Genomic DNA, 222,331 nt, shown 5'->3' with positions numbered 1-222,331 from the left:
TTCGCTGACGGTCTATGTCGGCCCGCTTGGCCCCGACCTGTTCGCCGCCTTCGGCCTGCCGCCGGTCTGGCCTGGATCGAACGCATAGCCACCGCAAACTTCTCCTGACAGAAAGCTGGCAGGAGGCCTGGTCTACAGATCGCTTGGGAGCCCGGTCGCGGCTTCAGCGATCAAGGAGCCAAGCCATGAATTTCGTCTCTGTCCGCATCATCACGTCCGATGTCCAGCGCCTCGTGCGCTTCTATGGTGAGATCACCGGCATGCCGGTGACGGTGTACACGGAAGACTTCGCCGAATTGGCGACGCCGGCCTGCACGCTGGCGATCGGCAGCACGCGCACCTTGATGCTGTTCGGCGGCGACATCGCCCGTCCCGCCGACAACCACACCGCCATCATCGAATTTCGGGTTGGCGACGTCGATGCCGAATTCGCCAGGCTGTCGGACACCATCAAGCGCTCGATGGTGCAGGAGCCGACCACCATGCCCTGGGGCAACCGCTCGCTGCTGTTTCGCGATCCCGACGGTAATCTGGTGAACTTCTTCACGCCGGTGACCGCTGAGGCGATCCGCAAGTTCGATAGGTAGAAGCGTTAGGGATAGGCTAGAGTTTGGGAATCGCCGAAGCCTCCGCGCGTTCGTCATCCACGGGCGGAGCAGCCGCGAAAGCGGCGTCGCGGAGTTCCGAGGATCCATGCCGCGACCTTAGCCGTGGATTGCAACGGAGCAGAGTTCTTCATCGTAGCAACGCTTTGAAGTCGCGGCATGGATCCTCGGGTCTGCGCCGCGTCGCTACGCTCCTTGCTCCGCCCGTGGATGACGAAGCGACGGCGCGTCCGCGCCGAGCCGGGACCGTTCTCCGCTCTACCTCTGATTCCACTTCCGAATAACCGGCTCGCTGAGATCATGCTCGTAGCCGAGCACGCTGATGCTGGCCGTGTCGAGCACGAGCAGCGCGCCACCCTCCGGCGGCAGGCCGAGCCAGCGGGCGGCGAGCACGCGCAGGAAATGCGCGCTGGAAAAAATCAGGATCGAGCCGCCAGATTCGCGAAGCTGCCTGATGATCCTGTCGGCGCGAGCGCCGACATCGGCGGCCGTCTCGCCCTGCGGGCAGCCGTCGCGGAAGACGGTCCAGCCGGGCCGCTCGGCAAGGATCTCCCTGGTGGTGCGCCCCTCATAGGCGCCATAGTCCCACTCCTGCAGATCGTCCATCTTGAGGCTCTCTGCGCCAAAGCCGGCAAGCACGCTGGTGTTGTAGGCGCGCTGCGACGGGCTCGACCACACCGCCGAGAACGACAGGCCCTTCAGCCGCTCCGCCACGCCCCGCGCGGCGGCCTCGCCGGCCGGCGTCAGCGGCATGTCGGTGCGGCCGGTGTGCTGCCCCGAAAGGCTCCACGCCGTCTCGCCATGCCGGACCAGATGGATCTGCGGAAACGCACTGCTCATGGGATGCCCCTCAATGTCGACGGCATCTTAGAGGACGCTGTGGCAAAGGGGAATCCGGGGGACGCCGAAAGCGTGGGTGCGGGGAAATGCCTGGAAGGGCAACGGGAGACGGCGCCGGGATCGACGATTGGTCCAATCTCAGCTGTCCTTGATCCACGTGACACTGGCCCTGTGAGTTGCGCGGTGGCGCAACTATATCAAGTTGAGCTTCCAAAGCTCCCGCCATTCCAAGGGCAATGGCCCTTGCACAACAGGTCAGATCATCATGTACAAACATCTGCTCATCGCCACCGACGGATCGGAACTGGCCGACAAGGGTGTCGCCCATGGCCTCACGCTCGCCAAGGGCATCGGCGCCAGCGTCACCTTCGTCACCGTCTCGGAACAATTCCCTATGCTGGCCTGGGGCGGCGCCATGGCCGGCTATGCAGCGGGGGATGAAATGGCTGTCTACCAGGAAGAATCGCGCAAATATGGCAAGCAGGTTCTCGACAAATGCAAGGCATCGGCCGATGCGGCCGGCGTCTCCGCCGAGGTCGTCCATGTCGAGGATAAAAGGCCCGCCGAAGCGATCTTGGAACTGTCGCAGGCGCTGGGCTGCGACCTGATCGTGATGGCCTCGCATGGCCGTCGCGGACTTGGCCGGCTGCTTCTCGGCAGCCAGACGGCGGAAGTGCTGTCCTACACCGAAATCCCGGTCCTGGTAGTGCGGTAGGACTGCCAAGGATCACGGGCTCCATCGGCCATCGCAGCAGCATAGTGTAATGACAATATCGTTACGCTGTGCTAGATTCGTGCAGGAAGGAGCTGTCGATGTCAGCCTCACAACATTCATTGCCGAAGAGCGTTCCACTCAACATCCGCGTCAAGCCGGAAGTCCGCAATCTGATTGACCGGGCAGCGCAACTGCTCGGCAAGAATCGCACGGACTTCATGCTTGAGGCGTCGCAGCGCGCCGCTGAGGACGCGCTGCTCAACCGTCTCGTGTTTACTGCCGAGCCGGATGCCTACGCTGCGTTTCTGGCGCGTCTCGACATGTCGCCGCATCCGAACGACCGGTTGCGGCGTACGATGGCAACAAAGGCTCCGTGGGACGCTGCGTGAGCCTGTCGGCCCCGGTTCCGCTCGCCGACCATCACGACCTCAATGATTTTTCATCGGGCATACCCTCACTCGACGACTGGCTGAAAAAACGGGCGCGCGCCAACCAGGCAGGCGGTGCATCCCGGACCTATGTGACCTGCATCGGCAACCGTGTCGTTGGCTACTACGCTATTGCCAGCGGAGGAGTGCGGATGGTCGAAGCTCCCGGCCGCTTCCGGCGCAACATGCCCGACCCGATCCCGGTTGTGGTGCTCGGTAGGTTGGCGGTCGACCAGAGCCGTCACGGCCAGGGCATCGGCCGTGCGCTGGTAAGGGATGCCGGTCTGCGGATACTTCAGGCCGCTGAAATACTGGGAATCAGGGGAATACTGGTGCATGCGATATCCGACGATGCCCGAGCCTTCTATATGGCTGTCGGATTCGAGCCTTCACCAGTCGAGCCGCTGACGCTCATGGCCACGCTCGCTGACCTTGGCGCGAGTCTCGGTTGACGGCCTTCCTGTCTTGGGAAGGCCAGGCTAGAGCGCGGTCTCCACGACGAGATACACTCCCAGCATCAGCAGCCCGGCGAAGAACACCGTGCGAAACGTCTCGACGCTCATCGCCTGGCGCAGCGCCTGGCCGGCGAACATGCCGGCCAGTGCCGGCAGCAGCGCCAGGACCGATCCCGCCAGTTGCGTTGTCGGCGATGCGAGCGCGCCGGCCTTGAACAACCCAAGGGCAAGAGCCGCCGTCGACACGGTGAAGGACAGGCCAAGCGCCTGGATGAGGTCTTCCCGGCCCAGCCGCAGCGATTGCAGATAGGGCACGGCCGGGATGACGAAAACGCCGGTGGCGCCGGTGACCAGCCCGGTCGCCACACCGACCAGCGGCGACATCATGGCCTCGTGGCACGCCGGCGTGGTGAAGCCAAGCTTGAGCAGGCCGAGAATGGCATAAAGCACCAGCGCCGCGCCGAGCCCGACCGAGGCAATCCCTGTGTGCGCGCCGGTGAGCAGGCCGGCCCCGGCGACGGTGCCAAGCACGACGCCGGCCATCATCGTCCACAGCCGCTTGCACAGCCCGCCGAAGGCCGGGCCGGTGAACAATTGCCAAAGATTGGTGACCAGCGACGGGATCAGCAGCAGGGCGGCCGCCTGCGCCGGCGGCATCGTTACCGCCAGCAGCCCCATCGCCACGGTCGGGAGCCCCATGCCGACGACACCCTTGACGAAGCCGGCGGCAAGGAAGACCGCGCCGATCCAGGCGATGACGCCGACGCTCAGCACGAGTCGTTCTTTCGGAGCGCCGGTTCGATCAGTCATGCAACAGCATGTCCGCCGCATCATCATCATCGGGTGCGGGTTCTGCAGGCGTTGCTTCATGGCGGACGGGGTCAACCATCGCCGCGCAACCGCGCTGGCCGGGCTCCGCTCGCGCCATGGCAAGCGAGGCAACCGCGATCGCAAGCACGATCGCCGCGCTTTCAAGTATGCCGGGTCCTTGCCGGCCTGTCGCCTTTTCGCTCATCGCGCATCTCCATCGCAAAAGATTTGACTGACATGCCGGCCGCCCACAATGTGGAAGTTGCGCAGTCAGCCTTCGCCTGCACCGAAGGCTGAAACCCCTGCAGGAGAAAAAAGATGCGCTTCGATCTTACCGATCTCCGGCTGTTCCTGCTGGTCGCCGAGCGCGGCAGCATCACCCATGGTGCCGGACTTGCGGGGCTGGCGCTCGCCTCCGCCAGCGCCCGCATCAAGGGCATGGAGGAAAGCCTCGGCGCGCCGCTTTTAGAGCGGCGGCGGCGCGGCGTGGTGCCGACGGCCGCCGGACAGGCGCTGCTGCACCATGCGCGGGCGGTGCAGAACCAGATCGAGGCGATGGCCGGCGACCTCGGCGCCTATGCCACGGGCTTGCGTGCCCGCGTGCGGCTGATGGCCAACACAGCCGCCACCAGCGAGCTGCTGCGCGACATGCTGCCGGCCTTCCTTGTCGCGCATCCCGGCATCGATATCGACCTCGACGAGCGCCCCAGCCACGAGATCGCAGAGGCGGTGGCAAGTGGTGCCGCCGATCTCGGCATCGCCGCGACCTGGGCGGGTCTTTCGCATCTGGAGCAGAAGCCGTTCTTCATCGACAGGCTCGTGGTGATCGCCGCGCGAGACTGGCCCGGCCTCAAGGGCCACACCGCCAGCCTCGGCGACCTGCTCGGCGAAGCCTTTGTCGGCCTGAGCGCCGGCCATCCGTTGCAGGAGCACATCACCCGTCAGGCCGCCCGCCTTGGCGGCCATCTGCACTTCCGCATCCGCGTGCCCGGGCTCGACAATGTCTGCCGGCTGGTCGCCCAGGGCGCCGGCATCGCCGTCGTTCCGGAAAGTGCCGCGCGCCGCTCCGCCCGCACGCTGCGCAGCCTACGGCTGACCGACGACTGGGCAACACGCCAGCTCAACCTCTGCGCCCGCCGCTTCGACGAGCTGACGCCGCAGGCAAAGCTGCTTGCCGCGGCCTTGGCCTGAACCCGGCAACGGAACGCCGGCGGTGGCAACCGCGCGCAAAGCGGTGCGCTGTTGCCGTCCACGCTAAAACAACACCTTGCTTTTCAAAAGTCTGTGACGTAGCTTATTTGCATATAGGCAAAATAATTGCCGATTTTCTTTCTGTTTATGAAAGACGGGGGCTTTGCGGGAACATCTCGATCTGACGGATCGGCGGCTGGTCAAGCAGCTGTCGCAGGATGCGCAGCCGGGCATCAACCGCCTCGCCGAGATGTTGGCGATTTCGGTGCCGACGGTGCGCTCGCGGCTGCGCAACCTGCTCGACCGCAACCTGCTCAAGGTCGTCGGGCTCTTGAACCTCACCGAGCGCCCCGAGTTGATCTCGGCCATTGTCGGTATCAATGCCCAGGGCCGCGGCCGTGCCCGCGAACTGGCGCAGCGCATTTCGGAACTGCCCTTCGTCAATTCGGCCTCGGTGGTCACCGGGCGCTTCGATATCATCGTCGACGTGACGGTGGCCGGTGACGTCGCCGATCTCTACCGCGTCACCAGCGAGCTGATCCCGGGCGCGGGCGAGCCGGGCGAAGTCGTGCGCAGCGAGACCTTCGTCGTCATGGCGTCCTGCAACAAATGGGTCAGCCTGCCGGAAGGCTGCTGGTCGGACGATCGCAAGGAGCCGGCATGAAGATCGCGGTTCTCGGAGGCCTCGGGCTACAAGGCCGGGCGGCCATTGCCGATCTCGTCGCCAGTGGCGTCGAGGAAGTGGTTTGCGTCGATACCGCGCCGGACGGCCCGGCCCGGCTCGACGGCCTGACCGATCTTTCCCGCGTGCGCTTCGTCGTACCCGAGGGTGCGATCGGCCCGGCCCTGACCACTGTACTGGCCGATGTCGACGCCGTCATCGATCTGTTGCCGCAACCACTGATGCGCGAGGCGGTGCAAGCCGCGATCGCAACCCGCACGCCGCTGGTCACCACCAATTACGGCAAGGCGATCGCCGACCTGGCGCAGGCCGCCGAACAGGCCGGTGTGGCTATCATGACCGAATGCGGACTCGACCCCGGCATCGATCTCGTGCTCTACGCGCGCGCCGCGCGCCAGTTCGACGCGATCACCGCGATCGATTCCTATTGCGGCGGCATCCCCGAGCCGAAGGCGATGGCCAAGCCGCTTTGCTACAAGGTGAGCTGGAACTTCGACATGGTTCTGGTCAGCCAGAACCGCGACAGCGTGATGGTCGAGGACGGGCAACGCGTCGCGGTCCCGGCCGGCCAGCAGCACCACAATCCTTTCATTCATGAGATCGAGGTCGCGGGCCTCGGCATGCTGGAAGCCTTCCCCAACGGCGATGCGCTGCATTACGTCGAGATGCTTCCCGCGGCAAAAGGGCTGCGCCGCTCCGGACGCTATACGCTGCGCTGGCCGGGATGGTCGGCCTTCTGGGCACCGCTGAAGGAACTCGGCTTCCTCTCGGAAGACAAGGTGCCCGGCACGGGCGCCAGTCCGCGCGAATTCCTCGGCCGGCTGCTCGGCCCGCAATTGCAATATGGCCCCGGCGAAAAGGATCTGTGCGTGATGCGCAATGTCTTTTCCGGCCTCGAGGGCGGCCGCGCCAAGACGGTCACTTCGGATCTGATCATCGAGCGCGACCTGGCTTCGGGCCTGTTCGGCATGAGCCTCGGCGTCGGTTATCCCGCCAGCATCGTGGCGCAAATGCTGGCGCGCGGCGAGATTGCCAAGCCAGGCCTGCTCAACCCGCTGCTCGACGTGCCGGACATCAGCTTCTTCGACGAACTGGCCCGGCGTGGCATCACGGTTTCCGAGACGGTGGCCCGGGACTGAGGAGAGAGATTTGCGAACGGTGGCCGCCGCCGGCAACGGCGCTGCCGCTCAAAAAGCACCCCGAAGGGTGAAACAACAACGTGGAACAATAAAACAAGGAGGAATGCCAAATGAAGATTGCCAGACTTTTCATCGCCGGACTCGCACTCGCCGGCCTCACCACGGCCGCCAGTGCCGGCGCGCTCGACGACATTACCAAGCGCGGCGAACTGCGCGTTGCCGTGCAGACCCAGGGACCGCCCTTCTCGCTGGTCGGCGCCAATGGCGAGCGCACCGGCAGTTCGGTCGAACTTGCCGAACTGATGGCCAAGGAAATGGGTGTGAAAATCACCTTCCTCGACTTCGACTGGGATGGCCTGATCCCCGCACTCTTGTCCGGCAAGGCCGATCTCTTGGTCGCCGACATGACGCCGACGCTGGCGCGCGGCATGAAGGTCGCCTTCACCACGCCTTATATGTACACAGGCAGCACCGTCTTCACCAAGGCCGACAGCAAATTCAAGACCACCGAGGACTGCAAGGCCAAGGGCACCAAGATCGCCGTGCTGCTCGGCGCGACCGGCGAGAAGGAAGCCAAGGCCGCCTTCCCCGATGCCGACATCAAGAGCTACAAGGGCGGCGGTCCGCTGCTGCTCGACGCCGTCAACAACGGCCAGGCCGACTGCGGCGTCAACGACGTCTCGGCGGTCAAGGGCCAGTCGACCGCCTACCCGGCCGGCACCTTCACCATCATGCCGGACCTGCTGTCGAAGGAGCCGCTTGCCTTCGCCACTCGCTACGACGAGCCGGACCTTTTGATCTGGATGAACCTTTTCCTCAACCAGGTCACCATCGACGGCCGCCTGCAGAAGAACCTCGACTACTGGGTCAATTCCGACGCCTGGAAGAAGGATCACTGAGAAAATAGGGAGTAGGGGAGTAGTGAGTAGGGAATAGTGACCGGTGAATGGAGTATCGCCCATTCCGAACACGCTTCACTACTCGCTACTGCCTACTCACTACTCCCTACTCACTGTTCACGCCCATGCTCGAAAATTTCAGTTTCCGCACCATCGTCGAATATCTGCCCCTGTTCGGGCAGGGTCTGGTCACGACCGTCTGGCTGTCGGCGCTGTCCTTCGTCGGCGCGCTGATCGTCGGCATCGTGCTGTGCGCCATGGGCCTGCAGCGCGGCTGGCTGTTTCGGGTTCCGGCCAAGGCCTATATCGACGCCGTGCGTGCCACGCCGTTGCTGGCACAGCTCTATTTCCTCTATTTCGGCCTGCCCCGGCTCGGCTTCGTGCTGCCCGAGCTGGTCGTCGGCATCCTCGCGCTGTCACTGAACAGCGGCGCCTATGTCGCTGAAATCATTCGCGCCGGCATCCTGTCGATTCCGCGCGGCCAGGTCGAAGCCAGCGTCGCCTCGGGCATGACCTACGTCCAGCGCATGCGCCTGGTCGTGCTGCCGCAAGCTTTCAAGGTGACGATCCCGCCGCTGCTCGGGCAGGCGATCGTGCTGGTCAAGGATTCCGCTCTGCTGTCGCTGATCTCGGTCGCCGAGCTGACGCGCGCCGGCCAGTTGCTCGCTTCCGACCGCTTCATGCCGGCCGAGGGTTTCCTCACCATCGCCGCCTTCTACCTGCTGCTCTACTACTGCTTGAAAGGACTGGCCGTTCTGTCCAGCCGCTGGCTCGGCACAGCAGGGGCGCGGGCATGATCTGGCAACAGTTCCTCAGCCTCGCTGGCTCGTATCCCCTCGCCTTGCGCGGCCTCGGCATGACCGTCGTGCTGTCGCTGATCAGCCTGGTGCTCGGCACCGTGCTTGGCTTCGGCCTCGGCATCTTGCGCACCGGCGGAAACCGGCTGATCGCCGGCGTCATCGGCGCCTGGGTCGACCTGATCCGCGGCACGCCGTTCCTGGTGCAGATCTTCCTGATCTTCTTCATCCTGCCGGAATTCGGCGTCGAGCTCGACGCCTTCACCGCCGGCATCATTGCGCTCACCAATCTGGCCGCCTGCTTCATCTGCGAGATCGTCGTCGCCGGCATCCGTTCCGTGCCGACAGGCCAGGTCGAGGCAGCCCTTGCATCCGGCCTGTCGCGCTGGCAGCGCATGCGCCAAGTGGTGCTGCCGCAGGCGATGCGCATCGTGCTGCCGCCGCTGGTCGGGCAATATGTGCTGCTGATCAAGGATTCTTCGGTCGTCTCGGCCATCGGCCTGACCGACCTCACCCGCGTCGGCTGGCTGGTGGTGCAGCGCGTACCCAACGGCCTGCTGGTCTTCTTCCTTGTCGGCGTCGGCTATTTCATCGTCTGCTATCCGCTGATCATGCTGGCGCGCCGGCTCGAACGCCGCATGGGCGCGGCCCATGGCGAGGTGCAGCTGTGACATCGAACCCCAAAGGGCCAAAACAGACATGACCAATGCGGGTCTCACCAAAACAGGCATGATCGACTTTCGCGGCGTCAACAAATGGTTCGGCTCGCTCAACGTGCTCCGGGATATCACGCTGAGCGTCGAGCCGCGCGAAGTCGTCGTCGTCTGTGGCCCGAGCGGCTCCGGCAAGAGCACGCTGATCCGTTGCATCAACGGGCTGGAGACGATCAAGGACGGCGAGCTCGTCGTCGACGGCCAGCGCCTTGGCGACCGCGCCACCAACATGACGCAGCTGCGCACCGAGATCGGCTTCGTCTTCCAGTCGTTCAACCTCTACCCGCACAAGACCGCGCTCGAGAATGTCACGCTGGCGCCCATCCATGTCCGCAAGATCCCGCGCGCCGAGGCCGAGCATGCCGGGCGCGAATTGCTGGCCAAGGTGGGGCTCGCCGATAAGGTCAACGCCTATCCGGCGCAGCTCTCCGGCGGCCAGCAGCAGCGCGTGGCGATCGCGCGCTGCCTCGGCATGCGGCCCAAGATCATGCTGTTCGACGAGCCGACCTCGGCACTCGACCCCGAGATGATTTCGGAAGTGCTCGACGTCATGGTGGCGGTCGCCGAGGAAGGCATGACCATGATGGTGGTGACGCACGAGATGGGCTTTGCCCGCAAGGTCGCCCAGCGCGTGGTGTTCATGGATGCCGGCGCCATCGTCGAAAGCGGCACGCCCGACGAATTCTTCTCGCACCCCAAGACCGACCGCAGCCGCGCCTTCCTGAGCAAGATTCTCAGGCACTGAGGACCATTGGGCTTGCGATGCAATCGCCGTTCGGACCGAAGTTCGGTCCGGCTCGTCGTGTCAGGCGACCAGCTGCCCTTCCGCCGCGGGCGAAAGGGCAAACCGTCCAGCTCAGGCCGCCGTCGGGTAATCCGTATAGCCCCTAGCGTCGCCACCATAGAACGTCGCTTTGTCCGGCGCGTTCAGTTCGGCATTCCGCTTCAGCCGGCTGACGAGGTCGGGATTGGCGATGAACAGCTTGCCGAACGCGACAAGGTCGGCGTAGCCGTCCCCGACAGCCTTTTCGGCCAATTCCTTGTCATAGCCATTGTTCACCAGCCAGGCACCGGTGCCGCCGTCCTTGCGGTAGGAGGCCTTGAGGTCTTCGTAATCGAACGGCCTGTCGCCCTGGCTGAAGTCGCGTGCGCCGCCGGTCGCGCCTTCGACGATGTGGACATAGGCGAGGCCCCGGCTGCCCAGGCTCGCCGCAACATGGTTGAACAGCGGCTGCGGATCGGTATCCGAGGCGTCGTTGGCCGGCGTTACCGGCGACAGCCTGATCCCGGTCCTGCCGGCGCCGACAGTGCCCGTGACCGCGTCGACCACCTCAAACAGGAGGCGCGCCCGGTTTTCGATGGAGCCGCCATAATCGTCGGTGCGATGGTTGGTGCCCGAGCGCAGGAACTGGTCGACGAGATATCCATTGGCACCATGGATCTCGACGCCGTCGAAGCCCGCTACCTCGATCGCCGCCTTTGCGGCGCGGCGAAAATCATCGACGATGCCGGGAATTTCGGCCACGTCGAGCGCGCGCGGCTCGGAGGTGTCGACGAACTCGCCGCTGCCATCCGGCGTGACCAGGAACGTCTTGGATTTTGCTCTGATCGCCGATGGCGCCACCGGCTTGCCGCCGCCAGGCTGCAACGAATTGTGCGAGATGCGTCCGACATGCCAGAGCTGGACCACGATCTTGCCGCCACCTTTATGAACCGCGTCCGTGACACGTTTCCAGCCGGCAAGCTGATCCCCCCCGTAGAGGCCGGGCACGTTGGCATAGCCCTGGCCCTGATGGCTGATGGCGGTTGCCTCCGTCACGATCAGCCCCGCCGTGGCGCGCTGGCCGTAGTAGGTGACCGATAAGTCGCCGGGCACTGCATTGGGTGAGCGATTGCGCGTCAGCGGCGCCATGACGATGCGGTTCGCCAGCGTCAGGTCACCGGCCCGCAAGGGATCAAAGAGGGTAGCCATGAGAAATGCCTTTCATGCTTTTTGGGGGAATGGGGAGGATCGTCAGAGATCGGACAAGGCAGCCTGGAAGGCGGCGATGGTTTCTTCGTTGCGCTTGTAGAACACCCATTGGCCGACACGCCGCGTCGTCACGAGGTCGGCGGACGCCAGCGTTGCCAGATGTGCCGAAACGCTGGACTGAGCCAGGCCGCGATGGTCGAACTGGCTGGCGCAGACACCCATCTCGAGCGGATGTGCCTGCGCTGCGAAGTGCTGTTCAGGCTCCTTCAGCCACGCCAGGACATCCCGTCGAAACGGATGCGCCAACGCCTTCAATATGATGTCGTAGTCCATCTTCACCTCGCATCGATCTCAACCGATATATAGATCGGGTAGAGGCGATATGGCAGGTAATCCATGCCAATTTTGCGGGCGATCGGAGAACGTTGCTCTCAGGTCACGGCCGGAAACCTCAGTAGCGCCGCCGGGTGCTTCCGTCGCCCGTTGAGGGAGGCGCTCCCATCATGTGACCGACAGCACCTTGCCCGTATCGTGCTGGCGCACGAAATCCACGCGCTTGCCGTCCCAATGGTAGCTGTAATGCCGGCCCTGCACCGGGACGGGGATAACATCGGGCCAGAAGATGCCGATGCATTGGCCCTCAGTCATGCGCACGCTGTTCCACACCAGCCCGTCGCTGCCTTGGGCCCGCAGCGCCCGCCCCTCCGCCTGCGAGGCGGTGTAGTCGTCGGGGTCGAGCACGCCGGGCACCGCATTGACGTCGTCGAGGTCGCGATCGACGCTGCCGATCAGCACGCGGAAATCAGCCGTCCAGCCCGGATCCTCACTGGTGGCGCGCATAAAATTCTGGTGGTGGTGGATAGTCTCGGCCAGCGCCACGTCCTCGCTGTCGCCGGCATAATAGATGCCGTAGCTGCCATCGGAAAAACGGCCGGGCCGCAGCGTCGAACAATGCACAAAGGGCGCCATGACGAAACTTGCGCCGGGACCGGAAACCCGCCTTGCGGCCGGCACCTTGCCGATCTCGCCGATCTCGAGCCGGATTCGCGGGTTGGTCTTCTCCTCGACCGAGGCCAGCGCCTCCCAGTCGCGCGGATCGGCAATGTCCTCGAACAGGTCGATCGGCGGATGGATGGAGCGGATGATGCGGAAGGTCTGATGCCAGTGGACGCGGCGCCGGACCGCGAGCCCACTCACCATGCACCACGCTCCGCATCGAGCCATTCACGCATGGCGGCAAGATCGGAAATTTCGCCACGCAGCATCAGGTCGAGCGCCGACTGGCCGCCGAAGGTCGCGTTGGGCTTGCGGATCCAGGCATAGCCGCGCGCCGGCTCGGTAAAGAGATAGCGCAGGCCCTTGTGGATGCCCATCAGATGCGCCATGCGGGTGCGCAGGTCGCGGTCGATCCGGCCGATGCCGCCTTCCTTCCAGCGTGCCCAGGTCCGCGCCGACATGCCGCCAAGCAGGATACAGGCCTCGAGGTCCGTGAGGTTCCACGCCTTGAACAGATTGACCGTGGTGCGCGCCAGCGCACCGGCCTCTTCCTCCGAAATGGCGCTGCCGACCGTGGCCGGCGTGGCGACAATGGACTGAAGTTGCATTTTGCTCACCCTTGCTATTGGCAGAGATATAGCATGTATTTGCCAATTGGCAAGGATGAGGTCGTAGGGGCAACGGCTTTCAGATCGACGAAGGTTCCGAACTTTGTAAGGGAGACTGCCAATCGCCGAGGTTGGCGCCGCCCCTCACCTGCCTGCCGGTGTCCAGCCGATAGATAGGTAACACTTTGAACCGGATACATAGGTAACACTTCTCCCCTCTATTCGTCCGCCGCAGCGCCAAGCGGTTTGGTTGGCGCGGCGCTGCGGCGGACGAGCTTCATGCGCCTCGTGTCGATGATGCCCAGGGGATGGGCATAGAAGGAAAGCGCCCATTGGCCATCCTCGGTTTCGGTGGCCGCGACCGCTTCACCGGCCAGTGTTTGCGAGACATAGATGAAGCCGCCATTCCATCGGATCTCGCCATTGTGGCGCACGTGGCGGACCGCGGCCTCGGCCGGATAATCGGGCTCGGGTGGCGTTCTTGGCATGAGGCGCTGTGAGCGGCGGTAATGCTGGGCTGGAGTGTCCATGGCCAGCGCCTCATGCGGTCGCTCCTCATTGTAGCTGCGCCGAAAGGCCTCGAAGGCTCGACCCTGAGCTGTTCTGTCGGCTTGCGGGTGCTTGGCCAGCGGCAGCATGGTCAGATGAAAGCGCTCATGGCGGCCGTTCTGCTGCGGCTTGCCGGGTGCGATCCGCTCCAGCACGATGCCAAGTTTGACGAAGCGCGCGGCAAGTGGCGTCAGCCCGGCGACGCCGGCCGACGCGAACGGCGGGCCATTGTCGCTTCTGAAGCGATCCGGCAGCCCATGCTCCTCGAACAACCGCTCGAACACCGGCCAGGCCTCGGCATCGGCCGTCGAGCCCGTTGCTTCCAGCGCCAGAAGATAGCGGCTTGACGCATCCATCACCGTCAAGGGCTCGCAACGCCGCTTGTCGCCGGTCGGGAACCAGCCTTTGTGGTCGCCAGTCCACACTGCGTTCGGTTCCTCGGCCGGCGGCCAGGGGCCGTTGCCGCAGGCCCGCAGCCGTGGCCGCTTGCGCGCGCCCACAAGCCCATGTCGTGCAAGGATGGCACCCGCCGTCGAAGCTGACGGCCAGCGCAGCTCGGGGGCCGTGCGCTTGAGCCGCGCCACGATCTTCTTGGGCCCCCACAGTGGATGCGTCTCCTTTGCCGCCACGATCCGTTCCACCAGATCCAGAGCCGTCGCCCGGCCGTGATTGAGCGGCGCCCGTGGCAGATCGCGCAAACCTTCCGGGCCCAACGCACGATAGCGACCAAGCCACTTGTAGCCGATCTTGCGAGAGATGCCGTAGGCCGCACAAATCTCGCTCATCGTCTCCTCACCTGCCAGGCAGTCCACAACAAACCGAAGTCGCTCGTCCATGATGCCAGTCTCTCGCCAAACCATCGCCGGTCCTCCCAGCGAAGGAGAAAACTGTCACCCATCCATCAGGTCCATTCTGTTACCTATCTATCCGGTTCGGACACCGGCATCCTCTCCCCGTATAGTGACGGGGAGAGGGGTGCTGTCGTCACCGATTTCGCCAATCACCAACGTTGCAAAGAGGGTGCTTGCGTTGCGGCCAGCCCCTTCTCCCCGTCACTATACGGGGAGAAGTGCCCGGCAGGGCGATGAGGGGCGGCGCCGACCTCCCGATGGTCCGGCTCAAGCAGGCTGAGTGCCGTTTCGAACGAAACCGCGTCGTACCTACTCCGCTGCCTCATACCCAGCGATACCCTTGATCTCCAGAAAATCCTCGAGCCCGTATTCGGCGTATTCGCGGCCGTTGCCCGACTGCTTATAGCCGCCGAAGGGCAGGCCGGCGTCCCAGGTCGGGTAGTTGATGTAGACGTTGCCGGAGCGCATGCGCGCCGCCACGTCGCGGGCCTTCTGGATGTCCTTGGCCTGGATGTAGGAGGCGAGGCCGTAGACCGTGTCGTTGGCCTGCTCGACCGCCTGCTCGACCGTGTCGTAGGGCATGATCGCCAGCACTGGCCCGAAGATTTCCTCGCGCGCGATGCGCATGTCGTGGGTGACGTCGGCGAACACGGTCGGCCTGACAAAGTAGCCGCGGTTGAGTTCGGCGGGGCGGCCGGGACCGCCGGCGACCAGCGTCGCACCCTCGTCGATGCCGGCCTGGATCAGGTCCTGGATCTTGTCGAACTGAACCTGGCTGACGACAGGGCCAAGCTTGGTGTTGGCGCCGTCGGCGGGGCCGACCACGAACTTTTCCGCCGCAGCCTTGGCGTAGGAAGCCGCCTCGTCATGACGGTCGCGCGGCACGAACATGCGCGTCGGCGCGTTGCACGACTGGCCGCTGTTGCCGAAGCAGCCGGCGACGCCCTTGCTGACGGCGGTGGCGAGGTCGATGTCCGGGAACAGGATGTTGGCCGACTTGCCGCCAAGCTCCTGATGCACGCGCTTGACCGTCTCGGCGGCGGCCTTGGCGACCAGGATGCCGGCCCGGGTCGACCCGGTGAACGACATCATGTCGATGTCAGGATGGCTGGACAGCGCCTGGCCGACGCCGGGGCCGTCGCCGTTGACGAGGTTGAACACGCCCTTCGGCACGCCGGCCTCGTCGAGGATTTCGGCGAAGACGATGGCGTCGAGCGGCGCGATCTCCGATGGCTTCAGCACCATGGTGCAGCCGGCGGCGAGCGCCGGGCCCACCTTGCAGGTGATCTGGTTCAGCGGCCAGTTCCACGGCGTGATCAGGCCGACGACGCCGATCGGCTCCTTGACGATCAGCGAGGAACCCTTGACGTGGCGAAACTCGAACGATTTCAGCACTTCCGCCATCTTCGTCAGATGCGCGAGGCCGACGCCCACCTGGCTGTCGAGCGCGAACTGGCGCGGCGCGCCCATCTCGCGCGACACGGCGAGCGCCAGGTCGGAACTGCGCTTCTTATAGACCGCAATGACGCGATTCAGGATATCGAGGCGCTCTTCCACCGAGGTGAAGCCGAATGTGTTGAAGGCGCGCTTGGCCGCGGCCACCGCCTTGTCGACATCGGCCTTGGTGCCGAGCGATATCTGCGCGAAGGCATCCTCGGTCGACGGATCGATGACATCGAGTGTGTTGGCCACAACAGGATCGACCCACGCGCCATCGATATAGAACTGCAGATTGTGTGACATGGTTTCTCCTGGGGGCGCGTCGCGTGGCCGTTTCGGCCGTGATATATGGCTAGAGATAACGATGCGCAAACGCCGCTGTCAAACGCAACCCCCGAAGTGGTTGAGCCAGACGCGTTGGCCCAGCGAACCCAGCCGTTTTCGATGACATGGATGAACTACAGCAGCGTGTGTCCTGCCTCAACCAGACGCTGTCTCGCCGCATCCTGGTCCGCCATTTTCACCAGCAGATGATCGCCGTCGAAGGTGGACACCAAGAAGATGCCCAGCCCGTTTTCCGACAGCGGCCGGATGACCGACAGCACGATGCCGGTTTCGTCGAAAGCAAACGGCCCCTGCAATTTGAAGGCGACCCAGTCGCCGTCGTGCTTGACGGTGCCTGGAACGCGATCCTCCAGGCAAGTGATCGAAAGCTCGTCATCGGTCCTGGTGATGCTAACGAAGCCTGGCCCGTCCGCCCAGCCGGGAATGCTGTCGCTCGCCCCGAGCCGTGAAATCGCGTAAATCTCTGGAAGTTGCTTCAATTTGATCCTGGCAGCCATCTTCGTACCATTCCTCCGCTTGCCCGCTATCGCGTCAATTTCTTGCTCATATAGACCGTCATGCCGCCCATGAACGGCTCCTCCCTGTCGATCGTATAGCCGTGCCATTTATACAGCGACACATTGACCTCGAAAGCGCCGTTGGTCAGCAGGCGCAGCTCCGGACGGCCTGCTTCGATCGCCTTCCACTCGGCCCGCTCCAGCAGCAGCCGCCCGATCCCCCTGCCCTGCGCCTCCGACGCGACGCAGACATTCTCGATCCACAAATGGTCGCCGGCAAGCATGGTTTCGATCATCCCGACAATGCGGCCCTCCTCGATGGCCAAGTCGAACGGATGCTCGGCAACGGCCTTCTCATAGTCGGCGCGCATCGGCAGCGGTTCGCGGCCGATCACCGGCACCCATTTGCCATAGGCTGATCGAACGATATCCCGGATCGCAGCGGCGTCGGCGGGTTCGGCCGGCCGGAACCGGATGGAGGAATTGATGGTCATGACAGGGCTCCAGACATGGAAAACCCCGCCGGTGGGTGTTGCGGGCGGGGCTGGAAACGAACGAACCGGATCTATCCTGCCGGGTCTTGTCGTCGCGCAATCAGCTTGCCGCTTCGCGCTGGGCGGTGTCGCTGGATGCTGGCGGGGGCGGAAATGAGCATGGCGCCAAGCTGGCGCAAGTGGCGCGGCGCTGTCAAGCCAGGGCCAACTTGTCGGGAAACATCAAGGCGCTCTCATCGGCCTGCGGGGCCCTTATCCCCCGTGGTGACTTAACGCTGGCTCCGGTATGACGCCAGGGCAATTCCAGGAACAGTGTGAAACGGTTTCCCTTGGGAATTGCACTAAAGCTGGACCGCTCCCGGGGCTGTCCTATCTGATCCCTATCCTCTCCACGACGAAAGGGAGCGACCGCCCGTGACAGATATCGACCTTGCCGACACCTATCGTGGCTACATCGCCTGCCTCAATGCCCAGGACTGGCAGGACCTCGAACGCTTCGTGCACGGCGAGGTGCACTACAATGGCGACCGGGTCGGGCTGACAGGATACCGTGACATGCTGGAACGTGATTTCCGGGAAATTCCGGACCTTTATTTCGACATCCAACTGCTGATCTCCGATACGCCTTTCATAGCCAGCCGGCTGCAATTCAACTGCACGCCGAAGGGAAGTTTTCTCGGCCTCCCCGTCAATGGCCGGAAAGTCTCTTTCAGCGAGAACGTCTTCTACGAGTTTCTCGATGGCAAGATCAGGCATGTCTGGTCGGTCATCGACAAAGCGGCCATCGAAGCGCAGTTGTAGGCGTCTTCGCTCCTTGAACGGAACGATTTCGGCGCGGCAATCGTTCGTCAGAATCGATCATTCTAACGAAAATAATTCGTTGGAAAGATCGTTTTAGGAATGGCATTCTCCTGAGGCACTCGCCTGGAGAATTGCATTGTCTTCCACCGCCCGCGCTACGAACGATATTCCGAAAAGCACGATTTCCGCCGATCTGGCGGCAAGTCGGAAGCGCCTCGATTCGGCGTGGAACGGCATCATCCCCGGCATCGTCCTGGTGGCGATGATCACCGCCGTCGCCTTTTCGGCCCGCAATGTCTCCGGCTTCGCCCTGTTCAGCCCGATGATTCTCGCCGTCGTCGCCGGCATGGTCTATTCCAATGTGCTCGGCACGCCCGCCCATGCCAAGGCCGGCATCGCCTTCTCGCAAAAACGCCTGTTGCGCTTCGCCATCGTGCTGCTCGGCTTCCAGCTGACGCTCGGCCAGGTCGTCTCGATCGGCGCTGGCGGCGTCGGCATCGTCGCGCTGACCCTAGGCGCCACCTTCGTCTTCACCATCACGCTCGGCCGCCTGATCGGCGTCGACGCCAAGCTGGCGCAGCTGATCGCCGCCGGCACCTCGATCTGCGGTGCCTCGGCCATCGTCGCCACCAACATCGTCACCGATGCGCGTGACGAGGACGTCACCTACGCCGTCGCCTCGATCACGCTGTTCGGCACCGTGTCCATGCTCGGCTTTCCGCTGCTGGCCCCCGTGCTCGGCCTCGACCAGCACGCTTTCGGCCTGTGGGCAGGGGCCTCGATCCATGAGGTCGCGCAGGTCATCGGCGCCGGCTTCCAGAACGGCACCCAGTCCGGCGAGATCGCCACCGTCGCCAAGCTGACCCGCGTTGCCATGCTGGCGCCGATGGTCATCGCGCTCGGCCTGATGGCGCGGCGCGGCAGCCGCGACCAATCAAGCGACCAATCCGGGACGCGGCCGCCCATGCCGTGGTTCGTCGCCGCCTTCGTCGCCGTCGTGGCGCTGAACAGCCTTGTCGCGATCCCCGCCGAAGTGAAGGCGGCGATGGCGCTCGCCACCACCATCATGCTGACCATGGGGCTGGCAGCCATGGGCCTGCAGGCCGACATTTCGCAGCTGCGCTCGCGCGGCCTGCGCCCGCTGGCACTGGCCTTCTCGGCCTTCCTGTTCATCGGCGGCTTCAGCCTGATACTGGTGAAGTTTGTCTGAGCATTAGCGCCGACAACAGGCGAGTTTGGGAATCAGACTACATCGGTTAGAGCTAGTCCAGCAAAAGTGCGTTGCGGTTTTGCGTCCGGAATTGCGTAGAGACAAAGGGTAAAGCATCGGAGGCGTTTTTTCGCCGGAAATGGTCTACGGTCCGCCTGTTCGCAGGAGCCCGCACCCGATCCATGCTGTTCGTTCCCCTGCCCTTCGTCGTCGCGCTGTTGCTGTTCATCCTGCTTGGCGTGGTCGCCAGGCGTGGAGATGAGGCTGCGCCCAACCTGCCGTTTCTTGCCCTGATCCTGGTCGCGGCACTGCAGTCGGTGTTCACCGGCCTGCGCTGGGGCTACGGCATCCGCGAAATAGGCTATATCGCTCCCCTCTCCGCCGCGATCATGCCAGCGCTGCTCTACGCCGGCGTTGCCAGGCTCGCCCGCACCAGCGACCGCCCATGGCCGGCCCTGCTGGCGCTCCACGCAGTCCCCGCCGCCATCGTCCTTGTGTTGGTGCTTTTCTGGCGCGACGCGGTCGACGCGGCGCTGATTTCGATCGATTTCATCTACGCCACCGCCATCCTCTGGCTGCTGCGGTCCGGCGCCGACGGGCTTCGCCTGGCGCCTTTCGACGGCGCGGTTCCGGCCTACCGGGGCATCATTGCCGCGGCGTTTACGCTATGCCTGTCGGGACTGGTCGACATGGCGGTGTCCTTCGACGTGGCATCCGGGCATGGCGCCCGTGCGGCGGCCGTGATCGGCATCGCCAATCTTTTCATCCTCGTCATCGTCGGCGTCGCGACGGCCGCGGCGAGCCAGAGCCATGTTCCGCCTAATGCCGCCGAGCTCGCCGAGACCTCGCCCCCTGCCAATGCCGGCGAAGACGCCGACACGCTTCGCAGGGTGGACGAAGTGCTGCGGGAGAAGAAGCTCTACCGGGACGCCGACCTCAATCTCAACCGCCTTGCGCGACGCGCCGGAATTCCGGCACGGCAGATTTCGGCGGCGATCAACCGGGCCAAGGCCAGGAACGTCTCGCAATATGTCAACGAACATCGCATCGACGAGGCCTGTCGGCTGCTGACCGGGACCGATCAGCCGGTGACCGAGATCATGTTCGCGGTGGGCTTCCAGACCAAGTCGAACTTCAACCGCGAATTCCGCCGCGTCACCGAGATGACGCCGCTCGCCTGGCGGGAACGCAATGCGCCCTCGCTTGCAAGCCCCGTGGGTGGCTGAACACTCGAGGCACTGCCCGGCGCCAAGCCGTACTCGATCACGATGTGGTACTCGATCACGACAAGGCACGTCCTCGATCGCGATCGAGGTCGCGGGCTCCGAGCCGATCCGCAGATATCGCGGTGTCAAACCAGCAAGGCGCACGCGTTCGCCAACGGAGCTTCCAATGAAATTATCGACGATGCTTTGTGCCGTCCTTGTCTCAACGATGCCGATGCAGCACGCGGCCAGCGCCGGCGACAGCGTCGGCGTTCGTCACGTCCCCGCTTCATCCAGGGAACGCGGCACTGATCTCGACGTCACGGTCTGGTACCCGGCGCAACCGGGCGGCGACGCGGTCAGCCTCGGCGACAATGAGCTTTTCATCGGCACCTCCGCCCTGCGCGATGCGCCGGTCTCAGGCGGAAAATTTCCACTCATCCTGCTTTCGCACGGCGCCGGGCTGGCGGGAAATCCGCAAGCCTTGAGCTGGATCGCGACACCTCTGGCCAGGCTGGGATTCATCGTCGCCGCTCCCACGCATCCGGGAAACACGGGGCCAAAAAGGTCCGCTGCGGAGACGATGAAACTGTGGCTGCGGCCCGCCGATCTCACGGCAACCCTGGACGCGATGGAAGGGGACGCCTTGTTCAGGGATCACCTGGAGCAGGGCCAAGTCGGCGTGCTCGGCCTTTCCATGGGCGGCAACACCGCCCTCGCCATGGCCGGTGCCCGCGTCGACCCGAAGCTGCTGGCAGCCTATTGTGATACGGACCGGCTCAATGCCTCGCTTTGCCAATGGGTCAGGCAAAGCGGCGTCGATCTCCACGCCATGGACCTGCGGCCCTCCGGCCGCGACAACAGCGACCGCCGCATCCGCTTTGCCATGGCCATCGATCCCGCGCCAGTCGATGTCTTCGACACCGGAAGCTTCGCCGGCATCAGGATCCCGGTCGATATCGTCAATCTTGGCCAGCCGGGAAAGATCCCCACGACCAGCGACGCCTCGGGGATCGCAAAGGCGATCGTTAAGGCGAGCTACGCGGCGATCGAGGATGCCAGCCACTACAGCATGTTCGGCGCGTGCAAGCCCGGTGCGTTGGCAATCATCGTGTCCGAAGAGATCGGCGACCCCGTGTGCGATGATGCTGGCGGACGATCGCGCGGCGAGATCCATGCGCAATTGATCGACATGGCGACTACGGCGTTCAGCAGAGCGCTGAAGGCAGGGCCATAGGCTTGCAAGGCAAGCGTTCTACGGCGCCAACGCTTATCGCTCGATGGCGCGCGCTCAGTCCTCGAACGAACTTGCCGCGACATAGACAGCGGCCAGCGCCTCGATGCCAGCCTGGTCGGCCTTGTCGAAGCGGCCGGGCAGCGGGCTGTCGAGATCGAGCACACCGAAGACGCCGTTGTCGTCTTCCAGGAGCACGACCAGTTCCGAGCGCGAATCGGCGTCGCAGGCGATGTGGCCGGGGAAGTCGTGGACGTCCTTGATCAGCATCGACGTGCCGAGTTCGACCGCGGTTCCGCACACGCCCTTGCCGACGGCGATGCGCACGCAGGCCGGCTTGCCCTGGAACGGGCCGAGCACCATCTCCTCGTCCGATGCCAGGAAATAGAAGCCGGCCCAATTGAGGTCGGGCACCATCTGGAAGACCAGCGCCGAGGTGTTGGCGGCATTGGCGATCGAGTCGCCCTCGCCGTCGAGCAGCGCCTTCAGTTGCGTGGCAAGGTCGCGGTAGAACGCGGCCTTGTCCGAGGTGTCGATGGCCTTGGCCGCAAACATGGCTTGTCTCCGAGCTGAGAATCGCGGTGCCGTTTCCGGCAAGCTGCACCAAACGACCACCGGGCCATATTAGCGTGAATTCCATCCCCCGCGAAAGCCGCAAGATCAGGACCGCCGCCGCAATTATCGCGGACGTGTGGCTCGATCTTGCCGCCGGGCTGCATGAAGGCGCTGGTGCTGCGGTTGAGTGGGAAGTAGCAGCTTCAATACGAGCGTCCTTCTCCCCCGTTCACGGGGAGAGGGACGATGTTGTCGCCGCTTTCGCCAATCGTTGGCGTCGCAGGCCGTCTGAATCCTAGTAGCCGCCGCCCGCCGGTGCCGCATCCTTCGGCGGAACGTCGGTGATCATCGCTTCGGCGGTGATCAGCAGGGCCGCGATCGACCCGGCGTCCTGCAGTGCGGTGCGTACGACCTTCGCCGGGTCGACGATGCCGGCCTTGATCATGTCCACATAGGTCTCGTTCTGGGCGTCGAAGCCCTGATTGTGGTCCTTGCTGTCGGCGAGCTTGCCGACCACGATCGAGCCTTCGACGCCGGAATTCTCGGCGATCTGGCGGATCGGCGCTTCGAGCGCCCGCAGAACGATCGAGATGCCGGCGGTGACATCGGCATTGGCGCCGTTCAGGCCTGATAGCGCAGATTTGGCGCGCAGCAGGGCCACGCCGCCGCCGGGCACGATGCCTTCCTCGACCGCCGCGCGCGTTGCGTTCAGCGCGTCGTCGATGCGATCCTTCTTTTCCTTCACTTCCGACTCGGTGACGCCGCCGACGCGGATGACGGCAACGCCGCCTGATAGCTTGGCCAGCCGTTCCTGCAGCTTTTCCTTGTCGTAGTCGGACGTCGTCTCGTCGATCTGGCCCTTGATCTGGGCAACGCGCGCCTGGATGGTCGCCTTGGTGCCGGCGCCGTCGACGATCGTGGTGGTGTCCTTCTCGATCAGCACGCGCTTGGCGCGGCCGAGCATCTCGATGGTGACGTTTTCGAGCTTGATGCCGAGATCCTCGGAGATCATCTGGCCTGCCGTCAACACCGCTATGTCTTCCAGCATCGCCTTGCGGCGGTCGCCGAAGCCCGGCGCCTTGACGGCCGCTACCTTGAGGCCGCCGCGCAGCTTGTTGACGACCAACGTGGCAAGCGCCTCGCCTTCGACGTCCTCGGCGATGATAAGCAACGGCCTGCCGCTCTGCACCACGGCTTCGAGGATCGGCAGCATCGCCTGCAGATTGCCGAGCTTCTTCTCGTGGATGAGCACATAGGGCTCTTCTAGCTCGACACGCATCTTGTCGGCATTGGTGACGAAATAGGGTGAGAGATAGCCGCGATCGAACTGCATGCCCTCGACGACGTCGAGCTCGGTTTCGGCGGTCTTGGCTTCCTCGACGGTGATGACGCCGTCATTGCCGACCTTGTCCATCGCCTTGGCGATCATGGCGCCGACGCTGGCATCGCCATTGGCGGCGATGGTGCCGACCTGGGCTATCTCGGCCGACGACTTGACCTTCTTGGCCTTGGCCTTGATTTCCACGACGACGGCGGCGACGGCCTGGTCGATGCCGCGCTTCAAGTCCATCGGGTTCATGCCGGCGGCGACCAGCTTGGCGCCTTCGCGCAGGATCGAGGCGGCCAGCACGGTTGCCGTGGTGGTGCCGTCGCCGGCGAGGTCATTGGTCTTCGAGGCCACTTCGCGCACCATCTGCGCGCCCATGTTCTCGAACTTGTCGGCAAGCTCGATTTCCTTGGCAACGGTGACGCCGTCCTTGGTGATGCGCGGCGCGCCATAGGCCTTGTCGATGACGACATTGCGGCCCTTGGGACCGAGGGTAACCTTGACGGCGTTGTTGAGAAGCTCGACGCCGCGCAGCATGCGGTCGCGCGCGTCGGTGGCGAATTTGATTTCCTTGGCAGACATTTTTTCAATCCCGTTCGTGTGAGTGGACCCGTTCGCCACCGAGCCGCCGAAGCTCGGTGTCTGCCGGGTCAGGCGGCCTTCTTGGCCGCAGGTTTGTCGGTGACGGCCGTCTCGCTCTTGTCGATGACGCCAGTCTCGCTCTTGTCGATGACGCCCATGATGTCGGCTTCCTTCATGATCAGAAGGTCCTCGCCGTCGATCTTGACCTCGGTGCCCGACCATTTGCCGAACAGGATGAGGTCGCCGGCCTTGACGTCGAGCGGCACAAGCGCGCCGTTTTCGTCGCGTGCGCCGGGGCCGACAGCGATGACTTCGCCTTCCTGCGGCTTTTCCTTGGCAGTGTCGGGGATGATGATGCCGCCCTTGGATTTGATATCGCCTTCGGCGCGCCGGATGACGACGCGATCGTGGAGTGGCCGAAACTTCATGAGAACTTCTTTCTGGGGCCGGCTTAGGCGGCCGCACCCATCCTATAGGCGCTTTGGCACTCGATAGATAGGAGTGCCAAAATTATTCGCGACCAAAATTAAATATTGAAAAGTATTATTTCGGCACCTGGTTTCGTGGTACCCAAACCCAGTCAAATAATTCAAAAAATTGAATTTTGCCGGTCGAGTGCCTATTTATCGGACAAGTTCACTCTCACGATTTCAGGGCACAAGGAGATTTCCACAATGGCCGACGGCAATCAGACGATCATGGAAAAAGCTGAAGCCCGCTTTGTCGACAAGCAGAAGAAGACGGCGGAGCGCAACAAGGCCACCGCCGAGTACATGTCCGAGGCAAGGGCCAGGGAGATCAAGACGGCAAGGCTGAGGCAATTGCGCCTGGCCAAGGAAGAGGCCGACCGCGTCGCGGAAGCCCTGAACCCGACGCCGAAGAAGAAGCGGGCGGTGAAGAAAGCCTAAGCAATTCCAGGAAAAGTGCGAAGCGCTTTCCCTTGGGAATGGCGCCAAAACAAAGGAGGCAAGAACATGAGCCTGACCTTTCCTAACCGCAGCCGCAGCTATGACGAAGCCGGCAAGCGGATCCGCTTCGTCGGCCATGACGGCATGTTCCAGATTTCCTTTTCCGTCGCCGCCGACGCGATGACCAAGATCCAGCCGCGAACCAGCGCCACCGAAGCCGGCTATCTCGCCACCTTCGACACCGAAAGCAGCGTCATTCGCGATGTGGCGTCGAAGGCCTACGATCGCACACGCAAGAGCATGTATGTGTTGACATCGGACGATTTCGGCTGAGACCTGCTTCCGAATGCGGTGAACCGGATCAGGGCTTGCGTTCTGCTCCCCGCATTGCAGTTGCACTGACGGCCAATGCATGTCGCCCAAAAGTACCTGGGGTTTGGGGAAACGACATGAAAACAAAGACCTAAAGCAATTCGCATGAATCCGCTTCAGCGCGACGCGATTTAGGAATCAGCTCTTTCGTTCCGCCCTCTCCCGGCGTTTGACGTCGCGGACATTCATCTGCACCACCATGTCCTCGGCATCCCGCGGGCTCATGCCCACCATCACTCTTTGCCGCACCACGGCGGGCTGGCCGGTGAAGACATCGATGATGGTCCAGCTCTGGGGAAGCTCCATTCGCAGTGCGTAGCGATTTGCCATCTGGCGTCCCGTCTTTCGGCCCGGCCGCTCTGTCGAGCCTCAACCCTTGATCAAGAAAAACACGGCAGCCAGGATTGTTACCGTCCAGGCGATGACCGACAGCTTCAACGCCATGCCGCCATGCGTGACCAGGACCTCGCGCAGTCGAGGCATGATACCCGCCGGCCGGGCTCGCACCGCCGCCCCGGCGGCGGGCGCCTTGACGCCCTGTTTCCCGAAGACCGGCAGCAGCGATGGTTCACGCACGAAGATGGCCTCGATTGTCAGGGGAAAATCGGCAGCACGGATGCTCGCGTGACTTCCATAGCACTCTTTTCGCGAACGCCCGCATGCCAAATCAAGAATAGGCGCCACGGACCCAATGGAACGATGGTGCCAGCCGGAACCGTTCCACATCTTCAACGCCGAACCCGGCGGGAAAGGCCGCAGCGCCGCGGCTTGATCCGCGGCGGCGCTTGCCCCTGCCCAACCATTTTTTCCCTCTTGAACGCTCACCCAATCTGGCCTAGCCTTGGCTTGAGAAAAGGTTTTTCCAAACATTTCCGATCAAGCTCGGCCATCGACCGTGCTTTGTTTCGACCTGTAAGAGAAAACCTTTTCTCATGCTAAGGATTTTCGGCGCGATGCCATCGGACGATCAGCCTGTTCCGGTCTTTCCAAAGCCTGTCACCTTGCGTGACGTGGCCGCGCAGGCCGGCGTCAGCGTCGCCACCGCATCGAAGGCGCTCAACGACCAGGGGCGCATGACCGCCGAAACCCGCGAGCGCATCCGCGAGACGGCGCGCAGCCTCGGCTTCCGCCCCAACAGCCTGGCGCAGAGCCTGCTTCGGCGCCGAAGCTTCACCGTTGGCCTGCTCACCAACGATACTTATGGCCGCTTCTCGCTGCCGCTGATGTCGGGCATTTCGGACGCGCTGGTCGACAAGGGTGTCTCGGTGTTCCTTTGCAATGTCGAGGAGGATCCGCGGCTCGGCCAGATGCATGTGGACGCCATGCTCGACAAGCGCGTCGACGGCATTATCGCCACCGGCAAGCGCATCGACCGCCATCTGCCGATCGATCTTTCCAACCTGCGCGTGCCGGTGATCTATGCCTTCACCCAGCCCGATCCCGACGCCGTCGCCTTCGTCTCCGACGACGCGGGCGGCGCGCGGCTGGCCGTCGAGCATTTTTGCCGGCTCGGCCGCCGGCGCATCGTCCATGTCAGCGGACCGGCGAGCTTTGCCGTGGTCCACGCCCGCGCCCAGGCCTATCGCGACGTGCTCGCCGAAAACGGCCTGCCGGTCACCGAACCGCTGCTCGGCTCCTGGTCGGAAGCCTGGGGGCACGAGGCGGTGGCGCAGCTGTTCGACGGCAAAAGCGACAGGCCGGACGCCGTCTTTTGCGGCAACGACCAGATCGCGCGCGGCGTCATCGATGCGTTGCGCGAGCGCGGCCTCGACGTGCCCGGCGATGTCGGCATCATCGGCTTCGACAATTGGGAGATCGTGGCGGAAGCGACGCGTCCGCCGCTGACTTCGGTCGACATGAACCTGACCGCGCTCGGCCGCGAGGCCGGGCTGACCCTGCTTTCACTGGTCGGCGGCACAGCCGCCGCGCCGGGCATTCGAAAACTGCCGTGCCGGCTGGTGGTGCGGCATTCCTGCGGCCGTCCGATGGACGGCTGAAAACGAAGCGCCGCGCGAGCGGCGCCAAGCCGCGGACAGCGGCCAACCTGGAGGAGGAGAACATGAGGAACCTGATTGCCAAACTGGCCCTGGCCGCTGCCGTTCTGGGCGGAGGCCTCGGCACCGCCGTCGCCGAAACGGCCAACATCTGGGTGCGCGCCGACGGCTCGAATTTCATGCCGAGGATCGTCGACGCCTTCAACAAGGCGCACAAGGACCAGGTCAAGCTCGACATCATTCCCAATGCCGAGATCATCCCGAAATACGGTGCGGCCGCCGCCGGCGGCACCGCGCCCGACGCGCTGTCGCTCGACCTGATCTATACGCCCTCCTTCGCCGCCGCCGGCCAGTTGGAGGACATCACCGACTGGGCCAAGTCCCTGCCCTATTTCTCCAGCCTGTCGCCGGCGCATGTGAAGACCGGCACCTACAAGGACCATATTTACGGCCTGCCCTTCTCGGCCGACGCATCGGTGCTGATCTGGAACAAGAAGCTGTTCAAGCAGGCTGGGCTCGATCCTGAAAAGGGCCCGGCCAACTGGGCCGAGATCGCCGCCGACGCCGAAAAGGTCAACGCGCTCGGCGGCAACATCAAAGGCTTCTACTTCTCCGGCAATTGCGGCGGCTGCAACATCTTCACCTTCACGCCGCTGATCTGGGCCTCCGGCGGCGATATCCTCTCCGCCGACGGCTCGAAGGCGACGCTCGACAGCCCGCAACTGCGCGGCGCCATCGATCTCTACCGCTCGATGGTCAAGAAGGATCTGGTGCCCGCCGGCGCGCAGACCGACACCGGCGCCAACTTCTTCGCGGCGTTTGCCGCCGGCAACATCGGCATCTCGCCGTCCGGCGCCTTCGCCATCGGCGCGCTCAACACCCAGTATCCCAATGTCGATTACGGCGTCACCTTCCTGCCGGGCAAGGATGGCGGCTGGTCGTCCTTTGCCGGCGGCGACAATTTCGTCGTCACCAAGGGCACCACGAAGCTCGCGGTGGTGAAGGAATTCCTGGACTTCGCCTATTCGCTGGAAGGCCAGACCATCCTGGCGAAATATGGCAGCCTGCCGGTGCGCGGCGACATCGCCAAGGACGCGCTGAAGGACCTCGATCCCCGCTACCAGATCGCCGCCGAGGCCATGGCCAAGGGCAAGACGCCCTATTCGGTGGTGTTCAACGACTTGATCAACTCCGCCAATGGCCCATGGACGCAGATGATCAACGAGGTCTTCTTCGGCGACGACGTCGACGGTGCGATCGCCAACGCCCAGGAGACTATGCAGTCGATCATCGATCAGGCGCCGCAAAAGTAAGCGGCCGCCTGCCGGCCGCCCGCCTGTCTCCCTGGGCGAGCGGCCGGCGCGTTTTTCGTTCAAATGGCAGAGTAAGGCGTTGAGAACACTTACTTGTATTGGCAGTTCGGGGCGTCGCAAGTTGCGCTCCCCCTTCTCCCCTTGCGGGAGAAGGTGGCCTCGCGCAGCGAGGTCGGATGAGGGGTGTTCCAGCTTGGCGACAGGTTCGAAATTGCCGTTGCCTCATTCCATGGCGCACCCCTCATCCGTCTCGGCGCTGCGCGCCGATCCACCTTCTCCCACAAGGGGAGAAGGAAAAGTAGGCGCCCAGACATGACAACCATCGCCACACCCACCACCGCCCCGTCCCGCGCCCGAAAAATGGTCGGCGCCGGGCGCCGGCAATGGATTGGCCTCGTCTATGTCGCGCCGGCCGTGGCGTTGGTGATGGTGTTCTTCGTCATCCCGCTCGGCATGACGGCGTGGATGTCGCTGCACAACTGGCCGCTGATGGGCGAGCACTCCTTCATCGGCTTCGACAACTACTTCGCGATCTTGCGCGACACCAGGTTCTGGAACGCGCTCAAATTCACCGGCTACTACACCGTCATCGTCACCATCGCGATCTTCGCCATTGCCTTTCCGCTGGCGATCTTCATCGAGAAACCGCGGCCGCTGACCAACCTCTACCGCACCGCCTTCTTCATGCCGGCGGTCGTCGGCTTTGCCTCGGCGAGCCTGCTCTGGTCGTGGCTGCTCAATGTCGATTCCGGCCTGTTCAGCCCCGCCGCCTACGATCTCGGCCTGATCGACAAGAAGTTCAACCTTCTGGCCACCTTCCAGCCGGCCTTCTGGTCGATCATCGCCATGGTCGTGTGGAAGGTCGCCGGCTTCACCATGATCATCCTGATGACCGGCCTGCAATCGATCCCGCAGGATCTGCAGGAGGCGGCCGTCATCGACGGCGCCGGGCCGTTCGCCCGCTTCCGCGCGATCACCCTGCCGCTGATGCGCCGCACGCTGGCGCTGGCGCTGATCCTGTCGGTCGCCGGCTCGATCCTCGCCTTCGACCAGTTCTACATCATCCTGCGCGGCGGCCCGCGCAACCAGACTCTGACGGCGGTCTACTGGATCTTCAACCAGTCCTTCGTCTCGTTCAAGCTCGGCTATGGCGCGGCACTGTCCATGGTTCTGCTGGTGATCCTGGTGGCGCTTAGCCTCATCCAGCTCTGGCTGCTGCGCAAGCCGGAAGGGCTCGACTGATGGCGCAGGCAATATCAGGCCGAGGCAAGCTCGCCGCCCGCTTGGCCAGGCACTCCACCGGCATCCTCGCCTCGGTGCTGTTCGTGGCGCCGATCGTGTGGACCGTGCTGTCGGCCTTCAAGCCGGCCGCCGAAGCACGCCTGCCGCCGCTGCCGCCATGGCCGACCACGGGCTTCTCGCTCGAAAACTACGCCACGCTCAACTCCTTCGGCGACGGCCTGTGGGCTTCGGCGCAAAACAGCATCTACGTCTCGGTGATGACCGTGGTGCTGTCGGTCATCGTCAGCGTCTTGGCCGGCTACGGCTTCTCGCGCTTCCGCTTTCCGTTCAAGGACCTGTTCTTCGTCCTCATCCTGTCGACGATCATGATCCCGTTCCAGTCGATCCTGACGCCGATATTCCTGGTGCTGACCAAGCTTGGCCTGCACAACACGCTGACCGGGCTGGTCGGCGTCTATGTGACGCTGCAACTGCCGTTCTCGATCTTCATGATGCGCAACGCCTTCGACGCGGTGCCGCGCGAGATCGAGGAGGCCGCGCGCATGGACGGGGCCGGCAACGCCACCATGCTGGTCAAGGTGATGCTGCCGCTGGTCTGGCCGGGCGTCGTCACCATCGCGCTGTTTGCCTTTCTCGGCGCCTGGAACGAGTTCCTCGCCGCGCTCGTGCTGATGACCGACCAATCCAAATTCACGCTGCCGGTGATGATGACCGCGCTTCAGTCGGGCCGCTTCGGCGCCATCGACTGGGGCGCCGTGCAGGCGGGCGTTACCGTGATGATGGTGCCGTGCCTGATCCTCTTCCTCGCTCTGCAACGCTTCTACATCCGCGGCCTGATGGCCGGGGCCGTCAAATAGTCGCCTGACGGCCGGGGCCGTCGAACAATCGAAAGAGTAATGGAGTAAGTTCATGACCGCATCGCCATCCGTAAAAACCGGAAACCCGAAGCTCGCCTTCCGTCCGCTGCCGGTGCCGCAGGTCGACGTGCACGGCTTCTGGGGCGATCGCGCCGACGCGGTGGCAAAGCGCACCGCCGAGATCCTCTACGAGCGCTGCGTCGAAGCCCGCATGCTGGAGCAGATCGACCCGGACCGCCCCTCGCCCGGCGTCGTGATTCCGTTCCATTCGCCCTCGCCCGACGAAGCGGACCGCCAGGGCGCCGAGTTCACCGGTTCGACGGTCACCACGCAGATGTTTTGGGATTCCGATCTCGGCAAGACGATCGAGACCGCTGCCTATTCGCTTTACCGGCGCAAGAACCCAGAGCTGGAGAAGAAGATCGACGCCGTCATCGATATGTATGGCAAGCTCCAGCAAGAGGACGGCTATCTCTCCAGCTGGTACCAACGCATCCAGCCCGGCAAGCGCTGGACAAACCTGCGCGACTGCCACGAACTCTATTGCGCCGGGCACCTGATCGAGGGTGCGGTTGCCTACTACCAGGCGACGGGCAAGCGCAAGCTACTCGACATCATGTGCCGCTATGCCGACCACATCGCCTCGGTGCTCGGACCCGAGCCCGGCAAGAAAAAGGGCTATTGCGGCCATGAGGAGATCGAACTGGCCCTGGTCAAGCTGGCGCGGGTGACGGGCGAGCAAAAATATATGGAGCTGGCGAAATACTTCATCGACCAGCGCGGCCAGCAGCCGCATTATTTCGACGAGGAAGCGCGCGCCCGCGGCGCCGACCCGAAAGCCTATCATTTCAAGACCTACGAGTACAATCAGTCGCACATTCCGGTGCGCGAGCAGGACAAGGTCGTCGGCCATGCGGTGCGGGCCATGTACCTCTATTCGGGCATGGCCGACATCGCCACCGAATATGGCGACGACACGCTGCGGGTGGCGCTCGACCGGTTGTGGGACGATCTCACCACGAAAAACCTCTACATCACCGGCGGGCTTGGACCGTCGGCGCACAATGAGGGTTTCACCAGCGACTACGACCTGCCCAACGAGAGCGCCTATGCCGAGACCTGCGCGGCGGTCGGCCTGGTGTTCTGGGCGAGCCGCATGCTCGGCATGGGACCGAACAGGCGCTATGCCGACATGATGGAGCGCGCGCTCTACAACGGTTCCATCTCGGGTCTGTCGCTCGACGGCTCGCTGTTCTTCTACGAGAATCCGCTGGAAAGCCGGGGCCGGCACAACAGATGGAAATGGCACCGCTGCCCGTGCTGCCCACCCAATATCGGGCGCATGGTCGCCTCGATCGGCAGCTATTTCTACAGTCTGGCGGATGACGCACTTGCCGTTCATCTCTACGGCGACTCGACCGCCCGCTTCGACATTGGTGGCGTAGCTGTCAGCCTGACGCAGGCGAGCCGCTATCCCTGGGACGGCGCCGTGGAGGTCACGCTCGAGCCTCAAGCGCCGGTGGAGTTCAACCTGCACCTGCGCATCCCGGCGTGGAGCAGCAGTGCTGCGCTCCGGGTCAATGGCGAAGCGATCGACCTCGCTGACGTGACCAACGACGGTTATGCCGCGATCCGGCGTGTCTGGAAGAAGGGCGATAGCGTCCGGCTTGATCTCGAAATGCCGATCGAGCGGCTCTACGCCAACCCCGAGGTCAGGCAGGATGCCGGTCGCGTCGCGCTGTCGCGCGGACCGCTGATCTACTGCGTCGAGGCGACGGACAATGAGACCCGGCTGCACCGCCTCGCTCTGCCGCGCACGGCAGATATAGAGGCGCATGATCAGCCCGGGCTTCTCGGCGGCGTGGTGACGCTTTCAGCCACGGCACAAGCCGACGCCGGCTGGCAGGACGGGCTCTACCGCTCGAAGCCGCCAGCAAGCGTCGAAACGCGGTTGACCGCCATCCCCTATTTCGCCTGGGACAACCGTGAGCCCGGAGAGATGCTGGTGTGGCTGCGGGACGGATGACAGCCCCTCCCCACGCGATACCATCCGGCTTTGGGGAAAATATCGTCCGAACAAAGGGCTAGAGCCGGACTCTGACTCAATCCGGCATCGAAATGTCTAGCGTTTGGCTGTGGCCTTGGACTTGTTCAAGGCGATCGCCGCGCGCACGAGTGCCTTGAATGCCTCCTCGTCCACTTCCTCACCTTTCTGGAAATCGATGGCACGTCGTGTATTGCCTTCGAGGCTGGAGTTGAACAGGCGCGTCGGATCGGGCAGTGCAGCCCCCTTGGCGAAGGTCAGCTTGACGACGCTCTTGTAGGTCTCGCCGGTGCAGATGATGCCGTCATGTTCCCACACCGGGACACCGCGCCATTTCCACGTCTCGACCACCTGGGGATCGGTTTGCCGGATCAGGGCGCGCAGCCGGCCGAGCATCTCGCCGCGCCAGTCGCCGAGTTCCTCGATCCTGCCGTCTATCAGCTGGGATGGAGATTTGCCGTCCTGCATCTCGGTGTCTGTCATGTCGTTTCTCCTCCGAGCTTCGATGGATAGAGCAATCCCGGCAAAGTGTGCAGCGGTTTTGCATCCGCAATTGCGTAGAACAACAAGACAGGGCATTGGAGGCGACCTTCGCCGGAAATGCCCTGGAGTACTCACATGCGCTCGCCAGGCAATTGGCTGGCCTGCTTCACCCAGGCGCTGAATTGGGCCCCGTCGAACGCATCGTCCTCATGGATGTCGAGATAGCGCGTGTCCTTGCTCTTGGATTCGCCCGGCGGCACCGGATCGAGCGACAGGCCGCGGAAGAAGGCCACCTTGATGTAACGGGTGAAGCAATGAAAGCTCAGGAACCAACCCTCGCCTTCGACGCTGTAGAACGGCGAGTTCCATTTGACGGCCTTGTGCACGCCGGGCACCGCGCGCTCGATGAGCGCATCGAGGCGCTCTCCCACCTCGCGCTTCCAGCCCGGCATGGCCGCGATATAGGCCTGCACCGGCGCGTCGCCATAACCCTTGGCGATCTGCGGGTTGCCGCCCGAAAGCAGCTTCGGCTCTGCCTTGGCGGATTTGGTCGACTTTGCCATGCCTTCCTGTCCTATCCGCGGACCTATCCGATGGCACGCTGCACGCTGCGCGTCTTAGCAACATAGGGCAGCACGAACATATAGAGGCCGCTGAACAGCAAAAGGAAGAGCGGCGGGAGTGGCGAATAGACCACCCAGGCAGGCGGCTGCCCGAACGCCATGGTGACGAAGTTGGCGACGACGGTTGCCGTGAAGATGATCGACAACCAGCGATGCGTTTGCCTGATCCATTTGCTCCAGTCCAAGATTACCTCCCTTGAAAAACACGTGAAATAGGACGCCTTACCAGCGCGCCAACTGGGTGATCTGCACGAGATTGCCGCAGCCGTCGTTCAGTTTGGCGATGGTCGAGCCGGTCACCTCGGTCGGCGGCATGGTGAACGTTCCGCCGTTCGCCGCGATGCGCTCGTGGTCGCCCTTGATGTCGTCGGTGAAGAACATGACCGCCGGCTGGCCCTGCTCGAACATCGCCTGCTGGTAGGCCTTGGCCGCCGGCTGGTCGTTGAGCGCCAGTTGCAACTCGGTGCCCTCGGGCTCGTCCGCCGAGGCGACCGTCAGCCAGCGGAACGGCCCGTTGCTGAAATCGGCCTTCTTGGTCAGGCCGAGCACACCGGTATAGAAGGCAAGCGCCTTTTCCTGGTCGTCCACGTAGATGCTGGTCAATTTGATCTTCATCGTCTTCCTCCATAGGTTTTGCTGGCGGCGAACCGCCCTGTGAAATCAGCTGTGGTTTTCAATTTGACCGGCGGACCTCAGTCCGTCCGATCCAGAAGCTGTTCCAGCTTCTCGAAAAATTGTGGCCAACCCATCTTGGCGCCGCCATAGGCACGCCTCTGCTCGGGCCGGAAGCCGGCTTGCTCCATGCGCAAATGGGTTCCCGTCGGCGTCGGGGTGAGCGTGAAGGTCACCACGCTTCTGAGATCGAAGGCCGGGTCGTGATGCGCCAGATTCCAGGTGTAGGACAGCGTCTTGTGCGGCTCGACGGCAAGCACCTCGCAATCCAGCACGCCACCCCAATCGGCGCTGATGTTGAAGCGATGGCCGACGACTGGATTGAAATCGTTCTTCATCAGCCACTCCTCGATCAGATGTGGTTGCGTCAGCGCGCGCCAGAGTTTCTCGGGCGGATGGGAAATCTGCCGCTCGACGACGACAGTGCGGGTCTCCTCGGCACGATCGTTCACTGGTCCATCCTTTTGAGCAAATCCTCCAGATCGTCGAACCGGCTTTCCCAAAACCCCGCCATCTGGCGTGTCCAGTCCATCAGCGGTGCCAGCGCCCCGAGCTGCGCGCTGTAATGCGTCTGGCGGCCCTGATGGCGGTCGCGCACCAGCCCGGCCTGTTTCAGCACGCCAAGGTGCTTCGACACCGCCGGCTGCGAGACGCCGGACTGCGTCGTCAGCGCCCCCACGGTCTGCTCGCCCTGCCGACACAGGCGTTCGAAGATCGCCCGCCTGGTCGGGTCGGCGAGCGTCCTGAAGAGCATGTCGTGAGCGTCCGGCATTCGCAATCGATAACCCATTGGCTATTGGTTGACGTATAACCGCGGGGATATATGTTCGTCAAGTGCGGATTTGGAGAGGCGCAAGATTGGAGCGGCGAAAATGATCCTCGTCACCGGAGCCAGCGGCCATGTCGGACGCAACGTCGTCTCGAGGCTGACGTTGCTTGGCCACGCGGTGGCCGCGCTTGTGCGCGACGCCCAGGCCGCGCAACGACGCCTGCCCACGGAAACAACGCTGCGCGTCGGCGACTATGAGGACGTCTCCACGCTGAAGCGCGCCTTCGCCGGCATCGACGAACTGGTCCTCATTTCGAGCGATGGCGACGCGGACACGGTGATGCGCCATCACGCCAACGCCATCGAGGCGGCGCGGACAGCCGATGTCGGTCACATCACCTTCACCAGCATCGTCGACATCGGCGAGGCGTCGCCCTTCTATTACGCGCCAGCCTACCGCGACGCTGAGCGCGGGCTCGCCGCCTGCGGCTTGGCTTCGACCATCCTTCGCTGCGGTCTCTACAGCGATTTCATCCTCGACACCTGGCTCGCACCCGCTCGAGGATCCGGCGAACTGTTGCTGCCTGCCGGACAGGGGCTTGTAACGCCCATCTCGCGCGATGACGTCGCGACGGCGGTTGCCGCGGCGGCGGCCAGACCGGACAAATCGCCGACGCTCTATACGATCACCGGAGAGCGGGCGCTGGACTTTGACGAAATCGCCGCCTGCTATGGCGTAGTGGCAGAACGGCCGATGCGTTACCGCGCCTGCTCCCTCGACGACTATCTCGCCTCGGCATCGGCGCGTCTCGAAGACCCATGGCCGCGAGCTTTCTCCAGCATGTGCGCCTCCATCGCGGAGGGCCGCTATGCCGCGACCTCCGTTGACTTCACGGCCCTTACTGGCCGGCAACCGGAGAATTTTAGAGATTTTCTGGTCCGTGTAGCACCCGGAAGGCCGGCGGAACCTATAGAGTGAGATGGACCCGCCCGATCTCGTCGGCCACCAGTTCCTGCAACTGCCACAGATTGCGGTCGCGGATGCCGCAGGCATCGAGATGGCGGATCGTCTCGAACAGATACTCGGCTCCCGAGCCCCAGTGGCCGACGGCCCTGGCGAGCGTCGCCGCGACCTCAGACTTGTCGAGCTTGCCGGCATAGCGCGGATTGGCGGGATCGACGACGAAGCCGAGCGCCTGGCTCACCCCACCCCCGGTTATAACCTGCAGCCTCCGTGGCACGTTGACGGCGGGCAGGATGGTCATCTCGCGGCGCAGCAGCGCTTCGAGATTGTCGGCTACAGGCTCGGCGATCTCGAACACCATGCCCTGGCATTGGCCGCCCCGGTCGAGCGCCATCATCAGGCCGGGCTGCTCGAGCGTGCCGCGAAAGCGCTGCACCGTGAAGCAGAACGACCGGTGCCAGCCTCGCGCCACTGCCCGCTCACCGCCCCGCACCTCTCCCGCCGGCTTCCACAACAACGAGCCGTAGGCGAACAGTTTCAGCGGCCCGGCGGGTGCCGAGCCCAGGATCTCGTCGCGAAATCGCGCATAGTCGGCGTCGGTCATGTAGACCATGCCCGGCGTCGGCCCGGCATCCTCGACAACGCGCATTGTACGGGCCACCAGCGCCTCGGTCAGCGCCATCGGCGCCTTGCGCTGGGCCGATTTGCGCGGCGACACAGAGGAAATAGGATTGTTCATTCCAGCGCTCCCAACCTTGCCGCCATGTTGCCGAAGGTTGGAGGGACTCTCAAGGGCCTGTCGATGGGCGCGAATCCGGCGGCGAATCCATACTGTCGCCGCAGGATTACGCGCCTGCGAATCGCCCCGCGCGGACGCCGTGAGGTTGCGGAACGAGATCGCCTTCAAGACGTTCTATCCAGGTCGGAGGAACCCCATGAACGACGCCCCGGCAACGCCCATCGGCAGGTCCCTGTCGCCGGGCGAGCTGGTTACCGTGATGTCCCATTTCCACCGCGCCGAAATTGCGCGCATGGCCGGTTGGCGTGACCGCATCGACCGCACCAGCAACTGGGCGATCACCGTAGTCGCGGCCATGTTGTCCGTGTCGCTGTCGACGGCCAGCGCACATCACGGCGTCCTGCTGTTCGCCATGCTGCTGGTCCTGCTGCTGCTGTGGATCGAGGCGCGGCGCTACCGTTTCTTCGATGTCTATCGTGCCCGCGTGCGCCAGTTCGAGCGACACTATTTCGCACAGATCTTCTCGCCCCAGCCCGACTTCGCGTCCGACTGGCTGCTGATCCTCGGTGAAAGCCTGCGGGCGCCCAAATTCCTCGTCTCGCAGCGTGTCGCGCTGGCGCGTCGTTTGCGCCGCAACTACATCCACATGATGCTCATCCTGCTGCTCGCCTGGATACTCAAACTCTCGACACCGAGCCTGATCGACCAAGGCGTTCCGACCGGCTTCGTCGGCACTCTGCGCCAAACGGTCAGCGCTGCGGCCCTGGGCCCGATTCCGGGATATGTCATCGTAGTGGCGATCGCGGTCCTCTATGCCGGACTGTTCGCCGCGGCCTTCCTGACACCCGGGGATGATGGCGAACTGTCCTTCGGCGACGTGCATGTCTAGCCTGAAGCAGGGCGCAAAGACTATTGCCGAACAGCTGGATGGGCAGAAATCCTGAATCAATATCCGAACGGCATGTTCACCTCAGCTTGTAAAATACAGCGCCGATGCCATCTAGTTCGATGGATGCCGGCGCGACTCGTCGGCCAAGGGAGACGTAAACGAAGTGACACAGCGAAGCGGCAGCGCCGACCTGCCGCTGCCTGGCGGACGGGTTCCGAAATGGCTGGGCGATCGCATGACGCGCCTGGGCGCGGTGCTGTGCGAGGCGATCATCCATCACTATGGCCGCGACGAATTGCTGCGCAGGCTGGCGCATCCCTTCTGGTTCCAGTCCTTCGGCGCGGTGATGGGCATGGACTGGCACTCCTCCGGCATCACCACCAGCGTCATCGGCGCGCTGAAGCGCGGGCTGACGCCGCTGTCGGGCGAACTCGGCGTCCATGTCTGCGGCGGCCGCGGCACCCATTCGCGCAAGACCCCGCATGAGCTCGAGATGATCGGGGAGCGCGTCGGCATCGACGGCACGGCACTGGCCACCGCCAGCCGGCTGGTCGCCAAGGTCGACAGCGCCGCCGTCCAGGATGGTTTCGATCTCTATCTGCACGGCTTCATCGTCACCGACGACAGCCGCTGGGTGGTCGTCCAGCAAGGCATGAACGGCGACAGCAAGCTGGCGCGCCGCTACCACTGGCTCTCGGAGGGCCTGAAGAGCTTCGTCGACGAGCCGCATGCGGCGATCGAGGGCAGACGCCAGGGTGAGATCGTCAACCTGACCGACCACCGCGCCGAGGCTTCGCGCAGCGGCCAGCTCGACCTGTTGCGCCAGCTCGGCCCCGACAGGATCGTGCGTGAATTCGCGGCCATCGAACCGCCGGCGGCTCCGGTCACCGCCCAGCCGATGCTGCCCAACCTGATCATGCCCGCCCACCATGATGTGCGTGAAAGCGATATCGTCATGCGCCGCCTGCACGGCAATATTTCCGCGGCGATCGAGAGCGGCCCGGCGGATTTTCCCGAACTGCTGCTGGTGCCCGGCGTCGGCGCGCGCACCGTGCGGGCACTGGCCATGGTGGCGGAGGTCGTGCACGGCGCGCCGTGCCGCTTCTCCGATCCGGCGCGGTTCTCGCTTGCGCATGGCGGCAAGGACCGGCACCCCTTCCCGGTGCCGCTGAAAGTCTATGACGAGACCATCGCGGTGATGAAGTCCGCGGTGCGCAAGGCCAAGCTCGGCAACGAGGAAGAGCTAGGCGCCCTGCAGCGGCTCGACGGACAGGCGCGGCGGCTGGAGCGCTACGTCACCGGCCCGAGCCTGAAGGAAATCGTCGCCGGCGAGTTCGACCAGTCGCACCAGCTCGGCGGCCGCAGCGTCTTCGGCTGGGAGCCGCCTCCAGGCGAGGCTTTGCCGGACGGCGCCAAAAAGTCGGGCTAGCCGCTTGGTCGCGGCCTACGTCGACAATTGGCGAAACAATCCGCGATAGCGTCTTTCTCCCCATATTGTGACGGGCGACCGCAGCTTGCCGCCTATGTCGGCATTTGCCCAAACAGATTGGCCCCCCCCGTCGCAACCTTGCACTGCATTGCACGTTTATGGGCAATGCGTGCGACTTGATCCGCGTTGAGGGGTTGGATGACCAGGCACTGCCCGCAAGCGAGATTTCTCCCTGCCATTCTCATCCCGTTCGCCGTTCTTGCCTTTGCGGGCACGGCCTGGGCCGCGCAGCCGGCCGGTCACGCCTCCGGCATGGGCGGCTCGGCGGAAGGATTGTTCGTCGCCGAGATCGTGCTTCTGCTGCTGGTCGGGCGTGGGCTGGGTGAAATCTTCCAGCGTTATGGCCAGCCGGCGATCATGGGCCAGTTGATCGGCGGCATCCTGCTTGGCCCTTCGCTGTTCGGCTTGATATGGCCAGGCGCGCAGCACCTGATCTTCTCCACCGACCCGGCGCAGAAGAGCATGATCGACGCCGTCTCGCAGCTCGGCATCCTGCTCCTCCTGCTGTTGACCGGCATGGAGACGGATCTGCGCCTCGTGCGCCGCGTCGGTGCCGCCTGCTTCTCGATCTCGATGTCAGGCATCGTCGTGCCCTTCGCCTGCGGCTTTGCGCTGGCGCAGGTGCTGCCGGGCTCGCTGCTGCCCGATCCGACGCAGCGCATCGTCGCCGGCCTGTTCCTCGGCACCGCGCTGTCGATCTCATCGGTCAAGATCGTCGCCATGGTGGTGCGCGAGATGAACTTCATGCGCCGCAATCTCGGCCAGGTCATCATCTCCTCGGCCATCATCGAGGACACCATCGGCTGGCTGATCATCGCCGTCACCTTCGGCATCGCCACCAATGGCAGTCTGCAGGTGCTGCCGCTCATCACCACCGTGGCCGAAGTGGCGCTGTTCATGGTGTTCTCCTTCACCATCGGCCGCCGCCTGGTGTTCACCTTGATCCGCTGGAGCAATGACAGTTTCCGCAGCGAATACGCCGTCATCACCGTCATCCTCATCATCATGGGCGTGATGGCGCTGATCACCAACCTGATCGGCGTGCATACCGTGCTCGGCGCCTTCGTCGCCGGCATACTGGTCGGGGAATCGCCGATCCTGTCGGACCACATCGAGAGCCAGCTGCGCGGCGTCATCACCGCGCTGTTCATGCCGATCTTCTTCGGCATGGCGGGCCTGTCCGCCGACCTCACCGTGCTTGCCGATCCGACGCTGGCGCTGCTGACGCTGGCTCTGGTGGTGATCGCCAGCGTCGGCAAGTTCGGCGGCGCGTTCATCGGCGGCCGCTTCGCCGGCATGTCACTGAAAGAAGCCACCGCCGTCGGCAGCGCCATGAACGCGCGCGGCTCGACCGAGGTCATCGTCGCCAGCATCGGCCTGTCGATGAACATCCTGTCCCACAACCTGTTCACGATGATCGTCACCATGGCCGTCATCACCACGCTTGCCATGCCGCCCATGCTGCGCTGGGCGCTTGGCCGGCTGCCCGTCGGCGATGCCGAAAAGCAGCGCGTCGACCGCGAGCTGCTCGACGAGCGCGGCTTCGTCTCCAGGCTGGAACGGTTGCTGCTTTTGGTCGACGACAGCCCGGCCGGCAAGTTCACCGCCTATCTCGCCGGCCTTGTCGGCGGCGGCAGCGGCATGCCGACCACGCTTCTCCACCTCGAGGGCGGGCAACTGCCCGGCGCTGTCCGCGACAAGGGTCCGGAACGGGCTTCGAGGGAGGTCAAGAAGGGTGCGGCCAGAAGCGCCAGGGCCGTCAGAAAGGCCGAGGACACGCCCGTCGACAAGGTCCACCTCACGGCCCGCACCGAGCTCGAAGCTACCGCCGAGACGATCGCGACGGAAGCCCGCAAGGGCTACGGCCTCCTGCTGGTCGGGCTGGAGAACGCACTGACCGACAAAGCCACCTTCAGCGGCGCGCTGAACGACATCACCAGCGGCTTCGACGGCCCGCTCTGCCTGGTGCTGAATGGCGCCAGATCCACCGGCAAGATGCCGATGCTGCGCGCCGGCACCACGATACTGGTCCCGGTCAACGGCACCGAGGTCGCACGGCGCGCCGCCGATTTCGCCCTTGCCTTGGCGCGGCCGCATCGCGCCCGCGTCAAGGTTCTTTATGTCTCACAGGTCCGCAAGGGCAGTCGGCCGGGCTCGGTTTCGCATCGCCGCGAGGAGGCCGTGCTGAAGGACGTCGTCGATCTCGCCGACCGCTACGGCGTCGCCGTCGACACCGCGATCCGCACCCGCGCCACGCCGGACAAGGCGATCGCCAGGGAGGTGACCAAGGGTGCGGCGATGGTGGTGATGGGCGTCACCCAGCGGCCCGGCCAAGAGCTGTTCTTCGGCGACACCGCCACGGCGGTGCTGGCTGCGGTCGCCTGCCCGGTCGTGCTCCTGGCCAGCGAGCGCGTCAGGCGAGCGGAAGCCGAGGAGGCGGCAACCGAGACCGGCGCCTGATGCCCTCGGCCAAGGCTTGCGGTCTAGATGCCGAAGAACTGCCGCCCGATCATGTAACCCAGCGCCGCCACGATGAGCGGAAACAGCGCCGGCGCCGCCTTGCTGAGGAAGGAAGCTTTCGTGTCCTTGGGCGGCACATAGCGTGCGTTGCCGAGATTCTTGGTCATTGCGTACCCCGCGCCAAACCAATCAGTTTTACGCATGTCCTTATCCCGAAACCGCAGCGCGGTTCCGGTCGACATGCATTAGAAAGAACTTATTAACAGCACGGCCAAATTAACGGCTTGCAAAGAAATTAGATCGAATAGCCGACCATTTGCGGGACTGGCTGGCATGCATCCGTGCCATTGCGGCCGAGATAATTATCATGTTAAGTTGTTGGTCGTTGCATCCGGGCATGACACCGAGCCACAATCCCGCGCCAAGACGGGCCCGTGACAAGAACGGAAGGCTGTTGGAGGAGGAAACTAGAATGCACGCCCACCATGTGAGCGTCGCCGACGGCGAGGCTTTCCTGTCGACATCGCGCCTTTTGTTCGGCCCGATCACCCAACGCTTCTCGCGCGGCACGGTGCCCTCGATCCCGCAGCTCGTCTCGGTCAACCTCGGCGCCTGCCGGCTGTCCGAGATCAAGGCCAATTCGCATCTTGTGGTCAACGACCGGCTGTTCTGGCGCAGCTTCGATCCCGACGCGATCAAGATCCTGGTGCAGCGGCGCGGCCGCAGCCGCTTCGAGCAGCAGCAGGTCGCCGTTGACCTCGGCCCGCAATCGGCTGTTATCTACGACCCGGTGCGCAGCTATTCCCTGCAGAACCTCTCGGATGTCGACCAGCTCATCCTGCAGGTGCCACGCTCGACCTTCGGCGACGACACACTCGCCCGCCTCTCAGCGCCGCTGCCGCTGCCCGGCAACGGCGACAGCCTGACCCACATCGTCTCCGGCCTGATGCAGATGGCAATCGGCGAGGCGCACAAGCTCGACGAGGCCGGCAGCCGGCGCGTCGGCGACAGCCTGGTCCAGCTCGTCAACGGCCTGATCCAGGCCAAGCCGCTGGCGCCCGAATTCCGCCGCTCGCCGCTCGAAGCCCTGCGCGAGCGCATCGTCGCCTATATCGACGCCAACCTGGCGCGCAGCAGCCTGTCGGCGCAGGATATCGCCCGCCACATGGGCTGCTCCCGGCGCTATCTGCACCGCGCCTTCGAAGGCGAAGGCGCGACGCTGGAACGCTTCGTCTGGGACCGCCGGCTCGAACGCAGCAAGGAAGAATTGCTGTCGCCCGCCCGCGCCTCGGTCTCGATCTCCGAAATCGCCTTTGCCTGCGGCTTCAATTCGAGCGCGCATTTTTCCCGCGCCTTCAAGAGCCGGTACGACGTGGCGCCGAGGGAGCTGCGCGAGCGGCTGCGGGCGGTGGTGCACTGAGCAATTTCAGGAAAAGTGTGAAACGGTTTTCCGTCCGGAATTGCTTTAAAACAAAGAGTTAGAGCAGTTCACCGGTTCTGTCTAACGGTGAACTGCTCCAGAAGCAATTCCAGGAAAGTGTGAGCGGTTTTCCCGGGAAAAACGCGTAGCGCTTTCCCAAGAGAATTGCGTCAGAGCAAAGAGCGAAAACGCTATGCCTTGAGCGACGGCTCGGTATTGGGCTCCAGCGCCTCTTCCGCCTCATGCTCGTCCGGCAGGACATCGCCATGCACCCCCAGCGGCCGGCCTATCCAGACCGGATCGACCAGATGGTCGCGCTTGGGGTTGGTCGTGTTCGGGTGGATGAGGATGCTCAAGCCCCGATGGTTCAGCATCAGCCACGGCACGAGCGAAGCGAAGACCTCGTTGGCGAACGAGACCTGGAACATCGCCTGCTCATGCGGCCCAACCTTCTGGTCATGCCAGGCCCCCAGGCGCACGCGAAACCGTTCGCCAATACGAAGACGCAGCCATTCGGCATGCTGCCGCTCGGTGTGCCCGGCGTAGTAGATGTGGGCGTGGTAGCTGGCGATCTCGGCGAGTGGTCTTGGGGTGGCTTCGTTCACCTTGATGTCCTTCCGGTCGCTTTCGGCGGAACTCTACACGAAGCACGGATGCCTTGTCAGTAGACGCTGCGGGCATGCCGGTTGTCGACCGCAATGCGTGAGACGGCGCCCTCGAAGGCCAGATCCACCATTAGCCGGTGCCGGAGAACGACCGCAGCGAGGGCTGATCCTGAATGGCTGCTTTGCGCCCAATTTCTGCCGTTCACAACGCAGTGGGCGGTTCCGGAAAGCTGCCGCTCAACCAAATATAGTGAACTCAAGTATCTAGCCTACGCCGCAGCCACGAGAACGGCGCGAATACGGAAAAGAGTCTGTATCCGATGCCGCGCGTTGCTGAGCGGATTACAAGGTGTGCGCTTCCATGATGCAGGCAACGAGGCGCCCTTCTGGCGCGACAGCCAGCAGCGGTGGGCCAATCACTTACGCCTTAGATGTAGGTCTAGCCTTGCGGCACCATCGTCCAGTTATCACATATATGATATTATCGTTTTGATATTTTCGGCCCTATATAACAAATTTTAATTCCATTAAGGAAATCTTTAACTGGCCATTCGAAGTGGACCCTGAATGGTGGAGTCTGTATTTTGCCATGCCAATAGCAGGTCAGCTTTTGATCAGTGATCGGGTCCCGAAACGTCATATCAGCTGAGAAATCATCCTTGTTTCGGTCGGACTCGTCGCTAAACCATGCATTTTCACCGACAAAATATTGCTGCATGAGATCGACCCCGGCATCGGAAACATTGCCTTGCGCATCCATTTCACCCTTTATATCGTTCAGCACCTTCAGTAAATCGAATATATTTTTCGAAAGACCCAATGAATAAGGTGTTCGGCCCAGCCGTTCAACAATGTAATCTGCAATGCATAAATTTGGAAACATCTGTCTTGCTTGCGCGACGAGTTCTACCCAGTTGCCCGGTTCTGGTTGAGCCTCAGCCAGAGCATCAGCCAGTAGACGCGCATCCCAGAAATTCTGGAGGTCGATCTGTGAAATAATGTTTTCGTCCCAGCCTTGGATAATGGCCAGCGGAGAAGAATCAAACTGGCGGGTCAGGCCCGGGAAGAAACTGTAAGACACAGCTGGTACCCCCGACTTGTGTCTTCTAGCGGCCTCGCCAAGACCCTGATCGGTGACGTCGAAGTTCTCGTAGAAAAAGAGGTCATCACCCTCAGCGGTTCGCGAGTCGTCGATGAACGGCCCTTGGTTCGCCAACCATAGGAACAACGAGTTTTTCTCGTCCCGTGACAGGCGTGAGAGGGACTGTGCAATTGTTTCTCCCGCCACGCCGCTCACAGTTGGCAAAGAGCGAGAGCAATAGAGTCCTCGTGCTAAGATAGGTCGCTGGACGCGAACACGCATAAGCGTCCTAAAGGCGTCTAGAACTCCGTCGGAAGTTGCGAATTGTCCATCAAGTGACAGTTCGTTGAAAAACGCGCGCAACTCAATTCCAGCCGCTTAGAGTTGCCAAATCCTGTTCACTCTGATCGAAAAATCCCGCTGGCCAGCTTTCAATCATTCCCATTCTGTCGATCTGGATCAGATTCACACTAGGTCTCTCCGCCTCCACGTTCCCACCGTCGAAGAAATATACGTTTACGTCATCGGGCCGAATTTGGCTGTTCTTCACGGCCACTCGCACCCCAGCGAGAACGTGATCGCTATGGGTCTCCACTACAATTCTGAGACCCGCATTTGAGAAATGAGCGAGCATCTTGCCAAAAAGGGACTGCGCACGAGGGTGGAGATGAGCCTCGGGACTATCAATGATGATCAATTGAGAGGGCTTGGCGCAAACTAACGCAACCAGAATTGGCAGTGCGTAGGTCAGACCGAACCCAACATTTGATGGCCGCAACCAAAGGTTTGATCTGCCAACCGCAAAAGAAAGCGCAGTCAGCGAAGTGGGAACCAACGTTTCAGCGTTTACCGCTGCCCCCGGAAACAAATGCTGAAGCCAAGCATTAACCTGCGATCTGACGGTAATGCCTTTTTCGGTTGGATGCCGGCGGACAGCATCGGGTATTTCATCAGCCATTCGAGCGAACCACCAAGGCGCAAATTCCCCATGCGTGCCGACATTTCCTTGTATCAACTTCGCGTCCTCTGGAGGCGAAAACGCGGAATCTTCTAGTTTGCGAATAGCACTGATATATATGACTTCACGAATTTCTTTCATAAGTTGTCTTGCTCGCCTGCCTGCCGGCCAAACTCTACGCAGACGTTCCGGGCCGTAGCTGCCCCCCTCTTGTCTAAGAACCAAATCTCGCACTTCGAGAAAGCGCTTATCCAGCTTCTCGCTTTGGCCTAAAGTCCAGCGGACTTCCTCGCCAAATTGACTCCCGATCCCAATCTCAATCAATTCATTTGAATTGATTCTGAAAATATCGGCGAACGAACCTAGCCGCACGAGTTCGCCATTGAGTGCAATAGAATTCACATCAGGCCCTGCCCGCAGCGCTTGAGACAGAAGCAAGAGACCTTGTATAGAGGTAGATTTTCCAGAGGCATTGTATCCCGTGAGAACGGTTAGCGCTTTCAATTCGAACTGAAAATCAGAAAAGCACTTGAAATTGCGGAGAGATAATTGAGTTATCATGGGAGATAAACTTCCAGCGCATCTTCGGCTAATCGAAAGCGGCCTTTTACTTGGAATGTGCTGTTCGTAGAGTATGTTATGTAATTTGAAAACTCTTCATTATTTAACAGATCAACGATTGCGGCCTTTATAAAGCGTTGCTGGCTTTCAAATTGATCATCTTCTATCCGCGCAACAATCACAGACATTACGTCAAACAGCGCGATGTTAAGGACACTCCGGCTGGCTGACGGTGCGTAGATCAACGACTTGCGAAACGCGTGTTTCTGAAACAGCTTCTCGTTGCGAATCATTGACGTCACGAAAGTCACGCGGAGACTTTCAAGCATGGACTCGTCTAGCTTGTTCATCGTCCTAAGCGCTTCGGCTAGAAACTCGTCCATGTCGCCGACGTATAGGGATGGGCCAAACAGAGAAAAGGCGCAAAAGCGATTGATCGCTTCACGATCTCTCATGGTCTTTGTCGCAAGTGAGCCGCCCGTCACCCGCAGGAATGGATTCTTGCTCGCGCGACTGGCAATCCAACGTGTAGCTTGGCCACTATATAGAGCGTTCCGCATTTGCTGCCTTGTCAACGGCACTCCGCTGTTGACCCGTTCAAAAATGTCTAGACGGGCAGCTTCTGGCGCATTCTTGTCAAGGATATATAACGTAAGTTGCGTATCCTCGATGCGCTCTCGAATGTTGATGGGCAGGTCATTGTAGCGCAATCCTTCAAGCGGATGTTCAGAACCTAAGCCTTTTAGGGTTAGCTTGTTGCTCAGAAATGCACGGAACGTTGATAGTCGCTGTAGGCCGTCAACCACGGTTACCCTGCCGTCCTCCCCTTCCGCGACATAGAACACAGGAAGCGGGATGCGCATCACGCAGCTTTCGATCAACTTGGACTGTTTGTCGGGCGGCCAGACGAAGTCACGCTGAAAGTCGGGGTCCATTATGTACCTGCCGTTTTCGACCCGCTTCATAATTTCCGCGACGGTCCGAGTTTCACTTCGCACCATTACATCATCTAATGGGTAGTTTAGCTGCTGCCGGACAGAGGGACTGCTATCCAGTCCTTCTATGTCTTCGTCATCACTCGCCATGGTGCCTTCGCCAGTCGACACTCAGGCGCTTCGCTTGAGCGATCCGATTGATCTGAGTGTGTGTTTCGATTTCTCTAGAACGTGATTTTCTACATATCGCGGTTGCGCCCCCCTGTCATCACGATGCTCTAAGCACGCGATCAGCGTCACTCTCCAACAAGCGTGTATCTGCTCGCAAGATGCTGGCGATCTCATTGGAATAGGATCCCACTGGGATGCAGGCAGCAGCGAAATAGCAGCCCAGTGCTCCGTGGAATCGCCGTGATGAAGTGGGAGGCCACTGGCCGGATCTCCGCAGGGCGGCGGGCATGGGGTGGTGTGAGCCCAGAAGGCGAACTTTGCCGAATGGGGGACGCAGAATGGCAGTTCACCGCCGAGGGATAGCAGACGGTCTGGAAATCGGCCCCTATCAAGACGTTCGATGTTAAACGATCGCGCGCCGCCTGCCCCCTCACCCCCAGCCAACCTCGGCAGCAAAAATATCTCCGCCCCCTCCGGCAGCGTCTTCGACCACGTATCGCGATAGATCACCCCGTCGATCGCCACGGCAATCCCGCGGTCGATCCACGGTTCAAACCCGGGATACTGTTCAGCCAATTTCCTGAACAATTCCCTGATGTCCTTGGCTTCGACCTCGACCTTGCTCTTGCCGCCGGCGAGCTGGCCGAGAGCGCCCCAAAGGGTGACTTCGACCATTTGCTCGACTCCTATTCTTGATGGAGCATGATGTTGTCCGAAAACCGCTTCGCACTTTTCGGCATCATGCTCTACCCTTCCCGTTCGGCCTCGATCGCCGCCAGGATGCGTGGCGGCGACATCGGGATGTGGGTCATGCGCACGCCAGCCGCGTTCGACACCGCGTTGGCGATCGCCGCCAGCGGCGGCACGATCGAGGTTTCGCCGACGCCGCGCACGCCGTAGGGGTGGTTGGGGTTGGGGATTTCCAGGATCTGCGTGTCGATCATCGGCAGGTCCGAGCAGACCGGGATGCGATAGTCGAGGAAGCCGGCGTTCTGCAGCCGGCCGTCCTTGCCGTAAATATACTCCTCGTTCAGCGCCCAGCCGATGCCTTGCGCGGCGCCGCCCTGGTACTGGCCCTCGACATAGGTCGGGTGCACCGCCTTGCCGGCATCCTGCACCACGGTGTAGCGGATGACCCTGGTCGAGCCGGTCTCGGGATCGACGTCGATGTCGCAGATATGGGTGGCGAAGGAGACGCCGGCGCCGTCGGCGACGAGCTCGCTATGGCCGGCGATCGGCCCGCCGGTCTTGCCGGACTCAAGCGCGATCTCCTTCAGCGACAGCTTGCCGAGATTGCCGTGCTTCTCGCCCTTGGCGACCGCATGGCCCTGTTCCCAGACCACGTCGTCGACGGAAATGTCCCACATCTGCGCGGCGCGCTCGCGCAGGATCTTGATGGCGTTGCGGGCGGCCGAGATCGTCGCCATCGACGACGAAAAGGTGCCGCGGCTGCCGTCGGTCATGTCGTTGTAGCCGAGGCTCGACGTGTCGGCGACGATCGCCTTGACCTGGGAATAGTCGATACCGAGCTCCTCCGCCGCCACCAGCGACAGCGACGCGCGGGACCCGCCGACGTCCACCGTGCCGACGGCAAGCGAGACCGACCCGTCCATGCCGATGTTCAGGTCGGTGCAGGTCTGGCCGCCGAAATTGAACCAGAAGCCGCAGGCCATGCCCCTGCCCTGGTTCTTGCCCAGCTTGGCCTTCATGTGCGGATGGTTCTTCACCGCTTCCAGCGTCGGGCCGATGCCGATCGGCCCGTAGACCGGCCCGTAGGACGACCTCGTGCCTTCCTGCGCGGCGTTCTTGATGCGGAAGTCGACCGGGTCCATGCCGATCTCCTTGGCGAGCTCGTCGACAGCACTTTCCACCGCGAAAGCGGCCATCGGCGCCGAGGGCGCGCGATAGGCCGCGGTCTTCGGCCTGTTGACCAGCACCTCGTAGCCGACGGTCTTGACGTTCTCGAGCTTGTAGCAGGCGAACGCCGTCATGGCGCCGATCTCGGCCCAGGAGCCGGCATAGGGGCCGCAGGAATAGCGCAGCGTCGCTTCGGCGGCGGTGATGGTGCCGTCCTTGCGGGCGCCGATCTTGACGTCGATCGAGGTGGCGCTGGTCGGACCCGAGGCGCGGAACACCTCGTCGCGGGTCATCACCAGCTTAACCGGCCGTCCGGCCTTCCGTGACAAGGCAAGCGCCACCGGCTCGGCCCAGACATGGGTCTTGCCGCCGAAACCGCCGCCGATCTCGGACGAGGTGACGCGCAGCTTCGAGGCTTCCATGCCGAGCAGTTGCGCGCAATGCTGGCGGTAGACGAAATGGCCCTGCGTACAGACCCACAGGTCCGCGGTGCCGTCGGACGAGACGCTCGCCACGCAGGCATGCGGCTCGATATAGCCCTGGTGCGTCTGCTCGGTCTTGAAGGAGCGCTCGACGATGAAATCGGCGTGGCCGAAACCCTGGTGGACGTCGCCATGGCCGAACTGGCTGCGCTTGGTGACGTTGGACGGTTTTACCGGCTTTTCCTCGAGGCCCTCGGTAAAGATGGCGTCGTTGATCAGGGGTGCCGTGTGCTTCATCGCCTCGTCGACATCGGTGACGTGCGGCAGCACCTCGTAGTCGATCTCGATCAGCTTCAGCGCCTGCTTGGCCGTGCGGGCATCGACAGCGGCGACAGCGGCCACCGCATGGCCGTCATAGAGCGCCTTGGTGCGCGCCATGCAATTGTCGAGGATGTCGTACATGGCGGCATCGCCATCGGTGAGGTCGGGCAGGTCTTTCGCCGTGATCACCGCCTTGACGCCGGCAAGCTTCTCCGCCTTCGAGGTGTCGATGTTCCTGATTTTGGCGTGCGCGTGCGGGCTTCTGAGGACACGCCCGACCAATTGCCCGGCCATGTTGAAGTCGGCGCCATAGCGGGCGCGGCCGGTCACCTTGTCGACACCGTCGGGACGGATCGGGCGCGTGCCGACGGATGCGAATTTACGCCCGGAAAAACGCGGATCGAAGTTCATGCGTGCGCTCCCTTCATCACGTTTGCGGCGTCCTGGACGGCGCGTACGATCTTGTCGTAGCCGGTGCAGCGGCACAGGTTGCCGGCCAGGCCGAAGCGGATTTCCTCCTCGGTCGGGTCGGGGTTCTTGGCCAGAAGATCCTTGGCCGCGATCAGGAAGCCCGGCGTGCAGATGCCGCATTGCAGGGCGGCGTGTTCGAGGAACTTCTGCTGCAGCGGATGCAATTGGTCGCCATGCGCCATGCCCTCGACGGTCTCGATGCGCCGCCCCTCGGCTTCCGCGCCGAGCACCAGGCACGAGCACACCAGCCGGTCGTCGAGGATGATGCTGCAAGCGCCGCAGTCGCCGGTGCCGCAGCCTTCCTTGGCGCCGGTCAGCCCGAGCCGATCGCGAAGCACATCGAGCAGCGTTTCGTCAGGTTGGCAGAGGTACTCGACGCTGTCGCCGTTGATTGTGGTTGAGACTGCTACGCCGGCCATCATTTGCCTCCTGCACGTGTATAGGCCGAAGTGGCGGCACGCCTTGCCAGCACACCCGCGACCTTCCTACGGAAATCGATTGTACCCCGCTTGTCGTCGATCGGGCGGCAGGCGCCGGCGCAGACCTTGGCGAGCCGCTCCAGTGCCGCTTCGTCGAGCTTCCTGCCGATAAGCGCCTCGGCGGCCTCCTCGACCAGAAGCACGGTCGGTGCCGCCGCACCCAGCGCCACGCGGGCCGCCTTGATGACACCTTGCTCGTCGATCGTCAGGTTCACCCCGGCGCTGACCACGGCGATATCCATCTCGGTGCGCGGAATGAACCGGAGATACGCATCGCCCGAGCGCGGCGCCTGGCTGTCGAGCAGGATCGCCTCGATGATCTCGCCCTTGGCCAACGACGTCTTGCCCGGCGCGGTCGGCACCGCCTCGACGGCAATGGTGCGCTTACCCGACGGCCCGACGATCACGGCCTTGGCGCCGGCCGCGACCAGCGCCGGCACGCTATCGGCCGCCGGCGAGGCGTTGCAGAGATTGCCCACGATGGTGCAGCGCCCCTGCACCTGCTTCGAGCCGATCAGCTTGGCCGCTTCGACGACGCCCGGCCAGGCCTTCTTCAGCGCCTTGTTTTCGCCGAGCACCGCGCAGGGCACAGCGGCGCCTATGCTGAAGCCTTCGGCCGTTTCCCTGATCTCGCCCAGGGACGCGATCGCCTTGATGTCGACGATCAGGTCGGGCTCGACAAAGCCGCCCTTCATCCTGACCAGAAGGTCGCTGCCTCCCGCGAGAATGGCCGATGTGCCGGCCGATCCGGCCAACTGGCCAACGGCATCTTCTATTGAAAGCGGACGTATGTAACGCATCGTCTCCCCTTGGTCATCTCGATCTCAGCGACCGTTATAAACACTCTCCTCATAATGGCTATCCGGTTCCTGGTTTTCGGCGATTGGGCCAGGCGTCATAAAATCGAGTCCCAAATCGGTCTGAGCTGCCGCAGGCATGGCCAGACAGGCCGGTAGCCGAGCCCGGAAAAATCTGACAGCCTGTGTCGGATTGGCCAGGCCCCGTTCGTCCTAGGGGCATCGAACAGGCATAATGAAAGGATAGGATATGCCCGGTACCGTACGTTTGCACCGCGTTCTCACCACCAGCCCGGAAAAGGTCTATCGCGCCTTCGTCGAAGGCGACGCGCTGGCCAAGTGGCTTCCGCCGAACGGCTTCACCTGCACCGTCCATCAATTCGAGGCCAAGGTCGGCGGCACGTTCAAGATGTCCTTTCGCAACTTCACCACCGGCGACAGCCATTCCTTTGGCGGCGAGTATCTCGAACTCGTCCCCGGCGAGCGCCTGCGCTACACCGACAGGTTCGACGATCCCAATTTGCCCGGCGAGATCCAGGTGACCGTCATCCTGAAGAAAGTGTCGGTCGGCACCGAAATCGATATCACCCAGGCCGGTATCCCGGACGTCATTCCGGTCGAGGCTTGCTATCTCGGCTGGCAGGAATCGCTCAGGAACCTGGCAAAGCTGGTCGAACCCGAGATCAATCAGTAAGGCAAATCCCGAGCCCCGTTCGCGGCGGTTTCGGCCGCTGCGAACGGGGTGCACACCGTTCTCGCGGGCGTCGCCGCGCCTCTGGCCCGCTGAAGCCCGGCACTTGGACCGTGGCAGGCACGGTCATTTGTCGCTAGCAATTCATCATCGGTTTTTGATGCGGAGGCGCAAAGCATGACCTTGACCAATCGCGACATCGTCGAGCTGACCGAGTGGCGGCGCAAGCTGCACCAGCAGCCGGAAATCTCGAACGAGGAAGAGAAGACGGCACAAGAGGTCGTCTCCTTCCTCGCCGATACGGGACCGGACAAAGTGTTGACCGGATTGGGCGGCCACGGCGTCGCGGCCATTTACGACAGCGGCAAAAACGGACCGACCGTCCTGTTTCGTTCGGAACTCGACGCGCTGCCGATCGAGGAGCTGTCGGGCGTGCCGCACTCCTCACGCGTGCCGGGCAAGTCGCATATGTGCGGCCATGACGGGCACACGGCAATCCTTGCCTCGCTCGGCCGCCAGCTCGGGCGCGAGCGGCCTGCCAGCGGCCGCGTCGTGCTGATGTTCCAGCCGGCGGAAGAGACTGGCAATGGCGCGGCCGGCGTCGTCGCCGATCCCCGTTTCGGCGAGATCGCGCCGGATTTCGCGTTTTCGCTGCACAATCTGCCCGGCGTGCCGTTCGGCGAGGTGCGGCTCAAGCCCGGCGTGGTCAACTGCGCCTCGCGCGGCATGCGCATCGTGCTGGAGGGCAAGACCGCGCATTCCTCCATGCCCGAAACCGGCATTTCGCCGATGCTGGCGATCAGCGAGCTGATGCCGGCCCTGCCCGCGCTCGGCCGCGCGACCTTCGCCGACGATGATTTCTCCATGGTCACCGTCACCCATGCCGCGATGGGCGAAGCCGTGTTCGGCATCGCGCCCGCGCATGGAGAGGTCTGGGCGACGCTGCGCACGCGCCGCGACGAGCGCATGGCGGATCTGTGCGCCGCCGCCGAAGCGCTGGTCAGCGAGATCGCCGGCCGGCATCGCCTTTCGGCCCGCTCCGACTATCACGAGATCTTCGTCGCCAGCGTCAACGCACCGGACGCCGTGGAGCATCTCAAGCGTGCGCTCGACGAAGAGGGCGTGGCGCACGGACAAGAAGCCCTGCCGATGCGCGCCTCGGAGGATTTCGGCCTGTTCGGCCACAGCGCCAAGTCGGCCATGTTCTTCCTCGGCGCCGGCGAGCGGCACCCTGCCCTGCACAATCCCGACTATGATTTTCCCGACGACCTGATCCCGATCGGCTCGAGGATTTTCATGCGCACGGCGCGCAATCTGCTGGGCTGAGCTGCGGCCGCGTCACCAAGAACGACTGGCGTCTACGGCCTTCTGTCCGGGGGCGGGCCGACGGATCCGCGTTCAATGATCGTGGTCGGCAGGATGAGCCTTTCGGGCGGTTGTGTGTCGCCCTTTAACCGCCGGATGAGCAATTCCGCGACACCCTTGCCAAGCGCGTAGACGGGCTGGTCGATGACGGTGATGGGCGGGGTTGTCACGCTCGTCCAATCCGCATCATGGAAGGTGATCAGCGAAATGTCCTGCGGAACCCGCAACCCGCGCTCGCGGATCACCTTGAATATCTCCAGCGCTATGACGCTGTCGGAAGCAAGGATCGCCGTCGGCCGATCTGGTCCGGACAGCAGCTTCTCGGCAATCCTGCGCGTTTCGACAGGGCTTGTTGCGCCAAGGCAAACATAACGCTCTGGCCGGTCCATTCCGGCCTCTCGGCACACGGTGAGGAAACCGTCGATACGCTCGCGGACCGACGACGTGTAGATTTGCCCGAGGTCGCGGTATTCATGCCCTTCGGCGTCGACCGCCGTCACATAGGCGATGTTGCGGTGGCCGGCATCCGCAAGGATGCTGGTTGCCCGCATGGCTATGCCGCGATCATCGACGGTGACGGTATCGACATCCAGATCGGGCAGCGCCCTGTCAAGCAGCGCAAGCGGCCGGCCAGAACGATGGATGTCGCGCAGGTGTGAGATGTCCCGCGATTCCGACGGCGTGACGATCAGCCCGTCGACACGCTTGCCGATCAAAAGCCGCACGGCTGCCTTTTCGACTTCGATCCTCTCGCCGGAGTTGGCCAGGATCACGTTGAACCCGGCCGCCCTTGCCGCATCGCTGATGCCGCGCACCGCCAGGCTGAAGAACGGGTTCTCGATGTCGCCGACAACCACCCCGATGATGCCGGACCGGCCGGTCGTCATGCTGCGGGCCAGCTCGTTGGGACGGTAGTCCAGTGCCTTGGCCGCGGCCATGACGTCCGCGCGGATCGTATCGCTGACAACGCCGTATCCGCCGAGCACGCGTGCGGCTGTCGCTTTCGACACGTCCGCCGCGCGGGCGACGTCGCTGACTGTTATCGAGCGGGTTTTGGGCGCGGTTCTTTTCATCGGACGAACGACTACAAGAGTTGTTGACGGAAGGTCAATCTGGCGATAACCATTATCAAAGAGACCGGTCTCACGCAATAAGAGACCGGTCTCTTTGAAGAAACTGGGAGAGCCAGGAGCATGATGTCAGCCCACCGTTCGAGCCGCTGCCGCGGCGACCAACGATGTGAGGCCCTGAAACTACGGGCTCGACGCAAATGCCAAGAAGAACGTGCCAAGAAAAACAGACCTTCAGAGTGGAGAGAAGACATGAGCAGGATTGGAATTCTCAAGTCGTTGATGTCACCGGTCCGGGCCGGCGCAATGGCACTTATGGTTGTATGCATCGGATCGGGTCTGGTTTCGCGGGCTGCCGCGGCGGATGACAATCCCTATGGCCTCATCGATGCGAAGACCATCAGCGTCGGGACCATGGGGGACGCCAAACCGTACGTTTTCACGCTGGCGGATGGCACGTTCACCGGATTCGACATTGAACTGTTTCGGAACGTCGCGAGCCGCATTGGTTTCAAGCCTGACCAGGTGATCTTCACCGGCCAGGAATTCTCGGCGCTGATGCCTTCGGTTGCCAATGGACGCTTCGATGTCGCGGTCGCCGCGATCGGCACGACGGATGCGCGCAAGAAGACTGTCGACTTTTCCGACGGCTATCTCGCAGGCTACCTGTCGGTGCTTACCGCGGATAAGGCGATTACTTCGGCGGACGGGCTCAAGGGCAAGCGCCTCGGCGTCGTCCAGGGTACGTTGCAGGAAATTTACGCGACAAAGAATTTTGTCGGAACCGATCTGGTCAAATTTCCCGACAACAACTCGGCCATTTCCGCGCTCAACAACGGAACCGTCGACGCGCATTTCCTCGATTATGAGGCCGCCAAGCAATTTGGCGAGCGCTATCCGGACTTGAAGATCGCGGTGAACATCCCCTCCTTCGACGCACCCGCGGGCTTCGTCCTGCGCAAGGGCAACGACAAGTTTCGCGAGGCATTGAACACCGCCCTGCATGCGGCGATGCAGGACGGCACCTGGAAGACGCTCTACGAGAAGTGGTTCCCCGGTTCCCCGATGCCTGACCAGTACCTCCCCAAGAAGTAACCGCGCATCCAGCCGCCGGCCGTGATGGCCGGCGGCTGGGACACGTTTTCGCCCGGTTTTTTGGCTGCGCGAACGGAGCAATGGAAAGGGGGTCGAATGAATTGGCTTGAAAACCTGCGGCGCAGTTTCCTCGACTGGCAAGCCATGGCGGACGTGCTGCCGAGCATGATCACCATCGGGCTGAAGAACACCTTGATCCTCGCCGCCGCGTCCACGGTGATCGGTGTTGTCCTCGGCATGATCCTTGCTGTCATGGGCATCTCGCAATCGCGCTGGCTGCGCATCCCGGCCCGGGTCTATACCGATATTTTCCGCGGCCTTCCGGCGATCGTCACGATTCTGCTGATCGGCCAGGGCTTCGCCCGCATCGGCCGTGAAATCTTCGGGCCTTCGCCCTATCCGCTCGGCATCCTTGCCCTCAGTCTGATCGCCGGCGCCTATATCGGGGAAATCTTCCGCTCCGGCATCCAGAGCGTCGAGCGTGGACAGATGGAAGCCTGCAGGGCTCTGAGCATGAGCTACGGACAGGGCATGCGGCTGATCGTGGTCCCGCAAGGCATCCGCCGCGTCCTGCCGGCTCTGGTCAACCAGTTCATCGGCAACGTCAAGGATTCGAGCCTGGTCTACTTCCTCGGCCTGCTCGCGTCGGAGCGCGAAATTTTCCGCGTCGGCCAGGACCAGGCTGTGGTCACGGGCAACCTCTCGCCATTGCTCCTGGCTGGCGTTTTCTATCTCGTCATCACGGTGCCGTTGACCCATGTGGTCAACTACATCGACAACTCGCTGCGCGTCGGAAAGCAAAAGCCAGGCCTCGTCACCAGCGGCCTCGCCGAGGTGAGCGAACTGGAAAGTGCAATCGGCGGCTCGTCTTCGCAGACCAGCCCCGACGGCAGCCCGGCGCTTCCCCGGTTCAAGGGCGGTAGTCTCGCCATCACCGATCTCGACATGGCCTATGGCGATCTCGATGTCCTCAAGGGGGTCAGCCTGACGGTCAAGCCGGGCACGGTCACATGTGTCATTGGCCCGTCGGGGTCGGGCAAGTCGACGCTGTTGCGCTGCCTCAACCGCCTGGTCGAGCCCAAGGGCGGCGACGTGCTGCTCGATGGCGCGAGCATCCTGGCGATGAAGCCCGAAAAATTGCGCCGGCGTGTCGGCATGGTGTTCCAGCAGTTCAACCTGTTTCCCGACCACACAGCCCTGGAAAACGTCATGCTGTCCCTGACCAAGGTCAAGGGCATTCCGGTGCCGGAGGCCGAGCGCATCGCCGAGGCGCGCCTGGCCGATGTTGGCCTTGCCGCCCGCAAACACCATCGTCCCGGGAGCCTTTCCGGCGGCCAGCAGCAGCGCGTGGCAATCGCCCGTGCGCTTGCCATGGACCCCGAGGTCATCCTGTTCGACGAAGTGACCAGCGCTCTTGATCCCGAACTGGTGAAAGGCGTCCTCAACCTGATGGCGGACCTCGGCCGGCGTGGCATGACAATGGTCGTGGTGACCCATGAAATGGGCTTTGCCCGCAAGGTCGCCGATCAGGTCATCTTCATGGATGAGGGCCGTGTCATCGAGGCCGGTACGCCCGCCGCGATCTTCGACACTCCGAAAAGCGCGCGTCTGAAGCACTTCCTTGCCGAAGTGCTTTGATCGCACCACCGCATGGCCCAATCCAACCTCCACACAGTGAAAGAACATGCCATGGCTACATCACATTCGGTCGCAAAGGTCGTTGTTGTCGGGGGCGGTATCTTCGGTGTCTCCTCGGCCGTTCATCTTGCACGGCTCGGCATCGAAACCGTCCTGGTCAATGACGGACCGCTTGCCAAGGGAGCTTCAGGCCGCTCGCTCGCCTGGCTCAATTCCGCCCGCAAGCGGTCGGCTGAATACCATCGCCTGCGCATGATCGGCATAGACCGCTACCGGACGCTGTCGGCGAGATATCCGAATGCCGCCTGGCTGCGTTTCGACGGCGGTCTGACATGGGATGCGGACGGCGCTTCAAACGAGATCGCGGATGTCTTCGCTCATGAGAAAATTCTTGGTTATGACGCGCAGCATCTGTCCGCGGGCGCCATAGCGTCGGTCACCCCGGGCGTCGCTGCAAATGCTGTCACGCCCCAGGGCGCGATCTTCAATCCGGGCGAAGGTTGGGTCGACCTGCCGTCGCTGATCGAGCTACTGGTTGCGGAATTCATGGAGCGCGGCGGGCAGTTGGTCACCGATGCCGGAAGCGCGGCGGTCACGGTCGTCGACGGTCGCGCCACCGGCGTCACCACCACAAGCGGCATCAGCTTCGCCGCCGACGCGGTGCTGCTGGCGACCGGCGGTGATGTGCCGCGAATGGTCGCGGACTCCGGTCAACATATTGCCGACGGGACGCCGGTCGCACTGCTCGTCAGGACCAAGCCGCTACACTTGCCCCTTCGCGCCGTGCTCAATACCCCGCGCGTCGCCATCCGCCCGACGCCGGACGGAGCCCTTGCGCTCGATTCCGCCTGGTCGGAAGAAGAGGTGGTCGTCAATTCGGACGGTACTTATGGCGTGAAGGATTCGACCGTCCAGGGGCTTCTCGACGAAGCCTCGAAGGTTCTCGAGGGCCATCCGAAGTTGGAGCTGGAAAGCTATGGCGTCGGCCCCAAGCCGATCCCCGCGGACGGCGATCCGGTATTCGGCCAATTGAAGGACATCAAGGGATATTACATCGCCTTCAGCCACAGTGGCGCAACGCTTGGCCTGATTGCCGGCGAGCTGCTTGCCGGCGAGATCGCCACCGGAAGAGAGCACCCACTTCTTGCAAACTTTCGGCCGGCTCGGTTTTCTTGAGCGTCGTTGCAAATCTGAACCGCGTCACGCCACCCTTCCCCCAAGACTCCGCATCAGCCCCTTCGGCAGAAACAGCATCGCCAGGATGATCGTCAGGCCCGAGATCACCGGGTGATAATCCGGCACCACGATCCGCGCGAGGTCGAACACGGCATACATCACGAAGGCGCCGAGGATCGGGCCGAGCAGCGTGCCGGTGCCGCCGACCACGGTCATCATCAGCGGCAGCAGCATCCAGTCGAGGGCGAACACCGAGTCCGGCCCGACATGGAAGATGTAGTAGGTGTAGAGGCTGCCGGCGATGCCGGCGATGAAAGCGCTGCCGGCGAAGGCGGCGACCTTGACCCTGAGCGTGTCGATGCCGTTGGCCGACGCCGCCATCTCGTCGTCGCGCACGGCGATCAGCGCCAGCCCGTAACGCGAGCGCATCAAAAGGCGGATGGCAAGTGCCGTGCCGACCATCAGGCCGAGCCCGACCAGATAGTGCGGCAAGAGCGTGTCGAAGGTGCTGGCAGGCGCCACGACGCCAAAGGCGCCGCCGGTGAAATCGCCGCCATTGATGAACATCACCTTGACGATCTCGCCGAAGCCGAGCGTGCCCAGCGCAAAATAGTCGCCGCGCAATTTGGACAAAAGCGGTAGGCCGATGATGATTGCGGCGACCGCCGCCACCAGCCCGCCCAGCGCCATAGTCACCGGGTCGAAATAATAGATGCGCGGATAGGCGTCGTAGAGCGAACCCCAGAGATAGTTGCCGCTCCACAAGATCGCGGTGGTGTAGGCGCCGAGCCCGAAAAAGGCATGATTGCCCAGGCTGATCTGGCCGCCGAAGCCGGCAACCAGGTTCCAGCCCTGTGCCATGATGGCGTAGATGAAGACGAAGAACAGGAACGAGAAGGCGTAACTATCGATCGCGCCGGGCAGCAGCGGCACCAGGGCGAGTGCCACGACGACGGCAATGGCAATCCCCGCCTTGGCTTGCTTGTTCCAGGCTTGCTTCAACATGTGCTCAAGCCTTCTTGTAGGGCCGGCTGAACAGGCCTTCCGGCTTGAACATCAGCACCGCCAGGAACACGCCGTAGGCAATCGCGTTGGTCCAGCCGCCCGAGATGAAATACTGCACATAGGCCTCGATGAGGCCGAGCAGGATGCCGCCGGCAAGCGCACCCGCGACATTGCCGATGCCGCCCAGCGCCAGCGCCACCAGCGCCTTCAGGCTGAAGATGAAACCGGCGAACGGGTTGAACGGGAAGGTGGTCGCCACCGCTACACCGGCCGCTCCCGCCAGCGCGATGCCGATGGCAAAGGCAATCGCATTGACGCGATGCGGGCTGATGCCCATCAGCGTCGCCGCCTCCATGTCCTCGGACGCCGCGCGCACCGCCTTGCCGACCAGCGTTTTGCGCAGGAACAGCACCACCAGCCCGGTGCCGGCGAGCGCGATCAGGAAGCCCATGGAGCGGGTGAAGGAGGTGCGCACGCCCAATACCTCGATGCCGCTCGCCGTGTAGGAGGTGACGATTGCGGCGGTATTGCCGCCCCACACCACCGTCATCAGGTTCTGGATCAGGAACATCAGGCCGACCGCGATCAGGAGCGAGATGTTGCGGTCCTCCGCGGCGGCTGCCTTGCGGAACAGGCCTTGGTAGATCAGCCAGCCGACGACGAGCCCGACCGGAATGACGATCAGCAGCGACAGGAACGGGTCGATACCCAGCCCGTAAAACAGCGCCCGCACGAAATAGGCGGCCAGGATGATCATCGCGCCCTGCGCCAGGAAGATCAGCCGCATGGTGCCGAAGATGAGGCTCAAGCCAACGGCGGCGACGCCATACATGGCGCCGCCCAGCGCGCCGTTGAGCGACAGTTGCAGCAGGATGTCGGGAGGCGGAATGTTGAATGTCATCACTACTCCAACACGCCCATATAGGCCTTCTGGATTTCGGGATCGGCAAGCAGCTCGGTGCCCGTGCCTTGCATGGCGAGCTCGCCGGTCTTCAGCACGAAGGCATAGTCGGCCACCTTCAGCGCCTGGTGGATGTTCTGCTCGACGAGCAGGATGGTGACGCCTTGGCTGTGCAAGGTCCCGATCAGCGCAAACATCTGCTGCACCACGATCGGGCTGAGACCCAGCGACGGCTCGTCGAGGATGAGCAACGATGGGTCCGACATGGTGGCGCGAGCGATCGCCAGCATCTGCTGCTCGCCGCCCGAGAGCGAGCCGGCCTTCTGCCCTGCCCGCTCCTTCAAACGTGGAAACAGCGCATAGGCCTTTTCCAGAGATTGCTTGAAGCGCTTCCGCACCTTGGGCTGGAAAGCGCCGAGTTCGAGGTTCTCCAGCACCGTCATCTGACGGAACAGGCCGCGCCCTTCCGGCACATGCGCAATGCCCATGCCGGCAATCTCCTCCGGCGCCTTGCCGGCCAGCGGCGCGCCGGCGAGGAAGATCTCGCCGCGCTTCGGTTTGAGCAGGCCGGAGATGGTCTTCAGCAGCGTCGTCTTGCCGGCGCCATTGGCGCCGACAATGGCCACGATCGTGCCGGGGTCGACATGGATCGACACGCCCCACAGCGCACCGACGTCGCCATAGGCGACTTCCAGATTGTTCACGTCAAGCAGCCGGTTCGCCAAGATAGGCCTCTATCACTTTGCGGTTGGCGACGATCTCGCGAGGCGTGCCGTCGGCGATCTTCTCGCCATGGTCGAGCACGATCACCCGGCTGCACACTTTCATGATGGCGTCCACCTTGTGCTCTACCCACAGGATCGACACGCCACGCTCGTTGCGCACGCGGCGGATGACATCGACCATGCGCTGGATCTCGGTCGGGTTCAGCCCCGCCATCGGCTCGTCGAGCAAGAGCAGCGCCGGGCTGGACGCGACTGCCCGCGCGATCTCCAGTAGCCGGCGGTCGGACAGTGTCATATGCGCGGTGCGGACATCGCCTTTCGCGGTCAGGCCGACCAGTTCCAGCGCTTCCTCGGCCGCGGCAGTGGCATGCCTGACGCGCCCGCCACCGCCATAGACCGCGCCGACCATGATATTCTCGAATGCCGTCATGGTCAGGAAGGTGCGCACCAGCTGGAACGTACGCGCGATGCCGAGCCGGCAGATCCGATGTGGTGCGGTGCCGGTGATGTCGCGCCCACGAAACCGGATACGCCCTTGGGTCGGCGTGTAGAGCGCGGTGATGAGGTTGAACAGCGTCGACTTGCCGGCGCCATTGGGACCGATCAGCCCGATCAGCTCGTTAGCGCCGACGGCGATGTCGATGTTGTTGAGCACGACGAGCCCGCCGAACCGCTTCTGTACCGCCTCGAGGCGAAGCAAGGTTTCGTCGGGCTGCATCGTGTTTTCCGTTTCTGTCGTCAAGGATGTTGGGGCGGACACAGAGGCCGCCCGCCCCATTTCGCCGCACCGATTGCTCAGCGTTTGTCCCAGGCCGGTGCCGGCTTGTAGGTCCAGTTGCCCTCCGGGTAGATCAGCTGGTGCTTGCCTTGCCACCATTGCGTGGCGACGCTGGGGATCAGGGCAAAGCCGGTCTGGTCGAATTTGAGATCGCCGACCACCGTGTCCTTGAATTCCTGGTCGAAGATCGCCTCATGCAGCGCATCGGCGTCGGTGGAACCCGCCTTCTCGATCGCCTGAGCCAGCACCTGCGCGTTGGCATAGAAGGCGCCGACGGTGACGGAGTCTTTCTTGAACTCGGCCTCGTAGCGGTCGCCGAGCTCCTTGGCGCCCTTGTAAGGGTAGCTCGCCGACCAGAAGCCGTCGGTCAGGATGTAATCGGAATCCGGCCCGAGCGCTTCGTGGAACTCGCCCGTCCAGGTGCCCTTCCAGCCATGCAGATAAGGCACGGAGAAGCCGAGCTCCTTCATCTGGCGCAGCAGAGTAACCGTGTCGGCCGGCGAGCCGAACACCAGCATGGCGTCCACGTCTGCCGCCTTGAGCTTGGTGATCAGCGCCGAATAGTCGGTGGCGCCGATCGCCCAGGGATCGTCGACGGCGAAAGTGTAGCCATACTTCTTGGCCGCCGCCTCGAAGGCGCCGCCAAAGCCCTTGCCGTCGGGCGAATCCTCAGTGACCAGCGCCGGGTTCTTCGGCTTCTCATTGGCCGGCAGCTTGTTCCAGATCTCGAACGGCACTTCGGCGCCCGGACCCGGGTGGAAGAAGAACAGCGCCGAATATTTGAGCTTCAACGGCTGCCATTCGAAAGGAAAGGCCGTCGTGATCATGTAGAACTTCTTGTATTTTTCCGCGACGATGGCGCCCGCGATGTTCATCGGCCCAGAATGGGTCGACAACAACGCGTCGACCTTCTGCACCTTGATCAGGTTCTCCAGCGCCGATGCGACCTTGCCTTCCGAGCTTTCGTCGTCGGCGATGACGAGGCGCACCGGCAGTTTCTTGCCGGCCGACTTGGCCAAGATGCCGCCGGCCTTGTTGATGTCGGCCACCGCTTGCTCGTAGGCCCATTTCTGCTCCTTGCCGTCGCCAGCCAGCGGCCCGGTCAGGGAGATCGGCGCACCGATGACGATCTCGGTGTCGCCGGCATTCGCGATACTGGTGCCGCCGGCCGCGAACACGGCCGACAGGGCCAGGCCCGCCAGCATTCTCTTCCCCGCCAGCATTGCCTTCAGACTGTTTCCCATTTCATCCTCCCAGGTTTTCATCGGGCGGACGCGTCAGCGCGCCCGGCCGCATGTCTCAAGCTGTCGCTGCCGCGACCAGCCTGGTGTCGGTGAACTGCTCGAAACTCAGCACTTTGCCGTCCTCCATCTCCCAGACATGGACGACGCGCGCCGACATCGGCTTGCCGGTCTTTTTGTAGACACCCGAATAGGTCCCGATGCCGACGATGGTGGTGCCGCCGTCGACCAGCTTTTCGAGCTTCAGATTGTAGCCGTCCCACTCCTCGCCGATGCGCTTGAAGACGCCCGCTATGATGGCATCGGGGCCGACATAGGTGCCGGCATAGGGAAAGCCAGCCATTTCTGTCCAGGCGGTGCGGCTGGTGATCGGCGCCATCATCGCGGCCAAATCCATCGCGTCGGAGCCGGCGTAATGCGCCTTGATCCCTTCGTAGTTCTTGTTCATGGCGTTCTCCCGCGCGGTCAGACCGGCGCCTTGGCTTCGTCGTAGACGGTTCTGGATTTCTTCTCGATGTGGGCGCCGGCCGGCTTGTTCTCGACCTTGCCCTGGCTGGTCACGCCAAGGAATTTGCCGGTCGAGCGCATCGTGTCCCAATTGTAGAAGAACAGCGACGCGACCGGGATGATGAACTCGCGGAAACCAAACACATACTGGTTCTCGGCGAACTTCCAGGTCGTTGCTAGATCCACGTCGCCATGGCCGCGCTGCACGCCGACGAGGTTCTGCCAGGCATAGCGCTCGGAGCTGAGATAGATGTGCTCGTAGACGTGGTTGGGACTGTATGTGTAGTGCGCGGTGAGCCCGATCAGGTCCCGGGTCGGTGCCGGCACGATGCCGGTCGGCGCCACGCTGGGGTCGCCGAGCACACCGGCCGACCAGGTCTGCGCCACGCGTGGCTCGCCGGGCGCCTCGCCTGCTTCACGCACCCGTTCGCGTACCGACAGCACGCGGCGCGTACTGGTGTTGACGATGAGCGCCTCGTCCTCCGTCGGCCGGGCGGCGAAACTCATGTTGATGAAGAACACATCGGAGGCGACTTCGAGCGCCTCGTACCAGTCCGCGCCGGCTTCCGTGCCCTCGCTCCACGCCACCGTATCGGCTGACGTGAAGGCCAAGTCGATGGTGCGGCCGGTGTCGAGCGTGATCTTGAAGGTCTGCCCGCGCAACGCTGATGTCGTCGGCAGCCGGTTGGTGGCGATGCCGGCGGCGAAATCGTCGAAATGCTTCCAGTCGGCCGGCCTGTTCTGGTCGTTCATGGTGCTCCTCCACATCAATCGACAAAAGCTAACGTGGGCAGGTCGACGACGGTGGCGCCGCCATCGACCGTCAGGATCGACCCGTTCATCATCGCCGCCTCGTCGGAGGCGGCGAAGCAGATGACGTTGGACACTTCTTGCGGTTTCGCCGGCCGGCCGAGCGGCACGTCCTTCGTCACCAGCCGATAGGCCTCTTCGATCGAGCCAAGCCCGTGCTTTTCGACGATCATCTCCATCTGCTCGTCGGCCATGTCGGTCGACACCCAGCCCGGGCAGATGATGTTGGTGCGCACGCCCTTGCGGCCATAGTCGCGCGCCAGCGATTTGCCGAAGCCGATGCAGGCATGTTTCATGGTGACGTAGCCGGCCGCGTCCGGCCCGGCGAACAGGCCGGCGATAGAGGCGACGACGACGATGTTGCCTCGGCGCTCGATCAGGTCGGGCAGGCATTCGCGGGCGCAAACGAAGGCGGTGTCGAGATTGGTGCGTGTCGCCAGGCTCCAGGTTTCGTCACTCATCGAGATCGTCGGCCCGACGCCATGGCCGCCGGCATTGGCGACGAGTATGTCAACGGGCCCGACCTTGTCATGCACTTCGGCCAGAGCCGCGCGCACCGCCTTCGGATCGGCGGCGTCGCCCTGCACCACCAGCCCACCAATGTCCCTGGTCACGGCCTCCAGCGGCTCGCGCCGCCGGCCCATCAGCACCACCTTCGCGCCGTCGGCCGCCATGCGCCTGGCAACCGCCGCGCCGATGCCGGTGCCGCCGCCGGTAATGAAGGCCGTCTTTCCCGAAAATCGCATTGTTCGATCCCGATTGATGCTGTGCCGGCTGTGCGCCGATCTTCGCCAAGGATAGTGCGGCATCCGCCATTTCGCGTCTTGTCCGAGCGGGAACTTTGTTTTGACTGAGCGCGCACTCGTGCTTTGGGAGGCTTGAAGCCGGCCGATGCGCTCCATAATCCTCGGCTGGGATGTTCATCAGCAATCGAGGAGGATGGCGTGAACGAGAGAACCGTGCCGCCGATCAGCCCTGCCGCCGCCGCTTTCCTGGCGCGTCCGCACCGCCCCTTCATCAATGGCCGCTTCGTCGAGGGCCTCGCTGGTGACGGCCTCGCCGTCGACGATTCCGCCTCCGGCGAGATCGTCGCGCACGTGCCGGAAAGTGGCCCCGAACTGGTCGACCAGGCGGTGCGCGCGGCGCGAGCCGCGCTCGATGGACCGTGGGCATCGATGCGACCGGTCGACCGCCAGAATTTGATGTTGAAGCTCGCCGACGCCGTCGAGGCCGATGCCGACCTCCTTGCAGAGATCGAAAGCATCGAGAACGGCAAGTCGCTCGGCGTCGCCCGCATGCTGAGTGCGGCCGGCACCGTCGACTGGCTGCGCTATTATGCCGGCTGGGCAACCAAGATCGAAGGCTCGACCTTCCAGGTCTCCATTCCCGTACCTCCTGGCGCCAAACATCAGGCGATGACCGTGATGGAGCCGGTCGGCGTCGTCGGCGCCATCGTCCCGTGGAATTTCCCGCTGCTGATTGGCATGTGGAAGATCGCGCCGGCGCTCGCCTGCGGCTGTACCGTGGTGCTGAAGCCACCGCAGGAAACCCCGCTCGGCCTGCTCCGGCTCGCCGAGCTGATCGAGGCATCGGGTTTTCCGCCCGGCGTCGTCAACATCGTCACCGGCAGCGGCTCCGTCACCGGCGAAGCGCTGATCCGCCATCCCGGCATCGACAAGTTGACCTTCACCGGCTCGACGGAAGTGGGAAAACGCGTCGGCCATGCCGCCGTCGACCGCGTCGCCCGTTTCACGCTGGAACTCGGTTCGAAATCGCCGATGATCCTGCTTGCCGACATGGAGGAAGGCATCGAGCCTTTGGTCGCGGGCCTCGGCATGTTCTTCAACCAGGGCCAGGTCTGCACCTCGGCCTCACGGCTCCTGATCGAGAAGTCGATCTACGACCGCACGCTGGCGCGGCTGGCCGAGATCGCCGACGGCATGACGCTGGGCGCCGGCCGCGACGCCGATGCGCAAATCAACCCGCTGGTCTCGGCCAAGCACAAAAGAAGCGTCGAGGGGTTTGTCGAGCGTGGGCTGGCGGCCGGCGTCGAACGGGTCAGCGGCGCGCGGCCGGTCCCGGCCAGGGGCCATTATGTGGCGCCGACCATCCTGCACAATGTCCGACCGGACATGGAGATCGTGCGCGAGGAAGTGTTTGGGCCGGTGGTGGCGGCGATGCCGGTCGCCGATCTCGACGAGGCGATCCGCATCGCCAACGACACGCGCTACGGCCTGTCGGCCTCGATCTGGACCCGCGACATGGGCAAGGCGATGACCGCCATCCATGGCCTCAAGGCCGGCACGGTGTGGGTCAATTCGCACAATACGCTCGACCCCGCGGCACCCTTCGGCGGCTTCAAGCAGTCGGGCATTGGCCGCGAGCATGGCCGTGCGGCGATCGACGGCTACCTCGAAACCAAGACCGTCATCATGCGCTACGCCTGACATGATGAGCGCGGAATACGACTACATCATCGCCGGCGCCGGCTCTGCCGGCTGCACGCTGGCCAACCGGCTGGTCAATGCCGGCAAGCGCGTGCTGATCGTCGAGGCCGGGCCTGCCGACAACACGCGGCTCATCGACATGCCCGCCACCTTCGCCAAGGTGATCGGCACGGCGCGCAGCTGGATCTACGAATCCGAGCCCGAGCCGAGCGTCGGCGGACGTCGGCTGCCGGTGCCGCAGGGCCGCACGCTGGGCGGCGGCTCTTCCATCAACGCCATGCTCTATGTCAGGGGCCAGCCGCAGGATTACGATGGCTGGCGCGACCTCGGCTGCCCCGGCTGGGGCTGGGACGAGGTGTTGCCGGTGTTCCGGCGGCTGGAGCGCAATGAGCGGCTGGCCGGCGAACGCCACGGCACCGAGGGACCATTGCCCGTCTCCGATCCACGCCACCGCCATCCGCTGTCGTTGGCTTATGTGCAAGCCGCGCAACAGGCCGGTTATCGCTACAATGACGACTTCAACGGAGCGCAACAGGAAGGCGTCGGCTTCTACCAGACGACGACTGCGAACGGCGAGCGCCAATCAGCGGCAAAAGTGTTCCTGAGGCCGTTGGCCGGCAACGCCAACCTGACCGTGGTCACCGATGCGCTGGTTACCGGCGTGACACTGGAAAACGGGGCGGCAAGCGGCCTCGCCTACACCACTTCGGACGGCCGCAACCATACAGCGACGGCAAGGGCCGAGGTGATCCTCACCGCCGGTGCGTTGGCGACGCCGAAGCTGATGATGCTGTCGGGACTGGGGCCAGCCGAGCATCTGGCCGGGCTGGGCATTCCCGTCATCCGCAACATGCCTTCGGTCGGCCGCGACCTGCAGGATCATGTCGCGGCCCCCGCCTATGCATTGACACGCCAACCGATCTCGCTGCTCGGGCAGGACCGCGGCCTGAAGGCGCTGCGCCACGGCATCCAGTACCTGATGTTTCGCAGCGGCCTGCTGACCTCCAACGTGGTCGAGAGCGGCGGCTTCTTCGACACCGATGGCGACGGCCGGCCCGATGTCCAGTTCCACGTCCTGCCGGTGATGATCGAAAGCGCCGAGCACGGTTCGATCGAGCGCCACGGCATGGAGCTCAACCCTTGTGTTCTCCGGCCAAAGTCGCGCGGCACGGTCGGCCTGCGCTCACGTGACGCCGCCGACCCGATCCGCTTCACCACCGGCTTCCTGTCCGATCCCCATGATCTCGCTCTGCTGCTCGTCGGCATGAAGATTGCCCGCAATATCCTGCGCCAGCCTGCCCTGCAGGCCGTGATCGCCGAGGAACTGTCGCCGGGTAACGATGCGGATCTTTCCGACCAGACGATTACAGACCACATCCTCGAACACGCCAAGACCGTCTATCACCCCTGCGGTACCTGCCGGATGGGCACCGACGACGGCGCGGTGGTCGATCCGCAATTGCGCGTGCGCGGCGTACCGCGCCTGCGCATCTGCGACGCCTCGATCATGCCGCGCCTGATCAGCGGCAACACCAACGCGCCCGTGATCATGATCGCCGACCGCTGCGCCGATTTCATCCTGGGCGCGTAAGCAGCCGTTCACCTTGGCTTTGGCCGCATGCAGCAGCACGCTCGAAAGCTGCACGCGCTCGCTGATCCGTTGATGGCCGCCAGCCTGCTGTCCGCGGTGCCGGTCTTGGTGCTATTCCTGACCGCGCAGGTTAAAAGTAGGCTCCGGGCGCGCGCATCACCTATTCCGCCTTCATGTAAATGTCATAAAAATCAAATGGAAACCGGCATTCGGGTGAACTAGAAAACATAGGGTTGTCCTGGAGAGATCGATCGAAGCGGCGGCAACCGTCGCCATGATCGGCGTCTTCCATCACCCGAAAATGTCGCCGACCTTGTCATCAGCGAAATCCACCTTGAAACCACTTCCCACCCTGAAACCACTTGCAAGAGACATGACATGTGGCTGAGTGACTTCGAAATTGTCCTGCGTGACCGTGTCGTTGCCAATGGCGCTGTCAGGATCGAAAACGGCCGGATTGCCGAAATCCGTGACCAACCTGTCGAGAATGCCGACATCGAGGGCGGCGGCCGCCTGCTCCTGCCGGGCTTCATCGACATGCATGGCGACATGGTAGAGAAGGAAGTCGAGCCGCGCACCGGCGTCCATGTGCCGATGCAAATCGGCATTGCCGAACTCGACAAGAAGCTCGCCTCCTGCGGCGTGACGACGGCCTATGCCGCGCTCTCCTTCATCGGCGCCAGCGTCACCAGCGGCGTGCTGCGCTCGGAAGATCATACATCCGATATCATCGAGACCATTGCCGGGATGAAGGACGATCTGCTTGTCGACCACCGCATCCATGCCCGGTTCGAGGTCACCTTCACGCCCGCGATCGCCAAGCTGCAAAGGTTGATGGATGCAGGCAAGCTGCACCTCATCTCCTTGATGGACCACACGCCCGGCCAGGGACAATACCGCGACGTCGAACTCTACATCGCCCGCATCGCCAAGGAGCGTGGCATGTCCGTTGCCATGGCCTCCGAGATCGTCGGACAGCGGATGGCCGGCCGCGAGGGCCAGGGCGATGTACTCAACGCGCTGCAGGATCTGTCGGCCCGCGCCCGCGCCTGCGGCATCGTGCTTGCCTCGCATGACGACGACACCCTGGAAAAAGTGGAACTGGTCCATGGCCTGGGCGCCGTGCTCAGCGAATTCCCGGTGACGCTCGAAGCGGCGCAGGAAGCCCGCCGGCTCGGCATGCACACCGCAATGGGCGCGCCCAACGCACTGCGCGGAGTTTCCTATTCCGGCAATCTTTCCGCCCGGCGGGCCTATGAGGCGGGATTGCTCGACATGCTGGCCAGCGACTACCATCCGGCCTCGATCCTGCCGGCCGTGCTTGGCCTGGCACAGGTGCGCGACGGCGGCCTGGCAGCGGCGGCCGCGCTGACAAGCGCCAACCCGGCCGCGGCGCTCGGGCTCACCGATCGCGGCGCCATCGAGCCGGGGCTTCTGGCCGACCTGGTGGTTGCCGACCGCCAGCCGGTGGCACGTGTCCGCGCCACCTTCCGCGCCGGCCGCATGATCTACGGCGACGGCACGCTGGCGCCAGTCCTCAAGGCAGAACGTTTCGAAGAGGCCGCCGCTGGCCGTTACCGGCTGGCCTGAGGCGCTTTTCTGGAATTGCCTCAGAGCAGTTCACAAACGGTGAACTGCTCTAACTCTTTGTTTTGACGCAATTCCGGACGGAAAACCGTTTCACACTTTTCCTGGAATTGCTCTAGAGATCGAGCACCACCATCATGCCCCGCACCTCTGCCATTTCCAGCAGCAGATCCTGCAGGCTCTCAACGGTCAGCGCGACACCGGTTATCGCCAGCAACTCCGCGATACTCTCCTTCATCGAAATGACGGCAACCCCGGTTTTTTTGGAAAGCATCCGTCCGATGGCTGCGCGGATATGGGCATTCTGTTCAGACATGATCTCCTCTCATGCTGTGAGATCGGCACGGTTTCCCCCGACAATATGCTTTTGACGCAACTTCCGCGAGCTTTTGCTTACGTCTGCAAGCCATCTTGTTGATGATCGTCCAAAATCATCTCGTTGACCGTCATCTGGGCAGAATTGGCATCGTCATGGCTCGACAGCCGCTCAGCGCGGATAGGTCGGCGGCAGGAACAACACCTTCCGACGAAGCCTGCGGATTGGCCCTTGCCGAAGCTGGCGGCCTCGCTCATCCATGGTATCGAAACGACAGTTTGGAACCAGTGATGACCGATGCCAGCCTTCATCTCGTCGAAGCGACGATCGAACAATTGCGCCGTGCGCTCGACGACGGCCTCGTCACCAGCGTCGAGGTGGTCGGTGCGTATCTCCGTCGCATCGCGCATTTCGACCGCCATGGCATCAGCCTCAACGCCGTTCCCGTGCTCAATCCAGCGATGTTCGAGGAAGCGGCTGCTTCCGACCACCGGCGGCGCACCGGTGCCGTGCTCGGGCCGCTCGACGGTATCCCCTACACCGCCAAGGATAGCTACAAGGTCAAAGGCCTGACGGTGGCTGCCGGATCGCCTGCCTTCGAGCATCTGATCGCCAATGAGGACGCCTTCACCATCACGAGGCTCAGGGCCGGCGGCGCGGTGCTGATCGGCCTGACCAACATGCCGCCAATGGCCAATGGCGGCATGCAGCGCGGCGTCTATGGCCGCGCCGAGAGCCCCTACAATGCCGACTATCTGACCGCCGCCTTCGCGTCGGGCTCGTCCAACGGTTCGGGCACGGCGACAGCAGCCAGCTTCTGCGCCTTCGGGCTCGGCGAGGAAACCTGGTCGTCCGGCCGCGCGCCGGCCACCAACAACGCGCTGGTCGCCTACACGCCCTCGCGCGGCGTCATCTCCGTGCGCGGCAACTGGCCGCTGGTGCCGACCATGGATGTCGTCGTGCCGCACACGCGGACCGTGTACGATATGCTGGAACTGCTCGACATCATCGTCGCCGACGATCCCGAGACGCGAGGCGATTTCTGGCGCGCGCAGCCCTGGATCAAGCTGCCGAATAGCTCCGAAATGCGGCCGCAACGCTACACCGAGCTGACGCTTGCAGGATCATTGAAAGGCAGACGGCTCGGCGTACCCCGAATGTATATCGGCCGCGACAGCGGCGCCGACCGGCCGATCGAAACCCGGGCCTCGGTGCTTGCCCTGTGGGAACAGGCGGCGGCCGATCTCAAACGGCTGGGCGCCGAAGTGGTGGAAGTCGATTTTCCCGTCGTCTCCAACTACGAGCGCGACCGTCCCGGCGCGCGCACCATGGTAGAGCGCGGGCTCGTGCCGAAGGAGTTCGCGAACCGCGAAATCTGGGACCTATGCATCTGGGGTTGGGACGATTTCCTGCGCGCCAATGCCGACCCTGATATTCCCGACCTCGCCTCGGTCGATGGCCCGAAAATCTTCCCGCAGCCGCCAGGCACGCTGCCCGACCGCTACGAAGGCAGCTTCGACCTCGCGGACTACGTCGAGCGGGCGAAAGCCGGCGTCACGCCTTTCAAGGATATCCCGACGATGGAGGATGGTCTCAAGGGCCTGGAAACGACGCGGCGGATCGATTTCGAGGACTGGCTCGATGCACAAGGCATCGACGCCGTGGTGCTGCCCGCCGCCGCCGATGTCGGCCCGGCCGATGCCGACATCAACGAGGCGTCCGCCGCCCTTGCCTGGCGCAACGGCACCTGGGTCGCCAACGGCAATCTGGTCTGGCGCCATTTCGGCATCCCGACCGTCACCGTGCCGATGGGCACCATGGCCGACATCGGCATGCCGGTCGGCCTGACCTTCGCCGGTAAGGCCTATGACGACGAACGGCTCCTGTGCATGGCCGGCGACTACGAACGCGCCACGCAGCGCCGCACCCGCCCACCGCGCACGCCGGAACTGGCCGATGACGTGTTTTCGGATCGGCCCGCCCGGTGTGGCGACGGCAAGGCGCCACCGCTTGTCATCGCGCTTGCCGCCGAGACGCGTTCTTCGGGCGATCAGGACGAGATATCCATTACAGTCGACCTGCCCGGCGACGCGGAGGCGGAGAATGCCAGCGTCAAGGTGCATATCAACGGCGAGCCTGTCGCATTGCAACGAAGCGGCGCGCGCCTAGTCGGGCGCGCGCTCGTCCCTGCAGCCGAGCATCAGCGGTTCCACAGCGTCTGGCGCGGCCCGTATGGCTCGATCATCACGGCGGTGGTGCGGCTGGAGGATGGGCGAAGCGCTGGCGCCTATGTGGTTGTGGGCGGGATCAGGTGAGGGTCTCAGCGTCTCCGGCTTCGTCATCCTAGGGCGGAGCAAGGAGCGAAGCGACGCGGCGCAGGATGACGAAGCCAGGGGCCTATGGATAGTCGCACAAGTGCCGTCAATGACAATCGCGAACCCGGGAGAGCCGCCCCGGTCAGCCACTGGCCGAGCGTCTCGCCACAAAGGCCAGGTCCCGCTGAATGACATCCCGCTTGTCTTGCGACAGACCGGCAAGCAGCTTTTCATCGAGATGCCCTGCTCGAATAAGCTGCGCGAACACGAAGAGAAGCTGCGAATAGCGATAGTCGAACGTGCGATCGATTTTCCGTCGCTGTTCACGCAAATAGTCTTCGAGCTCCCACATCTCGGAGGGCTGCGTCACCGCACTCGCCTTGCTTTTGAAGTCGGCCATCGTCTTTGCGAGCGCCGCCTCAAGGGCGGTATCGAAGGCATGGCGCGCGAGCTTCTTTTCGGATCCGGACCACTCGAAATCACTCATTGGATATCTCCATGGATGCCCTGTGAATTCGGCCCAGATTTTCACGAAAACGCGCTTGCTGCTACCCTCGCGCCGCCCATACCAACCCGCGCTCCACAATCAGCGCCATTTCCGGCACCGCGAACTCATCCGCCGTGTGTCCAAGAGAACTATAAAACACCCTGCCCGAACCATACCGGCGCTTCCAGACCACAGGCATGACAACGCCGCCGATGCCCGGAAAATGCGCGTCAGTGAAAGTGGTCGTCGCCAGCACTTCGTTGCTTGGGTCGACATGCATGTAATACTGCTCCGACCGGTAGGCGAAATCGTTGATGCCTTTGGTGATCGGATCGTCCGGCCGGGTGATGGCGACTTGGTAGTCGATGATGTCGCCGGGGTGCGCGACCCATTGGCCCCCGGTCATGAACTGATAGTCGGGCTCGTTGCGAAAACTGTCGCCCATCGTGCCGTGAAAGCCGCCGAGCCCGGTCCCCTGGCGAACGGCCTGCGTCAGGTTCTGCAGCTCGGCCTTTTCGATCGTCGACATGGTGATGACAGGCACGATGAGATCGAATGATGACAACTCCGGATCTGCGAACATCGCCGTGCCCTGGCCCAGCGTGACGGCGAAACCGTTACGCTCGAGCAGCGCGCGGATGACATTGGCGCTGCGCTCCGGCGTATGGCCTTCCCAGCCGCCCCAGGCAATCAAGGCTTTCTTCGCCATGCCGTATCTCCTCTCCTCCGTTGTCGCTGTCTTGGCGCGCCTGTCAGCGCCAACCCAGCCCAGGCGCGACATGGGTCAGGATCGCCTCGATGACATGAGCGTTATAGTCGACGCCGAGTTGGTTGGGCACGGTGAGCAGCAGCGTGTCGGCCTCGGCGATCGCCTCGTCCTGCGCCAATTCCTTGATCAGCACATCCGGCTCGGCGGCGTAGCTGCGCCCGAAGATCGCCCTGGTATTCTCCTCGATGAAGCCGATCTGGTCGCGGCTCTCATTGCCGCGCCCGAAATAAGCGCGGTCGCGGTCGTCGACCAGCGCGAAAATGCTGCGGCTGACCGAGACGCGCGGCTCACGCTCGTGGCCGGCCGCTTTCCAGGCCTCGCGGTAGACCCTGATCTGCTCGGCTTGCTGGATGTGGAAGGGCTTGCCCGTCTCGTCGAATTTCAGCGTCGAACTTTGCAAATTCATGCCCAGTTTCGCCGCCCATTCCGAAGTGGCGTTGGTGGCCGCACCCCACCAGATGCGCTCGCGCAGGCCTTCCGAATGCGGCTCCAGCCTGAGCAGGCCGGGCGGGTTGGGGAACATCGGCCGCGGATTGGGCTGTGCAAAGCCCTCGCCGCGCAGCGTGTCGAGGAAGACCTCGGCGTGGTGCCGCGCCATGTCGGCGTCGCTTTTGCCTTCCGGCGGCACATAGCCGAAATAGCGCCAGCCATCGATTACCTGCTCGGGCGAGCCGCGACTGATGCCGAGCTGCAACCGCCCGCCAGCGATGATGTCGGCCGCGCCCGCGTCCTCGGCCATGTAGAGCGGATTTTCGTAGCGCATGTCGATGACCGCGGTGCCGATCTCGATGCGGCTGGTCTTGGCGCCGACGGCCGCCAAAAGCGGGAATGGCGAGGCGAGCTGGCGGGCAAAGTGGTGCACGCGGAAATAGGCGCCGTCGGCGCCGAGCTGCTCGGCGGCGACGGCAAGATCGATGGATTGCAGAAGCGCATCGCTCGCCGAGCGCACCTGCGATTGCGACGAGGGCGTCCAATGCCCGAATGACAGGAAACCGATTTTTTTCATGGTCCTGAAGTATATGCCGGCGGCACGTGCTTCAATGCCAAAACGGCAGGGTTACACACCGTCGCCCTGCACGGTACCAAAAGCAGGCGATACCAAAAGTGCGCGATGCCGAGCCTGAGCGCCATGGAGGGCGGAATGCTGAAGGGAACCCGCATCGTCGAGATCGAGGCGCTCGGGCCAGCCCCCTTTGCCGGCATGCTCTTTGCCGATCTCGGCGCCGATGTCATCGTCGTCCACCGCAAGCAGGCGCCGATGCCCGGCGTCCCCGAACGCTCGCTGCTCGATCGCGGCAAGCGCTCGATCGCGCTGGACCTCAAGGATGCCGCCGACGCCGCCGTGCTGATGCGCCTGATCGCCACCGCCGATGGATTGATCGAGGGTTTCCGGCCCGGCGTCATGGAACGTCTCGGGCTCGGCCCGGATGCCTGCCTCGCCGTCAACCCGAAGCTGGTTTACGGCCGCATGACAGGCTGGGGCCAGGATGGCCCGCTCGCCCGCACCGCCGGTCACGACATGAACTATATCGGCGTGTCCGGTGCGCTCTGGTACGGCTCCTTGCCAGGAGAGGTGCCAATGGCGCCGCCGACGCTGGTCGGCGACATAGGCGGCGGCGCGCTCTATCTGGTGATCGGCATGCTCGCCGCCATCATGAACGCGCGCGCCGGTGGCAAAGGCAGCGTCATCGATGCGGCGATCGTCGACGGCTCGGCCCACATGATGAACCTGTTGATGTCGCTTGCCCCATCCGGCGCGCTCGCCGCCGAGCGCGGCCAAAGCCTCCTCGACGGGCCGCATTGGTGCCGCGTCTACCGCACCGCGGATGGCGGCTTCATCAGCGTCCAGTGCATCGAGCCGAAATTCTATGCGCTGTTCCTCGAGCGGCTTGGTCTCGCCGCCGATCCGCAATTTGCCAACCAATTCGACCGGGATCTCTGGCCGGAGCTCGGCAACCGGCTGGCGGCGATCTTTGCAGAGAAATCCCGCGGCGAATGGGTCAAGCTGTTCGAAGGGTCGGACGCCTGCGTCGGGCCGGTACTTGGCCCGTGGGAGGCAGCACTGCATCCGCACATGGCCGCCCGCGGTACATGGCTGACGGTGGACGGTGCTCTTCAAGCGGCGGCGGCACCGCGTTTTTCGGCAAGGGCGCGGTGCTCGCCTGCCGCAAGCCCGGCGCGTGGCGAACACGATGCGGAAATCCGTGCTTGCCTGGCCGAATCGTGACGTAGGAGGAGTCCATGGCGGTTCGGCCGATCATAAGGTTCCCCAATCCCCTTCTCCGCGCGGTGGCGGAACCCGTAAAACTGTTCGACAGCGACTTGCAGGGTTTGGCCGGTGATCTCGTCGACACCATGCATGCGGCGCCCGGGATCGGCATCACCGCCCCGCATATCGGCATTTTGAGACGCCTGGTCGTGATCCAGCTGCCTTCCGCCGCAAAGCCGGGCATCTACGTCAATCCATCTGTTATCCAGGCCTCGACCGAAATGATCCATCATGCGGAAGGCAGTGTTTCGATGCCCGGTGTCACCGAGCATATCGAGCGACACGCGCGCATTATCGTTCGCTATCAGGATCTGGATGGCAATGAGCAGTTCGAGAACGCCGATGGTCTGCTGGCGGTTTGCCACCAGCATGAGATCGACCAGCTCGACGGGCTCTTCTGGACGCACAGGCTGACGCCCCTGAGGCGCGACCGGCTGGTCAAGCGCTACGGCAAACTCATGCGAACCTCCCAGACGCCACGATAGATCGTAGAGGACGGGTTCGGCCGGCAAGAAATTGCGCCGCCCGATCGCGATGCGGTGCATGCCGGGGCCGGCAATCCACGCCGGGTTGGGGAACGGCCTGAGGCACCACCAAGCAGGATCAGCGAATGCGCAACCCCTGGGTGTCGAAGATGCGGGTGCGGCTGGGCAGGAAGCGCAGCGTGATCGTCTCGCCGAAACGCGGCTGATCCTCGCGCCGTTCGGCGACCACCGTCTCGCCGCCGGCCAGCGCGCCGTGCACGTAGGAGGTCGATCCCAGGCGTTCGGTGACATCGACGGCCAGCGCAAGCTCGACGCCCTGCTTCTCGTCGAGATGCTCCGGCCTGATGCCCAGGGTAACGTCTTGGCCAATGCCAAGCCGCGTCGTGAGATGAGAGATATCGACACTGGCATCGCCGACAAGCACGGCTTTCCCGTCCTCGGCCACCTTCGCCTTGAGGAAATTCATGCGGGGCGAGCCGATGAAGCCTGCGACGAAGGCGTTGTCGGGATCGTCGTAGAGCGACAGCGGCGTGCCGATCTGCTCGATCTTGCCGGTTTTCAGCACGACGATCTTGTCGGCCAGCGTCAGCGCTTCGGTCTGGTCGTGCGTCACATAGACCATGGTGCGGCGGATCGACTGGTGCAGGCGCTTGATCTCGGCGCGCAGTTCCGTGCGCAGCGCCGCGTCGAGATTGGAGAGCGGCTCGTCGAACAGGAACAGCCTGGGATCGCGCACCAGTGCCCGGCCGATGGCGACGCGCTGGCGCTGGCCGCCGGACAACTCACGTGGCTTGCGACCCAGCAAGGGTTCGATCTGCAGCAGCTTCGCCACCGCATCGACCTTCTCGCCTGACGTCTTGCGGTCTAGTCCGCGCATCTTCAGCGGAAAGGCAATGTTCTCGGCCACCGACATGGTCGGATAGAGCGCGTAGGACTGAAACACCATCGCCACGTCGCGCTCTCGCGCGGGAAGATTGGTGACGTTGCGGTCGCCGATGACGATGGTGCCGGAATCGATCGGGTTGAGCCCGGCAATCGCATGCAGCAGCGTCGACTTCCCGCAGCCCGAAGGCCCGAGCAGCACGACGAAGGAGCCTTCCTCGACTTCGACCGAGACATCGTCCAGCACGTTGACCGCACCGTAGGATTTCGACACCGACCGTATAGACAAATTCGCCATCGTATCCCCCTCAGCCCTTCACGCTGCCCAGCGTCATGCCGCGCACGATCTGCCCCTGCACCAGAACGCCAAGCACGATCATCGGCAGCATGATGAGCGTGGCGGCAGCGGTAAGCGCGCCCCACTGGATGCCCTGGAATGTCAGGAACGAGGTAATGGAGACCGGCAACGTCTGGGTGTCGCGGCCGGTCAGCACCAGGGCGACGAAGAACTCGTTCCAGGTGAACAGCACGCACAGAATCAGCGTCGCGACGATGCCGCCGCGCGCCGCCGGAAGGTAGACATGCCAGAACACGCTGAACTCGCGCGCGCCATCGACGCGGGCCGCATCGCGCAGCTCCTTCGGAATGTCGTCGAAGAAGGTGATCAGCAGCGAGATGGCGAACGGCACATTGACGAAGGCATAGGCGGCAATCAGCAGCCAGTGCTGGTTGAGCGCGCCGATGCGGGTCGCCAGGTAATACATCGGAATGACGAACAGCAGCGCCGGCGCGATGCGCAGGCTGAGGATGAACTTTTCCTTGGAGCGGCGCAGATTGCCCGGCTGCTGCGCCAACCCGTAGGCGGCGACCGAGCCGATGGCCACCGCCAGCGCGCTGGACAGGATGGAAATGATGAAGGAATTGGCAAACGCGCTAAGGAAGCCGCGATTGGCGAACACAGTGCGGTAGTTGTCGAGCGTCGGGCTGAACAGCCAGACCGGCGGAATGGCGAAGGCGTCGCGCGTCGTCTTGAACGAAGTCACTACCACCCAGTAGAGCGGGAACAGCACCGCCAGCAAAAGCATGAGCAGCCCGACATAGAAAACCGTACGCCGGCCCATCAGCGCTCTCCCGCTTTCGGAAACAGCACGCTGTACATGGTCAGGAGCGCGACATTGGTGAAGATGGTCAGGATGACCGCGATGGCCAGCGCGTAGGAAATGTCGAAATTGGTGAAGGCGACGATGTAGCCGTAGTAATTCAGCGTCTCCGTCGACAGCGCCGGCCCGCCGCGCGTCATGATGTAAAACAGGTCGAACGCCTTGATGCTGTCGATCGCCCGGATCAGCGCGACGATGGCGAGCGCTCGGCGCAGCATCGGCAGCAGCACATACCAGGTCACCTGCCATTCGCGCGCGCCGTCGACGCGGGCGGCATCGAGCGGATCGGTGGGTGCCGATTCCAGTGCCGCCATCACCAAGAGAATGACGAAGGGCGTCCATTGCCAGATGTCGGCGATCAGCACCGAAAACAACGCCAATTGAGGACTGCCCAGCCAATCGACCTGGGACATGCCGGAGAGCGACAGAAGGTAGTTCGCCATGCCGGTGGCGGGATCGAACAGGAAGCGCCAGGTCAGCCCGACGACGACCGGCGTCATGATGATCGGCACCAGAAGCAGCGTCCGCACCAGCCGCTTCATGGCGAAGTCACGATCGAGGAAAAGCACGACGGCAAGGCCGAGCGCGATCTCGATCATCGTCGCCAGCGTCGTGAACAGCACCGTGCGCCACAGGGCCGCCATGGCGCGTGGATCGCCGAAGAAGCGCAGGTAATTGTCAAGGCCGACGAACTTTTCCCGTCCGGCGCGCATCAGCGACAGATCGTGCAAAGAAATCCAGATCACGAACAGCGTCAGCGCGACCGATGCCACGGTCAGGCAGACGATGATCGGCTGGAAGAAATGCCTGGTCGGATCCGATGCTGCTGTCGCCACGGTCTCAATCCACCCGTTGAGGATCTCGCCCTGCCGCGCACAGGAAGCGCACGCGGCAGGGCACGCCTTACCCGCTTATCGGGCGAGCGCGGCGTTGTTGGCCTCGTCCGCCTCCTTCAAGGCATCGGCGGCGCTGGCCGTGCCGGCAAGCGCCTTGGAGACGGCGATGCCGGTGTTGTTGATGATTTCGTTGGCCTGTTCGACCGTCGGCAGGTATTGCGGATTGCCGGCATTGATGGCGGCGATCATGCCGTCCTTGAAGGCGCCGTAGCGCTTGCCGAATGCCTCGCCGTTCAGCACCGAAAGCGAGGTCACCCCGGAATTGGGATCGGTTTCGATCGCCTTCAGCTGCTGCTCCTTGGCGGTCGCCCAGGCGGCAAACAAAGCCGCCGCTTCCTGGTTCTTGGATTCGGCCGAGACATACATCGAGTGCACGGCGAGCGAGGACGAGCCGCCCTTGGGCGAGGAGGATTTCATCGGCACCGGCACATAGCCGACCTTGCCGACGACCGTGGAGACGGTGGGATCCTCGTTGTAGGCGCCGTTGACGGTGGCATCGAGGGTGATCGCCGCCTTGCCGTGCTGGAACAGCAGTCGGTTTTCTTCCCAGCCGAAATTGGCGACACCAACCGGACCGTAATCCTTCAGCACCTTGGTGAAGGCTTCAAGTGCGGCGGCACCCTCCGGCGTCGCCAGCGCCGACTTGCCGCCGGCGTCGAGGAACGAGCCGCCAAAACCCCACAGATAGGCGGCCCAGACATAGACGCCCTGGATGCCTTGCTGGCCGCGCATGGTGATGCCGGCGATCTGCTTGTTGGTTTTTTCGGAGATCGTCTTGGCAGCATTCTCGATGTCCTCGAACGTCTTCGGCGCCGCAAGTCCGTACTGTTCGAACAGATCCTTGCGGTACATGACAAAGGTGCTCTCGCCGTAGACCGGCAGCCCGTAGACCTTGCCGTCGACCACGTTGGTGTTGAAATAGCCGGGCACGAAATCGGCCCTGTCGAAATTCTCCTTGTGCTTGGCCAGGAAATCGTCGAGCGGCACGACATAGCCCGACTTCACGAAACCCGGCAGGTAGATGATGTTGTTCTGGACGACGTCATAGCGGCTGGACTTGGAGGAGAATTCCAGCAGCTCCTTGGCCGTGATGTCTTGCTCGGGTACGATTTCGAGCGCCACGTCGATGCCGGTCACCTGCTTGAATTCCGGCAACAGCCTCTGGATGGCGTCGGTCGTCGGATGGCCTTCGAGCAGCACCGACAGTTGCACCCCGTCGAACGGCTTGTCCTGCGCGAAAGCCGGCAGGGCCGTGGCAAGCGCGGCCGCGGCCACGCCAAGCATCAACACATTGCGTCTGTTAAACATTTCTCGTCTCCCATTGTTGGGCCACTCTGGCCTCGTTTCAAATTCTCTGTGTCGTTCGAGCATCACGCCTGGCCGAGACGCACGATTTCGCCGCTCTGCGCCGACTGCATCATCGCGAGGGTGAGTTCGAGCGAACGAAGGGCATCGCGGCCGCTGGCGATCGGCATGTCGGCCCCGTTCAGCCAGGCAAGCAGGCCGCCGAGTTGGCGCGCCAGGTCGCCGTCGAGACGGCCGTTGACGACAGGCCAATGCTGGGTGTCGATCTCGCGCGATGTTTCGTTGCTGGCGTAGTAGAGGCCGCTGTCGCCGCACTGGACCTCGAACGAGCCTTCGGTGCCGATCAGTTCCATGCGGGCATCGATCATGTGGCGCGCGCCGGCCGGCAGCGACCAGGCGCTTTCGAAATTCACCACCGTGCCGCCGGAGAAGCGTACGATCGCGGCCAGGCTGTCCTGCGTGCCCGACTCGCCAAGCAGAACGTCGGTCTGCTGGGCATAGACCGAAACCGGGTGCTGCCCGTCGAGCATCCACAGCACCATGTCGACGTCGTGCACGGTGACATGCAGCGCCAGCGGCAGCTTGCCGCCATAGCGCTTTGGGCCTTCGGTGCGGGCGCTGTTGCGCCGGGCGTAGATGTGGATCGGCTCGCCGATTTTGCCCGAAGTCATCAATTCCTTGGCCGCCGCATAGCGCGGATCGAAGCGCAGGAGGTAGCCGATGCCGAGTTTGACCTTGGCCGCCTCGCAGGCAGCGATGATGGCTTTGGCATCCTCGATGGTGGAAGAGATCGGCTTCTCGACGAAGATGTTGATGCCGGCCTTGGCCACGGCAACCGCCGGCGCCAGATGCAGGTTGTCGGGCGTGCAGATCGAGACGAGGTCGAGATCGCGTTCGCCCGTCAGCAGCGCCTCATGACTGGGGTAGACCTTGCAACCCGGCGCCTTGGCGGCGACAGCGCCGGCCAGTTCCAGGTTGGGATCGACGATCGCCGCCAGTTCGCAGCCGACCATGTCAGCGAAGATCGCGGCGTGCATGGAGCCCATGAAACCCGCACCGATAACGGCGACGCGGTGGCGCTTGATCATGACTTGTTCCTCTTCAATTGCGGGTCGGCGCTCCACGACGCGACCAGGTCGACGAAGCCGCGGGTTATGGCGTCGGGCCGTGTGATGGCACCGCCGACGACGATGAAGCGCGCGCCGAGCTCAAAGCAGCGGACCGCCTCCTGCGGTGTCCAGATGCGGCCCTCTGCGACGAACGGCAGGCCGGCGCCGGCAAGCTGCCCCATCAGCTGGAAATCCGGCCCGCGCTGCTGGTTGGAATAAGGCGTGTAGCCGGCCATGGTGGTGCTGATCAGCGAGGCGCCGGCATCGATGGCGCGCTTGCCCTCGTCGAGCGTGCTGACATCGCCCATCGACAGGCGCCCCTTGGCAGCAATCGCACCGAACATCGCCTCAAGATCCGTCGGGCGCGGCCGGTTGGTGGCGTCGAGAGCGACGATGTCGGCCCCGGCCTCGATGATCGACGCCACGTTGGCGAGCGCCGGCGTGATGTAGATTTCGGTGTCGGCACGGCGGGCCTTGATCAGCCCGATGATGGGAACGCCGGTGCGGCGGCGGACGGCGTCTATGTTGGCGACCCCCTCGATGCGCACACCCGCCGCGCCGCCAAGGATGACCGACCGGGCAATGGCGGCAATGTGCTCAGGGGCGTCGAGCGGCATGCGGGATTCAGCCTGGCACGAGACGACCAGCATTCCATCGAGCTGAGCGAGCAGATCGCCTTGCACCTGGGGTTTCTCCTTCGAGCGTTACCCCTGCAATCAACCGTGGATGAAACTTTTTGTCAAGAAATTATTTTAGATGAAAATTTCCTTCAGAAAGCAGTGCGGCCCCCAACAGGCCGGCATCGGCGCCCGCCTGCGCTGCGACGATGGGACGTTGGAAGACGGCAGGCAACAGCCGGGAGCGCGCCTCCAGGGCGGCAATGAACCCGTCCGCCAGCCCGACGCCGCCGCCGACCGCGAAGCAGTCGACATCGACGGCCGCCGTCAGATCGGCGAAGCCGTCGACCAGCGCGTTGATGGCGGAGCCGATCACCTCGGCAGCGATCGCATCGCCTTGCCTGGCAGCTGCGAACAGGTCAGGTGCGCCAACCGGACGGCCGAGCCGTTCGCTGCCGAGACGCGCCAGTGCGGTGCCCGACGCGATCGTCTCCAGGCAGCCGCGCCGGCCGCACCCGCACATCGCGCCGCCGGGATCGGACATCATGTGCCCGGCATGGCCGGCAAGTCCCGTCGCGCCGGTCTGCAGGCGGCCATCGATCACCAGGCCGCAACCGATGCCGGTGGAAACGGTGAAAAACGCGAAATTGCGGAAGCCATGGGCGGCGCCAACACAGAATTCGGCCCAGGCGGCCGCCTGGGCATCGTTGACGACGAGTGGCGGCACACCGAGCGCTTTATCAAGTGCTCGGGCCAGCGGGTAGCCGTTCTCGATCGGCAGTGTCTGCGGGTTGAGCGCGGTCAGAGCACCGTCACGAACGATGCCGGTGGTGGCGACGGCGATGGCGTCGAAAGCGTGCTTGGGCGCGAGACCGGCGATCGCCGCGACCAGATCGTCGCCACTGCCCGTCCTCGGCGTTACCGTCTGGCGCCTGTCCAGCAATCGCCCGCCGCGCACTTCGGCGGCGGCGATCTTGGTCCCGCCAATGTCGACGGCGAAGACCGTACGATCAGAAGCTGCGGTCACTCACGACCTCCGCCGTGCGCCCTAGCAGTGCGAGCCGCGCCGGATCCTGCCGCATCATCTCGGCCGCCAGCGCATCGACGATCAAAAGCTGGCTGATCTTCGACGGAAAGGCGCCGCCGGTCAGCGGCGTTTCCGGCCAGGACGCGATCAGGGCGAGATCGCAGGCGGCGACCAGCGGGCTTTTGGAGCGGTTGGATATGCCGATGACGAAGGCACCTTGCGATCGAGCAAGCTCGGCGATCCGCACCGCGTCTATGGTCGATCCCGAACTCGATATGACCACCTGCACGGTGCCCTTCTGCGTGGTTCCCGCCGCCATGACCGCCAGATGCGCGTCGCCAAGCGCGCGGCTGAGCTTGCCGATACGGGTCATCTTGTAGGCGAGGTATTGCGCCGTGATGGCGGATGCGGCGATGCCGAAGCAGTCGACCGCCGTCGCCGCCAGCAGTTGCCGCGCGGCCTTGGCAATGTCTTCCCTGACGATCAGCTGCTCGGTTTCGCGCAGCGAGATGATGGCGGTTTCCACCAGCCGCTGGATGTCATCGGTCGGCAAGCCGATGTCCCGCGCCCGCTCGTCGGTGGCCAACTCCTTGGCCAGCGCCAGCTTGAAGTCCTGGAAGCCGGCAAAACCCTGGTCGCGGCAGAAGCGCATGACGCTGGCCTCCGACGAGGCGGACGCCTCGGCAAGCTCGGTGATGCTCTGGCGCAAAGTGGCGTCCGGCTGCGCCAGCACTGTCTCGGCGACGCGCGCCAGCGCCGGCGTCATGTCTCCAGCCGCCGCCCTCAGCGAGGCGATAAGCGCGTATGTCATGAAAGGTCCTTGTTCCTAGAAATGCTCCGCCACCCAGGGCGGCGGGCCGGCAAACAGCTGATCACACAGACGTATGGCATTCGCATCGCCTGCCACCTGGCCATACTGCGCCAGTTTCGATGCGCTGCGAAAGCCCGTGAAAACCTGCACGAATGCCGAGGCCTGCAGGGCAACGGTCTGATAACCGGCGGTCGCCTCGCGAACCTCGACTGTCCCGCCCCTGATCTCGACCTCCAGCGCCGCGTCCGCCGGCCCGATGCTAAGTGCCAGCCCGATGTCGTCGGCATGGTAACCGCGCTGGCGGAGCGCCGCGGGCGGGTCGAGCACCCGCAACAGCCATTCCTCCTGATGGGCGAGCCGCCAGCCCTTGTCAGGCATCGCCGCCACCAGATCGTCCTGCGGGCCGCCATGCCAGCGCACGATCGGATAGACCGAACGGAATCTGGCCAGGAAGGAAAGTACGCCTTGCGCGGCTTCCGGGGAAGCGGCGTACCAGTCGCGGACATCGAGGCAGGCTTCGTCGCCCATGTCGAGGATCAGATAGGCCGCGTCATCCTCGGCCAGGTAGGCGGCCAGCGCGTCGCTGGGCTTGCGCCGCAACTCGTTCCAGTGCGCCGGACCACGGTGGACCAACCCGGCTTCGCGACCTGCCTTGGCGGCATAAGCCGTGGCAAGGCGCGGATCGTCCGGTTCGACAGGCTCGAAGGCGAGCCTGCTCGCGGCCGGCAGGCTGATCGTCTGTGCCTCATAGACGATCTCATGGCCTGCAAGCTCGAAGCCAGCCTTGCGGTAAACCGGCCGCGTCGAGGCGAACAGCGTGGCGATGGCGGCTCCCTTGCCATGCGCCTCCGCGCACAACGCATCGACGAACGGCACCGCCAGCCCCTGACCGCGACGCTCCGGCGCGATCGCCACATGCGCGATGTTGGTCGCCGGCACCGGCTTGCCATGGAAGACATGCGCCGTATCGAGCAACGCCGCGCAGGCATCCGGACGCCCGCCCTCGCCCCGCAGCAGCCTGAGCGCGCCAAGGCCGACATTGGCGATGTATTCATCGGACCGCGCCTTGCCGAAGCCGAAGGCCCAGCTCAACAAGCGCGCGATTTCAGGCGCATCCTTGGCCGTTGGTGCTTCGACGGCCATAGGTTTGGAGTTTTTTTTCATATTTGCCTCAAAGTTGGCGATTTTCATCATACCTTGAAATCGCCAATGCGCAATGGCCGACAGCCATGCCCACGAAACGGCCGCGGAATTGAGCGGCCGGCCATGGGTCCTGGGGCGATGTTTTATCGTTCAGACGACGTCATGCCGGCCCCGTGTCGGCACCGGACCGGGGCGGCGTTCGCGACGTCCTCGCCGGATTCCCGGCGAAGGCCGTTCATTTCCCGCAATGATGATCGTTGATCTTGTTCGTCGCATTCGCGTCCGGCCCCACCCGGTGATAGGAACATGCGCCGGCGGCGGTGGTGAACAATTGCTGGTCATAATAGCGCGGGCCGCCGAACAGGAAGTCGATGAGATCGTCTTCGGCGGGAACGTAGCGTTCCCGTTCAGCCTGATAATGGCGATGCCTGGCGCCGGCCAATGCCGATGGGGACATGCCGCAACCCATCGCCAGGGCAAGAGCGCAGATCGCAAACCGTTTCGTCGTCATCGCCAACACCCCTCCTGGCCGTTCCGATTCCATCTTACATCCAAAATCGCCACCGCCACAAAAGTTCCGTGCTGGCGGTTTGCCTCGCCGCGATTTGCCGGCCAGGGACCGAACCGCACGGCGCATCAGAAGATCGAAACTGCCCCGGCCTGTTAGGCGACGGACCCGATAGTGTCGCTAAAGCCGGGCCTTGGTGCTGCGGGGCGTGGCAAGCAGCAGGCTCGTCTCGCTGCCGGTAATGCCGGGAACGAGCCGGATGCGTCGCAGGATCGCATCGAAATCGGTAAGGGTGGCCGTATTGAGTTCGACCACAAGGTCCCAGCGACCGTTGGTGGTATGAATGGTCGCGACCTCCGCAAAGCCGCCAAGCGCACGGATGACGCGATCGGCGGCATGGCCTTCGATCTCGATCATCATGATGCCCCTGACCGCCGAACTGATCGCTTCGGCCCGCAGGATCACGGTGTAGCCGATGATCTGTCCCGACTGTTCCAGCCGCTCCATCCGCGCCCTTGCCGTGGCGCGGGAAACGCCGAGATCGCTTGCCAGGTCTGAGATGCTCCGCCGCGCGCTATGGCGCAGCAGCGTGATCAGCTTTTGGTCGAGTGAATCCATTTTTGTCCAATATGGCAGTCTGATTGATCAGAACGATAAGTCTTTTCGGTGGTTTTGCCAATCAGGCCTATTCATTCTGCCGGCCGCATGGGTTTCAACTGGCCTCAGCTTCATTGAGGAGAATGGTCGAGTGGATTGCAAGATCTTGGGTGCGCCGGTGCAGGACGGTGCCGGCCGCATGGGCTGTGAGATGGGGCCGAGCGCCCTGCGGACCGCCGGGCTTGCCGGTGCGCTCCGGGAGCTTGGCCATCAGGTTGCCGACCTCGGCACCATCCTGCCGGCAACCGTGCGGCCGCTCGCCCATGGCAATCTGGCGCTGAAGGCGCTGCCCGAGATTTCGGCCTGGACGGCCGGTATCGCCGAGGCCGCCTATGACGTCAGTGCCGACGCCATGCCGATCTTTCTCGGCGGCGACCATTCGATCTCGGCAGGAACTGTTTCCGGTCTCGCTCGCCGCGCCGCCGAAGCCGGCCGGCCGCTCTTCGTGCTGTGGCTCGACGCGCATCCCGATTTCCATACGCTGGACACCACGGCCAGTGGCAATCTGCACGGTGTTCCGCTCGCCTACGCCAGCGGCCAGCCTGGTTTCGGCGGCTATTTTCCGGACCTGCCGGCGGCGGTCGATCCCAAGCGGATCTGCGCCATGGGCCTGCGCAGCGTCGACCCGGCCGAACGCGAAGCGCTCAACCAGGCAGGCGTGACCGTGCACGACATGCGGGCCATCGACGAACACGGCATCGCGCCGCTGCTGCGTGCGTTCCTGGCGCGTGTGGCGGCGCAAGACGGGCTGCTGCATGTCAGCCTTGATGTCGACTTCCTCGATCCCTCGATCGCTCCTGCGGTCGGCACCACGGTTCCGGGCGGCGCGACCTTGCGCGAGGCGCATCTGGTGATGGAAATGCTGTCCGACAGCGGCCTCGTCTCCAGCCTGGATCTGGTCGAACTGAACCCCTTCCTGGACGAACGCGGCCGCACCGCGACGCTGATGGTCGACCTCACGGCAAGCCTGATGGGCCGCCGCATCATGGACCGCCCCACCCTCAGCCATTCCGGGAGTTTCTGATCATGACCGCCGCAAAGCTGAACATCGTCCCCTTCGTCAGCGTCGACCGCATGATGAAACTGGTGAATGCTATCGGTGTCGAGCGCTTTCTGACCGAGCTCGCCGGCTACATCGAGGAGGACTTCCGCCGCTGGGACCTGTTCGACAAGACGCCGCGCATCGCCTCGCACAGCCATGACGGCGTCATCGAGCTGATGCCGACGAGCGATGGACGCCTCTACGGCTTCAAATATGTCAACGGACATCCGAAGAACATGCGCCAGGGTTTGCAGACGGTCACCGCCTTCGGCGTGCTCGCCGATGTCGGCAGCGGTTACCCGATGCTGCTTACCGAAATGACCATCCTGACCGCACTGCGCACCGCCGCCACATCCGCCGTCGCGGCCAAGTATCTGGCGCCGCAGGGCACCCGCATCATGGCCATCATCGGCAACGGCGCCCAGTCGGAATTCCAGGCGATCGCCTTCAAGGCGCTGGCCGGCATCGACCGGCTGAGGCTCTACGACATCGACCGGCCGGCTTCGCTGAAATGCGCGAAGAACCTTGCCGGCATGGGGTTCGACATCACCATCTGCGAGACCGGGCAGGAAGCGGTTGAAGGTGCCGGCATCATCACGACGGTTACCGCCGACAAGCAGTGCGCCACCATTCTCACCGACAACATGGTCGGCTCCGGCGTCCACATCAACGCCGTCGGCGGCGACTGCCCCGGCAAGACGGAACTGCACAGGGACATCCTGCTGCGCTCCGAGATTTTCGTCGAATTCCCGCCGCAGACGCGCATCGAGGGCGAAATACAGCAGCTTGATCCTGACCATCCGGTGACCGAGCTCTGGCAGGTGATCGCCGCCAGGACCCAAGGCCGCCGCGATGCCAAGCAGATCACGCTGTTCGATTCGGTCGGCTTCGCAATCGAGGATTTTTCGGCGCTGCGCTATGTGCGCGACCAGCTGCAGGCGACCGGCCTCTACGAGGAGCTTGACCTGCTCGCCGACCCCGACGAACCGCGCGACCTGTTCGGCATGCTGCTGAGGGCGGCGATGCAGCCGGCGGCCTGAGGGCAGACACCCCAACATCGTCGGGTTGCAAACGCCGAGGTGTTTGAAGGAATGATACGTCAGCCATAAACCTTTTCGTCCGCTATGCGTTGTTTCTTCTCCAAGCTAGCCAAGGAGACGATGATGCAGATGAAGTCGGAAATAGCCGGCGAAGCGGCAAAGCAGCGCCATATCCAACGTGGCATCGATGCCAAGGACAAGTCGAAAGGCAATGGCAAGCAGCAAGGGGCCATGCAGGCTGGCGCCCGCGAATATCCCGAGCCGCCCTTCCCCGAACAGCACCAGCCGAAACCGGGACATGAATGGGCGATAGAGCCGGCGCCGCTGTACGATGCGCCGTACTATCTCGGATCGAAAAAACTCGACGGCAAAGTAGCGCTCATCACGGGCGGCGATTCCGGCATTGGCCGTTCGGTGGCGGTGTTGTTCGCCCGCGAGGGCGCCGACGTCGCGATCGTCTATCTGGCCGAGGACAAGGATGCAAAAGAGACCAAATCCGCAGTGGAGAAGGAAGGCGGACGCTGCGTTCTGGTCAAGGCCGACGTCAGCGATCGCGATCACTGCCGCAACGCGGTGGCCCAGATCGTGAAGGAATTTGGCCGCATCGATGTGCTGGTCAACAATGCAGCTTTCCAAATCCACTCCAGCGATTTCGGCGAGCTGACCGAGGAGCATTTCGACACGACGCTGAAGACAAATCTCTATGGCTATTTTCATATGGCGCAGGAAGCCGTGCCGCACATGAAGCCCGGTTCGGCGATCATCAACACCGGATCGGTAACCGGCATCGACGGCTCAAAGCAGCTGGTCGACTATTCGATGACCAAGGGCGGCATCCATGCCTTCACACGGGCTCTCTCGGGCAGTCTCATCGGCAAGGGCATAAGGGTGAACGCGGTAGCACCGGGTCCGGTGTGGACGCCGCTCAATCCCTCGGACAAAGAGGCGGAAGATGTCTCCAAATTCGGCGCGGACACGCCAATGAAACGACCGGCGCAACCGGAAGAACTCGCGCCGGCCTATGTCTTTCTCGCTTCGCCGCAATGCTCCAGCTACATCACCGGCGAGATTTTGCCGGTGGTCGGGGGTTACTGAGGCTGTTGAAGCGAAACGTATGAGCAAGGAGCAGGATGAATGGCCCGTCTGCTTTTCACAGTGGCGCTAGCTTATGGGGCGTACCGCATCTACGCGGAAACGACGGCAGCCCGACATGTGCCGCAGGATGAACGCGAGGCATTGCGCAAGCAATCGGCGGCCCTGGGTGTCGACCCGCCTCGCTGAGATTGCTTAACTAGCGGCTGGCCGGCGCATCTGCCGGCCAGCCGACAGGAGCAGCCTTATTCCGCCGCCTGCAGGTTGATCTTGCTTTCCGCCATTTCGGTGAGCTTGCGGTCGGTCGCCTGTTCTTCCTTGAGGTTCTTGGCCAGCACGTTGGCGCAGTCGGTGCGGCCAAGCTGCTTGGCCCAGGCGATGAGCGTGCCATAGCGTGTCATCTCGTAGTGCTCGACGGCCTGTGCCGATGCAATCAGCGCCGCATCGAGGACTTCCTTGTCGTCGACGTCGCCACTGACATCGTCGGCTTCCTCGAGAATGCCGTCGATAGCCGGGCAATTGACCTCCTTGGCCTTGACGCCATGCAATTCGAACACCTGTTCGACACGCTCGACATGGCCTCTTGTCTGGTCGAGGTGTTTTTCAAATCCGGCTTTCAGTTGCGGGTCGGTTGCCTTGTCAATCATCTTCGGCAGCGCTTTCTCAATCTGCTTTTCGGCGTAGTAGATGTCGCGCAGCGTGTGCACGAAGAGATCGTCGAGTGTCTTGATGTCCTTCGAAAAGAAGCCCATGGCCTTGCCTTTCATTGTACTCGCGTTGAAGATTTCAGTGGCGGGTTGCCCGCCGCCTGCGAAGGCCGGGATCGGGTCCCGGCTTGTCTGGTCAACGTACCGGTACGGGAGGAGTTCCTGATTTTCGGGGGCAAACCGCAACCCCTTTCCGACGGCCTGGGATGCCATCGAGGGGGAGCCTGGCGTCGACCACGCGTCCTGAAAGAGCGCGAACTACCAAGGGAAAGGCTGTCCACAGGGGGAGCCGCGGGTAGGTGTTCAACGCCATGCGTCGCAGTGATACGCCCGTCACTGCATCGGAAGAACACCGCCAAAACGACGTGTCAGACGATCAGATGTTCGATCCTGATCGGCAGATCGCGGATACGCTTGCCGGTGGCATGGTAGACCGCACTTGCCACGGCGGCAGCCGTTCCAACATTGCCGAGCTCGCCCAATCCCTTGACGCCGGCAGGATTGACCTCACGGTCGACTTCCGGGACCAGGATCACGTCGACCTGCTTGATGTCGGCGTTGACCGGCACCAGATAGTCCTGCAGGTCGCGGTTGACGTAGCGCGCCGTGCGTTGGTCGATCTCCGTTGCCTCGTGCAGGGCCTGGCCAATGCCCCAGATCATGCCGCCCATCAGCTGGCTGCGCGCGGTACGCGTGTTCATGATCCGCCCGGCGGCGAAGGCACCGACCATGCGCGGCACTCTGATTTCATGGGTATGGCGGTTGATGCGCACTTCGACGAATTCGGCGCCGAAGGCATATTTCACCGAATCCTCATCGCCTTCTCCTCCATGGAATTCCGGCTGTCCGGCATAGAGCTTGTTCAATGCTTCCGGTGAGGCGCCCTTAGGTGCAAACTCGGCATATTCCTCGATGGCGCCGACCTGCATGGCCTTGAAGACATCGGCGAGCTTCGCCGATTTGCCGGTTTCGGCGACGATCTTTCCATCGGCCATATTCAGCTTCGCGTTGCCTGAGCCGGCCAGAGGCCCATCCTTGCCAGCTGCCGCCGTGAACAGTTTCTCGCGAACGGCATCGCAAGCCTTCATGACCGCCGAGCAGACACTGGCCGTCGAGATCGATCCGCCTGACACGGGAGCCGGCGGCAAGGCACTGTCGCCCATCTCGACGCTGATCTTGTCCATGCCGACCCCCAGCCTTTCGGCCGCCATCTGGCCGGCGATGGTGCGAACGCCGGTGCCGATTTCATGCGAGCCGCACTGGACCCGAACCTCGCCATCGGCGGTGAGACGAACCCTGGCCGCGCAGGGTGCGGCGGCTGTCGGATAGATCGCCGTCGCGCAGCCCATGCCGACCAGCCAGTCGCCGTCACGCATCGAGCCGGCCTTGGGCTCGCGTTTCGCCCAGCCGAAGGCCTCCGCGGCCTGATCGTAGCACTTGATGAGCGAACGGCTGGAAAATGGCTTGCCGCCGATCGGTTCCTTCTGCGGCTCGTTGATGCGGCGGAACTCGACGGGATCCATGCCGAGCGCAACGGCCATTTCGTCCATGGCATTCTCTAGCGCATAAACGTAAGGCGTCTCCGGCGGCGACCGCATGTATCCAGGCGTATTGCGGTCGGCGTGGACCAATGAAACCTGCGTCAGGACGGAGCCGTAGTCGTACATGCGGGCGGTGGCGGACGTGCCGCCGACGACATAAGGGTCAGGGCGTGACGTCACCTCCCAGCCCTCATGTCCGAACGCCGTGATGCGGCCGTCCTTGCCGGCGCCCATGCGGATTCGATGCCGCGTCTCGGCGCGATAGGTCTGTGTGCCGAAGGCCTGCATGCGGCTGACGACGCAGCGGACGGGACGGCCGATCCGCTGCGCGGCAATGGCAACGATCGCCGTGCGCGCCGTCATCGGTCCCTTCGAGCCGAAGGCCCCGCCTATATAGGGGCTGATGATCCGCACATTGGCCGGATCGAGCTTCAGTTGGCGCGCCAGCTCCACCTTCCATCCGGTCACGTTCTGGGAAGGTTCGTGTATGGTCAGTTGGTCGCCTTGCCACATGGCCGTGGTCGAAAACAGTTCGATCGGGTTGTGGTGCTGGGTCGGAGTCGAGTATTTCTGGTCGATCTTCACAGCCGCGTTTGCCCAAGCGGCGTCGAAGTCGCCGGCCTTGGCATCTTCCTTGAACATCGGGTTTTTGCCTGCCGCAGGCTCCATCTTCGTGCCCTTCGAATCGAAGCTGGCGCTGGGCGGTTCGTCCTCATAGTCGGCGCGGATCAACATCGCTGCTTCCTCGGCCGCCTCGAATGTCTCGGCAACGACCAGAGCGATGATCTGGCCGTCGTGGAAAATCGTCTTGTCGTGCAAAGGCCCGATCGAACTCGCGCCGGTGTTGCCGAACTTCGGCGTCTCGGTCTTGTCCATGTCGCCGTAGCTGACGATGTCCAGCACACCGGGCACCGCCCTGGCGTCTTTCGTGTGGAGCGCGGAAACCTTGCCCCGGGCGACAGTGCTGGTGGCAAGGGCGCCATAAGCGACGTTGGCCGTGGCGATGTCGGCCGGATAGCTTGCCTGTCCGGTAACCTTCAGACGGGCGTCGATACGGACAACCGGATCGCCCTGATTTTCCTTGGGAGCGGGTGCAGCTTGGTTCATGGCTCAGACCTTCATGTCCCGGGTTTCGAGCAGCGCTCGCACCAGCGTGCGCTTGCCGAGCGGTATCTTGAAAGCGTTGTGTTCTCGCGGTCTGGCGTCGGCGAAAGCGACATCGGCAGCCTTCTGCGCCGCGGCTTCATCGAGCACCTTGCCTTGCAGCGCGTTTTCCGCCGCGCTTGCACGCCACGGCACGGTCGCGACACCGCCGAGTGCGACGCGCGCGCCTCTTACCGTGTCGCCATCCATGTCGAGGGCGACCGCTGCCGATGCCAGCGCAAACGCGTAGGATTCGCGATCGCGTATCTTCAGATAGCGCGACCGGCCGCTCCACTGTGCGAGCGGCACTTCGATGGCGGTGATCAGTTCGTCGGCGGCAAGATCCGTCTCGATGTTGGGCGTCTCTCCCGGCGGCCGATGCAGCTTGGCAAAGGCAAGGGTACGCTTGCCTCGCTCGCCTTCGATATCGACAGAAGCATCGAGCGCTATCAGCGCCTGTGCGAAATCGCCATGGTAGGTGGCAATGCAGGCATCGCTGGTACCGAGAACGGCATGCTGGCGGTTGAACCCTTCCATCGCGGCACAGCCGGAGCCGGGTTCACGCTTGTTGCAGGGCCATGACATCTCGCGGAAATACTCACAGCGCGTGCGTTGCAGCACATTGCCGGCAAGGCTCGCCATGTTGCGAAGCTGGCCGCTGGCGGCCAACTTCAGGCTGTCGGCAAGCAGCGGGCAACGACGCCTGACGTCTTTGTTGTCGGCAGCTTCCCCCATCCGGACCAACGCCCCGAAGCGGATGGCGTCATTGCCGATCCTGACCTGCCGCAAGGCCGGCTCGGCAAGCGTGTTGAGGTCAAGCAATCGCTCTGGCCGCGCAACGCCAAGCTTCATGTAGTCGGCCAGGTTGGTGCCGCCGGCAATAAACTGCGCGTCGGCTTCGGTCGGCGGAATATGTCGTGCATCCCGACGAGACGCCATGGTGACCGCTGCGGAGACGCTGCTTGGTCTTTCATAAACGAAGGGGTGCATCCTAGGCCCTCCTGATCTCGTCGCGCGCCTGGACGATCGCCGCAACGATGTTCGGGTAGGCAGCGCAGCGGCAGAGATTGCCGCTCATATATTCGCGAATATCATCTTCCGACCCGGCATGGCCCTCGTCGATACAGCCGATGGCGGACATGATCTGGCCCGGTGTGCAGTATCCGCACTGAAAGGCGTCATGGTCGACAAAGGCCTGCTGCACCGGATGGAGTTCTCCATCCGTCGAAGCCAGGCCTTCCACCGTGGTGATCTCGCGGCCGTGGTTCATCACGGCGAAGCTCAGGCAGGAGAGCACCCGCTTTCCGTCGACCAGAACGGTGCAGGCGCCACACTGGCCGTGATCGCAACCTTTCTTGGTGCCGGTCAGGCCGACATGATCGCGAAGAGCGTCTAGCAGGCTCGTCCGATTGTCGAGGGCGAGGTTATAGGCCTGTTTGTTGATCCGCATGGAAACCGCCGACAGGTCGCGGGGCTTCGCCGGTTTTGCGGACGCTGGCTGGGCTGCTCTTGTCGGGGAGGTCGCGAGCGGCATCGCCGCTGCCGCCGAAACAGAGGCTGTCATGAACATGCGTCTGCTCAGGCCATTGGAAATCTTGGCATCGGACATGGCTGGCTCCTGGCTGGCTGGGTCTCAAGCGAACCAAACCACCCGTCCAGCACAATGTTCCCTCCTCACGTGGCTGTGACTGACTTTCTGTCGTGCCGCATCAGGTCTCATAATGGCGGCTTAAATGTCCCCGGCGCTGGAACTCACCCACCGTCTTTTCGTTCAGGCTTAATCCCATCAGACAGGAGAAACCGTCATGCCACGCGGCGAGAAATCGAAATACACCGACAAGCAGGAGCGCAAGGCCGACCACATAGCCGAAGGCTATGAGAAGCGCGGGGTTTCCGAAAAGGAAGCCGAGCGGCGTGCGTGGGCGACCGTCAACAAGGACGATGGCGGCGGCAAGAAGGAAGGCGGCTCTGGCCGCGGCAAGCATACGGGTAACCCGGCAGCGCATAAGGGCGGCAAGACCGGCGGCAAGGCGTCGGCGTCGCGGTCCGCCGCAAGCCGATCGGAATCGGCGAAGAAGGCCGCGGCAACCCGCAAGCGGAACGCCGAACACCACGCTCATTGAAGGGGGGAGCAGACTGATGTCCGGAGAACAACCATGAAATCACGGCTCGTCAACGAAATCAGTGGCCAACGGACATTTGTCATCGTGCTCGACCCCGGCGAGGAAGCATTCACGGCCCTTACGGATTTCGCGGCTGACCGGAAAGTCGACGGCGCTTCCCTGACCGCGATCGGCGCTTTCGAAAGAGCCACGGTGGGCTGGTTTGATCCGGATGCAAAAACCTACCGCAAGATTCCGATCGACGAACAATGCGAAGTGTTGAGCGCGATCGGCGATGTTGCGCTTGGCGACGATGGCAAGCCCAGCCTACACGTTCATGCGGTGCTCGGATTGAGCGACGGCACCACCCGGGGCGGACATTTGCTTGACGGCATCGTTCGGCCGACGCTTGAAATCACGTTGGTGGAAGCGCCCGGCCATCTGCGCCGCAGCAAGCGCCCCGGACTGGGCGTTGCCTTGATCGATCTGGATGCTTGAGCCTCAAACCCGACTCGACAGAGCTGGTTCAGCAGGCGGCTTCAAATCCAGCTGGAGAGAAGCGTCTCCATCTCGATCGTCTCGACCTGCTGCGCGAAGCGTTGGTGATAGACGGTCAGCAGCGCGTCATGAGTTGCGTCTGAAGAACTGCATAGCGCGTCCGTGACGAGGACGACGCGATAGCCGAAATCGATGGCCCCCAAAACAGTGGCCAGAACGCACACATCTGTTTCGCCACCCGTGATAACCAGCGTGTCGATGTCGCGCTCCACCAGAAGGGCCCTGAGGCGCCCTTCGAACCAGGGCGAGTAGATGTGCTTGTCGATGATTGTCGCCGGCGGGCAATAACCGGCCAATGTCGGCAACAGTTCAGTCATTTCGGGCCCGATGGACTCGATCGTCATCGAAGCCCAGCGCTCGTAATAGCGCCTCCAGGTACCGACGCCCTGCCCCGGCTTACGGGCGGGCAGGAACCGCGTAAAGACCGTCTGTGGCGCGCGTCTTTCGACCAGCCTCTCGATCTGCGGGAGAACCCGGGTGATCCAGGGTGTTGCCCATTGAGACGGCTCGGCAAACAGCCGCTGCATGTCCACGCAGATATGCATGCATCTGTCGCCAAGAGAACCGTATGCCAGGCCCGGCATCGACATCAGCGCGCCTCCAAGAGGCAGTAGTATGTGTCCACGACACCTCTCCCATTGCCAGCAAGAAACGCAACGCCACGCGCCGCGACTGGTTCCTGAGACGGCACAGGAACCGGCGCAAATGACTGGCGTTTCCGCTGAGACGGATGGAGATGCTCGCATGAGACCACGCGACACGTTGGGAGGCAGTAAATCAGGCGGGACGCCAAGATGGAGCTAAGCGGAGGATGTCTGTGCGGCACGATTCGCTTTTGCGTCGGAAGCGAACCGAGAGTGCATTACTGCCATTGTGATATGTGTCGGCGGGCGACCGGCAGTGCTTTCGCGGTTCTGGCCTGGGTGCCTTCTCAAAGCGTGAGCTGGATCAATGAGGCGCCAACCTATCGCTGGTCTTCACCGATCGCCCGGCGGGGGTTTTGCTCCGCCTGCGGATCTCCGCTCAGCCTCGCCTATGATGCATCGCCTGGCGAGATCGCACTGCATGTTGGGACGTTCGACGATCCGGCTCGACTGGAGCCGCGCTACAACTATGGGTCGAGGCAGCGACTTGGCTGGGTCTGCTGTGGAATAGACCTGCCGCACCACGATGCCGAGGAACGATGGTAAGGACGCAGTGGAGGTGGAACTGCACTCTAAAGAAAATCGGCTCGCCCCTGGAACAACAATCTCGGCAACCAATTTGAAACTGAGTTGCAATGCCGCTGTCGCTGGACATGCCCGCGAGCGGCCAGGACAGGCAAGATGAGCATTTTCTACCGTGCCGCCAAGATTGCGGAAGAGGTCCATGCATCGCAGAGTGACAAGACCGGGCAGCCCTATATCGAACACTGCCGGCGTGTCGTCGACGCTGTCGAAACGATGGACCAGAAGGTCGTCGCCTATCTTCATGACGTCGTGGAAAAGGGCGAGGGCTGGAGCCGGACCAGGCTGGAAGAGGCTGGCTTTGGCCCGACCATTGCTTCTGCTGTCGATGCCATGTCGCGCAGGGACGGCGAGGATTATTTCGCCTTCGTGCGGCGAGCTGCCTCGAACCCGTTGGCGCTGCCGGTGAAGCGCGCCGATCTGGAGGACAATATCTGGCAGTCGCGGCAGGTTGGGGCACCGGCTGCCAAATATGAAGAGGCTCTGCGCATCCTCGATGAGGAGTTCTCGAGGCCTTAGCAGTGGTTCCGGTGTCGCCTCGCCCAAACTTCAGGTGTCCGCGGCATTTATTCCGTGACATGGGGCGTGTGCCGCTTGTCCTCCGCGGGTTCGACATCGATCCGTGCCTTTTGCGGATCGAACGTGCCATGACGCGCAATGGCCCGCGCGGCGGTATCCGGCGTTTCGTATGCCCACATGAAATCGTCGGCCGAGCTGCCCACGGCATGGACGCGCCAATAACTCGCAGTTCCCTTAGGCGGGCTCTCGCTTGTCGTATTCGTCTTTTCGAACAGGTCGAAATAGATGTCCTCGAAAGGGATATAGAACACGGGCTCATGTCCTTCTTCCCGCGCCACTTTCGCCCGTTCCGTCGCAGCGACTATGGCGTCGGAAAATCGTACCGTCACCGTTCCGGCAAACGGCTCTATGGCCAATTGGCCAGCATGGTGTGTTGAATCAGCATGGCGTCCTGAAATTGCACCCGAAGCTTGCATCTGAATTCTCCTGACTGCCGGTTGATGACGGGCGGATTGATGGCGGGATGGCGTTCCGGTTTCGCGATCCGTGAAAACGAAATGCACGCCGGTGGAGTGAGGTTCCGCTCCGCCAAGAAAGGCTGAGCGGCGGCGGTGCCTATTGCTTGCCGTGGCTGTCGAGGAAATTCACCAACAGCCGCGAAACCTCTTGCGGAGCTTCACGCGTCGGGAAATGCCCGACGGCATCCAGTACCAACCGCTTGTAGGACGCGGTGAAATGCCCCTCCAACCCCTCGGAAGATCGAGGCAACACCACGCGGTCATCGCCGCCATGAAGCGTCAGGGTTGGCACGGTGATGATCTTGACCGATGTCGACCGACGGGCGAGTTCGGCATAGCGAGGATCGGGCTCGGCTTCTTCCCACCGGACCCGATAGGAATGCAGCGTGACTTCAGCCCAATCCGGGTTTTCGAAGGATTTAGCCACTTCATCGAAGATGGCATCGTCGAACCAGCCCAATGGGCTCCAGGTATCCCACTGGAATCTGGCGAATTCCTTGCGGTTCTTTCGCACGAACTCGGCGCCGCGCTCCGTCGCCATGAACCATTGATACCAGAATGCTTTCGCTTGTTCGGGTGATGGCGTCACCAGCTTGCCCGGTTGCCAGCCGAGCGACAACGCGGCGCAGCATTTGATGCGGTCCGGGAAAGCCGACGCCAGCAGGTAGGCGATACGGGCGCCCCAATCGTGGCCGACAATTGCAAAGCGGCTGAGGCCGAGCGCATCGGCGAAGTCCAGCACATCCTGCGCCATCGCCGTGATCTCGCCCGAGCGCATGGTTTCCTTCGACAGAAACGATGTCGATCCACAGCCTCGCAGCCAGGGCGAAAATGTCCGAAAGCCGGCCTCATGAAGGGCCGGCGAAATGCGCGCATAAGTGGTCGCGTCGTCGGGCCAGCCATGCAGCAGAACGACTGGAGCACCGTCCTTCGATCCACCGCTGAGATACGCGATGCGCAGCAGAGGGGTATCGCAATACGAAATGGAGTTCATTGGTTCGGCACTGTCGCCGGCTGGTCGCCGCCAGTCGTGGACTTGGGCCTGGCGTCCTGGTCGACCTGCGGGTTCTTGTTGATGGCGTCGGTGTTGGCTTTCATCGGTTCGGTGTTGTTGTCGCATGCGCCGAGCGCAAGGGCGGCGGCCAACACCAGAAATGACAGAGGACTCCTCATGGCAATCTCCTCGGCTGATAATGGACAAACAACGCTGCCCGACTTTGGTTGCCGGGATAATGAGATGGCGTGATTTTACGCCTTCGAGCTTTTTGAGCCTTCGTCGACTGTCGGGTCGGCCTCGACCGGACCGCGTTCGGTCTCCGGGTCCTCCGCTTCTATCTCCTGCACAGCCTGGTCCCAGTGTTCCTGCTCACGTCCGGTGGGCCGGCCTTCGCGTTCCCAGATTTCGTAGGCCCGCCGTTTGATGCGCTCTTCCCTGCTGTCCATGGATCCGATCCTCCAATCCACAGGTTCCAATCCCGAAAGGTATTTTTTGTTCCTCCATCGCCATGTGGAGGCTTGCTGTCGGTGCTGCGATCCCGGGCAAGGCGTATGTGGATATGGGATGAACCCGGTTGGTTATTTTCGTACCAAGTTTTTCGATAACAGCCCGCCACAAGATTCGATGCTGCCGCGAGCCCATGCATTGATGACGCTGTCAGGCGGTCCAGGCGGCGTTGAGGGTAAGAGACGCCTCGAGTACCTGCGTCCCACCCTTGTCGCGCATTTTAAGGGTTATCTTGACGAGATCGCGGTCCGGCATTTCATCGCGAGCAATGTCATGCAAGATGCGAATTGCTTCCGCTCTTGCCTGCTCTGGGGATTCAAACAGCTGCCCGTTCTCGTCCGAGACCAGGCCATCGCCATTATAGAGATCGAAATAGTAGCGTTTCATCATGTCACGCTGAAAGCCTCAGCGTTCTAAATCCGTCGACGTGCGAATGGTTCCCCGTGCGCACTGGCGTTTGCGCGAAAACTGGCGCAGCCTGTCAAATGATAGCGTTCGTCATCTTCCGAAGGCCTAGGGTTCGGCTTCCCGACACACAGGCGATCGGCTTCCCACTTCGATCGCCCCGAGGCCGCCATGCTGGAACCGCTTTATCTGCAACTTAGTCAGCATGACGATCTATCCAACGAAGAGAAGGCTCTGCTCGCCGAGACGGTCGCTTTTGGACGAGATTTTGAAAAGGGCCAGGATCTCGTCTCGACAGGATCGCGGCCAGCCTACAGCACCATGCTGCTCGACGGCCTGGCGGCACGCTACAAAGTGCTCGAGGATGGTGGCCGGCAGTTCACTTCCTTGCAAGTGCCTGGCGACTTCGTCGACCTCCATGCCTTCCTGCTCCGGAAGATGGACCACGGCATCGTCGCACTTTCGCCTTGCCGTGTCATGTTCGCGGACCACAGCAAATTGAAGGCGATTACCGAACAGGCTCCGCACCTGGCGCGGTTATTATGGCTCGACACACTGGTTGATGGCGCCATTCACCGCGAATGGATCGTGGCAATGGGCAGGCGCTCCAAGACTTCGCATCTCGCCCATCTCATATGCGAACTCTTCGTTCGCCTGCAGGTGGTCAAGCGTACCAGCGGCATGAGCTTCAACCTGCCCCTTTCACAAGCGGAGATGGCCGATGTGCTGGGGCTTTCGGTTGTGCATATGAACCGGGTCATCGGATCCCTGAAAAAGACCAAGGTCATCAGCTGGGTGAACCACACAGTCACCATTCTGGATTGGGATCAGCTTGCAGAGCTTGCCGAGTTCGATCCTACGTATCTGAGCATGAACAACGAACCCAGGTGAGCGCCTTGCTTCAAGTCGCAGTGCTGCGCATGGTATCCACTGACGGGCAACGTGCGGGACGTATCGTCATGTCCTTCCAAGCTCACGCATATATCGACCGGCCTGCTAAAGGCGCACGATAGCCGCAAGTTTCAAACGCCTGCGCTGGCCCTCTGCATAGGCAAGGGCAAGGGATTCGAGTTCGAACTGACGGCTGTCCTGTTGGTCGTCTCCGACCACACGGACGAACCATTCGCCGCACGCTTCGACGACCTCAATTCTCGGCTCGACGTCGGCGCCGCTGCGTTCGAACTCCTCGTCGTTTTCGCGTTGGAGATGAGCCACTCCTTCCTCCAGATTTGGCGAAAACATCAACGTCCCATCGCACCAAGGTCTGGTCATTTAAATTTGATGGTGCCGAATGACTTTTGGCAGTCCCTCGGTTTTATCCCGGAACCAACCCTTTTTTGTGAAGTTTTATCCGGTGAAGGGACGATTTTTTCAGGGAGATTTTCCTATGAAACATGTTCTCATCACCAGCATGCTGGCGATCGGGCTTGGCTGTGGAACGGCGATGGCTCAACAGCAGTCGGAAAGCCAGCAGGGAGCAGATACAAACTGCGCCGCCGGGGCGGCTAACTGCAAGACCGGAACGAAGACCGATGAGCAGGTCCAGGGCAAGGCCAAGATGAAGACCGATGAGCAAGCCCAGGGCAAGGCCGGCACCACCACGGACCAGCAGGCCCAGGGCAAGACCAAGATGAAGACCGATGAGCAGGCCCAGGGCAAGGCCGGCATTACCACGGACCAGCAGGCCCAGGGCAAGACCAAGATGAAGACCGATGAGCAGGCCCAGGGTAAGGCCGGCACTAGCACGGACCAGCAGGCCCAGGGCAAGACCAAGATGAAGACCGATGAGCAGGCTCAGGGCAAGGCCGGCGCCACCACGGACCAGCAGGCCCAGGGCAAGACCAAGATGAAGACCGATGAGCAGGCTCAGGGCAAGGCCGGCGCCACCACGGACCAGCAGGCCCAGGGCAAGACCAAGATGAAGACCGATGAGCAGGCTCAGGGCAACGCCGGCGCCACCACGGACCAGCAGGCCCAGGGCAAGGCCAAGGTCCAGACCGATGAGCAGGCTCAGGGCAACGCCGGCGCCACCACGGACCAGCAGGCCCAGGGCAAGACCTCTACGCAGGATAAGACTTCAACCGCTTCGATCAACAATGTGACGGTCGAGCAGAAAACCCAAATCACCCAGGTGATCAAGGAAACGAAGGTCGAGCCCGTAGCCAATGTCGACTTCGACGTTTCGGTGGGCATCGAGGTGCCGCGTCACAAGGTCAGGCTGCATCGCTTGCCGGCTCGCATCGTCAAGATTGTCCCGGCTTATGAGTCATATGAGTATTTCGTACTCGCCGACGGCCGGATCGTGATCGTCGACCCGGATACGTACAAGATCGTGCTCATTCTGACCTAGCAGGATACCCCGCAGCCCGTCTTGCCCGCGGCACGACGGGCTGCGTTATTGCCATCCGGCGATTACGGGCAATTACCGATGAAAGGCGAACCGGCGTGGCCTTCGGCTGGAGCATTCAGGCGCTTGGGACACCGAGTGCGAAAACCCCACCGCAAACCGACCTTCACCGCAAGACGCCAGGATAGGCTTCGCCTTTCAACAAGCTGGCGAGATGGGCAGCGTTGGAAGCAGCCATTTCGATCGCGGCGGCAACCTTTTCCGGCGTTTCAGGCAGGTCGACATAGTTGACATCGTTCATGGCCTCGCCGACCCAGTAGATTCCGCTATTGGCGGGAATGGTGAAGCCGACATCGTTCAAGGCTTGAAAGCATGCGGCATGGCAGTGATGCGCCCCATCCTCATTGCCGACAATGGCCACCAGAGCTACCTTTCCGGCTGCCGGCATGCGCCCCCGATCATCGGTTTCGTCCAAGAACGCGTCCATGCGCTCCATCACGCGCTTGGCAACGCTCGAGGGCTGACCGAGCCAGATCGGCAAACCAAGCACGAAAATATCGGCTGCCAGAATCTTATGTCTGAGTTTTGGCCAGTCGTCGCCCTTGCCCATGTCTGAAAGCACACCCGGCTTGATGTCGTGATCGAGCGAACGCACGATCTCGCCCTTGACCCCATGCGGCACCAGTGCCGCGAGAAGATCGGCGAGCAGGCGGTCGGTGGAGGATTTCTCCTTGTCGTCGGAGGCCTTGAGGGAGCAATTGAGGGCGAAGGCTGTCAGTTGCATTTGAACGTCCTTGACTGCTGCGAGGGCTACCCAATCACTCGGCATTGTTGCGGAAATATCTATCGGGATGCGGACGTCACGCGCCAGACCGTGTTTCCGACATCGTCCGCTATCAACAACGCACCCGCCTTGTCGACGGCAACTCCGACCGGCCGCCCATGCGCCTTGTTGTCGTTCTCGAGAAAACCGGTGACGACGTCTTGCGGCTTGCCTTCCGGATGACCGTCCTTGAACGCTACGAAGACGACTTTGTAGCCATTGAAGTGCTTGCGGTTCCAGCTGCCATGCTCGCCGACAAAGGCGCCGTTGCGATAGGAGTCCGGCAGGTTGGTTCCGGTGTAGAACACCAGACCCAAAGGTGCGACGTGGGAACTCAGGGCATAGTCCGGAGGGATGGCTTTCGCCACCAAGTCCGGCCGCCGCGGCATCACGCGCGGATCGACATGCTGGCCATAATAGCTGTACGGCCAGCCATAGAAGGCACCATCCTTGACCGATGTCATGTAATCGGGAACCAGATTGGGGCCGAGCTCGTCGCGTTCGTTGATGACTGCCCACAGCGCCCCGCTCTGCGGCTCCCAGCTCAGCCCGTTGGGATTGCGCAGCCCGCTCGCGAAAATGCGATAGCGCCCGGTGGCCCGGTCGACCTCCCAGATCGCGGCCCGGTCCTTCTCGGCCTGGATGCCGTTCTCCGTGATGTTGCTGTTGGAGCCGATGCCGACATAAAGCAGCGACCCGTCAGGACTGGCGACGAGCGACTTGGTCCAGTGGTGATCGATCGGCCCCCCGGGCAACGGTGTTAGTATGGTGCCGGGCGCGGTGATCTTGGTATCGCCGGTGGTGTAGGGGTAGCGCACGATGGCATCGGTGTTGGCGACGTAGAGATCGTTGCCGACCAGGGCCACGCCGAAGGGCGAATTGAGATGATCGAGGAATATGTCCTGGACATCGGGCATGCCATCGCCGTTCGTGTCGCGCAGCAGGGTGATCCGGTTGCTTCCCTCAGTTCCTCCGCCCGAGGTCGCCATGGACTCGATCCAGCCCATGACCAGGTCTTTCGGACGCTTGATTGCAGCACCGGGCGGCGCCACGGACTCGACCACGAGAATGTCGCCGTTCGGCAAAGTGTAGAGCGAGCGCGGGTGCTTCAGTCCTTTCGCGAAGGCCTTGATTTGCAGGCCCTTGGCGACTGTCGGCGTCTCATCCTGTTTCCATCCGACGACCGAAGCGACGTGCATCGGCGGAACAAGATACTGAGTCAGTTCTGGCAGTGTCGGGTTCGCTCCGACCTGATCGCCTGGGTCCGGCTCATCATTGCTGCACGCCGGCAGTGTGAGGAGCGAACCGCACAGCAGACCGAGACCAGCCGCGCGCTGGATATATCGGCTGGAAAACATCATGGCGCTCATTCGACCACCTCCACTCGATTGCGGCCGAAACTCCATTCCAGCAGACAGAGGAGGAGCAGGACGATCACCGCCGCGACTGACAGGGTGAGCCCTGTCGGCACGACCGAGGTCCAGGCATCGCGGCTGTGCACCAGCGCGTTGAAGAACGATATGACCAGCACGACGAGATTGCCGAGAAGCGAGGGCCACGCAGACCTTGCCGCACCGGAAAGTCGACCGGTGAACAAATCGACAAGCGCCAGCAGAACCGCGAGCACGCCCACGACCAGGCCGGCGAAAAGTAGCCAGGCGGAAAAATCGGCCCACATCATTTCCGCGCTTTGCCAGTAGGTTACGTCGGTCAGCAACGTGCCGATGAAACACGCATTGGCCACCGCCATCGGTGTTTTATGAAGCGGACGCCGGGAGATCACCAACTTGGATTGCGCACGGGCCACGGACATTCTCCACCTGTGAAAGTTGGACCTGTCTTCCAAACCAACTTGTGGTTGGGAGGTTCCCGGAACAGTTTGCGCTCAAGAACTCGTGATGGCATCGCAAAGCGATCTCAAAGCTCAGCAGGAGCGCATGCGATTCAAGAATTTTGAGACCGCAAAGTCCGCAAGGTGATCGAGTATCGATGCAGGTCAACCGGCGGAATGCTGTGCTCCCATTCCGTGCGCGAGGGTCCGGTCATCAGATAGGCCGACCTTGGCTCGACGACGATGGTCCGGCGATCCCATTTGGTGCCGTTCTTTCGCCGGAGCCGGAAGCTGCAGGGCGCCAGCAGCGAGACACCCGCCACGTCCTCGAAATGAGGCTTGTCACGGTGCCAGCCGATGCCGGCGCCAGGCCGATACTCGTTGATCAGCACCTGTGCGAAAGCTTCGGCCGGCCGTCGCGCAAGGGCTGCAACCTTTTCGCGCAGAGGCAACAGAAAGTCAGGTATTGCTGGCGCCTGCACGACCTCGCGCCGATCATAGTCGTAACGCAAGCCAAAACCGACGACCCGCCGGTTGGCCAAATGGCCATGGAAATCGAACGCCTGGAAAGGCAAAGCGCCCAGTTGCCTGGCGAGTTCGGTTTCTTCCCGTGGTGTGATCAATCCGGGCTGGTAGCGAAAACCTTCCGGCAGATCGTCGACAGCACCAAAGAGATCCTGCTGAACCGAGGATGAGCCGGGTGTTTTCGATTTGAACATCGACATCATGGCTAGATGGTGAAGGCCAGCCCGCCTGGCAATATCGGAACGAAACCACCAATCCCACGGATCGCCCTGCGGAGGACCGTGGGACTTTCGTTTCAATGCCAGGAGGCGATCGCTGATCGTGATCTCTTCGCGATGAGTCCGGAACCTGCCCGGCACCGCACCGTTGAAGTTTCGTCGAAGCGGGCAAAACACCGTCGTTCTTTACCGCTTGGCATGGTCGGGGTTTCCCCTGATCTAACCAATTGAACAGTGGCGCGAGCGCTCCGCCCAGCCACCGGGGACTGAAATGCTGTCCGATCCGACTGTCGTTATTTTGATGTACTTCATCCTGCCGCTCTGGCTCCTGGCCGGGTTCGCAGATTGGCTATGTCATCGCGCCTCGCATATCGAGACGACGACTGGCGCCAAGGAATCTCTTATTCATCTCCTGATGTTCGTTGAGGTCGGCATTCCGCTACTGGCGGCCATGTTCCTCGATATCAACGCCTTGATCATCGCCGGCATGCTTGTGGCATTCCTCGTCCACGAAGCCACGGCCATGTGGGATGTGCGCTACGCCACGACAGCACGAACCGTGACGCCGGTCGAGCAGCACGTTCACAGCTTTCTGGAGATGATCCCGCTGATGGGCATCATCATCGTGATCTCCCTGCACTGGGGTCAATTCCTCGCACTCTTCGGCTTGGGATCAGAGCCGGCACGAATCTATCTTGTCTGGAAATCGGAACCTCTGCCCGTCACCTACATCGTGACGATGCTTGTCATCATTCTGCTGTTCGAATTCCTGCCTTACATCGAGGAATTTGTCCGGGGGCTTCGCGCCAATGCCGGAAAACTCGTCCCTGAGAAGGCGCGGAAGGGAGACCCGGGACAGACCGCTCGTCGCTGACGGGCCGACGCCTTTCCCGGCGAGCGGGATTCCTCATCCGCCTGTCAGCTTCTGTTTGATCTTTCCAATGACTCCAGCTTCGTCATGCGAAGACCCCATAAAGCGTTTCTCTATCCCGGCCCATTCAGACATGCGCACACCGGAAGATCTTCAGGATCTGCCGAACGCACTTACCGGTGCGGATGCGGCTGGCGGTTCCCATCTGTTCCAAATCGCCATCAGATAGCGCCGGTCATGCAAGACCGGGAACTGGCCTCGTCTTGCCGCTCATTTGCGCGCCAAATGTCAGTGTTTGCGGGAAGTTCCGGACAGCCGCCGCCATCAATGCGGGACCGCCGGGGCCGAGCGCTATTCGGGCGATAGCCGCGGCAGCGTGGACGCGCGTCGAAAACAATCCTCGCCAGGCCGCTTGATAGCGCCTACCGGCAGCTTCGCGCCCTGCCCGACCGCTTGGCGCGCCAGCAAGTTCCCTGGCTAGCAGCCAACCAGACTGAAGCGCCATCGAGATGCCTTCGGCGATGATCGGATGAGACTCCCCGGCAGCATTGCCGACGCGAAAGATGTCCCTTTCATAACAGGCCCGGATACCGGGGCGGATCGGGCCGGCTGCGAGCCACCGTCCATCGAGACAGGCTCCATCCAGAGCATCGCTGACGCCCCGGCAAGAAGCCATGAGATGATGGAAGACCACGTCAGCGGCCGACACAGGGCTTGCGACGCCATCATGTCCGGAGCCATGTTTCCCGCGCAGTCGCGCGAGCATCTCGCGCCTTACGCAGCACGAGATCGACAGCCGGCCATGATCGGCCAAGACCATGCCGCCATAGCCGCCGGGAAACGCCAGCAGAGGCATCAGATCGGGCGCGAGCGTCGAGCCGGTGAAGTGCGCCTTGAAGCCGAGCAGGTCCGACGGATGACTGGTCTTTTCGAGCTGGCTTGGCAGCGGTCCCGGTTCCCAGGAACCATGCGCCGCGACAATCACCGGCGCCCGCAAGATCCTCGTCTCGTCGCCCGAATTCTCGCCCCTCGCCTGAATGCGCACCCTTTGCGTGTCCCCATCCCGATCCATGGCGACGGCCCGGCAAGGCTGGAAGATTTCGACGCCCGCCGATCGCGCCGCCTGCAACAGCAGCGCGTCGAGAACGTCACGGCCCAGCGCGCGGCCGAAACCTTCTTTTGCAGGACCATATTTTGCGTCCGGCATCGGCGCCTCGACGCAGGTCTCGCCGGAAAAGAAGCCTACGCGGCGGATTTCGGGGCCAGCATCAGCGCGCCAGGCATCGCCGATCTCCAATCGATCGAGAAGCACGAGATTGCTCGCCGAAATGTATTCGCCACAGACCTTGCGGCGCGGGAACGCGCTCTTTTCCACGATCGCCACGGACCACCCATGTCGGGCCAGTGTGAGTGCGGCGGAAGTGCCCGCCGGGCCGGCGCCGATGACGATCGCATCATGGGTCGATAGGTTGCTCACGGGTTCAACTCAAAACCGGCATTGTCGCTGACCCGACGAAGACATGGGAAAAAAGACCGGCGCGCCGTTCCTCGAGCGGCTTGCGACCGGCCGCGAGCCAGAGACCGGACAGTTCGCTGCCGCGAAAGCCGGCACGCACGCTCTGGGCCGCATCATGTCGCGTCACATCATTGACGCCGATCGCCGGCAGAAGGCGAGCCGCTGCCAGCGCCGGCATCGATCTCAGCGGTTCCGTCGCAAGCAGCAGCGGCGCCTTCGGCGCCAGCAGGGAAAACAGACGCACCAGACCGGCATCGTCGAAATGATGCAGGAACAGATTGACGGTGATCGCGTCGAACCGCTTGCCCCCGGCACCTTCCGCCCAGTCGAACACGTCGGCGGTGATGCCTTCGATGGTCCACCCCAGCCTGCCGAAATCGGCGGAGAGCTCAGCGGTGAGGAGACCGGCGCGATCGAGCATTGTCAATTCCACCTCGGGCCAATGCCTGGCCATGTGCCGCGCCACCGCCAGCATGAAGGTACCGTCGCCCGCACCTATCTCCAGAATGCGCCGTGGCGGCTTCGGCACGAATTTCCGCAGCAATGACGCCATGATCCGCGCCTGGAACATCAGCGCGTTGATGCAGCGGAGATCGCGGCGCGAGGCGAGCGCACGCGGATCGTCGGCCGCCAATCCGTCCAGGATTTCCGGGACAAGGCGACGTTGGTGCAGTTCGCTCATGATACTGTTCGAAAGAGCATGGTTTCAGCCGTCAGGCCGGGTCCGAACGACATGCCGCAACCGAGCAGGCCCGGCGCCGCCTTCAGCATCTCTTGCAGCGCGAACATAACGGTGGCCGACGACATGTTTCCGTATCGGCGCAACACCTCACGCGACGGCTTGAGCGCGGCCGGCGTGAGGTTCAGCGCCCTTTCAACAGCGTCGAGGATAGAGCGCCCGCCGGGGTGAACGGCCCACAGATCGATCGCTTCGGTCGGCCGACCGCCGAGGAAGGCGTCCTGGTTGCTCAACAACGCGTCGTGGATCGCCGCAGGAACCTGGCCAGAAAGAACCATGTCGAAGCCACGATCGCGAATGTCCCATCTCATCAGGTCCCGTCGCTCGTCCGCGACAACGCAGTGGAAACTGTCGAGCTTGATGCCGGGCGGTTCGGCGGTGACGAGCGCGGCCGCGCAGCCGTCGCCCCAAAGACAGAAGGACAGCAGCTTTTCCAGTTCGGTGGTTTCATTGAGATGCAAGGTGCAGAGCTCGATATTGACCAGCAAGACTCTCGATTGCGGGTCGGAGCGAACGATGTGGCGGGCCAGCTTTAGGCCATTTATCGCAGCGTAGCAGCCCATGAAGCCGATCATCGTGCGCTCGACCCTGTCCGACAGGCCGCAGCTCAGAACCAGGTCCAGGTCGATACCTGGCGCGGAAAACCCGGTGCAGGTGGTGACGATCAGATGGGTGATGCGCGACGCTTCGTCGCCAAGCTGCAATCCGTCGACGCCTTTTTTTGCCAGTACAGGAGCGGCTTCGCAAAACATCGCCATTCTCGCGGCCGTTCCGGGGAATGCGCCGCGGACAAAGGTTCCGGCACGGTCGACATACGCTCCTTCGGGGTCGATGGCAGGCGCAAAGCAGGAATAGCGGCTTTCGATGCCGGCAAGGCCGGCCATGCGTTCAAAGATCCTCCTGCGATTGGCAGCAAGCATGGAAGCCGCGAACCGCAGATAGAATTGATGAACTTCATGCTCCGGGACCGCTGTCGCGATCCGGTTGATATAGGCGTTGGCAGACATTTCCGGTCTCCTTGGGCGTCGTGCGCGGTGTCGCCGCTGCCGAAGGGTCTTTGCTCTACGGCACCAATGTCGGGGCGCCGGCTTTGAGCGTTGCCTGTCCCACAAACGTTTCCCAAAACGAGTTTCGTCCCGCCGTGCCAGATTCACCCGCCGGGCCAAATTCCAGGGGCAGCCTCCAACGACAGGAAGTTTTGGTGGCCGCCGTCACGGACACCGCTTTCGGCTAATGTGCTACTGCGGGCGGCTCGTTGCCGACGTCCGCCATCTCGTCCTTGAAGTTGACCGTGGTGCCTTCTTGCACCACGGAGGCGAGGTCTTCGGCATCCCAGTTGGTCAGCCGGATACAGCCGTGCGAGAAGGTCGTGCCGATCTTGCCGGGTTCGGGCGTGCCATGAATGCCGTAGCTTTCGATGGAGAGGTCGATCCAGACCGATCCCACCGGATTGTTCGGCCCGGCTGCGATAGTGAAGGGCCGCTTGGTCCTGACGCCCTTGAAAGCGAACTTCGGATCGTAGTGATAGGTGGGGTTGTGCACCACGCGCTTGACCTCTGCCGTGCCGCTCGGCGCCGGCTTCTCGTCGCTACCGATCGAGGCGGGGTAGACTGCGAGCCATTTGCCGGATGCATCGAGCACGCGCACTACGCGAGCGCCTTTGTCGACCTCGACGCCGGCAATGGCGGCTGGAGGATCGCCTCGGCCAACATCGGGCACCATCAACATCGTGCCTGCCTTCCGGAAGGTGGCGCCTGGATTGAGCATTTTCAGCAATTTTTCGCTGACATGGAAGCGCTCAGCCAGCCTCTCCATCGCGTTGCGATAGCCGAGCCGCCTTAGACGGGCCATCTTCTCCATGCGAGCCGGAATACGCTTGGTGAAAGGTCCGCGCACATCCTTGGGCGCCAGTTCGTAGGCAATCAAGGCCGGACGGGCGGAGGCTGCTACCAGCTTGTCCCAGGTCTCGCGTGTCAGCTTGCCATCCGCCTGGAGACCGTTCGCAGTCTGATAGGCACCGACCGCCTTGGCGAAGTTCTCCGACAGGCGGCCATCGATCAGGCCCGGCGAGAAGCGGGCGCGATCCAAAAGGATCTGCGCCCTCAGAACGGTCGGATCGACGCCTTTCGGCTCGCCGGCGGCGAATTGGGCCTGGTTGACGGCGTTAGGGTCCAGCTTGGCTGCGTCCGTCGCACCGCATGCAAGGGCGAGCGCAGCGGCGACGATAAGAAGGAGCCTGATCATCGATGTCACTTTCCTGGCTGCAACCAACCTGCTTCTATGACGCGGTACGGCCCAACTGGTTCCCTGGCTGTCAGATGCACCGTCGGCGTTAGGCGCAATATTATTGTCGGCAGGAGTTGGCAGACTTCTCCTGTTCAGGGCCGGAACTGGATCGCGTTTCCTTCAGGCTGCATCGCCACGCGGCTATGACGCGCAATGATTTTTTCCTCGTCAGTCGCAACCACGCGGATTTCCACCTTGCTGTCTGGACGACTGATGATCTCGGCGTGGGCGTCATTGGCATGTTGGTCAAGCGCCACGCCAAGCCACGTCAATTTCCCGCATATCGCCTTGCGGATGGGGGATGACCGTTCACCGATGCCGGCGGTGAACACCAGGCATTCGAGCCCACCCATCGTGTTCGCGAGTGCCGCCGCCTCCCTCGCCGCGCGGAAGGCGAAAAGCTCCATCGCCTCATCGGCGTGAGGGTCATCGCTCGCTTCCAGCGTCCGCATGTCGCCCGAAATACCGGATACACCGAGCAGTCCGGATCGCTCGTAGAGCATCGTCTGCAATTCGTCCGCCGCTACGCCTCTTTCCAACAGGAGATACAGCAGCACGCCGGGATCGATGGCGCCGCAGCGCGTACCCATGACAAGACCGTCGAGGGCGGAAAACCCCATCGTGGTATCGACGCTTTTGCCCCCGCGCAGGGCGCAAAGGCTCGCCCCGTTGCCGAGATGGGCGATGATGGTGCGTTTCGCCACGAGAGATGGCGATATCTCGCCGAGCCGCCCGGCGATATATTCGTAGGAAAGGCCGTGGAAACCGTAGCGGCGCAGGCCCTCTCCTTCATATTCGCGGGGAAGCGCAAAGCGCCGCACGAGCGGCTCGATCGTCCGATGGAAGGCAGTGTCGAAACACCCGACCTGTGGCAGGTCCGGTTGCAAGGCGGCTATGGCGCGGACCGGCGCGAGGCTGCGGGGCTGGTGCAGCGGAGCGAGCGGCGTCAGCCTGTCGATGGCCTCGATGATGGCTGGGGTCAACCGGACGGGTTCGATGAACTCGCTCCCGCCATGCACGATGCGATGGCCGGCGCAGATAAGTTTTCTTGCACCAAGTTCGCCCCGCACCCAATTCAGCATCTCGCCTATGGCTGTGTCACGCGGCTTGTCGGCGGTGAGTTGCCGGTCGCACAGCGCAGTTCCGTCGGCCGCTGTCGCGCGGAGTGTGGGTACGTCGCCCAGATCCAGCGTGCCGCGCGAAACGAGTTGTAGATCTTGCGGCGAAGCAAGATCGTAAAGCGCGAACTTGATACTGGACGAGCCGGCATTCAATGCCAGGATCGATTGGCGCATCATTGGCGGACCTTTGCCGCGTTCGCGGGCCAGCTCCATTTCTGGATTTCGGGCATGTCTTCGCCATGCTCGCGGACATAGGCCTTGTGCTTCACCAGCCGGTCGTGGAGTTCGCCGGCAAGGCGTTTGGTCCTTTCGGCCAGCCCCGGCACGCGCTCGATGGCGGCAAGCGCGAGGTGGTAGCGATCGAGTTCGTTGAGCACCACCATATCGAACGGCGTAGTTGTGGTGCCCTCCTCGCGGAAGCCGTGCACATGCATGTTGTCATGGTTGGCGCGGCGATAGGTCAGGCGATGGATGAGATAGGGATAGCCATGATAGGCGAAAATGACCGGCTGTGTTTTCGTGAACAACGCGTCGAAAGCCTGGTCGGCGAGACCGTGCGGATGCTCGGTGTTCGACTGCAACGTCATCAGGTCGACGACGTTGACGACGCGGATTTTCAGGTCGGGGATCGCGGAGCGCAGAATGTCCGTCGCGGCCAGCGTTTCCAGCGTCGGCACGTCTCCGGCGCAGGCCATGACCACATCCGGCTCCTCGCCCTTGGCCACGGTGCCGGCCCATTCCCAGATCCCCGCGCCCGCCTTGCAATGGGCTTCGGCTTCCTCGACGGACAGCCATTGCGGCGTCGGCTGCTTGCCGGCTGTGACGACGTTGATGCGGTTATAGGTCCTCAGGCAATGGTCGGTAATCCACAGCAGCGTGTTGGCATCCGGCGGGAAGTAGAGCCTGACCGTATCGGCCTTCTTGTTGGCGACTAGGTCGGCAAAACCCGGATCCTGATGACTGAAGCCATTGTGGTCCTGGCGCCAGACATGAGAGGTCAAGAGATAGTTGAGCGAGGCGATCGGCTTGCGCCAGGCGAGTTCGCCGGAGGTCTTCAGCCATTTGGCATGCTGGTTGACCATGGAATCGACGATATGGATGAAGGCCTCGTAGCATGAGAACAGTCCGTGACGGCCGGTGAGCAGATAACCTTCGAGCCAGCCCTGGCAGAGATGCTCGCTCAGCACTTCCATGACGCGGCCGTCGCGCGAAAGATGGACGTCGTAGGGCCCGATGCCCTCCATCCAGACCCGATCCGTGACCTCGAACACATCATCGAGGCGATTGGACGACGTCTCATCCGGTCCCATGAGCCGGAAGTTTCGCGCTTTGGCATTAAGGCGGAACACCTCGCGAAGGTAGCTTCCACAAATCCGCGTCGCTTCGGCAACGACCCCTCCCGGCCGGGGCACTTCCAGCGCCAGGCTTTTCCAGTCCGGAAGCACAAGGTCGCGCTTCAACAGCCCGCCATTCGCATATGGGCTCGCGCCCATGCGCTTTGATCCAGTCGGAGCCAGCGCAGCGAGTTCCGGCAGAAGGTGCCCGTTTTTGTCGAACAGTTTCTCCGGCTCATAGCTTCGCATCCAGGTTTCGAGGATCTTGCGGTGTTCCTCATTTCCCCGCGCGTTCGACACCGGCACTTGATGCGCACGCCAGAAGCCTTCGACCTTCTCGCCATCGACCTCCTTTGGTCCGGTCCAGCCCTTGGGGCTGCGCAGCACGATCATCGGCCACAGCGGACGCCCGCCACGCCATCCCGGAGACCGGGCCTGTTCCTGAACGGACCGGATGCGATCGAGCACCGTGTCGAGCGTCCCGGCCATGGATTGGTGCATGGCAAGCGGCTCGTGGCCTTCCACGAAGAATGGTTCGTAGCCATAGCCGGCGAAAAGGTTTCGCAACGCCTGGTCGTCCATGCGGCCAAGGATTGTTGGATTGGCGATCTTGTAGCCGTTAAGATGCAGGATCGGCAGGACGGCACCATCCGACCCCGGGTTCAGGAACTTGTTGGAATGCCATGACGCCGCGAGCGGACCGGTCTCGGCTTCGCCGTCGCCAACGACGCAGGCAACCACCAGATCCGGGTTGTCGAAGGCCGCACCAAAGGCATGGACCAACGCATATCCGAGTTCGCCGCCCTCATGGATGGAGCCGGGCGTTTCGGGCGCGGCGTGGCTTGGCACGCCGCCGGGGAAGGAAAACTGCCGGAACAGTTTCCTCAGACCGTCCTCGCCCTGCCCGATATCAGGATAGATTTCGCTGTAGGTGCCCTCGAGCCAGGTGTTGGCGACCATCGCGGGACCACCATGGCCGGGGCCGCAAATGAACAGGATATCGAGTTCGCGTTCGCGGATGACGCGGTTCAGATGCAGGTAGAGAAAATTCAGGCCCGGCGTCGTGCCCCAATGGCCAAGCAGCCGCGGCTTGACGTGCTCGGCCTTCAAGGGTTTGCGCAACAGCGGATTGTCGAGGAGGTAGATCTGGCCGACCGAGATGTAGTTCGCGGCACGCCAGTAGCGGTCCATGAGATCGATCCGTTCGAGGCCGATCGTCCGCGGCGTTGCACCAGCCTTGTCGTTCATTGCCCAACCTCCGGTACCGGTTCTCCAGCAGCGCTTCGCTGCAGGTAACTGGAGCGGCTGCGCGCCCGAGCAAGCTCTGATCCGCCATCAGGGCCGGCTTCGAACCGCGCACTGCCTAGCAAGAAAGGGCCGTTCGCGATTCACAATGAGCTGGCGGCCTGTGCGGGGAATTGTGGGAACCTTGAAGTCCTCCAGCGGTTAGACAGCCGAGCTCAAGGCGATCGCTAAGGTGCCGCGAAGGATATCCTCCAGGCGTCGCGGACAAGCGATCACCAAAGGGCGGCCACCAAACGGAGCTGGAAATGCTCGATCTCTCCCGTGCCCGCGATCGAATGGTCAAAGTACATGTCGGCCGGCGTGGCATCCGCAATCGCGAGATTCTGCAGGCCATGCGCGAAGTTCCGCGCGAGGCTTTCGTCGATCCTGGCTTCGAAGAGTTCGCTTATGAAGACGGACCGCTGCCGATTGCGGACGGACAGACGATATCCCAACCTTATATCGTTGCACTCATGATCGAGATGGCGGATGTCAAAGCCGGTGATCACGTGCTCGAAGTTGGTACCGGTTCGGGCTATGCGGCCGCCGTGATGAGCCGGATCGTCGAACATGTCTACACGATCGAGCGTCATCCCGGTCTGGCCAAGTCGGCAAAACAACGTTTTGAAAAGCTGGGCTATCGCAACATCGAGGTCCGCACAGGCGATGGCACCAAGGGCTGGCCGGAGGCCGCACCATTCGATGCCATCGTGGTCGCGGCCAGCGGACCGGGTGCGCCGCTGGCTCTTCAGGAACAACTCGATGTCGGAGGCGTCCTTGTCGTTCCTGTCGGCGACGATCCGGATTTGCAGCGTCTGCTAAAGGTCACACGCACGGGCGCTTCGACTTACAGCGAAGAGGACTACGGCGGTGTGCGGTTCGTCCCGCTCATCGGCGAACAAGGTTGGCCGGAGGGCGACAAGCTGGCCGAGGCCGATCGGCCGCTCCGACATCCGCCTCCCGTCAGCCTGCCCGATATGATCGCGAGGGCGGCTGAACCGCTTCCGGATTTCGACGACCCGACCTTTGGCGAATTGTTCGATCGGTTTGCCGACCGGCGCGTCGTCCTGCTTGGCGAGGCAAGCCATGGCACGTCCGAATTCTACAAGGCCCGCGCGGCAATCACCCGCAGGCTCGTCGAACGGCACGGTTTCAGCATTGTCGCGGTCGAGGCGGATTGGCCCGATGCCGCCGAGATCGACCGCTACGTTCGCCGTCGTCAGCCGCAAGCCGGCGCCATTGCGCCATTTCAGCGGTTTCCGACATGGATGTGGCGAAACACCGATTTTGCGGCTTTCGTCGAGTGGATGCGCCACCACAACGAGAAGCTTGAGCCATCAGGGCAAGCGGGGTTCTACGGCCTCGACATCTACAATATGAGCGGGTCCATCGCCGCGGTTCTCGACTATCTCGACCGGGTCGACCCGCAGGCGGCGAAGGTCGCGCGCGAGCGCTATGGCTGCCTGACACCTTGGCAGAACGAGCCATCCACCTACGGCCGCGCGGTGCTCACCGCCGGCTATCAAAAATGCGAGAAAGCGGTGCTTGAGCAATGCCGGGACCTGCTCGCCAGACAACTCGAATATGCAAGGCAGGACGGTGTGGATTTCCTCGACGCCAGCCAGAATGCCCGGCTGATTGCCGCCGCCGAGCGGTATTACCGGATCATGTACTATGGCGGCGCTGAATCCTGGAACCTGCGTGACACCCATATGTTCGACACGCTGGAACATTTGCTGGATGCTGGCGGCCCGAGCTCCAAGGCCATCGTGTGGGCGCATAATTCGCACATCGGAGATGCCCGCTACACCGAGATGGGTGTCGTCAGGGACGAACTGAATATCGGCCAACTCTGCCGGCAGCGTTTCGGCGATGAGGCCGCGCTGATCGGCTTTGGCACCCATTCCGGCACCGTGGCTGCCGCCAGCGACTGGGATGGGGAGATGGAGGTGAAGCAGGTTCGCGCCTCCCACCCCGACAGCTACGAGCGGCTTTGCCACGATAGCCGCGTGCCGCGTTTCCTGCTCGACTTGAGGCGCGACGAAGCGCTGCGCGAGCGCCTGCTGGAACGCAGGCTGGAGCGCTTCATTGGTGTGATCTACCGGCCGGAAACCGAGTTGCGCAGCCACTATGCCGACGTCTCCTTGCCCCGGCAATTCGACGCGTTCGTGTGGTTCGACAAAACCGCGGCGGTGACGCCGCTTGGCCCGGAACACGCAGGAACCGGTGTTCCCGACACTTATCCGTTCGGGCTTTAGCCGAGGCGGACAGCGAGCCCATGAAAGAGGCCGGAGCAATTCATCCGGCTTGCGGTTTTGAAACCGAAAACCTCTTCGAAGGAGTTTTCTGATGACCGGAACCAAGCATCCAAAGTGGAAGAAACCGAGCGATGCCGACTTGGCGAACAACCCTGGTATCGGCACCTCGAAGGGAACGATCAAGGAAGGCGAAGAGTTCGAGCTTGAAGGCCAGAACACGGTTGAAGGCGACGTCGAAAACGACACCAATGCCGCCGGCGGGATCAATCCGAGACAGAAGATGCGGACCAACAAATAGCGTGCCGATGCACGCGATCAACTGTTGCCGTAGGAGTGAAGCATGCCCCTCACACTCAGCAGTACCGCCTTTGCCGAAGGCCGACAGATTCCCGACAAATACACCCGAGACGGCAAGAACGTGTCTCCGCCGCTGAAGTGGGCTGGTGTGCCGGCCGACACGAAGAGCCTCGTTCTCGTCGTCCAGGATCCTGATGCCCCAAGCGGCATGTTCGGCCATTGGGCAGTGTTCAACATCTCCCCCGACACCCGCGAACTTCCCGAGGCGGAAAGCGGCAAGCCGGGTCCGCAGGCCCTCAGGCAAGCCACGAACGATTTCGGAAACGCCTATTATGATGGCCCTCAACCACCCGTCGGGCATGGCGTTCATCACTACCATTTCCGGCTGGCTGCGCTCGACACGCCGAGCCTTGCCATCCCGGCGAGCGCGGGCGTCGAACGGATCTGGCAGGAGGCGCAAAAACACGCGCTTGAGCAAGCCGAACTTGTCGGAACATACGAACGCGGCCGGTAGTTCGAGTGCCATCAAACGAGTCCAATCGCGTCACCCATGTCGTCATGAGCGGAACGGTTCTTCTCCTTGCCGATTGTCTGGGAAAGGAGATGTGCCATGTTTGAAAGTGTCATGTGGTTGCTTGTCGTCGCCGGTGGGCCATTGTTGCTGGTCATATTGATGGCCTATGTTGTTGCGAGGCGTCGCCGTCCTGGCCCCGCCGAACGCAGGGAAAGCGACCGGGCGACCGACCGGCTGTATCACGAGGACAAGGGTTGATCCCCGCGTCGGGTAACGAAGACCTTATATCGGCTCAACCAGACGACGATCCCCGCCTCCGGTCAGCGCATTATCGTTTGCTTCAACCACGTAAAGAACCTGCCGCTAATCGCTGAGCGGACCCGGCTGGCGGCCCAGCGCGCTTTCATGGTTGAGCCGACGTGGCAATCGCAGACGATGTCGTGCAGCTGCCAGTCGTTCAGCTCGAAAAAGCGCTTTGCCTCGCCATACGTATCGTCTTTCAAACCCGATGCGCGCAGCACCGGATCTTCGAAGGCAACCGAAATTGCCGATCCCTCGCCCCGCATCGTTGCGCGTGCTCCAGGGTGAAGATGTTCGGTGCCTGCAAACGCGCCCAGGCATCGCTCGGGATTACGCTCCAGCAGTTCAGCCCAGCGCTCTATGCGCTGATTTCGTGTCATTGCGGAATATGCAGCCGAGGATTCAATCTTGGCGACGGCATGCAGTTGGTCGAGTGTCTGATGTTTCATGGCCGGCTCCTTTCAGGAGTGAAAAGCCCACCCCCTCAGGAGAATTATCGCGCTGTGATGCCTCGACAAGAGCGGGAGATCGAAGCGGTCGAGATCGTAAATGGCCAGAAAGCGTTCAATGGCGCGGGTCGATGGCATCGGCCAGGGGATCCAGGGCTGTTCGATCCGGGCCATTGTGCGACGAGCGGGCATTCAATAGTCTTTCCGCTGGGTCGAGGAACGCATGCATGACGCCGAAACTGAACCGTTGGAAGCGCTTCGCCGACTGGGACGAGCGGCCGTTGCGGCTGGACAAGTTCGCGGCTGAAGACCCCGCCAATGGCTTCTCAGCCTTCTCCAGCCCGGCCGATCCCAAACCCGGCATCGGCATCCAGGGCGGGCGCGTCGTGTCCCTTGATGGCGTGCTCGAGCACGATTACGACATGATCGACCGGTTCATAGCCCGCCATCACATCGACCCGGAGGTGGCGCCTGAAGCGATGGCGCTGGACTCGGCGACCGTCGCACGCTGGCTGGTCGACATGAATGTGCCGCGCGAAACACTGGTGCGGCTCGCGCATGGCATGACACCCGCCAAACTCGCCGAGGTCGTGTCGCAGCTCAACGCGTTGGAGATCGCCTTCGCCTATTCGAAGATGCGGGCACGCAAGACGCCGGGTAACCAGGCGCATGTGACCAACGCCAAGGACGACCCGCTGCAGCTCGCCGCCGACGCCGCAACCGCCGTCGCCTTCGGTTTCGACGAGATCGAGACCACGATGCGCGTGTCGCGCAACGCCTGGTCCAACGCGGTGGCGTGCGCGGTGGGCGGCGCCGTCGGCCGCTGGGGAACGTTGTTCCAATGCTCCAGCGAGGAGGCGGAGGAGCTGCGCATCGCCATGGCCGGCTTCACGTCCTATGCCGAAACCGTTTCCGTCTACGGTACCGAAAAATCGTTCACCGATGGCGACGACACGCCGTGGTCCAAGGCATTTCTCGCCGCCGCCTATGCATCGCGCGGCGTGAAGATGCGCTGCACGTCGGGTGCCGGCTCCGAATTGCTGATGGGCTTCCACGAGGCAAAGTCGCTGCTTTACCTGGAGGCACGCTGTCTCTGCCTGCAACGCGGCATGGGGGTGCAGGGTACGCAAAATGGCGGCATCGACGGGGCGCCTTTGACCGCCACCATACCTGGTGGCGTCCGCGAGCTGATGGCAGAGAACCTCATCGCCGTCTGGCTCGACCTCGAATGCGCATCCGGCAATGACGCGCGCTCCACCGAATCCGAGATTCGCGTCGGCGCAAAGATCCTTCCCTACCTGATTGCCGGCTCGGACCTGATCTGCTCGGGGATGGGATCGATCCTGAAATACGACAATTCATTCAACCCGTCGCTGATCAACGGCGAGGAGTTGGAAGACTATCTGGTGCTGCAGCGCGATTTCGAGGCCGATGGCGGATTGACGCCACTGCCCGAGTCACGCGCGATCGAGTTGCGCGAGCGGGCGGTGGAGGCGATCGCCGCAGTGTTCGAGGAACTCGGTCTGTCGACGCCGACCGAGGACATGAAGACCAGTGTGGTCTACGCCTCCGGCTCCGACGATACGCGCAGCCTGATGCCGCGCGACGTGAGCTTCATCAGCGAGGCCATCAAGGAGCGTGGCATCACCGTGATCGACGTGGTCAAGGTGCTGGCCAACCGGGGTTTCCGCGAAGAGGCCGAGAACCTGCTGAACGTGGTGAAGCTGCGCCTTTCAGGCGACTATCTTCAGACCTCGGCCATGATCCGCAACGGGCGCATCGTCAGCGCGGTGAACGACCCGAACGACTATCTCGGTCCAGGCTCCGGCTATCGCGTGTCTGAAGAACGGCGGCTCCAGCTCAACGACATTCGCGATGTGCTGGACCAGAAGGAAGTGTTGCGTTCGGAGGCGCTGCACGAGAAAGACGAGGCGAGACATATCCGCTATCGCAACGTTGGCCCCGCGGCCAATGGATCGGCGAAGGACGACGTGGTCATCGGCATCAGCCCGGCCTTCGGGCTGAAGCTTTACCGGACGACGGCCGGGCATCGGCTTTCCGAGGTCCTTGGCGCCATGCTGGATGCAATTCGCGGGCGCGGGCTCAAGGCGCGCGTCGTTCGCTTTCGCCACACGGCCGATACCTCCTTCCTCGGCCTGTCCGCCGCTCGGCTTGCCGGCAGCGGCATCGGCATCGGCATCCAGGCCAAGGGCACGGCTGTCATCCATCAGCGCGACCGCCAGCCGCATAACAACCTCGAACTGTTTTCCAATGCGCCGATCACCAGGCTCGAACATTATCGCGCGTTGGGTGCCAATGCGGCCGCCTATGCGCTGGGCGAAATGCCGGAGCCCATCGTGGTGCCGCAGCGGGGCGAGGCCATGGGTTCGCGCTACCACGCCCGCGTCGCCCTTATCTATGCCATCGAAACCGGGCTGACCGAGGCTGGTGCGGCTCCCGAAGAGGTCGATGTCACGCTGACGGGAGCGAAATCGTGACCCATACCCGCGCCGACTATCCACTTGCCGAAACACAGCCCGGAGAGGTGACCGGCAAGCACGGCAAGGCGCTTTCACAGATAACGCTGGATGCGGTGCTTGCCGGCGAGGTCACGATGGAAGACCTTCGCATCACGCCGCAAGCGCTGCAGGCTCAAGCCGATGTGGCGCGCGACGTCGGAAGGCCGACACTGGCCCTCAACTTCGAGCGCGGGGCGGAGCTCGTCGAGGTGCCGCAGGATTTTATCATGCAGGTCTACGAACTGCTGCGCCCCGGCCGTGCCAAGTCCAAGGAAGAATTGCTCGAGGCCGCCGCCACGATGCGCGATACCTACCAGGCCGAACGCATCGCCCGTTTCATCGAAGAAGCCGCCGAGACCTATGCGGCGCGCGGCCTTTTCACATTCCGCTTCTGAAAGGATCGCATGAGCTGGAAAACCGGATACCGTTCGCTCTACTACCTCGGTGCACCCGAGCCGGATGATCCGGTGCTGGTGCCGGCGCAAACCGCCATCCTGGTCATCGACGTTCAGAACACATACCTGGAACGGCCGGATCGCGCCTCGCTTCCGCCAGAAGAACAGCATCGGTACGATCTGTGGACGCCGTTCCACGAGCGCATGCACGGCACGGTCATACCGAACACGGCAAGACTGCTCGATCTGGCACGGCAAAATGGCATCGAATGCCTTTTTGCCCGTATCGCCAGCCACACCAACGACGGCCGCGACCGTTCGCTCTCTCAGAAAATGCCGGGCTGGAACAATTTGCTGCTGCCAAAGAACGACGCGCCGTCGCAGCTGGTTGCCGAGCTTCAGCCGGCCGGCGACGAAATCGTGGTCACCAAGACCACCGATTCAGCGCTGACAGGAACAAATCTGCGCCTGATTCTGCACAATCTCGGCATCAGGAATGTCATCTGCTGCGGCATCTTCACGGACCAGTGTGTGTCCTCGACCGTGCGCAGCCTGGCGGATGAGAGCTATGCCGTCATCGTGATCGAGGATTGCTGCGCGGCGGCGACCGAGGAGCTTCATCGCAAAGAACTCGAAATCATCAACATGATCTACTGCCACGTCATGTCGAGCGGCGAGCTATGCAAAATCATGGACTTGGCAAAGTGACGCAGCGTCCGTAGTGTGATGGCTGCACACGCAGGCTGGGACACATCGGCCGCCACGTGCGGGGACCAAATACAGCTGTCACGAATGGAGAGGGCTTCATGGCCATAGAAACTGCACGCGGGACGATCGACGTCTCGAAGAGTAACAGCATCAATCTTTTGCACTCCAAGGCCGTGGGGCTCGCGGGAGTGCTCTTTCTGGCCGTCACCGGCGCGGCGCCAATGTCGGCGATGCTGGGCAACGTGCCGTTCGCGGCAGGCTACGGCATCGGCAAATACACGCCGGCCGCCTTCCTGATGGCGACGATCGTGCTGACCATCTTCTCGGTCGGCTATGCCGCGATGGCATCGCGCGTCTCGTCCGTCGGCGGCTTCTACTCCTTCATCAGCCAAGGGCTCGGCCGCGAGGTCGGCATGTCGGCGGGCATTGGCTCGCTCGCCTGCTACTCACTGTTCGAAGCCTCTCTCACTGGTCTGTTTGCATTTTTCGGCAATCTTTGGATTTCCCAGCATTTCGGCATCAACGTGCCGTGGATCGTGCTCGCGCTCGCCATGATCGTGGTCATCGCGGCGCTTGCCTATCGTGATGTGAAGGTGTCGGCAAGGCTGCTCGGGATCGCACTCATTCTTGAAGTGATCATGCTGGTGATCTTCTCGCTGGGCGTGCTTTTCGCTCATGGCCCGACGAATTTTTCCGGCGATTCACTAAATGTGTTCAAGGTGTTCACGCCTGTCGCCGAGCAGAAAGTCGGCGATGTGGCCATACCCGCCGGCGAGGCCGCCGTCGGTATCTTCATGGCGTTCTGGTCGTGGGTCGGCTTCGAGATGGCGCCGAACTACGCCGAGGAATCCCGTGATCCCAAGCGCATCATTCCACAGTCGCTGTTGATTTCGGTGATTGGCCTTGGCCTGTTCTATACCTTTGTCAGCTGGTGCGCGGTGGCGGCCTATCCCACCGAGGCCGACATGGTGGCCAAGGCCTTCTCCGACGGCGTGAACTTCTTCCTGACACCGGTTCAGAATTATGTCGGCGGCTGGGGCTACCAGCTGATGTCGCTGCTTATCCTGACCAGTTCCTTCGCCTGCGGCATGGCCTTCCACAACACCGCTTCCCGCTATCTGTACTCGCTGGCGCGCGAAGGCGTCCTGCCGCAGGTGATCGCGGAGACGCATGACCACCACAAGAGCCCGCACAAGGCCTCGGCGCTGCAGTCGGTGCTGGCGGCGATATGGGTCCTGCTCTACGGTCTGGCCTACGGCTTCGACGATCCGTCGGGACAGGCCTGGCTCGGTGTCTATACTCTGTTCGCGGTGCTGGGCACCGGATTGCTGCTCGTGCTGCAGGCCGTCGTCTCGCTGGCGATCTACATGTGGTTCAAGAAGAACGGCGGCGGCAGCCTGCTGACGACAGTCATTGCGCCGTTGATCTCGCTGGTTGTCCAGCTGCTCCTCGTCTACACGCTGGTGGCCAATCTCGCGACGCTCGGCGGCACCAATGGCTTTGCCAGGAGCATCCCCTATGTCGGGCTTGCGATCCTTGTCGTCGGCCTGATCTGGGGCTTCGTGCTGAAATCCGCCAACCCCAAGGCGTACGAGAACATCGGTCACATGGTGAACGAAGGCTAGGGGCGGACGCCGCCCTGGCATCCTTTTCGGCGACGGGGACAGAGTATCGCTCTGTCCCCGTCTCATTTTGGAGCTCCAGATCATGACCCAATCTTTGAAGGGTCGGTCCGTCGTTGTTACCGGCGGATCGAAAGGCATCGGCAAGGGCATAGCGCGGGTGTTTGCGCTATCTGGCGCCAAGGTCGCCATCATCGCGCGCCATCTCGACCAGGCAGAGGCTGCTGCCGCCGAGATCGGCCACGGTGCCTTCGGCGTGGTTGGCGACGTCACGTCGCTTGCCAGCATCGAGAGCGCCTTTGCGACAGCGGCCGCGAAAAACGGGGGCATCGACGTGTTGTGCGCCAATGCCGGAATTTTCCCGCAGGCCCGGCTCGAGGAGATGACTTCGCAACAATGGGACGAGGTCGTCGACACCAACCTCAAAGGCACCTTCCACGCGGTCAAGGCGGCGATTGCCTATCTCAAGAAATCCGACCAGGGCCGGGTCGTGCTGACGTCATCGATCACCGGCCCGGTCACCGGTTTTCCCGGCTGGTCGCATTACGGCGCCACCAAGGCCGGGCAACTTGGTTTCATGCGCACCGCCTGCATCGAGCTGGCGAAATATGGCATCACCGTCAACGCCGTCATGCCAGGCAACATCATCACCGAGGGCCTTGCCGGCCTGGGCGAGGACTACCAGAAGACCATGGCCGCCTCTGTCCCGCTCAAGCGGCTCGGAACCGTGGAGGACATCGGCTACGCTGCACTCTACTTTGCGTCGAAGGAAGCCGGATACGTGACCGGGCAGACGATCATTGTCGATGGCGGCCAGATCCTGCCGGAGAGCTTGGAGGCCCTGGCATAAAGCTGTTCATCGCGAACCGATCTATCTTCTTGTTTTGAAGCTATTCCCAAGCGAAAGCGCTCATGCTTTTCCTGAATTGCTCTAGGAAAACTTGCTCAGATAGGCCTCGCACAGCCCGACCGTTCCCTCGGTGTATGGGAAGCCCATCGACCTGGCGAGGTCGGTTTCAGCGTGCGAGCCGATCCATGCAACCAGCAACAGGCGGCGCAGCATCACGAAAGTCGGGATCTCGTCCTCGTCCGCCTTGGGCAGGTCAAGCACGCGGCGATAGCCGATCGTCCACGATTGGATCAGATCGGCCGCCTGAGGCTCGTGCTCGTAGAAAGAGATGGGCGTTGCCGCGTCGTACATAAACCAGCCGAAGCCGCAGTCGTCGAAGTCGATGACCTTAACCGTCTTGCCGTCGATCAAAAGGTTGGCGAGCCGCAGGTCGCAATGAATGAGGCCGAACCGGTCTTGGCCCTTGCCGAAGGCATCGAGCCTGCGGCCGATCAGCTCCGCGGCACGGCCAAAGAGTTTGGCTTTCGCGGCGTCGACGCCCATGCCGTCGCGCCAGCGCCCCCAATGGGGTCTTTCCTCACCGAGGCTTGTCTCGAAATCCCACACGTGACGGCTGAACCAGGAAGGGCGCCGCCACTGCCGGGCATGGATATGCATACGGGCCGTCACCTCGCCCAGCACCTCGAAGGGCTCGCCAAGCGCCTCGCCTATGCCCGGCTCCGAACCGGTCTCCCATTGCGACAACACGACATGGCGCGGTCGCGCCAATCCGGCATGGCCGACAAGCTGGATTTGGTCGCCGTCCTTGCCCGCGACCGGAACGGGTGTGGGGACGATCCCGGTCTGGCGCAGATCCGTAAGCCAAGCCAGTTCGGATTGGATGGCCGTTCTTGAATGGTAGCCGTCGCGATGGATGCGAAGCGCCCAGCGCCGGCCGTCGCGAGCTGCAATCTTGTAAGTCGCGTTCTCCGACAGGTTGATCATCTCGACGGAGACATCCGCCGGCAAGTCGTAGTTGGCGGTGGCCGCCTCCGCCGTCTCCTGCAGGATGCCGAGTTGCTGGTCGTGAGTGAGCGCGTCGAAATCCGTCATTGTCCGTCCTGCCCGATCATTACACCATCGTCCCCTGCCCGACCCTGGGCTATCCCGGCAAGTCCAGTGGCCAGCCCGCACTCGATGCCTGGCAGTTTCAACCAGGTTCGGGGCATGTCAACTCGCCTTGCCTGCCTGATGCAGCAGCTCGCGGGCGCGTGGCATCGCGGCATCGAAACGATCCATGATGTCCCGGCAGGTTTCGTAATCCAGAAGAACGCCAGGCTTCCATTGCAGCACCCGCTTGTCGAGCGACGAGAAAATCGCCCACACGCCCTGCTCGTAGAGTGCACGCGAGACGAACACGGCGCCTTCCGGATGATTGCTGAACTCCAGGCCGAGGATCACGCCTTTCTGGCGCACGCCGGTGAAGATATCGCCGTGGCGAGCCTGCATCTCACGCATGGCCTGCGCCATGAACTCGGTCACGGTGCCGACATTGGCCACCAGTTCAGGCCGCTGCAGCATCTCGATGACCTTGTGAGCAACGACACAGCCGAGTTCGGCCCCGCCGGTGGTCGAAATGTGGGCCGCCCCGTCCTCGTTGAGCCAGCCTCCGGCCCTGTCGTTCACGAGCGTCGCGCTGATCGGATAGAGGCCGCCGGACAGGCCCTTTGCCGTCACCATGATATCCGGCTGGACGCCATAGGCCTGCCAGCCCCACATGCTGCCGGTCCGCATCAGGCCGGTCTGGACCTCGTCGGCGATGTACATCACGCCATGTTTTTCGCACAGCGCCTTGCAGGCGCCGAGATAGCCGTCCTTCGGCATCGGGAAACCGTATGTGGCGGGGATCGTCTCCATGATCAACGCCGCGACGTCTTCACCCTTCAGCGCCTGCTCCATGGCGTCGATATCATTGAAGGGAACCTGGATAAACGTCTCCGGCTGGTCGGAAAGAAAGATCTTGGTGAAGCGATCGTCGCCGGTCGCCACCGCGAGCCCCGAATGCCCGTGATAACCCTTGATGATCGACACGATCTTGCGCCGCTTGGTGGCATAGCGAGCGCTCTTGATGGCGATGTCCACCGCCTCCGCGCCGCCTGGCGCGAAGATCGCATATTTCATTCCCGGTGAGACATTGACCAGGGATTCGGCCAGCGCCGTCCGCGCCACGGAGGGGAACCAGTGGTTGCCGATATCGAAATAATCGAGCGCGCTCTTCAGCGTCTCCACCAGCTCCGGATTGCGGTGACCGAGATTATAGGTGCCGCCATTGAGGTGCAGGTCGATCAGGCGGCGGCCCGACATGTCGTAGAGGAAATAGCCTTCCCGCCTGCCGATCACCAGATCGATCCCGGCTTTCTGCCAGAACCTGGTCTTGTCGGGATTCCAGAAACGGATTGCCTTGTCGAAAAAATCCTGCTTCGACTCGAACTTGAAGGGGCCGAAGTCGTACATGCCTGTTTTCCCCAGAGGTTGATCGGCGCGCACCCAAGCTTGGGGGGCTCGTCCACCGGATGATGCAGGATTACGGGCCGGCGAGAAAGGGGACTGAAAGATGATCCTGAAGGACAGGACCGCGATCGTCACCGGGGCGGGATCGGGCATCGGCAGGGCGGCAGCGCTGATCATCGCGCGCGAGGGTGCGGTGGTCGGCGTGACGGACCGCAGTGCTGACGGCGCGAACGCGACTGTCGACCAGATTGTTGCTGCTGGTGGCCGGGCGAAAGCGCTTGTGTTCGACCTGACCGACGATCAGGCGCTTGAAGCCGGCTTCCGCGATTTCATCGACACACAAGGCGGGATCGACATCCTGCACAATCATGCCGGCATACAGGTAGAGGGTGACGTGCTCGGTGTGAGCGTCAAAGGCTTCGACACGTCCTGGACACTCAACGTGCGGGCTCACTTCCTCGGTGCCCGCATCGTCATGCCCTTCATGAAAAAGGCGGGTCGCGGGGTCATCCTCAACACGTCGTCGAGCTCCGGCGTGCTCTACGACCGCGAGATGATCGCCTATACGACGACCAAGCACGCGGTGATCGCGATGACGAAGCAGATGGCGGGCGACTATGGCCGCTTCGGCATTCGCGTCAACGCGCTTTGCCCCGGTTGGGTGGATACACCCTTCAACGGCCCCTTCATCGCACAGATGGGAGGACGGGAAGCCATCGAAGCCTACATCCGCGAAAAAGTGCCGCTTGGTCGTTGGGCAAGCGTCGAGGAAATCGCGGAGGCAGTGCTGTTTCTTGTGTCCGACCGGTCCTCGTACATGACGGGCCAGATTCTGGTTATCGATGGGGGAGAGACGGTGATCTAGGCGTGGGCTCGCGAGATTGTCTCGGCAGCATTTTCTACACAAAATCAACACTTTATCGGCTGATTCGCCAGCCCATATCTCTTGTATGATCTCACCTGGGACAGTGGGCCTGCAAACTTCACGCCAAACCACCCGATTTCGCCCAAAAAAGATGGCGACAGGCCAACAAGGTGTGGCGATGGAGAACGATAATGGTGGGCCCGGAGGGTCAGTACTTTCTACACAAAATCAATATTTCAGCGGCTGGTTCGCCAACCCATATCTCTCGTATGATCTCGTATGGTCTGGCGAACCCGATAACAATGACTCCGCTTGAATGTCAGCTCCGCGCCGCATGTCAGCTGTTGACGTGATCTTTGCTGTTGCCAGATTGCAGACATTGCCGGCGCCCCTGAACATCGTAGTTGCGTCAACTTTGGTTCGATCAGAGAGCCCGCTAGATCGTCGCCCTCTGGGCGTGTTCCCAATATATTAGAGAAAACGCGGGGATGAAGATCAACTCTCCGGGACCGGTCGCAACTACGGCCGGCTGTCCCGATGGCGATTGCCATGAGGCCTCGCGTGCAATAGGCCTTTGCCGGAAAAGAGCAGGGAGGATTGCCGTGACAGGAACAGCCCAGACATGGCGCGTCGGCATCCTTTTTTCGCGCAGCGGCATCACCTCGGTCACCGAAAGCGAGCATTTCTACGGGACGGCGCTTGCCATCGAGGAGATCAATGCCGGCGGCGGCGTGCTGGGGCGGCAGATCGAGCCCATAGCCTACGATCCTGGTAGCGACCCCGAGGCGTTTCGATCGCTCGCCCGCAGGCTTCTGACTGAGGACGACGTCAATGTCATCTTCGGCTGTTCGATGTCGGGTAGCCGCAAGGCCGTGCTGCCGATCGTCGAGCGCTACAACGGCCTGCTTTGGTACCCCTCGATCTATGAGGGCTTCGAATATTCAGAAAACGTCCTCTACACCGGCGCCACGCTCAATCAGAACACCTTCGCGCTGGCCGACTTCATCCTGCAGCGCTACGGGCCGCGCGTGTTCATGGCCGGGTCCGACTACATTTATCCGCATGAATCCAACCGGGTCATGCGCGACCTTTTGGAATGCAAGGGCGGCACGATCGTCGAGGAACAATATGTGCCGCTCGATGCCGACGAACGCCGGATGCGCCGGCTGATGGCCGACATCGAGAAGGCCGCCCCGGACGCGGTGTTCTCGACGGTGATCGGGCGCAGTGCGCAAATCCTCTACAGGCTCTATGCCGAAGCCGGCATCGACCGGGCAAAGCGGCCGATCGCCAGCCTGACCTTGGCCGAAGGCGAGATCCGCGTCATCGGCGCCGAGCATTGCACCGGCCATGTGCTGGCGGCCCCTTATCTGGCGAGCGTCGACAGCGGCGAGAACCAGCGCTTCGTCGGCGAGCTCGCCCGCCGGTTCGGCGACCGGACGACGGCGACCATGTGGTCGCAAACCGCCTATACGCAAGTGCATCTGTTCGCCCGCGCGCTGGAGAAGGCGGGAACCCTCGACACCTTCCGCCTCAGCCAGGCAGCGCTTGAAGTCGACTATGCGTCGCCAGAGGGACGGATGATGTTCGACCAGGAAAACCGCCACGTCTGGTCGACACCACGCATCGGCATCGCCAACGCTGCCGGCCAGTTCGACATTGCCTGGCAGTCGCAGGTCGCAATCCGGCCCGACCCCTATCTCGCCTCGACCCATTTCGAAGAGCCGTGGCTGTAAAACTATGACGGCAACGCTCAAACGCATCCTCAACGATCTGCGGCAAGCGAAGATCCTCGTCATCCATCCCAAGGACGAGGATGGCGCGGCACTTGTCGATCATTTGCGGCGCCTCGGCTGTGAGGTGAGGGCGGCGTGGCCGCCGCCGGCTGCGATCCCTGGCGACATCGATACGGTGTTCGTACAGGTCGGCGAGGCGCCGACAGACGCGATGGTGTCACTGATCGAAGGCGTCAGTGCGGCGGTGGTCGCCATCGTCACCTATGAAAGCCCGACCTCGATCAAGGCAATCATCGATCTCAACGCCCATGGCGTCATCACCAAGCCGCTCAGGCAGCTTGGCGTGCTGACGCAGTTTGCGCTCGCGCGCTATCGCTACGGCTATGAAGGTCGGCTGGCCAACAAGGTGCGCAAGCTGGAGGATACGCTGAAAGGGCGCAGGACCATCGAGAAGGCGGTCAAGGTGTTGGTCGAGATGAACGGCGTCGACGAGGAGACTGCTTACAAATTGATCCGCGACCAGGCGACATCGAAGCGCGTCGCGCTGGTTTCCGTGGCCGACGGCATCCTCGCCGCGCAGGAAGCGATGCGGGCTTTCGGCTTCGGGATTTCCGCGCAGGGCAATCAGAAACAGCCGAACGATCGATAAGGCGCCGACGGCACGTCGCAGCAGAAACTTTTCATAACCGGCTGATTTGACTTATATAAATTGAACTCTTCACCGTTGCTTGGTGCCGAAATCTTAGGCACTTGACGCCGTCTTCGGTCCGTGCAACTTCTTAAAGCACGAGCAGGTTTGCTCTTCGGCAGGAATGCCGTTTCACATTGATGGCTATGTAGCCCTTGGCTCGCGGATGACTTCCGCGCCCAGGGGTTTTTTGCGTTTGGAGACAGGCTTTGGCACACTTGGCGACAGCATCCACAGACCTCCGTCTGGCCTGCATCCAGTTCCAACCTGCGATCGGCCGGCTGGACAAGAATCTCAGATCGATGGAGCGGCTGATCCGCCAGGCCGCCGGTCTCGGCGCATCGGTGGTGGTACTGCCGGAACTCGCCGACAGCGGCTATGTCTTCGACAGCCAGGAGGAACTCGCCCAACTCGCAGCACCCATTCCGGAGGGACGCAGTGCAGCGCTGCTGTGCTCGCTGGCCAGCGAACTCGGTCTCCACATCGTCAGCGGCCTTGCCGAGCGCGACGGCGACCGGTTCTTCAACGCCGCCATGCTGTGCGGGCCTTCGGGTCCCATCGGCACCTACCGCAAGCTGCATTTGTGGAATCGCGAAAAACTCTACTTCCAGCCGGGCAATCTCGGCCTGCCGGTGTTCGAGACCGCGATCGGCCGGATCGGCGTGGCGATCTGCTATGACGGCTGGTTCCCGGAGACCTACCGGCAGCTGGCGCTGAAGGGCGCCGAGCTGGTCTGCGTGCCGACCAACTGGGTGCCGATGCCCGCTCAGGGTGACCACCCGGAGCCGATGGCCAACATCCTGCACAAGGCGGCCGCGCACAGCAACGGCATCTACATCGCCTGCGCCGACCGTGTCGGCATAGAGCGCGGCCAGCCCTTTGTCGGCAGGAGCCTGATCGTCGGCCCGACCGGCTGGCCGATCGCCGGGCCGGCCAGTGAAGCCGACGAGGAAATCCTCATCGCCACGATCAACCTCGGCGAGGTCGCCAAGGCGCGCGCGCTGAGCGAACGCAACGACGCCATCGGCGACCGCCGCAGCGACGTCTACGGATAACCAAGAAGAAGCCGGCACTACCCGGTACGATCAACCAGAGAAAGGGGAATACCATGAAGAACAGAGCAGTGATCCTTGCATTGGCCAGCGCCGCCCTGAGCAGTGCCGCCTTCGCCGCGGACGGTCCGATCAAGATCGGCATCCCGGTCGGCTTGTCTGGCGCCAACAGCGTCGTCGCGCCGTCGGTGGTGCAATCGGCGGAACTTGCGGTCGCCGAAATCAACGCTGCTGGCGGCGTACTGGAACGCCAGCTTGCGCTGGAGATCGCCGACGATGCCTCGGGTGCGGCGGGCGCCCAGAAGGCCTTCGATTCGCTGGTCTTCCAGAAGGAGGTCAACGCCGTCATCACCATGGAGACCAGTGCTGCCCGCAATGCCGGCCTGCCGATCATCACCAAGGGCGACATCCCCTACATCTACACCTCGTTCTACGAGGGCAAATCCTGCAATGCCAACCTGTTCGTCAATGCCTGGGTGCCGGAGCAGCAGGTGCCGCCGATCGTCGACAATTTCATCAAGACGCAAGGCGCCAAGAAGTTCTTCCTGATCGGCTCGGACTACGCGTTCGGCCGCGGCATGCTGGAATTCGCCAAGGCCTATATCGAGAAGTCTGGCGCCAGCGTCGTCGGCGAGGAGTATCTGCCGATGGAAGGCAGCGACTGGACAGCGATCATCTCCAACCTGAAGAGCTCCGGCGCCGATGCGGTGATTACCTCGACCGCCGGCGGGGCACCCAACGTCACCTTGACCAAGCAGCTGCGCGGCGCCGGGGTCACCATTCCCTATGGCAACCTCGCCGTGGATGAGGGAACAGCCAAGAGCATGGGCGCGGACGCTGCCGGCATCTTCATTTCCGCTTCCTACGTGACCAGTATCGGCAGCGACGCCAACAAGAGCTTCCTTGCCGCGATCGGGAAGAAGTTCGGTGCCGAGCTGCGCACCCCCAATGACCTCTCGGTGCCGGAATATGAGGGTATCTATCTCTACAAGGCCGCGGTCGAGAAAGCCGGGTCAACCGACACCGCCGCTGTGCTCGCAGCACTTGCCGAGGTATCCTTCGCCGGCCCGCGTGGCATGGTCTCGATGAGCAAGCAGCACCATGCTCCGCTGACCATGTATCTCGGCCAGGTGAAGGCGGACGGCTCGGTGACGGTGGTCGACAAATTCGAAGGCGTCGACCCCGGCCAGCAGTGCCCGAACCTGTAATCGCCCCTCTAATCGCAACGGGGCGGCCGTGTGCCGCCCCGTTCCACACCATCGGGGACCTGCCATGACGCTTCTCCTGGACATGGTGACGACGGCGGCGATCCTGTTCATCGTCGCTGCCGGCCTGCTTGCGATCTTCGGCGTGCTGAAGATCATCAATTTCGCCCATGGCGCCTGGCTGACCATCGGCGCTTACTGCGCGGTGGCGACGGCCGGCCTCGGGCTCAATCCTTGGGCAGCGCTGCCGATTGCCTTTTCCGTCGGCGCAATCCTTGGCGGCATCACCGAACTGGCAATCGTGCGGCCGCTCTATCGCCGGCCGCTCGACGCCATCCTGGCGACCTGGGGGCTGGGCATCGTCATCGGCCAGCTGATCACGCTGTGGTTCGGGCGCGACGTGCAGTTCACTCCCAATCTTCTGTCGGGCACGGTCGATGTGTTCGGCATAGGCTATTCGCTCTACCGGCTGTTTGCCGTCGCGGCCGCACTGATCATCGGGCTTGCCTTCACCTTCCTGCTCGAAGGCACGCGGCTCGGCCTGTCGGCGCAAGCGGTCATCATGAACGAGATGCTGGCGCGCGCGCTCGGCATCGACACCGCACGCGTGCGTCTGGTTACCTTCATGGTCGGCACCGGGCTCGCAGCACTCGCCGGCGTGCTTCTGACGCCGCTGACCAGCGTCGATCCGAACATGGGCGTCGCCTGGCTGATCGGCTCGTTCATGCTGGTCATGGTTGCCGGCTCGTCTTTCTCGACGCTGGCCATCGCCTGCCTCGTTTTCGGTGGCGTCCAGGTTCTGGTCAGCACCTTCGTCAGCCCCATTCTTGGCGGCATCACGGTGGCGGTCCTTTGCGCCCTGGTGCTGCGCATCAGTCCGAAGGGATTTGCCCGTGCCTGAGAGCCGTTCCATCCCGCCGAGGGCCTGGCTGTTTGCAGCGCTCGCGCTTGCGACGGCGGTCGTCGTCATCATCGGCCCTGCGCTGTTCGACCGCTTTACGCTCAACGTGCTGACCCGCTCGATGATCTACGCCATGCTGGCGGTGACCGTCGACATCCTGTGGGGCTACACCGGGGTGCTGACCTTCGGCCAGGCGGCGTTCTTCGGCACCGGCGCCTATGCCAGCGCCATGGTGCTCAGCCATCTCGGCTCGACGCCCGCCTTTCTGGCATTGGCGTTTGCCCTGGCGATCCTCGTGCCGGTGCTGCTCGGCGCCTTCGTCGGCTGGCTGTCGTTCGGCCATGGCTCGACGCCGCTCTATGCGACGGTGATCTCGCTGGTTGTGCCGATCGTTGTGACGCAGCTGGTGTTTTCGGGTGGCGTGTGGACTGGATCGAGCAGCGGGCTGGTCGGCTATTCCGGCCTGCCGCTTGGCCTGCCGGGATATTTCAGGTTTGCCGGCATCTGCCTGATTGTCACCACTGTCGTCGCCCTGGTCTTCACCCGCTCCGACGCCGGCAAGCTGCTCATCGCCATTCGCGACAATGAAGCGCGCTGCGCCTATCTCGGCCTCGATCCGCAACGGCTGAAGATCGTGCTGACAACGATCCTCGCCGGCGTCGCCGGCATTGCCGGCTTCGTCTATGCCAATGCGTCGGGTGTGGTGGCGCCGGAAAATACCGGCTTCGTCTTCGGCACCGAAATCGTCATCTGGACCGCCCTTGGCGGCCGCGGCACCATCATCGGGCCTGTCATGGGCGCGATCGGCATCGACTATCTAAGCGCCCAGCTTTCGGGCGACTTGCCCTTCCTGTGGAACCTGGTCGTCGGCGCTCTTTTCGTGGTCATGATCATCCTGTTGCCGAACGGGCTGGCGCAATTGTTGGCAATGCTGATGCCACGCCGCAATGCCGCGCAGACCAACCAAGCCGGCAGCCCGGCCATCGCCGTCGAGACGGCCGGGAACCGCAGCGCCGAGGGCGACCGCGTGCTCTCCGTCAGCGGCCTCGGCAAAGCCTTCGGCAGCCTGCAGGTGCTGCAAGGTATCGACCTCGACGTTCGCTCGGGCGAACTGGTCAGCCTTGTTGGCCCCAATGGCGCGGGCAAGACGACACTGATGCGATGTCTCAGCGATGGCACTGAGGCCACAACCGGAAGCGTCAATATCGCAGGCCGCAACATCAGCGGCATGACACCGGATAAAATCGTGGCGCTTGGCGTCGGCCGCAAGTTCCAGGTGGCGAGCGTTTTCGATAGCCTGACCGTAGCCGACTGCCTGCGCATGGCACGCGCCTCGCGCCAGGCGCCGAGCCTGCTCCGCCGCTCCGCCACGCTTGGATTGCCGGCCGCCGCCACCGATATCTTGCGTTCCACCGGCCTCGACCAGATGCTTAGCCAACGGGTGTCGCTGTTGTCGCATGGGCAGAAGCAGAGTCTCGAGCTCGCCATGGTCGTTGCGCTCGAGCCAAAACTCATCCTGCTCGACGAGCCGACGGCCGGGCTCACCAAGGTCGAGCGCACCACCATCGGTGCGACGCTGCAGAAGCTGACCGGCGACCTTGGCTTCGCCGCCATCCTGGTCGAGCACGATCTCGATTTCGTCCGCGACATCTCGACCAGGATCGTCGTTCTCCACCAGGGCAAGCTGGTGCTCGACGGTAGCGTCGACGACGTCGTCAATTCCGAAATGGTCAGGACGATCTACTCGGGAGCCGCCCATGCTTGAGGAAGCCAAAACCACCGTGCCGAAACTAGCGCTGTCGAACATTTCGAGCGGCTATGGGCCGGTTGCCATTATCGAGGCGCTGTCGCTCTCTATCGCGCCCGGACAGATTTTTGCGCTGATGGGCAAGAACGGGATGGGCAAGACCACGGTGCTCAAAACCATTCTCGGTTTCGTGGCATTGCGTTCAGGCGACATCCGCCTTGACGGTACTTCGATGTCAGGCCTCTCCCAGGCCTCGCTGATCTCATCCGGTGTCGGCTATGCCCCTCAGGAGCAGGCCCTGTTCCAGGATCTCAGCGTGCGCGACAACCTGCGGCTCGCTCTGCGGTCGGATCGCGGCTTTGCGCAAGCGGTGGAGCGGGTCTATGGGCATTTTCCGTTCCTCAGGGACCGCCTGTCGCAACGAGCCGGAACCCTATCCGGCGGCGAGCAGAAGATGCTTATTCTGGGCCGCGCTCTGATGTTGCGGCCAAAGCTGCTGCTGATCGACGAGATTTCCGAAGGCCTGCAGCCGTCGGTCGTCGAACGCATCGCCGCTGTACTCAAGGAAGAGCGCCGGGCCAACGGCACGACGATCCTGATCGTCGAGCAAAACCTGCCCTTCGCGCTGGGCATCGCCGACAGTTGGGCTGTGCTGAAGCTTGGTCGCATCGATGATGCCGGCGAGGTTGCGGAGGGAACGGCGGGCCGAGTTCTTCAGCACCTGAAGATCTAAGACGTACGCATCTGGCCTGGATACTCCGAACCCATTCAACCCCTGGACTGCGGTGCGGTGCATTCCGCCTCCGTTGCAACCGAGTCCACGGAAGCCCACCATAAATCAACAATATCAATGCGATGCGCGGAGGTTCGCCAGTCTTGACTTGGCTGACCAAGTCCAAAAATTCCGCTAAGTCATTGATAAACAACGATAATGGTGGGCCCGGAGGATGTGTCAAAATCCTTGATTTTACTGAGTTTTTCGTGGGCCAAAATAAGAAATCTTCCCGTATCGTTCCGTATACTCCCGTGATGCTATCCCCTCTAACTAACAAAGTCTGCGAACATTCAGAGTCATGCTCCAGAGTGACGCATTGGGGCCGATTGCAGTCTGGCGGGTTTCAGCCCCCCTTCGGGGTAAGCTGCCGGTCTGGCCGGCAGTGCTGTCCAGAGAACAAATCTCTAACTGCCGAACAACGGCGCCAGAAGGCCGGGACCCATCGACGGCAAGCGCGACGCGTCCAGTCCATTTTTTCTGTAGTATGCCAGGAGACGGCCCCGCCCGCGGCTGCCGTGTGCAAGCGGAAGAAATCGCAACGCGTTGCGCCGGAATATCTTGTCACAAGCGTCGTCCGACAGGCCACAGGCGGTCCGCAGGAAGGCGTTGATGCTTTCGATGTAATGACTGTAGCCCGCTTGATGATCCAGTCGCTCCCGAACAGGATGTGGTTACATTCAGGGTCAAATTCCGCCACCCAGTGCCTGAAAGAGGCTGCCAGGGATTTCCTGGTCGCTGCCTTGGCTGTCAGCACCTCGGAGAAGTAGCTGATGTCAGCGACAACATTCTGCCGCGGGTGGGCTTTGACAAATTCGCCGAGCCGCCATTCCCAACTCCCCTGCGGCAAAGGCATATCTTCGCGCCCTGCCGATTTCGTATCGAAGCTGCCGAAATGGGCCAAGCATACCCGCAAACTCGGGAACTTCTGGAAGATCGGGATCCAATAGGCAGGGTCTCCCCGCTTTTCATACCCAGGACCTGAGCCATTGGACGCAGCGGCATGGGCAAGGATGGGAGCATCCAGCTCCACGCACAACCGATAAAGGTCCTCCAGGGCGGCATCCAGCCGTTTGCTTGGATCAAAACCCAGAGCCGCAACGGTGCGAAAGGGATAGGGTCGGGAGTTGCCGGAAGCGCGAAAACCCATGGGCGGATAAAGCTTCGCGCCAATGAAGCCGTGCTCTGTCAGGGCTGCCCGCATCGTCGCCAGCGAACTGAAAGCGCTCTTGCCGGCCCGATGGGCGACCTCCCGCAGCAGATCAAAGCCCATATAACCATGAACAACAGGGCCCTTCTTGGCCATGCGCTGCGAAATCCCGTCCATCACCAGCATTTGGCGCGGCAGCGGCGAGGCATCGACGTCCTCGTAGAGCCATTCATCATAGTCCACCAGCGCTGGGGTCAGCATCAGAGGCCGGAAGCCCTGCTGTTCGGTGTCTGAGACGAGACGCTCGACGAGGACGTGGCGATAGAGCCTGAAGAGGCTGAACCAGTTCAGATACCTGGCGAGCGCACTCTGACCGTTGAATGCTCTTTGACTTGCGGCGCGGGCATGCGCATATGAAAATTCCTTGCCTGCCCAAAGCGTGACCATCGGTTCCCCAAGCATGTAGTTCAGGAATTTTTCCTGCGCCAGCGGAGCCCGCTCAGACCCGGCGGATAGACCGTCCATACTGATGATCCGTTTGCTTTTCCGGTCCAAGTCAAGCAAGTGCTGTGCTGTGTCCTCAATCGCAGCCTGGCGCGCCTTGTCGGCTGATTGAGCCGACTGTTGGGCATGTCGACCTGTCGTCAGGTAGGCGATCTCCTGATCGGCGCTTGGCGCCTTGTCGGCTCCCAGCAATCGCAAAATGAGCTTGTAGAACTCATCGGCGACATCCGGATCACGTATTCCCAGATCTTAGCTGATTGCTTGGGAAAGTCGTCAAATACGACCTGCCGAAGGAAGCGTACTGTCGGCAGGTCGGATGCGTTGAACACATGACAATGAGCGTCGATCAAAGGTGCGTCGTGGCCGGATTCGGCCCCGCCCTCCGTCTTGCAATCGGCAGCAACGGCAATAAGAGACATCGATGACTGCTTCATGAAATCTCGACGATTCATTATTCTTCCCCAAGCATCGACACAGGCACGAGGTGTTTCCACTTCGGTGTCGTCTCATTCATGCATACTATCCAACTGCAGCGATACGAGACACCATTAGTTCTCTGCCGCAATATAACGATACCTTGCCTTTGAGGTCCGTCAAACGTAGGGTTACTGCGTGTGCGACGACTTCCCGGAACAACACACCGAGCCGATACCAACGCCCGACCTGCTAAATCACCACCTTATGATAGAAGTGGTTGCGGGGACCCGCCCTAAGCGCCGCTTTTTCCACGTAGCGTGGGATATGAGCCCAGCCTGCCCCTCAGACACTCAAATCGTTAGTTCTATAGTTGGCACGTCATTCGGTTCCACGTGGGGAGTTGAATGACGAAGCACACAAAAACCAGAAGACGATTCCGATTCCCTTCGCTGACGGAGGCCGAGCTTGCACGTCTTCAGCGGGATGCGGCGAGTAACTCGATCAGCAAGCACGTCACCCTTCCGAGGATTGCGGCGGGTCAAGGGAGTTAGCCGAAGTCTGCAATGAAATTTGCCAGGATCTTTGCGCGCGTGCCGCGTCCGTCAAATTCCCAGCCGACGGCGCCCAGCCCTTCGATTGTGTCACCGAACATTGCCTCTCTCGCGCGCGTGGCCGGTGCGGGTTTGTGGATCATCCTACCGTAGGCATTCCCGATCGCCTGCTTGAACTGGAAGCTTGGCCAGAAGAAGCCTTTCGGATCTGATATGTCCTTAGTCCATACGAGCGCGACGTATGTTGTAATTGCGCCAGCAAACGCGCCGGTTACAGATTTTGTAGCATCAGCGTCGGACACAAACGCCAAGAAAGCTGGGAAGAAGTTCGAGTCCAATCCAGAGAATGAGCGCCGTCGCAATCCCAACCCCACCCCCGTAAAAGTTCGGATTCCGAGGAGGACGCCGAGAAGAGCTGGGAGGCCCGCCAGTGCGCCTCCAAAACGCCGCCTTCATATCGGCGGCAAGGAACGCGGGCAATCTGCGTTCGACGAACGTCGTCCATGCCCCTCAGAAAGTGAATGGCATGCTAACGAGCGCCGCAGCGCGATGTGGGCAGAATCCGCCGCCGCCCACCGATATCGAAATGACTACAGACCCCGACGGGTACCTGATTTACCGCTGTCAGCATACCACGCCGCATAAATGGAAACTTGACGGCACCGCAACGATCCATACTTCAATGAACCATCGCCCGATTCCGGGTTGGCTGTGCATCATTTGTTTTCCAACATCTACCGATGCCGTAGCTATGGCAATGAGGCGGAGACTAGCAACGACCGCTCGGCACGGTCGGCAGCAATCATGATCTCCGGGACCATATCCGTCCGCTCGAGGATAACGTGCGGAAACTCGTCAATCCTCGGCGCTTCTCTTTCCATCATGATTGCAGTTCCTTTCGTGCCTGTGTCATCTCGTTTCAGCTCAATCCAGGAATGGGACCTTCTATTTCGATGATTTCGAGACGAGGATCGAGGCTCAGGTCCCCCGGGTTTGAACCTGGCTCCCCTTGCGGTACCTCTAACCCAAAATATGCATAATACTCGACCCAGGTTTGCAGGATCTCTCCGGTAGATGGATCTCTGAAACTCATCGGATTCTCGGCGAAGAACTGGTTCCCACCGTTGGCGTATGTGAACATGTCGACGACCAGTTCGCTGCAATAAAGTGCGCCTTGATCGGTCGAATAGAGCTGGTCGTACGGGACGTCGCGCAGGGTCAGCCCGTAGGCGATGGCTGCCGGAATGAGACGAGAGTGGCTTGGCCGGAGCCGACCCACCAAAAAGCGGCGCTGGCCGGAGCCGGGCGGAAATTCCGTGCGACGGGCATACACCTCCCAGTTGGTCACTCTAACCTCGGGGGGAAAAGCTTCCAAAACAAAGAGACCTTTCTGATTTTCGACCGCAACGCCGACATGGTTCATGAGGCAGCTACGATAACCTCGAGTAACGACGGAAATCGCGTCGGTCATTGGTCCGATGCAAGTGAAAACCAGGTCTCCGGTGGTGATATCCATGCGGTTGGCATTCCCTGAAGTTAGCTCGGTCTCACCAGTTCAGCATCGCGAAAGCGCACAACTTACCAGCAAAGGAGTCACGTCGACATGGCGCGGTTCCTTCTTGTTTCGAACCAGCCCACTGTCCGACTGCATTAACGCCAGCCCCTCGCCTACAGATTCGGACGGTTGGGGCGGGTAGCCGCCGAGGAAGACGCCTTCGTCACCGGAGCCATTGGCGACGACGATGTTCAGATAATCGGCAGCCCGAGTTCTCCAAACCACGTCCACGTCAGCCGTGCCGATGTCCGCCGAAACGGCCACGACATCGACGCCTAGTTTTTCCATTACCATAGTTGTCTCGGGAGCCAGCAGATCTGGCCCTTGAAGAATAGAGAGCCGCCCGTAGGGCCTATCGACGATCACGAAGTCGTCTCCGGGCGTAATGCCTTCGTTGGCAAGTCGGTGCGTTCTGACATAGCGATGAAGCGTCACCTCGCCTCCGTCGACCGCAAACAGGATACTCGTGGGCTGTCGCATTGCTCCAGCGTTGTCGAACGGGATCACCAGATCCACGCCCGTTCGTTTTGCCAGCGCCGCCAATTGATCGAGTATTGTTTCTTCGTCAGTTGCGAAGGTGCCCATCGGGAGCACAAAGAGGCTCACCTTCCTGTGTTCCACGTTCGCCTTTGTGATCGCGTTTTCAAGCGCGGCGACAACATCGGACACGGCGTGAGTGCCATTTCCAAGATCAGCGGCAACCAAGATTCCCGCAGCTGGCGCAGGTAGTCCCAACTGGGTGAAGGTGTAGCCCTCAAGCGTATCCTGATTGAGCAGCGCATAGAGATCTGGACGCCGAATGACAGGAAACATGTGCTGATCAGGCGAGTCGATCTCGCCAAGAACGACTTCATCGGTCGCATCAGTCCACTGCGAGATCGCTTTCCCGTCATGGTCGACGATTGCGCTTAGAGATCCGTACGAAAAGTCGTAGGGGAAAGGAGACGCAATTGTGAACGTATTTTCGTCGAATGCATCGACCTGCACGCCCCGCGTCTCTGTCCCATACCTGTTGGCGACGATCAGTGCCACGTCGTTCTCCCTGGCTCTCTGTTCGAGAAACGACAGATCGACGCCTGTGTTGGCGGGCGTAAGGAGAATATCCGCCCCCTCAACGGCAGCCAGTCGAGCAAAATGTGGATAGAAGAGATCGGCACAGATTACGATCGCCAGCTTTCCATAAGGCGTATCGAAAATTGGCACGGGGCCACCAGCGATGGCATTGTACGAAGCTTCAAGCAGGGTGTTGCGCTTGCGGTAGCTACCGGCAACAACGCCGCTAGGGGCGATCAACGCGACGGAATTGAAGTACTGATCGGTCGCTTTTTCAAATTCAGGCAAGCCGATCGCGATGTAGACTCCATACTGTTTCGCAAGCTTACCAAACGCCTCCGTGCTCGCACCCGGAATTGTTTCGGCGACCTTGGCCATATCTGCTCTGCTGAAGATTGCGTAGCCTGATGTCGCCATCTCAGTGTTGACAATGATCTTCGCGCCGGCTCTCGCGGCTTGTTCATTCAGCGCCAGCAGCCGCGCCCGATTTCCAGGAACGTCCCCAAGCACAGGTTTGAAGTGAATAGTAGCTACCTTTACGGGAGCCGCGCTCGCAAACGTCATCGGCAGCATGAAAAGCAGCGGAAGGAGTATTCGAACTAAACGCCACCGCATTGCTTTTCCCTCTCAAAAGCCGATATAATCGTAGATTGGAATGTGAATTCGGTCGACATTAAAAAAGATATTTTATTGCCCGTCAGTATTTCGTATTGCGTTCCAACCCTAAGGCCCCGTGGGGCATCAAGGGAATGCTCTCAGGATTTCAACATTGGCGGCAGCCCTCCCAGTCCGATGACGATCACCGAAAGATGATTGTTGGCGCATGCAATCGGTGCGCAGAAAACGGCCCATTTTTCGATGCTCACCATTGAAGCGTACTGGCGAGCTTCGTCATGATGATGTATTCATGACAACGCCAGCTGGTGGGAGAGAGCAAATGCGGTTGAAGCTGTTTTTGAGGGTTACTGCTGCCGCTGTTATCTTGCCGCACCTAGCGCTGGCGCAAACTCTCCCCGTCCCGTCAACTTGGATCAATGAGCGAGGGTCTGTGCTCACTGTCCAAAGCGTTGATGCTTCGTCAGGTAAGATCCTCGGCAATTTTACTAACAATGCCCCGAACACCTCCTGCCTGGGAACGCCGGGCTTCGACCTGGCGGGAAAGATTGAAAATGACGACGTTAAGCTATACGTCACCTTCAAAAGTCAAAGCATGGATTGCCGCACCATTACTCTTTGGACAGGAAAACTCGCCGGCGACAAGATAACGACGATATGGGAATTGGTCTATTTGACTCCGGATGGTTTTTCCACGGCAACCGGATCGGATACGTTTACGAAGCAGTAGATCGCCATCTGGCCGATTTGACAACATCAGACCGCGTCGGATTGACGGCCTGATTCTAAGCGCGTTTCTGTCACTCAGTATCCAGCATTATCTGAGAGCCTTTTGGTCTAGCCAAATGGGCACCGCTACCGCTCCGCCGCCCGGGTGGCCCACCGCACGTTGGCCAAGATATCCATGCTCGCGCCACGTATGCCCTGCCTACCGGCAGCTCGCCGGGCCGTCCACATAGACGACAAACATAAAATAAGGCCGGGGTCGTTCTCCCTGCGGGTGTCAATCCATCCTCGCAAGTCAACATTAATCTGGCCTGCGCCCTTTGTGTGGTAGCTGTCGAACATCGTGATCGCACCCAAACGCCCTGCAAGCCAGATCATCGTTGAACTGTCCCACCATGGCGCTCTCCCAATCGCGCGAACCGACGATGAGTACCCCGGTGCGTAGATTGAGCGGCATTTCACGTTCGGCCTGGGCGTCCAACTACATGCGAACGGCACTCTGGATTGCCTTACGAGCCATTTCATACACACTCTTGCGCCCGTGACATCTAATAAGTGACCAGCCGTTTTCGATCGGGCCTTGATAGAAGGCGAGACCCGATAGCAAGCATTCAACCACCTTGATCCGGCCGTCCGGCTCTTGCCTCAGGAGAATCTGCCAGAGACCTCCGCCGCTTGTCCCACCGACGTTGTCCGGCATTGGTGAACTCGGTCGGTGGGGTATCGGAAAGCTGAGGTAGTCATAATTTTCAATGGGAGGTGCTTCATCGACCCATCCAATCGGACAAAAGCCGGCAAACCGCTTTAGCCTTTTGAATCCCAACGCGGGCTTGAAGTCTCGTGTTAGCGCATCCTGAAGGCCGCAAAGGCACCAAAGGCCTTCCTTCAGATCTGGTGGTCCGCTCGCCATTCGCTCCCAATGCTTGTCCAAATTCACAAACGACTTTTTTGCCGCAAGGCTGGATGGAAGGACCATGGGAAGAATGATGGCGCCCAAGTCGGGACCCTGCTCGTCTTCTGTTCCCCGAGCGATCTTCAAATATTGAAGGACTTCGACCTCCATCGTATGGGAGCCCACATGCGGCGACATGATCAAGCCCAACGCACCTGACCTGGGAAGCGCGTCGAGCACATGATGGGCCGTCAGGATTGCTCTGGTGCTCCCTACCTGGATAAGGATGCCCGAGCCTCGAAGATCGGCATCCAACTGGTCCGAAGTGCTCCTTGCTCGAGCGAATCCGACAGAGAAGGCAGTTACGAGCTGCACAATCTCGGAAGCGAGCGACCGGGGTAAGTCGCTTGGCGCCAACTCGGCCACTTTGCGTCGTCCTTCCCGGGCAAGATTGCGAATTGTTTTGCTAGGATCGCACGGCCGGGGTGGCTTTTTCAATCGAGGGCCCCGTTCGGTACTGGGTGGCCGGCGATGCACCGGGTGCAACAGTGCTGCGGTTCATAAAACCAAGTGAGGCTCATTGCTTGGAGCTCCGAGGAGGCTCCGGGCCCGGAGGATGGTTCGCCAAGCCGTTTCTTTCGTATTCTCCCGTATGGTCTGGCGGACCTAAGGACGACGAACGCGACTAGTTACGGGATTCGAGATATCCTCAAATGTAGCCGCAGGTCGCCAGGAATTCCTGGTAGTGAATGACCGAAATGGAGGCGGTGAACGAACCCGCTGCGCGGGATGGGCGCGTGGGGTGGGGTAGAGATCAAGAAACCGGTCGTCGCGCTCGCGTTGAGCCTCGTTCGGCTGGAGCAGAGCATGGCGGGCTTCTTCAACAAGGAGCCTGACCATGCACCATCCCGTTCTCGATGCACCCGTCAGCCCGCTGCGCCAGCGGCTGATCGACGACATGAACATGCGGCGCTTCTCACGCGAGACGCAGCGCAACTATCTCCGCGACATCGGACGCCTGGCGACATTCCTCGGGCGTTCACCAGACACCGCTACCGCCGACGACCTGCGCCGGTTCCAGATCGAGCAGCAGGAGGACGGCGTTCCCGTGCCAACGATGAACAGCATCGTTTCGGCGCTGCGCTTCTTCTTCACCCAAACGCTCGACCGCCCGGACCTGGCGCGCCGGCTCGTCCGGCTGTCGCATCCGCGCAACCTGCCCGTGGTGCTCAGTCGCGACGAGGTGGCCCGGCTGCTCAACGCCACCACCTGCCTCAAGCACCAGGCCGCACTGTCGGTTGCCTATGGCGCGGGCCTGCGCGTCGCCGAGGTGTCGATGCTGAAGGTCACCGACGTCGACAGCGAGCGCATGCTGCTGCGCGTCGAACGCGGCAAGGGCGGGCGGTATCGCAACGCCATGCTCTCGGAGGACCTGCTCACTCTTCTGCGGCAATGGTGGAAGGTCGGACGTCAGCAGGGCGTGATGCACCGCGACGGCTGGTTGTTTCCCGGGCAGCACGCGATGAAGCCGATCAGCACGAGGCAGCTCTATCGCATCGTCGTCGAGGCGGCCCAGGCCGCCGACATCGCCAAGCGGGTGGGGCCGCACACGCTGCGCCACAGCTTCGCCACCCACCTGCTGGAGGACGGCACCGACATCCGGATCATCCAGGTCCTGCTCGGGCATGCCAAGCTCAACAACACCGCCCTTTACGCGAAGGTGGCGACCCGGACGGTGCGTGCCGTCACGAGCCCGCTCGACAAGCTCGGGCTGTTCAAGCCGGGAGAGGTCTTGCCCGACATCTGAGCCGTGCGCGCCTCGATCGAGGTCGCCAACATCTTCCGTGCTGCCGGACCCGCTTACCGGGCCGCCCATGCAGGTCACCTGAGCCTCGCCCAGCTCAAGGTCATGTCGGCGATCGAGTATTGCCGCACCCCAGCCCTTGGCGGTCACGTCGAGGCTTGCGAGGACTGCGGCCAATGGCGCATCGCCTACAACTCCTGCCGCAACCGGCACTGCCCGAAGTGCCAGGGTGCTACGGCGCGGACATGGCTTGCCGAGCGCGAGGCCGACCTGCTGCCGGTCGGCTACTTCCATGTCGTGTTCACGCTGCCCGCCGAGGTCGCCGACATCGCCTTCCACAACAAGGCGCTGGTCTACGACCTGCTGTTCAAGGCGGCGTCGGAGACGATGCTGACCATCGCGGCCGATCCGAAGCATCTCGGCGCGCGCATCGGCATCACCGCCGTCCTTCACACTTGGGGCTCGGCAATGACGCACCATCCGCATGTGCACATGATCGTGCCGGGCGGTGGCATCTCGCCGGACGGAAGCCGGTGGATATCGTCGCGTCCGGGCTTCCTGCTGCCGGTGCGCGTGCTCGGCAAGCTGTTCCGCCGCCTGTTCCTCTCCCGGTTGGTCGCGCTGCACGACGCAGGACGGCTCGCCTTCTTCGGATCGATGGCTCACCTGTCCGCGCGGCAGGCATTCGTGCGGCACCTGTCGCCGGTCCGCAAGAAGCGCTGGGTGGTGTACGCCAAGGCGCCGTTCGCCGGGCCGGAGGCGGTGCTCGCCTATCTGTCCCGCTATACCCACCGGGTTGCGATCTCGAACCGCCGCCTCATCCGGTTCGATGAGGCAGGGGTCACGTTCCGCTACAAGGACTACCGCCGCGACGGCGCCGATCGGCAGCAGGTCATGACGCTCGCAACCGATGAGTTCATCCGCCGTTTCCTGCTCCACGTCCTGCCACGTGGCTTCCATCGCATCCGGCACTACGGCCTCCTCGCCAGCGGCTGCCGCAAGGCCAGCCTTGCGCTCGCCCGCGAACTGCTGAACGTCGTTGTGCCGCCCGATGACGGCGCCCCGGACGAACCGGACGACTTCCGACCGCCATGCCCGTGCTGCGGCGGACGCATGATCGTCATCGAGGTATTCGAACGGTGGGGGCAGCCGCGCGGACCGCCGGACACAACCGCAGCAAACCGGGAGAACTCTCCATGACCCGGCATGGCATGCTCCAGCCTTCAGCCGCAGGCACTCAGCCTCCGGCAACGAACCCACGCACGTCCATCGTGATCATCGACGCCGAACGGGTCGCGTCCGGCCGCGCGACGAGCCGACAATACCGCATGGCTGAAAGGCGAAGCGGTCCGGCCGCATCAAACCCGTCGCTTCCCGGCGGCGGTCGCGCCATCGCCAACACCAGCCGCAAATCGAAATCCCCATAGCCATCGCCTGTGGCCCGCGGGTTCCTTCCTCGGGGACTTTCGTACGCCTGCCGGCGCCCGAAACTCTTCACGGAAGCGGAACGGCAGGTTTTGCGAGATCAGGCTGGGAAGCTGCCGTCGTCCATAAGCAAGGGGTCACTGCCTTTTTTCTCGGCTTTTCGAGCCGCTCAATTGCCGCACCTAAATACCGATGGCCTGGCTGGCTACGAAATATAGATGAAGGGGTTATGCGGGCACGGCTTAGTCCCGATGGTTAAAATGAGAGAGACAGTCTTGGATCCGTCCCAACTGAGCGGGGTTCAATCTGTGGCTGTCCCTTTCAATCGCAGCTAAATACCCGCGCCCGCGCGGAGTTCCGCTTAAACGACGCAACGTGTTGCTTTGGATACCTGCATCGAGTGATGTGAGAAGCAGATCGGCGGGCGGCCACGATGAATACAGATAGGCGTCGACCAGTTCCTGCCGCGCCGACTTGGCACGGTCCCAGTCGATAAAGATGCTGAGCGGTAAGGCCAGCAGCGCCGGCAATCGCTTGAAATCCTCGTCACCAGTCGATCTAAGAAGCTCGGCGTAGACGGGTGGAAACGCCACGCGGATAAGGCCACTAACCGGCAAATCACGTTTTCCCATCGCAAAGGGAAGCGTGGGCAGAGAGGCACGAAGCTGGAGGTCGGGAGATACGTTCGCCGAGGCTCTCAGCAATACCGCCCAAGCATCGTAACCGGCTTCACCTAAGTTCTCGCCATAACGATGGATCAATCTCTCGCAAAGATCTTCGATGGCCGCAGCGGCAGTATGTCTTATCCGCTCGGATATAGTGCTCAGAAGGACCAGGTTAGCAACCAACCGCTGCGTGGACACGCCGTTTGGCGTTGCCAGATGTACGAGTTGCCGAGGTGATACGATGCCGTGCGATTCTTCGATCATGGACGCAACTCGTGCGTCGCTCGGGTCCGCTTGAGCCAGTGCCCGAGTGAGCAATTCCAAAACGAATCTCTCACGCTGCTCCGATGTGAGGAACGGCAGCACGGCTCGACCGATGTCCAGATAGCGATCGATGGGCAGATCGGTCGAGCCAGCTATGCGGATCAGCTGCTCCGCGGAACTGGCCACGTCCTCCATCAGGAGCGCGAGAATGCGATCTCTGCTTGCCGGATCGCGTAGAACCGAGACTAGCGCCTTCGGCGAAGCATTTTCGAGCAGGCGGCGTAGAAGCACGACGGCTCTCGTCTTCTTCACCTCTCCGTCGAGCCAAGTGAGGTCCGCGGCGGACAGGTCCAGAGTCGATAACAGAAAGCGATCGGCGTCCCCGCTGCGGAACTTCGACAAGATCGAAGCGCGAAGCGCATTGAGCGATTCCGCATTCCGCGCGGCGTTCGCCATCGGTTCGTCAAACGCTGCGATACTGAAGCCGGTCTGCTCCCCGATCGCTACTGCAAAGCTTGCCAGATCGTCGCCGGACACGCCGTCAAGGGCGGCCTCCATAACCGGTGCCTGGGCTTCCGTTTTCATCCACGCTGGAATCTTTCGGAGAAGATCGGCTTTCTCCCGCCGGCTCATCGCACCGATTGCAGCTTTGGTTGCTGGCACCCACACCGAAGTGTCCGTGGCGCACCTTCCACAGATTTCCCGGGCGTACTCATCACTGCGCGAAATCATGACCGATGTCAGGTCGGGAGGTAGCTGCAGGACGAAGTCCGAGGTCTCGTCGTCAAAAGGCTCCTCACCGAGACCGTCGGCGATGCCCGTGACGATAGGAATCACCGGCTCACGGTCGGCCTCGATTTCCGACCGAAGATAGGACAATGCACGATGAGGCGAACGCCTTGTCAGATTCCTTGTCAAGCCGGACAGATCGAGGTGGTCAAGCATGCCGACGTCGAAGTTCGCGACCTTGGCCGCAAGCGTCGAGAGGAAACGCAAGGCGCCGGCTTCGTCCGGCTCTGCGACAGCGATCCGAGCCGCTCCCTGGACGACGTCCTGCAAGCGGCTGCTATCGAATTCGGGCCATGCGCGGGAATTCAGAATGTCCAACATGCCGAGAACGGCGGACGGGGTGGTACGCGACTTCGCGGCCAGGTCGTTCCACATCAACGCCAGCCTCAAGGCACCCTCGTCGCCCCTTCGGTCTGCGCGCAGCGCACCAAGCGTGTCGATCGTCCGCAGATCCGGATCCTCGGCGTCGAATATCTTTTCGGAGACCAGTCGAGACCACGGATGCCGTTCGGACTTGGACGCGGCGTCGATGCGTCGGCCACTCCAGTCGGAGAACCGAGCGCGTGCACCTCTCGGTGCGAAGATGAGATCGAACGGTCGTCCCTCGATCTTGCGCGGTGCAAGCGCGTAGGTTGAGACGGAGAAGTTCTGCTTCAGCGCCGGCCAGAACGCGGCAAGAAGTCGCTCGACGATCAGTTCAGCCTCCGCGCTGTCGAAGACGACGATAGGTTGACGCGGCTCAAAGAACAAAGCCTCGACCAATTCCGCGCGCCGTGGGTCGGAAACCGATCGTATCAACGGGAAAGAATCTGCCGGTGCCAGTTTTGCTGGCTTCTCGTCGAACTCTACGGGCACCAGAAGAGCCAAGAGAGAGCGGATACCTTTCATAGATAGCCATTCCGCCTTTGGGACGATTAGGCTTCGAGTCCGTACGCAACCGGACCTAGGTGCGCTGAGATCCTGCCATGTGCGGGCAACGACGTAATCACTGCCGCTCGGAAGCGGATACGTTGACAGATAGGGCTTGAATGTCTCACCCGGCCGCAAATGGCCACCGATATCGGAAAGACGATCGATCAGATCTTGATCCTGACGCGGCAAACGCTTGGTCGATCCGATCAACTGATGACCGCTTCGGTAGCCGTGGGTCTGTTGATCTATGAAGAGTGGCTTCATCTAGCTAGTCATCACCCAGGAGACCGGTAGCGTCAGGTCCGAAACGAACTCGGCGGGCTTGTCGTCGGTGACGACGTATCCCGCGTTCTTCAGACCTTTTTCGAAGAATTCCGCCTTGAATACCGGATCAGAGAAATCTCCTGACACGACGCTGACGCCGAAGGTTTTCACATCGAGCGTTTCGATATCTTCGATGCGCCCCGCGAACATCGGATATTGAGTCCGAAGATACGCCATGGGTCCGTGCACGCGCTTCTCCTTATCGAGCCTGTCCCACGCGGTGACGAGAACGGCGACTCGCGGCTTCGGTCCGCCCAGTGTTCTCTTCAATCCGAATTCGAGAAATCGGAGGAACTCGCACAGGGCAATCTGCGTGGGTATCTTGGTAAACTTGCCTTCGTCATCGCCGGACTGGTCCGTCTGCGACTGAGAGCCGCCGGGAGTTTTTGAAGGAGCGGATGTCTCTTTAATCTCCTCGGCCGATGCAGCGGCAACTTCGCCGATGCCGTCGTTGTTGGCATCGCCGGCCGCTTCGTTGCCACCGGCGTTCTTGGCGTTGCGTGCCGCCCGAGCCTTTGCACGCTGGGTAAGAAATTTGCCGCATGTCACCCAGTCGAGAGACAGCTCGTTCTCTTCCGAACCTTCCCGGACGAACAGCAAGGCCCCCGATGCGCCTTCGAGGCTTTGCATCCAGTCCTTGGGCATTTCGTACGTCTCGAGCGTCCTCTTCCACAGTTCTCCCGTCACGTCGGGAACGACTATGTCCGAAAGCGGCCCGTCCGGATCGCTCGCGTTGCGCACGGAGATCTCGAAGCTGTGGGTGGATTCCGCCACGTCCCGATTGGAGCGGGGGGCGAATTCACCCTTCAGAAGAAACTCCAGTGCCTTCTCCACAAATTCGACGTTCTGCGGTGGATGAGGTGCGACCAGTGCGCCGGCCTTCGAGCGGATAGACTCCCACAAGCGCGCGATGAAATTCGTCTTGCCGCAGTCCGGTCCCCCGACAAGAATGAAAGTCCTTTTGTTCATTGCCGGTGCTCCGGGTGTCGATAGCGCAGCATCACTCTACCCGCCACGATATCCGGTCCCGACGCAGGCCAGGCCGGCGTGCTGTCTGAGGCATCGGGCCGGCAGATCCGCATCAGAGCCTCGATGCCGTAGCCGGGATTGACCTCGCCTTGGTCGCCGAACGAGGCGATCTGAGCGATCGAAATCTTCACCCCCCGTTGCTCAGCTTCCTGAACGATCGGATCGACGAATGACGCGTGCACCTCGCCGCCGTCTCGCCTCGTCAGCACTAGCACCAGCGGCGGCACGGGATCGATTGATGCGCGAAGGCGGTCGATGAGAAGCTGCATTCGGTGCACGACATATTGGCGCGTGGACGGCTCGCGAAGCTGCGATCCATCCATCATCAGCCATATGACGTCGGCCCTTCTCAGAAACTGCAGTCGATCGTTCCTGTCCTTGTCTATGAACGATTGTGACCATTCTCCCGGCAAATCCGGCAACAGGAAATCGATTTTTTCTTCCCCTCGCCGCAAGCGCAGATGTAGAAAGCCGGGCATCCGGTCATCGGCCAATTCCGTATGCTGCGTGAACTGCTCCGGCGGATTATCCTCGTTCCAGTCGAGAGCGCCCTGGCTTATCTCGTTGAACGCCATCAGAGTCCGGCTGTCGGCGAAGGAGAATTCCTTGAGTTTGGCCTTGGAAGCCAACAAGTAGAGGCTGACCAAAGCAGCCGTCTTCCCCGCGTCTGGATCGCCCAGGATACCGACAAGGGTGCAGTAGCGGTCGCACATCAGATCCTCCGCGAGTTGGGGAGTCAAAGCGCGACTGTGAGGCAGGCTCGGATTCCGCTCAGGCTTTCGAAGCGGTGGTTCCGGCGTCACCGGCTCGTCGTCGACCGGAGCTTTCATTCTGAACACACACGTCTCCGGCGGATTTTCGGCGATGCAGATGCCGGTCTCCGCGACGGTGCAGTTGTCCTTGGTGCAGCCGAGGGCCATCAGACGGACACGCCAGGTAGGTTGGAGCAGAGGTGCGCGATCGAGCTTTCCAACAAGGCCCGCCCGGCCCACTCGCTTAAGGGCCGTTTGATCTTTGCGCGCGAGTCAGAGGCGGCGCCGGTTTGCAGCGCTGCCGAGAGTGGAAAGATCGCGGGACATTGCAAGATGTAGGTTTGCGCCTCGATAGGCGCGAGTGCGGCACGATCTGTGCCGATCGCAGTCAATAGTTCTTGTAGCGACAGCTCCTTGACGGCCCGAACGTTGCGCAGCACCAGATGGCGATGTGCTTCCGCAGGTGCCCTCCGGATCATGCGCCCGACTTCGAGACCCGAGGCCACCGCAGCCGCAGCACCATTGCTGTTCTCGTCAGAGAAGGACCGTCCGAGCAGCGAGCTCCAATCGGACAGCACCCACCACAAGAGGTCGATCTCTTCGCGATCGACGGCGGCGTTCGACCTGAGATCGGCGATAGCGTTCTTGAAAGGCTTGAGACCGTCGTTCACGGCTGAGACGTCGAGCAAAGTTCCCGGCTCGCCGTCCTTTTTCTTGGGCGCTTCCTTAAACTCGGGATCGGGCACCTTGATGCGTTGACGACTGTCGCTCGCAAGCGCAGCGCAATGAGCCTGCGCGGCCTGCAGGAGTTCGTCGCGAAGCTCTTCGATCTTCGGCTCGGTCCGCGGCTTCTGGAACGAGAGAGCGGACCAGAGTCCGAACGATAGCACGTCGGAAATCGACACCAAGCCATGACGGAGAGCCGAGTTATCCGATATGACATGCAGAGCGCCAGAGATACCGCAGACCAGCATTTCGAGTTCATGCTTGTCGGCGACGAACGCCGTTGACTTCTTCCGGATGGCGCCTTCAATGCTCGTGGTCAGCGCGGTGGAGAGCCTGCCGCCCTGCTGGACGGCAACGGCAAGATCGTTTGCGGTCTGAAGCAAATCGCCGACGTCTCGGCGTGCTGCTAAGTTGTTCGCTATTTCGCCGATCGCGTGCGTGCGTTTCTCGACCAGTTCGTCGGATGGATCGGCCGCGAAGATTCGGATGTGGGTGGCGATATGCTTCATGAAGTTTCCCCCGAGGAGCTGCGTATTCTTACTGTCGGTAGCGTTCGATCGAGCTATCGAGGGCGCCGAGGCGTCCGTCCTTCACCAGATCTTCAATGAGATTCCGCTCCATCATGAGCGTCAATTCCTCGTTCCAGTCGTCAGGCAGGGCGTTGAGATCGATCAAAACCTTTAGACGCTGCGCGGCGGTCAGGTCGCGGAAGAACTTGAGCAAAACAAGCTGAAATCCAGCCTCGTTCATAGCATCCACCGGCGCACTATTAGGTGAGGCAGGCTTGAGCTCTGCGGTGTGATCCGCTGGCGGGTCTCCGTTGCGAACTGGTTCTGGATGGACTGCATCGGCGACCGATTGCATCGGCGATTCATCATGAACTGCGGCAACTGGCGGCGGCCCACGGCGAAAGTTCGGACTCGCAAGCAGGTTTCGCGGCTTATGGCCTCCCAAGCGAACATCATCGGCCTCAAACCTCTTTTTATCGTCGTTCCACGTTCGCGGCACCACTTCGACTGACAGCTTGTCCTCCTTCGAGCACCAGTCGAAGGTCAGCAGATTATAGGTGTAGGTATATCCATTCTCGACCTTCGGTGGAACGGTTGCGCCGGACGCCAACAGGAGCAGGTCGCATCCGTCTTCGATGGATTCGATATGCAAGTCCGGCTTGTGTTCGTGTCCGGAGATGAATACGCGCGCCCGATTGCGAATGTATTTCTGTGCGTCGACGCTATCCTGCAGACAGTGCAGAGGATGGTGACAGAGCACTACCAATTCAACGCCGGGGTCAATAGGCAAGACGCGCTGTGCAGCACCTAGGATCAGCTTGCCTTCCTCGTCCTTCCTCTTGGAGCAAATCAGAGCGGAGTTAAGGCCGAAGAAGCGTATGGCGCGGCCCGGAGCCAATTCTTCGCGCGAGTCGCTGGCGATGCCGCCGGCGGGATGGAGCGGGCAGTCGTAGCCGAGCGCAAACGGCTCATACCCGATGAAACGGTTGTAGAGGGTTTTGCAGTCATCGTCGTTAGCCAGAAATTCGTCGAGCTTAGCCTCTCCGCCGGTAAGGATTTGGTCGATCAGATAAGTGCAGCCCGCGGAAAGCCTGTCCCGATCGATGTCGTGGTTTCCCGGCACCAGTTTGACGGCCGTGGGCGGGCACCCGACGGCGCTTGCTAGGCGGTCTAGCCATTTCGCTGCGACGGCGTATTCTTCTGGCTTTCCTGCGTAAGCAATGTCGCCGGTCACGATCAGACCTTTCGCGAGGCCTCCGGCATGAATCTTTATCTGCTCCGCTGCATCCTCGATAAGCCGTTCCTTCGCGTCTTGGTTAATGACGACGGCAGAGCCCTTTTCTTGGCCAAAATGGATATCTGATAGATGCACGTACGTGATGCCCACGATAATTCTTCCATTGCGCGCTAATGTATCAACTGTCTTCTATGCTGTTCTTCACAGCAAGCAACCCCCTCGTGATCTCGCGACGAGATCTATTAGCACAGCGGATTGTGAGATAGTCAGACGTTCACAACAGCGAAAGACGCGCACACGGGTGGAGACTTTGATAGTATCCCCCGAATGTCAGCTTACAGGCAAAAGCCAGGAGCTGTCCAAATGGCTGAGATGAGGCGAATTGCCGTCCGACAGCTTGGGGGCCGATTCCAGACTGACCGGAGTCGGGATATGTAAAGGCATAGCTGCCATTGGTCACCGCGTCGGCCTTGACGGCGGCCCAAAGAGGGTAACCCGCCGCTGGAATGCGGCGGGAAAACACGCCAGTCTATCCCGACATTGTCGTTCATCATCGCGGCGTCAATGATGTGAACATTCTCGTCGTCGAATCAAGAAGACACCAACAAGCAAGGCATCCGCAATTTTCGCAACTTCAAATCTCTGGACGTCAACCTTTCGGGCGACGTGGTGATGGTTGGCGAAAATCGCGTCGGCAAGAGCAACTTGATCCATGCCCTTCGCCTGATCCGTCTGCTCTTCCGATAATCCCCGCCGGTCGTTCCGGCCGGGTGAAGATCCACGCATTAGGGAAACTGGTCAGCCGACTGATCGGGGCTGAGGTTGCCTCCATCGGCCTGCCAGCACACGCAATCAAGCCATTGCAAAGGGTTTACCTCGGGCGACGAGGACCGGTCCAAACAGCCCAAGAGACAGAAGGCCTCTCGACACAGTCGCGAAGTCGGTGTGCTCGTGAGCAAGACCGAGGTGTTTGCCGACCATCGCAAAGATCGCCGGTTGGTCAAAGGAGACGATGTGATCGTAGTTGAGAGCTATACTCAGATTGGAGCAGATGCGCGATCATCGGCCGAAGGTGCCCTTCGGTATGCAAATGGTCAAACGGCAGAAGCAAACTCAAGGCGAGAGCTGCCAGGGCATAGAGGCCGCGCCAGCGGATCGCCCCCTTCCGGTTCTGCCGCACATTGAGGCGCGACAGGTCGTGCGAACTGTTCGCCGATCGCAATTGCGAGAAATCGTCCCGTTATCGGACACGACCATTTATGAAATGGAACAACGAGACGAGTTCCCCCGACGGTTCAATCTGACCCCCCGCTGCGTCGTTTGGGACCTCGGAGAAGTCGAAGCCTGGATTCAGGAACGGCGCAACGCGTCCTTTGCTGGTTCGATCGAACTGGCCCCGGGACCAGACGTGCGGTCGCGGAAGACGAGGCCCGTCAAATCGGATCGAGGATGACGGCTGCCCCGGAAATCGGCTGCAGTGTGGGTGCGTGTTTATTGCCAGCTGCCCACGCTTCAATCATGTCGGCCCATTCCTGCAGCATGTGGCGCCGCTGCGTTTCGTATTCAGCCTTGTTATAGACGCCGCGGGAGGAGCGACTATCTTCGTGGGCAAGGCATTTTTCGATCCAGTCGCGATTGAACCCGATCTCGTTTAGGAGCGTGGAGCCGGTCCGCCGTAGATCGTGCACCGTAAAGGGAGCAAGCGGCAGATTTTGTTGTTTTGCGCGGTCCACAATCGCCATCGTAATCCGATTGAAGGTCGCGCGCGACATAGATTCGTCGGCGTCGTAGCGAGATGGAAGCACGTATCGAGAGTTCGCAGCGCAAGTCTTGAGCGCAATCATGATATCGAGGGACTGGCGGGACAGGTAGACGTTATGTGGCTTCTTCCGCTTCATCCGCTCTTTGGGAATGCTCCATACCGCGTTCTCGAAGTCGACCTCATCCCACGTCGCGTCCAGAAGCTCACTTTTCCGAACCATCGTGAGCAGGATCAGCTTTAGGCCCAGCCGAATCGTCGGCAAGGTCGGCACATTCTCCAACTCCTTTAGCATGATTCGAATTTCTACGGGGGACAACGCCCGGTCTTTCGCCTCGAAGGTGGCTATCGAAGATGGCCCTACCTCGTCCGCCGGATTGGCGATCTTCTCGCCGTGCCGAATGGCATAACCATAGACCTGTTTAACAATATCCCGGACATGAATGGCCGTTGCCGGTGCGCCACGGTCCCGCACCTTTGCGCACAGCGCTCGCAAATCGGCCGATGTTATTTCTGTGAGGAGCCTTTTGTCCCAAATCGGCAAGATGTCTCGATCAAAGACGGCTTTGCGCATGGAGCGCGTGCTGTCGGCCATCTTCGCCTTTTTAAACCATACTCTGCCGGCATCGCCGAACGTAGCCGTCGCAGACAGGCGCCGCTTGTCACGCTGCTTTTCCTGGGCAGGCGATTTTCCGGCTGCCACGATTTTTCGTGCGGCAAGACAGCGGTCACGCGCCTCTGCTAGCGAGATGCCTCCCTCACCATAACGACCCAGAGTCACTGTCTCTCGCCGACCATTCACTCGGTAGTCGTATCGGAACGATATCTGCCCTGTGGGAGCCACGGTCGCGTACATACCGTCACGATCGGTGACTTTGTATATTTTATCTTTTGGTTTCAGCTTCTTAAGTGCGATGTCGGTGAGCATAGGAGGAGACGGATGGGGCGCATCTAGGGTTGTTCAATGCCTAATTTTACCGTCATTCGTTTTACCGTCAAGGCTCTGTGAGAGCCCATTCAATTCAATGCTTTACCTCGGAGGACACCAACATGCTTGAGTCCGGCGCAGTGACGGCATCAGTCTGTAGGGAAGATGGTGCGAAAAGGAATGCCGTCAGATCTACCGCCAAATGATTCCGCTTAGGGGCGATAGTCAGCGATAGACGTAGAGACCAAAGCAGATTAAATTCAATCGCTTAATGACGTTTCCGCGATAGTCGCCGAATGCTGGCGAACGACCGAGCTTTATTCCCACTCAATTGTCCCGGGCGGCTTCGAGGTGACGTCGTAGACGACGCGGTTGATGCCGCGGACCTCGTTGATGATGCGGGTGGCGGCGGCGCCGAGGAAGGCCATGTCGTAGTGGTAGAAATCGGCCGTCATGCCGTCGACCGAAGTGACAGCGCGCAGCGCGCAGACGAATTCGTAGGTGCGGCCGTCGCCCATCACGCCGACGGTCTGCACCGGCAGCAGCACGGCGAAAGCCTGCCAGATGGCATCGTAGAGGCCGGCCTTGCGGATCTCGTCGAGGTAGATGGCGTCGGCCTCGCGCAGGATCTCCAGCTTTTCCCGCGTGATGCCGCCGGGGCAGCGGATGGCGAGGCCCGGGCCGGGGAACGGGTGGCGGCCGATGAAGCTTTCGGGCAGGCCAAGCTCCTTGCCGAGCGCCCTCACCTCGTCCTTGAACAGTTCACGCAACGGCTCGACCAGCTTCATGTTCATGCGCTCGGGCAGGCCGCCGACATTGTGGTGCGACTTGATGGTCACAGACGGGCCGCCGGTGAAGGAGACGCTTTCGATGACGTCGGGGTAGAGCGTGCCTTGCGCCAGGAAATCCGCACCGCCGAGTTTCTTCGCTTCTTCTTCGAACACTTCGATGAACAGACGGCCGATGGTCTTGCGCTTCTTCTCCGGGTCGGATTCGCCTTCCAGCGCGGAGATGAACTTGTCCGAGGCATCGACCAGGATCAACGGCAGATTGTAGTGCTGCCGGAACATCGCCACCACGCCCGCTGCCTCGTCCTTGCGCATCAGGCCGTGGTCGACAAGGATGCAGGTGAGCTGGTCGCCGACTGCCTCGTGGATCAGCAGCGCGGCGACGGAGGAGTCCACGCCACCCGACAGCGCGCAGATCACCTTGCCCTTGCCGACCTGCTTGCGGATCGTCTCGACAGCATGTTCGCGATAGGCGCGCATCGTCCAGTCGCCCTCGATGCCGGCGATGTTGTGGACGAAGTTCCTGAGCAGCCTGGCTCCATCAGGCGTGTGCACCACCTCGGGATGGAACATGATGCCGTACATACGGCGCTCGATATTGCCGAAAATAGCAAAGGGCGAGCTCTCGGACTTGCCGAATACCTCGAAGGCCGGCGGCAGGGCGATGACGCGGTCGCCATGGCTCATCCAGACCTGGTGCCGCTGCCCGGTCGCCCACAGGCCCTCGAACAGCGGGCTGTCCTTCTCGATCTCGACGAAGGCGCGGCCGAACTCGCGATGGTTGGAGCTTTCAGCGACACCGCCCATCTGCACGCACATGGCCATCTGGCCGTAGCAGATGCCGAGCACCGGCACGCCGGCGTCGAAGACGATCTGCGGCGCACGCGGGCTGCCGATGTCCGACGTCGAGGCCGGCCCGCCCGACAGGATCACGGCTTTCGGATTGATGCGCTTGAACGCCGCTTCGGCCGACTGGAACGGCACGATCTCTGAAAACACACCCGCCTCGCGGATGCGGCGGGCGATGAGCTGGGTGAACTGGCTGCCGAAATCGACAATCAGGACGGTGTCGGGATGATTGGCTGTTTTCATGGCGAGCGTTTAGAGAAAGAAATGAGTCGGCGCAATGGGTTGCGGTGCCTGACTTTCAGACCGGGCTCGGGTCTTCACGGGTCGGCTGGACGCGAAGCAAGCCAGAGCCGATCGCCTGTTCGAGGCGAATGACGGCGTCCGCCAGCTTTTCGTCGATGACATGCAGATATTCCGTCCAGTCACCGACGTGCCTGAGATCGGCCGCTCCGTCGGAAATGCCGCGCAGGCCGATCAGCGGGATATCGAACAGCTGGCAGGCGCGCAGGCAAGCGAAGGTCTCCATGTCGACCATGTCAGCCATGATCGTGTCGTAGGCCGCGCCGGTGATGATCGCGCCGCCGGTCGATAGCGTGGCTTCCTTGATCTGCGGAATCCTGAACGGCAGCGGCACGGTCACCGGCAGGTCGAGGAACGGCGTCGCGCCTTTCTCGAAGCCGAGTGGCGAGGCGTCGATGTCGCGATAGCCGACGGAGACGGCCTGGTAGATTTCGGTCTGCTCCAAGGTCCGGCTGCCGGCTGAGCCGAGCGATACGACAAGATCCGGCAAGGCTTTTTCAGACTTCAACCGGGAGAGTTCGGCGCCGAGGCGCACACCTGCCTCGACCGGGCCGACACCGGTCATCAGCGGCGTGAACAGTTTTTGCAGATGTGGGCCGTATTCGGCTTGCGCCGCCATGACGAACAGGACGTCCTTGCCGCCAATTCGCACAACGTTGCCCATCAGCCTGCAATCCCGTCGCGGCCGACCACCGTCATCATGGTCCCGGTCATGGTGGCGATCAGCTTGGCCTCGCCGTCGGCGGCGAAGGCGTAGGCCTGGCCATCGGCGACGATGATGGTGCGGCCGGGTTTGGTCACGGAACCGCGGAACAGGAACCGTTCGCCTCGGCCGGGCGCCAGCAGGTTGACCTTGAACTCGATGGTCAGCACGCCGGAATTCTCCGGCATCAGCGAGAAGGCGGCATAACCACAGGCCGAGTCCAGCGCGGTCGAAATGACGCCGGCATGCAGAAAGCCGTGCTGCTGGGTCAGTGCAGCCGAATAGGGCATCTCGATCTCGATGATCCCCGGCGTCACCAGCGTCAGTTCGGCGCCGATCGTCGCCATCGCCTGCTGGCGTGCAAAGGACGCCCTGACGCGATCCTCATAGTCTGGAGCCGGTACGATCTTTGCCGCCATCGCCATTGCCTTCACTTTTGCCGGAAAAGCTTATTGCAGAGGCACGGGCGGCAGGCAAACGCTTTTGCTGCAGTGCAGCAATCGGCTTGACCTGCGACAGCGAAACGAACCCGCCACCCTTCGGCGCCAGCCGATACGTTCACCCGGGCCTGCGCATGGCACAGACATAAAAACCATCGGTGCCGCTCAGCGCCGGCGACAGCGAAATATCCCCGCCGGCGCCGATCCGCGCGGCCGCCTCGTGCCCCGGGAAATGGCTGTCCCACAGCGCGCGGTGATCGACCGGGACGAAGCCGCTGTTGCGCCCGCGAAACGCGGCGACCTGTTCGCCATTTTCCTCGGGGAATACCGAGCAGGTGATATAGATCAGCAGGCCGCCGGGTTTGACATAGATGCTGGCGGCGTCGAGGATCGCCGACTGTTCGCCCTTGCGGGCATCGAGCTGTCTTTGCGTCAGGCGCCATTTGGCGTCGGGACGGCGGCGCCAGGTGCCGCTGCCGGTGCAGGGTGCGTCGACCAGCACGACGTCCATATGACCCGAGAGCGGCGCAAGCTCGGCCGGCTTGGTGACCACCTGCACATTGCGGTTTTCCGAGCGGCGGATGCGGTCGAAGATCGGCGCCAGCCGCGCCTTTTCGGCATCATGGGCGAAGATCTGGCCCGTATTGCCCATCTGAGCCGACAGCGCCAGCGTCTTGCCGCCGGCGCCGGCGCAGAAGTCGAGCACCTGCATGCCAGCCTCGGCACCGGCCAGCGCGGCCGCTATTTGCGAGCCTTCGTCCTGGACCTCGAACCAGCCCTTCTGGAAGGCCGGCTCTGCCTGTACGTTCGGATGCCTGCCGTCGCCATCGATGGGCGCGATGCGGATGCCGTTTGGCGCGATGCGGGCAGCCTGGGCGCCGGTATCGGCCAGTTCCGCCAGGACCTTCTTGCGATCGGCCTGCAGCGTGTTGACCCTGATGTCGAGCGGAGGACGTGTCGCCAGCGCCGCACCTTCCTCGACCCATTTTTCGCCAAAGGCACGTCCAAAAAGCGGTTCGCACCAGTCCGGTATGTCGGCCCGCACCGCGGACGGCGCGTCGGCAAGCCGGCGTTCGGCGATTGCCTGGAGCTCGGTGGCGCCGAGCAGCGGCGGCGCGAACTTGTCACCGTCGAGCGCGTCGTTGAGCGACTGCGCCGTCTGGCCCCATTCGAGCAGCAGCGCGCCGAAGCCGATGGCGCGCGGCGTGTCTTCGCCGAGCAGCCAGCCGGCGGAGCGCTTGTGGCGCAACGCGTCATAGACGATGTTGCCGATCGCCGCGCGATCGCCGCCGCCGGCGAAACGGTGCGAGAGGCCCCAGTCCTTCAGCGCATCGGCCACCGGCCGGTGACGCCGGCCAACGTCTTCCAGCACTTCGATGGCCGCAGCCAGCCTTCCGCCCAGTCGCATTCGTCATTCCATCAAATCGAGCACAGCATCTCGGCCTGCTCTTAGAACCTTTCACGTCCGGATTGAACCCCGCTCCGTCTCGCGGCGTGGCGCCATCCCGACTGTTGCCAGCGAAATTTGCCGACCAGTAACTCTCTCTGGCAACCAACAGCAGATCGATCAATAGATGAAAGATCTCTAATGTTCATACTGGCGCGTCAAGCACGGCGCGTGGCGCAACGGCTCTGCTTTCCAAGTTTTTCGGTTGGGAATACTCTTGCCGCCATGATTCGCGGCGCAGAAAACGTAGACCGGCGGATCGTCACGAGGAGAGGGCAATGAAGACTTATCTGGCGGAAGTTCTAGGCACATTTCTGTTGGTGTTCATCGGCACGGCGTCGGTGGTGACGGGCGGCTTCGGCGGCGCGCTGCCGCTCGGCCAGGAAGGCATCGGTCTGGCATTCGGCATCGGCCTCATCGCCGCGGCCTATGCGATCGGTCCCATTTCGGGCGCACATCTCAATCCGGCTGTGACACTCGGTGTCTTCCTTGCCGGACGGCTGCCAGCCAAGGACGTCATCCCCTATTGGATCGCGCAGATCATCGGGGCCATTCTGGCTTCGCTGGCGCTTTGGATCATCGTTTCCGGCCAGGCCGGCGGCCACACCGGCGGCTTTGGCGCCAATGGCTGGGACGAGACGAAATGGGGCATGAGCTCGGCGTTCCTGTGGGAACTGATCGGCACCTTCACCTTCGTCACCGTGATCCTCGGCGTTACCGCCGAAAAGCACTCGACGGCATTTGCCGGCCTGGTCATCGGCCTGACGCTCGCGGGCATTCACTTCGCCATGATCCCGGTCACCGGCACCTCGGTCAATCCGGCGCGCTCCATCGGCCCGGCGCTGTTTACGGGCGGTGCGGCACTCAGCCAGCTCTGGCTGTTCATCGTCGCGCCGCTGATCGGCGGCGCCATTGCCGGCGTCGTCGCCAAGGCACGCATCTTCGAGAAGGATTGATCTCGAAAGCTGAAATAAAAGGCGCGGGCCACGGCCCGCGCCTCTTTTTGTCGGGTCCTTACGCCGGAATCAGCCTGCGATGTCGAAGCGGTCGGCGTTCATCACCTTGGTCCAGGCCGCGACGAAATCCCTGGCGAATTTCTGTCCGGCGTCGCTGGATCCGTAGACTTCGGCAAGCGCACGCAGTTGCGCATGCGAGCCGAAGATCAGGTCGGCGCGGGTGCCGGTCCATCTGACAGCCTTGGTCTTGCGGTCACGGGCCTCGTACACTTCCTCCGAACCCGGAACCGAACCGGCTGCCGGATCCCAGACCGTGCTCATCGAGAGCAGGTTGACGAAGAAGTCGTTGGTCAAAGTGCCCGGCCTATCGGTGAACACGCCGTGCTTCGAGCCGCCAGCGTTGGCGCCGAGCACGCGCAACCCGCCGACCAGCACCGTCATTTCGGGAGCGGTCAGCGACAGCAACTGCGCGCGGTCGACCAGCATGGCTTCGACCGACATCGGCTGCTTGCCCCTGACATAGTTGCGGAAGCCATCGACTTTCGGCTCGAGCGCGGCAAAGGAGTGGACATCCGTCTGCTCCTGCGAAGCGTCCATGCGACCGGGCGTAAACGGCACCTTCACCTCCTGGCCACCGTCCTTCGCCGCCTTCTCGACCGCGGCGACGCCGCCGAGGACGATCAGGTCGGCGAGCGAGATCTTCTTCTCGCCCGTCTGCGCCGCGTTGAACTCCTTCTGGATGCCTTCGAGCTTGGCAAGCACTTTCGATAGTTCAGCCGGCTGGTTGACGTCCCAGTCTTTCTGCGGTGCCAGCCGGATACGGGCGCCGTTGGCGCCGCCACGCTTGTCGGAATTGCGGAACGTCGAGGCCGATGCCCAGGCGGTCGAGACGAGTTCGGAAACCGACAGGCCCGAGGCCAGGATCTTCGCCTTCAGCGAGGCGATATCCTGCTCGCCGACCAGTTCGTGATCGATCGCGGGGATCGGATCCTGCCAGATCAGTTCTTCCTTCGGCACCAACGGGCCGAGATAGCGCACGACCGGACCCATGTCGCGATGGGTCAGCTTGAACCAGGCGCGGGCGAAGGCATCGGCGAACTGATCCGGATGCTGATGGAAACGCCGCGAGATCTTCTCATAGGCCGGATCGACGCGCAGCGCGAGGTCGGTGGTCAGCATGGACGGCGCGCGGCGCTTCGAGGGATCGTGCGCATCCGGCACCGTGCCGGCGCCGGCGCCACCCTTGGGGGTCCACTGATGGGCGCCCGCCGGGCTCTTCGTCAGCTCCCATTCGTAGTTGAACAGATTGTCGAAGAAGTTGTTGCTCCACTTGGTCGGCGTCGTCGTCCAGGTCACTTCGAGGCCCGAAGTGATGGCATCGCCGGCAATGCCAGTGGCATGCTTGCTCGACCAGCCGAGGCCCTGCGCTTCGATGCCGGCGCCTTCCGGCTCGGCGCCAACCAGCGATGCATCGCCGGCGCCATGGGTCTTGCCGAACGTGTGGCCGCCGGCGATCAGCGCCACGGTTTCCTCGTCGTTCATGGCCATGCGGCCGAAGGTTTCACGGATGTCGCGGGCCGAAGCCAGCGGATCGGGCTTGCCGTTCGGTCCTTCGGGATTGACGTAGATGAGGCCCATCTGCACGGCGCCGAGATGGCCCTGGAGTTCGCGATCGCCGGAGTAGCGCTGGTCGTCCAGCCACTTGGTTTCCGAACCCCAGTCCACGTCCTGCTCAGGTTCCCAGACGTCGGCGCGGCCGCCGGCGAAGCCGAAGGTCTTGAAGCCCATCGATTCCAGCGCGACGTTGCCGGTGAGGATCAGCAGGTCGGCCCAGGAGATCTTGCGGCCGTATTTCTGCTTGACCGGCCACAAGAGCCGGCGCGCCTTGTCGAGATTGGCATTGTCCGGCCAACTGTTCAGCGGCGCGAAGCGCTGCTGGCCGGCACCGGCGCCGCCGCGGCCATCACCGATGCGGTAGGTGCCGGCGCTGTGCCAGGCCATGCGGATGAAGAGCGGTCCATAGTGGCCAAAGTCCGCCGGCCACCAATCCTGCGAATCCGTCATGACCTTGTGCAGGTCCTGGATGACCGCATCGAGATCGAGGCTCGCGAATTCCTTGGCGTAGTCGAAATCCTCGCCCATCGGGTCCGACAGGTTCGACTGCTGGTGGAGAACGCCGAGGTCGAGCTGGTTCGGCCACCAGTCACGGTTGGTCCGGCCGGCGGATCCATGCGCCACAGGGCATTTGCCCGCGCTGTTGTCGTCGGTTTTCGCGTCCATGTTCGTCTCCGATTTGCCGAGGTTTGATCTTTGCCAAGATTCTGGGGCCAGCCAGTGGCCGCACCAATCTGGAATTGTTCCAGACTAGGCCGCCTTGCCGATAAAGACAAATTGCCTTTCCCGTTTGTTTTGATAGGATTTCCTTATGGTAGGATTGCCCGCATGATAGGATTGCCGCGTGATAGGATTGACGGTTCGCCAGATGCATTATTTCGAAATGCTGGCCCAGACGCTGCATTTCGGGCGTGCGGCAAAACTGGCCGGTGTCAGCCAGCCGGCGCTGTCCGCGCAGATCGCGGAGATGGAGCAGCGGCTGAACTGCCGGCTGTTCGAACGTGGCGGCAAGTCGGTCCGGATGACCGACGAAGCGGCAGCGCTTTTGCCGCGCATCGAACATATCCTGGCCGCCATACGCGACGTTGAAACGACGGCCCGGCGCGGCCGCATGGCCATGGAGGGACGCTTCCGCCTTGGCATCATCCCGACCGTCGCGCCCTATCTCTTGCCGCGTGCCCTGCCCGAGCTGAAAAAGCACTTTCCGGCCTTGCTGCTCGAACTGCGCGAGGCCGTCACCACGTCCCTGGTCGAGGACACCGCATCGCGGAAGCTCGACGCCTTCATTGCCGCGCTTCCGCTCGATCATCCCGGCCTGACCACCGAGGCACTGTTTCCCGACAGGTTCTTCCTGGCCGTGCCATCAGGCGATCCCGCCTTCGCCTCGCCGCCGGTTCCGCCCGAGAGCCCGGCACTGGAGAGGCTGATGCTGCTGGAGGAAGGTCATTGCCTGCGCGAACAGGCGCTGGCCGTCTGCGGCAATGTACGCCCGGTGGCGATGGCAAGCTACGGCGCCACCAGCCTGACCACGCTCTTGCAGATGGTGGCGCACGGGCTCGGCGTCACGCTCGTCCCCGAAATGGCGGCCGGGCCAGCGGGCACCATCCCGGACTTGAAGATCGTGCCGTTTCAGGAGCCGATGCCGCAACGCATGATTTGCCTTGCCTGGCGTCGCAACAGTACCAGGCACGGCGAGTGCGTCGAACTTGCCAAGATCATCCGCAGCCTGGGTCCAGCGGCGTTGGCGTGATCCCGAGAAGTGGGACCGCGCCCCGACAAGGAGACCTCACAGAACCCGGGACAGGAACTCGCGGGTTCGCGGCGATTTCGGGTTGGCGATCATCTCGCGCGGCGCGCCACGTTCGACGATCACGCCGCCATCCATGAAGACGAGCTGATCGCCGATCTCGCGAGCAAAGCCGATCTCGTGGGTGACGACGACCATCGTCATGCCGCTCTCGGCCAGGTCGCGCATCACCTGCAGCACCTCGCCGACCAGTTCCGGATCGAGCGCCGATGTCGGCTCGTCGAACAGCAGGACCTTCGGCTTCATTGCCATGGCGCGCGCAATCGCAACACGCTGCTGCTGGCCGCCGGACAGTTCGCGCGGATAGCGGTCGATCTTGTCGGCGAGGCCGACACGCCGCAGCAGCACCTCCGCCTCGGCCTTGGCCTGATCGGCGGGAATGCGCCGCACCTGCGTCGGGGCCTCGATCAGGTTCTCCATCACCGTCATATGCGAGAACAGGTTGAACGACTGGAACAGCATGCCGATTTCCGCCCGGCGCCGGCACAGGAGATCGTCCTTGACCTCGTAGAGCTTGTCGCCCTGGAGGTCGTAGCCGACGAACTGGCTGTCCACCAGCAGGATGCCGGCGCTGAGTTTCTCCAGATGGTTGATGCAGCGCAGGAACGTGCTCTTGCCGGATCCCGACGGGCCGATGATGCAAGCCACCGATCCTTCGGGCACGTCGAAGTCGACACCCCTGAGGACTTCGAGCGGGCCATAGGATTTGCGCACGCCGCGCGCGAACACCATGGAACCGGCCGGCACGCCGAAGCGGGCGCGATTTTCGGACTTCACATCGCTCATCGGGCGACGCCGCGCAGGCTGACGGCGTTGCGCAGCGCGCGCATCGTCAGAGGCTCGCGGCGCGTGTCGCTACGGCCGAAATGGCGCTCCAGGAAATGCTGTCCCACCGACATGATGCTGACCACCGCTAGGTACCAGAAGGCGACCACGATCAAGAGCGGGATCGTCTCGAAGGTGCGCGCATAGATGCTTTGCGCCGTATAGAACAGGTCATCGACGGCAATGAAGGTCACCAGCGACGTCATCTTCAGCAAGTTGATCGCCTCATTGCCGGTCGGCGGCAGTACGAAGCGCATGGCCTGCGGCAGGGTGATGCGCTTCAGGATCATGCGGTAGGGCATGCCGAGCGCGCTCGCCGCTTCCGACTGGCCAGATGGCACCGACTTGATGCCGGCGCGGATGATCTCGGCCATGTAGCCGGCCTCGCACAGCGAAAGCGCAACGACAGCCGAGAAGAACGGCGTCATGAAATCATTGGTGCGCACGGCAAACAGCGTGCCCAGGAAGGGCAAAGTGACCGAGATTTCGCGCACCAGCAGCGACAGGTTGAACCAGAAAATCAGCTGGATCAGGGCCGGGACACCGCGGAAGAACCAGACATAGACACCCGCGAAGGCGCGCAGCACCGGGCTTGGCGACACCCGCATGATGGCAATGACGGTGCCGACCACGATCGCCAGCACCATGATGATGACGGTGAGCATCAGCGTGTTGCCAAGGCCGCGCATGATCGAGGGATGGAACAGGTAGCCGGCGGCCGTGCCCCAGGCGAAGGCCGGATTGCTGGCGAAGGCGCGAATGATCACAAACGCCAGCAGCAACGCAAGCGCCGTGCCGACCCAGATGCCGTAGCGGCGCTGCGGCACGACGGTCAATCGCGACACGGCGGCGGCGACACCTGCTGGCTCGACGCCGATCTCGGTCGGGTGGGCCACGCCCATCGCTGGTCTCCTGATCGCTGGCCGGCGCCTGACGGACCATCAGGCGCCGGTAATTTCTATTCGGCGCGAAGCGCGTCCATGGTGCCGACGAAGTAGGGTTCCTTGATGGCATAGACGCCCATGCCGTACTTCTCCAGGATAGCCTTGTAAGTGCCGTTCTTGAACAGCTCGGAAAGCGCGCCCACCATCATGTCGGCGGTCTCCTTGTCGTCCTTGGCGATCGCCATGCCGAGCGGCGCGACCTCGTAAAGCGTCGGCAGGACCACCAACTGGCCCTTGCTCGTCACCTCGAAATAGCTCGATGCGGTCGCATCGTCCATGCGGGCATCGACCCGATCGGACAGCACGGCCTGGACGATATCCGTCGATGAGTTGAAGACCGACTTTTCGATGGCCGCCTGACCCTTGTCGGTGCACTCCTTGCCAAGCTTGTCGACCAGGAAGTCCGAGGCGCTGCCGGCCGAGACGCCGACGCGCTTGCCGCAGAGCGGCGTGTCGCCGCTGAAGCTCGCCTTCTTTTCCGGCGATGTCGAGACGGCGAGGCCGGCCTTCAGGAACATGACGAAATCGACCTGCTTCAACCGCTCGGGCGTCGCCGAAAACGTCTCCCAGGCGATCTTGAAGCGGCCCGCCGCCAGGCCCGGTATCATCGAGGGAAACGGCGTGCGCTGCACGTCGAGCTTGGCGTCGACGAGCTTGGCCACCTCGCCGGCCAGTTCGATGATGATGCCGGTCTGCTTGCCGTCGGCATCGAGATATTCGAACGGCGCGTAGTCCAGCGTGTTCGCGACGGCGAGCGTTCCGCTTTGCTTGACGTCGGTGGATTTCGGAATCTCGGCAGCCCGGGAAACCCCACCCCAGGCGATTGCGGAGATCGTCAGCGCGAGGCTGGCCGTTCGCAGATATGCATTCATTGCTGTTCCCCTTTCTTTTCCTTGTTGGCAGTGTTGGCAGTCTTTGTCAGGCAAGGCCCGACTTGGTCAGGCAAGGCTCGAGCTGGCCGCTGTTCGGGGCCGGCTCGGGCTTGGCATCCGCTCAGGCGCCGGTCGCTTCCGCCGCCTTCCTCTTGCGATAGTGATAGTTCTTGTCGATGCGCTCCATCAGATAGTCGCCGTAGAGCACCGGCCCGTATTTCGGCTGTGTGCCGGCCGGAACGCAGACCGGCAGCGCTTCGATCGTCTCGTCCATGGACGGATCGAAGAAGAAGGGCTGCGAATAGCGCTCGCGTCCAGACCGGTTGATGACACGATGCGGCGTCGAGACGAACTGGTCGTTCGACCAGCGCGCCAGGATGTCGCCGACATTCATCACGAAGGAGTTCGGAACCGGAGGTGCCGGAACCCAGTCACCAGCCTTGTTCTTGACCTCCAGGCCGCCGACATTGTCCTGCGCCAGCAAGGTGATGAAGCCGTAGTCGGTGTGCGGCGCCGAGCCGAAGAGGCCTTCTTCCTGGGGCTGCGTCGGATAATGCAGGAGGCGCAGAAAGGTGGTCGGCCGCTCGAAATAGCGGTCGAGGCTGTCGGAGGGCAGCCCGAGCGAGAGCGCGATGGCGCGGACCATCTTGCGCGCCAGTGTGCCCATCTCCTCGACATAGCGATCGATCGTCTGCCGGAAGCCCGCCAGCGCTGTCTCGTCCGGCCACTGGTTGGGGCCTTGCAAGGGCTTTTCGGCCCGGGCCCTGGGATCGTCGGCGCCGACCTCGTGCATGAAGAAGATCGATTCGCTCTGGTTCGGCTTGCTCACCGTCGCCACGGAGGAGGTTACGATGGTCGAGCCGGCGAAGGGCAGGTAGCCGCGGAAATTCCGGTCGATCTTCAGCTTGAGCTTTTCCTCCTCCGGCAAGGCAAAGAAGCGCTTGCTGGCTTCGCGGACGGCTTCGACATCGGCGCGCGGAATGGGATGGCCGGTGACATAGAGGAAGCCGATCGTCTCGAGATAACGGCGCAGCGTCGCCGCCGTCTCGCGGATCGCGCCTTCGTCGTCGCCGTAGAGCGCCGACACGTCGAGGATCGGGATTTCGGAAAAATCGCCGCGCGCTTGTGCATCCATTTTCGAACACCCTGTCTTGAACATAAGATACAGTACTGTATTTCTACACATCCGAACGGCCTCATCAATAGGCTTTCGACCGCAAAAGGAAGAGCGCTGAAATATGGCACCACGCAAGATCATCATCGACACCGATCCGGGCCAGGACGATGCGTTCGCCATCCTTTTCGCACTGGGGTCTCCGGCCGAACTCGACGTGGTCGGCATCACCACGGTCGGCGGCAACGTGCCGCTTGCCCTGACGTCGAAGAACGCCTTGAAGGTCGTGGAACTCGCCGGACGCGCGGACGTGCCGGTGCATGCCGGATGCCCGGCGCCGATGGTGCGCAAGCTGATCACGGCCGAGTATGTCCATGGCGAAACCGGGCTGGACGGCGCCGATCTTCCCGAACCCGTGACGCAACTGCAGAGCGAACACGCGGTGAATTACCTGGTGCGCACGATCATGGAGGCGCCGGAGGGCGAGCTGACCGTCTGCACGCTCGGGCCGATGACCAACCTCGCCATGGCGATGACCATGGAGCCGAGGATCGTGCCCCGGCTGCGCGAGGTGGTGCTGATGGGCGGTGGCTTTTTCCAGGGCGGCAACGCCACGCCCGCGGCGGAATTCAACATCTTCGTCGACCCGCATGCGGCCCACAAGGTGTTCGACAGCGGCGTGCCCGTGACCATGGCCGGCATAGACTGCACCTACACCGCCCTGATGACGCCCGAGTGGCTAGACCGCCTGCGCGCAACCGGCAGCCGCGCCGCGGTCGAAGCCGCCAATCTGGCGGACTTCTACCGCCAGTACGGCACCCACAAATTCGAAACGCCGGCGCGCCCCATCCACGATGCCTGCGTCACCGGCTACCTCCTGGCGCCGCATATCTACGAGCAGCGCCAGTGCGCGGTGACGGTCGACATCGTCTCGCCGGAGACAATCGGCATGACGGTGGTCGACTGGTGGCACGTGACCGGCCGCGCCAAGAACTGCAACGTTCTGCGACGCATCGATCCGGCGCCGTTCTTCGAACTCATGCTGGAGCGGATCAGCGCATTGCCATAGAGCGGTTCCTGGAATTGCTCTGGTCGCGCGTTCCGCGATAGATGGACCCTCGAAGAGTCGCGAAGCGCATCGAAGCCGGCGAACGGATTGGAGGCGTCGTGCATGGCGATGAAGGTCTTGATCACATGAAAGCCGAAAGCGCCCCTGCCAGAGGCAAGAGACCGCCCAAGGCCGCCCCGCGTTCGAAGACCGTGCGGCAGACGCTCAGCCGCGACGCCTGGATCGCCGCCGCTCGCAAGGTGCTGGAGAAGCGCGGCATCGCCGAGGTCAAGATCGACCGCCTCTCCAAGCAGTTGAAGGTCACGCGCGGCAGCTTCTATTTCCACTTTGCCAGTCTGGACGATCTTCGTGGCGGCCTGCTGCAGGAATGGCGCAACATCAACTGCGCGCCGTTCTGGGCGATGCGCGAAATGCACGACATTGACGGGCTGCAGTTCTTCACCGACATCGTGCATGTGTGGGTCGACGAAGCACCGTTCAGCCCTCTGCTCGATCTGGCCATCCGCGACTGGTCGCGAACCTCCCGAAAACTGGCGCAGGAGGTGAAGGACATGGACGATTTGCGCATAGCGCTGCTGATCCGCTCGTTCCGCGCCATGGGCTATCCCCCGGACGAAAGCCTGGTCAGGGCCCGCATCACCTATTTCCACCAGATCGGCCAGTATGCGCTGTCCTTCAAGGAGGATCCGGCGGTGCGCCGGAGCTACCAGCCGCTGTTCGGAGAGGTGCTGCTCGGACCGCTCGTGCAGGAGCGCGGTACGGCGCTACGGCCGAGCGAGATGGGGAGCGGACGGCGGTAGCATCCGCTTTTCGCCTCGCCGCCATTGCTTTCGAAAGCGCAGCCGAGTTCCCGGATGACTAGGACGCCGTCGCAGTGTCGGTGACGGCGCGAGACGCGCTGCGGCGGGGGCGCAGCAGAAAATAGAATGCGGCGATATGGGTGATCATCAGCAGCGGTACGTAGATGATCGGGATCGCGTAGGCGGCGGCCAATTGCTCCGCGTGCGCGGGAAGACCGGCCTGGATGGCGTGGTAATAGTCGGCGATGAGATCGCCCGCTCCGACGAGATTGAAGGCGACGACGAAGGACCAGAACAGCCAGGGAATCCTTACCGAGACCAGCGCCAGCAGGGCCAGTATCCCTGTCGCGAAGTCGCCATAGGCGGCGAACGCGGCGAAGCCGGCGGGTAGATTCGGGCCGACAACGCCCGGAAGGATGAAGACGAGGCCGAAGAAGCGGAAGCTGTGCAGGGTGGCAATGGCGCGTTGCGCCGCGGTTCGGTCCATCGAGTTCAGCCACGGCAGCCCGTATGCGCCGAAGCAAAGCAGCCACGCGACATAGCCTAAGACGAGTTGGATCTGGAACAGCACTTCCGTGGGCATTTGGCCTCCTTGTTGGCAGGGCATTGCGGCCTCCCCGCTTCAGCCGATTACCTAAGCCCGCTTCCATCGTTCGACTATCCGTTGTAATCACAACGACCCATGAAGCAGAACTACACAGTCAGACATGGTACGCTGGAGGGCGTCGAGGTGTTCCTGGCCGTCGCCAGGCGCCGCAACTTCCGCCGCGCCGCCGCCGATCTCGGCGTGACGCCATCCGCCGTGAGCCAAGCGGTGCGCGCGCTGGAAGCCCGCATTGGCGCGGCGCTGTTCGTCCGTACGACGCGCAGTGTCGGTTTGACCGAGGCTGGTCAACGGTTCCTCGATCGCGCCGGCCCTGCCTTCGAACAGATCGTCGCCGCTGGCGAGGCCGCCCGTGACGTCGGCCAACGGCCGACCGGCCTGCTGCGCCTGTCGGTGCCCCGCGCCGTGGTGCCGTTGATCCTGGAGCCGGTGATCGCGTCCTTCTGTCAGGCCTATCCCGAAGTCGAACTGGAGATCGCCGCCAGCGACGAGATGGTCGACCTGGCGACCGGCGGCTTCGATGCCGGCATCCGCCTCGGCCAGTTCATCGCCCCCGACATGGTCGCCGTGCGGCTGACGCCCTCATTTTCGTTCGTGGTCGTCGGCAGTCCTGACTATTTCGAGCGTTACGGGCGCCCCGAGCGTGTGGACGATTTGCGCCACCACGCCTGCCTGCGCTTGCGCCGTTCGAACGGCGCCATCGCGCCCTGGTCCTTCATCAACGGCAACGAGGCGATCGAGGCGATGGTCTCGGGTCCGCTGATCGCGCATGACTATCCAACGATGGTCGGCGCCGCGATGCGGGGAATCGGGCTGGCGCAGATCCCTCGGCCCGTCGCCGAAGCTCCGATAGCGCAGGGAAAACTCGAGCCGGTACTGGAGAGCATCGCCGCCACGACGCCGGGCGTCTTCCTCTATCATCCCGGCAAGCGCCAGATCCTGCCGAAGCTGCGCGCCTTCATCGACCACCTCAAATCCGCGGTCTGAGGTGGCGAGGGATGCCGGCCCCCTGGCGCTTCGCTCGCACCAAAGCTTTCATGGTATGAATATCAGAAACACATAAGTAAAAAATACTACAAGATGGACCATTCCGGTCAAGAACGTCGTTCTTTCAGTGCTGAAGCTTACATTGCAGATGAAAAGCGCCAAGACCAAAAGGACCGCATCGGCAGCCGGCAGCCCCAAGGTCAGTCCTCTCCCCGTCAGCAGGCTGGCGGCTGCGACTCCCGGTATGGTCAGGCCGATCGTGGCGCAAGCCGAACCCATCGCGACATTCAAGCCGCGCTGCAGCTCATTGTTGAGTGAAGCGCGCACCGCCGAAATGGCCTCCGGCATCAACACCAGCCCCGCGATCATTGCCCCCACAATGCTGTCCGCCTGGGTCACCTGGTAGTCAACGAGCGTATTTTCGACGCTTGCCGCGACCTGCTCGGCGAGCATGACAATTCCGATCAGTCCGGCCACCAGCAGCAGAGCGCTGGCAGAGATGTTCTCGTGAGGGGCAGCGAGCACCGAAACGTCGTGTGGTTGTCCCTGGATAAAGTCTTCCCGGTGCCGGACGGTCTGCGCGAACACGAAGCTTGCATAGAGCAGCACTGAAAGGACGCTGACGAAACCAAGTTGGGCTGCCGAAAACGTGCCGGGATCCGTGGTCTGGGTGTAGGTCGGCAGAATAAGCGTCATGACGGTCAGCGCGATCAGAACCGCCAGATAGGCACTGGTCCCTTGCCGCACGATGGCCTGCTTGCGATGACGCCAGCCGCCAAGTGCGAGACACATGCCGACAACGCCGGTGGACGTGATCATCACCGTCGAGAAGACGGACTCCCGTGCCAGCGTCGGGTTGTTCTCTCCATGCAGCATCATGGAGACAATGATCGACACTTCGATCGCCGTGACGGCAAACGTCAGCACCAGCGTGCCGTACGGCTCCCCTACCCGCCGAGCTACCGCCTCTGCGTGGTCGAGCACCACGAAAATGGTGACGAACATGATCGCACTCGACAACGCACCGACAAGGATCCTGGCGTTCAACGAACCCTGGTCCACCGACAGCCCGCTGGCTCTGACCGCGACAGCCATCGCCAGGGCGGCCAACGGCATCGCGTAGGAAGTCGCCGATCGTCCGAAACCAGTCATGCAAGCCCCTGTGCGTTTCTGCAAACCCGGTTGCATTCGCGCACCGACAGATCGAAGCGTTCACCCGTTCACGCCGTCTTCTGCGCCACCAGCCCCAATTCTTCCACCATCGCCTGACGCATCAGGAATTTTTGCGGCTTGCCGGTCACCGTCATCGGCAATTCGCTGCGGAAGCGGATGTGGCGGGGGATCTTGTAGTGGGCGATCTGGCCGGCGCAGAAGTTCCTGATCTCCTGCTCGGTGGCGATCTGGCCGGGCTTGAGCACGATCCAGGCGCACAGCTCCTCGCCATATTTGGTGTCGGGAATGCCGAACACCTGCACTTCCCTCACCTTGGGATGGCGGTAGAGGAATTCCTCGACCTCTCTGGGGTAGACGTTCTCGCCGCCGCGGATGACCATGTCCTTGACCCGGCCGACGATGTTGCAATAGCCCTCGGCATCGATGGTGGCGAGGTCGCCCGTGTGCATCCAGCCATCGCTATCGATCGCCTCGCGGGTCTTGTCATCGTCGTCCCAATAGCCCTTCATCACCGAATAGCCGCGGGTGCAGAGTTCGCCCGGCGCGCCGACGGCAACCGTGGCGCCGTCGGCATCGATGGCCTTGACCTCGACATGGGGATGAATGCGCCCGACGGTCGAGACGCGCTTTTCCAGGGGATCGTCGACGCCGCTCTGGAACGACACCGGGCTGGTCTCGGTCATGCCGTAGGCGATGGTCACCTGCGACATATGCATCAGCGACACGACCTTCTTCATCACCTCGATCGGGCATGGCGAGCCGGCCATGATGCCGGTGCGCAGGCTGGAGAGATCGAAGGATTGGAAATCCGGATGATCGAGCAGGCCGACAAACATGGTCGGCACGCCATAGAGCCCGGTGCAACGTTCCTGCGCCACGGCTTTCAGCGTGGCGCCGGCATCGAAGCCCTCGCCCGGGAAAACCATGGTCGCGCCCTTCGAGACGCAACCCATCGTGCCCATCGACATACCGAAGCAGTGATAGAGCGGCACCGGGATGCACAGCCGGTCATCGACGGTCAATTTGATCGCCGAAGTGACGAAATTGCCGTTGTTGACGATGTTCGAATGGGTCAGCGTCGCGCCCTTGGGCGCGCCCGTGGTGCCCGAGGTGAACTGGATGTTGATGGCATCGCCGGGCTTCAGCCCCTCGGAAATGCGGTCGAGACTGTCATGCTCGTCGCGGCCGGCCATGGCCAGCACGTCGCCGAAATTGAACATGCCGGGCGAGTTCTCCTCGCCCATACGGATGACGATTTTCAGCGCCGGCAGCTTTTGCGCCTTGAGCTTGCCGGGCGCGGTCTTGGCGATCTCGGGCGCCAGCGTCTCGATCATGCCGAGGTAATCGGAGGTCTTGAAGCTGGCCGCCGTCACCAGCGCCTTGCAGGCGACCTTGTTCAGCGCATAGTCGAGTTCGGTCAGCCGGTAGGCAGGGTTGATGTTGACCAGGATCAGGCCGATGCGGGCGGTGGCGAACTGGGTCACCAGCCACTCCCAGCGGTTTGGCGACCAGATGCCGACGCGGTCGCCCTTTTCCAGTCCCAGCGCCAGGAAGCCGGCGGCCAGCGCATCCACCGTGTCCGACAGTTCGCTCCAGGTGAAGCGCTTGTCCTGGCCAACGAAGACGGCGGCATCTTGCGTGGCAAATTTGCTGGCGGTGTCGGAGAACAGCGCGGGGATCGTCTCCTTGAGCAGCGGCGGCGTGCGCTCGCCGGAGACATGCGCCTTGCCATCGACAGGGGCCACGAAGGCATTGCCATTGCGAGCGGCGCGGCCACGCAGATTGGTGGCGTTCTTCAGCTCGTCGAGATTGACCGGCATCGCTGTATCCTCCCAGGACGAACCCAAACCTATCAGCCCGCCGGGACGGTGGAAATCCCGCCGATGGTAGGGAGGTGCTGGGGCCGCGCACTGCCGCAGCGAGCCGCTGTCCGCCTTCAGCGGCTGACTTTCAAGTCACCTGCCCTTCAAGGAGGAGGGAGGAGGGCGCTCATCTTCGACGCGATGTCGCGCAGCAGGGCTTCATCGGCCGCCGCACGCGGCTTCTTCGACGACACCAGGCAGGCTTGCGACTTCAGGACAACGCCGTCGCCCAGCACCTTGAGGTGATTGGCGCGCAGCGTCGAGCCTGACGTGGTGATGTCGACGATGACATCGGCGAGGCCAGCCGCCGGCGCGCCTTCGGTGGCGCCGAGGCTTTCGACGATGCGATAGACCTGGATGCCGTGCTTCTGCGAAAAGAACTGCTGGGTCAGCCGCCAATATTTGGTGGCGATGCGCAGCCGCCGGCCGTGGCGCTGGCGGAAATCGGCGGCGACGTCATCGAGATCGGCCATGGTGTCGACGTCGAGCCATATATCGGGCACCGCCACCACGACATCGGCATGGCCGAAGCCGAGACGGGCGACGATTTCCACGCGCGCCTCCCAGTCGGCGAGGTTCTCGCGCACGAGGTCCTCGCCGGTGATGCCGAGATCGACCGTGCCCTGGCCGATCTCGCCAGCTATCTCGGAAGCCGACAGCAGGGCAACCTCGATGCCTTCCGCGCCCTCGATGCGGGCGCGATAGGAGCGCTCGTCGCCGGGCAGGCTGACGGCGAGGCCAGCCCTGGCCAGCACCTCCAGCGCCTGCTCCTTCAGCCGACCCTTCGAGGGGATGGCCAACGTGATCATGGTGCCGTCTCCCGCAACGCCTCGATGCGGTCGAGCCAGACCGAAAAGCCGACGCCAGGGATCGCGGTCTTGGCGCCGAGCAGCGTCAGCAACCGGTCGTAGCGGCCGCCGCCGGCCAGGGGGCGCTCGCCATCCCGCGCCGCGATTTCGAAGACCACACCGGTGTAGTAGTCGAGCGGTCGGCCGAAAGCGGCATCGTAGCGGATTGTTCCCACCGGCAAGCCATGCGCCTCGATCGCCCTGGCGCGTGCCGCGAACTTTTCCAGCGCCGCCCCCAGCGAAAGATCGGCACCGGCGGCGAAGCTCTCCAGCGCCTGGGCCGCGCCATCGAGCGGCACATCGATGGCCAGAAAGTTCTTGAGCGCCGCGAAAGCCTCGTTCGACAGCCGCACGCTGCGCAACTCGGCCTTTTCGATCAGCCGCCGTGCAATGTCCGTGGGCGAGCGCCCGGCCGACGCCGACAGGCCGGCCTCCTCCATGCCGCCGGCGATGTGCGCCGAAAGGCCTTCGACATCGCCGTCGAGGACAAGCGCTGCGACATCGCCGGAGAGTTGGCTGTTGCGCGGTGGATTGGCGAGATCGGCGAGGGCGGCCTCAAACATCGGCGCCGAGCCGAAGGCGCGGGCAAGCCGCATGCGCCAGCCACGCGGCAACCCAAGGGCGGCGAGCACGGCCTCGAAAATAGCCTGGTCGCCGAGCGTGACCGCCAGGGAACGGCCGGGCAGCACCAGCGACAACAAAGCATACGCGTCGGCCACGGAGCGCGCATCGGCCTCGGCCGTGTCGCGGTCGCCGAGATCCTCGATGCCGGCCTGGAAAAACTCGTTGCCGCCTTCGCGGCGCTGGCGAAACACCTCGCCCAGATAGGAATAGCGGCGCGGCGTGCCGGCCTGCGAACTTATATGGTCGAGACAGACCGGAATGGTGAATTCCGGCCGCAGGCACAGCGTCTGCCCGGTCTCGCTCTCGGTAAGGAAGATGCGCCGCCGCAGATCCTCGCCGGCCATGTCGAGGAAAGGATCGGCCGGCTGCAGGATGGCAACCTCGACCGCATGCGTGTTGCGGGTGGCGAAGAGGCTGGTGATGTCGGCTGAGATGGCGGGGTAGCGGGAGGTCATGGACAGGATGGGCGCGAGGCACCCCCCTCTGGCCTGCCGGCCATCTCCCCCGCAAGGAGGGAGATCGGCAGCTTGAGACACGGCGCCTCTTCTTCGACGGTGGAGATTGGCGAAGGCCTACGGAACATCCAATCTCCCCCCTTGCGGGGGAGATGGCCGGCAGGCCAGAGGGGGGTGTTCAAGCGCCACCCTTTGCACGATCGGCAGCCTGCGCCGCCAATATCCGCCTCACCTCGGCGACCAGCTCGCTTTCCGCCACCGTCACCTGCGCCGGGCGCGCGGCGCGCCATTCGGCGTTGTCGGTGATCTCGGCCGACATGCGCGCGCCTTCGATCAGGTCCTTGATCTGCAGTTCACCCTTGGCGCGTTCGTCGCCGCCCTGGATGATTGCGACCGGGCAGCCGCGCCGGTCGGCATATTTGAGCTGCGCCTTCATGCCGGCGCCGCCGAGATACATCTCGGAACGAATGCCGGCGGCGCGCAGTTCGCTCACCATCTTCTGGTAACGGCCGAGGCTGTCGGTGTCCTTGTCCATCACCAGCACGACGACCGGCGCGATCACATCGGCGCTGTCGAGCTTGCCGAGGTTCTTCAGCGCAGTCATCAGCCTGGAGACGCCAATGGAGAAACCGGTCGCCGGCACCGGCTCGCCACGGAAGCGCGAGACCAGGCCATCATAACGGCCGCCACCACCGACCGAGCCGAAGCGCACGATCTGGCCGTCTTCATTGGGAATTTCGGCCAGAAGCTCGGCCTCGAAGACCGGGCCGGTGTAGTATTCGAGGCCGCGCACGACGGAGGGGTCGATAAGGACACGATCCGCCCCATACTCAGCAGCATGGGCCATGGCAGCTATGTCACATAGCTCTCGATATCCGTCATATGAAGACATGTTTGCAGAGAAATCACCGCCGACCTTGAAGAAGACCGCCCTGATGTATCCGAGGGCGCTGGCGTTCTCAGCCCCATAGAGATCGATGATCTCCTGAGCTTTGGCTGTGTGCTTCTTCGTCCGAAGTTGATCCCTGGTGATTTCCTCAAATCTTGGATTGTTTGGCTCATCGCCCTCGATTGCAATTGTTATTGTTTCGGCATTCCGCTTGAAAAACAAAATTGGTTCCAGAATCGAGATCGATTGCTCACTAAGCCCGGCACCCTTGGCGAAATCTCCCTCGCCTTCCTTGCCGCCATCCCAGCGCCCCGGGCCAAGCAGGAGCCTCACGCCTTCCGGACCGAGCTTGTCCAGCTTGTCGATGGCGCGCAGCACGGTCAGCCGGCGGCCGGCATTGTCGTCGCCGCCAAGGCCGATCGCCTCCAGCACGCCGTCCAGCACCTTGCGGTTGTTGACGCGGATGACGTAGTCGCCGCGCTTGATGCCGAGCGCTTCCATGACATCCGCCATCATCATCGCCATCTCGGCGTCCGCCGCGACACCCGGCGTGCCGATCGTGTCGGCGTCGAACTGCATGAACTGGCGGAAGCGGCCGGGGCCCGGCTTCTCGTTGCGGAACACCCAGCCGGAGCGGTAGCTGCGGTAAGGCTTCGGCAGGCGCTCATAATTCTCGGCGACGAAGCGCGCCGTCGGCGCGGTCAGGTCATAGCGCAGCGACAGCCACTGCTCGTCATCGTCCTGGAACGAGAACACGCCCTCGTTCGGCCGGTCCTGGTCGGGCAAAAATTTGCCCAGCGCGTCGGTGTATTCGATCAACGGCTGGTCGGCCGGTTCGAAACCATAAAGCTCATAGACCGAGCGGATCGTCGCCATCATCTTCTCGACGGCGCGGATATCCTCGGCGCTGCGGTCGGCAAAACCGCGCGGCAGCCGCGCTTTCGTCTTTTCCGATTTGTCGGCCATGAGATGGGTCTTTTTGCTAGGTAAATGATGACTTATTTTGAGTGCGCGTGTCCTAACCGATGCAGCCGGGACCGGCAAGGGTCAGCGCCTCTGCCTTCTCCCACAAGGGGAGAAGGAAAACGATTGAAACAAAAACGAACCAAAAATGAAACAGTCCTGCCATGAGCACGGCATCGTGCCGACACAATCGCGGCCGATATAGCGCACCACACGAAGGGGTTCGGGACATGACCAGCACAGCGAAATTCCATGCCAACAGCGATGCCGGCGAGCTGCCGGCGCGCTTGCGCCCGGCCGACATCCGCGCTCCGAAGATGGCTGGCCGGCCCGCCGGGCCATTCGAGATACCGGCCGATATCGGCAAGGGGCCTTCGATGCGCGATGCATTGGTGACCGGCCTGCTGGTGATCTACCCGACGTTGGCCACGGTGGTTGCGATCGTCGCCGGCCTGTTCCTGGCCAGCATCAACGGCACCTGAGCCCTATTTCGGCCGCTTAAAAGCCTTCCTCTCCTTCTCGACCTCCTTGCGGCAAACACAACCCTCGAGGTGGTCGTTGACCAGGCCCATGGCCTGCATGAAGGCGTAGACCGTGGTCGGGCCGACAAAACTCCAGCCGCGCTTCTTCAATTCCTTCGAAATCCGCACCGAGACCGCCGTGGTCGGGTTGGCGCGCAGATGGGCTAGGTCGACGATCCTGGGTCGCTCGTCCTTGCCGGGTTCGAACTTCCAGAACCAGGCGGCCAGCGAGCCGAACTCGTCCACCATTTCGCGGGCACGCTTGGCGTTGTTGATGGTCGAGACGATCTTGCCGCGATGGCGGATGATGCCGGCATTGCCAAGCAGGCGCTCGACATCCTTGTCGGTGAAGGCGGCGATCTTGTCGAAGTCGAAGCCAGCGAAGGCCTCGCGAAAATTCTCGCGCTTGCGCAGTATGGTCAGCCACGACAGGCCCGACTGGAAACCTTCAAGGCAGATCTTTTCGAACAGCCTGCGGTCGTCCGACACCGGCCGGCCCCATTCATGGTCATGATAGTGCAGATAGTCGGGCAGGTTGCCATGCCAGAAGCAGCGCGCGACACCGTCGGGACCGGCGAGCAGGCCGGTATTGTCTTTTTCCATTGGCCCAAATCCGTTCGTTAATGCGCTTGCGCTGCATTTACTGCGGCTTTACCAGATTCCTGAACCCGGCGGTAACCACACCAAAAGGTTTACTGACAGAACCGCATTTTACGCATTCCGATTCATGTTTCGGTTGCTGCTTGCGCGCCAATGATCGCTGAACCGGGAGGTCGTTTCCACCCGGTTTTATCAGACGATCAAGGGTGCGTTCCCGATGAAGAGAGTTTTGTTTCCCGTGCTCGGCGCCATGGCTGTGTTTGCCTCCGGCGTCACGCCCTCAGCCGCTGACGACCGCTATGCCGACAGGCCGCCGGTGATGGTCAGCCCCGACCTTTCCGCCCCTTGGGTGCTGCAGCTTGGCAATGCGCCCGGCATCGTGCGGCAGAACCGCCAGGTCGTGCAGCAGCCGCGCCTGCGCTCCGCGCAGCCGGCGCAGCCCGACCGTGTGCGGACGGCAGCCGTGCAGGCTCCGGCCAAGCGCGTGGCCATGCGCCCGCAGATCAACCCGATCTACCTGCCGCAGGAAGTCGCCTATGACGGCCCGCAGAAGCCAGGCACGATCGTCATCGACACGACGCAGAATTTCCTGTTCCTGATCGAGAAGAACGGCAAGGCGCGGCGCTATGGCGTCGGCACCGGCAAGCCAGGCTTCGAATGGTCGGGCACGCACAAGATCACCAACAAGCGCGAGTGGCCGGACTGGCGCCCGCCAGCGCAGATGATCAAGCGCGAAGCCGCCAAGGGCCGCTATCTGCCGACCTATCTGGCCGGCGGCATGGAGAACCCGCTCGGGGCGCGCGCGCTCTATCTCGGCACGACCGAGTACCGCATCCACGGTACCAACCAGCCGTGGACGATCGGCGGCGCGGTGTCGTCGGGCTGCATCCGCATGCGCAACGAGGACGTGGTCGACCTCTATGAGCGGGTCAATGTCGGAACCACGGTCGAGGTGATATAACAGTGCTCGCGAATCACTTGGCCGGCAAAGCATTGAGCTTTTAAGGGCCAGTGCAGGAGATAACGGGGGACGGGCCGTATGGGGATGCGGCCGTCAGGAAGGGCAGCACGGGAAACCGCGCTGCCCTTTCCGTTTTCCTGTGAAAACCGAGCCAACACCCAGGCAAGACTGCGCCCGACGTCGCGCCGAGGGCATGGTGGTTCGCTTTCGTGCTGCCATTTTCGATGTTCCTTTGCTATGGGAGCGCAACCAGACAAAAGAGTTCCCCCATGCCCCTGTCCGATGACAACCGCTATCTCAAGGGCGGCCCGGTTGCCCAGCGCATCATCGCCGCCGTGCGCGAGGATGCGGCGATTGCCAAAGCCGAGGGTTTTCCGCCGAAGCTGATCTCGATCACCGTCGGCGATACCGATGCGGTCGATGTCTATGTGCGCAACCAGCGCGCCAAGGCCGAGCTCGCCGGCATCGATTTCGAGGAACGGCGTTTTCCCGCCACCATCACGTCGGGTGAACTGGAGGCAGCCATCCACGGCCTGAACGCCGATCCGCGCGTCACCGGCATCATCATCCAGCGGCCCGTGCCCGCCCATATCCCGATCAAGACGCTGCAAGCGGCGGTGCATCCGCTCAAGGACGTCGAGGGCATGCACCCGGCCTCGATCGGCAACATCGTCTACAACCAGCTCGATCTCGCGCCCTGCACGGCGGCCGCCTCGGTCGAGCTGCTCAAGGAAACCGGCCTCGATCTCAAGGGGCTGGAGGTCGTGGTCGTCGGTCATTCCGAAATCGTCGGCAAGCCGATTGCGTTCCTGCTGATGAGCGAAGGCGCGACGGTGACCGTCTGCCACCACATGACGCGGTCGGTCGCAGCGCATGCGCGGCGCGCCGATGCGCTGTTCGTTGCGGTCGGCAAGCCACGGCTGATCAAGGCCGACATGGTCAAGCCGGGTGCTGCCGTCATCGACATCGGCATCAATTCCGAGATCGGGCCGGACGGGACGAGCCGCATCGTCGGCGATGTCGACACAGAAAGCGTGCGCGAGGTCGCCTCCTGGATCACGCCGGTGCCGGGCGGCGTCGGTCCGATCACGGTGGCGATCCTGCTGCGCAACACGATGGTGGCGCTCAGCCGCCAGCGCGCGCTCTACGAAGCGACTTACGGCACAGCCGACAGGCTGGCGGCGGAGTAACCGCCGAGCGCGGCCCTACTTCGCCGCGATCAGGTTCTCGTCAAGAACGCCTTCCGGCTTCGGTCCGCCATAGGCCCAGTCCAACAGTTTTACCGTGTGCACCACTGGCATCCTGGCAGCGGACGCGATCTGCGTGATGCAGCCGATGTTGCCGGTGGCGACGATCGAGGCGCCCGTTGCCTCGATGTTTTTCACCTTGCGGTCGCGCAGTTTTGCCGAAATCTCGGGCTGCAGGATGTTGTAGGTGCCGGCCGAACCGCAGCAGAGATGGCCCTCGCGCGGCTCGCGGACGACGAAGCCGGCCTTGGTCAGCAGCTCTTTCGGCTGACGCGTGATCTTCTGGCCATGCTGCATCGAGCAGGCGGAGTGATAGGCAACGACCGTGCCCGGCTTGCGCACAGGGTCAGGCATGTCAAAGTCGGCCAGATATTCGGTGATGTCCTTGGCCAGCGCCGACACAAGCGCGGCCTTTTCGGCATAGGCCGGATCGAGGCGCAGCATGAAGCCATAGTCCTTGATCGTCGTGCCGCAACCCGACGCGGTGATGATGATGGCGTCGAGACCGCCCTGGTCGATGGCGCGCGTCCAGGCATCGACGTTCTGCCGGGCCGAGGCAAGGGCTGCCTCTTCGCGTCCCATATGGTGGACTAGTGCGCCGCAGCAGCCCTCGTCCGGAGGCACCACGACCTCGACGCCGAGCCGCCTCAGCAGCGAAATGGTCGTGTCGTTGATGGCGGGATCGAGCACCGACTGCGCGCAACCGGTGAGGATGGCGACACGGCCCTTTTTCGTCCCCTGCCCGGCATGGATGCCTGGCGAGGCCATCGGCGAAGCTGCCGGGATCGACGCCGGCGCGAGCTTGAGCATGGCGCCAAGCGGCTTCAGCGCCGGGACCTTCTCGAACAGGCCGATAAACGGCTTGCCCAGCTTGGCCAGCTTGAGCGCCGCGCGAAAGCGCTGGGGATAGGGCAGGACGAAGGCCAGCATGGCGCGGGTCAGGCGGTCGAGCAGCGGCCGCCTGTAGGTCTCCTCGATATGGGCGCGGGCATGGTCGACCAGATGCATGTAGTTGACGCCCGACGGACAGGTGGTCATGCAGGCCAGGCACGATAGGCAGCGGTCGATATGGGTGACGATCTCCTTGTCGGCGGGTCGGCCGTTTTCCAGCATGTCCTTGATCAGGTAGATGCGCCCGCGCGGTGAATCGAGTTCGTTGCCAAGTGTCACATAGGTCGGGCAGGTGGCGGTGCAGAAGCCGCAATGCACGCATTTGCGCAGGATCTTCTCCGATTCCGCGACATCGGGATCGGCAAGCTGGGCAAGCGAGAAATTGGTCTGCATCGCGTTAGTCCTGTGCCATGCGGCCGGGATTGAGGATGTTCTTCGGGTCGAATTCCTGCTTCAGCCGCCGGCTCAGTGCGGCAAGCGCCGGCGACTGCGGCTCGAACACCGGCAGCGCGGCACGATGGGCAGGTGCCGCGCGCACCAGCGTCGCATGGCCGCCGCCATGTTTGCGCAACAAACCGCGCAGCAGGGCGGCCTCCGGATCGCCCTCTTCCATGCGCAGCCACACCAGTCCGCCCTGCCAGTCATAGAACGCGCTGACGGCGGCCTGCATGCGCAAGGTCAGAACCATTTGATGCCCCTGGGAAGGCGTCATCGAGACGCGCCAGACCGGTTTCTCGCTGCCGTCGGCGAACGGCCTGCAGTCGCGCACATCGCGCCAGATCTGCCGCGAAACGTCGCCGGAAATCTCCTCCAGCGGTCCGGCCTTGCCGAGCAGCGTCTTCAGCGCGGCGATGCGATAGGCGACGGACGGGCCGAAGCCCTCGACCCGCAACAGTGTGGCCGCATCGCTGCCGAGAGCGCCGCCGGTGACACGCGCGGCAACGCGCTCCGGCAGATGGGCGGCGCTCGACACTTCGGCGCTGGAGCCGAGCGCCAGGGCCATGGCAGCGGCGGCCGCGTCGTCGAGCAGGCCACGCACCGCGAGCGTGACCTCGGTCTCGGCCGCGGGCAGCACCTTGAAGGTGACATCGGTGAACACGGCCAATGTGCCCCAGCTGTTGGCCATCAGCTTCGACAGATCGTAACCGGTGACATTCTTGACCACGCGGCCGCCCGACTTGAATTCCTCGCCCCGGCCGGACACCACATTGATGCCGAGGATATGGTCGCGCGCGGCACCGGCCTTCAACCGGCGCGGACCGGACAGGTTCGCGCCGAGCACGCCACCGATGGTGCCTCTGCCCGGCTCGCCACCGAGCAGCGGGCCGTAATCCATCGGTTCGAAAGCGAGCTGCTGGCCGTTTTCCGCCAGCAGCTTCTCGATGCCGGCCAGCGCCGTGCCGGCCTCTGCCGACAGCACCAGCTCGGCGGGTTCATAGAGGGTGACGCCGGTGAGTTTCGACAGGTCGAGCGTATGCTCGGTCTGCAGCGGACGGCCGATGCCCCGCTTGGAGCCATGGCCGATGATTTCGAGCGGCGCCTCTTCCGCCACCGCCCAAGCGACGGTGGAGAGGACTTCGTCAGACGTCGTGGGGGTGAAGGTGGTCATGAAGAGACCGCGCCCTCGAATGCGGAAACGCCGCGTTCCTTCGCACCCCCCTCTGTCCTGCCGGACATCTCCCCCGCAAGGGGGGAGATTGGCAGCTTCAGCCACTCACCTCGCTGGCAGCGCTGGAGATTAGCGAAACCCCACGCGACATCCGATCTCCCCCCTTGCGGGGGAGATGTCCGGCAGGACAGAGGGGGGTGTTCACGCACCGACATGCCCTTCAAAACCTCGGAATGTCCGGAAACGGCAGCTTGCCGCCCGAAATATGCATGCGTCCAAGCTCAGCGCAGCGGCGAAGCTGCGGGAACACTTTTCCCGGATTGAGCAGGTGGTTGGGATCGAAGGCGCATTTGACGCGCATTTGCTGGTCGAGGTCGACCTGGTTGAACATCTCGGGCATCAGGTCTCGCTTCTCGACCCCCACACCGTGTTCGCCTGTCAGCACGCCGCCGACCTTGACGCAGAGCCGCAATATGTCGGCGCCGAAGCTTTCGGCCTTGTCGAGTTCGCCCGGCACGTTGGCATCGTAGAGGATCAGCGGGTGCAGATTGCCATCGCCAGCGTGAAAGACATTGGCAACGCCGAGACCATATTTTTCCGACAGCTCGCGCATGCCGGCCAGCACGCGTGGCAATTCCTTGCGTGGGATGGTGCCGTCCATGCAGTAATAGTCGGGCGAAATGCGGCCCACCGCCGGAAATGCCGCCTTGCGGCCAGCCCAGAAGCTCAGCCGCTCCTGCTCCGACTGCGAGATGCGGCAGGTGGTCGAACCGTTGCGGATGGCGATTGCCTCGACCGCGGTGATGAGATGATCGACCTCGACGCCCGGTCCGTCGAGCTCGACGATCAGCAGTGCCTCGACATCGAGGGGATAGCCGGCATGGACGAAATCCTCGGCTGCGTGGATCGCCGGCCGGTCCATCATCTCCATGCCGCCCGGAATGATGCCGGCGCCGATGATGTCGGCGACGCACTGGCCGCCCTGCTCGCTGGTCGGGAAGCCGATCAGCAGCGCGCGCGCCGTCTCCGGCTTCTTCAGGATGCGCACGGTGACCTCGGTGACGACGCCGAGCAAGCCTTCCGAGCCGGTCATGACGCCTAGCAGGTCGTAGCCTTCCGCATCGAGATGATTGCCGCCGAGCCGCACCACTTCGCCGCTCATCAGCACCATCTCGATGCCGAGCACATTGTTGGCGGTGAGGCCGTATTTCAGGCAGTGCACGCCGCCGGAATTCTCCGCGACATTGCCGCCGATCGAGCAGGCGATCTGGGAGGATGGATCGGGGGCATAGTAGAAGCCCTCCTGCTCGACGGCGGTGGTGATGCCAAGATTGGTGACGCCCGGCTGGGCAACGACGATGCGATTGGGGTAGTCGATCGCAAGGATGCGGTTGAAGCGGCTCATGACCAGCAGCACCGCGTCCTCGAGCGGCAGCGCGCCGCCCGACAGCGAGGTGCCGGAACCCCGCGGCACGACGCGGATGTTGCGGTCGTTGCAGTATTTCAGCACCCTGGAAACCTGCGCCACCGTTTCGGGCAGCACCACCACCAGCGGCAGTTGGCGGTAAGCGGTCAGGCCATCGCTCTCGAAAGCCCGCATGGCGTTGGCTGCATCGACCACGCCTTCGCCCGGCACGATGATGCGCATGTCGGCGACGATCTCGTCGCGCCGGCGCATCGTGGCGTCGTCTGGTTTCGGCATGGCAAGGCCGGACATCAGCAGCCTCATTTCGCTTGACTGGTCAAAATCTTTTACCAGTGAAGCGCGATGGTTGCAAATACTGCCGGGGCGGAGACACACGCCCCAAGGTGGGGACAAGCTTCCGCAGCGGCAATCTGCCGCTGTCTCACCCTCCCCCTTGTGGGGAGGGTCGCGAACGAAGTGAGCGGGTTGGGGGTCGGCGCGGCGCTTTATGATGCCCCCCACCCCGTCTCACGATCTTCGCTTTGCTGCGATCATGAGCCGACCCTCCCCACAAGTGGGAGGGTAAGGGGCGCCGCTATTCGCCCGGGTGCTTGCCGGGCTCGGAATGCATCTGGCGCACGCGGCGCACGCCCCACCAGACCAGCAGAATGGCGACCGGCACCGACGCGGCGGTGACGATTTCGGGCGCGAAGGCATGGCCGAAAATCGAGGCGCCCTTGGCGACATAGCCGATGAGGCCGACCACGTAGTAGGAGACGGCGGCGACCGAGAGGCCTTCGACGGTCTGCTGCAGGCGCAGTTGCAGGCGGGCGCGGTTGTTCATCGAGGCGAGCAGGTCGCGGTTCTGCTTCTCGACCTCGACATCGACCCAGGTGCGCAGCAGCGTGGTGGCGCGGGTCAGCTTGCGCGACAGATTGGCTTGCCGCTCCTCGACCGACCGGCAGGTGCGCATGGCCGGTGCAACGCGCCGCTGCAGGAACCCGCCCCAGGTGTCATAGCCGGGCACGGCTTCCTCCTCGAGCGCCTCCAGCCGCTCGACGACGATGCCGTCATAGGCGCGGCTGGCGCCGAAGCGATAGAGGCTCGATGCCGCGTCCGCTTCCAGTTCCGCGGCCAATTCGGTCAAGTCGGCGAGCAGCGTCTGGCTGTCGCGGGTCTCGGCGACCTTCATTTCCAGCGTGGTCTGGGCGAGCCTGTCCTCGATGCGGCGGGCGCGGCCGGACAGGGTAAGCGCCAGCGGCAGGCCGAGCATGGCGAGCGTGCGGTAGGTCTCGATGTCGATCAGCCGCTGCGACAGCGCTCCGGTGCGCGCCGGAGTCAGACCGCGATCGAGCACCAGGATGCGCGTCATACCGTCGCCGTCCTGGCGGAAATCGGTGACTATTGCCGCATTGCCGCGTTCGACCAGCGAGTAGCACAGGCTGGTCGGGTCGAAAGCGGCGATCAGCCGCTCACTCGCCTGCGTCCACTTGCGGATTTCCAGGCGGATGCCGGAGATGACGGTTCCCGGCGGCGAAAAGCCGTTGCCGAAGGGCGAGTCCTCCTGCGTCCTGCCGTTTTCGGAAAGCGGCCCCTCCCACAGATAGGTCGAGAATTCCGTGTGCCGTTCCCAACGCAGCGAGCCCTTGCCCGACTTCATGGCATGATGGCGGGCCTGGCGATCGGGCGCGGCGATGCCGAGCCGCCGCGACAGCTCGGAAAGGACGGCATGATCGACGCTGGAGCCGCCCTCGGTCATGAAGGCAAGCTGGATCAGGACGCGCGGCTTTTGGATCAGCGGATGCGGCCGGGCATGCACCTCACCCAGCGCGCCGGGCCGGCCTTCATGCGCTGGAAAGCCCATGACACTGCCTTGGGCGCGCGGCTGGAACTCGAGATTGGACGGGTCGTCTGACACGGCTAGTTCCCCGGGTTTCTTTGAACCCCTCTTGTAGTTGCGTCCCTCTAGGACCAATAGGCTGGTGACGCAAACAGCAAAGTTTAGCCGAAGACGATATGGCGCCGTGCGGCAAAACCGACCCGCCTCGGCCAATTGGATAAATAATTTGACCAGTTGGCGACGCAGGCTTTATCCTGCGCGACACCGTTTTCACCTTCCAGGCATTCTGTTGAGCGATATTTTTTCCAGGATCGAGCATTCGCGCACCGCCGACGAGGTCGTGCAGCAGATCGAGAGCCTCATCCTCGAAGGCGTGCTGCGCACCGGCGACCGGCTGCCCGGCGAGCGCGAACTGGCACGCCAGTTCGACGTATCGCGGCCGATCCTGCGCGATGCCCTGAAGGCGCTCGAAGGGCGCGGGCTTTTGACGACCAAGGCCGGCGGCGGCACGCATGTCGCAGACATCATCGGCCAGCTGTTCACTAAACCGGTGGCGGACCTGATTTCGATGCATCGCAAGGCGGTCACCGACTATCTGGAATACCGCCGCGAGATCGAAGGCATAGCCGCCGAATATGCGGCGCGGCGCGCCACGCCGGAGGATCTCGCGCTGCTCGACCGCATCATGGCACGCATGGACCAGGCGGATCGCACCGGCGATTTCGACGACGAGGCCGAAATCGACGTCGAATTCCATCAGGCGATCTGCGAATGCGCGCACAACATCCTGCTGCTGCACACGTTGCGATCCTGCTATCGGCTGCTGTCGGAAGGCGTGTTCCAGAACCGGTTGCTGGTCTTCACCGTACCTGGCGCACGCGAGGCCCTGCTTGCACAACACCGCGCGATCCACGCCGCGGTGAAGGCCGGCGACCCGGCCGGCGCCCGCCAGGCGGCGATGGATCACATCACCTATGTCGAGCGGTCGATGGCCGAGGCGGAGCGCAGCGGCGACTGGCAACGCGTGTCGCGGCTGCGGCTGCGGCAGCGCTCGGAAGCCGGCGATACCGAACCAGCACGCGGACGCACCTAATCAATTCGACCAAGCGGGGACTATCATGAGCGACATTCTCACCATCGCGGACCTCAAGGACCTCGCGCGCCGGCGCGTGCCCAAGATGTTCTTCGACTATGCCGACTCGGGCGCCTGGACCGAGAGCACCTATCGGGCAAACGAGGAAGACTTCCAGAAGATCAAGTTCCGCCAGCGCGTGCTGGTCGACATGAGCAACCGCTCGCTGGAATCGACCATGATCGGCCAGAAGGTGGCGATGCCGGTGGCCTTGGCGCCGACCGGCCTGACCGGCATGCAGCACGCCGATGGCGAGATGCTGGCGGCCCAGGCGGCCGAGGAATTCGGCGTACCGTTCACGCTCTCGACGATGAGCATCTGTTCGATCGAGGATGTCGCCTCGGTGACGAAGAAACCGTTCTGGTTCCAGCTCTATGTCCTGCGCGACAAGGATTTCGTGGTCAATTTGATCGACCGGGCGAAGGCGGCGAAATGCTCGGCGCTGGTGCTGACGCTCGACCTGCAGATCCTCGGCCAGCGCCACAAGGATGTCCGCAACGGGTTGACCGCGCCGCCCCGCATGACGCTTACCAACATCATCGACATGGCCATCCGGCCGCGCTGGTGCCTGGGCATGGCCGGCACCAAGCGCCGCACTTTCCGCAACATCGTCGGACACGCCAAGGGCGTCGGCGACGTGGCCTCGCTGTCGTCATGGACGACGGAGCAGTTCGATCCGCATCTGTCGTGGAAGGATGTCGCCTGGATCAAGGAACGCTGGGGCGGCAAGCTGATCCTGAAAGGCATTCTCGACAAGGAAGACGCGCTGATGGCGGCCAAGACCGGAGCCGACGCGATCATCGTTTCCAACCATGGCGGACGCCAGCTCGACGGCGCGTCGTCCTCGATCATGGCGCTGGAGGAGATTGCGGACGCGGTCGGTGACAAAATAGAGGTGCATATGGATGGCGGCATCCGCTCCGGCCAGGACGTGTTGAAAGCGCTCTGCCTCGGCGCCAAGGGCACCTATATCGGCCGGCCATTTCTCTACGGCTTGGGTGCGCTCGGCAAGGAAGGGGTTACCAAAGCCTTGGAAATCATCCGCAAGGAGATGGACATCACGCTGGCGCTGTGCGGAAAGCGTCTGGTCACCGACATGGGCAAGGACCAGCTCCGGCGCTAAGCTTCGGGTGACGACCTGACCACGGAGAACAGCGAGAGTTGGCGGAACCGGGCATCCATTTTCTCGACGCGCATGGGCCAGACGGCATGCGGCTCTACGCGATCGGCGATGTGCATGGCCGGCTCGACCTGCTGGCCGCCATGCACCGGCGGATCGAGAGCGAGCTGCAATGGGAACCAGTTCGCGACTGGCGGGTGATCCACCTCGGCGATTATGTCGACCGCGGGCCGGACTCCAAGGGCGTCATCGACTTTCTGATCGAGGCGCGCGAACGCGATCCGCGAAATCTGATGCTCGCCGGCAACCACGATATCGGCTTTCTCGATTTTCTGGGAACCCCTGACCCGGAAGGCCTTTTCATGCGCTATGGCGGCGTGCAGACGGCGCTGTCCTATGGTGTGTCACTCGCCGCCGATGCCAGCTGGTTCGGCAAGACGGAAACGCTGAGACGAAGACATGCGGCGCTGCTCGAGGCAATGCCACCTAGCCATGTCGATTTCCTGCGATCGCTGCCTTTTTCGGTAGCGTTCGATGACTTCTTCTTCTGCCATGCCGGCATCAGGCCGGGGATCCCGCTGGAAAAGCAGAACCCGCAGGACCTGATCTGGATCCGCGACGTTTTCCACGATTACACCGGCCTCTTCCCGAAGATCGTGGTGCACGGCCACACGCCGGTGCCGGAAGCGGAAGTGATGGCCAACCGCGTCAATGTGGACACGCTTGCCTGGCAATCAGGCATGCTGACCGCGCTCGTCGTGGACGGCGCGGACAAACGCATCCTGGAAATCACGATAAAGGAAGCTTGAGCGCCCGCGTCCGAGAACGCGAAGACGTTGCGGCTTTAGCGCAAGGAAGCGGTGACGCCGTAGCCGTCGACCGCATTGTGGTTGTTTGCCGCGTCGGCGGCATAGATACCCAGACCGCAAAGCACGATGGCGGAGAGCATGGCAAAGGACAGAAGCGCTGCTTTCACGGAAGTCATCTCTTGTTGAGCTTTCTGCATCTGTGCACGAGGCGGTTACCAATGCGTTGAAACGGAAAAATCGCTTCAAAATTTCGACGATTTCGCGCTTCTAGGCATGTTCTGTATCGGCGGTGTGTCGCACGGGTCACACAAAAGGTTCATCGCGGTTGCACAGCCGATGCAAGGCGCGCGCCTTCTAGGATGGCGGGCGGACACAAGCCAAGGACGAAAGGGGTTTTCCCAGAAGGATTCAGGGCTGCGTGCCAATTATGTCACGCAGCAGAGCGCCGAGGGGCGGAGGTTCAGATCGTCGCCACCCAGGCGCGGGCAATGGCGAGGCCAGCGGCGTCGGCATCGGGGCCGTTGCGCGCCATTTCGCCATCGAGTTGGCCAGCCCAGTCTGGATGGCGCGCGGCAATGATCGGCGCGAAGGAGGAACTCCAGTCCTTCACCATCGGCCGGTCGGCCTCGAAGTGGAACTGGAAGCCATAGACGGCGCGGCCGACGCGAAACGCCTGATTTTGGGCGACATCGTTGCCCGCGAGCCGCACGGCGTTTCGCGGCAGCTCGAATGTGTCGTCGTGCCACTGGAAGATCGGGAACTTTTCCGGCAGTGCGCCCAGCACCGGATCGGCCTTGGCGTCAGGCGTCAGCGACACGCCGCGCCAGCCGAATTCGTTGGCGCCGCCGATGCGGTTCTCGCCGCCGAAGGCGCGGGCGACCAGCTGGCTGCCAAGGCAGATGCCGAGAACGGCGCGATCCTTGCCGGCGAAATCGCGGGTCAGTTCGAGCAGCGCCGGAAAATAGGGATATTCATCGTCGGCCAGCGCATTCTGGCCGCCGCCGAGCACCACCAGGGCATCGTGCCCGGTTGCATCTTCCGGCAGGAGGTCGCCCTTGTAGGGGAGGCGCACATCGAGATCGGCACCCGCTTCCGCAAGTGCGGCTCCGACCTGGCCGAGGCCGGTATTGTCGTAGTTCTGGACCACCAGCACCCGCATCGCAAAACCCTGCTGACATGAAAAAGATGCGACGAGCGATATCATGCCGCCAGCATTGCAGCCAAGATGCGTATCCCAGGAGAGAACTATGCCACTGCAGAACCGGGTCGATCCATTCGGCGCCATCCACGCCGTGCCCGAGCGCGGGCTGTTCACCGGCAATCGCGGCATCATCCACGATCCCGAGACCAGGACACTGCTCAGGAAACGCTGGGCGCTTCAGGCCTGGATCATCTGCGTCTGCCAGTTCCGCAATGTGCGGCGCGAGCCGATGGGCCGCAACCGCAAGAGCGACGACCATCTGGGCGGCAAGGCCGGCTGGACGGAATTGTTCTTCCTCGACGAGGTGACGGCATTGGCGGCCGGGCATCGCCCCTGCTTCTTCTGCCAGCGCGAACGGGCCAGGGATTTCGTCGGCCATTTCGGTGAAGCGTTCGGCATTGCCGAGCCGCGGGCGCCGCAGGTCGACAAGCGGCTGCACAAGGAGCGGTTGGCTTCGGGCGGCAAAAGGCCGGATGTGGCAACGGCCGAGCTTGCCGTCCTGCCCGACGGCGCGGTGATCGCGGCCAACGGCTGCGCACATGCCTTGTGCAACGGCAGGGCGTTGCCGTGGTCCTTTGCCGGATATGGCCCGCCCATCGACCTTGACCAGTTCGAAGGCAAGGCGCTTGTTCTGCTGACCCCGGAGACGACGCTTGCGGTCCTCCGTCATGGCTTTCGGCCGGTGTGGCATCCGTCGGCCGAGGCTTGACGCCGGCGGCCGGCTCGCCCATTCCTCGGCCATGCGCGCCAATTACAAGATGCAACGGCTGTTCGTGCCCGACGATCTCGCAGGGGATGCCGAGTTCGATGCCGGCCAGCAGCAAAGCCATTATCTCATGCACGTGCTGCGGCTCGGCGAAGGGGCCGAGATCCTTGTCTTCAATGGCCGCGACGGCGAATGGTCGGCGGCCATCGCCGCGAAGACAAAAAGGGCGGTGCGGCTGAAGGTGCTGGCGCTGCAGCGGCCGCAGCCGCCGTTGCCCGACCTGATCCATTGTTTCGCGCCCCTGAAACAGGGGCGGCTCGACTATCTCGTGCAGAAGGCGGTCGAGATGGGCGCCGGCATCCTGCAGCCCGTCATCACCCAGCATACGCAAGTGGCAAAGCCTTCCATCGACCGACTGCGCGCCAATGTCGTCGAAGCCGCCGAGCAATGCGGCATCCTGGCGGTGCCGGAGGTTCGCGAGGCGGAAAAATTCGAACGCCTGCTGACCGGCTGGGACAAGGAACGGCGGCTGATCTTCTGTGACGAGGACGCCTCGACCAACAATCCGCTGCCTGCCTTGCAGGCGATAAAGGAAAAGAAGCTCGGGCTGCTGGTCGGGCCAGAGGGCGGCTTTTCCGATGAGGAGCGCAAGATGCTGCGCGCCCTGCCCTTCGTGAGCGCCATTCCGCTCGGGCCGCGCATCCTGCGCGCCGACACGGCGGCCGTGGCCGCGCTTGCAGTGATCCAGGCAAGTGTCGGAGACTGGTAAAGGATCTTCCCTTCTCCCCTTGCGGGAGAAGGTGGCCGAGCGAAGCTCGGTCGGATGAGGGGTGCTCCAGCTTGGCGCGGACATTACTCCGTCACCCACCCCTCAACCGTCTCGGCGCTGTGCGCCGATCCACCTTCTCCCACAGGGAGAGAAGGAAAGAAGCCGCAGTTCAATTCCTCTTGACCTGTGGCTCAGGATTTTTCGCTTGATCGGCTACTGACATTTCGTCCATCTAGCGCCGGCGGTCGTCCGGCCGCTCTACAGCGCCGCGCATCCTTTCGGACGCGCAAAGGACGCTGTAGCATTCGATTGGGGCACATGATCCTTTCCGAAAATCGAAAGTCGATTTTCGGGGTCATCTGCTGAGGGCTAAGATCATGGCGCGCGACACAACCGATTTCCGGCCGATCGAAGGCGTCGACGAACTCGTCGAACACCTCGCCGAAGGCAACAAGGCACGCGACAAGTGGCGCATCGGCACCGAGCACGAGAAATTCCCCTTCTATGTCGATGGCAATGCGCCGGTGCCCTATGGCGGAGAGCGCGGCATCCGCGCCATCCTCGAAGGCATGCAGTCAAAGCTCGGCTGGGACCCGATCATGGATGACGGCCGCATCATCGGCCTGGTCGAGCCGACCGGCCAAGGTGCGATTTCGCTCGAGCCTGGCGGCCAGTTCGAGCTTTCCGGCGCGCCGCTGGAAACCATCCATCAGACTTGCCGTGAGGGCAATGCACATCTGGCCCAGGTGCGCGAGATCGCCGAGCCGATGGGAATCCGCTTCCTTGGCCTTGGCGGCAGCCCGAAATGGTCGCTGGCCGAGACGCCGAAAATGCCGAAGTCGCGCTATGAGATCATGACACGCTACATGCCCAAGGTCGGCACCAAGGGCCTCGACATGATGTACCGCACCTGCACGATCCAGGTTAACCTCGACTTCGAGAGCGAGGCCGACATGCGCCGCAAGATGCAGGTGTCGCTGAAGCTGCAGCCGCTGTCGACGGCGCTGTTCGCCAATTCGCCCTTCACCGAAAGCCGGCCGAACGGCCTGCAGAGCTGGCGCGGCGACATCTGGCGCGATACCGACAACCAGCGCTCGGGCCTGCTCGAATTCTGCTTCTCGCCGGATTTCGGGTTCGCCGACTATGTCAAATGGGCGCTCGACGTGCCGATGTATTTCGTCATCCGCGACGGCCGCTATCATGACATGACGCATATCACCTTCCGCCAGTTCATGGCCGGTGCCGCGCGCAATGAAGTGCCCGACGGGCTGCCGACGATGGGCGACTGGGCCAACCATCTGTCGACGCTATTCCCCGACGTGCGCCTGAAGCGCTTTCTCGAGATGCGCGGCGCCGATGGCGGGCCGTGGCGGCGTATCTGCGCGCTGCCGGCCTTCTGGGTCGGACTGCTCTACGACGAGGCCGCGCTCGACGCGGCGGAGGCATTGACCGCGAGCTGGACATATGAAGAAACACTGGCCATGCGCAATGCTGTGCCTGAACTCGGCATTTCCGCGCCTTTCCGCAACACCACGCTGCGCGAGATCGCGCGCGACGTGCTGGCCATTTCGCGCACGGGGCTGAAGAACCGCGGCAAGAAGAACCGCGACGGCTACGACGAGACCTCGTTCCTCAACACACTGGACGAAGTGGTTGCGCGCGGCACCACCAGCGCCGAGGAGATGCTTTCCGCCTATCACACGCGCTGGGGCGGTTCGATCGAGCCGGTGTTCATGGAATATGCCTATTAACCGCGGGCCATAACGAGCGACAAAAGCTGCTTCAATCGGGCGTTGAAACGAATTACGCTCTCCGCCCAGGATTTCCCGGAGGAGAAGCCGATGCCTACCTTGTTCGACATGCTGACCCAGGCCCAGAACGGCAATGGCATGCAGGCGCTTGCCCAACAATATGGGCTTTCGATGCAACAGACACAGGCGGCGGTCGCAGCACTGCTGCCGGCCTTTTCGCAGGGGCTGCAACGCAACACCGCCGACCCTTATGGGCTCGGCGCCTTCATGACGGCGATGGCAAGCGGCCAGCACGCCAAATATTTCGAGGATGCGACCCGAGCCTTCTCGCCGCAAGGGGTCGATGAGGGCAACGGCATTCTGGGGCATCTGTTTGGCTCCAAGGACCTGTCGCGCGCCGTCGCCGGCCAGGCGGCGCAAGCGAGCGGCGTCAGCCAGCAGATCCTGCAGCAGATGCTGCCCGCGATCGCCTCGATGGTGATGGGCGGGCTGTTCAAGCAGACGACCAGTCAGATGCAGGCCGCCGGCGGTTTCGGCGGTGGCGGCAACAATCCGCTCGGCGAGATCATCGAGCAGATGATGCGGCAAGGCGGGGGCATGCAAGCCCCGGCTCCACAGCCACGCCAGGCGCCGCCACCTCAAAGCCCGATGGACAACCCGCTTGGCAAGGTCTTGCAGGACATGTTCGGCGGCGGTACGCCGCAACCGCAAAGCCAGCCGCAGCCGGCACCCAATCCCTATGGCGACAACCCGCTCGGCAAGGTGCTGCAGGACATGTTCGGCGGTGGCACACCGCAGCCGCAAGGCCGGCCCCAGCCGGCACCCAATCCCTATGGCGACAACCCGCTCGGGAAAATCTTCGAGGAGATGCTACGGCAAGGAGGTGGTGGCGGCGGCTTGCCCGGCGGACAGCCGGCGCCACAACCTCAGGCGTCGCAACGGCCGCAGCAGCGACAGGCGCCGCAGCCAGAGACCAATCCGAGCGGTAGGGCGAGGAACCCGTTCGACGATTTGTTCGGCAAAATGTTCGAGACCGGCGCCCAGCAGCGTGACGAGTACCAGAAGGGCGTGGAAACGATCTTCGACCAGTTCAAGCGGGACATGGGCCGGCGGTAGGCGTCAAGCCAATTTCCCTGCGAGCCACAAAAGAAAAGCCCGGTCCTGGGAGGACCGGGCAACGTGCAGGCAGGCCGGCGGGGGACCGGCAGGGAGTGGGAAGCCTGCAGAACCTTTGGTCGCGCCGAACCGTGAATAGGTTCACCGGACCGAAACTGAGCGATCAAGCCACCTTGCGGGCAATGTCCTCGATCGTTTCCACACGATCGCTGGCAATTTCCCGCAACATCGCCGTCGGATCGCGGCCAAACGGCACGTCGATGGCGACATGCAGGTCGGCGCGCGTCAGGCCGATGTCGGCGAGCTCGGCGTCCGACATCTCGCCGAGGCGGTAGAAGGCGCGGCGATTTTTCCAGGCGCGATAGGCGTTGGAGACGGTGTTTGCCACGCGCGCCGCAACAGCCGGACGCGAGGTGATGCGCGAGGTCTCGGTGGCGAAATCAAACGTGGTCATGTCGGTCTCCTTCAGACTCGAACGGACAAAACCGAACGATCGGCGCTGGCGACAGCGGCCGTTTCGGCTTCGATTCACATGCCTTCATGTGGACAATACCAATTTGCCACCAGCCAATTGATTAATCCAACGAATGTTTCTAATCATAGACATCAACAACAATGATGGATTGGACCGATGAAAGCGCCGCTCGATCTCGATCAGTTGCAGACCTTCATCTCGATTGCCGATACCGGCAGTTTTACCCGCGCGGCGGAGGAGGTTCACCGCACCCAGTCGGCGGTGTCCATGCAGATGCGCCGGCTGGAGGAGCGGATCGGCAAGCCGCTGTTCGAGAAGGAGGGGCGTACCAACAGATTGAGCGAGGAAGGCGACAAGCTGCTCTCCTACGCAAGACGGCTGCTCTATCTCAACCGCGAAACGCTCGCCGCCTTCGACGACCAGCGGCTCGAAGGCACGATCCGCATCGGCACGCCGGACGACTATGCCGACCGTTTCCTGCCCGAGATCATGGCCCGCTTCACGCGCTCCAACCCGCGCGTCGAGCTGACCGTCATCTGCGAGCCGACGCCGGGGCTGGTCGAGCATATCAAGCGCGGCAATCTCGACCTTGCGCTGGTGACGCACAACGATGTCCGCGGCCAGTCGGAGGTGGTGCGGCGCGAGCCGCTGCTGTGGGTCACCTCCGCCAACCATGCGACGCATGAACAGGTAACGCTGCCGATGGCCTTTGGCCGGCCGAACTGCATCTGGCGGCGCGCCGCCGTCGACGTGCTCGACCAGCAGAACCGCGACTACCGTATCCTGTTCACCAGTTTCTCGGCGACCGTGATCACCGCCGCGGTGCTTTCGGGCCTGGCGATCTCGGTGCTGCCGGAATGCGCGCTCAGGCCCGGCATGCGGGTGCTGGGCGAGGCCGATGGCTTTGGCGCCCTGCCCGATTGCCGCATCGGTATCATGCGCGGCCAGACGTCGCGGCCGGAGATTGTCGACGCGCTCGCCCGCCATATTTCGGAAAGCCTGGACAATATTTCCGTACCGCTTGGCGAGGAGACGGGAACATTCGACTTCGCGGCACTCGCCTTCGCCAAGATGAAGCGGAGCAAGCCGAACCAGATCCTGCCAGGCTGGTAGGAGGGACCAGGCATATGCGGACCATGAGTACCTGGACCGACACTGCGCCTTGACGCGGAACGCCAACCAGCCCCCAATCGAGCGATGAGCGAAGCATCCGAATCACGCACCAACGCCACCGAATACACGGTGAGCGAGATTTCCGGCGCGCTGAAGCGCACAGTCGAGGACGTCTTCGGCAATGTGCGGGTGCGCGGCGAAATCTCCGGCTATCGCGGGCCGCACTCCTCCGGCCACGCCTATTTCGCGCTGAAGGACGACCGCGCCCGGCTCGATGCCGTGGTGTGGAAAGGCACGATGAGCCGGCTGAAATTCCGTCCCGAGGAAGGGATGGAGGTGATCGCCACCGGCAAGCTCACCACCTATCCCGGCAAGTCCAACTACCAGATCGTCATCGACAATCTGGAGCCGGCCGGCGTCGGAGCGCTGATGGCGCTGCTTGAAGAGCGCAAGCGCCGGCTGCAGGGAGAAGGGCTTTTCGATGCCGGCCGCAAGCGCCGGCTGCCGTTCATGCCGCGCGTCATCGGTGTCGTCACCTCGCCGACCGGATCCGTCATCCGTGACATCATCCACCGCATCAAGGACCGCTTTCCGTTGCACGTGCTGGTCTGGCCGGTCCGAGTGCAGGGCGAGACGTCAGGCGTGGAAGTGACCAATGCCGTCGCCGGCTTCAACGCCCTGGCATGGGACGGCGCCATCCAGCGCCCCGATCTCTTGATCGTGGCGCGCGGCGGCGGCAGCCTCGAGGATCTGTGGGGCTTTAACGACGAAGCGCTGGCGCGCGCCGTTGCCGCCTCCGGCATTCCGGTGATCTCGGCCGTCGGCCATGAAACGGACTGGACGCTGATCGACCTTGTCGCCGATGTGCGGGCGCCGACACCGACGGGTGCTGCCGAAATCGCCGTGCCGGTGAAGGCAGACCTCGAAGCGACGCTTGCCAGCCTGGGCGCGCGGCTCAAGGCGGCGGTCCTGCGCAACTTCGAACGCAAGCGGCAGGCCGCCCGTGCGGCGGCCCGTGCCCTGCCCTCGCCCGACCAATTGCTGGCGCTGCCGCGCCGGCGCCTCGACGAGGCGACAAGCCGGCTCGGCCGCGGCCTGATGGTTTCCACCGAACGCAAGCGGGCACGATTTGTTGCCGTGAAGCTGACGCCGACGATGCTTTCGCAGCGCATTGCCGAGGCGCGGCGCACCAACGAACGCAATCTCTTGCGAGCGCAAGGAGCGCTGCGCGCGCTGGCGAGAGCCCGGCGTGCAGAGCTAAATCGGGCAGCGGACCAGTTGCCGAAATGTGCGAGGGCATCGCTGCAGCGGCACAGGCAGCAATTGGCCTTGCTGCAAGGCCGCATCACGATCGAGCCGACAGCGCGGCGCCAACGCGTGCAAAGGGATTTTCTGGCAGCCTTGACGAGGCGCGGTACGCAGGCGGTACTGATCCGGCTGGAGCGCTTGCGCGGGCGTGTTGTCCAGGCCGACAGGTTGATGGCGACGCTTTCGCACAAGGCCGTGCTGGCGCGTGGCTTCGCGCTGGTGAAGGATGCCGACGGCGCGGTCATCAAGCAGGCCGCCGACGTGGCGTCGGGAATGGCGCTTTCATTGGAGTTCGCCGATGGCACTGCGGATGCGGTGGCAACCAGCGGTGCGGCCCGGCCGAAGCCGGCTGCCAAGCCATCCGCAAAGACCCCAGTTGCCAAGAGCAGGGAACCCGGCAATCAAGGATCGCTGTTCTGAGATCATGACCGATAGTCCGCATCATCTGGCAACGCCATCCGGCAAGCCGCGCGCGCGAAGCTTCGGCATCGGCTTCGACGGAACGCCAGGGCCGTTCAACGCGATCACCGACGTGCCGGGCGTCGCGGTCGGCTATGCGACGCTGATATCGGGCGACGGCACGCTCGTCGTCGGCAAGGGGCCGGTGCGCACCGGCGTCACCGCGATCCTGCCCAGGCCGCGCGCCGAGCTGGCCACGCCAGTCTTTGCCGGCATTTTCAGCCAGAACGGCAATGGCGAACTGACCGGCTCGCATATCATCGAGGAAACCGGCGCCTTCAACTTCCCGATCACCATCACCAACACGCATTCCTGCGGTGTTTCACGCGATGGCACGCTGCGCTGGCTGCACCATGTGCTGCCGGCGGCACTCGACAGCGGCTGGGGCCTGCCGGTGGCGGCGGAGACCTATGACGGGTTTCTCAACGATATCAACGGCCACCATCTGACATCGGAGCATGTTGCCGAGGCCCTCGACGGTGCCGCCGGCGGCCCGATCGAGGAAGGCAGCGTCGGGGGCGGCACCGGCATGATCGCCTTCGGCTTCAAGGCAGGCTCAGGGACCGCGTCGCGCATGGTCGAGTGGCAAGGCCTCAGCTTCACGGTCGGCGCTTTCGTGCAGGCGAATTTCGGCAAGTTGCGCAATTTCACGGTTCGCGGACAGCGGGTCGAGCCGGAGCTTGCCGCGCTGGCCATCCGCGAAGCTGCGGAGCGCGCCGAAAAAGGCTCGATCATCGCCGTCATCGCCACCGATGCGCCCTTCCTGCCGCACCAGATGAAACGGCTGGCCCGCCGCGTGCCGCTCGGCGTCGCCATGACCGGCGGCTTCGGCTATCACAGCTCGGGCGACATTTTTCTTGCCTTCTCGACAGCCAATCCCGCCGCGGCACTGGCGCCGTCGGGCCGCATCGCCAATGCCGATTTCATCCCGGACAGCGACATCGACCCGTTCTTCGACGCGGTGATCCAGGCCGTGGAAGAGGCGATCCTTAACGCATTGACCGCCAGTGACGACATGACCGGGCGCGACGGCAATTTCGTGCCGGCACTACCGAAGGCTTGGCTAAGAGAAAAGTTCGGCTGAAACGAAAACGCGGGCCGAAGGGCCCGCGCATTCAGACAGGGTCGCCCCTAAAATCTATTCGGCGGCTTTGCTGGACGCCTGCTGGTTCCCGTCCGCCTCGGCTGCTTCCTCGAGCCGGGATGCGATGAGTTCCTTGATATCGCCGACTTCTTCCTGGATGTCTTCCAACGGAATGCCGACCTCCGCTGCCTTGGCAGCGCATTCCTTGGCCAGAGTCTCGGCCTGCTTCTCGATCCTGGCGTGGGACTGGCAATGGACCTTTTCGCCGATCCAACCCTGCAAGAACTCGATCGCGTGTTCACTCATACTGCTGTTCCCTGGCGGCAAAGCCGGTTGGTAATCATAAACGCCGACATCCCGCAAAGGATGCCTGTCCCCATTCCAACCGAGTCGTAACGCCCCGGCAAGCCGATGCCGTCCAAGGTCCACAGAGCCGTAGGAAATCGAGGTTTGAAGAACATTTTCTGATTCTGGAGGGGCTGGTACCGTTTAGCCGGATCGAGCCGGCTGTGCGCCACTGTTTCTATTTGCTTTTTTCCGGTTTTCGAGCCGATTTTCGTCACAAAAGATGGCGCAATACCTAGCACATTTACAGTCGCTTCCGTGGTGCAGCCCTCAGGCATGCGTTACGAAGCCGCCGCTATATAGTGATATCCCCGTTCAATGTCGACTCCTCTCGGCCTTGACCGCCAGACGCGGAAAGTCGCACCTTTTGCCAGCCCCGTCAGCGTGCCCCGTCAGAATGTCTCCACCCACGGCCTGAGCTCCATTTCCCAGGTCCAGGCGCTGCGCTGCTGGCGATGGATGGAGAGATAGGCCTCGGCAATCGCATCCGGTGACAGCCGGCGATCCTGCGGCTCGGACTCCTGGCCCGACGTCGCCGAAGCGATGGCGCCATCGATGATGAAGTGGGCGACGTGGATGTTCTTCGGGGCCAGTTCGCGGGCCATGGATTGCGCCAGTCCGCGCAAGCCGAATTTCGGCATGGCAAAACCGGCGGAGCCGGCGAATCCTTTCACGCTTGCCGTCGCGCCGGTGAAGAAGATCGAGCCTGACCCCAGGGCGAGAAGCCGCCGGGCCGCTTGCTGACCGACCAGGAACCCACCATAGGCACCGACCAGCAATGCCTGCCGGACCGCCTCGGGATCGAGCTCGGTTATCGGGCCGCGGGCGCGTCCGCTGGCATTGAAAATCACGATCGAGAGCGGACCGGCCTTGTCGGCGACATCGAACAGATGCTCGACCGATGCGGGATCGGAGACATCCGTTGCCACGGCCTGCGCGCCGATTTGTGCCTGCAAGGCGCCGAGTTTCTCTATATTGCGGGCGGCCAGGACCACGCGAAAGCCCTCGCCGGCGAGCAGGCGCGCCAGCGAGGCGCTCAATCCGGAGCCCGCGCCGGCGATGACGGCGACATTGGATGTCATGAGACCCTCCTTCTTTCCACTGATTGCGGCCGATCACCGAATGACCCAGACGAAACCTGCCGGATCGGCGCGGCCCTGGCAACGCGCATGTCAGGAAGAAAAATGGCCGGGCGCGAAAGCGGCCCGGCCAAAATGAAGGTCAAAACCTTCAGAGGGGAACACCGTTCAACGAAATGGGAGGAAAACGCTGAACGGATTTTTTCCTTTTGAGCCGACTTCCGGCCAGATACGACGAATAGTTTTCTAAAGATCGGCATGAGTTGCGAAAATCCTGTCCTTTCGAGCCTGTGAAGCTCAGCCGGCCCGGACTTCCGGTTCCAGCAGGTCCGCATAGTGGCGCCGCGCGACGTCGGGATGCGAACGCAGCCGGCTTTTCAGCACATTGGTTCCGACATCGCGAAACAGCGGATTGTCCGGATCGCTGGCCGGCCCGCGTGCCTGCGCCGCCAGTTCCTCGGAAAGACCAAGCAGTGGTATCGTCGCATCGAGCCTGGCGCTGAAGAAGAACGGCACCGAAATGCGCTCGACCCCGGCGGGCGGCGTCACCACGCGATGCACCGTCGCGCGCAAATAGCCGTTCGAGGCCAGTTCGAGCAGTTCGCCGATGTTGACGACGAGCGTTCCGGGAATGGGGTCCACATCCACCCAGCTTCCATCATAGTCGACCTGCAGCCCTTTGCTGTCGTCCTGGAGCAGCAGCGTCAGGAAGCCGCCATCCTTGTGCGCGCCAACGCCCTGGTCGCCGGCGGTTGCATCGCGGCCAGGGTAGCGCACGATCTTCATGCGGTGATTGGGCTCCCCGTCATAGATCGGGTCGAAGGCGTCCTCGGGCTGATCGAGCGACAGTGCGAAGGCCTTCAGCAATCGGATCGCCACCGCCGTCGCCTTGCCCTGCCAGGCAAGCAGCGCCGGTTTGAGCTCCGGCAGCGCCACGGGCCACTGGTTCGGGCCTTGCAGCCGCGTCCAGGCGGGAACTCCAGGGCCTTGCGCCATGGGCTGGCGTTCGACGCCGATGTCGAGCTGTTCGCGCCAGTCCTCCTTGCCCCTGGTCAGCTCGCCACCGGCGCGCGTGTAACCGCGGAACTGCGCGGATCTGACCATCTCGATCGCAAGCTTGTCGGCCTCCGGCAAGGCAAAGAAATGGCGTGATGCGGTGAGCACCTCGCTGATCTCGGCCCAGGAGATGCCGTGCCCGGCAAGATAGAAAAAGCCGATGTCGCGCGAAGCGGAACGCAAGTCCGCCAGAAATGTCCGGCGCTCCGACGCGCCTTGCTCCAGACGGCTCAGATCGAGCACAGGCACTATTCTTGGCATATCAGGCTCCTTCCCCTAGTCTTTCGGGACGTGGCATGAACCTCCACTTGGAAAACCCAGCCAATTGAACATGCAGGCATTTTTCCGCGACCGGAGTCGCCATCAATGCTTGCAAGTCTCATCGACTTCCTATTGCCGGGAAAGGAACGATCGGCCCTCGTCGCGGCCGCGACGGAACAATTTTTCCATTAGCACGGGCAAGCAGATGATGATCGCAACCGAACGGGAGCTGGGGGCGCCCTCAATTCTGCCGGGCCGCATGGCTGTTCCCCACAGTCTCTTGGCTGCTTTCCGACAAGGTAAGGCCAGCGATCGCGTAATGTCGATATCTCTTCATTATTGACCGAGTTTTAAATCTCTGTAATAAACTCGACAAAACAAGAGAACACGGATTTCGGGGAGGCCAATGGCGATACGCGATGTTCTGATGCGCGGGGATCTGGCGCTGACGCCGTCGGAAGAGAAGATCGTCCGGCTGCTGTTGACGGACTATCCGACCTCCGGCCTCGGCACCGCTTCCTCGCTCGCCCGGCGCGCCGGCGTCAGCGATCCGACCGTGGTCAGGCTGGTCGTCAAGCTCGGCTATGACGGGTTTCCGGATTTCCAGGCGAAGCTGCTGGCCGAGGTCGAGGCAAGGCTGCATTCGCCGCTGTTGATGATGGAAGCAAAGCGGCAGAGCGGCTCCAGCGACAGCGCCGTGCTCGCCTATCTCGATTCTGTCGCCGCGGCTCTGCAGAAGGCCACCGCCGCGACCCCGGTGCAGACCTACGAGCGGGCCGCGCGCCTTTTGATGGAGGCCAAGGGCGAGATCGTCCTGGTTGGCGGCCGTTTCAGCCGGCACATCGCCGGCATGCTCGCAGGATATCTCGCGCAGTTCCGGTCCGGGGTCCGCGATCTGGGCGTGCTCTCTCCGCAGACATTCGACACGCTGGCCGATCTCGGCCGCCGCGACGTGCTCGTCGTCTTCGACTATCGCCGCTATCAGCTCGACGTGATGGCTTATGCAAGCCAGGCGGCGGCGCTCGATGTGCGCATCCTGCTTTTCACCGACCAATGGCTGTCGCCGATATCAAATCTTGCCGAAGTCACGATCGTCAGCCCGCTCGAAGTCGCCTCGCCCTACGACACGCTGGCGCCAGCGACCGCGCAGATGGAAGCGCTTACCGCCCACATCGTTTCGACGCTGGGGGATGACGCCCGGGCTCGCATCGAGAGGATCGAGAAAGTACGACACGCCAATGCGGTGACGCTCGACAGCGACCCGGACGAGAATGGCGCAGGCCAAGCCGGCCCACGCAGGACACCTGGACCCAAATCAGTAAAGCGGGACGACAAAGCATGACCGAACCTTACCCAAGCGAGACGAAGCCTTCCGTCCCGGCGAGACAGCGCTGCTGCTCGTCGACATGCAGCGCATCTGGCTGGAACCGGGTGCCGATCCCTCGCATCCGGAGCGCGGCCCCGACCACTATTTCTACCGGCAGACATCCTCGCGGACGATCCCCAACCAGGAACGACTGCTGGCGGCGGCGCGGGCCAACGGCGTCGAGGTGCTGCACACCATCATCCAAAGCATGACCGAAGACGGCCGCGACCGCTCGCTCGACCACAAGCTGACGCCGATCCATGTCGCGCCGAGCCTTGCCGAGGGCCTGCCGGTCGCCTCGCTGGCGCCGGTCGGCGACGAGATCATGCTGCCCAAGACCTCTTCCGGCATCTTCAACTCGACCAATGTCGACTATCTCCTGAAGAACCTCGGCATCCGTTATCTCGTCGTCGTCGGCGTGCTCACCGACCAGTGCGTCGACATGGCGGTGCGCGACGGGGCCGACCGTGGTTACCTCGTCACCTGCGTAGCGGATGCCTGCGCCACCATCACCCAGGAGCGCCACGATATCGCGCTCAAGGCCTTCGGCGGGTATTGCTGGGTCACCGATACCGACAGTGTCGTCGCTCGTTTCAATGCCCTGGGAAAAACAGCATGACATCGACCGTCGAGCCGCTCGTTGCCGTCGTCACCACCGATCTCTCCGCCGTCACGCGGGGCCGCTTCATTGTCGAAAGCAAGCTGCAGAAGACCGCGACGACCGGCGTCGGCTGGCTGCAGGCCAACCTGTCGCTGACGCCGTTCAACTCGATCATCGATCCCAACCCTTGGGGATCGTCGGGCGACCTGCGGCTGATCCCCGATCTCAAGGCGCGCTTTCGCACCGCACGGACCGGATCGGCAACATCGTTCGACATGGTGGTCGGCGACATGGTCGAGCTCGACGGCAGCCCCTGGCTCGGCTGCACGCGAACCATGCTCAGGGACGCTCTGGCGGAGCTGAAGGCGGCGACCGGGCTCTCCGTCATCGCCGCTTTCGAGCATGAATTTCACATTGCCGACGGCGGCTTCGCGCCGGCGCATTCGATGTCCTTCGCCGCGCTCAGGCGGACGGATCCCTTCGCCCCCAATCTGATGGCGGCACTGGAAGAGGCAGGCGTCGGACCCGAAGTGGTCATTGCCGAATTCGGCGCGGAGCAGTTCGAAGTGACGCATGAGCCCGCCGATGCGCTGATCGCGGCGGACCGCGCCGTCGCCATCCGCGAGATCACGCGCGAAGTGGCGCGCAATGCCGGTTGGCGCGCGAGTTTCGCGCCCAAGACGGCCCCGGATGCCGTCGGCAATGGCGTGCACATCCATTTCAGTTTCGTCGACGAGGCCGGCAAGCCGGTAACCTACGATGCGGCACAGCCCGGCGGCCTTTCCGCCAGAGCCGGCGCCTTCTGTGCCGGCGTGCTGCGTCATCTGCCTGGGATGACCGCCATGACGGCATCGAGCGTCTCGTCCTTCTACCGGCTGAAGCCGCACAGTTGGAGTTCGTCCTACACCTGGCTCGCCGACCGCGACCGCGAGGCGTCGCTGCGCATCTGTCCGACGGTGACGATCGGCGGGCGCGATCCAGCGCGGCAGTACAACATCGAGTATCGGGCAGCCGACGCCACCGGCAATCCCTATTTGTCGCTGGCCACGATCGTCCGCGCCGGACTGGAAGGCTTGAAGGCGGATCTGCCATCGCCGCCGCTGGTCACCGGCGACCCGACGCTGATGAGCGATGCGGAACGGACAAGGCTCGGTCTGGTGCGGCTGCCTGAAACGCTGCCGGCGGCGCTGGACGCGCTCCTCGCCGACAGCACCGTGACGGGATGGTTCGCTCCGGTCTTTATCGAAACCTTCGTCGGACTCAAGCGGCACGAGGCCGAGCGCCTGGCCGGCCTCGATCCGGTTGCCGTCTGCGATCTCTACCGGACGCTTTATTGATGACTGCGCGGACTGAAAAAGACCTGCTTCCTCGAAAAGACTGGCCCGACGCCGTCGAGGTTCTCAACGAGCGCGGCCTCTCGGACATCGTCCTGTTGTGCGAGCACGCTTCCAATCACATGCCGGCGGAATATCGCCAGCTCGGGCTCGATGCCGGCCATCTGCGGCGCCACATCGCCTGGGATATCGGCGCCGCGGAGGTGACGCGCCTGTTGTCGGCACGGCTCGATGCGCCGGCCTTCCTCAGCGGCTATTCGCGGCTGCTGATCGACCTCAACCGGCCGCTGGGCACGCCAGGCAGCATTCCGGTGGTGTCGGAGGACACCGGCATTCCCGGCAATGTCGGCCTCGACAAGGCGGAACGGGACCGGCGCGCCAAAATCATGTTTTCGCCGTTCCATGAGCGGGTGGCGGCCCATCTCGACCGCCGGGTAGCCGAAGGCCGGCCGACGCGGATCGTGACGATCCACTCCTTCACGCCAGTGTTCCTCGGTGTCGCCAGGCCTTGGCATGCGGGCGTATTGCACGCGAACGGAGTCGATCTCGCCGAAACAATCCTTACAGCCCTGCGCACTGATGCGGCACTCAACGTCGCGGCCAACGTGCCTTATGTGATCAGCCGCGACGCCGATTACGCCGTGCCCATCCATGGCGACGACCGCGGCATCCCCGCCGTTCTTGTCGAGATCCGGCAGGACCTTTTGTCGACAAGGCACGGCATCGAAGAATGGGCTGATCGGCTGGCGGCGGCGCTGCCCGCACAGACGGAAGCGATCCCTTGAGCAATGTCAGCCTGCGCGAGCGTGACGCCGCGACCATCGCGCAGATCGGCAAGCTGCGGTTCTCGCCGCTCAGCGTGATTGGCGGCCAGGGCAACCGACTGATCGAGGAAGGCGGCCGGTCGCTGCTCGACCTGTCGGGATCGGCCGGCCCAGCGGTCTCGCTGGCCGAGTGGTTGCTCGCGATCACATGCCGCCGCTGACACTGAGCGAGGACGAAGTGGCGGAGGGCGTGGCGATCGTCGACCAGGCGATCGCCGACGTGAGTGTCGGCAAGGTGTCAGATGCGGATGTCGCGTCCTGCATGATGTGGTGACGGGCGGGCGCGCCTGCGAGGAAACACAGTCGCCGTCCAATCTAGAGCAATTCACCGTTTCACGGAAACGGCGAACCGCTCTATCTTTTTGTTTTACGCAATTCCGGACAGAAAACCGTGTCACACTTTTCCTGGAATTGCTTTAGGCAGCGCCGCCAGATCGATCTCGGTGATGTGCCAGCGGCCAAGATTTGCGGTGTAGAGTTTGTCGCCCTTGAAGGCGATGTTGGTGGGGTGCGCCAGCGTGGTCGCGGCTGGATCCTCGATCAGCACTTCGAGACCTCTGTCCTTGCGCCAGCGATAGATGCGGCTCGGTTCGTAGCACGAGATGAACAGCGAGCCGTCGGGCGCGAAGGCAACGCCATCAGGGACATTGCTCACGCCTTCGACGACAACTTCTCGCGGCCCTGCCGTGCCGTCCGCGAGGATCGGCACATGGCTGATGCAGGGCGCATCGCTTTCCACGACGTAGAGCCCATTGCCACCAGGCGCCATGGCCATGCCGTTGGCGAAGGACATCGCCTCCCGGCACCACAGATCGCCCTCGCCCGTATCGAGATCGTAGCGGAAGATGCCGGAGCGATTGTCCTTGCCGACGCTGTCCGAGACGTAGAGACAGTTCCTCGCCTCGTCGACGATTGGATAATTCGGTACCCGGATGCCCGACGAAGCGAAGCGTTCCATGCGCCCGGTCGCGGCATCCCAGCGAAAGATCGCGGCATGCCTGAGATCGCAGGCAAAGCAGTTGCCCGCGCTGTCGAAGGCAATGCCGAGCAGAAAGCCGCCCGTGGCGCCCATGCGCTCGACCGAACCGCCGTCGGCGGCCAGGCGCAGCAGGTCGCCGGTCTCGGTGCCGCACCAGATCGAGCCATCGCTGTGGACGGCCACGCCTTCCGGATGCGCGACGCGCGGATTGGTGAAGATGCCGTCGAAGAAAACGCGCGCGGCGGACATATCGAGCAGCGGCTTTGCCATGGATTCCTCAGCTTGCGATTATGATCCCTGTACGGCGATGCAGCGCTCGACCATGGCGCGATCGGCGGCAAGAATCTCGGCGATCAGCGCGCCGCGCTGCTTGGCACTGACGAATTCCAGGCGACGCAGACCGAGCGGGTCGATGCGGTTTCGCAGAACGGCGAGCGTATCGCCGGAAGGCAGCGGGACCTCCCGGCAATCGGCGTCGAAGGTCACCGCAAAGCCGGTGGCGTCGCGGATCTGTTGCCGCGTGACGCCAGGCATGATTTCGATGACGGTCAACTCCCTGGATGTCGGGGCGAGCCTGAAGACGCAGAGGTCGGTGAAAACCAGCGCCTTGCCGGTGCGATAGCCCATCGGTTCGCGCTCGGCCGGCGTCAGCAGCCCACGGGCGGAACTGACGATCTCGACCTCATCCACCAGCGACTGGGCCGAATGACGGGGGATGTAGAGCAGATAGTCGCGATGCATGTTGGCGACATCGGCCATCCCGCCTTGCCCGGGCAGCCGGATCAGGCCGCCGCTTGGTTTGCGCAGCGCGATGGTGTTGACACGGCCGTGCCGGTCGACTTGTGCCGCGCCGACGATCTCATGCGTCACGGCCCCGGCCTGATAGTAGGTCGAATAGGTGTCGTCGCCGCCGGCATGCGCCACCGCCGTCTCGCAATCCAGGCTTTCGATCAGCGACAGGATCATCGGGCTCGGCGCGATGTCGAGATGGCCGCAGCTCATCGTCGCGATGATCATATCCGGCGCATGCGTTGCCTTGGCCAGCCGGTAGGCGACATTGGCCAGCGGCGAGACGGCACCGGCGCTGGCAAAACTCTCATTGTCGAGTTCGGCGGCGATGCGGGCAGCGATGATCTCGTCGACAGATGCTTTTTCTTCGCTCCGCGCGAGCGCTGGCATGGCAAGGACCGTCTCAGGGCGGACCTTCGCAGCCTCTCGAAGCCATGCCGGCATACCTTCTGACGGCAGCCGCAGATTGTCGGTCAAGGGCGTTTGCCTGGCCGCCAACGCCTCCGACAATGCCTGATAATCGGTCACGTAAAATGGCAGGCACGAGGCCGGCCAGGCACCGCCCGGCGCCAGGGCTATGGCCGACACCTGGTTGCGGGTCAGGATGCTCTGGCGCCCGTCCTTCCGCAGCGCCCCGACCGGGACGATTTCCTCGACGGTGACCAGCACCTTGCGCGCCGCGCCCGCCATGGCGAAGTCGAGCGCGCGTGGGCCGATGATCTGCACATTGCCGCTTTCATCCGCGCGCTGCGCGTGGACAATGAAGGTATCGAGCCGTAATGGCGGGATGAACCCCGTAGCGGTCCCTGCAATCGGATCGGGCCTGGCGCTTGCGCCCGATATCCGCGCGAGCATGTCCGATCCCTCGGGAAGCTGAAACGGCATCGATGGCAGGTTCTGCTGCGCCGCCCGCAACGCCTGGATCATGGCCAGCGCCGTCCAATCACGAACCGGGATCGCGCCGGTTTCGGCTGCGGCGCGGAACCTTGGCGGCAGGCCGAAAATGTCGAGGCTGGAAAAACAGAGGTCGATTTCAGCCACCGCGCCCGCTTCGAGCAGCAGTTCGAGCGGCAGGCCGCCGGCCCAGCAGACGTAGCGCAACTCCTTGACGCCTGAGCCGGCTATCGCACGCAGCAATGCAATCGGCAGCCGGGCGAAATGGTGGCCGCCGACGCCGAGCGCGTCGCCTTGGCCGACCATCGCGACCAGCCCCTCGATATCGGTGAAGCGCGGGCGGTTCGGCTTGACCAGCGACTTTGCGGCACGGTTCGTCACAGCGCGGATGCCTCGATGCGATAGCGGGTCATGAACGGTTTTTCCGGCGAGAATTCCAACGCCGTCGCAATGCCGGACTGGGCGATCGGATTGTCGGCCAGCGCGGTTGCCGGACCGAGCCCGAAGGGCGAGCAGACCGGCTCGATGCCGATGGCGACATGACGCCCATTCCAGGGTGCCGCCTTGCGGCCGCGATTGGAGTACCAGAGCAGAAGGCTTGGAAAATGCTCTTTCTGCCAGGAGAGTTTTACCCGGTAGCCGCTTTCATGGTTGGCAAGCGCCACCGTGCCGTCGAGACCCTCGATCTGCAGCAATTCTTCCGTGTCGGCGGCCAGCGGGAGTCGCGAGGCATCCGTCGTGCCGCCGGCTCGCGCCGGTACGCTGGCCAGCTCAGTGAAGGATCTGTTCCGGGCGAACAGCGCGGCGCCGGGTTCGACATCGTGTGGATAGGTGCGACCTTCATCGAAGCCGCCGAATTCCAGCGTGGCGGCGCCTGTCTCGAACGGCAGTCGGAACACTGGGTGAAGACCGATCGGCAGGCGGCAGGCACGGCGAACGACGATCTTGAATTCAATATCGATGGCCGGCGCCGATGGATCGGCCGTGATCGTGCGCTCAACCCGCTCGACCGGACTTCGCTCGGGATAGGCAAGCCCCAGCGACAAGGATCTGCCGTCGCTGTCGCGCCATGCCCAGTCATTGTTGGAGCTATGGCCATGGACTTCTTCGTCGCGCTCCGGCGGCCCCATCACGCCTGCCCAGTCCTCCGGCCAGCCGTCGGCGGACACCGAGTAACCGAAGGGCACGCAAGGCCATTCGCCGCGCAATTTGCGCAAAATGCCCGGCAGCGCTTCCACCTCCGGCTCGTTCGACCAGGGTGCGATGTGCATCGGCGAGACCTGCCGGCCATTGTCCAGGACGAAGGTCACCGGCGCCAGCATCGCGCCGAGCCGCTGCACGGTCAGCGCGCCATGCGCCCAGCCCAATCCGCGATAGGCGTCGTTGGTCTTCACTGTCCGGCCTTCTTCGCCTTTGTCGTGCTCCGCTCGGCGAACTCCCTGACGCGCCGCTGGCCGATCTCGCTGCGGTAGAGGTCTCCCAAAATGTCGCGCTCCATGGCGACGCCGTCGGCCAGATCGCCCGACACGGCATGCGCCGTCAGCTTCTTCAGGCCTTCGATCGCAGCTGCCGGCTCGGCGGCGATCATCTCGGCCAGTTCCAGTGCGCGCGGCATCAGCCGGTCGACATCGACGATCTCGTTGACCAGGCCGGCGGCGGCGAATTCGGAGGCCGGCACGATGACGCCGGTCATCAGCAGAAGATTGGCGCGGTTGCGGCCGAGCCTGGCGACGCTGCGTTGCGTGCCGCCACCGCCGGGGATCAGCCCGAGCTTGATCTCCGGCAGGCCGAGTTTGGCGAACTGGTTGGCGATGACGATGTCGCAGCACAGCACCAGCTCCATACCGCCGCCCAAGGCGAAACCGTTGACCGCCGCGATCACCGGCTTGCGGTTGTTTTCGATGGCCGCGTACATGCGCGTGCCGGCAGTCTGGAACGTATCGAATTCAGGGCCTGTCTGTGCGGCATATTCCTTGATGTCGGCGCCGGCCATGAAGCCGCGCCCCTCGCCGGTCACCACGATCGCGCCGACACCCGCATCTTGAGACAGCGCCTCGAAGGCCTCGGTGATCTCACCTTGCATCAGCCTGTTCATGGCGTTGAGCTGGTCGGCGCGCCGGAAGGTGACGATCGCGACGCGGCCCGACATTTCGACCGTGAGTGTCTGGTAGGCGCGCATCGTCAGGCTGCATCCACGGTCATGTCGCCGGACGCCTCGAGAGCGGCAATCTCGTCCTTGGACAGGCCGAATTCGGCCAGGATCTCGCGGCCGTGCTGGCCAACCAGCGGCGCCGGCCGGTCGATGGTCGCCGGCGTCTCGCTCATCTTGACCGCGGGCGCCACCACCCGCACCTTGCCGCCGCGTGGATGATCGTAGCTGGTGATCATGCCCATATGCGTGACTTGCGGATCCTCGGCCGCGCGGCGGATGTCCTTCACCTCGGCGCACCAGATGTCGACTGAGAGCAGGCGTGCCAGCAGATCCTGCGTGCCGAACTTCTTGGTCTCGGCATTGACCTTGTCGAACACCTCGTCGCGCTTGTCGAACAAGGTTTTCAGGTCGTCGTAGACGGCAAGCTGCGGCGCCTCCAGCACCTCGTACAGCGTATTGAACGGGCTCATGGCGATCGAAATATAGCCGCCATCCTTTGTCTCGTAGATGCCGAACGGCGCTTGCATGCCGGGATGGCCGATGCCGGATTTCGGCCGCACGAAATCCTCGCCGAGGTTGAGCACGGCGACATACTCCTGGTTGAGATGTGCCAGCAGGCCGGCCAGCAGGTTGACCTCGATCTTCTGGCCCTTGCCGGTCTTCTCGCGATAGTAGAGCGCCGACAGGATGCCGTAGACCATGTTCATGGCGCCGATCTGGTCGGCAAGACCGGCGCCGGCGGGAACCGGCGCCTGGTCGCCGCGGCCGGTGTTGGCAATCAGCCCGGCGAGCCCCTGGATCAGCATGTCCTGGCCGGGGCGCTCGACATAGGGGCCCTCCTCGCCATAGCCCGAACCCGAGCAGTAGATGATGCGCGGATTGACGGCCTTGAAGTCGTCGTAGCCATAGCCGAGCTTGGCCAGCACGCCGGGGCGGAAATTCTGCACCACGACGTCGGCGCTCCTGGCCATCTCCATGAGGATGGCATGCACCCTGCGGCTCTTCAGATTGAGCGCGATCGAACGCTTGTTGCGGTTCCAGGCGAGGAAATTCGGGCTCTCGGAGCCGCCCACCCATTTGGCGAAGAAGGTCATGCCGCGGAACATGTCACCGGCGCCGGCACGCTCGATCTTGATGACATCGGCGCCCATGTCGCCGAGCAGCTGCGTGGCGAACGGTCCTTGCAGCAGATGGCTGAAATCGAGGATGCGGACGCCTTCGAGGGCCTTGTTCATTTCAGATCTCGTTTCAAAGTTTCAAAGCAGTTCGGGAACGTAACGCGGGGCAGCAGTCAGCCCGCCGTCGACACGCAGGTCGGTGCCGGTGGTGAAGCCAGCGGCGTCCGACGCCAGATAGACGGCGGCCTCCGCCACTTCGGAAGGCTCGCCGATGCGGCCGAGCGGATGCATCTTGACCCAGGCTTTCGCCAGATTGCCGCCGATCTCCTTGATCAGCCTGTCGTTCATCGGCGTGTTGATGGTGCCCGGCGAGATCGAATTGACGCGGACGTTCATCGGCCCGAACTCGACCGCCATCTGCCGCGTCATCGCCATCACCGCGCCCTTGGCGCCGGCATAGGCGGTCCAGCCGTCGAGGCCGATATGGCCCTGCGCCGAGGCCATGTTGATGATCGAGCCCGACTTTTGCGCGATCATGTGCGGCAGCGCGTATTTGCAGCCGCGAAATACGCTGGTCAGGTTGACCGATATCAGCCTGTCCCACTGCTCGTCGGTCATCTCGTGCACCGGCATGCCGCCAATGGCGATGGCGGCATTGTTGACCAGGATGTCGAGGTGCCCGGTCTTGTCGATGGCACTATCGATGAGGCCTGATATGTCGGTCTCCTGCGAGACGTCGCAATGGACATAGTCGGCACGGTGGCCCGCCGCGCGAAGTGCGGCCGCGAAATCCTCGCCCGCACTGTCGGCGATATCGCCCAGGAAGACATGCGCGCCTTCGCGCGCCATCGCCTGCGCGATCGCATGGCCGATGCCGTCGGCGGCACCGGTAATGATTGCGGTTTTCCCCTCAAGACGAGCCATGTCAGCCTCCGTTCGCGCGCCGGCGTTTCGCCTCGTCGAAGGCGACGGCGGCAATGATGATCATGCCGGTGATGACCAGCTGCCATTCGGTCGGCAGGCCGAGCCCGCGCAGGCCGTTGGACAGGAACTGCAGGATCAGCACGCCGAGCGCCATGCCGGTCAGGCTGCCGATGCCGCCAGCAAGGCTGACGCCGCCGAGCACCGTCGCGGCAACCACCTGGAATTCGAAATTCAGCCCTGCCGTGTGCTGCGCCGAACCGACGCGCGCGGCCAGGATGATGCCGGCGACAGTCGCCAGCAGCGCGCTGATGATGAAGCAGATGAACTTGACACGCCGCACGTCATAACCCGCCAGCCGCGCCACTTCCTGGTTGCCGCCGACGGCATAGATCTGCCGTCCGAACGGCCGGTGCTGCATCATGTAGGCGAATGCTGCAAGCAGGACGATGGCGATGACCGCCGAATAGGGGAGAATGTTGAACAGGCGGCCATCCGACAACGCAATGAAGCTGTCGAGACTGGCGTCGTCCGGGATCGCGCGCTGGCCGGTGTAGAGATAGACGCCGCCGCGCATGATGAACATCGTGCCCAGCGTCACGATCAGCGAGTTGATGCCGGCATAGGCGGTGAGATAGCCGTTCACCACGCCGATGATCAGCCCGAACAGCAGCGCGCCACCGATGCCGAGCAGCAGCGAGTTGGTGTCGTTCATGATGATGATCAGCGGCAGCGCGATGGTCGCGAGCAGCGAGCCGATCGAAATGTCGACCTCGCCGGAAATGAAGACGACGGCACAGCCGATGCCGGCGATCAACGGCAACGACGCCTGGCCGAGCACGTTGGTCAGGTTGCGCACGGAAAAGAAATTCTCGACCGTGAATGAAAAGAACGCCAACACCAGGATGAAGCAGATCAGCAGCGCCAGTTCCTGCCGGGCAAAGAGCCGCGCCAGCACAGATGGCTGGGTTTTTGCTGAGGCCGTGCTTGCAAGGCTCATCGCTTGCTCCCTTTCAAGTACGGACCACGGGGTAGGCCGCGAACCACCATGGTCTCACCCGATCGCCGCATTGAGGATCTTTTCCTGCGTAGCCTCTTCGCGCGACATGATCACGGTGAGGCGGCCTTCGCACATCACCGCGATCCGGTCGGCGAGACCGAGCAGTTCCGGCATCTCGGACGTCATCATGACCACCGCCAAACCTTCGCCGGCGAGCCGGTCGATGAGCGCGAAGATTTCCGACTTGGCACCGACATCGATGCCGCGTGTCGGCTCGTCGACGACGATTACCTTCAGGCCCCGCATCAGCCAGCGCGAGATCAGCACCTTCTGCTGATTGCCGCCCGACAGGTTCTTCACCTGCTGGAACAGGCTGGGGGTCTTGATACGGAAGCGATCGACATAATCCTGCACCGCCTGGTGCTCCCTGGCCTTGTCGACGAACCCCAGACGGGCGAAGGCGCCAAGCGAGGCCAGGCTGGCATTCTGGTAGACAGGCAGTTCGGCCATCAGCCCTTCGCTCTTGCGATCCTCGGTGAGCAGGCCGATGCCAAGCCTGACGCCGGTACGCGTGTCGTGCGGCGCGAGGCGACCGCCATCAACCGTGATCGTCCCCGATGTGATCGGGTCGTAACCGACGATCGCCTTGGCGAGCTCGGTGCGGCCGGCGCCCATCAATCCGAAGAAGCCGAGAACCTCGCCGGCGCGGGCCTCGAAGGATACGTCATGCAGCTTCTTCGCCGTGCTCAGTCCTTCCACGGACAGAGCAATCTTGCTGCCTGCCGCGCCGCGCTGGCGGGGAAACAGATTGTCGATGCGCCGGCCGATCATGTCCTGGATCAGCGTATCGTTGGTGTGCTCGCCGATCGGCCTGGTCGAGATGTGTTTGCCATCGCGCAGCACCGTCACCGTGTCGGCGATCTCGAACACCTCGTCGAGCTTGTGGCTGACATAGACCACCGCGATGCCGAGGGCGGCCAGCCGGCGGATGACGGTGAACAGCAGCGAGACTTCATTTGGCGTCAGCGAGGAGGTCGGCTCGTCCATGACCACGACGCGGGCTTCATGAGCGAGCGCGCGGGCAATCTCGACCATCTGCTGCTGGCTGACCGGCAGCGATCCGGTGCGCGCCGCCGGGTCGACATTGAAGCCGATGCGGTTGAAGAGCGCTGCCGAATCGGCGCGGATCTTTTTCCAGTCGATCGAGCCCATCTTGCCGGTCGGATAGCCTTCGAGGAAGATGTTCTCGGCGACGGTGAATTCGGAGATCAGAGCGATCTCCTGGAACACGACCTTGATGCCTTCCTTCAGGCTGTCGCGCGGCGACTTGATGTCGACCTCGCGTCCGCGCATGCGGATGGTCCCGGCATCCTTGCCGTAGACGCCGGCCATGATCTTGATCAGCGTCGACTTGCCGGCGCCGTTCTCGCCCATCAAGGCATGGATCCTGCCGGGCTCCAGCGTGAAGTCGACATTGTCCAGCGCCACGACGCCCGGGAAGCGCTTGTCGATGCCGCGCAATTCCAGCGCCGGCACGTTGGTGTCGATGGCCGCGGCTTCGCCGGGGTGCAGGAAATCAACGGACATTGGCTCTGTTCCGGATGATGTCGAGATAGGTCGCGAGGATGATGACGACGCCCGGTACCACCATCTGCAGGTCCTGGTTCCAGCCGAGGATGATGATGCCATTGTCGATCACCTTCAGCACCAGCACGCCGAGCAAGGTGCCGAACAGCGATCCACGGCCGCCGAGCAGGCTGGTGCCACCGAGAATGACGGCGGCGATGACGGTCAGTTCGAAGCCGCGGCCGGCGGTCGGCTGGCCGGCATTCATCAGCGACGACAGGATCATGCCGGCAATGCCGACGCAGAGCCCGGTGACGACGAACGCGAACAGCTTGAGGCGCTCCGAGCGCAGGCCGGACAGGCGCACCGCCTTTTCATTGGCGCCGACCGCATAGAGGTAGCGGCCGAGCGTGGTGAAGCGCAGCGTCACATAGGCGACGACGAAGATCAGCGCCGCCAGGATGACGGGAACCGGCGCCGCGCCGACATAGCCGGCGCCAAGATCGGTGAAGCTCGCGAGCTGATTGTGGTTCTGCACCGCCTCGCGGGTGAACAGATAGACGCCACCCTGCAGCATCATCATCGTGCCGATGGTGGCGATCAGCGAGTTGACCCTCAGCCGGGTAACGACCAGGCCGTTGAACAGGCCGACGCCGCCGGCAAAGGCGAGCGCTGCCAGCATGCCGAGTGTGAGGCTGTGGGTTGAATTCAGCACCGCCATGCCGATGCAGCCGACGAAGGCGAGCGAAGCACCGACCGAGAGGTCGACCTCGGCGGTGATGATGAGCATGGTCATGCCCGAGGCGACGATCAGCACCAGCGCGCATTGGCGCAGGATGGCGATGATGTTGGCCTCCGAATAGAATTGCGGCGCCGCGATCGAGATGGCGATGCACAGCACCGCCAGGATGACTCCCAGCACAAGCTGGCTGCTGCCCAGCAGCTGGCCGCCCATGAAGCGCTTCGGCGCGGAGGCGTGTGTAAGCTCGCTCATGTCAGTCCATTCCCGGCCACTTGCCAAGTGCCCTTCCCGCGATGCGGGAAGGGCACTGTCGGCGGCCCTTACTTCTTCAGGTCAGCCGAGGTCTTCATGCATTTTTCCGGCGGCTGCAGCGCGTTGACGGCGTCCCATTTGATGGTGCGGGTGGTGCCGTCATAGTCATAGTATTTCTTCCAGTCCTCGCCGTTCATCGGCGCGGTCGGGCTGACGATGTGCTCCGGCACTTCCTCGTTGTTGAAGAGCTTGACAGCGGCGTCGATGGCGGTGAAGCCTTCCTTTTCAGGGAACATCGCTGCCTCGATGCGGTAGGACGGCTCGTTCTGCATGGCGTTGATGAAGGCAAGGCCCTCGCCACCGGTGCCGACGGTCAGCAAGCCATCCTGCGACTTGCCGGCCGCCTTCCAGGCCTGCAGGCCACCCAGCGAGGACGAATCGTTGATGCCATAGATGATGTTGATGTCGGCATTCTTGGCGAGGGCCGCCGAAGACACTTCGAGCGCGCGGTCCGGATTGCCACCGCCATCTAGGTCGTGGACCATGACCGCGTCGGGGATGATGGTCTTCAGCCCGTCCATGAAGCCGTGCGAGCGCAGCACCGTGGCGGAAAGCAGGGGAAGGCCGACATTCATCACCTTGGCGACACCGCCGAGCTTGTCCTTGGCGTATTTGCCGGCTTCCACGCCGGACATATAGCCGGTGTCGTAGTCGCAGATGGCGACCATGGTGGTCATGCCCTTGACGGGGTTGCCTTCGAGCACCACGGGGATGTTGGCGGCCTTGGCCTGACGCAGCAGCGGCACCACGCCTTCTTCATTCACCGGGGTGATGATCAGCACGTCGACGCCCTTGGCGATAAAATCCTCGGCCGCGGCGACCTGCTTGGATATGTCGAGATTGGCGTCCTGGACCTCGACCTCGATTCCGAGTTCCTTGCCGTGCGCCTTCATGCCCTTGATGACGTTCTGATACCACTCATGGGTGGCGTAGTTGGTGACATAGCCGATGCGCTTGGGCATGTTCTCGGCATGCGCCGCCGCGGCGCCCAGGGCCAGCAGGGCCGCGGATGCGAACAGGATTGATTTGGACCGGTGCATTTTCTTCTCCCAGGTTTTATCGCTTTTGTTAGTCGCTGAACGGGTAATCCCGCCGTTCCGGGTCGGCACGTAACGAAGGGGTGGATTCGCCCCAGCCAAGTGCCGCCGATATCTTCTCGGCGGCGGCCCGGGTACGCTCGAAGACGGTTTCGCGGTCGAACCGCGCCGCCTTCTGCGGCAGCAGCGGGACGGTGAGCGCGGCGATGACGGCGCCGGTATGATCGCGCACCGGCATGGAGATGTTGGTGCAGGCTTCGACCGCGAGCGAAGCGCGCATTTCGTAGCCGAGCCTTGCCACCTCGTTCAGCCGAGCCTCGATCTCGGCCCGTGTGCCCTGCCCTTCACCGGCGGCCACGATGCGCTCGATGATGCGCTCGCGCTCGGCTCGGTTCGAATGGGCAAGCAGCACGGCACCCGAACTGGTTTCGAGGATCGGGAAATGCGACCCGAGTGCAACCGAATAACGCATCGGCAGCGGCGAATCGATCTGCAGCACCACCAGCGCGCTCCGGCCCTCGCGCACCACGAGATGGCAGCTCTGATCGGCATTGGCGGTCAGTTCGCGCATCACAGGCAGTGCGCATTCGACCAGCCGGTTTACCGGTGGATGCATGTGCGCCAGTTCGAACAGTTTCAGCGACAGCCGGAAGCGGTCGGACTGCGTGCGGAAGATGTAGCCGCGCTTCTCCAGCAGAAGCAGGATACGGTAGATTTCGTGGATGGAGCGGCCGAGGGCGGCCGCGATCTCGGTCTGGGTCAGCGTCTCGGCGCTGGAGGCCATGAACTCCAGGACGTCGAGCGCCTTCTCCACAGCCGGCACGCGGTAGCCGTTGCGGCCGGCTTCGGCTTCGTCTGGTGTCTCGGCGACACTGGCCATCACGCAACGCTCCGTTGCGGCTGGCCCTGCCGGGTTTCGCGGTAGAGGCGGTTCAGATGGTCGGCGAGTTCGGCCGCCGGCATGTCGCCGGCGATGGCGGCAGCCGCATGCGGCGCGCACTCGCGGAAGAAGGCGATGAAGCCCGGATGCGTCGGGCGCAGATAGGACGAGGCGATCGTGCGCAGCGTCGAACTGAAGAAATTGCCGGAGAGATGGTTGACCTCGACATCCTTCCAGGCCGCCAGCGATCCCGGCTGCCCGCCCGACCTGACATAATCGCCCCGCTGATACTCGGGCGAGCACAGGAACAGCGCGTAGTCGATCGCTTCCTGCTTGTGTTTCGACTGGGCGCTGACGCCGATGCCGGCGCCGCCGAGCAAGGCGCCGGCCGCATTCGGGGTCGCGACGTCGGCGAAGCGCAGATAGGGCCTGTCGGTCTTCGCGGCGTAATTCACATAACCGAAGGCGAACGGCACATAGACCACATCATCATGCGCGACCATGTGGTCGTAGCAGCGGATCGGGTTCCATTTCGATGAGTTCGGATGCGACAGCGCCGC

The 222,331-nt window shown here is 62.9% G+C and carries 227 protein-coding genes (2 of these 227 only partly in view); 96 read left to right on the top strand and 131 right to left on the bottom strand.

All coding sequences use genetic code 11. The features are described from left to right. Positions 1-88 carry the 3' end of a sigma-70 family RNA polymerase sigma factor gene (locus AC0NIH_RS14395; protein ID WP_473467692.1) on the top strand. 956 nt of this gene lie to the left of the window's left edge, so the window shows 88 of its 1,044 coding nt (coding positions 957-1,044); its start codon lies off the left edge, out of view; it ends in the stop codon at positions 86-88. A gap of 97 nt (positions 89-185) precedes the next feature. Beyond that, positions 186-587 (top strand): VOC family protein, encoded by a 402-nt coding sequence (locus AC0NIH_RS14390; protein ID WP_473467690.1) that lies wholly within the window; start codon positions 186-188, stop codon positions 585-587. Between the two features lie 276 nt (positions 588-863). Here the strand turns inward: AC0NIH_RS14390 and AC0NIH_RS14385 are convergent, their stop codons facing one another. Further along, the gene (locus AC0NIH_RS14385; RefSeq protein ID WP_473467689.1) at positions 864-1,445 is read right to left on the bottom strand and encodes a histidine phosphatase family protein; all 582 of its coding nucleotides are present in this window, start codon (positions 1,443-1,445) and stop codon (positions 864-866) included. A gap of 265 nt (positions 1,446-1,710) precedes the next feature. On the opposite strand from AC0NIH_RS14385, the gene AC0NIH_RS14380 reads away from it, so the two are divergent. From AC0NIH_RS14380 to AC0NIH_RS14370, 3 genes are all read left to right on the top strand, one after another. Continuing rightward, positions 1,711-2,160 (top strand): universal stress protein, encoded by a 450-nt coding sequence (locus tag AC0NIH_RS14380; RefSeq protein WP_023780885.1) that lies wholly within the window; start codon positions 1,711-1,713, stop codon positions 2,158-2,160. A 98-nt stretch (positions 2,161-2,258) separates the two neighbouring features. Further along, on the top strand, positions 2,259-2,549 hold the full coding sequence (locus AC0NIH_RS14375) for a type II toxin-antitoxin system TacA family antitoxin (RefSeq protein ID WP_224690367.1): 291 nt from the start codon (positions 2,259-2,261) through the stop codon (positions 2,547-2,549). After that, on the top strand, positions 2,546-3,040 hold the full coding sequence (locus tag AC0NIH_RS14370; protein ID WP_473467687.1) for a GNAT family N-acetyltransferase: 495 nt from the start codon (positions 2,546-2,548) through the stop codon (positions 3,038-3,040). Before AC0NIH_RS14375 ends, AC0NIH_RS14370 begins: the two co-directional genes overlap by 4 nt. A 27-nt stretch (positions 3,041-3,067) precedes the next feature. Here AC0NIH_RS14370 and AC0NIH_RS14365 read toward each other — a convergent pair whose 3' ends face one another. Together AC0NIH_RS14365 and AC0NIH_RS14360 are read right to left on the bottom strand one after the other, a co-directional pair. Continuing rightward, the gene (locus tag AC0NIH_RS14365) at positions 3,068-3,817 is read right to left on the bottom strand and encodes a sulfite exporter TauE/SafE family protein (protein WP_473467789.1); all 750 of its coding nucleotides are present in this window, start codon (positions 3,815-3,817) and stop codon (positions 3,068-3,070) included. Positions 3,818-3,845: 28 nt separating this feature from the next. Beyond that, positions 3,846-4,058 carry a hypothetical protein gene (locus AC0NIH_RS14360; RefSeq protein ID WP_473467685.1) on the bottom strand — a complete coding sequence of 71 codons (213 nt, stop codon included), beginning with the start codon at positions 4,056-4,058 and terminating at the stop codon, positions 3,846-3,848. 113 nt (positions 4,059-4,171) lie between these two features. Between AC0NIH_RS14360 and AC0NIH_RS14355 the strand changes: the two genes are divergently transcribed. From AC0NIH_RS14355 to AC0NIH_RS14325, 7 genes are all read left to right on the top strand, one after another. Further along, on the top strand, positions 4,172-5,044 hold the full coding sequence (locus AC0NIH_RS14355; protein WP_473467684.1) for a LysR substrate-binding domain-containing protein: 873 nt from the start codon (positions 4,172-4,174) through the stop codon (positions 5,042-5,044). A gap of 163 nt (positions 5,045-5,207) precedes the next feature. Then, positions 5,208-5,708: an Lrp/AsnC family transcriptional regulator gene (locus AC0NIH_RS14350; protein ID WP_013894264.1), complete on the top strand. Its 501-nt coding sequence runs from the start codon at positions 5,208-5,210 to the stop codon at positions 5,706-5,708. After that, positions 5,705-6,865: a saccharopine dehydrogenase family protein gene (locus tag AC0NIH_RS14345; RefSeq protein WP_473467682.1), complete on the top strand. Its 1,161-nt coding sequence runs from the start codon at positions 5,705-5,707 to the stop codon at positions 6,863-6,865. The genes AC0NIH_RS14350 and AC0NIH_RS14345 overlap by 4 nt, the downstream gene beginning before the upstream one ends. A gap of 110 nt (positions 6,866-6,975) precedes the next feature. Further along, a complete protein-coding gene (locus AC0NIH_RS14340; RefSeq protein ID WP_473467679.1) occupies positions 6,976-7,764 on the top strand; it encodes an ABC transporter substrate-binding protein in 789 nt (262 codons plus the stop codon). Positions 7,765-7,889: 125 nt separating this feature from the next. Then, on the top strand, positions 7,890-8,561 hold the full coding sequence (locus AC0NIH_RS14335) for an amino acid ABC transporter permease (RefSeq protein WP_023780894.1): 672 nt from the start codon (positions 7,890-7,892) through the stop codon (positions 8,559-8,561). Continuing rightward, on the top strand, positions 8,558-9,232 hold the full coding sequence (locus tag AC0NIH_RS14330) for an amino acid ABC transporter permease (protein ID WP_224731800.1): 675 nt from the start codon (positions 8,558-8,560) through the stop codon (positions 9,230-9,232). Before AC0NIH_RS14335 ends, AC0NIH_RS14330 begins: the two co-directional genes overlap by 4 nt. A 28-nt stretch (positions 9,233-9,260) precedes the next feature. Then, on the top strand, positions 9,261-10,019 hold the full coding sequence (locus tag AC0NIH_RS14325) for an amino acid ABC transporter ATP-binding protein (protein WP_473467676.1): 759 nt from the start codon (positions 9,261-9,263) through the stop codon (positions 10,017-10,019). Between the two features lie 111 nt (positions 10,020-10,130). On the opposite strand, the gene AC0NIH_RS14320 is transcribed toward AC0NIH_RS14325, so the two are convergent. From AC0NIH_RS14320 to AC0NIH_RS14285, 8 genes are all read right to left on the bottom strand, one after another. Further along, the gene (locus AC0NIH_RS14320) at positions 10,131-11,246 is read right to left on the bottom strand and encodes an alkene reductase (protein ID WP_473467675.1); all 1,116 of its coding nucleotides are present in this window, start codon (positions 11,244-11,246) and stop codon (positions 10,131-10,133) included. A gap of 42 nt (positions 11,247-11,288) precedes the next feature. After that, complete coding sequence (locus tag AC0NIH_RS14315) at positions 11,289-11,579, bottom strand: ArsR/SmtB family transcription factor (protein WP_031250769.1); 291 nt, start codon at positions 11,577-11,579, stop codon at positions 11,289-11,291. A 168-nt stretch (positions 11,580-11,747) separates the two neighbouring features. Then, positions 11,748-12,446 (bottom strand): RES family NAD+ phosphorylase, encoded by a 699-nt coding sequence (locus tag AC0NIH_RS14310; protein ID WP_023780898.1) that lies wholly within the window; start codon positions 12,444-12,446, stop codon positions 11,748-11,750. After that, complete coding sequence (locus AC0NIH_RS14305; protein WP_013894255.1) at positions 12,440-12,850, bottom strand: MbcA/ParS/Xre antitoxin family protein; 411 nt, start codon at positions 12,848-12,850, stop codon at positions 12,440-12,442. The genes AC0NIH_RS14310 and AC0NIH_RS14305 overlap by 7 nt, the downstream gene beginning before the upstream one ends. 218 nt (positions 12,851-13,068) lie before the next feature. Continuing rightward, positions 13,069-14,259, bottom strand: coding sequence for an integrase core domain-containing protein (locus AC0NIH_RS14300; RefSeq protein ID WP_023767545.1), 1,191 nt, complete (start codon positions 14,257-14,259; stop codon positions 13,069-13,071). 300 nt (positions 14,260-14,559) lie between these two features. Continuing rightward, positions 14,560-15,993, bottom strand: a complete 1,434-nt coding sequence (locus AC0NIH_RS14295) for an aldehyde dehydrogenase family protein (protein ID WP_473467441.1) — start codon at positions 15,991-15,993, stop codon at positions 14,560-14,562. Positions 15,994-16,148: 155 nt separating this feature from the next. Further along, entirely contained in the window at positions 16,149-16,532 is a 384-nt protein-coding gene (locus AC0NIH_RS14290; RefSeq protein WP_473467439.1) for an ACT domain-containing protein, read from the bottom strand. 26 nt (positions 16,533-16,558) lie between these two features. Further along, positions 16,559-17,026, bottom strand: a complete 468-nt coding sequence (locus AC0NIH_RS14285) for a GNAT family N-acetyltransferase (protein WP_473467437.1) — start codon at positions 17,024-17,026, stop codon at positions 16,559-16,561. A gap of 414 nt (positions 17,027-17,440) precedes the next feature. Here AC0NIH_RS14285 and AC0NIH_RS14280 point away from each other — a divergent pair, with 414 nt between their 5' ends. The 4 genes from AC0NIH_RS14280 to AC0NIH_RS14265 all read left to right on the top strand — a co-directional run bounded on the left by AC0NIH_RS14280 (position 17,441) and on the right by AC0NIH_RS14265 (position 21,479). Then, on the top strand, positions 17,441-17,827 hold the full coding sequence (locus AC0NIH_RS14280; protein WP_023778938.1) for an ester cyclase: 387 nt from the start codon (positions 17,441-17,443) through the stop codon (positions 17,825-17,827). A 130-nt stretch (positions 17,828-17,957) separates the two neighbouring features. Beyond that, positions 17,958-19,037, top strand: coding sequence for a YeiH family protein (locus tag AC0NIH_RS14275; RefSeq protein ID WP_474025264.1), 1,080 nt, complete (start codon positions 17,958-17,960; stop codon positions 19,035-19,037). 182 nt (positions 19,038-19,219) lie between these two features. Further along, positions 19,220-20,263, top strand: coding sequence for a helix-turn-helix domain-containing protein (locus AC0NIH_RS14270; RefSeq protein ID WP_224690535.1), 1,044 nt, complete (start codon positions 19,220-19,222; stop codon positions 20,261-20,263). Positions 20,264-20,429: 166 nt separating this feature from the next. Then, the gene (locus AC0NIH_RS14265; RefSeq protein ID WP_352710694.1) at positions 20,430-21,479 is read left to right on the top strand and encodes an alpha/beta hydrolase family protein; all 1,050 of its coding nucleotides are present in this window, start codon (positions 20,430-20,432) and stop codon (positions 21,477-21,479) included. Positions 21,480-21,533: 54 nt separating this feature from the next. Here the strand turns inward: AC0NIH_RS14265 and AC0NIH_RS14260 are convergent, their stop codons facing one another. From AC0NIH_RS14260 to AC0NIH_RS14250, 3 genes are all read right to left on the bottom strand, one after another. Next, on the bottom strand, positions 21,534-22,031 hold the full coding sequence (locus tag AC0NIH_RS14260) for a GAF domain-containing protein (RefSeq protein WP_473467434.1): 498 nt from the start codon (positions 22,029-22,031) through the stop codon (positions 21,534-21,536). Between the two features lie 295 nt (positions 22,032-22,326). Next, on the bottom strand, positions 22,327-23,940 hold the full coding sequence (gene groL, locus AC0NIH_RS14255; protein ID WP_473467433.1) for a chaperonin GroEL: 1,614 nt from the start codon (positions 23,938-23,940) through the stop codon (positions 22,327-22,329). Positions 23,941-24,008: 68 nt separating this feature from the next. Next, positions 24,009-24,368, bottom strand: coding sequence for a co-chaperone GroES (locus tag AC0NIH_RS14250; protein WP_023766174.1), 360 nt, complete (start codon positions 24,366-24,368; stop codon positions 24,009-24,011). A 246-nt stretch (positions 24,369-24,614) separates the two neighbouring features. Between AC0NIH_RS14250 and AC0NIH_RS14245 the strand changes: the two genes are divergently transcribed. Together AC0NIH_RS14245 and AC0NIH_RS14240 are read left to right on the top strand one after the other, a co-directional pair. Beyond that, positions 24,615-24,848 carry a hypothetical protein gene (locus AC0NIH_RS14245; protein WP_013894241.1) on the top strand — a complete coding sequence of 78 codons (234 nt, stop codon included), beginning with the start codon at positions 24,615-24,617 and terminating at the stop codon, positions 24,846-24,848. 66 nt (positions 24,849-24,914) lie between these two features. Further along, the gene (locus tag AC0NIH_RS14240; protein WP_023766175.1) at positions 24,915-25,181 is read left to right on the top strand and encodes a DUF1488 family protein; all 267 of its coding nucleotides are present in this window, start codon (positions 24,915-24,917) and stop codon (positions 25,179-25,181) included. A 177-nt stretch (positions 25,182-25,358) separates the two neighbouring features. Here the strand turns inward: AC0NIH_RS14240 and AC0NIH_RS14235 are convergent, their stop codons facing one another. After that, positions 25,359-25,550 (bottom strand): hypothetical protein, encoded by a 192-nt coding sequence (locus AC0NIH_RS14235; RefSeq protein ID WP_023778944.1) that lies wholly within the window; start codon positions 25,548-25,550, stop codon positions 25,359-25,361. A 39-nt stretch (positions 25,551-25,589) separates the two neighbouring features. Beyond that, on the bottom strand, positions 25,590-26,090 hold the full coding sequence (locus AC0NIH_RS14230) for a hypothetical protein (protein ID WP_473467431.1): 501 nt from the start codon (positions 26,088-26,090) through the stop codon (positions 25,590-25,592). Positions 26,091-26,173: 83 nt separating this feature from the next. On the opposite strand from AC0NIH_RS14230, the gene AC0NIH_RS14225 reads away from it, so the two are divergent. The 5 genes from AC0NIH_RS14225 (at position 26,174) to AC0NIH_RS14205 (ending at position 32,652) form a co-directional block, all read left to right on the top strand. Further along, complete coding sequence (locus AC0NIH_RS14225) at positions 26,174-27,217, top strand: LacI family DNA-binding transcriptional regulator (protein ID WP_473467429.1); 1,044 nt, start codon at positions 26,174-26,176, stop codon at positions 27,215-27,217. A gap of 62 nt (positions 27,218-27,279) precedes the next feature. After that, positions 27,280-28,527, top strand: a complete 1,248-nt coding sequence (locus tag AC0NIH_RS14220; RefSeq protein ID WP_473467427.1) for an ABC transporter substrate-binding protein — start codon at positions 27,280-27,282, stop codon at positions 28,525-28,527. A gap of 312 nt (positions 28,528-28,839) precedes the next feature. Beyond that, positions 28,840-29,769 (top strand): carbohydrate ABC transporter permease, encoded by a 930-nt coding sequence (locus AC0NIH_RS14215; RefSeq protein ID WP_473467424.1) that lies wholly within the window; start codon positions 28,840-28,842, stop codon positions 29,767-29,769. Continuing rightward, on the top strand, positions 29,769-30,626 hold the full coding sequence (locus AC0NIH_RS14210) for a carbohydrate ABC transporter permease (RefSeq protein ID WP_473467422.1): 858 nt from the start codon (positions 29,769-29,771) through the stop codon (positions 30,624-30,626). Before AC0NIH_RS14215 ends, AC0NIH_RS14210 begins: the two co-directional genes overlap by 1 nt. Before the next feature lie 52 nt (positions 30,627-30,678). Beyond that, a complete protein-coding gene (locus AC0NIH_RS14205; protein ID WP_473467419.1) occupies positions 30,679-32,652 on the top strand; it encodes a glycoside hydrolase family 127 protein in 1,974 nt (657 codons plus the stop codon). A gap of 96 nt (positions 32,653-32,748) precedes the next feature. On the opposite strand, the gene AC0NIH_RS14200 is transcribed toward AC0NIH_RS14205, so the two are convergent. The 6 genes from AC0NIH_RS14200 to AC0NIH_RS14175 form a co-directional block, all read right to left on the bottom strand. Continuing rightward, the gene (locus AC0NIH_RS14200; RefSeq protein ID WP_473467417.1) at positions 32,749-33,153 is read right to left on the bottom strand and encodes a DUF1801 domain-containing protein; all 405 of its coding nucleotides are present in this window, start codon (positions 33,151-33,153) and stop codon (positions 32,749-32,751) included. A 131-nt stretch (positions 33,154-33,284) separates the two neighbouring features. Then, positions 33,285-33,716, bottom strand: a complete 432-nt coding sequence (locus AC0NIH_RS14195; RefSeq protein ID WP_473467415.1) for a DUF1801 domain-containing protein — start codon at positions 33,714-33,716, stop codon at positions 33,285-33,287. Between the two features lie 23 nt (positions 33,717-33,739). Beyond that, positions 33,740-33,961: a hypothetical protein gene (locus AC0NIH_RS14190; RefSeq protein ID WP_013894229.1), complete on the bottom strand. Its 222-nt coding sequence runs from the start codon at positions 33,959-33,961 to the stop codon at positions 33,740-33,742. 37 nt (positions 33,962-33,998) lie between these two features. Further along, complete coding sequence (locus AC0NIH_RS14185) at positions 33,999-34,391, bottom strand: VOC family protein (protein ID WP_013894228.1); 393 nt, start codon at positions 34,389-34,391, stop codon at positions 33,999-34,001. 77 nt (positions 34,392-34,468) lie between these two features. Continuing rightward, a complete protein-coding gene (locus AC0NIH_RS14180) occupies positions 34,469-34,900 on the bottom strand; it encodes an SRPBCC family protein (RefSeq protein ID WP_473467412.1) in 432 nt (143 codons plus the stop codon). Beyond that, a complete protein-coding gene (locus AC0NIH_RS14175) occupies positions 34,897-35,220 on the bottom strand; it encodes an ArsR/SmtB family transcription factor (RefSeq protein ID WP_013894226.1) in 324 nt (107 codons plus the stop codon). The genes AC0NIH_RS14180 and AC0NIH_RS14175 overlap by 4 nt, the downstream gene beginning before the upstream one ends. A 100-nt stretch (positions 35,221-35,320) precedes the next feature. Here AC0NIH_RS14175 and AC0NIH_RS14170 point away from each other — a divergent pair, with 100 nt between their 5' ends. Continuing rightward, on the top strand, positions 35,321-36,196 hold the full coding sequence (locus AC0NIH_RS14170) for an NAD(P)H-binding protein (protein WP_473467410.1): 876 nt from the start codon (positions 35,321-35,323) through the stop codon (positions 36,194-36,196). Here the strand turns inward: AC0NIH_RS14170 and AC0NIH_RS14165 are convergent. Continuing rightward, complete coding sequence (locus AC0NIH_RS14165; RefSeq protein ID WP_473467409.1) at positions 36,186-36,920, bottom strand: gamma-glutamylcyclotransferase; 735 nt, start codon at positions 36,918-36,920, stop codon at positions 36,186-36,188. The two genes, AC0NIH_RS14170 and AC0NIH_RS14165, sit on opposite strands and share 11 nt — an antisense overlap. Before the next feature lie 196 nt (positions 36,921-37,116). Between AC0NIH_RS14165 and AC0NIH_RS14160 the strand changes: the two genes are divergently transcribed. The 3 genes from AC0NIH_RS14160 (at position 37,117) to AC0NIH_RS14150 (ending at position 41,758) form a co-directional block, all read left to right on the top strand. Then, positions 37,117-37,809 (top strand): DUF2270 domain-containing protein, encoded by a 693-nt coding sequence (locus AC0NIH_RS14160; RefSeq protein WP_352710658.1) that lies wholly within the window; start codon positions 37,117-37,119, stop codon positions 37,807-37,809. Between the two features lie 163 nt (positions 37,810-37,972). Beyond that, positions 37,973-39,238 (top strand): DUF763 domain-containing protein, encoded by a 1,266-nt coding sequence (locus AC0NIH_RS14155; protein ID WP_473467407.1) that lies wholly within the window; start codon positions 37,973-37,975, stop codon positions 39,236-39,238. A gap of 198 nt (positions 39,239-39,436) precedes the next feature. Further along, positions 39,437-41,758, top strand: a complete 2,322-nt coding sequence (locus AC0NIH_RS14150) for a cation:proton antiporter domain-containing protein (protein ID WP_473467406.1) — start codon at positions 39,437-39,439, stop codon at positions 41,756-41,758. A 23-nt stretch (positions 41,759-41,781) separates the two neighbouring features. Here the strand turns inward: AC0NIH_RS14150 and AC0NIH_RS14145 are convergent, their stop codons facing one another. Further along, positions 41,782-41,925 carry a hypothetical protein gene (locus AC0NIH_RS14145; RefSeq protein WP_013894220.1) on the bottom strand — a complete coding sequence of 48 codons (144 nt, stop codon included), beginning with the start codon at positions 41,923-41,925 and terminating at the stop codon, positions 41,782-41,784. Between the two features lie 305 nt (positions 41,926-42,230). On the opposite strand from AC0NIH_RS14145, the gene AC0NIH_RS14140 reads away from it, so the two are divergent. After that, positions 42,231-43,178: a helix-turn-helix domain-containing protein gene (locus tag AC0NIH_RS14140; protein ID WP_473467403.1), complete on the top strand. Its 948-nt coding sequence runs from the start codon at positions 42,231-42,233 to the stop codon at positions 43,176-43,178. Between the two features lie 191 nt (positions 43,179-43,369). Here the strand turns inward: AC0NIH_RS14140 and AC0NIH_RS14135 are convergent, their stop codons facing one another. The 8 genes from AC0NIH_RS14135 to AC0NIH_RS14100 all read right to left on the bottom strand — a co-directional run bounded on the left by AC0NIH_RS14135 (position 43,370) and on the right by AC0NIH_RS14100 (position 51,839). Then, complete coding sequence (locus AC0NIH_RS14135; protein WP_473467401.1) at positions 43,370-43,783, bottom strand: DOPA 4,5-dioxygenase family protein; 414 nt, start codon at positions 43,781-43,783, stop codon at positions 43,370-43,372. Positions 43,784-44,264: 481 nt separating this feature from the next. Continuing rightward, entirely contained in the window at positions 44,265-45,227 is a 963-nt protein-coding gene (locus tag AC0NIH_RS14130; RefSeq protein WP_473467398.1) for a hypothetical protein, read from the bottom strand. Position 45,228: 1 nt separating this feature from the next. Continuing rightward, positions 45,229-46,383: a DUF3696 domain-containing protein gene (locus AC0NIH_RS14125; protein ID WP_473467396.1), complete on the bottom strand. Its 1,155-nt coding sequence runs from the start codon at positions 46,381-46,383 to the stop codon at positions 45,229-45,231. Beyond that, the gene (locus AC0NIH_RS14120) at positions 46,380-47,468 is read right to left on the bottom strand and encodes a GmrSD restriction endonuclease domain-containing protein (protein ID WP_473467394.1); all 1,089 of its coding nucleotides are present in this window, start codon (positions 47,466-47,468) and stop codon (positions 46,380-46,382) included. The genes AC0NIH_RS14125 and AC0NIH_RS14120 overlap by 4 nt, the downstream gene beginning before the upstream one ends. Before the next feature lie 21 nt (positions 47,469-47,489). Further along, positions 47,490-48,164: a MoaD/ThiS family protein gene (locus tag AC0NIH_RS14115; RefSeq protein ID WP_474025239.1), complete on the bottom strand. Its 675-nt coding sequence runs from the start codon at positions 48,162-48,164 to the stop codon at positions 47,490-47,492. Positions 48,165-48,235: 71 nt separating this feature from the next. Continuing rightward, on the bottom strand, positions 48,236-50,500 hold the full coding sequence (locus AC0NIH_RS14110; protein ID WP_473467391.1) for a xanthine dehydrogenase family protein molybdopterin-binding subunit: 2,265 nt from the start codon (positions 50,498-50,500) through the stop codon (positions 48,236-48,238). Continuing rightward, positions 50,497-50,979 (bottom strand): (2Fe-2S)-binding protein, encoded by a 483-nt coding sequence (locus tag AC0NIH_RS14105; RefSeq protein WP_352710642.1) that lies wholly within the window; start codon positions 50,977-50,979, stop codon positions 50,497-50,499. The genes AC0NIH_RS14110 and AC0NIH_RS14105 overlap by 4 nt, the downstream gene beginning before the upstream one ends. Next, complete coding sequence (locus AC0NIH_RS14100) at positions 50,979-51,839, bottom strand: FAD binding domain-containing protein (protein ID WP_473467388.1); 861 nt, start codon at positions 51,837-51,839, stop codon at positions 50,979-50,981. The genes AC0NIH_RS14105 and AC0NIH_RS14100 overlap by 1 nt, the downstream gene beginning before the upstream one ends. A 247-nt stretch (positions 51,840-52,086) precedes the next feature. On the opposite strand from AC0NIH_RS14100, the gene AC0NIH_RS14095 reads away from it, so the two are divergent. Continuing rightward, on the top strand, positions 52,087-52,530 hold the full coding sequence (locus AC0NIH_RS14095) for an SRPBCC family protein (protein ID WP_023778963.1): 444 nt from the start codon (positions 52,087-52,089) through the stop codon (positions 52,528-52,530). 174 nt (positions 52,531-52,704) lie between these two features. Continuing rightward, the gene (locus tag AC0NIH_RS14090) at positions 52,705-53,853 is read left to right on the top strand and encodes an amidohydrolase (protein ID WP_473467385.1); all 1,149 of its coding nucleotides are present in this window, start codon (positions 52,705-52,707) and stop codon (positions 53,851-53,853) included. A gap of 32 nt (positions 53,854-53,885) precedes the next feature. Here the strand turns inward: AC0NIH_RS14090 and AC0NIH_RS14085 are convergent, their stop codons facing one another. Continuing rightward, positions 53,886-54,965 (bottom strand): LacI family DNA-binding transcriptional regulator, encoded by a 1,080-nt coding sequence (locus AC0NIH_RS14085; protein WP_473467383.1) that lies wholly within the window; start codon positions 54,963-54,965, stop codon positions 53,886-53,888. 249 nt (positions 54,966-55,214) lie between these two features. On the opposite strand from AC0NIH_RS14085, the gene AC0NIH_RS14080 reads away from it, so the two are divergent. The 3 genes from AC0NIH_RS14080 (at position 55,215) to AC0NIH_RS14070 (ending at position 58,871) form a co-directional block, all read left to right on the top strand. After that, positions 55,215-56,057 carry an ABC transporter substrate-binding protein gene (locus tag AC0NIH_RS14080; protein WP_473467445.1) on the top strand — a complete coding sequence of 281 codons (843 nt, stop codon included), beginning with the start codon at positions 55,215-55,217 and terminating at the stop codon, positions 56,055-56,057. 96 nt (positions 56,058-56,153) lie between these two features. Continuing rightward, on the top strand, positions 56,154-57,695 hold the full coding sequence (locus tag AC0NIH_RS14075; protein ID WP_473467380.1) for an amino acid ABC transporter permease/ATP-binding protein: 1,542 nt from the start codon (positions 56,154-56,156) through the stop codon (positions 57,693-57,695). A gap of 51 nt (positions 57,696-57,746) precedes the next feature. Next, positions 57,747-58,871: an NAD(P)/FAD-dependent oxidoreductase gene (locus tag AC0NIH_RS14070; RefSeq protein ID WP_473467379.1), complete on the top strand. Its 1,125-nt coding sequence runs from the start codon at positions 57,747-57,749 to the stop codon at positions 58,869-58,871. A gap of 24 nt (positions 58,872-58,895) precedes the next feature. On the opposite strand, the gene AC0NIH_RS14065 is transcribed toward AC0NIH_RS14070, so the two are convergent. The 8 genes from AC0NIH_RS14065 to AC0NIH_RS14030 form a co-directional block, all read right to left on the bottom strand. Beyond that, complete coding sequence (locus AC0NIH_RS14065; RefSeq protein ID WP_473467377.1) at positions 58,896-59,876, bottom strand: branched-chain amino acid ABC transporter permease; 981 nt, start codon at positions 59,874-59,876, stop codon at positions 58,896-58,898. Positions 59,877-59,880: 4 nt separating this feature from the next. After that, positions 59,881-60,777, bottom strand: coding sequence for a branched-chain amino acid ABC transporter permease (locus tag AC0NIH_RS14060; RefSeq protein WP_473467376.1), 897 nt, complete (start codon positions 60,775-60,777; stop codon positions 59,881-59,883). Positions 60,778-60,779: 2 nt separating this feature from the next. Further along, positions 60,780-61,481: an ABC transporter ATP-binding protein gene (locus AC0NIH_RS14055; RefSeq protein WP_434059662.1), complete on the bottom strand. Its 702-nt coding sequence runs from the start codon at positions 61,479-61,481 to the stop codon at positions 60,780-60,782. 1 nt (position 61,482) lies between these two features. Beyond that, positions 61,483-62,220 (bottom strand): ABC transporter ATP-binding protein, encoded by a 738-nt coding sequence (locus AC0NIH_RS14050; RefSeq protein ID WP_473467373.1) that lies wholly within the window; start codon positions 62,218-62,220, stop codon positions 61,483-61,485. 77 nt (positions 62,221-62,297) lie between these two features. Continuing rightward, positions 62,298-63,524, bottom strand: a complete 1,227-nt coding sequence (locus AC0NIH_RS14045) for an amino acid ABC transporter substrate-binding protein (protein WP_473467371.1) — start codon at positions 63,522-63,524, stop codon at positions 62,298-62,300. Between the two features lie 55 nt (positions 63,525-63,579). Continuing rightward, on the bottom strand, positions 63,580-63,969 hold the full coding sequence (locus AC0NIH_RS14040) for a nuclear transport factor 2 family protein (RefSeq protein WP_473467370.1): 390 nt from the start codon (positions 63,967-63,969) through the stop codon (positions 63,580-63,582). 17 nt (positions 63,970-63,986) lie between these two features. After that, positions 63,987-64,781, bottom strand: a complete 795-nt coding sequence (locus AC0NIH_RS14035) for a MoaF C-terminal domain-containing protein (protein ID WP_473467367.1) — start codon at positions 64,779-64,781, stop codon at positions 63,987-63,989. A gap of 14 nt (positions 64,782-64,795) precedes the next feature. Beyond that, entirely contained in the window at positions 64,796-65,584 is a 789-nt protein-coding gene (locus AC0NIH_RS14030; protein ID WP_023778974.1) for an SDR family NAD(P)-dependent oxidoreductase, read from the bottom strand. A gap of 198 nt (positions 65,585-65,782) precedes the next feature. Between AC0NIH_RS14030 and AC0NIH_RS14025 the strand changes: the two genes are divergently transcribed. The 3 genes from AC0NIH_RS14025 (at position 65,783) to AC0NIH_RS14015 (ending at position 70,466) form a co-directional block, all read left to right on the top strand. Then, a complete protein-coding gene (locus AC0NIH_RS14025; RefSeq protein ID WP_473467365.1) occupies positions 65,783-67,285 on the top strand; it encodes an aldehyde dehydrogenase family protein in 1,503 nt (500 codons plus the stop codon). A gap of 4 nt (positions 67,286-67,289) precedes the next feature. Beyond that, on the top strand, positions 67,290-68,876 hold the full coding sequence (locus AC0NIH_RS14020; protein WP_473467443.1) for a GMC family oxidoreductase: 1,587 nt from the start codon (positions 67,290-67,292) through the stop codon (positions 68,874-68,876). 378 nt (positions 68,877-69,254) lie between these two features. Beyond that, complete coding sequence (locus tag AC0NIH_RS14015) at positions 69,255-70,466, top strand: alpha-D-ribose 1-methylphosphonate 5-triphosphate diphosphatase (protein ID WP_473467363.1); 1,212 nt, start codon at positions 69,255-69,257, stop codon at positions 70,464-70,466. Between the two features lie 112 nt (positions 70,467-70,578). Here AC0NIH_RS14015 and AC0NIH_RS14010 read toward each other — a convergent pair whose 3' ends face one another. Together AC0NIH_RS14010 and AC0NIH_RS14005 are read right to left on the bottom strand one after the other, a co-directional pair. After that, positions 70,579-70,779, bottom strand: a complete 201-nt coding sequence (locus AC0NIH_RS14010) for a hypothetical protein (RefSeq protein ID WP_473467362.1) — start codon at positions 70,777-70,779, stop codon at positions 70,579-70,581. Between the two features lie 77 nt (positions 70,780-70,856). Continuing rightward, positions 70,857-71,036, bottom strand: a complete 180-nt coding sequence (locus AC0NIH_RS14005) for a hypothetical protein (protein WP_473467360.1) — start codon at positions 71,034-71,036, stop codon at positions 70,857-70,859. A gap of 33 nt (positions 71,037-71,069) precedes the next feature. Here AC0NIH_RS14005 and AC0NIH_RS14000 point away from each other — a divergent pair, with 33 nt between their 5' ends. Beyond that, the gene (locus tag AC0NIH_RS14000; RefSeq protein ID WP_473467358.1) at positions 71,070-73,094 is read left to right on the top strand and encodes an amidase; all 2,025 of its coding nucleotides are present in this window, start codon (positions 71,070-71,072) and stop codon (positions 73,092-73,094) included. Between the two features lie 142 nt (positions 73,095-73,236). Here AC0NIH_RS14000 and AC0NIH_RS13995 read toward each other — a convergent pair whose 3' ends face one another. The 3 genes from AC0NIH_RS13995 to AC0NIH_RS13985 form a co-directional block, all read right to left on the bottom strand. Further along, the gene (locus AC0NIH_RS13995) at positions 73,237-73,581 is read right to left on the bottom strand and encodes a hypothetical protein (protein ID WP_023778980.1); all 345 of its coding nucleotides are present in this window, start codon (positions 73,579-73,581) and stop codon (positions 73,237-73,239) included. A 61-nt stretch (positions 73,582-73,642) separates the two neighbouring features. Continuing rightward, positions 73,643-74,290 carry a ThuA domain-containing protein gene (locus AC0NIH_RS13990; protein ID WP_224687174.1) on the bottom strand — a complete coding sequence of 216 codons (648 nt, stop codon included), beginning with the start codon at positions 74,288-74,290 and terminating at the stop codon, positions 73,643-73,645. A 43-nt stretch (positions 74,291-74,333) separates the two neighbouring features. After that, positions 74,334-75,356: an LLM class flavin-dependent oxidoreductase gene (locus tag AC0NIH_RS13985; protein WP_473467356.1), complete on the bottom strand. Its 1,023-nt coding sequence runs from the start codon at positions 75,354-75,356 to the stop codon at positions 74,334-74,336. Between the two features lie 135 nt (positions 75,357-75,491). Here AC0NIH_RS13985 and AC0NIH_RS13980 point away from each other — a divergent pair, with 135 nt between their 5' ends. Together AC0NIH_RS13980 and AC0NIH_RS13975 are read left to right on the top strand one after the other, a co-directional pair. Beyond that, positions 75,492-76,577, top strand: a complete 1,086-nt coding sequence (locus AC0NIH_RS13980; protein ID WP_473467355.1) for a CaiB/BaiF CoA transferase family protein — start codon at positions 75,492-75,494, stop codon at positions 76,575-76,577. A gap of 14 nt (positions 76,578-76,591) precedes the next feature. Further along, positions 76,592-77,104, top strand: coding sequence for a peptide deformylase (locus AC0NIH_RS13975; RefSeq protein ID WP_473467353.1), 513 nt, complete (start codon positions 76,592-76,594; stop codon positions 77,102-77,104). 118 nt (positions 77,105-77,222) lie between these two features. Here AC0NIH_RS13975 and AC0NIH_RS13970 read toward each other — a convergent pair whose 3' ends face one another. From AC0NIH_RS13970 to AC0NIH_RS13920, 11 genes are all read right to left on the bottom strand, one after another. Beyond that, on the bottom strand, positions 77,223-78,284 hold the full coding sequence (locus tag AC0NIH_RS13970) for an ABC transporter ATP-binding protein (RefSeq protein ID WP_473467352.1): 1,062 nt from the start codon (positions 78,282-78,284) through the stop codon (positions 77,223-77,225). A 10-nt stretch (positions 78,285-78,294) separates the two neighbouring features. Next, positions 78,295-79,107: a carbohydrate ABC transporter permease gene (locus AC0NIH_RS13965; RefSeq protein WP_352710594.1), complete on the bottom strand. Its 813-nt coding sequence runs from the start codon at positions 79,105-79,107 to the stop codon at positions 78,295-78,297. Next, the gene (locus tag AC0NIH_RS13960; protein ID WP_473467350.1) at positions 79,107-79,982 is read right to left on the bottom strand and encodes a carbohydrate ABC transporter permease; all 876 of its coding nucleotides are present in this window, start codon (positions 79,980-79,982) and stop codon (positions 79,107-79,109) included. Before AC0NIH_RS13960 ends, AC0NIH_RS13965 begins: the two co-directional genes overlap by 1 nt. Before the next feature lie 75 nt (positions 79,983-80,057). Then, a complete protein-coding gene (locus AC0NIH_RS13955; RefSeq protein ID WP_473467348.1) occupies positions 80,058-81,350 on the bottom strand; it encodes an ABC transporter substrate-binding protein in 1,293 nt (430 codons plus the stop codon). A gap of 62 nt (positions 81,351-81,412) precedes the next feature. Further along, on the bottom strand, positions 81,413-82,435 hold the full coding sequence (locus AC0NIH_RS13950) for a Gfo/Idh/MocA family protein (protein WP_023778989.1): 1,023 nt from the start codon (positions 82,433-82,435) through the stop codon (positions 81,413-81,415). Beyond that, on the bottom strand, positions 82,432-83,139 hold the full coding sequence (locus AC0NIH_RS13945; RefSeq protein WP_473467347.1) for an N-acetylmannosamine-6-phosphate 2-epimerase: 708 nt from the start codon (positions 83,137-83,139) through the stop codon (positions 82,432-82,434). Before AC0NIH_RS13945 ends, AC0NIH_RS13950 begins: the two co-directional genes overlap by 4 nt. Positions 83,140-83,203: 64 nt before the next feature. Beyond that, positions 83,204-84,100 carry an N-acetylmannosamine kinase gene (locus AC0NIH_RS13940; RefSeq protein ID WP_473467345.1) on the bottom strand — a complete coding sequence of 299 codons (897 nt, stop codon included), beginning with the start codon at positions 84,098-84,100 and terminating at the stop codon, positions 83,204-83,206. After that, entirely contained in the window at positions 84,084-84,911 is an 828-nt protein-coding gene (locus AC0NIH_RS13935; RefSeq protein ID WP_287274378.1) for a MurR/RpiR family transcriptional regulator, read from the bottom strand. Before AC0NIH_RS13935 ends, AC0NIH_RS13940 begins: the two co-directional genes overlap by 17 nt. A gap of 15 nt (positions 84,912-84,926) precedes the next feature. Next, the gene (locus AC0NIH_RS13930) at positions 84,927-86,075 is read right to left on the bottom strand and encodes a GNAT family N-acetyltransferase (protein WP_473467344.1); all 1,149 of its coding nucleotides are present in this window, start codon (positions 86,073-86,075) and stop codon (positions 84,927-84,929) included. A 214-nt stretch (positions 86,076-86,289) separates the two neighbouring features. Further along, a complete protein-coding gene (locus AC0NIH_RS13925; RefSeq protein WP_352710582.1) occupies positions 86,290-86,565 on the bottom strand; it encodes a hypothetical protein in 276 nt (91 codons plus the stop codon). Between the two features lie 177 nt (positions 86,566-86,742). Continuing rightward, positions 86,743-87,180, bottom strand: coding sequence for an Lrp/AsnC family transcriptional regulator (locus tag AC0NIH_RS13920; protein ID WP_013894172.1), 438 nt, complete (start codon positions 87,178-87,180; stop codon positions 86,743-86,745). 130 nt (positions 87,181-87,310) lie between these two features. On the opposite strand from AC0NIH_RS13920, the gene rocF reads away from it, so the two are divergent. The 4 genes from rocF (at position 87,311) to AC0NIH_RS13900 (ending at position 90,582) form a co-directional block, all read left to right on the top strand. After that, the gene (gene rocF / locus AC0NIH_RS13915) at positions 87,311-88,243 is read left to right on the top strand and encodes an arginase (protein WP_023766231.1); all 933 of its coding nucleotides are present in this window, start codon (positions 87,311-87,313) and stop codon (positions 88,241-88,243) included. Between the two features lie 2 nt (positions 88,244-88,245). Next, a complete protein-coding gene (locus AC0NIH_RS13910) occupies positions 88,246-89,301 on the top strand; it encodes an ornithine cyclodeaminase (protein ID WP_473467341.1) in 1,056 nt (351 codons plus the stop codon). Positions 89,302-89,424: 123 nt separating this feature from the next. Then, positions 89,425-90,396: an SDR family oxidoreductase gene (locus tag AC0NIH_RS13905; RefSeq protein WP_287274387.1), complete on the top strand. Its 972-nt coding sequence runs from the start codon at positions 89,425-89,427 to the stop codon at positions 90,394-90,396. A gap of 39 nt (positions 90,397-90,435) precedes the next feature. Beyond that, positions 90,436-90,582 carry a hypothetical protein gene (locus AC0NIH_RS13900; protein ID WP_287274389.1) on the top strand — a complete coding sequence of 49 codons (147 nt, stop codon included), beginning with the start codon at positions 90,436-90,438 and terminating at the stop codon, positions 90,580-90,582. A 56-nt stretch (positions 90,583-90,638) separates the two neighbouring features. Here AC0NIH_RS13900 and AC0NIH_RS13895 read toward each other — a convergent pair whose 3' ends face one another. From AC0NIH_RS13895 to AC0NIH_RS13880, 4 genes are all read right to left on the bottom strand, one after another. Next, complete coding sequence (locus AC0NIH_RS13895) at positions 90,639-91,145, bottom strand: YciE/YciF ferroxidase family protein (protein ID WP_013531567.1); 507 nt, start codon at positions 91,143-91,145, stop codon at positions 90,639-90,641. 323 nt (positions 91,146-91,468) lie between these two features. Beyond that, complete coding sequence (locus AC0NIH_RS13890; RefSeq protein WP_473467339.1) at positions 91,469-93,748, bottom strand: xanthine dehydrogenase family protein molybdopterin-binding subunit; 2,280 nt, start codon at positions 93,746-93,748, stop codon at positions 91,469-91,471. A 3-nt stretch (positions 93,749-93,751) separates the two neighbouring features. Continuing rightward, positions 93,752-94,774 carry an FAD binding domain-containing protein gene (locus AC0NIH_RS13885; RefSeq protein ID WP_473467337.1) on the bottom strand — a complete coding sequence of 341 codons (1,023 nt, stop codon included), beginning with the start codon at positions 94,772-94,774 and terminating at the stop codon, positions 93,752-93,754. 1 nt (position 94,775) lies between these two features. Then, a complete protein-coding gene (locus AC0NIH_RS13880; protein ID WP_473467335.1) occupies positions 94,776-95,393 on the bottom strand; it encodes a (2Fe-2S)-binding protein in 618 nt (205 codons plus the stop codon). 196 nt (positions 95,394-95,589) lie between these two features. On the opposite strand from AC0NIH_RS13880, the gene AC0NIH_RS13875 reads away from it, so the two are divergent. After that, entirely contained in the window at positions 95,590-95,907 is a 318-nt protein-coding gene (locus AC0NIH_RS13875; protein WP_473467333.1) for a plasmid stabilization protein, read from the top strand. Between the two features lie 33 nt (positions 95,908-95,940). Continuing rightward, positions 95,941-96,384: a PPC domain-containing DNA-binding protein gene (locus AC0NIH_RS13870; protein ID WP_473467331.1), complete on the top strand. Its 444-nt coding sequence runs from the start codon at positions 95,941-95,943 to the stop codon at positions 96,382-96,384. A gap of 41 nt (positions 96,385-96,425) precedes the next feature. Here the strand turns inward: AC0NIH_RS13870 and AC0NIH_RS13865 are convergent, their stop codons facing one another. Continuing rightward, positions 96,426-97,034, bottom strand: a complete 609-nt coding sequence (locus tag AC0NIH_RS13865; RefSeq protein ID WP_023779003.1) for a cysteine hydrolase family protein — start codon at positions 97,032-97,034, stop codon at positions 96,426-96,428. A gap of 204 nt (positions 97,035-97,238) precedes the next feature. Between AC0NIH_RS13865 and AC0NIH_RS13860 the strand changes: the two genes are divergently transcribed. Then, entirely contained in the window at positions 97,239-97,634 is a 396-nt protein-coding gene (locus tag AC0NIH_RS13860; protein WP_084018753.1) for a GFA family protein, read from the top strand. Between the two features lie 135 nt (positions 97,635-97,769). Beyond that, complete coding sequence (locus AC0NIH_RS13855; RefSeq protein WP_023766241.1) at positions 97,770-98,189, top strand: HD domain-containing protein; 420 nt, start codon at positions 97,770-97,772, stop codon at positions 98,187-98,189. Between the two features lie 47 nt (positions 98,190-98,236). On the opposite strand, the gene AC0NIH_RS13850 is transcribed toward AC0NIH_RS13855, so the two are convergent. The 5 genes from AC0NIH_RS13850 to AC0NIH_RS13830 form a co-directional block, all read right to left on the bottom strand. Further along, positions 98,237-98,665, bottom strand: a complete 429-nt coding sequence (locus tag AC0NIH_RS13850; RefSeq protein WP_473467328.1) for a DUF427 domain-containing protein — start codon at positions 98,663-98,665, stop codon at positions 98,237-98,239. A gap of 139 nt (positions 98,666-98,804) precedes the next feature. Further along, the gene (locus tag AC0NIH_RS13845; RefSeq protein ID WP_473467327.1) at positions 98,805-99,701 is read right to left on the bottom strand and encodes an alpha/beta fold hydrolase; all 897 of its coding nucleotides are present in this window, start codon (positions 99,699-99,701) and stop codon (positions 98,805-98,807) included. Then, positions 99,698-99,880: a hypothetical protein gene (locus tag AC0NIH_RS13840; RefSeq protein WP_473467325.1), complete on the bottom strand. Its 183-nt coding sequence runs from the start codon at positions 99,878-99,880 to the stop codon at positions 99,698-99,700. The genes AC0NIH_RS13845 and AC0NIH_RS13840 overlap by 4 nt, the downstream gene beginning before the upstream one ends. Positions 99,881-99,955: 75 nt before the next feature. Continuing rightward, positions 99,956-100,150: a DUF2934 domain-containing protein gene (locus AC0NIH_RS13835; RefSeq protein WP_473467323.1), complete on the bottom strand. Its 195-nt coding sequence runs from the start codon at positions 100,148-100,150 to the stop codon at positions 99,956-99,958. A gap of 211 nt (positions 100,151-100,361) precedes the next feature. Beyond that, complete coding sequence (locus AC0NIH_RS13830; RefSeq protein ID WP_023766246.1) at positions 100,362-100,601, bottom strand: DUF6894 family protein; 240 nt, start codon at positions 100,599-100,601, stop codon at positions 100,362-100,364. Between the two features lie 186 nt (positions 100,602-100,787). On the opposite strand from AC0NIH_RS13830, the gene AC0NIH_RS13825 reads away from it, so the two are divergent. After that, a complete protein-coding gene (locus AC0NIH_RS13825) occupies positions 100,788-101,507 on the top strand; it encodes a Crp/Fnr family transcriptional regulator (protein WP_023779008.1) in 720 nt (239 codons plus the stop codon). 105 nt (positions 101,508-101,612) lie between these two features. Here the strand turns inward: AC0NIH_RS13825 and AC0NIH_RS13820 are convergent, their stop codons facing one another. Next, positions 101,613-101,858, bottom strand: a complete 246-nt coding sequence (locus AC0NIH_RS13820; protein ID WP_473467321.1) for a hypothetical protein — start codon at positions 101,856-101,858, stop codon at positions 101,613-101,615. Between the two features lie 97 nt (positions 101,859-101,955). On the opposite strand from AC0NIH_RS13820, the gene AC0NIH_RS13815 reads away from it, so the two are divergent. Further along, positions 101,956-102,966 (top strand): DUF1236 domain-containing protein, encoded by a 1,011-nt coding sequence (locus tag AC0NIH_RS13815; RefSeq protein WP_474025238.1) that lies wholly within the window; start codon positions 101,956-101,958, stop codon positions 102,964-102,966. 163 nt (positions 102,967-103,129) lie between these two features. Here the strand turns inward: AC0NIH_RS13815 and AC0NIH_RS13810 are convergent, their stop codons facing one another. The 4 genes from AC0NIH_RS13810 to AC0NIH_RS13795 all read right to left on the bottom strand — a co-directional run bounded on the left by AC0NIH_RS13810 (position 103,130) and on the right by AC0NIH_RS13795 (position 106,342). After that, entirely contained in the window at positions 103,130-103,747 is a 618-nt protein-coding gene (locus tag AC0NIH_RS13810; RefSeq protein WP_473468997.1) for a flavodoxin family protein, read from the bottom strand. Positions 103,748-103,806: 59 nt separating this feature from the next. Further along, entirely contained in the window at positions 103,807-105,147 is a 1,341-nt protein-coding gene (locus tag AC0NIH_RS13805; protein ID WP_473469006.1) for a PQQ-dependent sugar dehydrogenase, read from the bottom strand. A 5-nt stretch (positions 105,148-105,152) separates the two neighbouring features. Beyond that, positions 105,153-105,599, bottom strand: coding sequence for a DUF2231 domain-containing protein (locus tag AC0NIH_RS13800; RefSeq protein ID WP_031257806.1), 447 nt, complete (start codon positions 105,597-105,599; stop codon positions 105,153-105,155). A gap of 131 nt (positions 105,600-105,730) precedes the next feature. Continuing rightward, positions 105,731-106,342 carry an alpha-ketoglutarate-dependent dioxygenase AlkB gene (locus tag AC0NIH_RS13795; protein WP_473469003.1) on the bottom strand — a complete coding sequence of 204 codons (612 nt, stop codon included), beginning with the start codon at positions 106,340-106,342 and terminating at the stop codon, positions 105,731-105,733. A 289-nt stretch (positions 106,343-106,631) separates the two neighbouring features. Between AC0NIH_RS13795 and AC0NIH_RS13790 the strand changes: the two genes are divergently transcribed. Beyond that, the gene (locus tag AC0NIH_RS13790; protein WP_473468995.1) at positions 106,632-107,234 is read left to right on the top strand and encodes a diguanylate cyclase; all 603 of its coding nucleotides are present in this window, start codon (positions 106,632-106,634) and stop codon (positions 107,232-107,234) included. A gap of 232 nt (positions 107,235-107,466) precedes the next feature. Here the strand turns inward: AC0NIH_RS13790 and AC0NIH_RS13785 are convergent, their stop codons facing one another. The 6 genes from AC0NIH_RS13785 to AC0NIH_RS13760 all read right to left on the bottom strand — a co-directional run bounded on the left by AC0NIH_RS13785 (position 107,467) and on the right by AC0NIH_RS13760 (position 115,475). Continuing rightward, the gene (locus AC0NIH_RS13785; RefSeq protein ID WP_473468993.1) at positions 107,467-108,708 is read right to left on the bottom strand and encodes an NAD(P)/FAD-dependent oxidoreductase; all 1,242 of its coding nucleotides are present in this window, start codon (positions 108,706-108,708) and stop codon (positions 107,467-107,469) included. Between the two features lie 4 nt (positions 108,709-108,712). After that, positions 108,713-109,429 carry a methyltransferase domain-containing protein gene (locus tag AC0NIH_RS13780; RefSeq protein ID WP_473468992.1) on the bottom strand — a complete coding sequence of 239 codons (717 nt, stop codon included), beginning with the start codon at positions 109,427-109,429 and terminating at the stop codon, positions 108,713-108,715. Then, complete coding sequence (locus AC0NIH_RS13775; protein ID WP_473468990.1) at positions 109,426-110,493, bottom strand: type III polyketide synthase; 1,068 nt, start codon at positions 110,491-110,493, stop codon at positions 109,426-109,428. The genes AC0NIH_RS13780 and AC0NIH_RS13775 overlap by 4 nt, the downstream gene beginning before the upstream one ends. A gap of 223 nt (positions 110,494-110,716) precedes the next feature. After that, positions 110,717-111,730: a L,D-transpeptidase family protein gene (locus AC0NIH_RS13770; RefSeq protein ID WP_473468988.1), complete on the bottom strand. Its 1,014-nt coding sequence runs from the start codon at positions 111,728-111,730 to the stop codon at positions 110,717-110,719. Positions 111,731-111,864: 134 nt separating this feature from the next. Further along, on the bottom strand, positions 111,865-113,070 hold the full coding sequence (locus AC0NIH_RS13765; RefSeq protein WP_473469001.1) for an acetate/propionate family kinase: 1,206 nt from the start codon (positions 113,068-113,070) through the stop codon (positions 111,865-111,867). Beyond that, entirely contained in the window at positions 113,067-115,475 is a 2,409-nt protein-coding gene (locus AC0NIH_RS13760; protein WP_473468986.1) for a phosphoketolase family protein, read from the bottom strand. Before AC0NIH_RS13760 ends, AC0NIH_RS13765 begins: the two co-directional genes overlap by 4 nt. Before the next feature lie 302 nt (positions 115,476-115,777). On the opposite strand from AC0NIH_RS13760, the gene AC0NIH_RS13755 reads away from it, so the two are divergent. From AC0NIH_RS13755 to AC0NIH_RS13740, 4 genes are all read left to right on the top strand, one after another. Next, on the top strand, positions 115,778-117,769 hold the full coding sequence (locus tag AC0NIH_RS13755) for a protein-L-isoaspartate(D-aspartate) O-methyltransferase (RefSeq protein ID WP_473468985.1): 1,992 nt from the start codon (positions 115,778-115,780) through the stop codon (positions 117,767-117,769). Between the two features lie 91 nt (positions 117,770-117,860). Then, positions 117,861-118,067: a hypothetical protein gene (locus AC0NIH_RS13750; RefSeq protein WP_473468983.1), complete on the top strand. Its 207-nt coding sequence runs from the start codon at positions 117,861-117,863 to the stop codon at positions 118,065-118,067. A gap of 42 nt (positions 118,068-118,109) precedes the next feature. Next, positions 118,110-118,580: a YbhB/YbcL family Raf kinase inhibitor-like protein gene (locus AC0NIH_RS13745; protein ID WP_473468981.1), complete on the top strand. Its 471-nt coding sequence runs from the start codon at positions 118,110-118,112 to the stop codon at positions 118,578-118,580. Between the two features lie 96 nt (positions 118,581-118,676). Further along, the gene (locus AC0NIH_RS13740; protein WP_023779024.1) at positions 118,677-118,838 is read left to right on the top strand and encodes a hypothetical protein; all 162 of its coding nucleotides are present in this window, start codon (positions 118,677-118,679) and stop codon (positions 118,836-118,838) included. Positions 118,839-118,900: 62 nt separating this feature from the next. Here the strand turns inward: AC0NIH_RS13740 and AC0NIH_RS13735 are convergent, their stop codons facing one another. Further along, positions 118,901-119,329 carry a hypothetical protein gene (locus AC0NIH_RS13735; RefSeq protein ID WP_473468980.1) on the bottom strand — a complete coding sequence of 143 codons (429 nt, stop codon included), beginning with the start codon at positions 119,327-119,329 and terminating at the stop codon, positions 118,901-118,903. A gap of 227 nt (positions 119,330-119,556) precedes the next feature. On the opposite strand from AC0NIH_RS13735, the gene AC0NIH_RS13730 reads away from it, so the two are divergent. The 5 genes from AC0NIH_RS13730 (at position 119,557) to fabG (ending at position 125,423) form a co-directional block, all read left to right on the top strand. Next, entirely contained in the window at positions 119,557-121,827 is a 2,271-nt protein-coding gene (locus tag AC0NIH_RS13730) for a propanediol/glycerol family dehydratase large subunit (protein WP_287274438.1), read from the top strand. Beyond that, positions 121,824-122,243 carry a diol dehydratase small subunit gene (locus AC0NIH_RS13725; protein ID WP_023779028.1) on the top strand — a complete coding sequence of 140 codons (420 nt, stop codon included), beginning with the start codon at positions 121,824-121,826 and terminating at the stop codon, positions 122,241-122,243. Before AC0NIH_RS13730 ends, AC0NIH_RS13725 begins: the two co-directional genes overlap by 4 nt. Before the next feature lie 9 nt (positions 122,244-122,252). Next, complete coding sequence (locus AC0NIH_RS13720) at positions 122,253-122,951, top strand: cysteine hydrolase family protein (RefSeq protein ID WP_473468978.1); 699 nt, start codon at positions 122,253-122,255, stop codon at positions 122,949-122,951. A gap of 98 nt (positions 122,952-123,049) precedes the next feature. After that, complete coding sequence (locus tag AC0NIH_RS13715) at positions 123,050-124,576, top strand: APC family permease (protein ID WP_023766274.1); 1,527 nt, start codon at positions 123,050-123,052, stop codon at positions 124,574-124,576. A gap of 82 nt (positions 124,577-124,658) precedes the next feature. Beyond that, entirely contained in the window at positions 124,659-125,423 is a 765-nt protein-coding gene (gene fabG, locus AC0NIH_RS13710; RefSeq protein WP_473468976.1) for a 3-oxoacyl-ACP reductase FabG, read from the top strand. 81 nt (positions 125,424-125,504) lie between these two features. Here fabG and AC0NIH_RS13705 read toward each other — a convergent pair whose 3' ends face one another. Next, positions 125,505-126,515: a phosphotransferase enzyme family protein gene (locus tag AC0NIH_RS13705; protein WP_473468975.1), complete on the bottom strand. Its 1,011-nt coding sequence runs from the start codon at positions 126,513-126,515 to the stop codon at positions 125,505-125,507. 117 nt (positions 126,516-126,632) lie between these two features. After that, entirely contained in the window at positions 126,633-127,916 is a 1,284-nt protein-coding gene (locus AC0NIH_RS13700) for a class-III pyridoxal-phosphate-dependent aminotransferase (protein ID WP_473468973.1), read from the bottom strand. Between the two features lie 100 nt (positions 127,917-128,016). Here AC0NIH_RS13700 and AC0NIH_RS13695 point away from each other — a divergent pair, with 100 nt between their 5' ends. The 8 genes from AC0NIH_RS13695 (at position 128,017) to AC0NIH_RS13660 (ending at position 136,840) form a co-directional block, all read left to right on the top strand. Further along, positions 128,017-128,778, top strand: coding sequence for an SDR family NAD(P)-dependent oxidoreductase (locus tag AC0NIH_RS13695; RefSeq protein WP_473468972.1), 762 nt, complete (start codon positions 128,017-128,019; stop codon positions 128,776-128,778). Between the two features lie 602 nt (positions 128,779-129,380). Next, the gene (locus AC0NIH_RS13690; protein ID WP_023779035.1) at positions 129,381-130,514 is read left to right on the top strand and encodes a transporter substrate-binding domain-containing protein; all 1,134 of its coding nucleotides are present in this window, start codon (positions 129,381-129,383) and stop codon (positions 130,512-130,514) included. A 4-nt stretch (positions 130,515-130,518) separates the two neighbouring features. Beyond that, positions 130,519-131,163: an ANTAR domain-containing response regulator gene (locus AC0NIH_RS13685; protein WP_473468970.1), complete on the top strand. Its 645-nt coding sequence runs from the start codon at positions 130,519-130,521 to the stop codon at positions 131,161-131,163. 248 nt (positions 131,164-131,411) lie between these two features. Beyond that, positions 131,412-132,257: a nitrilase family protein gene (locus tag AC0NIH_RS13680; RefSeq protein ID WP_473468968.1), complete on the top strand. Its 846-nt coding sequence runs from the start codon at positions 131,412-131,414 to the stop codon at positions 132,255-132,257. Between the two features lie 53 nt (positions 132,258-132,310). Then, positions 132,311-133,462: a substrate-binding protein gene (locus AC0NIH_RS13675; protein WP_473468967.1), complete on the top strand. Its 1,152-nt coding sequence runs from the start codon at positions 132,311-132,313 to the stop codon at positions 133,460-133,462. A 64-nt stretch (positions 133,463-133,526) separates the two neighbouring features. Next, positions 133,527-134,360 carry a branched-chain amino acid ABC transporter permease gene (locus AC0NIH_RS13670; protein ID WP_473468965.1) on the top strand — a complete coding sequence of 278 codons (834 nt, stop codon included), beginning with the start codon at positions 133,527-133,529 and terminating at the stop codon, positions 134,358-134,360. After that, positions 134,347-136,125, top strand: a complete 1,779-nt coding sequence (locus tag AC0NIH_RS13665; protein WP_473468963.1) for a branched-chain amino acid ABC transporter ATP-binding protein/permease — start codon at positions 134,347-134,349, stop codon at positions 136,123-136,125. The genes AC0NIH_RS13670 and AC0NIH_RS13665 overlap by 14 nt, the downstream gene beginning before the upstream one ends. Continuing rightward, positions 136,118-136,840, top strand: coding sequence for an ABC transporter ATP-binding protein (locus AC0NIH_RS13660; RefSeq protein WP_473468960.1), 723 nt, complete (start codon positions 136,118-136,120; stop codon positions 136,838-136,840). Before AC0NIH_RS13665 ends, AC0NIH_RS13660 begins: the two co-directional genes overlap by 8 nt. Positions 136,841-137,225: 385 nt before the next feature. Here AC0NIH_RS13660 and AC0NIH_RS13655 read toward each other — a convergent pair whose 3' ends face one another. From AC0NIH_RS13655 to AC0NIH_RS13640, 4 genes are all read right to left on the bottom strand, one after another. Next, on the bottom strand, positions 137,226-138,731 hold the full coding sequence (locus AC0NIH_RS13655; RefSeq protein ID WP_473468958.1) for an amidohydrolase family protein: 1,506 nt from the start codon (positions 138,729-138,731) through the stop codon (positions 137,226-137,228). A 766-nt stretch (positions 138,732-139,497) separates the two neighbouring features. Continuing rightward, positions 139,498-139,839 (bottom strand): hypothetical protein, encoded by a 342-nt coding sequence (locus AC0NIH_RS13650; RefSeq protein ID WP_473468955.1) that lies wholly within the window; start codon positions 139,837-139,839, stop codon positions 139,498-139,500. Between the two features lie 581 nt (positions 139,840-140,420). After that, positions 140,421-141,017, bottom strand: a complete 597-nt coding sequence (locus AC0NIH_RS13645; protein WP_473468954.1) for a YiiX/YebB-like N1pC/P60 family cysteine hydrolase — start codon at positions 141,015-141,017, stop codon at positions 140,421-140,423. A 39-nt stretch (positions 141,018-141,056) separates the two neighbouring features. After that, entirely contained in the window at positions 141,057-142,724 is a 1,668-nt protein-coding gene (locus AC0NIH_RS13640) for a nitrilase-related carbon-nitrogen hydrolase (protein ID WP_473468952.1), read from the bottom strand. Positions 142,725-143,046: 322 nt separating this feature from the next. On the opposite strand from AC0NIH_RS13640, the gene AC0NIH_RS13635 reads away from it, so the two are divergent. Further along, entirely contained in the window at positions 143,047-143,454 is a 408-nt protein-coding gene (locus AC0NIH_RS13635) for an avidin/streptavidin family protein (RefSeq protein WP_473468951.1), read from the top strand. 477 nt (positions 143,455-143,931) lie between these two features. Here AC0NIH_RS13635 and AC0NIH_RS13630 read toward each other — a convergent pair whose 3' ends face one another. Further along, positions 143,932-144,657: a hypothetical protein gene (locus AC0NIH_RS13630; protein ID WP_473468949.1), complete on the bottom strand. Its 726-nt coding sequence runs from the start codon at positions 144,655-144,657 to the stop codon at positions 143,932-143,934. Positions 144,658-145,240: 583 nt separating this feature from the next. On the opposite strand from AC0NIH_RS13630, the gene AC0NIH_RS13625 reads away from it, so the two are divergent. Then, on the top strand, positions 145,241-146,149 hold the full coding sequence (locus tag AC0NIH_RS13625; protein ID WP_473469829.1) for a tyrosine-type recombinase/integrase: 909 nt from the start codon (positions 145,241-145,243) through the stop codon (positions 146,147-146,149). A 3-nt stretch (positions 146,150-146,152) separates the two neighbouring features. Next, a complete protein-coding gene (locus tag AC0NIH_RS13620; protein WP_473469827.1) occupies positions 146,153-147,346 on the top strand; it encodes an IS91 family transposase in 1,194 nt (397 codons plus the stop codon). Between the two features lie 467 nt (positions 147,347-147,813). Here AC0NIH_RS13620 and AC0NIH_RS13615 read toward each other — a convergent pair whose 3' ends face one another. From AC0NIH_RS13615 to AC0NIH_RS13595, 5 genes are read right to left on the bottom strand one after another with little or no spacing between them, the layout of a single operon-like run. Then, on the bottom strand, positions 147,814-150,465 hold the full coding sequence (locus tag AC0NIH_RS13615) for a GAP1-N1 domain-containing protein (RefSeq protein ID WP_473461707.1): 2,652 nt from the start codon (positions 150,463-150,465) through the stop codon (positions 147,814-147,816). Then, positions 150,466-151,494 (bottom strand): TRAFAC clade GTPase domain-containing protein, encoded by a 1,029-nt coding sequence (locus AC0NIH_RS13610; RefSeq protein WP_473461704.1) that lies wholly within the window; start codon positions 151,492-151,494, stop codon positions 150,466-150,468. Beyond that, positions 151,491-152,474 (bottom strand): TRAFAC clade GTPase domain-containing protein, encoded by a 984-nt coding sequence (locus AC0NIH_RS13605; protein WP_473461701.1) that lies wholly within the window; start codon positions 152,472-152,474, stop codon positions 151,491-151,493. The genes AC0NIH_RS13610 and AC0NIH_RS13605 overlap by 4 nt, the downstream gene beginning before the upstream one ends. Further along, the gene (locus tag AC0NIH_RS13600; RefSeq protein WP_473461699.1) at positions 152,474-153,541 is read right to left on the bottom strand and encodes a GTPase-associated system all-helical protein GASH; all 1,068 of its coding nucleotides are present in this window, start codon (positions 153,539-153,541) and stop codon (positions 152,474-152,476) included. The genes AC0NIH_RS13605 and AC0NIH_RS13600 overlap by 1 nt, the downstream gene beginning before the upstream one ends. A 28-nt stretch (positions 153,542-153,569) precedes the next feature. Then, on the bottom strand, positions 153,570-154,928 hold the full coding sequence (locus AC0NIH_RS13595; protein ID WP_473461697.1) for a metallophosphoesterase: 1,359 nt from the start codon (positions 154,926-154,928) through the stop codon (positions 153,570-153,572). A 516-nt stretch (positions 154,929-155,444) separates the two neighbouring features. On the opposite strand from AC0NIH_RS13595, the gene AC0NIH_RS13590 reads away from it, so the two are divergent. Then, a complete protein-coding gene (locus AC0NIH_RS13590; protein WP_474025263.1) occupies positions 155,445-155,525 on the top strand; it encodes a hypothetical protein in 81 nt (26 codons plus the stop codon). Between the two features lie 304 nt (positions 155,526-155,829). After that, on the top strand, positions 155,830-156,231 hold the full coding sequence (locus AC0NIH_RS13585) for a helix-turn-helix transcriptional regulator (RefSeq protein WP_473461694.1): 402 nt from the start codon (positions 155,830-155,832) through the stop codon (positions 156,229-156,231). Here AC0NIH_RS13585 and AC0NIH_RS13580 read toward each other — a convergent pair. The 5 genes from AC0NIH_RS13580 to AC0NIH_RS13560 form a co-directional block, all read right to left on the bottom strand. Then, complete coding sequence (locus AC0NIH_RS13580) at positions 156,212-157,465, bottom strand: tyrosine-type recombinase/integrase (protein WP_473461691.1); 1,254 nt, start codon at positions 157,463-157,465, stop codon at positions 156,212-156,214. The genes AC0NIH_RS13585 and AC0NIH_RS13580 overlap by 20 nt on opposite strands. A gap of 317 nt (positions 157,466-157,782) precedes the next feature. Next, entirely contained in the window at positions 157,783-159,345 is a 1,563-nt protein-coding gene (guaA, locus tag AC0NIH_RS13575) for a glutamine-hydrolyzing GMP synthase (RefSeq protein ID WP_473461689.1), read from the bottom strand. 55 nt (positions 159,346-159,400) lie between these two features. Beyond that, positions 159,401-160,066: a 5'-methylthioadenosine/S-adenosylhomocysteine nucleosidase gene (locus AC0NIH_RS13570; RefSeq protein ID WP_473461688.1), complete on the bottom strand. Its 666-nt coding sequence runs from the start codon at positions 160,064-160,066 to the stop codon at positions 159,401-159,403. After that, a complete protein-coding gene (locus tag AC0NIH_RS13565; RefSeq protein WP_023686843.1) occupies positions 160,066-160,524 on the bottom strand; it encodes a PaaI family thioesterase in 459 nt (152 codons plus the stop codon). The genes AC0NIH_RS13570 and AC0NIH_RS13565 overlap by 1 nt, the downstream gene beginning before the upstream one ends. A gap of 139 nt (positions 160,525-160,663) precedes the next feature. Then, positions 160,664-161,953 carry an RsmB/NOP family class I SAM-dependent RNA methyltransferase gene (locus AC0NIH_RS13560; protein ID WP_473461683.1) on the bottom strand — a complete coding sequence of 430 codons (1,290 nt, stop codon included), beginning with the start codon at positions 161,951-161,953 and terminating at the stop codon, positions 160,664-160,666. Between the two features lie 317 nt (positions 161,954-162,270). Between AC0NIH_RS13560 and AC0NIH_RS13555 the strand changes: the two genes are divergently transcribed. Next, the gene (locus AC0NIH_RS13555; protein ID WP_010914441.1) at positions 162,271-162,948 is read left to right on the top strand and encodes an MIP family channel protein; all 678 of its coding nucleotides are present in this window, start codon (positions 162,271-162,273) and stop codon (positions 162,946-162,948) included. Positions 162,949-163,017: 69 nt separating this feature from the next. On the opposite strand, the gene katG is transcribed toward AC0NIH_RS13555, so the two are convergent. Then, positions 163,018-165,228, bottom strand: a complete 2,211-nt coding sequence (gene katG / locus AC0NIH_RS13550; RefSeq protein ID WP_473461680.1) for a catalase/peroxidase HPI — start codon at positions 165,226-165,228, stop codon at positions 163,018-163,020. Positions 165,229-165,406: 178 nt separating this feature from the next. Here katG and AC0NIH_RS13545 point away from each other — a divergent pair, with 178 nt between their 5' ends. Then, on the top strand, positions 165,407-166,312 hold the full coding sequence (locus AC0NIH_RS13545; protein WP_473461678.1) for a hydrogen peroxide-inducible genes activator: 906 nt from the start codon (positions 165,407-165,409) through the stop codon (positions 166,310-166,312). A 36-nt stretch (positions 166,313-166,348) separates the two neighbouring features. Here AC0NIH_RS13545 and AC0NIH_RS13540 read toward each other — a convergent pair whose 3' ends face one another. The 4 genes from AC0NIH_RS13540 to AC0NIH_RS13525 form a co-directional block, all read right to left on the bottom strand. Beyond that, the gene (locus tag AC0NIH_RS13540) at positions 166,349-167,101 is read right to left on the bottom strand and encodes an amino acid ABC transporter ATP-binding protein (RefSeq protein ID WP_434221418.1); all 753 of its coding nucleotides are present in this window, start codon (positions 167,099-167,101) and stop codon (positions 166,349-166,351) included. A gap of 50 nt (positions 167,102-167,151) precedes the next feature. Then, positions 167,152-168,096 carry an amino acid ABC transporter permease gene (locus AC0NIH_RS13535; RefSeq protein ID WP_473461676.1) on the bottom strand — a complete coding sequence of 315 codons (945 nt, stop codon included), beginning with the start codon at positions 168,094-168,096 and terminating at the stop codon, positions 167,152-167,154. A 56-nt stretch (positions 168,097-168,152) separates the two neighbouring features. Next, positions 168,153-169,010: an ABC transporter substrate-binding protein gene (locus AC0NIH_RS13530; protein WP_473461673.1), complete on the bottom strand. Its 858-nt coding sequence runs from the start codon at positions 169,008-169,010 to the stop codon at positions 168,153-168,155. A 121-nt stretch (positions 169,011-169,131) separates the two neighbouring features. Continuing rightward, positions 169,132-170,145 carry an isopenicillin N synthase family dioxygenase gene (locus tag AC0NIH_RS13525; protein ID WP_473461671.1) on the bottom strand — a complete coding sequence of 338 codons (1,014 nt, stop codon included), beginning with the start codon at positions 170,143-170,145 and terminating at the stop codon, positions 169,132-169,134. Positions 170,146-170,248: 103 nt separating this feature from the next. On the opposite strand from AC0NIH_RS13525, the gene AC0NIH_RS13520 reads away from it, so the two are divergent. Next, a complete protein-coding gene (locus AC0NIH_RS13520) occupies positions 170,249-171,193 on the top strand; it encodes a nucleoside hydrolase (RefSeq protein ID WP_473461669.1) in 945 nt (314 codons plus the stop codon). Positions 171,194-171,318: 125 nt separating this feature from the next. Continuing rightward, positions 171,319-171,993: a TetR/AcrR family transcriptional regulator gene (locus tag AC0NIH_RS13515; RefSeq protein ID WP_473461732.1), complete on the top strand. Its 675-nt coding sequence runs from the start codon at positions 171,319-171,321 to the stop codon at positions 171,991-171,993. A 58-nt stretch (positions 171,994-172,051) separates the two neighbouring features. Here the strand turns inward: AC0NIH_RS13515 and AC0NIH_RS13510 are convergent, their stop codons facing one another. Next, positions 172,052-172,576: a hypothetical protein gene (locus tag AC0NIH_RS13510; RefSeq protein ID WP_473461666.1), complete on the bottom strand. Its 525-nt coding sequence runs from the start codon at positions 172,574-172,576 to the stop codon at positions 172,052-172,054. Between the two features lie 99 nt (positions 172,577-172,675). Here AC0NIH_RS13510 and AC0NIH_RS13505 point away from each other — a divergent pair, with 99 nt between their 5' ends. Next, positions 172,676-173,584 carry a LysR family transcriptional regulator gene (locus tag AC0NIH_RS13505; RefSeq protein WP_473461664.1) on the top strand — a complete coding sequence of 303 codons (909 nt, stop codon included), beginning with the start codon at positions 172,676-172,678 and terminating at the stop codon, positions 173,582-173,584. A gap of 48 nt (positions 173,585-173,632) precedes the next feature. Here the strand turns inward: AC0NIH_RS13505 and AC0NIH_RS13500 are convergent, their stop codons facing one another. The 5 genes from AC0NIH_RS13500 to hisS form a co-directional block, all read right to left on the bottom strand. Continuing rightward, entirely contained in the window at positions 173,633-174,589 is a 957-nt protein-coding gene (locus AC0NIH_RS13500; RefSeq protein WP_473461662.1) for a calcium:cation antiporter, read from the bottom strand. A 215-nt stretch (positions 174,590-174,804) separates the two neighbouring features. Beyond that, a complete protein-coding gene (locus AC0NIH_RS13495) occupies positions 174,805-176,577 on the bottom strand; it encodes an AMP-binding protein (RefSeq protein ID WP_473461659.1) in 1,773 nt (590 codons plus the stop codon). 146 nt (positions 176,578-176,723) lie between these two features. Then, the gene (gene hisG, locus AC0NIH_RS13490) at positions 176,724-177,428 is read right to left on the bottom strand and encodes an ATP phosphoribosyltransferase (protein ID WP_473461657.1); all 705 of its coding nucleotides are present in this window, start codon (positions 177,426-177,428) and stop codon (positions 176,724-176,726) included. After that, positions 177,425-178,546, bottom strand: a complete 1,122-nt coding sequence (locus AC0NIH_RS13485) for an ATP phosphoribosyltransferase regulatory subunit (protein WP_473461654.1) — start codon at positions 178,544-178,546, stop codon at positions 177,425-177,427. Before AC0NIH_RS13485 ends, hisG begins: the two co-directional genes overlap by 4 nt. A gap of 178 nt (positions 178,547-178,724) precedes the next feature. Continuing rightward, positions 178,725-180,401 (bottom strand): histidine--tRNA ligase, encoded by a 1,677-nt coding sequence (gene hisS / locus AC0NIH_RS13480; protein WP_473461652.1) that lies wholly within the window; start codon positions 180,399-180,401, stop codon positions 178,725-178,727. A gap of 227 nt (positions 180,402-180,628) precedes the next feature. Here hisS and AC0NIH_RS13475 point away from each other — a divergent pair, with 227 nt between their 5' ends. Further along, positions 180,629-180,880 (top strand): hypothetical protein, encoded by a 252-nt coding sequence (locus tag AC0NIH_RS13475; RefSeq protein ID WP_287275733.1) that lies wholly within the window; start codon positions 180,629-180,631, stop codon positions 180,878-180,880. Between the two features lie 3 nt (positions 180,881-180,883). Here the strand turns inward: AC0NIH_RS13475 and AC0NIH_RS13470 are convergent, their stop codons facing one another. Then, positions 180,884-181,522: a DNA-3-methyladenine glycosylase I gene (locus AC0NIH_RS13470; protein WP_473461650.1), complete on the bottom strand. Its 639-nt coding sequence runs from the start codon at positions 181,520-181,522 to the stop codon at positions 180,884-180,886. A gap of 214 nt (positions 181,523-181,736) precedes the next feature. On the opposite strand from AC0NIH_RS13470, the gene AC0NIH_RS13465 reads away from it, so the two are divergent. Next, on the top strand, positions 181,737-182,480 hold the full coding sequence (locus AC0NIH_RS13465; RefSeq protein ID WP_287275728.1) for a L,D-transpeptidase: 744 nt from the start codon (positions 181,737-181,739) through the stop codon (positions 182,478-182,480). 269 nt (positions 182,481-182,749) lie between these two features. Then, the gene (locus AC0NIH_RS13460; RefSeq protein WP_287275726.1) at positions 182,750-183,670 is read left to right on the top strand and encodes a bifunctional 5,10-methylenetetrahydrofolate dehydrogenase/5,10-methenyltetrahydrofolate cyclohydrolase; all 921 of its coding nucleotides are present in this window, start codon (positions 182,750-182,752) and stop codon (positions 183,668-183,670) included. A gap of 15 nt (positions 183,671-183,685) precedes the next feature. Here AC0NIH_RS13460 and glcF read toward each other — a convergent pair whose 3' ends face one another. From glcF to AC0NIH_RS13440, 4 genes are all read right to left on the bottom strand, one after another. After that, positions 183,686-185,011 (bottom strand): glycolate oxidase subunit GlcF, encoded by a 1,326-nt coding sequence (glcF, locus tag AC0NIH_RS13455; protein ID WP_473461647.1) that lies wholly within the window; start codon positions 185,009-185,011, stop codon positions 183,686-183,688. 4 nt (positions 185,012-185,015) lie between these two features. Then, positions 185,016-186,227 carry an FAD-binding protein gene (locus AC0NIH_RS13450; RefSeq protein ID WP_473461645.1) on the bottom strand — a complete coding sequence of 404 codons (1,212 nt, stop codon included), beginning with the start codon at positions 186,225-186,227 and terminating at the stop codon, positions 185,016-185,018. 220 nt (positions 186,228-186,447) lie between these two features. Further along, positions 186,448-187,944 carry an FAD-linked oxidase C-terminal domain-containing protein gene (locus tag AC0NIH_RS13445; protein WP_287275718.1) on the bottom strand — a complete coding sequence of 499 codons (1,497 nt, stop codon included), beginning with the start codon at positions 187,942-187,944 and terminating at the stop codon, positions 186,448-186,450. A 283-nt stretch (positions 187,945-188,227) separates the two neighbouring features. Next, the gene (locus AC0NIH_RS13440) at positions 188,228-189,550 is read right to left on the bottom strand and encodes a DUF3422 family protein (RefSeq protein ID WP_473461642.1); all 1,323 of its coding nucleotides are present in this window, start codon (positions 189,548-189,550) and stop codon (positions 188,228-188,230) included. Between the two features lie 211 nt (positions 189,551-189,761). Between AC0NIH_RS13440 and AC0NIH_RS13435 the strand changes: the two genes are divergently transcribed. The 3 genes from AC0NIH_RS13435 to AC0NIH_RS13425 are packed head-to-tail and all read left to right on the top strand — an operon-like array spanning position 189,762 to position 192,533. Beyond that, positions 189,762-190,565 carry a FadR/GntR family transcriptional regulator gene (locus tag AC0NIH_RS13435; RefSeq protein ID WP_023767447.1) on the top strand — a complete coding sequence of 268 codons (804 nt, stop codon included), beginning with the start codon at positions 189,762-189,764 and terminating at the stop codon, positions 190,563-190,565. Between the two features lie 25 nt (positions 190,566-190,590). Continuing rightward, a complete protein-coding gene (locus AC0NIH_RS13430) occupies positions 190,591-191,727 on the top strand; it encodes an alpha-hydroxy acid oxidase (RefSeq protein WP_473461639.1) in 1,137 nt (378 codons plus the stop codon). A gap of 38 nt (positions 191,728-191,765) precedes the next feature. After that, positions 191,766-192,533 (top strand): metallophosphoesterase family protein, encoded by a 768-nt coding sequence (locus AC0NIH_RS13425; RefSeq protein WP_473461637.1) that lies wholly within the window; start codon positions 191,766-191,768, stop codon positions 192,531-192,533. A 35-nt stretch (positions 192,534-192,568) separates the two neighbouring features. Here AC0NIH_RS13425 and AC0NIH_RS13420 read toward each other — a convergent pair whose 3' ends face one another. Both AC0NIH_RS13420 and AC0NIH_RS13415 read right to left on the bottom strand, forming a co-directional pair. Then, positions 192,569-192,700, bottom strand: coding sequence for a hypothetical protein (locus AC0NIH_RS13420; RefSeq protein WP_013893872.1), 132 nt, complete (start codon positions 192,698-192,700; stop codon positions 192,569-192,571). 293 nt (positions 192,701-192,993) lie between these two features. Continuing rightward, positions 192,994-193,692 (bottom strand): type 1 glutamine amidotransferase, encoded by a 699-nt coding sequence (locus AC0NIH_RS13415; RefSeq protein ID WP_023767451.1) that lies wholly within the window; start codon positions 193,690-193,692, stop codon positions 192,994-192,996. Between the two features lie 88 nt (positions 193,693-193,780). Here AC0NIH_RS13415 and AC0NIH_RS13410 point away from each other — a divergent pair, with 88 nt between their 5' ends. The 4 genes from AC0NIH_RS13410 (at position 193,781) to AC0NIH_RS13395 (ending at position 198,076) form a co-directional block, all read left to right on the top strand. Continuing rightward, a complete protein-coding gene (locus AC0NIH_RS13410) occupies positions 193,781-194,443 on the top strand; it encodes a hypothetical protein (RefSeq protein ID WP_473461634.1) in 663 nt (220 codons plus the stop codon). Positions 194,444-194,474: 31 nt separating this feature from the next. Then, positions 194,475-195,209 (top strand): 16S rRNA (uracil(1498)-N(3))-methyltransferase, encoded by a 735-nt coding sequence (locus AC0NIH_RS13405; protein ID WP_473461730.1) that lies wholly within the window; start codon positions 194,475-194,477, stop codon positions 195,207-195,209. A 377-nt stretch (positions 195,210-195,586) separates the two neighbouring features. Further along, the gene (locus AC0NIH_RS13400) at positions 195,587-196,960 is read left to right on the top strand and encodes a glutamate--cysteine ligase (protein ID WP_473461632.1); all 1,374 of its coding nucleotides are present in this window, start codon (positions 195,587-195,589) and stop codon (positions 196,958-196,960) included. Between the two features lie 90 nt (positions 196,961-197,050). Continuing rightward, the gene (locus AC0NIH_RS13395; RefSeq protein ID WP_473461631.1) at positions 197,051-198,076 is read left to right on the top strand and encodes a DUF937 domain-containing protein; all 1,026 of its coding nucleotides are present in this window, start codon (positions 197,051-197,053) and stop codon (positions 198,074-198,076) included. A gap of 163 nt (positions 198,077-198,239) precedes the next feature. On the opposite strand, the gene AC0NIH_RS13390 is transcribed toward AC0NIH_RS13395, so the two are convergent. Beyond that, positions 198,240-198,530: a DUF1127 domain-containing protein gene (locus AC0NIH_RS13390; protein WP_013893865.1), complete on the bottom strand. Its 291-nt coding sequence runs from the start codon at positions 198,528-198,530 to the stop codon at positions 198,240-198,242. Positions 198,531-198,707: 177 nt separating this feature from the next. On the opposite strand from AC0NIH_RS13390, the gene AC0NIH_RS13385 reads away from it, so the two are divergent. The 3 genes from AC0NIH_RS13385 to AC0NIH_RS13375 all read left to right on the top strand — a co-directional run bounded on the left by AC0NIH_RS13385 (position 198,708) and on the right by AC0NIH_RS13375 (position 202,515). Then, the gene (locus AC0NIH_RS13385) at positions 198,708-199,664 is read left to right on the top strand and encodes a LysR substrate-binding domain-containing protein (RefSeq protein WP_013893864.1); all 957 of its coding nucleotides are present in this window, start codon (positions 198,708-198,710) and stop codon (positions 199,662-199,664) included. A gap of 84 nt (positions 199,665-199,748) precedes the next feature. After that, positions 199,749-201,392, top strand: coding sequence for an exodeoxyribonuclease VII large subunit (gene xseA / locus AC0NIH_RS13380; protein ID WP_473461627.1), 1,644 nt, complete (start codon positions 199,749-199,751; stop codon positions 201,390-201,392). Between the two features lie 4 nt (positions 201,393-201,396). Then, positions 201,397-202,515 carry a DmpA family aminopeptidase gene (locus AC0NIH_RS13375; RefSeq protein ID WP_473461625.1) on the top strand — a complete coding sequence of 373 codons (1,119 nt, stop codon included), beginning with the start codon at positions 201,397-201,399 and terminating at the stop codon, positions 202,513-202,515. A gap of 54 nt (positions 202,516-202,569) precedes the next feature. Here AC0NIH_RS13375 and AC0NIH_RS13370 read toward each other — a convergent pair whose 3' ends face one another. The 4 genes from AC0NIH_RS13370 to AC0NIH_RS13355 all read right to left on the bottom strand — a co-directional run bounded on the left by AC0NIH_RS13370 (position 202,570) and on the right by AC0NIH_RS13355 (position 205,256). Then, the gene (locus tag AC0NIH_RS13370; RefSeq protein WP_013893861.1) at positions 202,570-202,821 is read right to left on the bottom strand and encodes a DUF768 domain-containing protein; all 252 of its coding nucleotides are present in this window, start codon (positions 202,819-202,821) and stop codon (positions 202,570-202,572) included. Then, positions 202,818-203,138 carry a hypothetical protein gene (locus tag AC0NIH_RS13365; RefSeq protein ID WP_023767835.1) on the bottom strand — a complete coding sequence of 107 codons (321 nt, stop codon included), beginning with the start codon at positions 203,136-203,138 and terminating at the stop codon, positions 202,818-202,820. Before AC0NIH_RS13365 ends, AC0NIH_RS13370 begins: the two co-directional genes overlap by 4 nt. Before the next feature lie 114 nt (positions 203,139-203,252). Beyond that, a complete protein-coding gene (locus AC0NIH_RS13360) occupies positions 203,253-203,942 on the bottom strand; it encodes an SDR family NAD(P)-dependent oxidoreductase (RefSeq protein WP_473461622.1) in 690 nt (229 codons plus the stop codon). 294 nt (positions 203,943-204,236) lie between these two features. Then, complete coding sequence (locus AC0NIH_RS13355) at positions 204,237-205,256, bottom strand: isopenicillin N synthase family dioxygenase (protein WP_473461620.1); 1,020 nt, start codon at positions 205,254-205,256, stop codon at positions 204,237-204,239. A gap of 406 nt (positions 205,257-205,662) precedes the next feature. Here AC0NIH_RS13355 and AC0NIH_RS13350 point away from each other — a divergent pair, with 406 nt between their 5' ends. From AC0NIH_RS13350 to AC0NIH_RS13325, 6 genes are all read left to right on the top strand, one after another. Then, the gene (locus tag AC0NIH_RS13350) at positions 205,663-206,598 is read left to right on the top strand and encodes a MurR/RpiR family transcriptional regulator (protein ID WP_473461618.1); all 936 of its coding nucleotides are present in this window, start codon (positions 205,663-205,665) and stop codon (positions 206,596-206,598) included. 64 nt (positions 206,599-206,662) lie between these two features. After that, positions 206,663-207,241, top strand: coding sequence for a cysteine hydrolase family protein (locus tag AC0NIH_RS13345; protein ID WP_474025235.1), 579 nt, complete (start codon positions 206,663-206,665; stop codon positions 207,239-207,241). Next, entirely contained in the window at positions 207,238-208,560 is a 1,323-nt protein-coding gene (locus AC0NIH_RS13340; protein WP_473461615.1) for a type I glutamate--ammonia ligase, read from the top strand. The genes AC0NIH_RS13345 and AC0NIH_RS13340 overlap by 4 nt, the downstream gene beginning before the upstream one ends. Then, positions 208,560-209,342, top strand: coding sequence for an N-formylglutamate amidohydrolase (locus AC0NIH_RS13335; RefSeq protein ID WP_473461613.1), 783 nt, complete (start codon positions 208,560-208,562; stop codon positions 209,340-209,342). Before AC0NIH_RS13340 ends, AC0NIH_RS13335 begins: the two co-directional genes overlap by 1 nt. Next, positions 209,339-209,542 carry a hypothetical protein gene (locus tag AC0NIH_RS13330; RefSeq protein ID WP_352712549.1) on the top strand — a complete coding sequence of 68 codons (204 nt, stop codon included), beginning with the start codon at positions 209,339-209,341 and terminating at the stop codon, positions 209,540-209,542. The genes AC0NIH_RS13335 and AC0NIH_RS13330 overlap by 4 nt, the downstream gene beginning before the upstream one ends. After that, positions 209,530-209,655, top strand: a complete 126-nt coding sequence (locus tag AC0NIH_RS13325) for a hypothetical protein (RefSeq protein ID WP_473461610.1) — start codon at positions 209,530-209,532, stop codon at positions 209,653-209,655. Before AC0NIH_RS13330 ends, AC0NIH_RS13325 begins: the two co-directional genes overlap by 13 nt. A gap of 120 nt (positions 209,656-209,775) precedes the next feature. Here the strand turns inward: AC0NIH_RS13325 and AC0NIH_RS13320 are convergent, their stop codons facing one another. The 12 genes from AC0NIH_RS13320 to AC0NIH_RS13265 all read right to left on the bottom strand — a co-directional run. Beyond that, complete coding sequence (locus tag AC0NIH_RS13320; protein ID WP_352712545.1) at positions 209,776-210,630, bottom strand: SMP-30/gluconolactonase/LRE family protein; 855 nt, start codon at positions 210,628-210,630, stop codon at positions 209,776-209,778. 18 nt (positions 210,631-210,648) lie between these two features. Continuing rightward, a complete protein-coding gene (locus tag AC0NIH_RS13315; RefSeq protein ID WP_473461607.1) occupies positions 210,649-212,424 on the bottom strand; it encodes a CoA-transferase in 1,776 nt (591 codons plus the stop codon). Next, positions 212,421-213,437, bottom strand: coding sequence for an aldose epimerase family protein (locus tag AC0NIH_RS13310; RefSeq protein WP_473461605.1), 1,017 nt, complete (start codon positions 213,435-213,437; stop codon positions 212,421-212,423). Before AC0NIH_RS13310 ends, AC0NIH_RS13315 begins: the two co-directional genes overlap by 4 nt. After that, the gene (locus tag AC0NIH_RS13305; protein WP_473461604.1) at positions 213,434-214,222 is read right to left on the bottom strand and encodes an enoyl-CoA hydratase/isomerase family protein; all 789 of its coding nucleotides are present in this window, start codon (positions 214,220-214,222) and stop codon (positions 213,434-213,436) included. The genes AC0NIH_RS13310 and AC0NIH_RS13305 overlap by 4 nt, the downstream gene beginning before the upstream one ends. A 2-nt stretch (positions 214,223-214,224) precedes the next feature. After that, a complete protein-coding gene (locus tag AC0NIH_RS13300) occupies positions 214,225-215,430 on the bottom strand; it encodes a CaiB/BaiF CoA transferase family protein (RefSeq protein ID WP_473461601.1) in 1,206 nt (401 codons plus the stop codon). A gap of 21 nt (positions 215,431-215,451) precedes the next feature. Beyond that, complete coding sequence (locus AC0NIH_RS13295) at positions 215,452-216,237, bottom strand: SDR family NAD(P)-dependent oxidoreductase (RefSeq protein ID WP_473461598.1); 786 nt, start codon at positions 216,235-216,237, stop codon at positions 215,452-215,454. Position 216,238: 1 nt separating this feature from the next. Then, positions 216,239-217,234 carry an ABC transporter permease gene (locus AC0NIH_RS13290; protein WP_023776627.1) on the bottom strand — a complete coding sequence of 332 codons (996 nt, stop codon included), beginning with the start codon at positions 217,232-217,234 and terminating at the stop codon, positions 216,239-216,241. A 54-nt stretch (positions 217,235-217,288) separates the two neighbouring features. Then, positions 217,289-218,821 carry a sugar ABC transporter ATP-binding protein gene (locus AC0NIH_RS13285; RefSeq protein ID WP_473461595.1) on the bottom strand — a complete coding sequence of 511 codons (1,533 nt, stop codon included), beginning with the start codon at positions 218,819-218,821 and terminating at the stop codon, positions 217,289-217,291. Then, complete coding sequence (locus AC0NIH_RS13280) at positions 218,811-219,794, bottom strand: ABC transporter permease (protein ID WP_031258215.1); 984 nt, start codon at positions 219,792-219,794, stop codon at positions 218,811-218,813. The genes AC0NIH_RS13285 and AC0NIH_RS13280 overlap by 11 nt, the downstream gene beginning before the upstream one ends. A 68-nt stretch (positions 219,795-219,862) precedes the next feature. After that, positions 219,863-220,894 carry a sugar ABC transporter substrate-binding protein gene (locus tag AC0NIH_RS13275; RefSeq protein ID WP_352712527.1) on the bottom strand — a complete coding sequence of 344 codons (1,032 nt, stop codon included), beginning with the start codon at positions 220,892-220,894 and terminating at the stop codon, positions 219,863-219,865. Between the two features lie 28 nt (positions 220,895-220,922). After that, on the bottom strand, positions 220,923-221,771 hold the full coding sequence (locus AC0NIH_RS13270; RefSeq protein WP_473461591.1) for an IclR family transcriptional regulator: 849 nt from the start codon (positions 221,769-221,771) through the stop codon (positions 220,923-220,925). After that, on the bottom strand, positions 221,771-222,331 hold the final stretch of the coding sequence (locus AC0NIH_RS13265) for an ABC transporter substrate-binding protein (RefSeq protein WP_473461589.1). The gene runs 588 nt beyond the window's last position; the window shows 561 of its 1,149 coding nt (coding positions 589-1,149); its start codon lies off the right edge, out of view; its stop codon occupies positions 221,771-221,773. The genes AC0NIH_RS13270 and AC0NIH_RS13265 overlap by 1 nt, the downstream gene beginning before the upstream one ends.

It is taken from the genome of Mesorhizobium sp. WSM1386, from assembly GCF_055901595.1.
Note: the sequence above shows the minus strand (reverse complement) of the source record. Positions and strands in the feature narration are given on the sequence as shown.

What these genes read in the sequence shown, in the direction of transcription:
- AC0NIH_RS14390 (WP_473467690.1), top strand. Translation starts at nt 186, where the DNA reads ATGAATTTCGTCTCTGTCCGCATCATCACGTCCGATGTCCAGCGCCTC.
- AC0NIH_RS14385 (WP_473467689.1), bottom strand. Translation starts at nt 1,445, where the DNA reads ATGAGCAGTGCGTTTCCGCAGATCCATCTGGTCCGGCATGGCGAGACG.
- AC0NIH_RS14380 (WP_023780885.1), top strand. Translation starts at nt 1,711, where the DNA reads ATGTACAAACATCTGCTCATCGCCACCGACGGATCGGAACTGGCCGAC.
- AC0NIH_RS14375 (WP_224690367.1), top strand. Translation starts at nt 2,259, where the DNA reads ATGTCAGCCTCACAACATTCATTGCCGAAGAGCGTTCCACTCAACATC.
- AC0NIH_RS14360 (WP_473467685.1), bottom strand. Translation starts at nt 4,058, where the DNA reads ATGAGCGAAAAGGCGACAGGCCGGCAAGGACCCGGCATACTTGAAAGC.
- AC0NIH_RS14355 (WP_473467684.1), top strand. Translation starts at nt 4,172, where the DNA reads ATGCGCTTCGATCTTACCGATCTCCGGCTGTTCCTGCTGGTCGCCGAG.
- AC0NIH_RS14345 (WP_473467682.1), top strand. Translation starts at nt 5,705, where the DNA reads ATGAAGATCGCGGTTCTCGGAGGCCTCGGGCTACAAGGCCGGGCGGCC.
- AC0NIH_RS14340 (WP_473467679.1), top strand. Translation starts at nt 6,976, where the DNA reads ATGAAGATTGCCAGACTTTTCATCGCCGGACTCGCACTCGCCGGCCTC.
- AC0NIH_RS14335 (WP_023780894.1), top strand. Translation starts at nt 7,890, where the DNA reads ATGCTCGAAAATTTCAGTTTCCGCACCATCGTCGAATATCTGCCCCTG.
- AC0NIH_RS14330 (WP_224731800.1), top strand. Translation starts at nt 8,558, where the DNA reads ATGATCTGGCAACAGTTCCTCAGCCTCGCTGGCTCGTATCCCCTCGCC.
- AC0NIH_RS14325 (WP_473467676.1), top strand. Translation starts at nt 9,261, where the DNA reads ATGACCAATGCGGGTCTCACCAAAACAGGCATGATCGACTTTCGCGGC.
- AC0NIH_RS14320 (WP_473467675.1), bottom strand. Translation starts at nt 11,246, where the DNA reads ATGGCTACCCTCTTTGATCCCTTGCGGGCCGGTGACCTGACGCTGGCG.
- AC0NIH_RS14315 (WP_031250769.1), bottom strand. Translation starts at nt 11,579, where the DNA reads ATGGACTACGACATCATATTGAAGGCGTTGGCGCATCCGTTTCGACGG.
- AC0NIH_RS14310 (WP_023780898.1), bottom strand. Translation starts at nt 12,446, where the DNA reads ATGGTGAGTGGGCTCGCGGTCCGGCGCCGCGTCCACTGGCATCAGACC.
- AC0NIH_RS14305 (WP_013894255.1), bottom strand. Translation starts at nt 12,850, where the DNA reads ATGCAACTTCAGTCCATTGTCGCCACGCCGGCCACGGTCGGCAGCGCC.
- AC0NIH_RS14300 (WP_023767545.1), bottom strand. Translation starts at nt 14,259, where the DNA reads ATGGTTTGGCGAGAGACTGGCATCATGGACGAGCGACTTCGGTTTGTT.
- AC0NIH_RS14295 (WP_473467441.1), bottom strand. Translation starts at nt 15,993, where the DNA reads ATGTCACACAATCTGCAGTTCTATATCGATGGCGCGTGGGTCGATCCT.
- AC0NIH_RS14290 (WP_473467439.1), bottom strand. Translation starts at nt 16,532, where the DNA reads ATGGCTGCCAGGATCAAATTGAAGCAACTTCCAGAGATTTACGCGATT.
- AC0NIH_RS14285 (WP_473467437.1), bottom strand. Translation starts at nt 17,026, where the DNA reads ATGACCATCAATTCCTCCATCCGGTTCCGGCCGGCCGAACCCGCCGAC.
- AC0NIH_RS14270 (WP_224690535.1), top strand. Translation starts at nt 19,220, where the DNA reads ATGCTGTTCGTTCCCCTGCCCTTCGTCGTCGCGCTGTTGCTGTTCATC.
- AC0NIH_RS14265 (WP_352710694.1), top strand. Translation starts at nt 20,430, where the DNA reads ATGAAATTATCGACGATGCTTTGTGCCGTCCTTGTCTCAACGATGCCG.
- AC0NIH_RS14260 (WP_473467434.1), bottom strand. Translation starts at nt 22,031, where the DNA reads ATGTTTGCGGCCAAGGCCATCGACACCTCGGACAAGGCCGCGTTCTAC.
- groL (WP_473467433.1), bottom strand. Translation starts at nt 23,940, where the DNA reads ATGTCTGCCAAGGAAATCAAATTCGCCACCGACGCGCGCGACCGCATG.
- AC0NIH_RS14250 (WP_023766174.1), bottom strand. Translation starts at nt 24,368, where the DNA reads ATGAAGTTTCGGCCACTCCACGATCGCGTCGTCATCCGGCGCGCCGAA.
- AC0NIH_RS14245 (WP_013894241.1), top strand. Translation starts at nt 24,615, where the DNA reads ATGGCCGACGGCAATCAGACGATCATGGAAAAAGCTGAAGCCCGCTTT.
- AC0NIH_RS14240 (WP_023766175.1), top strand. Translation starts at nt 24,915, where the DNA reads ATGAGCCTGACCTTTCCTAACCGCAGCCGCAGCTATGACGAAGCCGGC.
- AC0NIH_RS14235 (WP_023778944.1), bottom strand. Translation starts at nt 25,550, where the DNA reads ATGGCAAATCGCTACGCACTGCGAATGGAGCTTCCCCAGAGCTGGACC.
- AC0NIH_RS14230 (WP_473467431.1), bottom strand. Translation starts at nt 26,090, where the DNA reads ATGTTTGGAAAAACCTTTTCTCAAGCCAAGGCTAGGCCAGATTGGGTG.
- AC0NIH_RS14225 (WP_473467429.1), top strand. Translation starts at nt 26,174, where the DNA reads ATGCCATCGGACGATCAGCCTGTTCCGGTCTTTCCAAAGCCTGTCACC.
- AC0NIH_RS14220 (WP_473467427.1), top strand. Translation starts at nt 27,280, where the DNA reads ATGAGGAACCTGATTGCCAAACTGGCCCTGGCCGCTGCCGTTCTGGGC.
- AC0NIH_RS14215 (WP_473467424.1), top strand. Translation starts at nt 28,840, where the DNA reads ATGACAACCATCGCCACACCCACCACCGCCCCGTCCCGCGCCCGAAAA.
- AC0NIH_RS14210 (WP_473467422.1), top strand. Translation starts at nt 29,769, where the DNA reads ATGGCGCAGGCAATATCAGGCCGAGGCAAGCTCGCCGCCCGCTTGGCC.
- AC0NIH_RS14205 (WP_473467419.1), top strand. Translation starts at nt 30,679, where the DNA reads ATGACCGCATCGCCATCCGTAAAAACCGGAAACCCGAAGCTCGCCTTC.
- AC0NIH_RS14200 (WP_473467417.1), bottom strand. Translation starts at nt 33,153, where the DNA reads ATGACAGACACCGAGATGCAGGACGGCAAATCTCCATCCCAGCTGATA.
- AC0NIH_RS14195 (WP_473467415.1), bottom strand. Translation starts at nt 33,716, where the DNA reads ATGGCAAAGTCGACCAAATCCGCCAAGGCAGAGCCGAAGCTGCTTTCG.
- AC0NIH_RS14185 (WP_013894228.1), bottom strand. Translation starts at nt 34,391, where the DNA reads ATGAAGATCAAATTGACCAGCATCTACGTGGACGACCAGGAAAAGGCG.
- AC0NIH_RS14175 (WP_013894226.1), bottom strand. Translation starts at nt 35,220, where the DNA reads ATGCCGGACGCTCACGACATGCTCTTCAGGACGCTCGCCGACCCGACC.
- AC0NIH_RS14170 (WP_473467410.1), top strand. Translation starts at nt 35,321, where the DNA reads ATGATCCTCGTCACCGGAGCCAGCGGCCATGTCGGACGCAACGTCGTC.
- AC0NIH_RS14165 (WP_473467409.1), bottom strand. Translation starts at nt 36,920, where the DNA reads ATGAACAATCCTATTTCCTCTGTGTCGCCGCGCAAATCGGCCCAGCGC.
- AC0NIH_RS14160 (WP_352710658.1), top strand. Translation starts at nt 37,117, where the DNA reads ATGAACGACGCCCCGGCAACGCCCATCGGCAGGTCCCTGTCGCCGGGC.
- AC0NIH_RS14150 (WP_473467406.1), top strand. Translation starts at nt 39,437, where the DNA reads ATGACCAGGCACTGCCCGCAAGCGAGATTTCTCCCTGCCATTCTCATC.
- AC0NIH_RS14145 (WP_013894220.1), bottom strand. Translation starts at nt 41,925, where the DNA reads ATGACCAAGAATCTCGGCAACGCACGCTATGTGCCGCCCAAGGACACG.
- AC0NIH_RS14140 (WP_473467403.1), top strand. Translation starts at nt 42,231, where the DNA reads ATGCACGCCCACCATGTGAGCGTCGCCGACGGCGAGGCTTTCCTGTCG.
- AC0NIH_RS14125 (WP_473467396.1), bottom strand. Translation starts at nt 46,383, where the DNA reads ATGATAACTCAATTATCTCTCCGCAATTTCAAGTGCTTTTCTGATTTT.
- AC0NIH_RS14120 (WP_473467394.1), bottom strand. Translation starts at nt 47,468, where the DNA reads ATGGCGAGTGATGACGAAGACATAGAAGGACTGGATAGCAGTCCCTCT.
- AC0NIH_RS14115 (WP_474025239.1), bottom strand. Translation starts at nt 48,164, where the DNA reads ATGGTCGAAGTCACCCTTTGGGGCGCTCTCGGCCAGCTCGCCGGCGGC.
- AC0NIH_RS14110 (WP_473467391.1), bottom strand. Translation starts at nt 50,500, where the DNA reads ATGAACTTCGATCCGCGTTTTTCCGGGCGTAAATTCGCATCCGTCGGC.
- AC0NIH_RS14105 (WP_352710642.1), bottom strand. Translation starts at nt 50,979, where the DNA reads ATGGCCGGCGTAGCAGTCTCAACCACAATCAACGGCGACAGCGTCGAG.
- AC0NIH_RS14100 (WP_473467388.1), bottom strand. Translation starts at nt 51,839, where the DNA reads ATGCGTTACATACGTCCGCTTTCAATAGAAGATGCCGTTGGCCAGTTG.
- AC0NIH_RS14095 (WP_023778963.1), top strand. Translation starts at nt 52,087, where the DNA reads ATGCCCGGTACCGTACGTTTGCACCGCGTTCTCACCACCAGCCCGGAA.
- AC0NIH_RS14090 (WP_473467385.1), top strand. Translation starts at nt 52,705, where the DNA reads ATGACCTTGACCAATCGCGACATCGTCGAGCTGACCGAGTGGCGGCGC.
- AC0NIH_RS14085 (WP_473467383.1), bottom strand. Translation starts at nt 54,965, where the DNA reads ATGAAAAGAACCGCGCCCAAAACCCGCTCGATAACAGTCAGCGACGTC.
- AC0NIH_RS14080 (WP_473467445.1), top strand. Translation starts at nt 55,215, where the DNA reads ATGAGCAGGATTGGAATTCTCAAGTCGTTGATGTCACCGGTCCGGGCC.
- AC0NIH_RS14075 (WP_473467380.1), top strand. Translation starts at nt 56,154, where the DNA reads ATGAATTGGCTTGAAAACCTGCGGCGCAGTTTCCTCGACTGGCAAGCC.
- AC0NIH_RS14070 (WP_473467379.1), top strand. Translation starts at nt 57,747, where the DNA reads ATGGCTACATCACATTCGGTCGCAAAGGTCGTTGTTGTCGGGGGCGGT.
- AC0NIH_RS14065 (WP_473467377.1), bottom strand. Translation starts at nt 59,876, where the DNA reads ATGTTGAAGCAAGCCTGGAACAAGCAAGCCAAGGCGGGGATTGCCATT.
- AC0NIH_RS14060 (WP_473467376.1), bottom strand. Translation starts at nt 60,777, where the DNA reads ATGACATTCAACATTCCGCCTCCCGACATCCTGCTGCAACTGTCGCTC.
- AC0NIH_RS14050 (WP_473467373.1), bottom strand. Translation starts at nt 62,220, where the DNA reads ATGCAGCCCGACGAAACCTTGCTTCGCCTCGAGGCGGTACAGAAGCGG.
- AC0NIH_RS14045 (WP_473467371.1), bottom strand. Translation starts at nt 63,524, where the DNA reads ATGGGAAACAGTCTGAAGGCAATGCTGGCGGGGAAGAGAATGCTGGCG.
- AC0NIH_RS14040 (WP_473467370.1), bottom strand. Translation starts at nt 63,969, where the DNA reads ATGAACAAGAACTACGAAGGGATCAAGGCGCATTACGCCGGCTCCGAC.
- AC0NIH_RS14035 (WP_473467367.1), bottom strand. Translation starts at nt 64,781, where the DNA reads ATGAACGACCAGAACAGGCCGGCCGACTGGAAGCATTTCGACGATTTC.
- AC0NIH_RS14030 (WP_023778974.1), bottom strand. Translation starts at nt 65,584, where the DNA reads ATGCGATTTTCGGGAAAGACGGCCTTCATTACCGGCGGCGGCACCGGC.
- AC0NIH_RS14020 (WP_473467443.1), top strand. Translation starts at nt 67,290, where the DNA reads ATGAGCGCGGAATACGACTACATCATCGCCGGCGCCGGCTCTGCCGGC.
- AC0NIH_RS14015 (WP_473467363.1), top strand. Translation starts at nt 69,255, where the DNA reads ATGTGGCTGAGTGACTTCGAAATTGTCCTGCGTGACCGTGTCGTTGCC.
- AC0NIH_RS14010 (WP_473467362.1), bottom strand. Translation starts at nt 70,779, where the DNA reads ATGTCTGAACAGAATGCCCATATCCGCGCAGCCATCGGACGGATGCTT.
- AC0NIH_RS14005 (WP_473467360.1), bottom strand. Translation starts at nt 71,036, where the DNA reads ATGAGCGAGGCCGCCAGCTTCGGCAAGGGCCAATCCGCAGGCTTCGTC.
- AC0NIH_RS14000 (WP_473467358.1), top strand. Translation starts at nt 71,070, where the DNA reads ATGACCGATGCCAGCCTTCATCTCGTCGAAGCGACGATCGAACAATTG.
- AC0NIH_RS13995 (WP_023778980.1), bottom strand. Translation starts at nt 73,581, where the DNA reads ATGAGTGATTTCGAGTGGTCCGGATCCGAAAAGAAGCTCGCGCGCCAT.
- AC0NIH_RS13990 (WP_224687174.1), bottom strand. Translation starts at nt 74,290, where the DNA reads ATGGCGAAGAAAGCCTTGATTGCCTGGGGCGGCTGGGAAGGCCATACG.
- AC0NIH_RS13985 (WP_473467356.1), bottom strand. Translation starts at nt 75,356, where the DNA reads ATGAAAAAAATCGGTTTCCTGTCATTCGGGCATTGGACGCCCTCGTCG.
- AC0NIH_RS13980 (WP_473467355.1), top strand. Translation starts at nt 75,492, where the DNA reads ATGCTGAAGGGAACCCGCATCGTCGAGATCGAGGCGCTCGGGCCAGCC.
- AC0NIH_RS13975 (WP_473467353.1), top strand. Translation starts at nt 76,592, where the DNA reads ATGGCGGTTCGGCCGATCATAAGGTTCCCCAATCCCCTTCTCCGCGCG.
- AC0NIH_RS13970 (WP_473467352.1), bottom strand. Translation starts at nt 78,284, where the DNA reads ATGGCGAATTTGTCTATACGGTCGGTGTCGAAATCCTACGGTGCGGTC.
- AC0NIH_RS13965 (WP_352710594.1), bottom strand. Translation starts at nt 79,107, where the DNA reads ATGGGCCGGCGTACGGTTTTCTATGTCGGGCTGCTCATGCTTTTGCTG.
- AC0NIH_RS13955 (WP_473467348.1), bottom strand. Translation starts at nt 81,350, where the DNA reads ATGTTTAACAGACGCAATGTGTTGATGCTTGGCGTGGCCGCGGCCGCG.
- AC0NIH_RS13950 (WP_023778989.1), bottom strand. Translation starts at nt 82,435, where the DNA reads ATGATCAAGCGCCACCGCGTCGCCGTTATCGGTGCGGGTTTCATGGGC.
- AC0NIH_RS13935 (WP_287274378.1), bottom strand. Translation starts at nt 84,911, where the DNA reads ATGACATACGCGCTTATCGCCTCGCTGAGGGCGGCGGCTGGAGACATG.
- AC0NIH_RS13930 (WP_473467344.1), bottom strand. Translation starts at nt 86,075, where the DNA reads ATGAAAAAAAACTCCAAACCTATGGCCGTCGAAGCACCAACGGCCAAG.
- AC0NIH_RS13925 (WP_352710582.1), bottom strand. Translation starts at nt 86,565, where the DNA reads ATGACGACGAAACGGTTTGCGATCTGCGCTCTTGCCCTGGCGATGGGT.
- AC0NIH_RS13920 (WP_013894172.1), bottom strand. Translation starts at nt 87,180, where the DNA reads ATGGATTCACTCGACCAAAAGCTGATCACGCTGCTGCGCCATAGCGCG.
- AC0NIH_RS13910 (WP_473467341.1), top strand. Translation starts at nt 88,246, where the DNA reads ATGACCGCCGCAAAGCTGAACATCGTCCCCTTCGTCAGCGTCGACCGC.
- AC0NIH_RS13905 (WP_287274387.1), top strand. Translation starts at nt 89,425, where the DNA reads ATGCAGATGAAGTCGGAAATAGCCGGCGAAGCGGCAAAGCAGCGCCAT.
- AC0NIH_RS13900 (WP_287274389.1), top strand. Translation starts at nt 90,436, where the DNA reads ATGGCCCGTCTGCTTTTCACAGTGGCGCTAGCTTATGGGGCGTACCGC.
- AC0NIH_RS13895 (WP_013531567.1), bottom strand. Translation starts at nt 91,145, where the DNA reads ATGGGCTTCTTTTCGAAGGACATCAAGACACTCGACGATCTCTTCGTG.
- AC0NIH_RS13890 (WP_473467339.1), bottom strand. Translation starts at nt 93,748, where the DNA reads ATGAACCAAGCTGCACCCGCTCCCAAGGAAAATCAGGGCGATCCGGTT.
- AC0NIH_RS13885 (WP_473467337.1), bottom strand. Translation starts at nt 94,774, where the DNA reads ATGCACCCCTTCGTTTATGAAAGACCAAGCAGCGTCTCCGCAGCGGTC.
- AC0NIH_RS13880 (WP_473467335.1), bottom strand. Translation starts at nt 95,393, where the DNA reads ATGTCCGATGCCAAGATTTCCAATGGCCTGAGCAGACGCATGTTCATG.
- AC0NIH_RS13875 (WP_473467333.1), top strand. Translation starts at nt 95,590, where the DNA reads ATGCCACGCGGCGAGAAATCGAAATACACCGACAAGCAGGAGCGCAAG.
- AC0NIH_RS13870 (WP_473467331.1), top strand. Translation starts at nt 95,941, where the DNA reads ATGAAATCACGGCTCGTCAACGAAATCAGTGGCCAACGGACATTTGTC.
- AC0NIH_RS13865 (WP_023779003.1), bottom strand. Translation starts at nt 97,034, where the DNA reads ATGTCGATGCCGGGCCTGGCATACGGTTCTCTTGGCGACAGATGCATG.
- AC0NIH_RS13860 (WP_084018753.1), top strand. Translation starts at nt 97,239, where the DNA reads ATGGAGCTAAGCGGAGGATGTCTGTGCGGCACGATTCGCTTTTGCGTC.
- AC0NIH_RS13855 (WP_023766241.1), top strand. Translation starts at nt 97,770, where the DNA reads ATGAGCATTTTCTACCGTGCCGCCAAGATTGCGGAAGAGGTCCATGCA.
- AC0NIH_RS13850 (WP_473467328.1), bottom strand. Translation starts at nt 98,665, where the DNA reads ATGCAAGCTTCGGGTGCAATTTCAGGACGCCATGCTGATTCAACACAC.
- AC0NIH_RS13845 (WP_473467327.1), bottom strand. Translation starts at nt 99,701, where the DNA reads ATGAACTCCATTTCGTATTGCGATACCCCTCTGCTGCGCATCGCGTAT.
- AC0NIH_RS13840 (WP_473467325.1), bottom strand. Translation starts at nt 99,880, where the DNA reads ATGAGGAGTCCTCTGTCATTTCTGGTGTTGGCCGCCGCCCTTGCGCTC.
- AC0NIH_RS13835 (WP_473467323.1), bottom strand. Translation starts at nt 100,150, where the DNA reads ATGGACAGCAGGGAAGAGCGCATCAAACGGCGGGCCTACGAAATCTGG.
- AC0NIH_RS13830 (WP_023766246.1), bottom strand. Translation starts at nt 100,601, where the DNA reads ATGATGAAACGCTACTATTTCGATCTCTATAATGGCGATGGCCTGGTC.
- AC0NIH_RS13825 (WP_023779008.1), top strand. Translation starts at nt 100,788, where the DNA reads ATGCTGGAACCGCTTTATCTGCAACTTAGTCAGCATGACGATCTATCC.
- AC0NIH_RS13820 (WP_473467321.1), bottom strand. Translation starts at nt 101,858, where the DNA reads ATGTTTTCGCCAAATCTGGAGGAAGGAGTGGCTCATCTCCAACGCGAA.
- AC0NIH_RS13810 (WP_473468997.1), bottom strand. Translation starts at nt 103,747, where the DNA reads ATGCAACTGACAGCCTTCGCCCTCAATTGCTCCCTCAAGGCCTCCGAC.
- AC0NIH_RS13805 (WP_473469006.1), bottom strand. Translation starts at nt 105,147, where the DNA reads ATGATGTTTTCCAGCCGATATATCCAGCGCGCGGCTGGTCTCGGTCTG.
- AC0NIH_RS13800 (WP_031257806.1), bottom strand. Translation starts at nt 105,599, where the DNA reads ATGTCCGTGGCCCGTGCGCAATCCAAGTTGGTGATCTCCCGGCGTCCG.
- AC0NIH_RS13795 (WP_473469003.1), bottom strand. Translation starts at nt 106,342, where the DNA reads ATGTCGATGTTCAAATCGAAAACACCCGGCTCATCCTCGGTTCAGCAG.
- AC0NIH_RS13790 (WP_473468995.1), top strand. Translation starts at nt 106,632, where the DNA reads ATGCTGTCCGATCCGACTGTCGTTATTTTGATGTACTTCATCCTGCCG.
- AC0NIH_RS13780 (WP_473468992.1), bottom strand. Translation starts at nt 109,429, where the DNA reads ATGAGCGAACTGCACCAACGTCGCCTTGTCCCGGAAATCCTGGACGGA.
- AC0NIH_RS13775 (WP_473468990.1), bottom strand. Translation starts at nt 110,493, where the DNA reads ATGTCTGCCAACGCCTATATCAACCGGATCGCGACAGCGGTCCCGGAG.
- AC0NIH_RS13770 (WP_473468988.1), bottom strand. Translation starts at nt 111,730, where the DNA reads ATGATCAGGCTCCTTCTTATCGTCGCCGCTGCGCTCGCCCTTGCATGC.
- AC0NIH_RS13765 (WP_473469001.1), bottom strand. Translation starts at nt 113,070, where the DNA reads ATGATGCGCCAATCGATCCTGGCATTGAATGCCGGCTCGTCCAGTATC.
- AC0NIH_RS13760 (WP_473468986.1), bottom strand. Translation starts at nt 115,475, where the DNA reads ATGAACGACAAGGCTGGTGCAACGCCGCGGACGATCGGCCTCGAACGG.
- AC0NIH_RS13755 (WP_473468985.1), top strand. Translation starts at nt 115,778, where the DNA reads ATGCTCGATCTCTCCCGTGCCCGCGATCGAATGGTCAAAGTACATGTC.
- AC0NIH_RS13750 (WP_473468983.1), top strand. Translation starts at nt 117,861, where the DNA reads ATGACCGGAACCAAGCATCCAAAGTGGAAGAAACCGAGCGATGCCGAC.
- AC0NIH_RS13745 (WP_473468981.1), top strand. Translation starts at nt 118,110, where the DNA reads ATGCCCCTCACACTCAGCAGTACCGCCTTTGCCGAAGGCCGACAGATT.
- AC0NIH_RS13740 (WP_023779024.1), top strand. Translation starts at nt 118,677, where the DNA reads ATGTTTGAAAGTGTCATGTGGTTGCTTGTCGTCGCCGGTGGGCCATTG.
- AC0NIH_RS13735 (WP_473468980.1), bottom strand. Translation starts at nt 119,329, where the DNA reads ATGAAACATCAGACACTCGACCAACTGCATGCCGTCGCCAAGATTGAA.
- AC0NIH_RS13730 (WP_287274438.1), top strand. Translation starts at nt 119,557, where the DNA reads ATGACGCCGAAACTGAACCGTTGGAAGCGCTTCGCCGACTGGGACGAG.
- AC0NIH_RS13720 (WP_473468978.1), top strand. Translation starts at nt 122,253, where the DNA reads ATGAGCTGGAAAACCGGATACCGTTCGCTCTACTACCTCGGTGCACCC.
- AC0NIH_RS13715 (WP_023766274.1), top strand. Translation starts at nt 123,050, where the DNA reads ATGGCCATAGAAACTGCACGCGGGACGATCGACGTCTCGAAGAGTAAC.
- fabG (WP_473468976.1), top strand. Translation starts at nt 124,659, where the DNA reads ATGACCCAATCTTTGAAGGGTCGGTCCGTCGTTGTTACCGGCGGATCG.
- AC0NIH_RS13705 (WP_473468975.1), bottom strand. Translation starts at nt 126,515, where the DNA reads ATGACGGATTTCGACGCGCTCACTCACGACCAGCAACTCGGCATCCTG.
- AC0NIH_RS13700 (WP_473468973.1), bottom strand. Translation starts at nt 127,916, where the DNA reads ATGTACGACTTCGGCCCCTTCAAGTTCGAGTCGAAGCAGGATTTTTTC.
- AC0NIH_RS13695 (WP_473468972.1), top strand. Translation starts at nt 128,017, where the DNA reads ATGATCCTGAAGGACAGGACCGCGATCGTCACCGGGGCGGGATCGGGC.
- AC0NIH_RS13685 (WP_473468970.1), top strand. Translation starts at nt 130,519, where the DNA reads ATGACGGCAACGCTCAAACGCATCCTCAACGATCTGCGGCAAGCGAAG.
- AC0NIH_RS13675 (WP_473468967.1), top strand. Translation starts at nt 132,311, where the DNA reads ATGAAGAACAGAGCAGTGATCCTTGCATTGGCCAGCGCCGCCCTGAGC.
- AC0NIH_RS13670 (WP_473468965.1), top strand. Translation starts at nt 133,527, where the DNA reads ATGACGCTTCTCCTGGACATGGTGACGACGGCGGCGATCCTGTTCATC.
- AC0NIH_RS13660 (WP_473468960.1), top strand. Translation starts at nt 136,118, where the DNA reads ATGCTTGAGGAAGCCAAAACCACCGTGCCGAAACTAGCGCTGTCGAAC.
- AC0NIH_RS13645 (WP_473468954.1), bottom strand. Translation starts at nt 141,017, where the DNA reads ATGGATATCACCACCGGAGACCTGGTTTTCACTTGCATCGGACCAATG.
- AC0NIH_RS13640 (WP_473468952.1), bottom strand. Translation starts at nt 142,724, where the DNA reads ATGCGGTGGCGTTTAGTTCGAATACTCCTTCCGCTGCTTTTCATGCTG.
- AC0NIH_RS13635 (WP_473468951.1), top strand. Translation starts at nt 143,047, where the DNA reads ATGCGGTTGAAGCTGTTTTTGAGGGTTACTGCTGCCGCTGTTATCTTG.
- AC0NIH_RS13625 (WP_473469829.1), top strand. Translation starts at nt 145,241, where the DNA reads ATGCACCATCCCGTTCTCGATGCACCCGTCAGCCCGCTGCGCCAGCGG.
- AC0NIH_RS13615 (WP_473461707.1), bottom strand. Translation starts at nt 150,465, where the DNA reads ATGAAGCCACTCTTCATAGATCAACAGACCCACGGCTACCGAAGCGGT.
- AC0NIH_RS13610 (WP_473461704.1), bottom strand. Translation starts at nt 151,494, where the DNA reads ATGAACAAAAGGACTTTCATTCTTGTCGGGGGACCGGACTGCGGCAAG.
- AC0NIH_RS13605 (WP_473461701.1), bottom strand. Translation starts at nt 152,474, where the DNA reads ATGGCCCTCGGCTGCACCAAGGACAACTGCACCGTCGCGGAGACCGGC.
- AC0NIH_RS13600 (WP_473461699.1), bottom strand. Translation starts at nt 153,541, where the DNA reads ATGAAGCATATCGCCACCCACATCCGAATCTTCGCGGCCGATCCATCC.
- AC0NIH_RS13585 (WP_473461694.1), top strand. Translation starts at nt 155,830, where the DNA reads ATGCGCGATCATCGGCCGAAGGTGCCCTTCGGTATGCAAATGGTCAAA.
- AC0NIH_RS13580 (WP_473461691.1), bottom strand. Translation starts at nt 157,465, where the DNA reads ATGCTCACCGACATCGCACTTAAGAAGCTGAAACCAAAAGATAAAATA.
- guaA (WP_473461689.1), bottom strand. Translation starts at nt 159,345, where the DNA reads ATGAAAACAGCCAATCATCCCGACACCGTCCTGATTGTCGATTTCGGC.
- AC0NIH_RS13570 (WP_473461688.1), bottom strand. Translation starts at nt 160,066, where the DNA reads ATGGGCAACGTTGTGCGAATTGGCGGCAAGGACGTCCTGTTCGTCATG.
- AC0NIH_RS13565 (WP_023686843.1), bottom strand. Translation starts at nt 160,524, where the DNA reads ATGGCGGCAAAGATCGTACCGGCTCCAGACTATGAGGATCGCGTCAGG.
- AC0NIH_RS13560 (WP_473461683.1), bottom strand. Translation starts at nt 161,953, where the DNA reads ATGCGACTGGGCGGAAGGCTGGCTGCGGCCATCGAAGTGCTGGAAGAC.
- AC0NIH_RS13555 (WP_010914441.1), top strand. Translation starts at nt 162,271, where the DNA reads ATGAAGACTTATCTGGCGGAAGTTCTAGGCACATTTCTGTTGGTGTTC.
- katG (WP_473461680.1), bottom strand. Translation starts at nt 165,228, where the DNA reads ATGGACGCGAAAACCGACGACAACAGCGCGGGCAAATGCCCTGTGGCG.
- AC0NIH_RS13540 (WP_434221418.1), bottom strand. Translation starts at nt 167,101, where the DNA reads ATGGTGTTCGCGCGCGGCGTGCGCAAATCCTATGGCCCGCTCGAAGTC.
- AC0NIH_RS13535 (WP_473461676.1), bottom strand. Translation starts at nt 168,096, where the DNA reads ATGGGCGTGGCCCACCCGACCGAGATCGGCGTCGAGCCAGCAGGTGTC.
- AC0NIH_RS13530 (WP_473461673.1), bottom strand. Translation starts at nt 169,010, where the DNA reads ATGAATGCATATCTGCGAACGGCCAGCCTCGCGCTGACGATCTCCGCA.
- AC0NIH_RS13525 (WP_473461671.1), bottom strand. Translation starts at nt 170,145, where the DNA reads ATGGATGCACAAGCGCGCGGCGATTTTTCCGAAATCCCGATCCTCGAC.
- AC0NIH_RS13520 (WP_473461669.1), top strand. Translation starts at nt 170,249, where the DNA reads ATGGCACCACGCAAGATCATCATCGACACCGATCCGGGCCAGGACGAT.
- AC0NIH_RS13515 (WP_473461732.1), top strand. Translation starts at nt 171,319, where the DNA reads ATGAAAGCCGAAAGCGCCCCTGCCAGAGGCAAGAGACCGCCCAAGGCC.
- AC0NIH_RS13510 (WP_473461666.1), bottom strand. Translation starts at nt 172,576, where the DNA reads ATGCCCACGGAAGTGCTGTTCCAGATCCAACTCGTCTTAGGCTATGTC.
- AC0NIH_RS13505 (WP_473461664.1), top strand. Translation starts at nt 172,676, where the DNA reads ATGAAGCAGAACTACACAGTCAGACATGGTACGCTGGAGGGCGTCGAG.
- AC0NIH_RS13500 (WP_473461662.1), bottom strand. Translation starts at nt 174,589, where the DNA reads ATGTTCGTCACCATTTTCGTGGTGCTCGACCACGCAGAGGCGGTAGCT.
- AC0NIH_RS13495 (WP_473461659.1), bottom strand. Translation starts at nt 176,577, where the DNA reads ATGCCGGTCAATCTCGACGAGCTGAAGAACGCCACCAATCTGCGTGGC.
- hisG (WP_473461657.1), bottom strand. Translation starts at nt 177,428, where the DNA reads ATGATCACGTTGGCCATCCCCTCGAAGGGTCGGCTGAAGGAGCAGGCG.
- AC0NIH_RS13485 (WP_473461654.1), bottom strand. Translation starts at nt 178,546, where the DNA reads ATGACCTCCCGCTACCCCGCCATCTCAGCCGACATCACCAGCCTCTTC.
- hisS (WP_473461652.1), bottom strand. Translation starts at nt 180,401, where the DNA reads ATGGCCGACAAATCGGAAAAGACGAAAGCGCGGCTGCCGCGCGGTTTT.
- AC0NIH_RS13475 (WP_287275733.1), top strand. Translation starts at nt 180,629, where the DNA reads ATGACCAGCACAGCGAAATTCCATGCCAACAGCGATGCCGGCGAGCTG.
- AC0NIH_RS13470 (WP_473461650.1), bottom strand. Translation starts at nt 181,522, where the DNA reads ATGGAAAAAGACAATACCGGCCTGCTCGCCGGTCCCGACGGTGTCGCG.
- AC0NIH_RS13465 (WP_287275728.1), top strand. Translation starts at nt 181,737, where the DNA reads ATGAAGAGAGTTTTGTTTCCCGTGCTCGGCGCCATGGCTGTGTTTGCC.
- AC0NIH_RS13460 (WP_287275726.1), top strand. Translation starts at nt 182,750, where the DNA reads ATGCCCCTGTCCGATGACAACCGCTATCTCAAGGGCGGCCCGGTTGCC.
- glcF (WP_473461647.1), bottom strand. Translation starts at nt 185,011, where the DNA reads ATGCAGACCAATTTCTCGCTTGCCCAGCTTGCCGATCCCGATGTCGCG.
- AC0NIH_RS13450 (WP_473461645.1), bottom strand. Translation starts at nt 186,227, where the DNA reads ATGACCACCTTCACCCCCACGACGTCTGACGAAGTCCTCTCCACCGTC.
- AC0NIH_RS13445 (WP_287275718.1), bottom strand. Translation starts at nt 187,944, where the DNA reads ATGTCCGGCCTTGCCATGCCGAAACCAGACGACGCCACGATGCGCCGG.
- AC0NIH_RS13430 (WP_473461639.1), top strand. Translation starts at nt 190,591, where the DNA reads ATGAGCGACATTCTCACCATCGCGGACCTCAAGGACCTCGCGCGCCGG.
- AC0NIH_RS13415 (WP_023767451.1), bottom strand. Translation starts at nt 193,692, where the DNA reads ATGCGGGTGCTGGTGGTCCAGAACTACGACAATACCGGCCTCGGCCAG.
- AC0NIH_RS13410 (WP_473461634.1), top strand. Translation starts at nt 193,781, where the DNA reads ATGCCACTGCAGAACCGGGTCGATCCATTCGGCGCCATCCACGCCGTG.
- AC0NIH_RS13405 (WP_473461730.1), top strand. Translation starts at nt 194,475, where the DNA reads ATGCGCGCCAATTACAAGATGCAACGGCTGTTCGTGCCCGACGATCTC.
- AC0NIH_RS13400 (WP_473461632.1), top strand. Translation starts at nt 195,587, where the DNA reads ATGGCGCGCGACACAACCGATTTCCGGCCGATCGAAGGCGTCGACGAA.
- AC0NIH_RS13395 (WP_473461631.1), top strand. Translation starts at nt 197,051, where the DNA reads ATGCCTACCTTGTTCGACATGCTGACCCAGGCCCAGAACGGCAATGGC.
- AC0NIH_RS13390 (WP_013893865.1), bottom strand. Translation starts at nt 198,530, where the DNA reads ATGACCACGTTTGATTTCGCCACCGAGACCTCGCGCATCACCTCGCGT.
- AC0NIH_RS13385 (WP_013893864.1), top strand. Translation starts at nt 198,708, where the DNA reads ATGAAAGCGCCGCTCGATCTCGATCAGTTGCAGACCTTCATCTCGATT.
- xseA (WP_473461627.1), top strand. Translation starts at nt 199,749, where the DNA reads ATGAGCGAAGCATCCGAATCACGCACCAACGCCACCGAATACACGGTG.
- AC0NIH_RS13375 (WP_473461625.1), top strand. Translation starts at nt 201,397, where the DNA reads ATGACCGATAGTCCGCATCATCTGGCAACGCCATCCGGCAAGCCGCGC.
- AC0NIH_RS13370 (WP_013893861.1), bottom strand. Translation starts at nt 202,821, where the DNA reads ATGAGTGAACACGCGATCGAGTTCTTGCAGGGTTGGATCGGCGAAAAG.
- AC0NIH_RS13365 (WP_023767835.1), bottom strand. Translation starts at nt 203,138, where the DNA reads ATGCCTGAGGGCTGCACCACGGAAGCGACTGTAAATGTGCTAGGTATT.
- AC0NIH_RS13360 (WP_473461622.1), bottom strand. Translation starts at nt 203,942, where the DNA reads ATGACATCCAATGTCGCCGTCATCGCCGGCGCGGGCTCCGGATTGAGC.
- AC0NIH_RS13355 (WP_473461620.1), bottom strand. Translation starts at nt 205,256, where the DNA reads ATGCCAAGAATAGTGCCTGTGCTCGATCTGAGCCGTCTGGAGCAAGGC.
- AC0NIH_RS13350 (WP_473461618.1), top strand. Translation starts at nt 205,663, where the DNA reads ATGGCGATACGCGATGTTCTGATGCGCGGGGATCTGGCGCTGACGCCG.
- AC0NIH_RS13345 (WP_474025235.1), top strand. Translation starts at nt 206,663, where the DNA reads ATGCAGCGCATCTGGCTGGAACCGGGTGCCGATCCCTCGCATCCGGAG.
- AC0NIH_RS13340 (WP_473461615.1), top strand. Translation starts at nt 207,238, where the DNA reads ATGACATCGACCGTCGAGCCGCTCGTTGCCGTCGTCACCACCGATCTC.
- AC0NIH_RS13335 (WP_473461613.1), top strand. Translation starts at nt 208,560, where the DNA reads ATGACTGCGCGGACTGAAAAAGACCTGCTTCCTCGAAAAGACTGGCCC.
- AC0NIH_RS13325 (WP_473461610.1), top strand. Translation starts at nt 209,530, where the DNA reads ATGCCGCCGCTGACACTGAGCGAGGACGAAGTGGCGGAGGGCGTGGCG.
- AC0NIH_RS13320 (WP_352712545.1), bottom strand. Translation starts at nt 210,630, where the DNA reads ATGGCAAAGCCGCTGCTCGATATGTCCGCCGCGCGCGTTTTCTTCGAC.
- AC0NIH_RS13305 (WP_473461604.1), bottom strand. Translation starts at nt 214,222, where the DNA reads ATGCGCGCCTACCAGACACTCACGGTCGAAATGTCGGGCCGCGTCGCG.
- AC0NIH_RS13300 (WP_473461601.1), bottom strand. Translation starts at nt 215,430, where the DNA reads ATGAACAAGGCCCTCGAAGGCGTCCGCATCCTCGATTTCAGCCATCTG.
- AC0NIH_RS13295 (WP_473461598.1), bottom strand. Translation starts at nt 216,237, where the DNA reads ATGGCTCGTCTTGAGGGGAAAACCGCAATCATTACCGGTGCCGCCGAC.
- AC0NIH_RS13290 (WP_023776627.1), bottom strand. Translation starts at nt 217,234, where the DNA reads ATGAGCCTTGCAAGCACGGCCTCAGCAAAAACCCAGCCATCTGTGCTG.
- AC0NIH_RS13285 (WP_473461595.1), bottom strand. Translation starts at nt 218,821, where the DNA reads ATGTCCGTTGATTTCCTGCACCCCGGCGAAGCCGCGGCCATCGACACC.
- AC0NIH_RS13280 (WP_031258215.1), bottom strand. Translation starts at nt 219,794, where the DNA reads ATGAGCGAGCTTACACACGCCTCCGCGCCGAAGCGCTTCATGGGCGGC.
- AC0NIH_RS13275 (WP_352712527.1), bottom strand. Translation starts at nt 220,894, where the DNA reads ATGCACCGGTCCAAATCAATCCTGTTCGCATCCGCGGCCCTGCTGGCC.
- AC0NIH_RS13270 (WP_473461591.1), bottom strand. Translation starts at nt 221,771, where the DNA reads ATGGCCAGTGTCGCCGAGACACCAGACGAAGCCGAAGCCGGCCGCAAC.